Here is a 230,686-nt window from a genome sequence, read left to right as displayed (position 1 = left end):
AGTCATATAACTCAGGTAAGCGCGGTTCTTCTTTAAACGCTTGCTCCAAGGTCATGCCGGGCGTGGGCGGGATCAGTTTCGAAATGCGGTCAACAAACCCATAAGGATGGCCTAAGACCCGACCGACATCGCGGATCACCGCTTTCGCCGCCATGGTGCCGAAAGTAATAATTTGTGACACCGCTTCTCGGCCGTACATATCGGCAACGTGTTCAATCACCTCATCTCGGCGATCCATACAGAAGTCGACGTCAAAGTCAGGCATCGATACCCGCTCGGGATTTAAGAAACGCTCGAATAGCAGGTCAAATTCCAAAGGATCAAGATCGGTGATTTTCAATGCATAGGCAACTAACGAACCCGCCCCTGAGCCCCGGCCAGGGCCCACCGGAATGTCATTATCCTTGCTCCATTGAATAAACTCCATTACCACCAAAAAGTAACCAGGGAAACCCATTTGGTTGATCACGTCTAATTCAATTTGCAACCGTTCATCATAGCCGACACGCTGCGCGGCTCTGACTTGTTCATCTGGAAACAGTTGCAATAAACGGTGCTCTAAGCCTTCGCGCGATTTCATCACTAAGAAATCGGCGTCTGACATGCCACCGGTGGGAAACGCCGGTAAGAAATATTCGCCTAAACGAATCGTCACATTACAGCGTTTAGCAATTTCTACGCTGTTTTCCAAGGCTTCAGGAATATCAGCAAACAGCTGCTGCATCTCAGCTGCAGTGCGTAAGTATTGCTGCTCTGAGTAGTTTTTCGGACGACGCTTGTCATCCAAGGTGAAACCATCATGGATCGCCACCCGAATTTCGTGGGCAGGGAAATCGCTGGCTTTTAAAAATACCACTTCATTAGTGGCGACCACGGGTAAATCTTCTGCTTCGGCTAAGGCAATGGCCTTTTGAATATACCGCTCTTCCTCTGCTCGGCCAGTGCGGCATAATTCAATATAGAACCGCTCAGGGAAATACTGCTGATAAAAACTGACCAGCTGTTGCACACTGCCCGGGTTCTCTTTTAGCAAGGCTTTGCCGAGTAAGCCATCTTTGGCACCGGATAACACGATCAGGCCCGCGGCATGTTCAATCAACCAATCATGATCTAACTGCGGTTTGCCATCGATGTGGCCGCGTAAATAGGCTTTTGAGATCAGGGTAGTCAGATTTTGATAACCCACGTTATCAGCGCATAACAACAACAACCGGTTTAACTCACCGGGAAAGATCGGATGTTGTACCCAGCAATCCACACCAATGATCGGTTTAATACCCGCATCGTGCGCCGTACTGTAAAAACGGACCAAACCACACATGTTCATTTGATCGGTTAAGGCTAAGGCTGGCATCTGCAAACCTGCCGCCATTTTAACAATAGGTTTGATCTTCGCGACGCCATCGATCATCGAAAAGTCGCTATGCACCCGTAAATGGATAAAGGCCGGATCGCTCATCGCGCTGTAACCTCGCACTGGCCTGTCTGCTGAGCGTGTTGCTCCACTATTAACCGCACAGGTTTAAAGCTGCGCCGATGTTCAGGTAAAATGCCATATCGTTGAATTGCGGCTAAATGCGCAGCGGTAGGGTAACCTTTATGATCCGCAAAGCCAAATTGCGGATGAGCCTGATGCAGCAGCTGCATTTCAGCGTCGCGTGCCACCTTGGCTAAAATGGAGGCAGCGCTGATCTCTGGCACCAAACTATCGCCTTTCACTACTGCTGTCGCGGGCATGGCTAAAGCAGGGCAACGATTACCATCAATTAAGGCCCATTGTGGTGTAATCGCTAAACCGGCCACTGCGCGCTGCATAGCTAACAGGGTGGCATGCAGAATATTAAGCTGATCAATTTCTGCTGGCTCGGCTCGGCCTAACGCCCAACACAGAGCCTTTTCTTTAATTTCTTCGGCTAATAGCAGGCGTTTTTTCTCTGATAGTTTTTTGGAATCGTTTAACCCCTTAATCGGCTTCGCGGGATCTAAAATCACCGCAGCGGTAACAACCGCACCAATTAAAGGGCCACGGCCCACTTCATCTACACCGGCAATCCATTCTACCTTTGGCCGAGAATACTCAAACATCTGCCATTACCTCACTGATTGCGGCTGCCGCCACTTGACTCGCCTGCTGCTTTAATTGTTGATGGATCGCTAAATACGCTTGCTGTAGTTCAATAGACGGCTCGGCTAGCAACGGCTGCATAGCACTCACCAAGGCCGTTACGTTAAGATCATCTTGCAGTAACTCGGTGACTAAGCCTTTACCCGCTAATAAATTAGGTAAGCTAACATATTGCAACTTAACCAAACGCTTGGCGATTTGAAAGGTGAGCCAATTAGTCCGATACCCTACCACCATGGCACATTTGGCTAATAAGGCTTCTAAAGTGGCGGTGCCCGAAGCAATAAAGGTAGCATCAGCAGCGAGTAAGACTTGGCGTGCTTGGCCGATATATTCAGTTACCACTAAGTCGGCAGCATGCTCCGCTTTTAATTGTCGCCATAAAGTGGCTTTGGCGGTCGTCACCATATTAGTAATTAATTGTATTTCTGGGCGTTGCTGCTGTAACTCAGCCGCCGCTTTGAGAAAATCAGCAGTTAATAAGTTAATTTCGTTGGAACGACTGCCCGGCATAATCGCCAATACTGGGCGCGACGGATCTAAACCTAATGCCTGCTTAGCCGACGCTTTGTCCACTTGCAACGGCATCGAGTCGGCTAAGGTATGCCCGACAAAGGTACAGGGTACTTGATACTTATCATAAAACGCTTTTTCAAACGGCAGTAATGCCAGCACCATGTTGGTTGCTTTGGCAATTTTAAAAATACGTTTATGCCGCCAGGCCCAAACTGACGGGCTAACATAATGCACGGTTTTTACGCCCTGTTGTTTTAATGCCAATTCGACTGGCAAATTAAAATCAGGGGCATCAATACCAATAAACACCGCCGGCTTATCTTGTAAAATGGCGCTGACAATTTGCCGTTTTACTTGTAATAAACGCGGTAAACGGCCTAACACTTCGACCAAGCCCATCACCGCTAACTCTTCCATATCAAATAAAGCTTGAAAGCCCTCAGCTTGCATGCGTGGACCGCCTATGCCGAAAAACTCGGCGTGGGGATAGCGCTGTCTTAAGGCAACAATCAGATCCGCGCCAAGGATATCGCCAGAGTGCTCGCCAACAATTAAGGCAAATTTAATAACGGGGGTAACGGGTAAGTCGTGTTCAGCCATATCCGGGCAAGTGCTTCCTGTAAGTGTCTATCGATCATGCGATGCGCTATAACGGCTATCTTAACCGCTAATCCGCTTCAGTAAAACGCAGTAATAACAAAAACGCTCTGCCCCTTACAAGCAGGCAGAGCGTTTTATTCGCAGCACAGCACGGTTAAATGCTCAGGCTAGCGAGCAATACCACGGCTGGCGTCTGCAATGAAATCCGTAAATAATTTCACTTCAGGCATACTAGCTGATTTTTCAGCTAAGGCTTCTAATGCTTGTGGCACGGTTAGGCCTTTGCGGTACACTTCTTTATAAGCGCGGCGAATTTCTAACAACGCTTCGCTGCTAAAGCCACGACGTTTTAGGCCTTCGGTATTGATACCGGCAGGCACACAAGGAGCACCATGCACCATTAAATAAGGAGGGACATCTTTTAATACAATAGAGCCACCACCGCAAAAACTATGTGCGCCAATTTTGACAAATTGATGTACGCCTGTCATGCCGCCTAAAATGGCCCAATCACCAACATGCACATGCCCCGCTGCCTGAGCACCACTGGCGAAGATGATATTGTTCCCAATCACGCAGTCATGCGCGATATGCGTAGTGTTCATAAATAAATTATGATCGCCGATAATGGTTTTACCTTGATCTTGCACCGTACCACGGTGCACTGAGCAGCCTTCACGGAACACATTGTAATCACCAATAATCAGCTCTGTCGGTTCACCTTTGTACTTTTTATCCTGACAAGCTTCACCAATACTGGCGAATTGGAAAAAGTGGTTACCTTTACCGATGTTAGCAGGGCCTTTAATGGCAACGTGCGTTTCTAACACACAGTCATCGCCTAACACCACATCGTGACCGACGTAGCAAAAGGCCCCTATTTTTACATTTTGTCCAAGCTTAGCGCTGGCTTCAATTACTGCGGTAGGATGAATCACGTTACATCTCTCTTCTGGCACACATGAGTTCAGCGCTGCATACGACTTGACCGTCGACTTTTGCTTCGCCATAAAACTTCCAAATGTTGCGACGTTCCTTTAAAAATTTCACTTCTAAAATTAAGGTATCACCGGGCACGACCGGTTTTTTAAAACGGGCTTCGTCAATGGCAGCAAACAAATATAATTCATTTTCTGAACGTTCTGTTGCCGTTTTAAAACCTAAAATCCCGGTAGCTTGCGCCATGGCTTCTAAAATCAGTACACCTGGGAAGATTGGCATGCCGGGGAAATGCCCGGTAAAAATAGGCTCATTGATGGTGACATTTTTCAGCGCAGTCAATGACACGCCCGGTGTGTAATCCAACACCTTATCAATTAATAAAAATGGATAGCGATGTGGCAACAAGGCCATGATTTCCTGAACATCCAGGCTATTAAGTGAGTTAGCCAAAATTAATCCTCTAAGGCGCTATCAGCAGAACCGTCTGCTGCTGCCAATTGTTTTTCCAATAATTTTACGCGCTGATACAGCTGATCAATTTGCCGTAATTTCGCCGTCGTTTTTCGCCATTCGGCATTCGTTGTTGCTGGCAAACCTGAAGTATAGATGCCTTTTTCAGAAATGGATTTCATGACCATCGCCATTCCTGAAATATGCACACCATCACAGATAGAAATATGACCATTAATGGCAGCTGCGCCACCAATAATACAGTAACGACCAATAGTCGTGCTGCCGGCAACAGTTGTTGCGCCGGCAATGGCCGTATGATCGCCAATGACGACGTTGTGGGCAATTTGAGAAAGGTTATCAAGAATAACATTATTACCAATCACCGTATCGTCGATAGCACCACGATCAATACAGATATTCGCACCGATTTCGCAATCATCACCAATACGCACACCGCCGGTTTGTGGGATCTTCAACCAACGGCCACGCTCATTGGCAAAGCCAAAGCCATCTGCACCAATAACCGCACCACTTTGGATAACGCAGCGGGCACCAATTTTTACGCCATGATAAACGGTAACATTGGCCCACAGGCGGGTATTTTCGGCAATTTCTGTGCCTTCGCCGATAAAGCAGCCGGCACCAATTTGCACCCCTGCCGCAATTTTCGCGTTAGCCGAAATAACAGCATTGGCACCGATATGGGCATCAGCGGCAATATTAGCACTGGCATCAATTACAGCGCTTGGCGCAATACCCAGTTTTGCTGTGTCAGGTGTGGTATCAAATAATTGTGCGGCTTTAGCAAAAGCAACATAAGGATCGGCCACCACTAAGCTGTTTACTCCGGGGGCAACGAAAGGTAAATCTGCAGCTTTAATCAGCACCGCACTGGCCTGAGTATCGGCTAAATATGAACGGAACTTGCTGTTAGATAAAAAGCTCAACTGGCCAGGGCCGGCTTTTTCTAGAGAGGCAACAGCAGAAACGCCGCAAGCGGCGTCTCCGTTAAGTTCTGCATTAAGCTTTTCAGCTAAAACAGAGAGTAGCATCACAGTATTATTTCGCCTTGCCGACCTGTTGAATCACTTTTTCAGAGATATCAAATTCTGGTTTAGCATAAACTGCTGAAGTTGCATTTAACACTACATCAAAATTTTCACGAGCCGCAACCACATCAATAGCGGCTTTAATCAGACCAAGAATACGGTTACGCTCTTCTGTTTGACGCTGACGAATTTGCTCATCCAGAGGGCGTGCCAGTGTTTCATACTGTTGACGCTGATTATTAACTGTCTCTGTTAAATCTTTTTGTTGCTTTTCGCTCATGGTAGGACCATCGCGACGCAATTTCTCAATATTGAAATTGATATCGGTTTCTAACTTGTTCACTTCAGCAATTTTAGCGGCGAACTCGTTTTTGATCGTCTCTTGCACTTGCGCGGCTTGCGGAATACTCGCTGCAACAGCGGCTACATCAACAAAACCAATTTTTACTTCTTTAGCTTGTGCATTACCGGTATAAAGCATCGCCACTACAACAAATACTGCAGATTTAAAAAGATTTGAATTAAACATCTTATTTCCTATCATGTTCTAGAAAGTTGTACCAATATTGAAACTAAAGTTTTCTTGTAAATCACCGTCGTATTTCTTAATGATTTTCGCCAAACTAAAGGTCAAAGGCCCCATAGGTGAAATCCATTGTACCGATATACCTGCTGTTGCTCTTATCAAGCTAGGATCAGAATAATCGATGAGTGCAGGATCACGATCACTCGCGATGAACTGTACCAAATTGGCATAACGATTAATATCAAATTCTGTGTCCCAGACGTTACCTGCATCAACAAAAATACTGGTTCGCACTGAATTACGATTTTCATCTTTTAAAAATGGCGTGGGGGTAATTAATTCCAGCGTCAACATCGCCATCGCATTACCACCAATCGAGCGTTGCGACACTTGGTAGGAGTCGTTACTGACATCACCAGGGAAGGCAATACTACCGCCTATAGGATCAGGTACACCCGGTACTGAACTGGTAGAACGGAAGATAGCATGAGGACCGATAATACGGTTTTCAAAACCCCGTAAGTTAGTACCACCACCGTAGAAGTTTTCGGTAAAGGGTAAGGTGTAATCGTAACCATCTTTATCACCGTAACCATTACCATAACCTAATTCGAACTTGGCACGGAATGACCACTGATGATCATTACTCAGTGGCACATACTGCTGCGCTTCAAAGTTAGTTTTAAAGTACTGCAAGTCAGAGTTCGGCGTAGTGGCGCGCAATGATAAGTTCATCATCCGACCTGCGGTAGGGAATAAACCCCGGTTTAACGTACTGTGCATCCACGACGTACTTAATTCAAAGTTAGTGAAATCATAACCACCGTCTGGATTAGACGCATCTAACAATACCGCACGGAAATGACGTAACTGGTCATATTCGTTAATCTGATTGATTTTGTTAACTGAAACACTGGCACCGAAGTTTAAGCGGTTACGCTCGTTAATTGGATAACCGACGTTAGCGCCGACGCCATAACTTCTACGGTTGTAGGCTTCAAGGTTAGATGAAGTACCGCTGTAGTCGAGGTCTGAATAAAATACCTGACCGCCCAAGCTGATGCCATCCAAAGTATAGTACGGATCGGTATAGCTAAGCGTCACGCTCTTTTGGTACTTGTTGGTATTAAGATTAATACCGGCTGAGTTACCCGAGCCTAAAAAGTTGTTTTGTTCCACACCAATCTGGAACGACAAACCTTGGAAGCTACCATAAGACACACCCGCATTAAAACTGCCTGATGGTTGCTCTTTGATAGTAAAACCAATATCCACTAAATCATCAACACCTGGCACCGGTGAGGTGGCAAAGTCGACTTTTTCAATGTACATCAGACGTTGTAAACGCTCTTTTGACAACTCTAACGAGTCGTTAGATAACCAAGCGCCTTCCATCTGCCGTAATTCGCGGCGAATAACTTCGTCTTTAGTGCTGGCATTGCCTTTAATATCAATACGACGCACGTAAACGCGTTTACCTGGATCGACACTGATGGTTAACGCCACTTCTTTTTTGTCATCATCAATGGTCGGAATCGTGCGGACTTTCGAGTTAGCATAGCCAAAACGCGCTAAGAAGCGGGCAATGTTTTCTTCGGTGAAGGTGACTAAAGCGCCGTTATACAGCTGGCCTTTTTGCAAAGGTAAAATGGCGTTAATGACCTCGTCTTGCCCAATCAAATCACCAACGAAATTAATTTCGCTAATGTTGTATTGCTCGCCTTCTGTCACGTTCATGGTGACATAAACAGCGGTTTTATCTGGGCTAACTGCCACCTGTGAAGAGTCAATATTAAAGCGCAGGTAACCGCGGTCAAGGTAGTAACTGTTGATCTTTTCAAAGTCACCTTGCAGCGTTTGCTTTTGATAGCGGTCCGAAGTCCAAAAACGCCACCAAGGCATATCTTGTTTTGATTCAACAACACTAAGCAATTCTTCATTCGGGAAGATTTGGTTACCGACGATGTTGATTTGACGCACGGAAGCGGCATCGCCCTCTTCAAAGGCAAACTCAAGATTAACGCGGTTACGCGGCAGGTAGGTGACTTTGACTTCAACCTTAGCCTGATATTTACCCACACCGTGGTAAAACTCAGTTAAGCCGTTTTCAATATTTTTGAGGATCGTTTTATCAAGCGGTTCTCCCACTTGGATCCGATTACCAGCAAGACTTTCGTTTAGCTGCTCTTCTTTAATATCTTTGTTGCCTTTGAACTCGATATTATTGATGGTTGGACGCTCGCGCAGCCGATAAATAACGGTGTTACCATCACGGTATACCCGAATATCATCAAAGTGACCGGCGCTATATAGCGTACGAATACTGCGCGACAAAGCAAAGTCTGTCACGGTATCACCAATGTTGAAAGGCAGGTTATTAAGTGCCGCACCCAGTGCAACACGTTGCAGGCCTTCGACCTGGATATCCTGTACGGTAAAAGATTCTTCAGCAAGCACCGAGTTGCTGCCTGTAGCAAGCAAGATCGCAGCTACTAATCGTTTAATTGTCATTATTTGAACTACTTATGATTAGTTTATTACAAACGAGAAATATCGTTGAGCAGCGCAATTCCCATTAACATTAGCAGGACTAAAGCACCGAAGCGAAAACCTATATCCTGCGCTCTCTGAGAGACAGGTTTACCGCGTATTAGTTCCACCACAAGATACATTAAATGGCCTCCATCCAAAATAGGTAAGGGCAATAAATTGATTACGCCCAGATTAACACTGATCAATGCCATAAAAGACAAAAACGCGATCAGGCCAATACTGGCGGAGCTTCCAGCACCTTGTGCAATCGAAATGGGACCACTCAAATGTTTTACCGACACATCGCCGGTTAATAATTTGCCAACCATGGCAAAACTGAGCCGTGTTAGCTGCCAGGTTTGATTTAACCCTTCAGCCATCGCAGCAAACACCCCATAGCGTTGGGTATAACGCAGGCCCTCAGGCCAAGGTGACACGGTAGGTACCACGCCCAACACCCCTAAACTAAAACCAGCGCTGTCTTGCGTTAACGCGGGCGTTGCATCGAGTGTCAGTTGCTGATTATCCCGCAGCAGCAGAAAACGCAAAGTTTGCTCGGGTTGATTTTTTATCGCCTGCTCCACTTCGCTCCAAGCACTGATGGGCTGGCCATCAATAGCCAAAATGATATCGCCCGCTTGCAAACCCGCAGCGTCGGCAACAGAGCCTGGGGAGATCATCGCCAGGGTAGTGGTAGGCTGCGGCAGCAATAACGACAAACCTAAACTTTGGAAAACAGAATCTCTTTCAGGATCAAATTGCCAATCGCGCGTATCGAGCACCACTTCGCGCTGTCTAGCCGTTTCGGTGTGCTCTAAGGTTAAACGAATTTCAGAACGACCTAATTGTTCGACTAACAGTAAGTTAGCTGTGCGAACATCGCGTGAGGGTCGACCATTAACGGCCAGCAATTGTTCATTTTGCTGCACCCCGGCCAGTGCCGCAATAGATTGCGGTTGGGCTTGCGCGATCACCGGTTTGACTTCCGGCACACCAATAAGATACATCACCCACAGCAAGAAAATGGCAAAAATAAAGTTGGCTGCTGGGCCCGCGACCACAATAGAGATGCGCTGCCAAACCGTTTTATGATTAAAGGCGAGATCTTTAAATTGTGGCAAAACAGGATCGACTCGCTCATCGAGCATTTGCACATAGCCGCCAAGCGGAATAGCAGCGATAACAAATTCAGTACCTTGACGATCACGCCAACGCACTAAGCTTTTGCCAAAGCCAATAGAGAAACGCTTTACCAGCACGCCATTTTTACGTGCCAGCCAAAAATGACCAAATTCATGAACGGTGACTAAAATACCTAGCGCGACCACAAAACTCAGCGCATTCAACAAAAAAGCCGACATTAACCCCTCTCCAACAACTGCCGAGCATAGGCTCGTGTTTCGGTATCGAGCGCCAATATATCATCCAGCGCGCGCGCTTGATAGGTTAGGAAGCGATTGAGGCATGAAGCATTAATCTGATGGATACCGTTAAAGCTTAATTTTCCGGCAAGAAAAGCCGCCACGGCCACCTCATTAGCCGCATTCAGTGCTGTTGTTGCCCCCTGACCTGCGGCGCAAGCATCCATCGCTAAATACAGGTTTGGATAGCGTGCTGCATCGGCTTGCTCAAAGGTAAATGACTGTAAGCTAAAGAAATCTAAGGGTGGAACAGGGCTACTGATCCGCGATGGGAATGCCAAAGCATGGGCAATCGGCGTGCGCATGTCAGGTTGGCCCAGCTGTGCTAACACCGAGCCGTCGGTATATTGCACCATCGAATGAATGATACTTTGCGGATGAATCACCACTTGAATATCCGCGGCCTGGCAATTAAACAGCCAGCGCGCCTCGATAAACTCTAAGCCTTTATTCATCATGGTCGCACTGTCGACTGAGATTTTTTGCCCCATGCTCCAATTAGGATGGGCAACCGCCTCAGCCACCGTAATCTGCCCAAAAGTGTCTAACGGACGAGTCAGAAAAGGCCCACCACTGCCCGTCAGTAACAAGCGAGAAATACCAAACTGCTGCAAGGTGGCTTGCTGGGTATTTTGCTGGAAAGCTAACGGCAGGCATTGAAAAATCGCATTATGTTCGCTGTCTATCGGCAATAAAGTGGCACCATGGGCGGCCACCTTTTGCATAAACAACTCACCGGTCATCACTAGGGCTTCTTTGTTGGCTAAAAGTACCGTTTTACCTTGCTCGACGGCAGCCAAGGTTGGTAGTAAGCCCGCAGCACCGACAATCGCGGCCATGACGATATCAGCGTCTGGATGCCCGGCTAATGCTACTAAGCCAGCTTCGCCGCTTAACACCTCAGTCGATAAGCCCGCTGCTTTTAACTGTGTCGCCAGCTCTGCAGCCGCAACGCTGTCTTGCATCGCAGCAAAACGCGGTCTCACCGCCAAACATTGTTGCAATAATTTGTCGACACCGGTGGCAGCCGTTAATGCTAATACCTGGAATTGCTCGGGATGCTCAGCTAATACCGATAAGGTACTGCAACCAATCGACCCTGTTGCCCCCAGAATAACCACTTGCTTCATAAAAACTGTTTACCTAAAAAGGCCAACATCAGTGCAAACACCGGTGCGGTCGCCGTTAAGCTATCAATGCGATCTAAGATACCACCGTGCCCGGGTAAGAAAGCCCCACTGTCTTTTTTGCCCGCTACACGCTTAAACATACTCTCGCTTAAATCACCGAACACCGATAACACGGTAAGTAACACGGCAGCCACATACCAGTACAAGCTGTGATCGGTTTTCTCCAGCCACGCTAACAGCGCAGTGACCATCAACAAGACAAAAACTAAACCACCGAGCATGCCTTCCAGCGTTTTCCCTGGGCTCACTTTGGGCAGTAATTTGGTGCGACCCAATGGTTTTCCGACCAAATAGCCACCAATATCCGCAGCCCACACTAAGCCAAGTAAACAACAAATTAGCCAAGCGCCGTAAAAGGGTGTTTCATCATAATGCATGCCGCGAATGAAAATTAAAGCCGCCCAAGCGGGTAACAGTGTGAACCAGCCCATCAGTGCGCGTCTAACGCCACTGGTGGCCCACAAGGTTTGACTGTTTGGAAAGGTTAACACTAAGACGATAGCCAACGTCCACCAGGCTGCGCCGAGCAATAACAAACTGAATAACAGTAGATTACTACTCAAGGGCTCGCTAAATGACACTAGGCTGTACCAGCACAGCATAATAAGCGCAGTTAAGATGACATAACTGGCTCTAATACGCCGAGCGGCTAAACCACAAAAGCCGCTCCATTCCCATGCGCCCAGTAAAAAAGCCGCAGATAATACCGCGGCAAAGCCGACCAAAGGTAAATAAAAGACCGCAGCCAGCGCCAAAGGCGCAAGGATTAATGCGGTGATCACGCGTTGCTTAAACAATATTATTATCCTTTATTTTCAGCAGCAAGCTCTCGGATCTGGGCACCCGTACAACCAAAACGTCGCTCTCTGTTAATAAAGGTAGCTATCGCTTCAGAAAATACTTGTTGGTCAAAATCAGGCCAGAGGGTTTCAGTAAACCATAACTCAGCATAGGCAGCTTGCCATAATAAAAAATTGCTGATGCGTAAATCGCCACCGGTTCTAATTAATAAATCCAACTCTGGCTGATCGGCCATTTGTATTTCGCGAGCCATTAACTGTTCGGTAATCTCAGCGGGGGTGAGTTTTCCCTGCTGTACCTGTTCAGCCAGTTGCCGGCTTGCGGCAACGATATCCCAACGACCACCGTAATTTGCTGCGATATTCAGCGTCATTGCAGTATTAGCGGCGGTAAGAGCTTCTGCTTTTTTAATATTTTGTACCAGCTTATCGCTAAATGCAGATAAATCGCCAATAATTTTCAGGCGAATATTATTTTTATGCAGGGATTTGACTTCTTTTTGTAACACCAGCATAAAAAGTTGCATCAGCGTACTGACTTCTTCTTCGGGTCGCCGCCAGTTTTCACTGCTAAAAGCGAACAGCGTTAAAGAAGGAATGCCTAATTCACGACAAAAACTGACACTACGGCGAACCGCTTCAACGCCTTTTTTATGCCCCCAAACGCGGGGCTTGCTCTGACGCTCTGCCCAGCGTCCGTTACCATCCATGATAATTGCCACATGCTGCGGCAACGCTTGTTGTTTAAGCTGTGAAACTGCAGTCATCAGTTAACCTGTTATTGTTGTTCTTATGTGCCAACGCTGCCGTTGCACGCCACATTTTATTGGGTTAAACAAAAAAGCGCCGCGAAGTTAGACTGACACGGCGCTTTCTTCATACTATTTCATACTAAAAACAGCAACAAATGAAAGGTCTGAAATCAGACTTCCATCAGTTCCTTTTCTTTTTCTGCTAACACTTCGTCCACTTTTTTCACGAACAGATCAGTGACTTTTTGGATCTCGTCTGCCGCCCTACGCTCATCATCTTCACTGATTTCTTTATCTTTTAATAGCGATTTAAAATCAGAGTTAGCATCACGACGAATATTACGGATGGCCACTCGACCGGCTTCAGCTTCACCGCGTACCAGTTTAACTAAGTCGCGACGGCGCTCTTCCGTTAATGCAGGTAACGGCACACGGATCACGGTGCCTGTAGACATTGGGTTTAAACCCAAGTTAGAGGCCATGATGGCTTTTTCTACCGCCGGTGTCAGGCTTTTGTCGAACACGGTAATGGCTAAGGTACGCGAGTCTTCAATAGACACGTTTGCCAGCTGACGTAACGGCGTATCTGCACCGTAATAAGAAACCTGAATGCCGTCTAGCAGACCTGGATGCGCACGGCCTGTACGCACTTTACTTAGTTGAGTTTTCAGAGCATCAACGCTTTTATCCATCCGGACTTGAGCATCAGCAATAATGTCGTTAATCACGATCGTTATCCTTTTTTTATTTATGCAGCAGTAACGCAGTCGTTTAGTTTACTGTAAATTTTCCGCGTGGTCGATGATTGTGCCTTCATCGTCACCCATAATCACGCGTTTAAGTGCTCCGGGCTTGTTCATATTGAACACACGAATTTGTAAGTTGTGATCGCGCGCCAGCGTAAAAGCGGCTAAATCCATGACTTTTAATTCTTTGTCGAGAATTTCATTATAGGTTAATTTGCTATACAAGGTAGCAGCCGGATCTTTTACTGGGTCAGCTGAATACACCCCGTCGACTTTCGTGGCCTTTAATACGGCATCGGCTTCAATTTCAATACCGCGTAAACAGGCCGCAGAATCAGTGGTAAAAAATGGGTTACCCGTACCGGCCGAGAAAATCACCACACGGCCTGATTTTAATAAGCTAATGGCTTCTGCCCAGCTGTAATTATCACACACCCCGTTTAACGGAATTGCACTCATCATGCGAGCGTTAACATAAGCACGGTGTAAAGCATCACGCATGGCTAAGCCATTCATTACCGTGGCTAACATCCCCATGTGATCGCCGACCACCCGGTTCATCCCCGCTTTAGCCAAGCCTTCGCCACGGAAGATATTTCCGCCACCAATCACAATACCGACTTGTACACCGAGTTCAACGAGCTCTTTAATTTCTTGCGCCATGCGATCGAGCACTTTGGGATCAATACCAAAGCCTTCGTCTCCCATTAAGGCTTCACCGCTCAGTTTTAAAAGGATGCGACGATAGGTTGGTTTCGGATTAATGCTCATAATTTCCCCATTATGCTATTAGAATTAGTCAGGCAAAAAAAAACCGCGACTCAGGTCGCGGTTATTTTAGCTGTTTTCAGCAAATTGCTAAAGCGCAAATTACTTTTTAGCAGCAGCAATCTGTGCTGCAACTTCAGCTGCGAAGTCTTCTTCTTTCTTCTCAATACCTTCGCCTACTTCTAAGCGAATGAAAGAGATAGCCTTAGCACCGTTTTGCTTTAAGAATTCGCCAGTAGAGATTGACGGATCTTTCACGAACGGCTGACCGGTTAAACTCACTTCGCCAGTGAATTTAGCCATACGGCCGGCAACCATCTTCTCAGCGATTTCTTGTGGCTTACCAGAGTTAACCGCGATATCGATTTGAATTTGACGCTCACGCTCAACTTCTTCAGCTGAAACGTCTTCCGGGTTAACATAACCAGGGTTGTTGGCAGCAACATGCATTGCCACGTCTTTAGCGATATCTTCGTTACCGCCCTCTAATACGGCTAATACACCAATACGACCAGAGTGGATGTATTGACCGATTACCGCGCCTTCAACTACGGCTACGCGACGTACGTTCATGTTTTCACCGATTTTAGCAACCAGTGTAGCACGCGTATCATCAACAGAAGCACCGTTTAAGTCAGCCGCTAATAATGCTTCAACTGTGTACAGTTTTTGTGCTTGCGCTAAATCAGCAACGCTGTTTGCGAACGCTAAGAAGCTGGCATCACGTGCCACGAAATCAGTTTCACAGTTAAACTCGATAGCAATACCTACGCCGTTAGCTACGCGCGTAACAATTACACCTTCAGCAGCAATACGGCCGGCTTTTTTGGCCGCTTTCGCTAAACCACTTTTACGCATCGCGTCGATCGCGGCTTCGATGTCACCACCGGTTTCTTCTAAAGCTTTTTTACAATCCATCATGCCAGCGCCAGTGCGCTCGCGCAGTTCTTTTACTAAAGCGGCAGTTACAGCCATAAAAGCATCCTCGTAATTTAGTTCAGACAAACAGGGGCAAAATGCCCCTGTTGCAAAGTGATTCTGTCAAAGGGCTCGCGGTATTACAGCCAACCCAAATCAGAAAAATTATTCTGCTTCAACGAAGGCTTCAGCTTCAGCTTGCACTTCGATGTTTTTGTCACGACCTTCCTGAATCGCCTGGCTAACAGCGCCCAGATATAACTGGATTGCGCGGATAGCATCGTCGTTACCAGGGATTACGTAATCAACACCTTTAGGATCTGAGTTAGTATCTACAATAGCTACTACCGGGATACCTAGGTTATTGGCTTCTTTGATCGCGATATGTTCGTGGTCAGCGTCGATAACGAACAGCACGTCTGGCAAGCCGCCCATATCTTTAATACCGCCTAAGCTCTTTTCCAGCTTGTCCATTTCACGAGTACGGTCTAAAGCTTCTTTTTTAGTCAGCTTGTCGAAAGTACCGTCTTGGCTTTGCGATTCAAGATCTTTCAGACGCTTGATAGACTGACGCACTGTTTTCCAGTTAGTTAACATACCACCTAACCAACGGTGATTTACGTAGAACTGGTCAACATTTGCTGCAGATTCTTTGATTGCTTCTGAGGCTGCGCGCTTAGTACCTACGAATAAGATTTTGCCTTTTTTCGCAGAAACTTGCTGGATGAACGCCAAAGCGTCATTCATCATCGGAACAGTTTGTTCTAAGTTGATGATATGAACACGGTTACGAGCACCGAAAATGAATGGCTTCATTTTTGGGTTCCAGTAACGAGTTTGGTGACCGAAGTGAACGCCCGCCTGGAGCATGTCGCGCATAGAAACTTTTGCCATGATATTAATTCCTGTTAAGGGGTTAGGCCTCCATGCATCCCATATGCCGACTCAGCTTTCGCTAAGCACCCCGGAATATGTGTCGATGCATGTGTGTTATTTAATTAAGGTTAGTGCAATCTGCTTAAGCACTGAACTGTCTAACTTATTGCCAGAAATTCTGTAAAGCTACAGCACACGAGCCTTAAGTTAGGGTACAATGCAATTTGCTAAATTGCGGCGCGCTTTATACCATAGGCAGCGTGCAAACACAATGAAATGTGTAAATTAACAGCATTATCCTTTCAACAGATGTATCAGAGAGAGCAGGCATGACAGCACCTATTAAAACCCCAGCAGAAATCGAAAAAATGCGCATTGCAGGCCGACTTGCTGCCGAAGTGCTGGAGATGATTGAGCCGCATGTTGTCGCGGGTATTACTACTGATGAACTGAACACGATTTGTCATAATTATATTGTGAATGAACAACAGGCCATTCCTGCCCCACTGAATTATCACGGTTTTCCTAAGTCAATTTGCACCTCAGTCAATCAGGTGATTTGTCACGGCATTCCAAACGATAAAGCGTTAAAAGAAGGCGATATCATTAATATCGATATTACCGTGATTAAAGATGGTTATCACGGTGACACCTCTAAAATGTTTGTTATTGGCAAGCCAAGCATCATGGCTGAGCGCCTGATTAAAGTGACACAAGAAGCCATGTACTTAGGTATTAAAAAAGTGAAAGATGGCGTGCGCTTGGGTGATATTGGCTATGCTATTCAACAACATGCCGAAAAATTCAGTTACAGCATTGTTAGAGAATACTGTGGCCATGGCATTGGCGCCGTGTTCCATGAAGATCCGCAAGTTTTGCATTACGGTCGCCCAGGCACAGGTGAAGTATTAAAAAGTGGCATGTGCTTGACCATTGAACCCATGGTCAACGCCGGTGGCCGCCACAGTAAATTGCTGGCCGATGGCTGGACGGTAGTGACCAAAGATCGCAGTTTATCGGCACAATTTGAACACACGATTTTAGTGACCGACACCGGCTGTGAAATCCTGACCCTGCGTAAAGATGAAACCTTTGAACGGATCGTCACCGCGGAATAACCGCCTAACAGGAGATTAATGTGACCCAGGCTCTTAGTTTTAACCGCGCGCTGCCCGAGCACTATTCACTAGACGCTTACAAAAAGCACTTTGCAGAATTTCAAGAGTTTCAGGCACGGGCTTTTCATAGTCAGCCCATTAATATCCTGGTAAAAAGCCGTGCGAGTTTTATTGATGAAGTATTACTTGAGCTCTGGCAACATTGCGGGCTGGCCAAAGATAAAGCCATCAGCTTAATCGCCGTGGGGGGTTATGGTCGCGGTGAGTTACACCCCTACTCTGATGTTGACTTATTATTACTGGTTGATAAACGCCCCGATAGCAATCAACAAGAGGCTATCGCCCGTTTTATTACCATGCTGTGGGATTTACGCTTAGAAGTCGGCCACAGTGTTCGTACCTACAAAGAAACCTTAAGCCTGGGTAAAGACGATATTACCATCGCCACCAACCTTTTGGAGATGCGCTTACTCACCGGCAATAAAACCCTGTTTCAAGAATTACAAACCGCGGTGAATGCCGATAGTTTTTGGACCAGCCAAGCGTTTTTTCAGGCTAAACGCCATGAGCAACAACAGCGCCATGCCCAGTATCACGGCACGGCATACAACCTTGAACCGAATTTAAAAGCCAACCCGGGTGGTTTGCGTGATATTCAAACCATCGGTTGGGTAGCCAAACGCCATTTTAATACCCGCACGATGCGCGAGTTAGTGGCTTATCAATATCTTACTGAAGATGAATACCAAGAGCTGATCGAATGTGAAGCCTATTTATGGCAGATGCGCTTCTCTTTGCATTTAGAAGCGGGCCGTAACGAAAACCGAATTTTGTTCGACTATCAACCCGCCGCGGCTGAGCGCTTAGGTTTTGGCTCGGATGGTAAAGCCTCAGTAGAACGAATGATGAAGCGGTTTTTTCGGACGGTTCAACGTGTCAGTGAATTGAACGAAATGTTGTTGCAACACTTTGAAGGCAGCATTCTTAATTCGCAACAAAAACTCAAAGTCAGTCAGTTAGATGATTATTTTGAGTTGCAAGGCCATTTAATTAAAGCGCGCGACAGCGCGGTGTTTGCTCGGCGCGATAATTTATTGCGGCTGTTCTGGCATATCGCCAATAACTCCAATATCACTGGCGTTCACTCGACTACTATTCGCTTAATTCGCCAAGTCCGGCGGCGCTTAATGGGTGACTTACAAGATTATGAAGCCTGTCGCCAACTGTTTCTGACCCTACTGCGCCACCCGCGTGGTATGGATTTAGCGGTGACCTTGATGCACCGTTATGGCATTTTAGCGGCCTATTTACCGCAGTGGCGCAATATCGAAGGCCAAATGCAATTTGATTTGTTTCACGCCTATACCGTAGACGAGCATACCCACCGCTTATTAAAGAATTTGTACAAATACAGCCTTGCTGAACATGAAAGTGAGTTTCCACTGTGCACGGCTATTGTCAAAAAAATGGAAAAGCCAGAGCTGTTATACCTCGCCGGCATTTTCCATGATATTGCCAAAGGCCGTGGCGGTGATCATTCTGAATTAGGCGGTATGGATGCACGCGAATTTGCCAAGTTGCACAAACTGAGTGAATTCGACAGTAAGCTAATTGCTTGGTTAGTGGAAAACCACTTGCTGATGTCGGTAACCGCACAGCGTCGCGATATTCACGACCCTGAAGTTGTGGCCGAATTTGCCGCCAAGGTGCGTGATGAAACGCGTTTAAACTATTTGTATTGTTTAACGCTGGCCGATATTCGCGCCACCAATGATACCTTGTGGAATGATTGGAAAGGCTCACTGCTGCGTGAATTGTTTTTAGCCACACAAAAAGCGTTTCGTCGTGGTTTAGAAAAACCGATGGATTTACGCGATCTGATCCGGGAAAACCAAAGCGAAGCCCTGCCCATGCTATTACGGCAAACCTTTATTGAAAGTGAAGTGTTGCAGTTATGGAGTCGCATCAAAGCGGATTACTTTGCGCGCTACAGCCCAAAACAAATTGTCTGGCATACCGAACACATTTTAAAGCATAAAACACCGAATGAACCTTTAGTACTGGTGAGTAAAGCACCGATCAAAGGCGGCACCCAAGTGTTTGTTTACACCAAAGATCAAGCCGGTTTATTTGCGAAAATGGTCGCCGCGCTAGACAGTAAAAAGGTGAATATTTTCGACGCGCAAATCATGACCAACAAAGACGGTTATGCGATGGATACTTTTGTGATTTTAGAGCAAAACGGTGAAACCGTGAACTCCCCTTCGCGCCAGCAAAGTATCAAGAAAGCACTAGAGCAATATATTCTTGGCAAGCCTGATTTGTCGCGACAAAAACCAAAACTCTCCCGGCAAATGCGCCAATTTACCGTGCCACCGAAAGTGGCATTTTTACCAGGCAACACCCGCCACCGTACCATGCTAGAAATTGCCGCATTGGATACGCCGGGTTTATTGTCTGATCTAGGCCAAGTGTTTCAACAATGCGGTGTGAATATTCACGCGGCAAAAATCACCACCATCGGCGAGCGCGCCGAAGACTTTTTCTTAATTTCTAACGCAGAGGATGACGCGCTGACAACTGAGCAACAAAGCCAGTTAAGACGGGTGTTAATCTCGCAACTCTCGCAGCAAACAGAAGGCTAAATGACGAATGTCTGACTTAAAAAACCTTATCGAAACGGCGTTTGAACAACGTGCTGACATTACCCCAAAAACCGTGACCGCCGAATTAAAACAGGCCGTCGAGCAAGTGTTAAGCATGCTGGATAACGGTAGCGCCCGTGTCGCAGAAAAAATTGCCGGTGAATGGGTAGTGCATCAATGGCTGAAAAAAGCGGTACTGTTATCGTTTCGGATCAACGATAACGAAGTGATGGATGGCGCCGAAAACCGCTTTTTTGATAAAGTGCCGATGAAATATGCCAACTACACTGACGCGCAATTCCGTGCCGATGGCGTGCGTATTGTACCGCCTGCTGCCGTGCGTCGCGGTAGCTATATTGGTAAAAACGTGGTGGTGATGCCGTCTTACGTCAATATTGGCGCCTATGTCGGCGAAGGTTCAATGGTGGACACCTGGGCCACCGTCGGTAGCTGTGCGCAAATTGGTAAAAACGTACATTTATCAGGCGGCGTTGGCATTGGTGGTGTGTTAGAGCCGCTGCAAGCAAACCCAACGATTATCGAAGATAACTGCTTTATCGGCGCACGTTCAGAAGTGGTTGAAGGCGTTATCGTTGAAGAAGGCGCAGTGCTCTCAATGGGCGTCTATATTAGCCAAAGCACCCGTATTTATGATCGTGAAACGGGGCAAATTAGCTATGGTCGCGTACCGGCCGGCGCAGTTGTCGTGCCAGGCACCATTCCTTCTAAAGATGGCAGCCACAGCTTATACGCCGCGATCATCGTGAAAAAGGTTGATGCGCAAACCCGTGCTAAGGTTGGCATTAACGCGCTATTGCGTAGTATTGAAGAATAAGCCTGAATACTGTTAATTCACACCTTGCTGCTAAAATAGCAAGGTGTGTTGTTATGCATTAGCGTGGTGCAAACATAAATAATGCCCACAACACCGCAGCGCCGATGGCAAATACCGTATATTCTAAACGTTTCTCAAAGCGTAACTCTGCATCTTTATTGGCTGGCACAACGATAGCCGATATCAGACATACTAGCGCGGTTATCAGTAGTAATAATGTTACTGCAAACTCCACTGCTGAACCTAGCTCTACTAACCACACGGACATTTCATACCTCTGCTTATTAGCTTATTGAAATCGGTTGCATAATAACACAATGCGCGCTATGGCTGCAGTGACTCCAGCAAAACACGGTTAAAAACCTCAACAGCAAATGGCGAGATTTTGTTACGTTTTGTCACAGTCTATGCAGGGTTTTCTGGCAGGAAGTCGGTATACTAGTTTAAACAGCCTGTATTCGGAGGACATGATGTTTTACTTTTTTAAAGGGCTGCGCTTGCTGGGCCAAAAAGGCTTAAAACGTTTTGTATTAATACCCTTGCTGATTAATTTAGTGCTGTTCTTTATGGCGTTTTATTGGATGTGGCAACTGCTACAGTCGTTTATTGTGCATATTCAGCAATGGCTACCGCAATGGCTGCATTGGTTAGAGTATTTATTGATCCCGCTGGGGGTGATGTCATTACTGCTCAGTTTTGCCTATAGCTTTACGATGGTCGCTAATTTTATTGCTGCGCCCTTTAATGGCTTACTCAGTGAAAAAACCGCCGCGCTACTCAGTGGCAAAGCGATCCCCGAAGTGAGTATGCGACAATTTCTGCATGACGCGCCGCGTTTACTGGCGCGCGAATGGCAAAAACTGTGTTATCTATTACCTCGAGCTACCATTCTGTTTATTCTGTGTTTGTTGATCCCAGTGGCGGGCCCCTTCCTGTGGTTTTTTATCAGCGCCTGGTTCTTTAGCCTGCAATATCTCGATTACCCGTTTGATAACAACAAGGTGAGTTTTAGCGAGCTAAGAGGTCAACTAAGACAAGCGCCAGCCCTCAGCTTATCTTTTGGCAGTGCCGTGGCACTCTTTAGCATGGTGCCGTTGCTGAACTTATTAGTGATGCCGGCCGCGGTATGCGGCGCGACAGTACTGTGGTGTGAGCGTTTTGCCGAACACTATGATCCGGCATTACAGGCACCTGGGGCGCGTAGTTACCAGAAGTTAAACAAGTATTGTTAGAAGTGCTCAGCTAACCAAGGCAATGCCACATCTTCAGCTTGTAAGGTTTCACCGGCGTCGATCTCTAACATCGGCGCCACCGCACTGGCTTGTAACTCAGCAAGTAGCTCATTAAACTGCTGGCCAGCCGCACAAAAAGTATCATAACTGCTGTCACCTAAGGCAATAACGGCATATTTTTTACCGGTTAATATCGGAAACTGATCCTTGCAAGCCATATAAAAAGGGAACAATGAATCGGGAATATCACCCTGGCCAGTCGTTGAAGTGATCACTAACCAACAATCCGCAGCAAAGGCTAACACCTCTGCTAAGTCTGCAGGTTGAAACCATTGCACCTGATAACCCTTGTGGGTTAATAACGGTAGCGCTTGCTCTGCAACATACTCTGCACCACCGTATACACTGCCGACCATTATGGCGATTTTTTGCATGCTTGTGTCTCCAGAAAAAGATTAAACTGCTGGCGATAGTAAGCGGAGTCTACCGGCCAATTAAAATGGGTAAAAAGTGTTGTTAATTCGTTTAGCCCTGCTTCGAGCAACAACGGCTGTCCGGTTATCGGATGGGGTAAGCGTAACGTGAATGCGCACAATAATAAACGATTGCAAGCAAACTGTTCACGAAACATCGCATTATGTTTACCATCACCATGGCTAGTATCGCCAACAATCGGATGGCGCAAATGGGCCATATGCCGGCGTAATTGATGTTTTCGGCCAGTGATGGGCTGCAGCGCCAGCAAGGTGTAACGCGAGGTCGCATAACGACTAACAGGGATCGGCAACTCCACGCGTTGTAACGGTGAATAGCGACTGAGCGCAGCTTGTGCGGCTTTATCCGCAGCGGCAAACTTGTCGGCAATTTTATCGAGTTGCTCGGTTAGAGCATAATCTAACTCACCTGCGGCAGTGACATAGCCTCGAACCACCGCTAAGTAACCTTTTTGCCACAGCCCTTGCTGATTTTGCTCTGATAATAACCGTGCCACCTCAGATGACAACGCAAACAGCAGTACCCCTGACGTAGGTCGGTCAAGCCGATGCACCGGATAGACATGTTGACCAATGTGATCGCGCACGGCCTGCAGTGCATAACGGCTAATTTCTTTATCTAAAAAAGAACGATGCACCAACATGCCACTGGGTTTATCGACCGCAACCAGATACTCATCTTGGTATAGAATCGTTAAAGGTTCAGCAAAAGTGGGGGCTTCGGTGAGGTCATACGCTAGGGTTTGTTCAGACACAGATCTAACCTTGTAATCGCCGCTAACAGCGGTTGAATATTCTCGTCTCGCCCGGCATACACCTGCTCTGCCATCGGTAAAATAGCAACTTTATTCGGTAGCGGTTGACCGGCAGCGAGCATCGCCTGCAGACGAGGAATTAAAATAAATTGCAACCACTGTTCCAGCGGCATGCTATCAAAACAAAAAGGCATCGTACTGGCCATCGCCTGCGGCGAAGGTGGCTGCTGACTATACAGACCGGCTTGCTTTAGCGCTTGCATAATATCGGCTAGCAATAGGCTCAGGTGCTCACTCATGCGGTTCCTCTCTGTTACAAGGCGGCAATTCTAGCACATTGCCGCTGCAACGCAGCATCTTGTAAAACCGCGAAGCAAACGCCATTATGTGGCTAACAAGGAGAAGCAATGACATCAATTTGGTTACTACTGCTGTTAGTCAGCGTAATTTATGGGTTTTGGATGCAACGTAAACAAGATGAGCGCGCTTTTGTGTTAGCGCGCCAATTATGTCAACAGCATCAATTACAATTTTTAGAGTGTGGCCGCAATCGCCATCATTTTCGCAAATTGCAGCAAGGTTGGCGCTTACTCACCAGCTATCAGGTTGACTTTAGCAGTGACGGTGAGAGCCGCTATCAAGCAGAATTGCTATTAAGCGGCATGCGTTTAGCAAACTTTACTTTACCGGCACATCGTATTTAAGACGGGGGCGATGCCCGGGCCAGGTGTTGTAATTTGCCGCTCAACTGGCCGGTTAAAAAGTCTTTATACATCACCCAATCGGCCGCCAAACTATAAAAAGGATAGTCAAACGTAGCCGGTTTATTATGCTCAAACAATAAATGGCCCAACCAAGCAAAGCCATAACCGATGACAGGTAAACTGAACAGCCATAGCCATTGTTGTGTTAACACTGCCCAAAACAGCACGACGAGCACTAAACTGCTGCCCAAATAATGTAAAGCCCGACATAGCGGATTGGCATGCTCACTTAAATAATAGGGATAAAAATCGGCAAAACAGGTAAAACGTGCCATACCGCTTTAACCTTGAGCCGACTGACGGGCGCGAAACATTAAAGTGCCACTGACTGAGCCAAAAGCAAGCTCACTGACTTTTTGATATTGTTCATCCGCAAAAAAAGCGTGGTACTTGGCTAACGTGACAAAAACACCCATCCCTGCAGAGGACGGATCTTCATCAACTAAGCCATCCACGGCCGCAATTAAATAGTGGCCCAACCCCGCATGCTGATATTTCGGCGCCACGGCAATAAAAGCCAGCATGTGATAGCGTTTTGCCGGCATGGCCGCATGAATTTTTTCTTCTTTATTTAACAGCTGTTTGGTAGAAACAAAGCCCGCAGTTAACAGCATTTTTAAACGCCAATGCCATAAACGACTGCTGCCAATGCCAGAATCTGGCCCAACTACACAGGCTACACCCAGTAATTGCTCTTGATTAAACAAGCCGATGATTGGCTGCCCGGCTTGCCAAAAAGTACTGAGCTCTTCGCGAATAGCAGAGCGCAAACGGGCTTCATAATCCGTGTCAGCGGCACGAAAAATTTCCATAAAAAGTGGGTCATCATGATAAGACTGATATAACACGGAAGCAGCCAGTTTTAAATCTTCGCCTCCCAACAAACTGGCCGTTAATTGAGAGGGTTCAAAATTAGTTACCTGAGCTAACATGCGGCACCTGCTATTGTTGTTGTTTTTTTATTCACAATAGCAGTGTCATGCTAGGTTGCCAAGTATGATTTTTACAGGCTATGTATCGTTAATCACACTGAGTCACCGTGCAAAAACGGGAATAAATACTATACTTAACGCCAAACAGGAGTAAAGAATGGATACCACAGCAACCACGTTAGAAAATTTATTCGCGCAACTCGGTTTAGCCAACAGTGCTAAAGCGATTGAAGACTTTATTCAAACGCACCAATTAACCGAAGACACCGACATTGCCAAAGCCCCTTACTGGAATGAGGCGCAGGCGAGCTTTATTAATGAGGCACTGCGTAATGATGCAGAATGGTGCGAAGTGATTGATGAATTAAATGCGCAACTACATCAAGTTGCTGCGCAATAACCGTTGCTTATAGATAATTGTAGGCTTTCTCACCCCAACCACTGAGTTGATCGCCATGAAATACAATAGGCGTACATTCATCTTTCGTGGTTTTATTATCTCGGCGATTAAGTTGTGTGCGATAAAACAGCACTTGAACTTGCTCGCCGTTTTTCTGAAAGGCTTCGGTGAAATCAGGTGCACCGAGTAAAGTTTTTACTTCTGCTACGGAAAAGCCTAACTGTAACTGGTTAATTTTTTTCAAATTTTCTTGTTGTGCTTTATCTGAAGCCAATTGATTTTTTGGCTCTTCCGTATTGCCAATAGCCACCACACAACCACTTAACCCCAACACCAGAAACGCCACTACACCGGCTTTAATCATTTTAGTGCCCATACCCGACATAAATCTTCTCCTTTTAAGTAATGCCAGTTATCAATAAAGTATGATACTTAACACGCCAAACAAAGCAAAATTGACACCAAATTTAAAATGTGAGTATTTTCATAAACTTAAAAACATAGGGCTTTTGCTAAGGCCAAGGGAGTGGTAAATTAAACTACTTTTTGGTGAACTAGACGATCCGCTATGACCACGGCCATCCGTTTATTACAACACGCTGCAGCCCAATTGCGTCAAGAAGGCAAAAAGCCCAGCTTGGCGCTGTTTAAAGCGAAACTGGCTGGACAACTTAATGCACCAGAACTGTTTACAGCATACCAGCAATGGCGCCAGCAGCCGATCGCCGAAGAAGATCCTGCATGGGTCGCCGATCTGGCGTTAAGTCGGCCCATTAATGCCGAGCAAGATATGAGCAGCCAGCTTAACCGCATTGAACAAAAACTCGATTTATTAATCAGCCTGTTAGAAAACAATAATGTATCTCGCTGAGTTGCGGTTTCGGGTCATCGCTGATACCGATTTAACGCAGGCAGAACAAGCGATCCGTGCTTATATTGAAGCCTTAATATTTAATGGCCAAGTATTAGGCCGAGAATTTCCTACCGCATGGCAACAAGATGCGTTTAGCAGCCGGGTTGTACTGGCCAGCCAAGATGCCCTTGCCAGCAAATGGCACAGTAAGAGAGTGCGGTATGCTGAGCAACAATTAACCGTGGCGGGTCTCGGCTATGCCCAACTCACCTTACTGGGCGCTGATTTGATGTCACAGCAAACCTGTGAAGCCCTTCCCAAGAGCCTGATATTATTTACTAGCTTCGCCGATACCTGCTCACCCTTACGTTGTGCTGAAACCTTGCGACCCGTGCCACTCTTTTGGTTAACCGCAGCAGAAGACGATTTTGAAGCATTGATCCGCTGGCAGATCCAATATCAGGCCTTAGATGAAATACAGTTACAAGAAGATCGGGTGCTACCGAAGATCGCCGAAAACAGTCTGCAGCAATTACATAGCAAATTAAATCGACGCGGCCGCCAATTGGCACAGCAGATCAGTCGACTTAATCAGCTGCCGATCTGGTATGCCCTTTACAGTGGCAGCAGTTCGGATTGTCAGCAAGACGCTAACAAATGTTGTCCCGGCTGTGGAGCTGATTGGCGTCTGGCGACGCCACGACTCGAGATGTTTGATTTTCAATGCGATAACTGCCAATTGCTCAGTAATATCGCGTGGGAGTGTCAGTCAAAACAAGCGTCGTAAGCTTGAGGGGTTAAACTGGCGAGAAACGACGGCAGGTCATCGGCAATTTTTTCCGAGACTTCTTTCCCAACATGCTCTAAGAATACCTCGCCGGTACTATTTAACACCGACAACATAATATTGGCGTCATCGGTTACGGCAAAAAATACCGTGGCTCGCTGTTTTAAGCGTTGCTTCATTAAAATGTGACCAATGATGTTTTCTTGCAAACGGCTAATATCATCTTGATTCCAAGGCAATAGTAAAGCTAACTTGCCACGTGGATGCGCTGCGGCCATATTCGCTGCATAAAAACAGCTGTAAAAAGCTTTAATAGAGGGATGCAGCGTTAACTCTAATGCTTGCTCAATATTGCTAAAATCCGCAGCGGGTTGCTGGGCAACAGGTAGCCAACTGACCTGATCCTCGGCTAACCATTGCTGTTGGCAAGGAGAAGGGCTAGCCGGATCGGCCCATGCCGTTAATGGCTGCGCCGTGGCCTGATGCCAAGTGACACTGTGTTCGATAAATTTTGCCAACGCTTGTTCAGTAGACACCTCTACTCCTCGGGACAGTTATGATAATATGCGCGGTATTGTAGCTAAAAAGACAGAGAAATGACAAAAAGCCATACCGACATTCTGGCCGACTTAAGTCTAGGCAAGATCACCGATTATGTTGATCACTACACTCCTTCGCTGTTACAAGCGGTTCCTCGTAGCTTAGGCCGCCAAACACTTGGCATAAGCGATGCTGATCTGCCCTTTGTTGGTCAAGATATCTGGCACGGTTACGAACTATCTTGGTTAAACGCCAAAGGCAAACCCATGGTGGCGCTGGCGACCTTTGTGGTACCGGTAGACTCTGCCAACTTAATTGAATCTAAATCCTTTAAATTATATTTAAACAGCTTTAATCAAAGCCGCTTTGCTGATTTAGGTCAGGTTTATCAAGCATTACAGCAAGACTTATCGGCCTGTGCTGGCAAGCCAGTGCAAGTTAGCCTGCATAATGTAAGTGAAATCATGGCGTTTCAAGCAACCTGGATCCCGGGTATCTGTTTAGATGAATTAGATATTAGTGTTGACCAGTATCAGTACGATGCCAGCTTACTGGCATTGGATCCGAACCGAGATCGCGTTGATGAAAAACTGCATTCGCATTTGTTAAAATCAAATTGCTTAATTACCTCGCAACCCGATTGGGCCAGTATTTATATTCATTATCGCGGCCCAGCACTGTCGCATGAAGCCTTATTAAAATATTTAATCAGCTTCCGCAGCCATAACGAATTTCATGAACAATGTGTAGAACGCATTTACACGGATTTATGGCGCTTTGCCAAGCCGGAATTTTTAGCGGTATATGCGCGCTATACACGTCGTGGTGGCTTAGACATTAATCCATTACGCAGCAGTGAGCCTTATCAGGCCCCCAATATTCGCTTAAGCCGCCAATAATGTAACTCAAGTGGTAACTCAACACCCAAAAAGACAGCAATATACTGTCTTTTTTCTTTTAATCGGCCATAAAGCAGTAAAGAAGCCGCAAAATCTGAAATTCAACATGTAATATTACAGTCGCACTTTCATTTTTAGGGTAATTCTGCTTTAATAGCTGCACCTGTTGATGCTGACAACAGGCAATAGCAAAATGGAACCTGATAATGTTACATCTTACCCCTACAGAAGAAACCAGTTGGCTGCCTTACTACCTAACAAAGTAAGCCAAGCCAAAATAATAAAAAATATCGAAAAGCGAGCTTAAGCTCGCTTTTTCCTTTAAGTTTTTTAGCTTTACGCTACCTTCTTAGCCCAGTCTGAGGATATACTTGAGTAATCAAGACTCTTGGATCCCTTAGTAGGTGGCAGCATTGCAACAAGACCTGAAACAACAACTTAGCCAAGCCGTTTCTGCTCGAAAAACCTTAGAGCAAACTTACCAAAAGCAGTTTTCACTGCTTTCGCAGCTCGTATTACGCTTATCCTTACTGACAAAAGGCATTGATTTAGAACTGGATAATCGACTAGCTAAGTTACGCAGCGCGCTAAGTAAAAGTACAGATCTTGAAAATGTCTTACCCTTAATTAATGATATAAGCAGCAGCTTACAGACGCTAGAAAAGCAACAACAGCTTGAGATTGTTAAGATCCAACAAGAACTGACCCAAGCAGGCAAAATGCTGCAACAACAGCGAGGGTTACCTGATCAGTTACGCCGCGATTTACGCCAGCTATTAAGTAAAGTAGAGCAGCCCACCGCAACCTTACAAGCCTTTTTGCCGCAACTGACGCACCTAACGCAACTTTACCAAAGCGCATTAAAGGCGCATCAGGATGATAAAAACAGCAACGTTTTAAGTGATGGCCATGCTGAGCAAGAGCGCTATGCACATATTTGTCGGCAACTGACCTTAGAATTGAGTAATTTACTGAGCGAGCTCACCTTTACCGAAAAACACGCCCCAGCCGCTGAGCAAATCAAGGCCAGCTTACTCGGTTCGCTGAATGTTGAAGGCCTATTTGATGCCTGTTTAACCACCATCAGTATTATCGCCAAAGGCTTGCAAGAAGAGCGGCAATCCTCTGAGAACTTCTTATTAAAGTTAAATGATGCGCTTGCCAGTGTGCAACAAGCTGTTGAAGCCACCTTACTAGACTCAGGGCATTTTCAACAAAAACTCGCCACACTCAATCAACAAATCGAAAATCAAATTGATGATTTAGGCAAGCAAACTAAAAAAGCACAATCTTTAGAGCAACTTAAAAGCTTGGTTATTGTGCGAATGAATGATTTAACCGAGTCATTAAATGAAAAAGAACGGCTAGAACAACAAGAACGACAAAAGCTGCTGGGCAGCTTGGTTGCGATGGAAGATCGCGTCAAAGAATTAGAGCGTGATGCTAAAAGCTTTAAAGAACGTCTCGCCGAGCAAAGTGTTCGCAGTGCTCGTGATACTTTAACGGGGATCCCAAATCGTGCTGCATACGAAACCCGCCTGGATCTAGAATTTAAACGCTGGCTACGCCAAGGCACACCGCTGTGTATTATTTTAGGTGATGTAGACCTTTTCAAGAAAATTAACGACAGTTACGGCCACAGTGCCGGTGATAAAACCCTGCGGGTTATTGCCAAAACACTACAACAATCGATTCGACAAACAGATTTTTTAGCCCGTTACGGTGGTGAAGAATTTGTGATCATCATGCCCGATACTAAACTGAGCCAAATCAGCGAACCTCTTAATTTAATTAGAGAAAAAATCAAAAAAATACCTTTTAAATTTAAAAATGAACATGTGCGTATTACCATTTCTTTCGGAGCCACTGAGTTTTTAGCCGGTGAACAACCGCGCCAAGCTTTCGACCGCGCCGATGAAGCCTTATACCTCGCCAAAAAAGGCGGACGGGACCAAATAGCATTAAAGTAACAACGCTGTTGCCCGCAATCAGGAGATTGCCGATGCAAGTACATCTTAACCCATTGGGTGCTATGGATTTATTATCCCAATTAGAAGTTGAACGCTTACAACAAAATACCGAAAACGACACTTACCAACTGTTTCGCAACTGCGCCCTGGCGGTGCTGAATGTCGGTAGCCATACCGACAGTTCAGCGGAAATCTACGAACAATATCAAGATTTTTCGATTAAATTACTCAGCCGCGAGCGCGGCATCAAAATTGAATTAAACAATCCACCGCAAAGCGCCTTTGTCGATGGCAAAATTATCAAAGGGATCCATGAACACTTGTTTGCGGTGTTACGCGATATTTTGTTTTATCACACCCGCCATAGCGGCGAAACTAACCCGTTAGATTTAAATAATGGTGTGCATCTGACACACAGTGTGTTTGATATTTTGCGCAATGCTCGTGTCATCGATGCCACCAGTGAACCTGATATGATTGTTTGCTGGGGGGGCCACTCCATTCGTGAAGCAGAATATCACTACACGAAAGAGGTGGGTTATCAACTCGGTTTACGCGGTTTAAACATTTGTACCGGCTGTGGCCCGGGCGCGATGAAAGGCCCAATGAAAGGGGCAACCATTGGCCATAGCAAACAACGTATTCGCAGTGGTCGCTATTTAGGTTTAACCGAGCCAAGTATTATTGCTGCCGAGCCACCCAATCCGATTGTAAATGAATTAGTGATCTTGCCGGATATCGAAAAACGCTTAGAAGCTTTTGTGCGCGTGGCTCACGGTATTATTATTTTCCCAGGGGGTGCCGGTACAGCGGAAGAGTTACTGTATCTGGTGGGGATCATGCTAGATAAACGTAACGCCGAGCAACGCTTACCGATCATTTTAACCGGCCCGGCCAGCAGTGCAGCTTACTTTAATGAAATTGCCGATTTTATTCAGCAAACGCTTGGCGCTGAAGCATTAGACTTGCTGGAAATCATTATTGATGATCCGGCGGCTGTGGCAAAACGCTTAAAACAAGGTTGTCAGGATGTACGTGCCTATCGTAAATCCGTAGGTGACGCTTATCACTTTAATTGGACCTTGGATATCGCGCCTGATTTTCAACAACCTTTTATCCCAAATCATCAGAATATGGCCGCACTCGACTTGCACCTTGATCAGGACAAAGCGAAACTGGCGGCTAATTTACGCCGTGCATTTTCGGGTATCGTGGCCGGTAATGTTAAAGACGAGGGCATCAAAGCCATTCGTCAGCATGGCCCCTTTATTCTCAGTGGCGAGCCCGTATTAATGCGTTTGATGGATAAATTATTAGCGGCTTTTGTTGAGCAAGGTCGCATGAAATTGCCTGGCAGCAAATACGAACCCTGTTATCGGATCTCTCAATAATTATGGCTAGAGTAATACTATTAGATGCGCTGAATCTGATCCGTCGCTTGTATGCGGTACAAGAACGCCCCTATCTGCCGTTAGCGGAAGACGTTGCAGAGGGTACGCGTCAGCAAATTATTAGTAATACTCAACAAATGCTACTGCAAACGTTAAGTCGCCTGCGCCAAGAGCTGCAGGCCACCCATGCGTTAATGGTATTTGACGGTGACAATAGCAGTCAGTGGCGACAAAAATTATGCCCGCTGTATAAAGCCAATCGTAAGCCCATGCCCAGTATTTTAGCCGCAGCCCTGCCCGACTTATTAACCGCTACCGAGCTAAGCGGCGTGAAGTGCTTTCATCAGGCCGAATATGAAGCAGATGATGTGATTGCCACTATTGCCACCAAGATACGCCAGCACCAACAAGACGTGGTTATTGTCTCAACCGATAAAGGCTATTTACCGCTTCTGGGCCAAGGTGTTGAGATTTATGATCCTTTCGCCCGACACTATGTCAGCCGCGAACAGGTAAAAGAAAAGTTTGGTGTGCAGCCAGAGCAACTCGTCAGTTGGTGGAGCTTAGTGGGTGATAGTACCAATAATATTCCGGGGGTAAACGGTGTCGGCCCCAAAGGGGCTGAAGAATTTATGGCGCTAGGACGCAGCTTAAATGATGCTTTGCAACACCCTGATTGCCCGAAAAAATTAAAACTAAAAATTACTGAGCAAAAACAAGATATTATTCTTTATACTCAAATTTTGACATTGCAAACTCAATTAGCGCTGGGTTTAAACTTACAAGATATACGCTTAACGGAGTCATCGTAGTCACTTATGAAATTTAAAACCCTGCTATGGTTTGCTGCTGGTGTTGTACTCTATTTTGTGAGTACCTTCGCTATTTTGCGTTTTTATCCCGACGACCCGACTCAAATGAACTGGCAAGACCGCGAATCTTTTAATGCTAAAGTCATCCAACGCCTTGATCTGAAGCAACCCCTCGCGCAGGATGCGCTGATCAATCGTTTAGGCAGCCCCGATATTACCGAAGCCTTTGTGCACAATAATCAAGTTTATCAACTATTGTACTATCGTACTCATCGTAAAGCCGCAGACGGTATTACCACTGCAGACGAATGTACCGCCTTATTATTTATTAATCGCCAACTGACCGCCATAGGTGACGACGCCACGAAACACTATCTGGAGCAGCAACCGCATGCCGGATCAATCGATTAATTGGCTACGTAGCTACCAACAACTGCCCTTGTTAAGCCAAGCGCTAGCGCAAGCCACTACGCCTGAAACCCTACAAAGCGCTATTCAACAAGCGCGAGAACTGCATATACAACTGCAACAAAGTAGTGAAATTAATTTAGCCGCAGCCATGGCGCAATTATCCTATATTCCCTCGGAAGAACCGGCTGCGGCAAATCGCACCATGAAAAGCTGGGTGTTGTTGATGCTATGGACTCGGCTGAAACATTGGCCAAAAGCACGACGCGATCTCTTAGGGGTAGCCGTGTTATTGGCCGGTTGTACAACAGCACACAATAAGATCCCAGCGGCATTACTATTAGCCAAAAAACTGAAAGAACATAAATGCGGCGGCATCATTACCACGGTACTCGCTGGCACTTTTCATCGCTTACAAAAACGCCTGCCTTGGCAAGTGCATCACGATAGCCCGCTATTAACCTTAGCCATTGAGCTTGGTTATCAATTACAACCGGATAAGGGCAGCGCACCGGCCTTAGAAGTGCTGTTAGCGCGCTGGATTAACGGTTCTAATGATGAGTTAGTATTAACCGAAATTAGCCAGTTAATGCACTACGCACCTGCTTTGTATTTGTGTGGCCGCGTTGCCCGCGATGAGCAAGACAACTTTTGGCTACTTTGTCATGCGGATAATCACAGCGAGGCCTATCAGGCGTTGCAATACTGGCCAGAACAACAACGTTTAGCCGAGCATCTGACTAAACGTAATGTGGATGAATTAAAAATTTTGCCACCGGCTAAGCTGATCCAGCAACACTGGTTAGCCAAAGTCAGTATGCCGAAGCGACCCGAAGTGACAATACTCACCCCAAATGGCTTGATGCAGCAGTCTATTTTAAGCAGTTTAAGTCACAGCGATTTAAACGCTCAGGTTAGCTTACTGGAAAAGCATCCGGCTATTGCTCAGTTATTACTCAAGAATGCCAGTGCCAGTAATCGGCAGAAAGTTGCAGTAAACAATTTACGTCATGCGCTTGCCAGTTTCGGTCAAGCACAGTTGCCGCTTGCGGTAGCGCGTGCCGAAATGCAGTTTTACCTACAATGCCAGCGCAGTAATCAGCATGCTTGGTTATGGCAATTACAACAGGCGCTGTATCATAGTTTATTAGTATTAGGCCAACACTTAGCGGCCCCCTTATCTCAGCAACAAGCAGGCTTAATCGCCAGTTGTGCCAGTGCGCCACTGTGGCATCACCCTAGCCTGCAAGCCGTACCGGTCAGTCGTCTCGTCCAACAGCTACATTTACTGGGCCAACTCGTACAAAAATACCTGCTGGAACCGGTTAAAAGTCAGCGTTTGACGGCGGCACTATTGCATCATTATCAGTTAGAAAATTGGGCTGATGGCGCCATGTGTCAATATACACAACATATTGAAGGGATGCCTTGGACCTTAGCCGAGCAACAAGGCTTGCTGTTAAGGTTGGCCTGGCAGCTGACATTCAGCGTATTTTGTTATCCGATGGCACAGCAAAGTACCCAACACCTGCTACAACAAGCCACGGCTACGCTCTCATTACCGCTTAAATCATTAAAAGAATGGCAACAACAACTGCTGCAGCACGACGGGCTGTTTTATCCGCTAAATAGTGAATTTGCCTAACACAAGCTACATTCACCAAACTTATAGCACCTATCAAAGCCGTGACTAGCTATCCTGCGCGGTAAACTGGCTTAAAACCCGCTGCAGCGCTATAATAAGCACGCTTTCAGGCAGACGCCTGACTATAAATATCAAAAATATACAGCTAAGGATTTCCATGAGCAAGCAAACGATTACCGTGATTAAAGGCGATGGCATTGGCCCAAGTATTGTTGAAGCCGCGATTCAAGTACTGGAAAAAGCCGGTTGTGATTTTGACTACGAATACGTGGATGCCGGTTTGACCGCGCTGGAAAAAACCGGTGAGTTGCTACCACAAGCCACCTTAGACGCTATTCTTAAAAACAAGATCACACTCAAAGGCCCTTTAACCACGCCAGTAGGTGAAGGTTTTACTTCAATTAACGTCACGTTACGTAAAAAGTTTAACCTGTACGCTAACGTTCGCCCAGTGATCTCGTTTAAAGGCACCAAAGCCCGTTACGAAAATATCGATATTATTACCATTCGTGAAAATACCGAAGGTATGTATTCAGGCCATGGCCAAACCGTGTCAGAAGATGGCGAAACTGCGCAAGCGTCGAGCATTGTTACTAAAGAAGGCGCGCGCCGTATTGCCGAGTTTGCTTTTGAAACCGCACGCCGCGAAAACCGTAAAAAAGTCACCATCGTGCACAAAGCCAATATCTTAAAATCGACTTCAGGTTTATTCCTGAAAACGGCGCGCGAGGTTGCTCAGTCGTATCCGGATATCGAAGTTCAAGAAATGATCGTTGATAACACTTGTATGCAACTGGTCATGAACCCACAGCAGTTTGACGTAATTGTGACCACTAACTTATTTGGTGATATTTTATCGGATCTGTGTGCAGGCCTTGTGGGTGGTTTAGGCATGGCGCCAGGTGCGAATATCGGTAAAGATTGTGCCATCTTTGAAGCGGTGCACGGTAGCGCGCCAGATATTGCGGGTAAAAACCTAGCAAACCCAAGTTCAGTGATCTTAGCGTCCATTCAGATGCTAGAATACTTAGGTATGAAAGATAAAGCCGATAAGATTTTAGCGGCATTAACTGACGTGATCGCCAGCGGTGATCGCACCACGCGTGATTTAGGGGGTAGCTTCGGCACAACCGACTTCACTGCAGCCCTGATTGAACGTTTATAACATCTGATAGCCAGCGCCAGCAGCCATTGCCGCTGGCGTAATGGGAAGCCACATGACACAAACAAATAACCCCTTGCATGGCGTTACGCTAGAACAAATTGTTACTGCGTTAGTGGTACATTATGGTTGGCCCAAGCTGGCAGAGCAGATTGACATTAACTGCTTTAAAAAAGATCCGTCGGTAAAAAGTAGCCTAAAGTTTTTACGGCGTACCCCATGGGCACGCGAAAAAGTCGAAGCGCTCTTTATCAGCAATAAACTGTATAGCAAGGTTAATTGAATGGAAAAAGCTAGCTAACGCTTAATTAAAGTCAGTTAAGCATGACCTGTTTGCTCTAAATCAACCGTTGGAGGCCATGGATGGCCGGAATCGAGCCTCAGGGATGATTCATGGCGTGTTGATGTGAGCAAACCGCGTCATGCTAAACACTAACTGATCGGTATTATGCTAACGCTGGCTTTTTTATTAATGCTATTGTGATAGCCTAACCATTATAAATGGTGCCACCCTCTTGCAAATAATGCTGTAGCACTGCAGCTGCAGCATCACGCTCCACTAACCGCACCACTTCAATACCCACATCAGTTAGATACTGATAACTTTGCTCGTATACAGGGCCTTCATCAAAACCAATTGCTCGCGCATCATCGGCGGTTGCCGCACAGACCAAACGCTTCACCCCACTCCACAAGGTGCCGCCTAAGCACATAGCGCAAGGTTCACAGGAAGTAAACAACTCGCGCTTAACACCATCTGCAGACAAGCTAAAGCTTTGCAGAGATTGCTCAGCCAGCATAATCGCCATCATCTCACCATGAGCAGTGGAGTTACTTAACGGCATGACCCGATTAACCCCTACACTGAGTAACTTTCCGCTTTCGATATCAAAAATCGCACTACCAAAAGGGCCACCCGTGCCACGCAATACGTTTTGCCGGGATAACTCTATGGCTAGCGCCATTTTTTGCTGATCGTTTTGATACGTCTGCTGCCAATCAACCACCTCGTTGATCCAGTCAGGCAGCGTTAAAGTCAGTTGGGTTAGGCTCATACTTCCTCGGCCAGTGGCTTACTGTAGGCTAACTCCATATCCCAAGGTAACTGGATCCAAGTATCTTGCTCGATATCCGTGACGTAGTTATCCACTAACGGCTTACCCTGTGGTTTGGCATATACCGTGACAAAACGCGCCAGCGGAAAACGCTCGCGCAGTGCCTTTGCCGTTTCACCGGTATCGACCAAATCGTCGACCACCAACAGTTTGGCCGAATCGGCTAACTGCGCATCTTTTAAGATCGTTAAGCTACCTTGCTTATCATGATCGTAACTGGCCACACAGATACTATCGACGGTACGAATATTCAGCTCACGCGCCAAGATGGCTGCCGGTACTAAACCGCCACGGCTTACCGCGACGATGGCATCAAAGTCTTCGGCTAACAGCTGACGTGCCAGCTCTTTCGTGGCGCGATGAAACGCTTCCCAAGACACATAAAACATTTTATTGGTGGTTAATGACATAATCAGCAATCCCTCGTTGTTTACAGACAGCCTAAGGCGACTTCAACCATTTCATTAAAACTGGTTTGACGTAGCTCGGCACTTAAGGCTTCACCGGTTCGGATATGATCACTCACGGTAAAAATGGCTAACGCATTAATGCCATACTCTGCTGCCACACCGTACAAACCGGCGGCTTCCATTTCCACGGCCAACACACCGTATTTTTCGAGGGTATCGAATAACGTTTCACTGGGGTTATAGAATAAATCTGAAGTGAACACGTTACCCACTTTGACATCAATTGACTTAGCACGTGCTGCGGCAACGGCCTTTTCTAACAAACCAAAACTGGCCATTGCGGCAAAATCTAAACCGCCAACACGATTGCGGTTAACCATAGAATCGGTGCTCGCGCCCATACCAATCACCACATCACGCACTTTAACCGATAACGGTAAAGCACCACATGACCCGATACGGATGATGTTTTTTACATCGTAAAATTTGACTAATTCAGTGGCATAAATAGACATAGACGGTACGCCCATACCTGAACCTAATACACTGACTTTTTTACCTTTATAAGTGCCGGTATAACCAAACATATTGCGTACCGTGTTAACGCAAACGGCATCCTCTAAAAACGTTTCAGCAATATGTTTTGCCCGCAGTGGATCGCCAGGCATTAACACGGTTTCAGCAAAAGCGCCCGCAGGGGCATTAATATGTGGAGTCGCCATAATTTCTCTTTAATTAATTCAAATCAGCTAAGAAAGATGCACCGTATGCCATGGCATCCAGCGCGAAATAGTCGGCCAAGGTTTGGCCCATATCAGCAAAACTCATGCGTTCGCCAAGATCAACACCGCTTAACCCTTGTTTGTACACCAGCACTGGCACATATTCGCGTGTGTGCTCGGTACCCGGCCAAGTGGGATCGCAACCATGGTCAGCGGTGAATAATAACAACGTATCTTCATCACAGGCGTTAATCAGCTCTGGCAAGCGGCTATCGAAATACTCTAATGCCTCGCCATAACCAATAGGATCGCGGCGATGGCCAAAGTTTTGGTCAAAATCGACCAAGTTGGTAAAAATTAAACTGTTATCCGGCTGTTTGGCCATTTGCGCTAAAGTGGTATCGACCAAATGCGCTAAACCATTGGCTTTTAATGATTGCGAAATACCCTGATGCGCGAAAATATCGGCAATTTTACCAATACTGATCACCTGACCACCTTGCTGCACCAACTTATCGAGTACAGTCGGCGCGGGTGGTAATACTGAATAATCACGACGATTACCCGTTCTGGCATAGTTCTCTGGCGCAGTACCGGTAAAAGGCCGAGCAATGACGCGGCCAATATTATATTTGTCGAGCAGTTCGCGGGCCACTTCACAAAAGCGTAGTAAACGCTCTAAACCAAAATGCTCTTCATGTGCAGCCACTTGAAACACGCTATCAGCTGAGGTGTAACAAATCGGTTTACCCGTTTTAATGTGCTCATCGCCCAGTTTTACCAAAATATCGGTGCCCGAGGCATGACAATTACCTAAGATACCGCTGATGCCTGTGCGCTGGCATAATTCTGAGATCAATTCTGGCGGGAAGCTGTCTGTTTTAGCGCTAAAATAGCCCCAATCAAATAACACCGGAACACCGGCCATTTCCCAATGACCACTGGGCGTATCTTTACCACTACTCAGCTCACGGGCATAGCCATAAGCGCCATGCAGCGAACTGGCATCGGCGACTGTCGGTGCTTTACCCTGACTGGCGGCGGTACAGGCTTTTACCAAGCCTAAACGCGCAAGGTGAGGTAATTGCAAGGCTCGTTGTTTCTGCTCGGTAAAGGTTCGGGCAATGCTGGCAAAGGTATTGGCGCCTTCGTCACCAAACTTTGCGGCATCCGGCGCACTGCCGATCCCAAAACTATCGAGGACTAAAATTACTGCTTTTGCCATCACTTACTCCTGTGCAGAACAGCCATTGTTGGCGATGTTATTTTGCCAGATAGCGCTAAGCTAACAAAATAAAAAGGGCACGCAGCTTAATACGCCACGGCCGTTTTAGCAACACCTTGGCAACTTATCGCTACTGAAAACGAAAATGGCGTCCGAAGACGCCATAACCTTTCGCCATGAAGCGCTTATTTCGGTAACTGACTATAACCCATATTAAACAGCGTAAAGCTGTAAATATCTGCGGCTTGATCAATCACCATCGCCACTGGCATACCCGCACCATGGCCTGCATTAACATCAATGCGAATAAGCTGAGGAGTGGCTTTGCTGGCTTTGGCTTGCAGCTCTGCAGCAAATTTAAACGAATGCGCAGGAACCACGCGATCATCGTGATCGGCTGTCGTAATCATGGTGGCAGGATAAGTGGTGCCCGCTTTCACGTTGTGTACCGGCGAGTAACCTTGCAGATAGTTAAACATATCGGCTGATTGCTCTGATGTACCGTAATCATAGGCCCAACCCGCACCGGCGGTAAAGGTATGATAACGTAACATATCAAGTACACCCACTTGCGGGATCGCCACTTTGAACAACTCTGGCCGCTGGGTCATGACTGCACCCACCAATAAACCACCATTTGAACCACCGCGAACGGCGGTTTTCTCTTTGGAAGTGTATTTTTCTGTTTGCAGATATTCAGCCGCAGCAATAAAGTCATCAAACACATTTTGCTTTTGTAATTGTGTTCCGGCGTTATGCCAGGCTTTACCGTACTCACCTCCACCACGAATATTGGCCACCGCATAAATACCGCCCATTTCCATCCATACCGCATTCGCTACGCTAAAAGATGGCGTTAAGCTGATATTAAAACCGCCATAACCGTACAAAATGGTGGGGTTGCTGCCATCGCGTTTTAAATCTTTACGATAGCTGATGATCATCGGCACCTTAGTGCCGTCTTTAGAGGTATAAAACACCTGCTCAGACACGTAGTTGCTTGGGTCAAAATTCACTTTCGGCTGGTTATACAGCGAGGTTTCACCCGCTTTTGGCTCAAACGCGTAAATAGAACCCGGCGTGATGTAGTTAGCAAAGCTAAAATACAGCTTATCCGCCTCTTTTTTACCGCCAAAGCCGCCCACGCTGCCTAAACCCGGTAATTCGATATCGCGCACCAGTTGGCCGTTCATATCATATTGTTTTACCTTGGCAATCGCATCGACAATGTAATTAGCGAATAAAAAGCCTGCGCCGCTACTAATACGCAGCACATGTTCAGTTTCCGGGATCAGCACTTGCCAATTTTCTGGCTGCGGTGCTTTTGCCGACACTTTCACCACTTTACGATTAGGCGCATCACGGTTAGTTGCTAAGATGAGCATGTCACCGTCACTGTCCACCAGATCCACATCTGAATCGGTATCGGTAACAATCGCAACAAACTCACTATTGGCTTGGGTGAGATCTTTCACGAAAAGCTTATTACCCGACGTCGACACCGCAGCGGACACCAGCAAATAACGATTATCTTCGGTGACCTCAGCGCCTACATAACGATGTTTCTGACCATCTAGGGCACCGAATACGACCGGATCCGCTGATTGAGGCGTGCCAAGCTTGTGGTAGTACAACTTATGCTGATCAGTCATGGCAGAGAGTTCACTGCCATCGGGTTTGTCATAGCTAGAATAGAAGAAACCGTCGTTCCCCTGCCAAGCAATACCGCTAAACTTAATATCAATCAGCGTATCGCCAATTTGTTGCTTGGTCTCAGTGTCGATAACGATCACTTTACGCCAATCGCTGCCACCTTCTGAAATGGCATAAGCGGCCAGTTTTCCGTCTGCGGAGAATTGAATATCGGCCATGGACGTTGTGCCGTCAGCGCTAAAAGTATTGGGATCTAAAAACACTTCGGCAGCGCCATCGCCTTTTTGGCGATACAACACAAACTGATTTTGTAAACCGTCATTCTTGTAAAAATAGGTATAATCACCTTCTTTAAACGGTGCGCTAATCCGCTCATAGTTCCACGATTGTTGTAATTTATCGCGGATCTGATCCCGAAATGGGATCTGTTTTAAATATGCGAAAGTACTCTCGTTTTGCGCTTTTACCCAGCTTTCGGTCTCACTGCTACGATCGTCTTCTAACCAACGATACGGATCGGCGACTTGTGTACCAAAATAGTTATCAACCACATCACCTTGGCGGCTCTGGGGGTAGTTAATTGCGCTTTGTTGCTGAGTGACAGTCACATTTTGCTCCGGGACGACATCTTGCTTAGCACCGCCGCAAGCGGTTAAGACCGCGGCTGCCAGCAAAGTTAATGCATATTTCATTTAACGTGGGCTCCATTACTCTTATTATTTAGCGCTGAAGATAGCCTCAGCATGTTTGTTTTATTCATGCAAACGGGGTAACTCTTAATATTTTTAAGCCATTGAGCTTAACAAAGTTGTCGTGATTTGCCTATTTTGCTCGCGACAGCCAACCTTTGTTTTAGGCAACTGGTCGAATTTGCGTTCAACGATAATATCCCCCCAACGGTGACCCCTATCATGTTGTGCGTTTTTTTGCTTCATGCTGGTGCCAGCCTGCACTAATTTGATGCAAATTAGCAAACTAAAGCGTGCTTAAAAAAATTAAAACTGTTTATTTTCATAGCACTAGGATTATGGCAACAATCCTGCATAGTATAAAAAGTAACATCTAAACAATTTGTAGTTGGCATCAGTAAAGCGATGCCATCACGGCAACGAAGCCCGCACACAGTGGAAACACTGTTTGCGGGCTTTTTTGTTTGGCACGCCTTTAAAGGTGCCAACTTTTATTGCACAAGGAGCTAACGATGACAGCATCGCAACATATTTTGGTCGTGGGTAATGGTATGGTTGGGCACCATTTTGTTGAACAATTGCGGGCAAAAGCGCCTACAGCAACCATTACTGTACTGTGTGGTGAACCACAATTGGCTTATGACCGAGTTTATCTATCCAGTGTTTTTACCGGTAAGGATCGTGCCGAACTCGCGCTCACTTCTGAGCAGCATTATCGAGAACAAGGCATTAAATACCACTTAAATTGCTGGGTCAGCCGAATTGAACCGCAAAGTAAAACAGTATTCACTGCCAGTGGCGAAAACTATCATTACGACAAGCTCGTACTGGCTACCGGTTCTTATCCGTTCGTGCCGCCGATCCCGGGTCATCAACAAGAACATTGTTTGGTGTATCGCACATTGGACGATTTAACGGCTATCGCGCACAGTGCTCAAGACAGCCAAACCGGCGTGATTATTGGCGGCGGTTTATTGGGTTTAGAAGCGGCAAATGCGCTAAGACAACTCGGGCTAACCACCCATGTCGTTGAATTCGCCCCCCAATTGATGGCTGTGCAACTCGATGTAGCAGGTGGCCAGTTATTAACACAAAAGATCACCGCGTTGGGCTTAGGTGTACACACAGGTAAAACCACACAAGCCATAGTTGCAGGTGACGAATGCCGCTACCGCTTAGAATTTAGCGATGGCAGCTTTTTAGAAACCGATTTGGTGGTGTTTTCAGCCGGGATCCGCCCTTATGACGCACTAGCAAAAGATGCTGGTCTGGCTATCGGAGCTAAAGGTGGCATTATCATCAATGATTACTGTCAAACATCACAGCAAGATATTTATGCCATTGGTGAGTGTGCCTTATGGCAAAACCAACTATTTGGATTAGTCGCGCCAGGTTATCAAATGGCCCGCGTAGCCGCCAGTCATCTGACCGGCCAAGCACTCCGGTTTCAGGGCGCCGATATGAGCACCCGTTTAAAACTTCTGGGTGTAGAAGTGGGGTCAATCGGAGATGCGCATGCACGCACACCAGGGGCACAATGCTTAACATATCAAGATCCCATTCGCCAAATTTATAAGAAGCTGGTTCTCAATGACAGCGGCGATAAATTGCTCGGCGCGGTGTTAGTGGGTGATACTGCTGAATATGACACCCTGCTGCAATATTTTTTAAATGCGCTGCCTCTGCCCGCAGCCCCGGAAAGCCTCATTTTACCGCAATTAAGCGCCAACACGCCGACGCTCAGCGCTGATCTGCTGCCAGACAATGCCATGCTTTGCTCTTGTCACAACGTAACCAAGGGCGATATTGTTGCCAGCATCGAGCAAGGTCATGTTGAACTAGCCAGTATTAAGCGTTGCACAAAAGCTAGCACTGGCTGTGGTGGATGCGCAGCCTTACTAAAATCTGTAGTGGATACCGAATTAACCTTGCGTGGAGTCGCGGTCAACAACCATCTCTGTGAGCATTTTGCCTATTCACGCCAAGCATTATTGCACTTGGTGCAAGTTGAACAACTGACCACCTTTGAACAGTTACTGCAGCGTTATGGCCAAGGCCAAGGCTGTGATGTCTGTAAGCCTACCGTTGCATCAATTTTAGCCTCGGTTTGGAATGAATACATTCTTGATAACAAACATGTCGCGTTACAGGATACCAACGATACGTTTTTAGCGAATATGCAAAAAGACGGCTCTTACTCCGTAGTGCCTCGCATTGCTGGTGGTGAAATCAGCTCAGCAAAATTGTTGGTTTTAGCGCAAGTGGCCGACGACTTTCAGTTGTATTGCAAAATTACTGGTGGTCAACGCATTGATTTATTTGGCGCAAGGCTAGAACAACTGCCATTAATATGGCGACGTTTGGTCGATGCCGGTTTTGAAACAGGTCATGCCTACGGTAAATCATTACGTACTGTTAAATCCTGTGTAGGCAGTACTTGGTGTCGTTACGGTGTTCAAGACAGTGTGGGCCAAGCTATTTCTATAGAGAGCCGATATAAAGGCTTGCGCTCCCCGCATAAAATCAAAATGGCCGTGTCTGGTTGTACTCGCGAGTGTGCCGAAGCGCAAAGTAAAGATATCGGGGTCATTGCTACTGAAAATGGCTGGAATTTATATGTTTGTGGTAATGGTGGTATGCGTCCTCGCCATGCGGATCTGTTTGCAACTGACCTGGATACGCCAACACTCATCCGTTATATCGATCGCATTTTAATGTTTTATATCCGCACGGCCGATCGCTTACAACGCACATCGGTCTGGTTAGAAAAACTCGAGGGAGGACTGGACTATTTACGCCAAGTGATTATCGATGACAGCCTTGGCTTAGCCGCTGAATTAGAAAAACAAATGGCCGGTTTGGTTAACAGCTATGCCTGTGAATGGCAACGCACACTGGACGATCCAGAGGCCCTAAAACGATTCCGACATTTTGTGAATAGCCCCGAAGGTGATAGCAATATTTTGTTTGTGCAAGAGCGAGGGCAAATCCGCCCTGCAACGTTAGAAGAGAAGCAGCAACAACAGCGTATACCCGTAACAATGATTGAGTCTGAGGAGATCACCCATGACATGGTTTAACGTAGCAACCACGAGTGATCTGGTCGACAACAGTGGGGTTTGTGTTTTGGTCAACGGGCAACAAATTGCCCTGTTCAGCCTCACTATCACCGGGCAAAACCAGTTATTTGCCATCGACAACTTTGATCCGATTGGCCAAGCAAATGTGCTAGCGCGTGGCATCACGGGTTCAATTGGCGATAGGCTGGTTGTCGCCTCGCCGCTTTACAAGCAACATTTTGATTTACACAACGGCCAATGTATAGAAATGCCTGAGATCAGCGTGGGTGTTTACCCAGTACAACGGCAAGAACAGACTATTTGGATACAACTAAAGAGCTCGCAGCCCCGAGCAGAAACTAAGATGGAGGCGATGGTATGAGTTTTTTAACCTTGTTTCGTCGGCCCATGAGTCAATGGTTTGCCCCCTTTTTCCCGATAGCACGACCTTATGCACAACAGACTTTGCCAAAAACAGGTCAGGTTTTTTTAGTAGGTGCCGGCCCAGGCGATCCTGAATTGTTAACGCTAAAAGCCTGGCGTTTACTGCAACAAGCCGATGTGGTGTTATATGATGCTTTAATTTCACCCGCGTTGCTGGCGCTGATCCCCAAAGCTTGCCAGCAATATTACGTTGGAAAACGCGCCGGCCAACATGCTTTGACTCAACCGGAGATCTGCCAAAAGCTACAATATTTTGCGCAGCAAGGCCATACCGTAGTTAGGCTTAAAGGGGGCGATCCCGCCATTTTTGGTCGGGTAAACGAAGAAGCCGCGGCCTTACAGGCCGCAAATATTCCCTTTGCCATTGTACCAGGGATAACCACCGCCTGTGCCGCTGCCGCGTATACGGGTATTGCGTTAACTGCGCGCAATGTCGCACGTAGTGTCACCTTCCTCACGGCACAATTTGCCGATCCTAAGCAACAACCTAACTGGCAACAATGGCGCTATCAAACCGAGGGAGACAATCCAACACTGGTGGTATATATGGGGCTAAGCCGGTTGCCAATGCTCTGTCAGGGCTTGCGCGCCGTAGGTTGGCCTGCCTCTACCCCTATTGCGTTGATAGAACAGGTCAGCTGCCCTGAGCAGCGCTTACTTAGCGCAACCCTTGAGGATATTAATGACAAAGTTCAGCAACAACCCTTTACTGGGCCCACTCTAATTATGATTGGCGACGTGATCCAACAACCGATGGCAGTCAATCAATCGCTTTTGCAAAGCGCTTGGGCATAAATACAAGGTAACCTGATGACATCGAGCCCGACGTCATCAGGTTTAAAGCAAAAATTGATAGCAAAGTGTTAGGTTTAACAGCAACAATATCAGTGACACCACTTGCCAAAAACGTAATGGATCACGCTGTAACAAGGGCCGAAAGGGCTGCTGCAAATAGGCGGGATTAGGGTGCTGCAAATCGTATAAAAAAGCCGATAACTGCTGATAACGCGCTGCCGGATCAGGCTGTAAGGCTTGCTGCAAGGTTAAATCAAACCATCTGGGGATGGCTGAAGCTTCTGACGATAGGGGCTGATAACATAAGCGCTTTTGCTGCTGACGATTACGACATCGCGCTAACTGATGACCATAAGGAAAGCGACCACTTAATAGGTAGTAACACAGTACAGCTAATGAATACAAATCTGCGCTTTGGGTGGCTTCCTCCCCTAATAAACATTCTGGCGCAGAGTATAGCGCTGTGCCAAGCCCCCGCTCTACGGCAATATGATATTGTTCAACTAAGCCCGCTACCTGCGCAGACCCTAAATCAATAATTTTTACTAAACCCGTTTCAGTAATCATAATATTTTCAGGGCGTAAATCTTGGTGCACCACTTCTGCCCGATGCAAAGCTTGCAGCCCTGTCCCGACTTGCATCACAATCTGTCTAACTTGTTCTAAAGAGGGATGAGGATGATCTTGCCGCCACTGCTGCAAGGTTTGTCCCTGAATAAATTCAGCAAGGGTGTAAATATAACGACGTTCACGCCCTGTACTGACCGAACGGATCACATGATCATTACGCACTCGCCGGGCAATCCAATCTTCGAGTAATAAACGCGCTAAATAGGCTTCATTGCTCATCTGCTCAGTAGCAGGGGTTTTTAGCACCAACAGTTGTTTGCTTATTTCATCTTGCACCAGATAAACATGGCTGCGATGGCTCTGATAAAGTGCACGTATCACGGTATAACCATCGAGCGTACTGCCCGCAGCTAAATCCGTTACCACATGCAAGCGCTCATCTAATTTCGGTGGGGTCGCGGGCTCAGGCAGCTGTTTGATTTGCAACAAGGCTGCACTGAGATTATCTTCACTTTGCGCAGCTAAGGCTGCAGCAGTTAATGATGAGGCCAGCTCAGGCATACTCATCTTCGCCTCGGCTTTTGCTAACAAAGCGCTTAAGGCTGAAGGGGATAAATTGGCATAAACGCCATCGGTCAAAAGTAGCAGTATGTCGCCCTCTCGCAGTGCTACCTGAATATAATCATAATTAATTTGGGGTCCAGCGCCGAGCGCTCGACTTAAATAAGTGGTTTTAGCACTGTGGCCAGCCCCAGTTAAAACTGGGCTGCTGTGATCGGAACTGATTTGCGTTAAGAGCCCTTGCCGCCAAAGGTAAGCGCGGCTATCCCCAATATGGAACAGATGGGCAAAACGGCCCTTAACAACCCAACCGCTGAAGGTGCAAACATAACCTTTGTCAGGATCGTGCCCGAACACTTGACGACTTTGCCCATACAACCACGCATGAATTGCCTGCAATACTTGACCGCCAGCCTGCTTGACGCTGGCGGTATCTGAAGTACAAAAATAATCATCCAAAAAACTGGTTACCGCCGTTTCACTGGCAATCTGACTGACCGTGCTGCTACTGACACCATCGGCCAACGCCACGGCTGCCCCCTTAGTGCAAAGCAGTGGCGTAGCAGGAATGACGCCAGCACAAAAATCTTGATTTAACGACTTTTCCCCAGCACAGCTGTGTAACCCTAAGGCTAATGTCAGTGTCATCAGTGCAGCCTTATCCTTTAGCGGCTTGCTGTACAGTGGTCGTATTACTCACTGCAGACGTCGCAACGACATGACGTTTAGGCGCTGTTTTATAGTGTGTGGTATACAAAGTTAGCCCAGTAAAAGCTAAACCACCCACTAAATTACCCAGCACAGTTGGGATCTCGTTCCAAATCAGATAATCCATAACGGAGAAATCGCCGCCCATTAACAGCCCATAAGGAAATAAAAACATGTTAACGACTGAATGCTCAAACCCCATAAAAAAGAACAGCATAATTGGCATCCACATTGCCAGCACTTTACCACTGACATGAGTGGAGATCATTGCGCCAACCACCCCCATCGATACCATCCAATTACACAACATGCCCCGCAAAAAAATAGTTAACCAACCGGCAACCCCGTATTCAGCATAACCTAAGGTGCGCGCTTCACCGATGGTCGCAATTTTTTCACCGACCGAGCCGCCATCAGTGTTAAAACCCATGGTAAACACAAAGGCCATCATTAGCGCCACCGTCAGCGCCCCGGCGAAATTACCACAAAACACCCAACCCCAATTGCGTAAGATACCGGCCACGGTGACGCCTGGGCGTTTATCTAATAAAGCTAAAGGGGTTAGCACAAAGACCCCAGTTAACAAGTCAAACCCCATCAGGTATAACATACAAAACCCAACCGGAAATAACGCTGCGCCAAGCAAAAAACTGCCGGTTTGTACTGCAATGGTAATGGCAAACACTGCCGCAAGCGCTAAGATGGCACCCGCCATATAGGCGCGGATTAAGGTATCTCGAGTAGACATATATACTTTAGATTCGCCGGCATCGACCATCTTGGTGACAAACTCAGCGGGAATTAGATAAGCCATAGGATGTTCCTCTGTTTATAAAAATTAGTCAGTTGTGACGCTGTACTGCTCTTTTTTACGCAAAAAAAAACGCCCACCCGAACTGATCACAGTTCTGGGTGGACGTCGTTGTCCGATATACACGGCTTGTATTCTGGTAAAAATCTGTGCGGCTATTGATGCTGAACACCTCATCGCCACACAAATTATTTAAAGCAACTAAAGTGCCAAAACTGAAAAAAAATTTTATTGAATAAAATCATTACCCTAGAAAATGGTCACTGCAGCAAGCTGCCCGCGACTGTACCAGAAGGGTGCAATCCTTTCGATAATTGCACTAAAATACAGCAAGATCGCTGCCCCTCTTTGCCTGTAAAACAATAAATTAGCTGCTAACCCTGCTGATCAAATGCTTGTTTTTTATAAACTTAGTGCTAGTTAACCCCCTCTGGAACATTCCTTGCAAAATGCTTTGGTACCCGCTTACCAGGTAGCCAAACCGCTATTGACCATGCAAGTTCATTACAGTAAGACCACAGAGCAATTTCTATTAGCCGCCAAACAAGCTGAGCTAAGCACCTTGCAACAATTAAGCAGCAGCACTCAGGTGGTTACAGGGATCAGTGAACTGATCCATCAATTACAACGTGAACGTGGCATTAGCAACATTTATCTTGCCTCGCATTCTGAACATTACAGTAAAGAACGAACTGTTCAGCTCAAGCAAACTTTAATCAGTGAACAACAGCTGCGCGTGATCCTTAGCGAGCATTATTTGCCGGTGACTTTACGCAGCGGTGCTAGCAGATTGATGCATGGTATCAGCCTCAGTTTACAAGGATTAGACAATTTAGTGGCGCTGCGCAGCCTGATCACTGAACAAAAGTTGACGCCCCTGCAGTGTACCGAAGCTTACTGTCGGTTAATCTCCAGCCTGTTAAACTTGGTTGCCGATGTAGCGGAAGGTGCTGGCGAGCCGCAGATGACCCGTTTATTAGTAGCATTATTTAATTTGATGCAAGCGAAAGAACATGCAGGACAAGAACGGGCTTGGGGTGCCATGGGATTTGCTTCTGGCCAGTTTGACCCAAACATCTGTGAAAGATTACAGCAGCTTCAAGCAACACAGGAGCAACAATTACACCTTGCGCAATCGCTAGTAGATATCTATTTAGAAAATTTATTTCAAACCGAACATGTGCAGGGCAAAACAGAATTTGTGCAGTTGCGTAAATTGATCCAACAACTCAGTGATGGCACCGCCGTCGCCCCTGTGTTGTGCGAAGTTTGGTTTGATATGGCCTCAGAACGCATAGACCAGCTTTACACGCTTGAACAACAGGTGTTAAAGCATCTCAACAGCCAAGCCCAACAAAAACTAGCGGAAGGCGAACAGGCGATGCAGCAACATCGTCAACAATTACGGGCCTTAAGTGAGCGCACCAGCAAGCCTGAGCATCCTAGCAGCTTGTTGTTCGATCCGTCGCAGCCAGGCCTGTTCGGCTCGATACTGCAGCCTGCAATGGCGGCATTTACAAAAGAGGGAACCGATTTACATCGAACCTTTTATGATTTACTGCAAGAGCAAGCACAGCATATTCAACAAATGCAGCAACAGTTGCAAGATGCAAAACAAGCGCTTATCGCTCAAAAACAGATTGATCGTGCCAAGCTACTGTTGATGCAGCAGTCGCAATTGTCCGAGCAGCAAGCTTATCGGCAGCTGCAGCAACTTGCCATGCATTCACAACAGTCGTTGGCCGTGGTCGCAGCCACGGTAATAGAAACGCATACTAAACATAAATAAACACCCTCGTTAGGAACAATGTGCAACAGCTGAAAGCTAGCCCGACAGGGCAAGTGGCAAGGATAGCCACTTGTACAAAATCGCCAGGAGCGATTTTGTACAGCTTTAAGCTGGCCCGCAAAGGCGAGGCGCAGGATGCGCCGAGTAATCGAAGATGACGCCGTGGGCGATAAAAAGCAAAACGCCAGCACGAGGCTGGCGTTTTAACTATAGTGGTGCCCAGAGGCGGAATCGAACCACCGACACGCGGATTTTCAATCCGCTGCTCTACCGACTGAGCTATCTGGGCAAAATAATGGTGCCGCTTATCCGAGTCGAACGGATGACCTACTGATTACAAGTCAGTTGCTCTACCAACTGAGCTAAAGCGGCAGCGACACTGTAAGATGTTACAACAATGACACCAAAATTCATGGTGCCCAGAGGCGGAATCGAACCACCGACACGCGGATTTTCAATCCGCTGCTCTACCGACTGAGCTATCTGGGCAATGCGGCGTATTAAACGGATTTTGCCGAGTTAAGTCAATAAATATTTTTGAAAAGCATACTGACAGCCTATAACTTGAACAAAAAGACCGTTTTCGAGTAATAAACACACTGCGATAAGCTAAAAACAAACTGCTAATATTACTGCTTTTATGGGCAAAAACTTGTTAAGCTAGAAAACTGCAATTCCGGTTAATTTTGTTTCATTTAACGCTATGGAAGGTCAATGGAAAACACGCATTTTACTAAACAAATATTTTTTCGGTTGGCGATTGTTTTACTGATTTGCCTCGCCATTCAAACATGGCTGTTTGGCTGGTTTACCGCTTCTGCGCAGCGCAGCTCTGAACAACTGCAACGACTCACCGCTGAAAGTATGGTGCTGGCACAAAGCCTTAGTCTGGTGCCAACTGATGATAAGGTCTTACAACAGCAGTTATTTTTACAAGCACGCAATAATGATCCCAGCCGGGCGTTCTATTTGTACAGCGTGACAGCCAAAGGCATTGAGCTTGAATTAAATACGGAAAATTTACCTAATGTGGTGCCCTCACCCACCCTGTCAAATATGGCAATTCGCCAAGATGATTTATTAATTGTGCACCGCATTTTACCGGGGCAAACGAATAAAGTATTAGTGTCATTACAATTACTGCCGCCCCCTAATTATCAACCCGCTCTCTTTGCGTTATTTATCGGGTTAATCACGGGATTATTGTTACTCGCTGGCATCAGTTATCACTTATCGCAATTTTTCCGCGAACGCCTGCTGCCTCTGGCATTAGGCACACGCAACGCCTTAGAGAAAGATCAGTTTGTACCCGGTTTTGACAGCCATGAAAACGATGTCTTTGGGCTGTTAGCAGAGCAAATCAATACGGTGTTTTATCGGCTACAACAAAGCACACAAGCCTTAAAAGCCTCAGAAGACAACATCAGCCAATTGAAGCGAGAGGTTGAGCATCGCATTAAAGAACGTACCGATGCCTTAGAAACAGCAAAATTAACGGCTGAAAAAGCCAATGAAGCCAAGTCGACTTTCTTAGCCACCATGAGCCATGAAATTCGCACCCCCATGAACGGCATTATCGGCACGATCGACTTGTTACGTAAAACGGATTTAAGTAACCCACAATATCGCATGACTGATACGATCCGAGAATCCTCGTTTTCGTTATTACGGATCCTCGATGATATTTTGGATTTCTCTAAAATCGAAGCCGGCAAGCTTGAGCTTGAAAATATCCCCGTGTCGCTGGTCGATATCATTGAAGCCGTGGGCCGCATCTTAGTCTCTGTGGCCTATCAGCGACAAATTGATTTAAAAATTTATATCGATCCGCGCATTCCCGATGGCTTAATGGGCGATCCTGTCCGCTTACGGCAAATTCTGTATAACTTGGCGGGTAACGCCATTAAATTTACAGAAACCACAACAGAGAAAACCGGAGTGGTGGTGGTCAGCGCTCGGTTATTAGAAGAGAACATGGATTTCAGCCAAATCCAATTGACGGTATCCGATAACGGCCGCGGCATGACCCAGCGGCAAATTAGCTATGTTTTCCAACCTTTTAACCAAGCAGAAGGTTCCATCACTCGGCGTTTTGGCGGTACAGGGTTAGGTTTATCTATTTGCCAGTACCTCACCTCTTTGATGTATGGAGAAATAGATGCGAAGAGTGAACCGGGCAAAGGTTCTGAATTTCAAGTACGGCTGCCGATGCACCGCATTGAGAACGCTCGCTATCTGTCACAAAGCTTACTCAAAGATTTAGCTATTTGCCTGTTTAGCCAAGATAGCGACAATCAACATCACTTATCAGACTATCTGCTCTATTGCGGAGCCAACGTAGATATCGTGCTGAGCTTAGAGGCTCTGCATCTTCGTGCCGAAAATCAACGAGAAGATGCGAACACCCAGACGGTTTGGGTACTAGATGCGACCTATGAACAAATCTCGGCAAGCGAAATAACACATTTAGTCACGCATCCCAAATTAACAAGCGTGAAGTTTGTGATTATCACTAACCAAACTGAATTAGCCGACTTGCTGTTTGATAATGTGATTTACGTGCATGGTAGCCCGATTTGCCGCACACAAATCTTGGATGCCGTACAAATTATCTGCGGTCTAAAAGCGCGACCTAAACAACTTATCCAACCAACTAACCAAGCTTCATTGCAAGCTCCTAGTATTGAAACCGCGCGAAAAAATCGTGAGCTGGTATTGTTAGCTGAAGATAATCACATGAACCAACGCGTCATCGTAGAGCAGTTAAGTGCTTTGGGCTATGCCGTGGAAGTCGCTGATGATGGCGCTATCGCTCTTGAGAAATGGCGTGAATACCATTACCCACTGGTATTAACCGATTTGCATATGCCTAATCTCAGTGGCTATGATCTGACGAAAGCCATTCGGTTAGAAGATTTACACCGACAAGACGATAGCCAATTTACCCGTATTATTGCCATTACCGCTAATGCCATGAAAGGCGAAGAGCAAAAATGCCTGAGCGTAGGTATGGACGCTTATATCACCAAACCGATTGAATTGGTTACGCTACAAAATGTCATGCAAAAATGGTTACCGCTAAAACAAAGTGCTAAAGAACCAGCACAAGATACTGTTGAGCAAAATACTCTCTCGCCGATTTGTTTTACCACTTTAGCCAATTGCTTGGGTAATGATCCGGTTAAACATGAAGAATACTTAAATTATTTTATTAGTGAAGCGACCCCTGTCATTGATAAATTAACGCAATTACACACGAGTCAGCAGCGTCAGGGCATTCGTAGTGAAGCTCATCAATTAAAAGCTATGGCAAAGAGTGTGGGTGCTTTACAAGTGGCCAACAAAGCGTTGAGTTTAGAGAAGATTGCGGATACAGCAGATTTAAGTACGGTAGCGGAAACGATTGAGCAATTAACCGACCAGTTTCATAACGTGATCCATTATGTGAAACAGCGCTATTGATGCTAACAGGCGTTAGCATCAATATTATTCGCTAACAACACTTAATTGGCTGAAGTATCCAGCACAGGAAAGCTTTTAACCAACTGATCTAACGCCTGCATCTGCGCAAGATAAGGCTCGAGCTTAGCTAATGGCAAAGCACAAGGGCCATCGCATTTAGCCAAATTAGGCTCAGGGTGTGCTTCAATAAACAACCCAGCTAAGCCTAAAGCCATCCCCGAGCGAGCCAGTTGTGCCGCTTGGGCGCGACGACCATCTGCAGAGTCTTCACGACCACCCGGTTTTTGTAAAGCATGGGTTGCATCAAAAATGACAGGCGCATACTGTTTCATTTCATCCATGCCCAGCATGTCGACAACCAGGTTATTGTAACCAAAGCTTGAGCCGCGCTCGCAGAGGATCACTTGCTCATTTCCAGCTTCGGCAAATTTCTTCAGAATATGGCGCATTTCATGCGGCGCTAAAAACTGCGGTTTTTTCACATTAATCACCGCGCCCGTTTTTGCCATCGCCACCACTAAATCGGTTTGCCGAGCTAAAAAAGCAGGCAATTGGATCACGTCGACAACTTCTGCAACCGGCGCAGCTTGATGCGGCTCATGCACATCAGTAATCAGCGGCACATTAAACGTACGTTTAATCTCTTCGAAAATACGTAAACCTTCTTCTAAGCCCGGACCACGGTAAGAGTGCACAGAAGAACGATTCGCTTTATCAAACGACGCTTTAAACACATAAGGAATGCCCAATTTTGCACACACTTGCACGTAGTGTTCGGCGATACGCATGGCGAGATCGCGAGACTCTAATACATTCATGCCACCAAACAGCACAAAGGGTTTATTGTTGGCGACATCAATACCGGCAACATTAATCAGGTGATTTTGCATAACAGATCCGTCAGGTTAACTTATTAAAATGGAAGAAATATCGGCTGCTTGCTCAGGGCAACCCGGATCATTAAACCAAGCCAGCCCAGTGCACCTAAAAACGATAACCAACGAATGGCGACAGTGCGACCTTTTAAAGCAGAAAAACCCAAAGCGATGTAAGCAAACAGTGCGATAACTTTTTCGGTCAGCCACGGATTAACAAAGGGATACTGGGCAATGGTGATCATTAACGCCGCCGCCGATAACAATAAAAAGGTATCAACCACATGGGGCGCTATTTTAAAGAACTTACGCTGCAACAGCGGCGAGTCTTTTAAACGCAAAGCAAAGCGAATAAATAGCAGTGATACACTTAACGCCACCATTAACAAATGAATATGCTTAAACGCCATATACATAACAAACAACCTCTTGTGAATATCAATAAATTAAAGTGGCGCTACGTTACCACTATCTGGATATTTTTGCAGTACGCCTTCAAGCTTCGATACAATCTGGTTAAAGGCTGCCACCATTTTAGGTTCAAACTGCCGATTGACTTGCGCATTAATCTCAGCGGTGACTTGCTGTAAAGTCCAAGCTTCTTTGTAACAGCGACGATGCCTTAACGCATCATAAACATCGGCCAATGCCGCGATACGCGCAAACACATGGATCTCTTCTGCCTTTTTACCATTAGGGTAGCCCGTACCATCCCAACGCTCATGATGTTCACGTGCGATGATTGCGCCTGCCTGAATAATAGAACGCTTCGAATCTTTTAGTATGTTAAAACCGATGTTGGTGTGCTGTTTCATTACAGACCATTGCTCAGCGGTGAGTTTGTCCGGTTTATTTAAAATTTCATCAGGGATCCCCGCTTTACCAACATCATGCAGCGGCGCAGCATACATCAGTAATTCGGCATCCTCCTTGGCTAAACCATAGGCAATGGCTAACTCATAACAAATAAAAGCAATGCGCCGTACGTGATTGCCGGTTTCCACCGAGCGCTGCTCAACCGCCTCACTTAACCGATAAACAATTTCACGCTGTGTATCTTCAACTTCGTGCTGTAATTGCACGTTTTCATAAGCAATTTGTACATTTTGTGCGAATAACTGCACCAACTTTTGTTGGTTTTCGCTCATCGGGCCGGGTAAACCAGATATATATAACAAAGACCCATGGGTAAATTTACTGCTGCAATACGCAACCAAATAATTATCACGATACACAATGGCTTTGGAACTTAACGCTTGCTCGAAGGCATCGAGTAAGGGTTTCTCAAGTACCTCTTGAATAGGTCGCCCTTCTTTTTGCTCAAATTCGCCTTGCCCAGCAAACACCACCAGCTCGCGTGGATCACTGGTGCGCACATTACCAGCAACTAAAGAAGAACTGACCAATAAAGCGTCTTGATCACAGCCAAGCACCGAGGTCAGTTGTTGCAACACACCATCAATAAATTGTTCCATCGAATGTGAAGAAAACAAATCGACGGAGGCATCCATGATTTTCGCCAAGCCTTGTCGACTCTGTTCAATGGAAATAATATCGCGGTAAGAACGTAAGCTTGACATCATTACGGTAAATAACTTTTGTGCCGTCAACTCAGTTTTTGATTTGTAATCGTTGATATCATAATCCACTATTACCTGCCGCTCCGGCGCTTGCCCTGGCTGACCGGTACGTAAAATAATCCGCACAAATTGATTTTTTAACTGCTCCCGAATATAACGCGCGACTTGTAAACCGGCATCATCGGTTTCCATCACGACATCGAGCAATACAATGGCAATATCGTGTTGTTCAGACATGATTTGCTGTGCTTCTGCGCCAGAATAGGCACTGATAAATAATAATTTCTTTTGTTGAAAACTGAAGTCACTCAGTGCAAGACGTGTTACCACATGCACTTCAGACTCATCATCCACGATCAATACTTTCCAAGTGCCATTGGATACTGTGACTTCTAACTGTGGTTCATCTGCAAACAAAAATTGCTCAGACATCTCGGTGGCTCCCTCCAAAAAACTTATATGGTTATAAGCTGCTTTTCGTTACACGTCAAAAAATTTGTCACCATATGCATTGGGGGTTGTGCCTGATGATGGGGGCGTGCATACAAAAAAGCTAAAGCACCTAATCGTGAAGAAAACAGAGGGTGCTAATTAAGCTTCAAAAGATAGAAACAGCGCGAATGCTCTGCTAACCGGCAGCTAATTAAGTTGACCGCCACTGATGCGCCAATGACCACCGTAGTCTTTCACCGAACTCACTTGCTCAAAACCCGCCGCAACTAACATCTGTCTTACCAGCGGCGCTTGTTCAAAGCCATGCTCAAGCCACAACCAACCTCCTTGGGTCAGATGCTGGGGAGCATTAGTGATGATATGTTGCAAATCGGCATAGCCCTGCTCGGCAGCAACCAAAGCGCTTAAAGGCTCATAGCGTAAGGCACAAAGATGCGGATCCTCAGCTTCAATATAAGGGGGGTTACTGACGATTAACTGATATTGCTCTGCAGCAAGCTGACTAAACCAACGGCTTTGTTGCACTTGCACTTGAGGTAACTTTAAAGCAGCCGCATTACGCTGTGCTAAGGCGACAGCCTCTGGCTGAAGGTCAACCGCCGTGATCTGCCAAGTCGGGCGCTCGCTCGCCAATGCTAAGGCAATTGCGCCAGTGCCAGTGCCTAAATCGAGTACTCTGGCATCAGCAGCTAAGGGCAGCGTTAAAACATGTTCTACCAATACTTCGGTATCAGGTCGAGGGATCAACGTACTGGGCGCTACGGCCAACTCTAAACCAAAAAAATGCCAGTAACCAAAAATATAGGCTAAGGGCTCACCCGCTACACGCCGCTTTAACATGCGCTCGAGCTCTTGCAGTTCAGTGGCACTTAACAGACGTTCTGGATAGGTATATAAAAAACTGCTGCTGCAGTTTAATACCCGACAGAGCAACAGCCGGGCTTCGTGTAGCGGGTTATCAGAACAGCTTTGCAGCAACGCGGCGCTATGCTGCAACCAAGGCTGCAGCTGCATTAACGGTTTTCATCCGCTAACGCGGCTAATAAATCAGCTTGGTGCTCTTGCTTCAATGGCTCAATCACCAAGCCTAATTCACCTTCCATCACTTCGTTTAAGCGATAAATGGTTAAGTTAATTCGATGATCAGTTAAGCGGCCTTGTGGAAAGTTGTAAGTGCGAATACGTTCTGAACGATCGCCACTGCCCACTAATGAACGGCGAGTGTCTTGCTCTGCTAAACGGCGCTTTTCATCTTCGGCCGCTTGAATACGTGATTGCAGCACGCTCATCGCACGGGCACGGTTTTTATGCTGCGAACGCTCATCCTGACACTCCACCACGATACCCGTTGGTAAGTGAGTGATCCGAATAGCGGAGTCAGTTCGGTTAACGTGCTGTCCACCGGCGCCAGAAGCGCGGTAGGTATCCACCTTTAAATCAGCCGGATTGATTTCAATGGCTTCACTTTCTGGGATCTCCGGCATGATGGCTACAGTACAAGCGGAAGTATGCACCCGACCTTGCGATTCGGTTGCGGGTACGCGCTGCACACGATGGCCACCCGATTCAAATTTCAAGGTACCAAAGGCGCCCTCACCTTGAATATGTGCGATAACTTCTTTAAAACCACCGTGCTCACCATCACTGGCACTGACCACTTCTAACCGCCAGCGTTGTTTTTCAGCAAAACGGCTGTACATGCGAAACACATCACCAGCAAAAATGGCGGCTTCATCGCCACCGGCACCGGCGCGAATTTCTAAAAAGCAGCTATTGCTGTCGTTAGGATCTTTGGGCAGTAACAAAATTTGCAGTTCTGTATCAAGCGCTTCAATGCTGGCACGAGCAGATTTATACTCTTCTTGCGCCATTTCCCGCATGTCAGGATCGGGATCTTTTTGCATTTCTTCAGCCATTTGCAAATCGTCTTGCGCCTGACAATAGCTACGAAAGGCTTTGTTAAGATCTTCTAACTGACTAAATTCTTTTGATAACTCACGAAAACGTTTTTGATCGCTAATAACGCCTGCGTCACTTAGCAACGCTTGCACTTCTTCGTAGCGTTCTACTAAGGCTTCGAGCTTACGATATACCGACTCTTTCATTTTAACCTGTTAACCTGATTATAAATCGACTAAGACCTTAACCAACTCGGACGCGTCCGGTTGCTCGGATTGTAATAATTGACGAATGGCTTGCGTTGGGCTGTGCATTAAACGATTACTCAGTTTATTGGCCATTTCTTGCAGCACTTTCTCGGGATCTTGCCCTGCGGCCAACTGGTTTTGTGCTCGGACAAGCAATTCTTGTTTCACTTGTTCGCAACGCTGCCGATAATCACGCAGCCAATCGGCTTTATCCTGTAAAAGTAACCATTGCTGAAACTCGTTAGCGCCCGTTTCGATCATCACCTCCGCTTGTGCAGCGGCATGTTGTCGATGGTTTAAATTTTGCGCCACAATGCTTTGTAAATCATCTACGGTGTACAGGTAAGCATCTTCTAACTCAGACACCTGCTGCTCAATATCTCGCGGCACAGCTAAATCGACCAAGAACATCGGTTTATGCTTACGCTGCCGTAACGCCTGCTCAACCATACCCTTGCCCACAATAGGTAAGGTACTGGCCGTTGAGGAAATCACAATATCGGCTTCAGCTAAACGAGATGGCACCTGCGCTAAGGTTAACACTTGGGCATTAAATTGCTTAGCCAGGTTTTCGGCTCGCTCATAGGTGCGGTTCGCCACGCTTAATTTAGTTGCGCCCTGCTCAGACAAATGCCGCGCAACCAGTTCAATGGTTTCACCTGCGCCAATCAAAAGTACCCGCACATTATCTAACTTGCCAAAAATCTGCTTGGCCAGCGTAACGGCAGCAAAAGCAACCGATACCGCATTAGCGCCAATCTCTGTTTCGGTGCGCACGTCTTTAGCAACAGCAAAAGTCTTTTGAAATAGCCGCTCGAATAATGGCTGGATCGTACCCGCTTGGCGCGATTGATTATAAGACTGCTTCACCTGCCCAAAAATTTGCGGCTCACCCAACACCAAAGAATCTAACCCTGCCGCCACGCGCATTAAATGCTGCACCGCTTGCTGATCTTGAAATAAGTAAAGGTGTGGTTGTAAATCCGGTAACGACAATTGATGAAATTGCGCTAACCACTGCACCACTTGCTCGGCTTGTTCAGCACCACCGCTAAAATACAGCTCGGTACGATTACAGGTAGACAAAATCACTGCATCGACCAACTGCAGTTTCGCTGCCAATTGTTGCAAGGCCTCAGGCACCTGTTCGGGTGCAAAAGCCAGCTTTTCGCGCAGCGCAACGGGAGCTGTTTTGTGATTTATGCCTAGTGCAAAAATAGCCATCACCTGTATCATGGTTTCTGTAGGGGGCGAATTGTACGAAAAAGCCCAGGTTAATAAAAGCAAAAGCAAAGGACTTTAGTGTGTCATTACCGAATAGCCGATGGAGTATGTTAGTTTTTGTGGCTTTATTAAGCGCTTGTAGCCTAAAACCCAAGGTGCCACCCGCCGAGCCCGTGATGAACGCCGCGGCGCGACAACAACAATTAAACGCCATGCAAAGTTTTACCGTACAAGCATCGATGGGCATTAAAGCGCCGAATGAATCGATCAGTGGTAATTTGCGTTGGCAGCAAATTAATGCCAACGATTTTCAAGCTCGGTTGGCTAATATGCTCGGTATCAGTTTATTTGAACTGACCCAGCAAACAGACTTTTCAGAATTACTGGTTAAAGGCGAACGTTATCAGGCGGCAGATGCCAGCAGTTTATTGTGGCAATTAGCCGGTTGGTCTATTCCGCTGCATGATATGCCGTTATGGCTGCGCGGCTTACCTGGCGCCAGTGCCACCGAGTTGCAATATGACGCTGCTGGACGCTTAACCCGCTTTACGTTACAAGATAGCACCGGTATTCGCTGGCAATTAACGTATCGCAGCTTTTTTGCCGATGCGCTGTCGTTACCCAAGCAACTAGAATTAAGCAGCGACGATACACACATTCGCTTAGTGATCCGGAGCTGGCAACCATGAGTTTTTCGTTACCGGCAGTGGCCAAACTGAATTTATTTTTGCATATCACAGGCCGTCGCGCTGACGGTTACCATAATCTGCAAACGCTGTTTCAGATGCTTGATTATGGTGACCGCTTACATTTCAAAGCAGACAATAGCGGTGAAATAACGCTAAGTTGTAGCGATCCTTCACTTAACGGTAGCGATAACTTAATTTATCGTGCGGCTCAACTGCTGAAACCCTTTGCGCCCGCTGCAGCGGGCTGTCAGCTTTATTTAGAAAAAAACTTACCCATGGGTGGCGGCTTAGGCGGCGGCTCGTCTGATGCAGCAACGACCCTGCATGGTTTAAATAAGTTATGGCAATTAGGTCTGTCTACCCAGCACCTTGCCGAACTGGGTTTACGCTTAGGCGCAGATGTCCCGGTTTTTGTGCATGGCACTACCGCCTTTGCTGAGGGGGTTGGCGAGCGCTTACAAGCTGTCGAATTACCCGAAAAAATTTATCTCGTGGTGACACCCAATTGTCATATTAGTACGGCGGCTATTTTCAGCCACCCGCAATTAAAACGTGATACGCCTACCATGGTTTTGGCTGATTTAATGCAACGCAATTGGCAAAATGATTGCCAGCCTTTGGTCGAACAGCTGTATCCGATTGTTGCAATGACCTTACAGTGGTTGTTAGAATACGCCCCGTGTCGAATGACGGGTACTGGTGCAAGTGTGTTCGCCGAATTCCCGGACGCGGCCAGTGCTCAACATGCCCTAGCGAATTTGCCCGCATCATGCCAAGGCTTTATCGCAAGAGGGGTCAACCAGTCGCCATTATGGGCTGCGCTGACAGATACCGACTCTAACAGGTGATGTCACTAACGTTAGGTATTACTGAATAAGTTGCTAACACGATCATTACGTTATACGTTGCAGGCAACGCAGCCTGATGACAGTGTGCATGGACGTTACACGCCAACGTAATAATAGGTCGGTTTAACAACAATCTGGGTACGCTTAACCTTTGTGACGTTATAATGATTAAACCGGACTCACCACTGCCCTGAGGATCCTACCGTGCCCGACATGAAGGTTTTCGCTGGTAACGCCATACCAGATCTTGCCAACAAAATCGCCAGCCGTCTTTACATCAAACTGGGAGACGCCTCTGTTGGTCGCTTCAGTGATGGCGAAGTCAGTGTGCAAATCAACGAAAATGTACGCGGTTCAGACGTCTTTATTATCCAATCTACTTGTGCACCCACTAACGATAACTTGATGGAACTGATCGTGATGGTTGATGCATTACGTCGTGCCTCTGCCGGACGGATCACTGCCGTGATGCCTTACTTCGGTTATGCGCGTCAAGATCGCCGTGTACGTTCAGCTCGGGTTCCTATCACCGCTAAAGTGGTTGCTGATTTTCTGTCTAGCGTCGGTGTTGACCGTGTGCTGACGGTTGACTTACACGCTGAGCAAATTCAAGGTTTCTTTGATGTGCCGGTGGATAACGTTTTTGCTAGTCCGGTTTTACTGGATGACATGCGCAAGAAAAATCTGCAATCACCCATCGTGGTATCACCAGATATCGGTGGTGTAGTCAGAGCGCGTGCCGTGGCTAAACTGTTGAATGACGCTGATTTAGCGATTATCGACAAGCGCCGTCCGCGCGCTAACGTGTCGCAAGTGATGCATATTATTGGTGATGTACGTGATCGTGACTGTATTATCGTTGACGATATGATTGATACGGGCGGTACACTGTGTAAAGCAGCCGAAGCCTTAAAAGAGCAAGGTGCGAAACGTGTCTTTGCCTACGCTACGCATGCTGTCTTCTCGGGTAATGCGCCAGAAATCATCAGTAATTCCGTTATTGATGAACTCATTATTACCGATACCGTGCCATTATCCGCTGCGATGAAAGCCATTCCAAAAGTACGTCAGCTAACCTTAAGTGATTTATTGGCCGAATGTATTCGTCGTATTAGCAACGAAGAGTCGATTTCTTCGATGTTCGATTAAGCAGACAATGTCGATCACGAAGGCGCCTAAGGGCGCCTTTTGGTTTTTTTAAGCCTAATACGCCATGCTAAAAAGCCACTGAGCGTTTTATCCTTAGACGCTGAAAAATCATAAACAGCATATCAGATAGCGACACAGCCACAATGCTGCCAATTTGCATTTGCAGCTAACGGGGGCTGGTGGTAATATGTCGCGCCTTTTGTCACGCTACAAAAGGCAACAGGTTTCGGCTGGTCGCAAGCCGGGACAAATACTAATTATTGGAGTACATCATGTCTGATGCAATTTTTACATTAACCGCAGAAGTCCGTTCTGACCTGGGGAAAGGTGCGAGCCGCCGCCTACGTCACGAAGACAAAGTTCCAGCTATCATTTACGGTGGCAGCGTAGCCGCTCAATCAATCACTTTAGAGCACTCTAAACTGCTGAAAGCGCAAAGCGTTGAAGCCTTCTACTCTCACATCCTGACTATCAACGTCGCGGGTGAAGAAGTAAAAGCCATCGTTAAAGCCATGCAACGTCACCCGTTCAAGCCAAAAATCTTACACGTTGACTTCCAACGCGTAGAAGCTGGCCACGAGTTACACACTATTGTTCCTATCCACTTCATCAATGAAGAAGCCGGTGCGAAGAAAGGTGGTGTAGTTGTTCATGGTATGAACGAAGTTGAAATTGCCTGTTTACCACAGGATCTGCCAGAGTTCATCGAAGTAGATTTAAGCGATGTTGCAGTAGGCGTAACCTTACACTTAACTGACATCAAAGCACCTAAAGGTGTTACTTTTGTTCAGTTAACTAAAGGCGAAGGTCATGACCTGCCTGTAGTATCTGTAAACAAACCAGCTGGTAAAGCTGAAGAAGAAACACCTGCTGAGTAATGTCTGACGCTGTTCAGCCAAAGCTTCAGCTAATCGTGGGCCTGGGTAATCCAGGCCCCGAATATCAATATACCCGTCATAATGCGGGCGTGTGGTTTGTTGAGCAACTGGCTCGGACCTATCATGCGACCTTAAAACCCGAAGCTAAATTTTTCGGGCACACTGGCAAATTCATGCTTGCCGGCCAAGAATTCAAATTACTTATTCCATCGACCTATATGAACTTAAGCGGCAAAGCCGTTTTGGCCATGGCACAGTTTTATAAGCTGTCACCAGAGCACATTCTGGTAGTACATGATGAGCTGGCGTTACCGCCCGGCACAGCCAAATTTAAGTTTGCCGGTGGACATGCGGGCCATAACGGTCTGCGCGATATCACAAGTAAGTTGGGTAATAACCCCAATTTTTATCGCTTGCGGCTTGGCATCGGCCATCCGGGGCACAAAGATCAGGTAACTGGTTTTGTTCTGGGTAAAGCGCCAAGCAGTGAACAATCACTGATTAATAGCTGCATCGATGAATCGGTTGCCTGTTTCGACCTGTTAGCTCGCGATGGCTTGGTAAAAGCTCAGCACCGATTACACAGCTTTCAGGCTAGCTAAAATTTCGGAACACTCCCGTCGCTAATAGCACATTAAAGGATACACTCATGGGTTTCAAATGTGGCATCGTCGGTTTACCTAATGTTGGTAAATCCACCTTATTTAATGCTTTAACCAAAGCAGGCATCGAAGCCGCCAACTTTCCGTTCTGTACTATCGAACCGAATACCGGCGTGGTGCCAGTACCCGATTTACGCTTAGATAAACTGGCTGAAATCGTTAAACCGCAACGCGTATTACCCACGACCATGGAGTTTGTGGATATCGCAGGTTTAGTCAAGGGCGCTTCCCGTGGTGAAGGTTTAGGTAATAAATTTTTAGCAAACATCCGCGAAACTGACGCTATTGGTCATGTTGTACGGTGTTTCGACGATGAAAACATTATTCACGTTGCCGGTAAAATTGATCCGGCCGATGACATTGAAACCATTAATATGGAATTAGTGCTATCTGATATGGACAGCGCCGATCGCGCCATTTTCCGTGTTCAAAAGAAAGCAAAAGGCGGCGATAAAGACGCTAAAGCAGAAATCCAGGTTTTAGAAAAAGTGAAGGCGCATTTAGAACAGGGCCATACCCTGCGCCAGCTTGAGTTAGAAAAAGAAGAAAAGGCGCTGATTGCCTACATGAACTTTTTAACGATCAAGCCCACCATGTATATTGCTAACGTGATGGAAGATGGTTTCGAGAATAACCCTTACTTAGATATCGTTACTGCGATCGCTGAGAAAGAAGGTGCCATCGTGGTACCGGTATGCGCCGCTATCGAATCGGAAATTGCGGAGTTAGACGAAGAAGAACGCAATGAGTTTATGGCCGACATGGGCTTAGAAGAGCCAGGCTTAAACCGGGTGATCCGTGGTGGTTACTCTTTGCTAAGCTTACATACTTATTTTACTGCCGGTGTTAAAGAAGTACGGGCTTGGACTGTCGCAATTGGTGCCACTGCGCCACAAGCTGCTGGCGTGATCCACACTGACTTTGAAAAAGGCTTTATCCGCGCTGAAGTGGTCGCTTATGACGACTTCGTACAATACAACGGTGAAGCGGGCGCGAAAGAAGCCGGTAAATGGCGTCTTGAAGGTAAAGACTACATTGTAAAAGATGGCGATGTTATGCATTTCCGTTTTAACGTTTAAGCCTCGCGGTTAAACGCTCGATACCAAGCCGGACCTCGTGTCCGGCTTTTTGTTGTTGATAATTCTCGGGGACTATCCCATACTTAAATTTACTGTTTAGTTTTTACTCGCTCTGAACATAAATTCGGCAAATACACTGCAACTGGTATAATATCGAAAAAAAACGGTTGACGCTCATAAGTGAGATCAGCATAATACGCGCCACTTGCTTAGGACAAGTTATAGTGGCTACATAGCTCAGCTGGTTAGAGCACAGCACTCATAATGCTGGGGTCGCAGGTTCGATTCCCGCTGTAGCCACCACTTCCTACTCTACTGTTGTATGCGGGAATGGCGGAATTGGTAGACGCACTGGATTTAGGTTCCAGCGCCGCGAGGCGTGAGAGTTCGAGTCTCTCTTTCCGCACCATAATAGGGTGCAAGTAAGTAAAAAGTTGTTGTAGGGGCGTAGCCAAGCGGTAAGGCAGTGGGTTTTGATCCCGCCATGCGTTGGTTCGAATCCAGCCGCCCCTGCCATTAACTCTTTACCATCCCAGTAGGGGCGTAGCCAAGCGGTAAGGCAGCGGGTTTTGATCCCGCCATGCGTTGGTTCGAATCCAGCCGCCCCTGCCATCATTCAGAAAACCCGACCTCGTGTCGGGTTTTCGCTTTTCTAATCATTAATCAAATACAACGCATTGGCTAGAAATCGTTGCAGCCAGCGGCTTACGCTGCGTCTTATATCCTTTTAACTTCAAGCAAACTTGATCGCCAAGCGATACGACTTAACCCCTAAGATGCGGTAGCATTTTCGAAACAGCAGCACGGATGCTGCTTGCTACCTGACTACATAGATTTACTAAAAATGCTTACTAATAAGCAGATGTAGTACGAAGTGGTGAACGCACAGTACACTTTGAACGAGGGCGTGTTTTTCATGGATGAAAAACAGGAGCCCCCATGGATGGGTTTACGGCGTCCCTCGTTAAAGTTGTACGACGCGTTTAACCACTGGATGCATGAATATCGAACCTGCTCACACTCAATTCTAAAAACAGTTTAAAAATAAGCAACATGCCATAAATTGGTCGGCATATTAAGCCGCAGAATGTACCAATCTAAAACCTACAGAAAATAGTCATAGCAGAAGCAGATAAGACTTAAGGATTACTCAAAACACACCATTACCCACAGCGTACTTTGTTAGCAAGCGTTTAGCGGGCCCAGCGTTAGCGGCCAGCCGAAGCCCCTGCTGGCGAATAAAGCTCAGCGAATCCGAATCACGGCTGAAGGTTTGATAAATCGCATCCATCGCGCTCATCATCAAGGTATTTTGCAGCTTACGCTGCCGCTGATACTGCCTTAAACTGGCATTATCGGCCAGATCGCGACCGGCTTGTTGATTAGCGATTAACGTATCAGCCAACAACATCGCATCGGCAAAACCGAGGTTTACCCCCTGCCCCGCCAACGGATTAATAGTATGGGCCGCATCACCGGCTAACACACAGCGCCCCTTAACGTAATGCTGCGCATGCATTCGTGCCAACGGAAACCACGCGGAAGCTTTCAGCTTTACCGCGCCCAACTCTGCCGGAAAGGCGGTTATAAACGCGTGCTCTAGCGCTGCAGGCGTAAGCTGTGCTAGCTGTTTTACCTTGGCCGCTTCGTCATACCAAACCAAAGACGCGCGTGCACCGAGTAAAGGTAAAAATGCCCGTGGGCCACTGGGGTAAAACTGCTGCCACGTTATATCCTGTTGCGGATAAGGCGTATCAACATAGGCCACTAAACACGCTTGTTGATATTGCCAACCCTGAGTACCAATGCCGGCAAATTGCCGCACCACAGAATTTGCGCCGTCGGCGCCAATGAGTAATGCGCCCGATAGCTGCTGCCCATCTGCCAATGTGACCTGCACCGCTGTATCGTTTTCTTGTACCGCGCTGATTTGCGTATCGGTGATCACCTTCACGTGGCGGTTAAATTGTTGCCATAACGCCAGCTGTACCAGGTTATTCTCAACAATATGCCCTAAATGGTCCTCAGCAATGTCTTCAGCAGCAAAACGCACCGAGGCTTTCGCTTCGCCTGCTTGTAAATACTGATAAGGACACAGCCGCATAGCGGCTAACGCTTGCCAAGCACCTAATTGCTGCAACCAACGTTCTGAGCGTAAATTTAATGACGACACGCGTAAATCGATCTCGCTTTGTGCGTCGAATGGCGCTGGGGCATGCTTTTCAATTAAACTGACCGTCAGCCCGGCCTGACTTAAAGCCAACGCTAGCGCGGCACCGACCATGCCACCACCACTGATAATGATATCTGTATTCTGCATCTGTGTTGCCTTGTACCGCTGCCTAAAAACGACAGGTAATTTAGTGCGAATTTTGCTAAGGTTAACAACAAATTTCCGGTAGGTAACCTGCGCTTAGAAAATAACCGGAAAAAACATTGACGAGTGCCGAAAAATGCGGCATTTTGCGCGCCCCTTTGTACGGTGGCTCGAACTTGTTGGCTTAGTTTGGTAACGATTGAATTGGAGATGGCCCATGCGAAATGTAACTGTTGCTGCAACCCAAATGCAGGGTGGCTGGAATGTGGAAGAAAATATTGCTAGAGCAGATAAGTTGGTGCGTGAAGCGGCCGCCCAAGGCGCGCAAATAATCCTGATCCAAGAGCTGTTTGAACGTAACTACTTTTGCCAGAAGCAAAAGCCTGACTACTTAGCATTTGCAGTCCCCGTTGCTGAAAATGCCGCGGTAAAACACTTTGCCAAGGTGGCTAAAGAGCTGGCAGTCGTGTTACCGATCAGCATTTATGAACGTGCCGGTAACTGCTTATACAACACCGTGGTGATGTTAGACGCGGATGGCAGCAATATGGGCATTTATCGTAAAAGTCATATTCCTGATGGTCCAGGCTACAGCGAAAAGTACTATTTCACGCCAGGCGATACCGGTTTTAAAGTGTGGGATACCCAATATGCTAAAGTTGGCGTCGGTATTTGTTGGGATCAATGGTTCCCAGAATGCGCGCGTAGCATGGCATTAATGGGCGCAGAACTGATTTTCTACCCCACCGCTATCGGTAGCGAACCGCATGATGCCACTATCAGCTCACGTGATCACTGGCAGCGTACGCAACAAGGCCATGCCGCTGCTAACTTAACACCGGTTATCGTATCTAACCGTATCGGTACTGAAACCGAAGGCGATTTCTCTATTACGTTCTATGGCAGCTCCTTTATTGCTGACCATACCGGTGCCAAGGTGAAAGAGGCTAATGAAACCGAAGAAACGGTACTAGTACATACCTTTGATTTAGACGAAGTGGCGGCAACGCGTCGCGCTTGGGGTGTATTCCGTGATCGCCGCATTGATATCTACGATGCGTTACTGACCAAAGATGGCAAAATCAATCCGGAGAACAGCAAGTGAGCCGGACCTTAACCAGCACACCACAGCAAGATGGCTTTAGTATGCCGCCTGAATGGGCACCGCATAAACAAACCTGGATGGTCTGGCCAGAGCGTACCGACAGCTGGCGTTTAGGCGCTAAACCGGCGCAGGCTGCTTTTGTTACTGTAATCAAAGCCATTGCCGGGTTTGAACCGGTCAGCGTTGGCGTGTCTGCTGCCCAGTATGCCAATGCCTATGCGCAATTAAGCCAAGCAGAAACTAAATACCCGATCCGTGTGTTGGAAATTTCTAATAATGACGCTTGGTGTCGTGATACCGGCCCCACCTTTGTCACCAATGGCCAAGGTGAAGTACGTGGCGTCGATTGGACCTTCAACGCTTGGGGTGGCTTAAATGGCGGTTTGTACTTCCCTTGGGATCGCGATGATCAAGTCGCCAGTAAGATCTTAGGTATCGAGCAACTGCCCCGCTATCGCACCGAAGGCTTTGTGTTAGAAGGCGGTGCAATTCATGTTGATGGTGAAGGCACGCTGCTGACTACCGCAGAGTGCTTACTGAATGCTAACCGTAACGCACATTTAAGCCGTGAGCAGATTGAACAGCAATTAGCAGAACATCTGAATATTAGTAAGGTGTTATGGCTTGAAGACGGCATATTTAATGATGAAACCGATGGCCATGTTGATAATATGGCCTGTTTTGTTAAGCCAGGTGAAGTGCTGTTAGCTTGGACAGATGATCAGTCTGATCCACAGTATGCTCGTAGCAAAGCCGCACTAGACTATCTAGAAGCCAGTACCGATGCCAAAGGCCGCAAAATCAAGGTGCATAAACTGCCCGTGCCAGCGCCTATCATGGCCAAAGCCGAGGAATATGCGTCAGTCGATCAGTCGATGGCCGCCATTCCACGTGAAGCCAACGCCCGTTTAGCCGGCTCTTACATCAATTTTTATTTATGTAATGGCGGTTTGATCCTGCCAACCTTTGATGATCCCAATGATCAGGTTGCCGCAGCAATATTGCAGACACTTTTCCCTCTGCACAAAGTGGTGACGGTACCCGGCAGAGAAATTCTGCTCGGTGGCGGTAATATCCACTGTATTACTCAGCAGCAACCGGCCGGTTAATGTTCGCGTTGGCGAAAAGGTGTTGCCGTTGAGCCAAGCAAAGGGGTGCTAATCACCCCTTCGTTTTTACAGCAAACGTCAACAAGCCCTAGACGCTTTTTAGCTTATTTTGCAAGGAACCTCAGCCATGGCCAAAGCCTGTGCCTTACATATTTTAGTGAAAACCCGCGAACAAGCCGAGAAGTTAAAAAGACAGCTGGATAAAGGTGCTGACTTTAGCAAACTGGCCAAGCAACATTCGTTATGCCCATCTGGTAAAAAAGGCGGCGACTTGGGTGAGTTTCGTAAAGGGCAAATGGTCAAACCCTTTGACGATGCGGTATTTAAAGGGCCGGTACTCGCCGTGTTAGGGCCGGTAAAAACCCAATTTGGTTTTCATTTAATTAAAACCCTGTATCGCGATTAAACGCAAAGGCTCAGGCTTTGCCAAGGAGTAACCATGCAATTAATACCGGCCACTAGCACACATCTGCCAGAGTTAATGAGCTGGTTTAATAGCGAAGCCGAATTAATCAGCTGGGCGGGCCCGGGTTTTCGTTTTCCTTTTAATGCTGAGAGCTTTGCGCAAGATCTTAAGTTACAAAGCCTGGCGTCTTGCCTGTTACAAGCTGACGATGGCCAAATATTGGGGTTCGGCCAATATTCCTTGCAACACGGTCATGCGCATCTGAGCCGGTTGGTGATTCACCCACGGTTTCGTGGCTATGGTTTTATTCAGATTTTACTTGGGAAATTACAACGGCAAGCCGGCTTAACACTCAACACCGCGAGCGCGTCGCTGTTTGTATTTCGCAGCAACGCTGCTGCGATCCGAGCTTACCAACAGGCCGGTTTTGTAGAGCAATTACATCCGCAAGGCGAGTTACATCAGCTTTGCAGCTATATGGTTCGCCCTGCTAACGCCGTAGCGTCTTAAACCCAGTTTAGTGGCTCAGTTTAAGCTTTACCCAACGCTTTGGCTCTTAATTTCGCTTTAACCTTACCCGCCGATGGCCGTTTAGCGCCATCTTGACGCCCTTGGCGCTGACCAGGCTTACCCGGTAAATGATCAGCCGGTGGCACAAAACTGGGGTCGTGTTCATAACCTGGCAACACTTTCGCTGGAAGCACTTGTTGTGTTAGTTTTTCAATTTCTTGCAAAGCCCCACGCTCTTCTGGGCCAATCAAGGTAATGGCTTCGCCACTTAAACCGGCGCGGCCAGTACGACCAATGCGATGCACATAATCTTCCGCAATTTGTGGTAAATCGTAATTCACCACATAAGGTAGCTCGTTAATATCTAAACCGCGCGCAGCAATATCGGTCGCTACCAAAACACGTACCTTACCTTGCTTAAAATCCTCTAAGGCTCGCTGTCTGGCACCTTGCGCTTTGTCACCGTGGATAGCCGCAGTGTTTAAACCGTCTTTTTGTAACTGCTTTGCCAGTCGGTCTGCACCATGTTTCGTGCGCACAAAAATCAAAACTTGCTGCCAATTACGCGCACCAATCAGGTGTGAAATCATTTCGCGCTTGCGATGCCGATCAACTAAATACACTTGTTGCGCCACCCGATCCGCGGTGGCATTGGCCGTAGCTACTTCAATTTGGATGGGATTGTTTAACAGCTCATCTGCCAGCTGTTTAATGTCTTTAGAATAGGTTGCCGAAAATAGCAGGGTTTGTCGTTTAGCCGGTAGCTTGGCCATAATGCGTTTGATGTCGACCACAAAGCCCATATCCAACATGCGATCAGCTTCGTCTAATACCAGCACTTCTAGCTCGCTCAGATCAACTGTTTCTTGATGTAAATGATCAATCAAACGCCCCGGCGTTGCGACCAGAATATCCAGGCCACGTTCAGCTTCATCATATTGCGGCCGAATCGACACCCCGCCATAGAACACGGCACTGCGACAGCTTAAATACCGGCTGTAGGTTTGCACACTTTCGAACACTTGCTGCGCCAATTCACGGGTGGGTGTTAATACCAGCACGCGCACTTGCGCGGGGCGTAAGACCTTAGGTGCATTGAGTAGCTGTTGCAGCAGTGGTAAGGTAAATGCAGCTGTTTTACCGGTGCCGGTTTGGGCGCCCGCAAGCACATCTTTACCTTGTAAAATCGGTGGAATACTTTCTTGCTGTACCGGTGTTGGGCTAGCATAGCCCTGTTCAGCTAAAGCGCGTAAAATAGGCTCAGCCAGAGCCAGAGATTGAAACACCATGTGTAATTCCAGAAATCAAAACAGCTAACATCTAAATGATTTGTGAGTATAGCAGATGAGCGCTTTACAAGATATTGCCACACCCAGCCCAGCTTGGGTGTTGTATATGGTACGCACTGCGGCTGGACAGCTGTATACGGGTATCACCGTTGATCCGAAGCGACGCCTGCGCCAACACGCCGGTGAAATTAAAGGGGGCGCCAAAGCGCTGCGCGGTAAAGGCCCCTTAACACTGGTTTATCAACGTTGCTATCCGGATCGCGCCAGTGCCAGTCAGGCAGAATACCAGTTAAAACAGCTGAGCAAAGCTGAAAAAGAGCAGTTAATTAGCGAGCAATAATGGATAATTTTTATTTAGTTTTAGCCTATCTGGTCATCGGCTTTTTATTACGGCGCCAGCCCGCCATGCCGCAAAATAGCGGTATCGTACTGAATATTTACGTGCTGTACGTGGCGTTGCCGGCGTTGATCCTGAAAAATATTAAGTTATTAGAATTCTCGTTTTCACTGCTCATCCCAGCCATCACCCCCTGGTTGCTTTTACTTGTTGTGGTGGCTCTGGTGCTACTGCTCAGTAAATTCTTTAACTGGTCGCGTGAAGTGACAGGCGCGTTGTTAATCATTCTGCCGCTGGGTAATACTTCGTTCTTAGGCTTTCCGATGACCGAAGCCTTATTCGGCAGCGTCGCCATGCCCTATGCGGTGGTCTATGATCAAATTGGCTCTTTTATTGCGCTAGCAACCTATGTCACCATCGTAGCGGCCATCTACAGCCCAACGATGAACAAGCCTAACGCGAAAGCCATCATCTGGAAAATCATTAGTTTTCCCTCGTTTATAGCTCTGATGGTAGGGCTACTGATCCGTGATATGACGCTGCCACCACTGGCCATTACTTTAGTTGATAATTTGGCCGCGACGCTGGTGCCGGTAGTGATGATAGCGGTAGGTTTTCAGTTGAGTTTTCGTTTCAACAAAGATGAAATCGTGCCGTTACTCAGTGCCTTAATGATTAAGTTAGCCGTGATGCCACTAAGCGCATGGTTAATTTGGCGGGCGCTGGGGCAAGAGGGGTTGGCGGTGACCATCAGTATTTTTCAAGCGGCAATGCCGCCGATGATCTCGGCCGGTGCTATTGCCATTATGGCCGGTTTAGCGCCTAGGTTGGTAAGTGGCGTTATCGGTTTTGGTATTCTCTTTGGTCTGGTAAGCTTACCTATAGTCTTTTGGCTATTACAATAATTCGAGGAAGACATGGACTGGGAAACGTTATACACACAGGTGCTGACCATCATTCAGCAAAAAGAAAATTGGTATCAGATCGTTGCACTGACCGTAGCGTTACTCATTGCCTCTTTCAGTAATCAACGCCTACAACGGGCGTTAGAAAAACATCAATTACAAGGTGCTACGTTTCGGCATCTGGCCATTCGCAGTTTACAGCGTTTACTGTGGCCGTTAATCGCCTTACTGGTGTTAATCCCCATTAAAGCCGCCTTTGTGCAACAAGAACTGCCGATGGAATTGTTAGGGTTCGCTACGCCTATCTTGTTGGCCTTAGCCATGATCCGCTTTTGTATTTATCTGCTACGTAAAGCGTTTTCGGTAAGCCCTTTACTTAAGTCATCCGAAAGCGTGTTATCGGTGCTGATCTGGTTAGCCGTTGTATTACATTTAGTCGGTTGGTTACCTGCTGTCATTGCGATGCTGGATAGTTTTGCAATCACTGTCGGTGAAAGCCGTATCTCTGTGCTATCGGTAATGAAACTGCTGTTTATGATTGCCTTAGCCTTTACCTTAGCGCTTTGGCTCTCCACACTAATTACCAATAAACTGGAACGTACACATTCTATTAGCCCGAGTATGCGGGTTGGATTTGCTAAGTTCACCAAGTTTTTCTTAATTACGGTGGCGTTTTTAGTCGCGTTAAATGCCGTAGGCATTAACCTTAGCTCACTAGCGGTGTTTGGTGGTGCTCTGGGTGTTGGTTTAGGTTTTGGTTTACAGCGGATCGCCTCTAACTTTATTAGCGGCTTTATTCTGGTACTCGACCGTTCTATTAAACCCGGCGACATTATCTCGGTGGGCGATAAATTTGGTTGGGTTGAACAACTGAATGCACGCTACTTAGTGGTACGTAACCGTGAAGGGGTAGATACCCTAATCCCGAACGAAAATATGATCACGAACGAGGTGATTAACTGGAGTTACGCCGATCCGTTCGTGCGCGTAGTGATTAAAGTGCAAATTAGCTACGACGACGACCCAGAGCAAGCAATGGCTCTTATGCTCGAATGCGCCCAAGCCTCCGCTCGGGTATTAACGGAGCCCGCCCCTACTGTCCGTTTAATGGAGTTTGCCGACAGCGGCATTGAACTGCAATTACGCGTGTGGATTGGTGATATGGAAAACGGCACCGCTGCGGTGAAATCGGATATTAACGTGGCCATTTGGCGCATCTTTAAAGCCAATAATATTACTATTCCGTATCCACAGCGTGATTTGCACATTAAAAGCTGGCCGAGTAAACCGCGCTCAGACCATTTGCCCAGTGATATTAGCGATGAGCTATAACTGCAAGGCCTGATAAATCATCGTCATAATACTGCCGTAGCGGCCGGTTTCAAACCGGTCGCCACTAAAGTAATAACCCTCACCGTCAGCCACTATCGGGCTGTGTTTTTTATTGGTCAGTAGCACCACCAGCAGATTATGCGCTGGATCGATCACCGTTGCGGTTCCGGTCCAGCCGGTATGGCCGTAGGCATATTGACTGGCATAAGCGCCAAAATGCCATGCTAAATCGCCCTGAACTGCAGTACGCCAACCCAGCGCATATTGATGATCATAAGGAGAGGCTGCCACAAACTGCTGTATCGTCGCTTGATCAAAGAAGCGTTGCCAACCATAGCCACCACCTTGTAATGCCACTGACATCAACACCGATAAATCAGCCGCGGTGCTAAACAAACCGGCATGCCCAGCGACACCTTGAAAAGAATAAAAAGCTTTTTCGTCATGCACTTCGCCCCGCAGCACCCCTTGGCGATTAGCAGGAAAACTGACACGGCCACCTCGGCTATTGCCTTGTAATTCGGTGGCGGCAATCCGTGTTACTGCCACACCGTGCTGCAACGGATTAAACAAGGTATCCGCCAAACCTAACGGCTGATAAAATTGCTGCCGAACAAACACATCTAAAGGCTGTGCGCTTATTTTCTCAATCAGCATACCAAGCAACATATAATCGACATCGCTGTACACCGACTGCGCGCCGCGCTCAGTCGCAAAGGGAACTTGCGTTAAAATTAAGTGCTCGGTGTGCGCTTTGTTTAGCGAATAAAACGCAGCGCCGTGTCGGTTGTCGGGCCGAAAAAAATGCACCTCAGGCGGATAACCGGCAATATGATACAGCAAATCGCTGACCAAACGCTGCTCACGCCCTTCGCCCTGATAATCCGGTAAATAATGCTGGATGGGTTTAGTCACATCTAACTTGCCTTGGCTAACCAGCTGCATCAAGGCATAGTTAGTGGCATACATTTTAGTATTCGAGGCGATATCAAACAGCGTGAAGCGCTGCATGGGCTCGGGCTTTGAGGCACCACGGCCATCATCGGTATAACGCTGGCTATAACCATAGGCACTGTGTTTAATCACCACGCCATCTTTAACCACCAACAAGACGGCTCCCGGAAACCCCTCGTCAATCTCCGTCTCGATTAACTGATCTATCGGCTGAAACGCCAAGGCATATTGCTGTAAATCGGTGCGTAACGTAGGAAATGGCAGGCTCAGTTTGACTTCAGCTGAAGCAGGAACGCTGCTGAGATAACGCAGACGGTTTTCACCATTGCGGGTATAACGTGATACATCAATCTTTACCGGTCGACCATCAGCCGGGCGTTGCACCCGAATAAGTTGTTGATTAACTTGCAACAGCAACTCAGTGGCTTGCTGCAAATCAATCAGTATTTCACCCTGCCCAGCATAAGCTAAAAAACTGCGGGTGTTATTAAGCTTACTGCGCTCACTGCGCTGCTCTGGCCAGGTAAGTTGTAACTGGCCATGCCCTTCGGCTAAGGCCAGTTGCTCCGCCGGGGTTAACGGCAAAGGTGCGGCAAAACGTGACCAACCAAACAGACTGCATCCTGCCAGCAGGCACAAACTTAAACTTAACAGCAAGGTGCGCAGTGACAGCATAGGTTCAGCCCTTTTCGTTTTACTTACGCTAAGGTGACCTTAGCAAATTTACGTTTACCTACCTGATAAATTTGGCAAGTGCCTTTGGCAATATCTAACTTAGCATCAGTAACCTTGGTTTCACCGTCTAACTTTACCGCGCCTTGTTTGATCATACGTAGCGCTTCAGAGGTACTCTCCACCAAGCCAGCCGCCTTTAACAGGTTAGCAATGGGCATGCTGGGCTCATCACAGCTTAAGGTGATTTCGGCAATGTCATCTGGCAAGGCATTTTTACTAAAACGCTGAATAAAGTCTTGATGGGCCGCTTCAGCCGCCGCATCGTCGTGAAAACGACTGATTAATTCTTTCGCTAAAGCAATTTTCACATCGCGCGGATTCAGCCCTGCTGCCACATCGTGTTTCAACTGTGCAATCTCAGTTAGCGGGCGGAAACTCAATAAGTCGTAGTAACGCCACATTAACACGTCAGAGATAGACATGACTTTACCAAACATCTCGTTCGGTGCATCGGTAATACCAATGTAATTACCTAAAGATTTAGACATTTTCTGCACACCGTCTAAACCTTCCAGTAAGGGCACCATCATGACCGTTTGTGGCCGCATGCCTTCATCTTTTTGCAGCTCACGCCCCATCAACAAGTTAAAGCGTTGATCGGTGCCCCCCATTTCAACATCGGCTTCTAAGGCAACAGAGTCCCAACCCTGTACTAACGGATACAGAAATTCGTGAATAGCGATGGACTGATTGTTAGCAAAACGCTTTTTAAAATCATCACGCTCTAGCATACGCGCGACGGTTTGGCGTGATCCTAGTTTGATCATGCCGGCAGCGCCTAATTTCTCCATCCACTCAGAATTAAAGGCGACCCGCGTTTTGGCCGGATCCAGAATTTTAAATACTTGTTCTTTATAGGTTTCAGCGTTAGCCAACACCTCTTCGCGGCTTAAAGGCTTACGCGTGACGTTTTTACCACTCGGATCGCCAATCATGCCGGTAAAGTCACCAATTAAGAAGATGACTTCATGGCCTAACTGTTGAAAAGTACGTAATTTATTAATCAGTACCGTATGGCCTAAATGTAAATCAGGCGCCGTCGGATCGAAGCCCGCCTTGATCTTAAGAGGTTTGCCTTCCTTTAATTTGGCAATTAGCTCTTCTTCAAGCAGAATTTCCTCGCAACCGCGTTTTAGCTCTGCTAATGCCTGTGCCCAATCGGCCATTTTTAACTCCTAAGAATAAATATTTTTGCTCAGATAACGGCCATTCTATCGCATGTGCCGCCGAGGTGAAACGCACAAAAGTCTGGTATCTTCGAAAAAAAACAGATATGCTCGCTTTTTGTGCATTCTGAGATATTGTGGTTATTATGCAGCAATTAGTCGCTCAAATTCCTTCTCGTCATCGCCTGCTAATTCTGCTGGTTTCTGTTTTTATTGCTATTTTGCTACTTTTACCGTCCGAGCAAGCCTCTGCCTCTCGCGGTTCCGAACACAGCAGCTTAGCCATCAGCAACACCTACAGTGTTGAACTGAACCTCCCCGCTGAAACCCCCTTAGCGGCTTTACCTGAAGTGAGTGATGAGGTGCCGGAATTACCCGAACTAGTTATCGAACAACGGGGTTTACAGTGGACCACGCTCGAAGTGCAAAGTGGCGATATCTTATCTAGCCTGTTTCGCAAAGCCAATGTTAGCCAGCAAACTATGCTGAGCATTTTAGATTTAGGCAAAACAACACGCACGTTAACTCGGCTTTATCCCGGTGAAAAACTGGAATTTGGTTTGGATGAGCAAGGCGAATTACAACAATTGCGTTATGCCATTGATCGCCTGACTACCTTACAAATCAACCGCGGCCTTGAGGGCAACTTCACGGTAGAAGAATTACGTAAGCCAGTAGAACAACGCCAACAATTCACCAGTGCCGAAATTCGCAGTAATTTTTGGAGTGCCGGTTTAGCCGCAGGCTTAACCGATGCGCAGATTATGCAACTTGCCGGCATTTTTGGCTGGGATATCGATTTTGCGTTAGACATTCGCGCGGGCGATTATTTCTCTGTGCTCTATAATGCCGACTACGTTGAAGGTGAATTTCTGGGTAATGGCACCATTTTAGCGGCGCAATTCAGCAATCAGGGCCAGGTGTATCAGGCTATTCGCCATAGCGATGGTAACTACTACAAACCCGATGGCATGAGTATGCGCCAGGCTTTTTTGCGCGCGCCGGTTAGCTTTCAATACGTTAGCTCTAACTTTAATCCACGCCGCTTACATCCGGTGTTAGGCACTGTCCGGGCACATAATGGTACTGATTATGTGGCGCCAGTCGGCACCCCCATTATGGCGGCAGGTGATGGCAAGGTCACAAAATCAGCCTACAACAGCTTAAATGGCCACTATGTGTTTATTCAACACGCCAATAACATCGTTACCAAATATCTGCATTTATCGAAACGCTTAGTGAAAACCGGTGAACGTGTGCGCCAAGGTCAAAGCATTGGTAAATTAGGGGCAACTGGCCGTGTAACTGGCGCGCATTTACATTATGAATTTATGCTCGATGGCGTGCACCGTAATCCGCGTACTGTGAAATTACCAGAAGCACTGCCACTACAAGGTAAAGACAAGCAACAGTTTATGCTAACCGCCAGTACCGTATTGGCCGAGCTGCAACAACAACATCAGCAATACCTAGCGAGCCAAGAGCAACCTGCAGCACCACTGGTCGCTAACTAAGCGCATTTAAGGTCTCGCTATGTCAAAGCGAGACCGCTTTACTTCTGCACCTGCTGTTTTTCTGCCTCAACACCTATGCGCATTTTAAACAACGTTATGCTGCCATAAACCTTGACGCAGGAAGTTGTAAATCAAGGCGGTGACACACAAGCAGACCAAGCCAGTAATCCAACGTCTATCCGCCTTGAGGCTGCTATCCACTGCGTACTGTGCATAAGGCAGATTTAACAACACCTCTAGCACTTTTAGCGAACTTCAGCGTTATCGTCGCCCATAAAAAAGCCCTGCAGCTGCAGGGCTTTTGGTTATAACCACAAAAATCTTAACGGCGTAATCATTAGCCGACTAAGGCTAGCAAGATACCGGCAGCCACAGCTGAGCCGATAACACCCGCCACGTTCGGTCCCATCGCATGCATTAACAAGAAGTTATGCGGATCAGCTTCCAAACCCACTTTGTTCGATACCCGTGCGGCCATCGGTACCGCGGATACCCCAGCAGAGCCAATCAACGGGTTGATACTTTGCTTTGATACCTTATTCATTAACTTCGCCATCAACACACCCGCCGCGGTACCGATAGCAAACGCCACCATACCCAGCATCAGGATGCCCAAGGTTTGGGTCGTTAAGAATTTATCGGCACTTAAGCGTGAACCGACCGCGAGGCCTAAAAAGATGGTAACGATATTAATTAACTCGTTTTGAGCGGTTTTGCTTAAACGATCAACTACACCACACTCTTTCATTAGGTTACCTAAACAGAACATACCAATTAACGGCGTGGCGGTAGGTAATAACAAAATAGTGAGCACTAACAACAGTAAAGGAAAGACGATCTTTTCGCGCTTAGACACCACACGCAGTTGTGTCATTTGGATCTTCCGCTCTGCTGGTGTGGTTAATGCTCGCATAATCGGAGGCTGGATCAGCGGCACCAGCGCCATATAAGAGTATGCGGCTACCGCAATAGCGCCAAGCAAATCAGGCGCTAAGCGCGATGCTAAAAAGATCGCCGTTGGACCATCAGCGCCACCAATAATGGCAATCGCTGAAGCCTCTTTCATGGTAAAACTTAAACCGGGTACCCAGTTCAGTGCGATAGCCCCAAGTAGCGTAGCAAAAATACCAAACTGCGCGGCGGCCCCTAAAAACAACATCCGCGGATTAGCAATTAAAGCGCTAAAGTCGGTTAAAGCACCCACCCCAAGGAAAATGAGCAACGGGAATAAACCCGAGGTAATACCCATATCATAAAACAGATAGAGTACCCCGCCAGGCTCACCCATACCGGCTAAGGGTACGTTAGTTAAGATTGCGCCAAAGCCAATCGGAACTAACAACAAGGGCTCAAAACCTTTGGCGATAGCCAAAAACAGCAGCAACACCCCAACCAACATCATAATGATTTGGCCAAGGCTAAAGTGCACTAACCCCGTTGAGTCAATCAGTGTTTGAATAGCTTCCATCAGAAATCCTTGTTATCTAAACACTGCATTAATCAAAACTGATTAGCACATCACCGGTCGTGACAGAGTCACCGGCCGCAACATGAATTTTCGAGACAGTACCATTGGCCACCGCCCGCACTTCAGTTTCCATCTTCATCGCTTCCATAATGATCACCACATCACCCCGTTGCACGCTGGCACCCGGCTTGGTCACGATTTTCCAGATATTACCGGCTAAGGGGGCATTTAACGTTGCACTACCGGTAACCGAGGCGCTACCAGGGATATTTTCAGATACCACCGGTTTAACGCTGCTTAATTCACCTGTTGGCGCAACATCAACCTCATACACTTTCCCGTCTACCCGCACGCTATAGCTCGCTGGGCCATTGTTAGTCTGTGGTTGACGCTCTGCCACGGCTGGCTTTGCAGAAGAAGAAGGCATAACCGGTGCAGGCTCAAACGCCGCCGGATTGTTACGATTTTTTAGGAACTTCAAGCCCACTTGTGGGAATAAGGCGTAAGTTAATACGTCATCAACAGTATCAGTGGCTAAATCGATGTTTTCGGTTTTCGCGAGTTCGGTGAGTTCTGCGGTGAGTTTCTCTAACTCTGGCGTTAATACATCCGCAGGGCGGCAAGTAATGGCTTTGCCACCGGCCAAGACCTTTTCTTGTAATTCCGCATTAACCGGCGCCGGTGTGGCACCGTATTCGCCTTTTAACACACCCGCCGTTTCTTTGGTGATGGTTTTATAGCGCTCGCCCGTTAAGACGTTTAATACCGCCTGGGTACCCACAATTTGCGATGTTGGTGTGACTAACGGTAAGAAACCCAGATCTTCGCGCACGCGAGGGATTTCTTTCAGTACGTCATCCAATTTCTCGATGGCGCCTTGTTCTTTTAACTGACTTTCCATATTGGTGAGCATGCCACCGGGCACTTGCGCTAACAAAATACGGGCGTCAACGCCTTTTAATGAGCCTTCAAACTGGGCATATTTCGCTCGAACATCACGGAAGTAAGCCGCAATTTCTGCCATCAGCTCCATATTCAAGCCGGTATCACGTTCTGTGCCTTCTGTGATCGCAACCATTGTTTCCGTTGCAGTGTGACCATAGGTCATACTCATAGAAGAAATGGCGGTATCAAGCATATCAATACCCGCATCAATGGCTTTTTGATACGTAGCGGTGCTTAAACCGGTGGTGGCATGACATTGCATGGCAATGGGTATTTTTACTTCTTCTTTTAAACGGGTAATTAACTCTTCACAGGTATAAGGTTTAAGTAAACCAGCCATGTCTTTAATACAAATGGAGTCACAACCCATATCTTCTAACTGCCGCGCCATATTCAACCACATATCAATGGTATGCACTGGGCTGACAGTATAAGAAATGGTGCCTTGGGCATGCGCGCCCACCTTAATGGCCGCTTGTACTGCGGTTTGCAAATTACGAATATCGTTCATGGCATCAAAGATGCGGAATACATCTACACCGTTGTCGTGAGCGCGTTCAACAAAGCGCGTAACAACATCATCGGCATAATGGCGATAGCCCAGTAAATTTTGACCGCGTAACAACATTTGCTGCTTGGTGTTTGGCATAGCTTTTTTTAATTCGCGAATGCGATGCCAAGGATCTTCACCTAAATAACGTATACAAGAATCGAAGGTGGCCCCACCCCAAGACTCCATTGACCAGTAACCGACTTTATCTAACTTGCTGGCGATTGGCAGCATATCTTCTAAACGTAAGCGGGTAGCCAACAACGATTGGTGTGCATCGCGCAACACCAGCTCGGTTAATAACAAAGGCTTCGTCATGCCAGTATCCTCTTGGTCTGTTTATTGTTTTTGACGGTACTGATGCACTGCAGCACTGATAGCAGCAATGATAGTAGGGGAAACACCGCCGGCAGCCGTTGTGCTGACGTGAGATGATTTTTCGGTTTGTTTAACAGGGAAATAACGCTGGATCGTTTTGCTCATGAGTTGCAGTAACACCACCAGCAAAAAGAGAAAAGTAAACACCGAGACCATGCCTATCAGCATCAATCCCGCTGCTTCAAACAGTAAATCAGCAACCATCGTTAAATTCCTCAACGTGTTTACACAGTGGCGCTTGCTTAAAAACCTTAGCAAGCGTTAGACAATAGTTAACAGAGTATGGTCTAAACTGTTGTGATAATAAAATAAATTAGCGTGATACTTACTATAGGTCTTTTTAGCCGATTGCCAGCTTAGCGTCAAGAGTTAGGCCGTTTAAATTTCTAGACATCCAAATAGCTAAATATAATCCCACTCACGTTAATACTGCTGCACGGCTAAGGTGATGTCCTGTAATAACTGCTGCCAGCCTATACTCAAGGCGTTTACCATGGCAGGATAACCGGCATCGGCCAACGGTACCTGATACAAAAAGGCTTGTGTTTGCACCCGTTGTTCGTCACTAATGCTGTAACGGCCACTGACCACAGCCTGACCAGCTGCATCGGCATAAAAACGGTCAATATCTAAGCGTAATAGCGCAACTTTTGCCGTCGGCTGTGGCAATAACGCCAGCTTTGGCACACTGGTTAATAAATATTCGGTAAGCTGACGTTGCAGTTGCTGCTCTAAGGAGTCTGTCCACAGATGCTGTCGCGCGATACTAAACTCGACCGTTGATTGTTGCACCACTAAACCACTGCCATTTAAATAACTCGCCACTCTCACTGGCGCAATGGCTAATGCGGCTATCGCTGCTGGCTCGACTGGCTTGGCACTTGGTGCTGCAACCTGATAATAACGTGTACCATTAACAGTGTTGCTGCAGGCACTTAAGGTGATCAGCAAGGCCAATATGACAAGTAAATGTAGTTTCATTGTTGAGCTTTCCTTGGCTGCGGATCGGCATTATCACTGGCATTGATCAGTAAGGCATTGCTTTGCTGATTCAGCATTTTCAACACCGGTTGTAACTCTCTTAGTACCTGATCCATCATTTGCAAATTCATTCCCGCTCGTTCATAAGCGGTTGACCCCGGGCTTACTCCGGCTAACGCTTGGCGTAAGTCGGTTAAGCTTTGCTGCAATTCACTCGGTAACTGTTGTAACTCAGGTTGGCTAACAAACTGCTGTAAGGTCGCTAATAACTGCTCACTGCTGGCTAGCATTTGCTCTGTTGCTGCCAAGGTTTGTTGGCCCTGCGTTAAGAATTCTTCTAATTGCAGATTATTGATTTTATCCAGTGCCATCAGCACTTTTTGCTCAATGTTACTAAAACCGCTGCGCGCTGAGGGTAAGCTGGGATAGCCCGCCTGGCGACTTAACAACAATTGCTCGTTATATAACGCTTGTTGCCGACTATCGGCTAAAAGCTCGCTGTTGATATCCAAATCGACATAGAGTGCTCCCGTTAATAAATTACCGGTTTTTAATACGGCATGTAGGCCACGACTTACCGCCTGGCTAAGTTCATTGCCCAATTGCGCTAAGGTGAGGTTTTCATAAAGCCGGCCGGCTTCAATTCTTAACAGAACGGGCACCCCTTGATTCAACGAGACTTCAAACGGTTTTTTCATCGCGAAAAAGAACGGTACACTGGTAACGGTACCTACTCGCACCCCTCGAAACTCAACCGGCGCACCGGCCTTTAAGCCGCGTACCGATTCATCAAAAAAGACCAGATACTCTACAAACTGATAATACATACCATCTTGGATGCTTTGCTTATCCGGAAACAACTGAAACTCGGTACCATTTTCGGCCGCGGCACCAACAGGCCAACCATCTAGCACATCAAAACTGACACCACCGCTTAGTAAGGTCGCGGCAGAGCCCACATCCACTGACAAACCTTCTGCCGATAAGTCGATAGACAAGCCACTGCTTAGCCAAAACCGCACATTTTCAGTGACCAACACGTCAAAAGGTTGTTTGATATATAACTGATAATGCGTGCTGCGCGTGCTTAGTTCAAATTCGCTGCTTTCCACGGTGCCCACTTCATAGCCTCGGTATAACACCGGATCACCAATGGTTAAGCCGCCCGCATCAGAGGTTTGTAATTTTACTCGCACGCCAGGTGCATCAGCTGAAGCAACGGGTGGGGTATTTAATAACGGATGGGTGAGCACCACCCGAGTCGCATCACCGGGTTGTAATTCAATATAAGAGCCCGACATCAGGGTATTTAAGCCGGTTACACCACCTCGACCAATTTGGGGTTTCACCACCCAAAACTGTGACGCTTCGTTTAACAATGGCGTCACATTCGGCTTCATACGCGCTTTGATCATCACTTGACTAAGATCTTCACTCAATTCAACCGAGACCACCTGCCCAACATCGACATTACGATTCTTAATTTGGGTTTTACCGGCAACAATACCTTCCGCGTTTTCTGCCACGAGCAACAACATGGCGCCTTGTTGCTGAAAATGGTTATATAACATCCACAAACCAATGAGGATAGCGACGATAGGCACTACCCAAATCGGCGACCACTGCTTAATCGGACTTACCTCGGCCTGCACTAACTCTTCCTCTGTCACTCATCTCTCCTTGTCTCAGCTTGCTGATCCCACAGCAAACGCGGATCAAAACTTATTGCCGCCAACATGGTAATCACCACCACTGCAGCAAATACTAACGCCCCCACTCCGGGATAGACGCTCATCAGCAAACCGAACCGCACCAAAGCTGCCAAAATGGCCACCACTAACACATCGACCATGGACCAGCGTCCTACCCAATCCACCAATAAATAAATTTGCGTGCTCATCTTACCTTGTCTGGCTGTGGGGTACTTTGTCAAATAGCATAACCAGAACATCACAATGATTTTCACTATGGGCACCACCACACTGGCTAACAATATCACAATCGCCACCGGATATTCGCCGTCTTGCCACATTAACAATAAACCACTAATGATGGTTGAGTCGGTAATACTGCCAAAAGAGACCGTACGCATTATGGGTAACAAATTTGCCGGTATATACAAAATACAAGCCGCCAGCAAAAGTGCGAGTGTACGCTGCAAGCTCGCAGGATTGCGGGCATGCACCCGGCTATGGCAGCGCGGACAATGCGTGCGCTGCTCGCGCATAATCGCCGTGCAACACTGGCATAATTTTAGCTGTTGGCTTAAACCACTTTGCCCGACTTTCGCCGCTACCGCCGGTTGCGGGCTCGGCGCAATCTTCGACCAGAGTTGATGGCGGTCGATCACCTGAAAAGTACGTAAATGAAATAAACAAAATAAACAAAAAGCCCAAAAGCTTGGACCCAGTGAAATATCGGCATCGGCAACCAACTTAACAAAGCTGATTAACAACCCCATCAAAAAGATGTCCACCATACTCCACGGCTTCAACATAAACAGCACGCGGGCCACCCAAATACGCGCTGGCAAACGGTAAACCATACCCAACTTTAAATAAATCACTGCCACCATGCAAAATGCCGGAACCGCTTGAATAAATAACCAAACTAAGATTGCTAAGCTTTGGTGGTACTCATTAAACAATACCGAGGACGCATCAAAAAAATGCATTTCGCTATGGTTACCGGCTAAGCCCATACTAACGAAAGGAAATAAATTCGCCATTAACAACATAAACAGCGCCGAAGCCGCATAAGAGACTGGGCGTAAGATGGGCTGTGGCTGTCGTGCATCCAGCCGAGAATGACAACGGCGACAGTGCGCTTCTTGTCCGGCTTGCAAACTGGGTAATTGTTGTAATAAATCACAATGCCGGCACAGCACCAATTCGTCGTTTGGCGCTGAAGCAGCAGAAAAAGATGGTGGAAGCGTTTGACCGTTAGCGATGGACACGAATGAATTTGCCCTCGAGGAACTATGTTGTTGTTATAGCATATTTTCGAAAATCAAACGACTAAATATCTTGGCTACGAGCAGCGGCGTTATTGAAAGACTATGGCGTTTCGCTTAGCCCCTTTATCTATTAATATAAATGACTCAAAGTAACCGCAAATTTCATTTGCATCAGACTGTAATTATTAACGTTTTCGCCGTGAGCGAGATACTCTCTTTTGCGTCGCCAAAAGAAAGTATCCAAAGAAAATGCGACCCCACTTCCGCTCGAAAGCCCGGCTGCTCATGCGTTGCCCAAGGCGAAAACGTAACTCGCGCTATGCTTCGTCGCCGCACTCAAACACCCGTTTTCTTAAAACCTTGGCCAACGATGATCAGTCGGCTCGCTCTAAGGGGGAGTTGCAGCAAGCTTCTGGGTCAGAGACAAGCGTCTTGTTAAATGCCGCTATCTTGGGTAAAAGTGAGCTAATGGGCTTAACAGTAAAGCGGTTAACAGTATAAGGCCAAACAATAATGTGAAAGCTGAAACCTTTGATAATAACAACGCGATCCTGTCATCTGATTTTTTGTAAATAGTCGCTAAAGCAACTAATAAACAAATTGATACCACATAAGTAATCAGCGCCATTGAGCTTCCAATTGAAATCCCTTCCCCGTTGCTTCCATAAAACTTATAAAGGCTCCAAAGTGCACTGGTTACACGCTCTGCTACTGCATATAACTGGTAAAAGCCGATCAGTAAGATCAGCAGAGCTAAAGAACGAAAGAGTAATTTCATGGCCATATGTACATTATTTTGCAGGAGAAACCTGTAATAAGATGATAGTAGTTAACTTTTTCGCCGTTGGCGAGATACTTTCTTTTGCGTCGCCAAAAGAAAGTATCCAAAGAAAATGCGACCCCACTTCCGCTCGAAAGCCCGGCTGCTCATGCGTTGCCCAAGGCGAAAACGTAACTCGCGCGGCGCTACCGTCGCCGCACTCAAACACCCGTTTTCTTAAAACCTTGGTCAACGATGATCAGTCGGCTCGCTCTAAGGGGACTAAAATCTGGAGGAAGCTTTTTTTCACAAGCTTCGGGGGCAGATACTAAGATTCTATTCTACAAGAAAAACCTGTAATAAGATGATAGTACTTAACTTTTTCGCTGTTGCCGTTTAGCTTGAGTAAGGGGTTAGGTGTTGTTGTTTTCGTTGTACCGGGCGTTTATCTTCTCGATAGAGTTGATAACTAGCTGCTCCAGCACAGTTGTATCTAGATCAGAAAGGCGCTTGAAGTATAAACAGGATTTGGTCATACGGTGCTGGCCAAGCTTACAGAGCAGTGAGGCATGGGTTGTATCTTCGCAGCTTAAATAGACAACAAGTTCTCGCCCTCTGATAGCGAAGCCGGTTAAACACATTTCTCCCGTTCTGCCACTCTCGTATTTGTACTTGTATGAGCCATAGCCGACGATGCTCGGGCCCCACATCTTCGGTGGTTGCCCTGTAATTTTCTTAAACATCGCCATTAGGGTTTCACAGTCTGTCTTTTGGCTGTCGTTAGCGCGTGTGGATATGTAGTCCGCGACACTGGCGTGAGTTGCCTTTGTCTTAAGTTCAGCCATTTTATCGTTCCTCAGAGAATTTTTTGTAGCGCCTCACGCCCAAATTTAACGCGCTGCGGGTTGGTGTTCGACAGCCAGTGGCAGCAAGTGATGCGTTTTGTTATCAACTGAACTCACGTATTTGAATATGATTACCATCTGAGTCTGCTATGTTACATAGCGTAAATATTGGATTAGACCATACACCTGCAAATGACTGACCGCCTAGCTGCTCGGCTTTCAATTTAGTGGCATTGAGATCATCAACTGCCATAAACAGCTTAATTGAATTGAAATCTGGTGTAGGCATGGTAGTTAGTGGAACATGGATAACGATATTAAAGCCGTCTTTAACCAGACTAACGAGCTCTGACGTTTCCCGCGTCACGTTCATCGAAAACAACTCAGTATAAAATTTAGCAAGCGAATGAATATTATTAGAATATATTAAAGCGCCGTTTTTTGCCGGTCCGTTCATTTCTATTCCTGATTACGCAAATGATGCAATACATTATAACGCTTAAATCAGCCGCCGTTTTAGGGTGGCTGCATTCACTGATTAGGCGGTAGTGCTTCAACGGACAAAAGCACATCTCGAGCGATTGCTTCCCGTTTGTAAAGATCCTGCCATCGATTGGGAGTGTCTATATTAAGTGCAAAAAAAACTGCTCCAGATGGCCATTCTACCCAGCCGACCCACCAGCCGTAACGACCTTCCCATCCTGTCTTTGCTCGTAATATCCAATCCTTTCCAGCCTCAACTATCATAATATCCTTTAAAAGAAGTTGATGCTCTAACTTGAACGGAAGCTCATTGTGATACAGTTTTTTCAAAAACGTTACTTGCTCTGTCGCCGATATGGCGAGCTTTCCATCGACCCAGTATGCCCCACCGGCTGTGCTGGGATCCCTATTTCCATAATCGATTCTTTTTAGATAGCGCTTTGCATTTTTCTCACCCAGCGCCTTCGCAAAACGCTCATACACCCAAAGTGCAGAATGCCGCATAGCAGAACGCAAATTCTGATCCTGATTATGAGGTTCGTAGTCTCTTTTAACGCCATCCCACGGAAACACCTGAAATGCGTCCTTAACTATTCCGGCATCTAACGCAAAAAGGGTATGAGGGATTTTGTAGGTGGATGCGGGTGAGTAACGCTGATTCGCTCGTGCTCTATCATAAACACTGACTTTTTCGGTTGAACCACGACCGTCAACGATAAGAATAGTACCGGTTGCTTGATGCTTATCGAAGAATGATTGCCATTCAGGCTTTTCAGAAATTTTCTCCTGAGTGAAAACGTCAGGACTAAAAATTACGAAAGGTAACAAAAAAATAAAAAATTTAATATTCACTATGCATCCAAGTGAGCCTAACGCCTTAATTAGCAAAAACATGTTGGCTAAATTGCAGCGGCGCGAAACCAAGCCAACGTAAATTTGCGCACTTTAAATAGCAAGTTAGAAATACCCTAAGACCAAGCCGGAGGCCAGCCAAATAGCAATATACTTGCAAAAAACAAAGGGACTGAAATAGCCGTTAAAAAGTAACCATATATCATCGGTGAGCGATAAAGGTCACAAAATTTAATACCGGCGCTTGAATTGGATTCTTTATATAGTTTCTGTATTAAATACTTAGTGGTTGGCCAAGCTTTTACAAGATCACCGTTACTCATAATGGTCGGGCTACCAGCGTGCTGCCATTGTTCAGGATGGTGCTTTTTCAACTTGATTAAAAACGTCCACTGTATAGCACTACCGATAACCAGCATTCCTAAAAAGTAAATTATTGCTAAAGCGGTTGGGTGTGTTATCGATTCCATTTTGTACTCCTCAGCGCCAAATTCAGCGCAGAAAACTTAGCCGCGTTTTAACATCGCAGCTAGCCATAAAGCTGGCTTGTTATTAATGATCTTGTTGCAACTTACTGAATTCACGCTTTATAAAAAACCACATGAATAATCCCCAAAATAACCCACCAATTGGAAACAACACAAGCGCGAGAAATATACTTTCGTTAAAAGGTATGCTGCCTATAAAATGCATGATCGCTGACCAGAGAATGGCTGTTGGCACTCCCCAGCCAAGCACACCGTGTTTTAAAACGTAAGACCATTTACCTTTTTTAACTAAAGCCTTTAGCTTTTCTGATTGGTGTTGGTGCATAAACTTAACCATTCAAAGTTTTAACGCCGTGCTTTGGGGCGCGTAGCTAAGCCGAGCGTCCCAGTGGTCGCAGGCCACGACAACAGCACCTTGTTAGGCGCTGCTTTGATATGTGGATTAATAGCGCCGATTTCTGGCATTTCTTTTTCTCTCTTCTTCTTTTCTTGTGTTTTCTTCATCTCTGGCTATTATTTCTGCTTTGTGGTCAAGCAAATACTGCCAAACGAAGTCGTTGACCACAAAAGGGTAATAGTCTTGATGATGAGTACCGCCGGGTGTGTATATTAAGCCTTTTGAGCCAAGAGTGGACGCGCTTGGACTATGAACATAAGTGGTAAATGTCTGGCTATTTTCTCTTAGACAATCTGCCAAATACTTCAGCTCATCTTTAGATAAATACTCAATTCGACTGAGCACCTTTTGCTTCTGCCTTTCGAACTGTTCATCTTCTTCCGCTTTTCGCATATCTCTTCGTTGCTTTAAGACCGTCTTTTTTCTTTCTGCGGTAAAAAGATCTATTAGAAAAGCAATGATGGCTGTAAATGTAAGTGCACCAGAAACCACACACAACAAGATTGTTGCTGGTTTAGCCAACGAGCCAAAAGCAGAAAGAGCCAGTACTTCTGTTTTGTCTAGGGACAAAAGAATGACGCTGGCTACAAATAGGCCGGATAAGACCTTTGTCGGTAGCTTTAATGCGTTTATCCAATTAGCGTCAAAAATTTCTTCTCTCCTTTGGTGCGCTTATATCGCCTAACGCTCGCCTAAACGTCGAGCAACTTGTTGCGAGTCCAGTAGCCGCAGGCCGCGATGTTTTAGGCTTTTGTTAGGTATGCCTTTCCTTATTTTGATGAAAATAACCTCGAAGCCATGTGTATCTTAATGCCAATTTGGTATTTCTTTTTTCTTTATGTAACTCATACTGCTCGCAAATAAACTTATAAGCCAATTTAAACAAACCTTTACTGCCCGAATTAGTGACGCTTCGAGTAAATTCATTACCCAAATAATCAATCACGTGGAAACCATCTTGATCTATGGCAGTCATGTTAAGACACAGTTGAGCACAGTTACGATTATAAAGGGCTAATTTATCACTAGTATCAGCGGGTGTTTCTATATAGGCATTAAGGTAGTCAATGGTTTTTTCACCAACAACGATCCTAGGGTATTGTGCGACTTGGCTTTCTAGGACATAACTATTGGCAACAACAGCCCCGTATAACTCATTTTCGTGCAGTTCAACACCCCAAGCGGTTTCTATTGCTCCACGAATAGGTTGTTCATTTGCAAGCCCCAAAAAGCAGAGAGTACCTGCTAGCATGAATATTTCCATTACTGCACTCATCGGACACTTATTAAACTCAGTATCAAGTGAGCTGTAATAAACTAAGCCATCAGACCACCGTTGTTGTTTTGCGACAGTCTTTTTCATCTCGTCATATAGCTCTTTTTCTTTTTCGTTTAATTGGTCTCTTATTGAGAATGTATTATTTTTTCCTTGTCTAAAACTTTGAGCTTGCTTTTGCAATCGTTCGATGGCACCAACGGATTGTTTAATGACGTTATGAAAATCACTTTTTTCTTTATCTGTAATTAATTGAGGCATAAGACTTTGCCCAGACAACACATTTTTTTGTCCGAGCAAATCAATAAAACATGCGCAATAGTTTGAAACCTGTAATTTATCTTCCAAAGAATTCTCCACTCAAGGGCATGCCTAACAGCTTATTCGACGAAAAAGTCCGTATTTAAACACGGACTTTTCTGCCTTTGTAACATTCATGTTGCTGACATTACATCGGTTTTAATCTTTTCACAACACGTTATGGGTACAGAAGTTTTTATTATTCGTGATAAATACTGAAACACCCGCCTAACGAAAAGCGATGCTCTTTCGATATGACTTGTCTGTAATGAAAATCCATAATATTTAGTAAATGTCATAAGAAAAGACCACTTTTGGCACAAACAAGCTATTCAGCTAAGCGAATACCGCTTTGGATCTTATCCCCTTAGAGCGAGCCGGCTGATCATCGTTGACCAAGGTTTTAAGAAAACGGGTGTTTGAGTGCGGCGACGGTAGCGCCGCGCGAGTTACGTTTTCGCCTTGGACAACGCATGAGCAGTTGGGCTTTCGAGCGGAAGTGGGGTCGCATTTTCTTTGGATACTTTCTTTTGGCGACGCAAAAGAAAGTATCTCGCCAGCGGCGAAAACGTTAAGGGTCTTGGTATCGGTATCTGAACCAGAAGCTACGCAGCGAGGTCCAGCCCTATGCAGCTTTTTGCATTGGCCGATTGTGCTTGGCCTTGTTAGGCTGAACGCTACCCTTGCCCTTTGTTCATAATTTTATCCATTGTTTTTACTAAGCTTTCAAATCTTTGTGTCTCTGATAGAAAACTATGCAAATATCCAAGAGAGCCCATTATGGAAGCCATGCATAAAGCGGCCTCTTCTGACAAACCGTCTATGACTCTGGTTTTTGGATCAAATTCTTGATCATAGATAGACGCTAACGATTTAACCGCTTTTTCTCTTCTACCTGGATCTAGTGAATGTGATAGCGCATTTCTTAGCACATTAATCTTTTTAATAAGATTCCACATATTATTATTGTTATCGCCAACAGAAATGGCTTTACATAACTCAAGCTTTTGGTGAAATTGGAGTTTGGCATCTTCTATATACTCACCGTGCAAAACGAAAGCCTCAAGCGCTTGATTCATTAAATCTTCAACTACAAGATGTCCCTTAAGAAGTATCTGAGCAGAATCATCTACATACTTAACTTCTTCGGAAAATTTATTCTGGATATCTTCTAGTGTTATCGTCATACGATTTGCCTTACTACTTATTCGACGAAAAATTCCATATTTAAAAACGGACTTTTCTGCTTTTGTAACATTCATGTTACTGACCTTACATCGATTTTGACCTTTTAACAACGAGTAATGGGTACAGAAGTTTTTATTATCGTGATAAATACTGAAACACCCGCCTAACGAAGCGCGATGCTTTTTCGATATGGCTTGACTGTAATGACAACCAATAATATTTAGTAAATGTCTTAGGAAGAAGACCACTTTTGGCACAAACAAGCTATTCAGCTAAGCGCATACCGCTCTGGCTTTTATGCCCCTTGGAGCGAGCCGACTGATCATCGTTGACCAAGGTTTTAAGAAAACGGGTGTTTGAGTGCGGCGACGAAGCATAGCGCGAGTTACGTTTTCGCCTTGGACAACGCATGAGCAGCCGGGCTTTCGAGCGGAAGTGGGGTCGCATTTTCTTTGGATACTTTCTTTTGGCGACGCAAAAGAAAGTATCTCGCCAACGGCGAAAACGTTTAGCTAATTAACAATATAGGCCTTGAGAGCTCGGTATATGATCCCAAAGCTACAACTAAGCGAATACCGCTCTGGATTTTCCTCCCCTTAGAGCGAGCCGACTGATCATCGTTGACCAAGGTTTTAAGAAAACGGGTGTTTGAGTGCGGCGACGCTAGCGCCGCGAGAGTTACGTTTTCGCCTTGGACAACGCATGAGCAGTTGGGCTTTCGAGCGGAAGTGGGGCATTTTCTTTGGATACTTTCTTTTGGCGACGCAAAAGAAAGTATCTCACCGCAAGGTGAATGACTGACTAGCCACTTAGACTAAGCTACTGAAATTATAACCAAAACAATTTTAGGTAAAAGACGGCATTTGCAGCTAAGTGAATAGAACTCTGGATTTTAGTCCCCTTAGAGCGAGCCGACTGAACATCGTTGGCCAAGGTTTTAAGAAAACGGGTGTTTGAGTGCGGCGACGGTAGCGCCGCGCGAGTTACGTTTTCGCCTTGGACTACGAATGGTCAGTTGGGCTTTCGAGCGGAAGTGGGGTCGCATTTTCTTTGGATACTTTCTTTTGGCGACGCAAAAGAAAGTATCTCACCGCAAGGTGAAATGCTGACTTGCCGCCTGCGTCAGTTTTCATCACGTTAAAAATGAAAAAAACCGCTAAGGCGTTAGCCGTAGCGGGTTCTTCGTATATGGTGGACGCAGGAGGATAACAGGCGGCTATCCTGCCGCCTGCCCTGCGGGTCGCACTAAAGTGCGCACCAACTTATTCCCGATAAGTTGGTCGAACCTAACGGAGCTTCTCACCCGCCTGCGTCAGTTTAATTTAGGCTTAAATGTAAAAAACCCGCTTAGTGTTGCCACTAGGCGGGTTTCTTCGTATATGGTGGACGCAGGAGGATTCGAACCTCCGACCGCTCGGTTCGTAGCCGAGTACTCTATCCAGCTGAGCTATGCGTCCAGGGTGAAGCGTTTGTCTACACAATGATTAAAGTACTGTGTAAGGTACTGCCCAATTTAAGATGGTGGACGCAGGAGGATTCGAACCTCCGACCGCTCGGTTCGTAGCCGAGTACTCTATCCAGCTGAGCTATGCGTCCATCTTAAAAATGGCGGAGAAAGAGGGATTCGAACCCTCGATAGAGTTTCCCCTATACACCCTTAGCAGGGGTGCGCCTTCAGCCACTCGGCCATTTCTCCACTCTGTGTTGCGGCGTGTATATTAATGTCTCAGGAAAATATGTCAAACAATTTTTGGAGCAGATCAGTGTGTTTGCCGACCTTTTAAACAATTTGCTGGTTATTTAAGTCATCTTACAAGACAGAGTAAATAACCGGCTCTCGTTTAGGGTGTTTTGTACGCTTACTCAGTCTCGCTAAAATTGCCACCGTTGGTGTCTTTTTCAGCTTGAATACGCATATAAATTTCTTCACGGTGTACAGAAATATCTTTTGGTGCATTAACACCAATCCGTACTTGATTACCTTTAACGCCTAATACAGTTACGGTAACTTCATCACCGATCATTAGGGTCTCGCCTACACGACGTGTCAGTATTAGCATTCTTTTGCTCCTTTGCCTGTCTATAGCAGTATTTGTTACTACTGCTTACTTTGCCGGTATGATAACCCAGCATTGTTCCTTTTAAAACGCTTCAATCAGCTTCATTATAGCTAAGCGGCATTAAAGCCGCTCTTTTATATACGAAAAAGCTAATTCTAAAACTTTTGGTAAGTTTTCAACGTCAGTTGCGCCCGCTTGTGCCATATCTGGCCGGCCACCCCCTTTGCCACCTAATTGGTTAGCAGCCCATGCGACTAACTGCCCAGCATGCACTTTGGCGGTTAAATCCGCACTGACCCCAGCAATTAAACTCACTTTACCCTCTTGCGAACTGGCTAATAAAATCACGGTCGAGCCGAGTTTATTTTTCAATTCGTCTAACAAGGTACGCAACGCTTTGCCATCTGTATCAGGTAATTGTTGAATAAGTACTTGTACACCGTTTAATTGCTGCACGTTATCGGTTAACGATGCGCCAGCATAACTGGCCAGTTTACCCTTTAACTGCTCAATTTCTTTCTCAAGCGACTTAGCGCGGTCTAAGCTTTGCTGCACCCGCTCGGTTAAACTAAAAGTATCACCTTTTAGTAAAGCCGCCGCTTGCTGTGCTTGCGCTTCTAATTGCTGAATGTAGCTAATGGCCGCTGCGGCGCAAACCGCTTCAATACGCCGAACTCCCGAAGCAATACCGCCTTCACTGACAATTTTGAAGACACCAATATCACCCGTTCTGTTGACATGGGTACCACCACAAAGTTCGATAGAAAAATCACCCATGCTTAACACACGGACTTCTTCATCATACTTTTCACCGAATAACGCCATCGCGCCGGCGGTTTTCGCATCATCAATCGACATAATGCGCGTTTGTAAGGCTACGTTTAATTGGATCTGCTGATTGACCAGCTGTTCAATCTGCTGCAACTCGGCGGCTTTCACCCCTTCAAAGTGTGAGAAGTCAAAGCGTAAGCGCTCTGGCCCCACTAAGGAGCCTTTTTGCGTGACATGCTCACCGAGCACTTGGCGTAACGCTGCATGTAATAAGTGCGTTGCTGAGTGATTTTTGCGGATCGCATCGCGCCGCGCGGCATCAATGTTGGCATCTAAACGCATACCCACTTGCAGCGCCTGCTCGGCTTTACCTTGGTGGGCGAAGGCTTTACCGATTTTAACGGTATCTTGTACCGAAAAAAGCACACCTGTACTGTTATTTAACGTACCGGTGTCACCCACTTGGCCGCCCGACTCCGCATAAAAAGGGCTGCTATCTAAAATCACTAAACCGCTATCACCCGCGGCTAATTGCGGCACGCTTTGGCCATCTTTTAAAATTTCAACGACCACTGCACTGCCCGCTTCTGCGGTGTAACCGGTAAATTCAGTCTGCTGGTTGGAGCTCACTTGTTGATTGTAGTCCACACCGAAGTTGCTGGCTTGCTGTGCACGTTTACGTTGCTCGGCCATTGCGCTATCAAAGCCCGCTTGGTCAATCGTTAAGTTACGCTCACGTGCTACATCGTTGGTTAAATCGACGGGGAAACCATAGGTATCATATAACTTAAACACCAGTGTACCGGGAATTTCGCTGCTGCTTAACGCCGCCAATTCGTCGTCTAAGATCTGTAAACCACGCTCTAGGGTTTTACCAAACTGCTCTTCTTCTAAGCGTAACGCTTTTTCGATGATGGCTTGTTTTGTTAGCAACTCGGGGTAAGCTTCACCCATCTGCGCCGCTAATGCGGCCACTAATTTGTAGAAAAACGCGCCTTTCGCACCTAATTTATTACCATGGCGCACCGCACGACGAATAATCCGGCGTAGCACATAACCGCGGCCTTCGTTCGATGGCATCACGCCATCAATAATTAAGAACGCACAACTACGAATGTGGTCGGCAATCACCCGCAACGACTTATCCGATAAATCGCTCGCGCCAGTAACCGCTGCAGCCGCGTTAATTAACGAGACAAAGGTATCCGTTTCATAGTTGCTGTGAACGTGTTGCAAAATAGCGGAGATACGTTCTAAGCCCATACCGGTGTCTACACTGGGTTTTGGCAGTGGCTGCATTTCACCGCTGACTAAGCGGTTAAACTGCATAAAAACGATATTCCAAATTTCAATAAAACGATCGCCATCTTCTTCTGGTGAGCCTGGTGGGCCACCCCAAATATCTTCGCCGTGATCGTAGAAAATTTCAGTACAAGGACCGCATGGGCCAGTATCACCCATTGCCCAGAAGTTATCTGAAGCGTATGGCGCGCCTTTGTTATCACCAATGCGGATAATCCGATCAGCAGGCACACCAATATCGTTAAGCCACAGATCATAGGCTTCATCATCGGTTGCATAAATGGTGACTAATAATTTGCTCTTCGGCAGTTGCACCACTTCGGTTAAAAACTCCCAAGCATATCGAATGGCGTCTTGCTTGAAGTAATCACCAAAACTGAAATTACCGAGCATTTCAAAAAAGGTATGATGACGTGCGGTATAACCGACGTTTTCTAAATCGTTGTGCTTACCCCCCGCCCTGACACAGCGCTGAGACGAAACCGCGCGCGTGTAGTTACGTTGGTCTTGGCCTAAGAATACATCTTTAAACTGAACCATACCCGCATTGGTAAATAACAAGGTGGCATCGTTACCTGGGATCAAGGAACTACTCGACACAATGCTGTGGCCTTTGCTGGCAAAGAAATCTAAAAAGGCTTGCCGTACTGCGGCAGATGTCATACTCATGAAAAATCCTGTTCAGTTGTTCGGTTAATCATTCTGGTCAAAGACCGCCCGGATTTGCTCGCTACTAAAGCCGCGACGCTGCAAAAAAGCCATACGTTTTGCTTTGTCTTTATAATCAACAATGGCTTTTTCACCAAATTTCTTTTGATAGGCTTGGCGGGCGAGATCCCACCAGTCTATTTCTTCTGCGGCAATCGCCGTAGCGAGTTGCTGCTCGGTCAATTTGTGTTGACGACACTCTTGCAAAATATAGCGGTAACCATAGCCTTGGCGGCAGCGGTTACGCAATATCATTAATAAAAAACGATCTTCATTCAGGTAGTTTTCACTACTGCACCAATCGAGCACTACCGCTAATTCTTCGGCTGTGGCGCCCTTTTGCTGTAATTTAACAGAAAGCGCGGCCCGACTGTAATCTCGCCGACTTAAATAATTCAGTGCCGCTTGGCGTAATTCCCGCTGTCTATCTGCCGTCACACTTCTAATACGCCATCTTGTTGTGATTTAACTTGCAGCGCAAACAGCTCATTAAATGACAAGAAAAAAGCAATATGTAACACCGGCATCACCACAATTAAGCCTAGGAAAAAGGTCGGAACCGTTAAGATAATCAGTAGCAAACTTAATAAACCAAAACTCACTAGGGCCGGAATGTTACGCCAGCAAGCGATAAAACTGGCTTGTAATATGGTAAAAATGCGCTGTTCTTTTAAAAAATAAGCAATCGCCACGGCATAAGCAAACAGCATAGCGGTGATCAGGGTGGCAATTAATAACAAGAGTAAAGACCAGCTATAGCCCGCAGCGCCATCAGGGGATTCTTGTGCTAATTGCATGGTGGCAAATACATCAACGCGAAATTGCGCTAACGGAATAGAAATTAAGAAGTTAAGCGCGGCAATCACTAATAAAATGCGCCGAGTGGCGGGTTCTTTAAAGGGTTGGAATAACCAGTCGATACTGATTTTTTGTTGTTGCTGCACACCTAACACCGCGCGGTAAAAACCGGCTGTAATAAAGGGGCTGGCTAACACCGCAATAATCAGGGTGATCTCGTGCAAACTTGCCAATACGCTTAACGCGAGGGTCAGTAAAATCATCTGCACAAAAACGATGGGATATTGCTTAAAAATGCCCCAGGCGTTTTTTAACCACGCTATCGAGGCAGCTGCGCTGACTCTGCGGATAATTAACTTTATTTGAAACGGCTTTTCCACAGGCTCTCCAAAACAACACCGCTACACCAACACAGGTGTAGCGGGAGTATGATACTGCAAAAGCCGATTAATTAAGAGACTGAATACCGGAAAAACTTCAGCTTAGCTTGCCAGATTAGCCTAAAGTTTAACGGATATTCGGGCCTAACCACATTTCTGCCGTTGCAAGGTCCCAGTCTTTGCGCTGCGCATAATCCGCTACCTGTTCGGCATCAATTTTACTCACCGCAAAATATTTACTTTCCGGGTGCGCAAAGTACCAACCACTCACCGCCGCCCCAGGCCACATGGCATAGCTTTCCGTTAATTTCATGCCGATTTGCGCTTCCACATCCAGCAACTGAAACAGCGTGCCTTTTTCGGTGTGCTCTGGGCAGGCCGGATAACCGGGTGCGGGTCGGATCCCTTGGTATAATTCACGAATTAACTGTTCATTATCCAAAGTTTCATCGGCAGCATAGCCCCAATACTGGCGGCGTACTTGCATATGTAAATACTCGGCTAAGGCTTCTGCCAGTCGATCGGCCAAGGCTTTGGCCATGATGCTGTTGTAATCGTCATGCACTTTGACAAATTCAGCAGCAAACTCATCGGCACCAAAACCTGAGGTAACCGCAAAGGCGCCAACATAATCGGCAATACCAGAGCCAACCGGAGCAATAAAGTCACTTAAACAGCAGTTTGGGGCATTGTTACGCAGGGCTAATTGCTGCCGCAAACCGTGTAAACGGCAGCGCTCAGTTTGCCGACTGTCGTCGGTATAAATAATAATGTCGTCGCCGTCACTATTGGCCGGAAAAAAACCAAAGGCGGCTTTGCCAGCAATGCGTTTTTGCTGGATCATCTGATCCATCAAGGCATTGGCGTCTTGATACACTTTACGTGCTTCTAAGCCCACTTCGGGGTGATTTAAAATTGCCGGAAACTTGCCCGACAATTGCCACGTTAGAAAAAACGGTGTCCAATCAATATAGTCGCGTAATTGTTGTAAATCGACATCTTGCCAATAATGCACACCGGGCTGCGCAGGGGCCGGTGCCACTTTGGCTAAATCGAGTTGAAACTTGTTGTCGCGTGCCGCGCTTAAACTGAGCATTTTCTCGCCCGGGCGACTACGCAGATGCTGCTCCACCGCGATACGATATTCTTCGGTTACACGCGCTAAATAAGGCGGTTTGGCGTCTGCACTGATTAAGGATTGCACCACCGATACGCTACGAGAAGCATTCGGTACATACACCACGCCATGCTGGTAATGCGGTGCAATCTTCACTGCGGTATGCGCTTTAGAGGTGGTAGCGCCACCAATTAATAACGGAATAGTAAAACCTAAACGCGTCATTTCTTTAGCCACATACACCATCTCATCTAGCGAGGGGGTGATCAGGCCCGACAAACCAATCACATCGACATTACGTTCTTTGGCAACCCGTAAAATCTCTGCGCACGAGACCATCACGCCTAAATCAATCACTTCAAAGTTATTACATTGCAACACCACGCCCACAATGTTTTTGCCAATATCGTGCACATCGCCTTTTACCGTGGCTAACAAAATTTTACCTTGCGCTTGGCCACCCGCTTTGTCTTGTTCAATATATGGCTGCAAGTAGGCCACGGCTTTTTTCATAACCCGCGCCGATTTAACCACTTGGGGTAAAAACATCTTACCTTCACCGAACAAGTCACCCACCACGTTCATGCCGTCCATTAACGGCCCTTCAATCACGTGTAAGGGCTTTTCTGCTTGTTGCCGTGCTTCTTCAGTATCTAATTCAATAAAATCGGTAATGCCTTTAACTAGCGCGTGCTCTAAGCGTTTGCCCACTGGCAAGCTGCGCCAAGCATCATCGACTTTTTCAGCCACACTGCCATCGCCTTTAAACTGGGCTGCGACTTCCAATAAACGTTCGGTACCATCGTCGCGTCGATTTAAAATGACATCCTCTACCCGCTCGCGCAGCAATAACGGAATATCATCATACACCGTTAACTGACCCGCATTGACGATACCCATATCCATACCTGCGGCAACCGCATGGTATAAAAATACCGAGTGAATAGCTTCGCGCACGGCGTCATTGCCACGAAACGAGAACGACACATTCGACACACCGCCAGAGATTTTAGCGTAAGGGCATAACCGTTTAATTTCACGCGTGGCTTCAATAAAGTCGACCGCGTAATTATTGTGCTCTTCAATACCGGTGGCGACCGCAAAAATATTCGGGTCAAAAATAATGTCTTCGGGTGGGAAGCCAACCTGCTCGGTCAAAATGTTATAAGCCCGTTGGCAAATTTCAACTTTGCGCTGCTGCGTATCCGCTTGGCCTTTTTCATCAAACGCCATCACTACCACGGCCGCACCGTAACGTCGCAATAAGCGTGCTTGCTGTAAGAAGGGCTGCTCACCTTCTTTTAATGAAATAGAGTTAACAACGGCTTTGCCTTGAATGCACTTTAAGGCCGCTTCGATCACTTCCCATTTAGACGAGTCAACCATGATCGGCACCCGAGAAATATCGGGTTCAGAAGCGAGCAAGGTTAAATAACGCACCATGGCGGCTTTGCTATCGAGCATCGCCTCGTCCATATTGATATCGATAATTTGCGCGCCATTTTCAACTTGCTGCCGTGCCACATCGAGCGCGGCTTCGTAATCGCCTTTTAAAATCAGTTTTTTAAAGCGTGCCGAACCGGTTACGTTGGTGCGCTCGCCAATATTGATAAATCGTGCTTGCTGTCGCATTACCACTCCACCGAAAAAGCTTCTAACCCAGCCAAATGAAAACTATGGTCGGGTGTTTTAGGTTGACGGGCTGGCAAACCCTGTACCGCTTGGCTGATTGCAGCGATATGTTCCGGCGTCGTGCCACAGCAACCGCCAACAATATTTAAGAAACCTTGCTGCGCCCAATCGGCAATTTCTGCCGCCATCTCGGTTGCGCCTAAATCATATTCGCCAAATTCATTGGGTAAACCGGCATTCGGGTGTACCGAGACAAAAGCCGAGGAAATACCAGACAGGGTTTCGACATAGGGCCGCAGTAAATCTGGGCCTAAGGCGCAGTTTAAACCAAAGCACACCGGCTCAACATGGGCTAACGAATGATAAAACGCTTCGGTAGTTTGCCCTGACAAGGTGCGCCCCGAGGCGTCAGTAATGGTACCGGAGATCATCACCGGTAAACTATAACCGAGCTCGTCAAACACCTGTAATACAGCAAAAGCCGCCGCTTTAGCATTTAAGGTATCGAAAATGGTTTCAAGCATAATGATATCGGCACCGCCATCAACCAATGCCAGCGTGGCTTCCATGTAGGCGGTGACCAACTCATCAAAGCTAACATTACGATAGCCTGGATCATTGACATCAGGTGAAATTGACGCTGTACGGTTAGTGGGCCCTAACACACCGGCGACATAACGCGGTTTATGCGGTTCAGTTGCTAAAAATTCGTCACACACTTGGCGTGCTAAGGCTGCTGCTTCGCGATTAATCCGCGCGGCTAAGTGCGACATGTGATAATCGGCCATCGCGATGGTGGTGGCATTAAAGGTATTCGTTTCAATAATGTCAGCGCCCGCTTGCAAATATTGCCGATGAATATCGGCAATCAATGCCGGTTGCGTTAGCACGAGTAAATCATTGTTACCTTTTAAATCAGAGGCCCAATCGGCAAATTCGCTGCCACGATAGTCGGCTTCATCCAAAGTGCGCTGCTGGATCATGGTGCCCATGGCGCCATCCAGAATGAAAATGCGTTGCTGTAGCTGCGCTCGTAGGGCAGCGGGTGTCAATTTGCTTCGATTCATTTAACTGTTCTGCCCAATTTGGTTAATATCAAAAGGCGTGGCTTGGTAAACATAGTAGTTTAACCAGTTACTGAATAATAAAAAGGCATGCGCCTGCCATAGCTTCTGCGGCCCTTGTAACGGGTCGTTATTACGATAGTAATTCTCGGGTAATAAGGCACTGACGCCCGCAGCTAGGTCGCGTTTATACTCTTCATCCAGGGTAGTAAGATCATATTCTGGATGGCCTGTAACAAAGATCCGGTTACCCCGACTGTTCTGTAACAAGTAAGCCCCAGTGGCATCGGCTTCAGCCAAAATATGTAAGTCGGCATGCTGCTGATACTTTTGGATTGGCACTTGCGCATAGCGTGAATGCGGCACTAAAAATTGATCGTCAAAGCCACGCACTAAAGGGCTTAAAGGCTGCTTCACGTCTTGCCAATACACCCCTGATAACTTCTCACCGCGGATCTCACGTTGTAAGCCATAATAATGATACAAGGCCGCATGCGCTGCCCAACACAAAAATAAGGTGGAGGTCACATGGGTATCGGCCCAACGTAAAATCTCGCCAAACTGCTGCCAATAGGTAACATCTTCATAGTTAACAAGGCCTAAAGGCGCCCCGGTAATAATTAAACCATCGTAGTTTTGATCTTGCACATCAGAGAAATAACGATAAAAACAATTGAGATGGCTTTCCGAGGTGTGTTTACTCACATGATCATCAATGCGCAATAACTCGATATCTAATTGTAGCGGGCTATTGGCCAATAAACGCAATAATTGGATTTCGGTAACGATTTTATTCGGCATCAAATTCAGGATGGCGATCCGTAATGGCCGAATGTCCTGCGAAGCAGCGCGGCTTTCTGTCATCACAAAGACGTTTTCTGCTGATAAAGCCTCTACCGCTGGCAACTGATCAATGACTTTTACTGGCATAAGCTACTCCGCTCACAGATTAATGGCTTACTGTGCTGAAAAAACACCACAATGTCAACTTCTATACGTTTAGATGGCTAAATATGCGACGATTCGTTGCTGTGCGTGCTAAGGTTGGGTTACAAGTCACTCAAACACCCGTTTTCTTAAAACCTTGGCCAACGATGATCAGTCGGCTCGCTTCAAAGGGGGAGTTAATATTCTTAGCGGTATTCGCTTGACTGAACAGCTTGCTGACGATGACGGTTTTTAATGTTTAGTTTCTGACCGTGAAGGAGCGGGTTGAAGCTTGGCAAGTTAACAGCGAAGTAAACTTTGGCTGGAGACGTCTTTTTCATGGATGAAAAAGAGGAGCGTACAGGGAGGTATTTACCGCGTGCTCCAGCCGAAGCTTTACGCAGCGTTTAACGTTTTCGCCCTTGGCGAGATACTTTATTTTGCGTCGCAAAAAGCTACATCCTTAAGCAGGGTGCGCTATTATAACCATCAAATATTTTTGTCTTTCCCAGTCGTTCCAAAGAAAATAATGTAAAGTAAACTTATAACTCCAAAAAAGCCAAACGCTATGAAGAACCAAAAAAGTAATGGCTCGGTAGCACGAGAGAATGCCATCGCTTTAATGTGTATGTCTCCAGCTTTTATATTGTCGAGTACACTTTTCCCGCCCCAAAAACAAAATACTAATAGTATTACATTACGCAGATTCAGTTTTTCTTAAAATTTCATAACTAGCCTTATGACACCTCATGGAACCGGCTGGGTCAGGTTCAAACTCTGACTCCAAACATGTTATCAAGACTCAATTAAATGTCAGTTTCTTTTACAAAAATAATAAGATAAAACGCAAGCTGCTGAATTTATTGATTTATATTTTTGGAGTGATTCTTGCTTGATTATTTTTTTAATTAAGGGCTGTGTAAAAATGTTGACAGAAAAACTGTATTTTCAAATCTTACGTTATCGAATGATTGCTCTTTCAATTATTCTCGTGGTTATTTGTTTTCAAACAAATGCCGCACCAATCTTTGTGAAGCTTCAATCAGGGCAACTGATAACCCTTCAAACAGAAGCATCAGATACGATTGAGAATATTAGACAAAAACTTCAAGATAAAGAAGGCTTTCCGCCGGATATTCAGCGTCTGTTTTTTAATGGCCGCTTCCTCGAAAATGAGCGGACATTGATGGATTATAATATTGGCAAAGACGCCATACTTGATTTAGGTACACCTTTCGCGAACATCAATATTAACCGTTCGGGAGAATTATTAGCGGGTGGGTATCAAAACTTCGCAATCTCGTTGGATAACGGCTTCAGCGACACTCTTATCTATTTAGAACCTTTAATAGTATCATCCAGCGCCGATAATCCATTTGTTATCCATTTGCAACTATTCAATCATAGGTATTCTGCAAATCAAATTTTCGACGTGAATGTTGCAAAACAATATTCTCTTTTTGAGTCGAAAACTTCGATTGGTACTTTTACCCCAAACCAGTTCAAAATTGATACTAGTGCACTTCTATTCAATGGCGAAGTTGGTACTTTTGCCATAGATACCATTGATGCCAAGAGCATAACTCTTACATATATGCCAGTCTCTGAGCCTTCTACATTTATCATAGCAATGCTGGGTTTTATATTTCTGATCTTCCCAAAGCGTCGATGGAATTGAATCTTTAATACCGCGGGCAACCGCGAACTTTATTAGTGAACGGCTCAAATTTCATCATGTTTAGTCTGTGATTCTGTAGGATCTCTAAACCGCCAATGTTCAATCACGAGTGATATTTTAATCACTACAACTAATATGCCCTCCCATTAGGTTGCAAGCCGCTCACGCCTGCACGGCCAAGGTTTTAAGACGAGGGGTGTTTAAGTGAGGTGCGTTAGCACCGAGCGAGTGACCTCGTCGCCTTGGCTGGGCAAATTTGACTCTCCGTGCAGTTGCAATATGATGAATCAACACTTTTCGTTGGGAACAAAGCAATGCCGATAATTAGTCGTTTTTACGGAATTTTGATTGCTATGTATTTTAATGATCACAATCCGCCACATTTTCATGCAAAATATTCTGGTTATGAAGCGTTATTTGCTTTCGATGGCACCATTTTAGAAGGCGAATTACCCAAACGCGCTGCGACCTTTGTGCAGGAGTGGATCGGAATACACAAGAGTGAATTAGAGGAAAACTGGCTTCGGGCCAGAGCTGGAGAGCCACTTAACTATATAGCACCTTTGGAGTAAATTATGTTGCACATTAAATCTGCAAAATATGTGACTGGTTACAAAATTTGGGTCGCATTCGATGATGGTTCATCTGGAGAGATCGATTTGAATGGCGAGCTGAGTGGGCCTGTATTTGAACCGTTGAAAGATATTGCAGTTTTTCGAAAGGTATCTGTTGATCCTGAACTTGAGACAGTGGTATGGCCAAATGGTGCAGATTTGGCGCCAGAGTTTCTTAAAAGACTGCAAAACAAGCAAAGCAATCCTACTCTTAAAGACGTGCAGTTTCTTTGAGCCTAATGACCTATATCCGCTCAAAGCAGCTGCTCACAGTTTTTGAGCAGAAATACTCTTAACGCTTAAATGCCCTGACCCCAACTAAGTTGCAAGCCGCTCAAGCCTGCACGGCCAAGGTTTTAAGACGAGCGATGTTTAAGTGAGGTGCGTTAGCGCCGAGCAAGTGACCTCGTCGCTTTGGCTGAGCAAGTTTGAACGAGCTTTCGCCGCAACGTAGGTCGCATTTTCTTTGCCGGACGTTCTTTTGGCGAAACAAAAAAACTCCCTCGCCAACGGCGAAAATGTTTTTTACAGTTATGACATACCGACATGACAACCCAAGGTCTATTTAAAACGAAATATGCGGTAATTTAAGGTGTTGCTTTACAATCAGACCACTGTTGATTGCAGCCCTGTCACTATTATCAAACTGTTTTGCGACAAACATTGAGTCAGCGCCTGTGCTCTGCAACAATGTTCCCTTCTTAACCATGAATAATGAGAACCCCGCCATGGGCGTCATACCTACTCACCTCCGCGCTTTGTTGTATCTGTGGCTCATTAGCGGACTATGGCCAACGCCTGCCGTAGCAGAGTGGCAGCGCCAGCCGTTTCAAACGATGGGTACGCAAGCCTATGTCGAGTTTTGGACTGAGGATAGCAGCCAAGGACCCTTGCTGATCAATGCCGTGCAAAACGAATTTGAACGCATTAATCAACTGATGAGCCCCTACCTTCAAAGCAGTGAGCTGAGCTTACTTAACCGCGATGCCAGCCAGCAAGCCGTGACCATCAGTGCAGAGCTTTACCAGTTGTTACAACAAGCCGAACAGCTCGCCGTATTAAGCGCAGGGGCCTTTGACATTAGCTTTGCCTCAGTCGGTTTTAGCTATGATTATCGCCAGCACGTCAAACCCAGTGTCGAGGATTTAGCCGCGCAGCGCAGTTTAATTAATTACCGGCATATTCAGCTGCTGGCCAATAACCAAGTACGCTTTGCTAAAGCCGGTGTAAAAATAGATTTAGGCGGTATCGCCAAAGGCTATGCGGTGGAACGGTCTATGGCGTTACTGGCGCAAGCGGGCATTCAACATGCGTTAGTTACCGCCGGTGGTGACACGCGCTTGTTAGGTGATAAACGCAGTCGTCCTTGGTTGGTGGCCATTAAACACCCACGTAAATCTGACGATATCGTGGCGCAATTACCGCTTATTAACAGCGCCATTAGCACCTCAGGGGATTATGAGCGGTTCTTTATCGAAGATGGAGTGCGTTATCATCATATTTTAGATCCGAAAAGCGGTGAAAGCCCTTCGGGTTTAATGAGTGTGACGGTGTTAGGTCCAGACACCACACGCACCGATGCACTGTCGACCACTTTATTTGTGTTAGGGCTTGAACGAGGTATGGCACTGATTGAGCAACAGGCAGACTATGAAGCCATTTTTATCAGCAGTGAACATCAATTGTATTTTTCATCGGGTTTAGCCCGCTAAGCTTTATGATATCCGCTTAGCGAACGCACTCTATTAGGCGCCGAGCGCCCGCGCAGCAAACACTCGGGGCACTCAGCTACAGAGCTTAGACAATAGGCGCAAACGCCGTTAAGCGATCTTGGCTGGCGGCATTACCTAAACCATGGAAAGGCGCGACCTCACTTAGTCGCCCTTGCTCACCATGCAAGGCTAAATAATTGAGCATCACCGTTTGTACTAATAAATTGACATTATTAGCGGCCATCGATGAGCCCGTTTCAACCGAAGCATCGGGGCGCATAAAACCAATTTGCTGGTGACGCGCTTGCTCGAGCGCCGTGCCCCCCAATAAACTGGGGCGACCATTCGGGTTATACACCAGCATAGCTGAGGCGGCAGTTGATGAGTTATCACCGGTCCACTCGCCTTTGCCACGGCCATTTACGCTGTCATCAATACGGCCATTACTGGCCACCGAACCATCAGAATACAGATAAATCATTAAAGGCTGATTACGTCTGGCGGCATATTCTAAGCAAGCGCCAATACAGCGGCCTGCGCGCAAATCACGTAGCTCGCCAGTACCCCGCTCGCCGGTGTGATAATCATAGCCACCAATGGTTACGGTGCCGGCTCCAGCAAAACCATTGACCACCAGCTTCATCACCGACGCGGTTTTACGAAATTCGGCATCGCTGTTAAATTCGGCGCTGGTAAAAATACCGCTATTCCCCACAATATCCGGATCGGCTGCAGGATCGAGGGTCGCAGGATTACCGAAACGGTCGGCCAAATCAGCGCTTTTAACATAACCACAACGCACCAACTCTTTAATGACCTGATCCCGACTTACCGCCGAATTCACCCGCGCTAATTTGTTATCACTTAAACGCTGGATCGATTCCATAACGGCAACCGCGTCGTTTTGATCAAGCAGCCCAAACAAGTCGCCAACATCGACTAAACCGGTAACATCACTGGGTCTGTCAATCTTGGTTGGCCGCCACTCTGGATTATAAAACTCAGCCGGTGCCATCGAGTTGGCGCCAGAATCTGAGTTACGCGAGCCAATCAACGGCATCAGCGAGCCATTAGCACCGGCTTTGGCAATAGCATACATCGGGTTGTGGGGGTTATTGCCAGTATCATTTTCTGAGCGAGAGGGGATCACCGCGCCATTGGTCATGGCTTGCGTAGCCATGGTGGTTCGCTCTAAAATGCCGGCTAACAATTGTGAATCACTGTGAAAAGCTAAACCCAACTGCGTATTGACAAAACCACCGGCCGGATTGGCGGCATTCACTGCGCTGGGCACCATATCGGCGGGCAAACCTAATTTGCTATAGCCTTGGGTTGACAGAAAATCTAACTGCCCCCCCGCGCCCCCGACCAAAATATTAGAGCCTGCGATGTTGGCGCCACCGGCCAGATCAAAACAAATAAACGGGATCTTCCCTGCACCTTCGACGTTGATACCGCATTGGTTTTTCAACATTTCCAGATCAGGCGACAAACTGGCGTAAGCTTTAGTGGGATTGGCAAATAAGCTAAATACCGAGCCCGTGGTTAACATACCGGCGCCAATACTCATGCCGCAGGCAATAAAGTCGCGCCGGGTGACGGGCTTGCTATGACAGGCATGTAACAGCGGCGCATCCGGGTGTAAGGCTTTTTTCGATTTCATCAAGAGCTCCTTAATACACGAGCATTTGTGCGCTCGCCAGCACCGCAGTGCAGGCGGCTTTAGCGATGGTTTGAGTGCGTTGGCTATCACAACTGCCATGACATTGGCTTAACCTGTCAACTAGGTTATTTAGCTCTACTCGCGCATCGCTGTTGGCGATATCTGTGGCCGCTTGCAGGGGCATAAAACGCTGCAGTAACGGCTCAATCAAGCTATCTCGATTTGCGGGGCTCAACGCTTCAGCAGGGCTGGCATTAAAATCAATGGCCGGAAACCAGGCACTGCGCAACATCGAATTACTGATTGCCGCATTACAGTAAGCGATCCCTAACTGGGTAATGGCCATTTGCTGCGCCGAAATAAAGGTTTCAATATTCGGCATCGCCGGTAACTGCCGCGCTATGGTTTGATAGGTATTGGCTACCGCAGGGTTCGCTTGTGACACGCCGGTAAGCTGACTCATGCTGGCATGGATTGCCGCGAACGGCCGGATGCCAATATCGCTACTGCTGGAACTTGCCATACTGATTTCTTGCTGCGGAAAGCTGACCTTGCTGCGCACATTGCTAAAGGCGCCAATCTCGGCGAACGATAAGAAAAACTCATCGCTACTCGCGCCCGACTCAGCCGCAATAATCGTGCCTAAGGCCGATAAGGTGTGAGGCTCGGTCAATGCCGTGCCAGTGGGTACGTTAAAGCGTTGTTTGATCCACGCTTGACCGCCGCTGCTCTCTTTACCGTTAATCGCTAACGCCATACCGCTGATCGTTACATCAGCAGGTAAAGCGACACCGTCTAAATTAATCAGATAAGGCTGACTAAACAGGTAAGAGTAATTATCAAACTGCGCCACCTCAAACACGATGTAGCTTTGCGGCAAATCAATTAAGTGGCCTATGGCAAACGGCAAATAGAACTTCTGGCCAACGCCAATACTGAAGTTTTGAGTGACTTGTTCCGCACTGAGCGCACGGTTATGAATGGCCAGTAAACGCACACTGCCCTGCCACTGCCGACTGCCATCCGCCTCACTGCCCAGCATTAAGGCAAAACTGTCATCCCAGTTACTGATACTCGCCGCCTCGCGCCGCACACCACTGTCTTGGCCATTGACATAAATACGCTGGCCGTTAACCGGATCTTGCGTGAGCACCACATGCTGCAAACTGGCTTGCAGTAGCTCATCAGCATCGGCAGTGCTCAGCGCGGGCTGCCCGGCAAAATTGCTTGCACTGCTGCGCAGTAAAAAATCATAGTTGTATTGGGTTTGCCCTAAGGTCAGGTTTCGGCTAATGGCACTGCCGGCATAACTAACTATGGCCGCAGGCCCTGCTTGCACCACGTTAGCGGGGATCAGCCAGGCTTCAATGGTGAGCTCTCCGGTTGCGCCAATCAGTCGAGCCAATTTGGCACTGCTTTGGGTGCTGGCTTGCGCGCGACCACGGTTAATGTGTAAGCCCCAGCCGGTAAGCCAGTTAAAATCGCCCTGTAAGGTTAAATTGGCCGCAGGCTCAACGCCTGAAGTATCAAACGCTTGGCTACCTTGGCCTTCTTTAAATTGATAAAACGCAATTTGGTTACTTTCATAACGCCCACCGCTAGAAGCCACAACGCCATCTTCAAGTCGCAAGGCTTTCGAGGGCACTAAGGTAGGATCCAGTTCCGCTAAGGGCACGGCATCAGCTATGTGGGTAATGGCGGCTAGCATTTGCGCCGCATCATTCGCACAATCAGACCAGCAGTTATGAAACTCCCCTCCTAGCCTGGCCACTAAGCGGGATAATGCGGGCCGATCTAAATTAATTAAACTACGGCTTGCCTGATAAGCCGCACTGAGATCATTGGCAGCAAAAAAAGGCGCTTGCGCTACCGTCGCCGAAGGCGCGTGGCAATTGACACAATACTGCCGTACCAAAGGATAAACTTCGGCGGCAAATAAGCCCGCGCTCTCGGGCAAGGCTTTACTGGCCCCAGCATCTCGTATCACTGGGGCAACTAATCGAACCGCAACTTGCTCTGCTCCGCTGGTATTGCCCCAGTTGCGTAACCACTGCGTAATAGTGTCAGCACAGGCAGTATTACTGCTTAGCCAGCAATTATGGCCACCCGCAACTTTTTGCACCAGCAAAGATTGCGCCGGATCGGCTAAGTTAACCAAGGGTAAGGCGGCAGTGTAAGCCAGGTTAATATCATCACGGCGTACAAAAAAGGGCGCGGTATTACCCGGTTGATGGCAACTGCCACAGCGGTTGTCTGCCACCAAGTTATCCCACAAATTGAGTTTAAACTGCTGAATATCGGTAGTTTGAGGTGCAGGGCCGTTATAGTTGTTCGTGTTATTTGGTAACGCTGGCGGCGGATTTTGCTCAACTTCTGCGCCACCACAACCGAGCAACAGCATACTGGCTAGTACTAGCAAGATAATTCGCATGTTCACTCCCCCATACAATAGGTGGCGGTGTCGGCGAACACCTGCTTTAAGTTATAACCGCTTTGACTAAACCGGTCGCGGGTTTGTTGGATCAGGCTAACATCGGCCAGGCTTTCTGGTGGCCGCAAACAGGTGGTTTCGAACACTTTTTTCACCTGACACTGCGCAAACGCCACCGAGTTGGCTAATTCTTGGCCTAAGCTTTTCGCGCCATAACCCTCACCCGGTAAGCTGTTGTCCCAACCCAGTGCTTGATTGCGCCCTTCCCGCCAATAGTTTTGCCAAAAATCATCTTCGGTTTTGTAACCTAGCGGGAAATTACCCGAGTTAATATGGTATTTCGGCTGCACGCGACTGCCGGTTTGATCATGACTGCTGCCTGTTGGCTGATAAAACAAGCGGCCATTTTCCCCCGTTTCATCGGTAAATTGATAATCGTAATAAGCAAAAGCTTGCGCCAGCGGATCCATCCCGGCATGGCAGGCAACACAGCGATTATGAAAAATTCGGCTATCGCCACCGGGGCTGCGGCTGACATCTTGGCGGATCCGATCGGTAGGCGTACTGCCATCTTTCAACAGCTCTAAGTCGGTGCACAGCTGGCTCATTAACGTAAAACGCAGCATGGCGCGATTGGTACCTAAATAGAAAAACGCTTTTGCGCCAGCGCGACTGGTCATCACACCGGCACTGGCCTCGGCGGGAATGCCCAGCAAACTGCTTTGCGAGCGCGGTTCCAGATACTGTTGTAAATCGACCCCTTGCTGATCTAACGCAGCGTAATGCGCATTGTTATTGGCGGCGTAAGGCGGTAAACCTAAGCTGTCCGCGGCCACATACAGCACGTCGGTTTGCAAAATCTGCCGAAAATCGACGTTATCACGCACCAAACCAATAAGGGTGGCACTGTAATCATTCAACGGTTCAAAAATATCCAAATCACGGTTGGTGGCCGGCGAGGCAAACAACTTTAGTGTGGTGCGATAAAAGTCTGGATGCTGCATTGCCACATTCGCGGCAGCCTGGGCGTTACCCTGCTCCAGTAACGTGGTCATTTGCTGCAAGGTTGCCGCATCAGCTGGCACGCCAGCTAAGCGATCATGTAAGCGTTTGGCTTGCTCTAAAGCACCAGCCGAGGCGGTAGAACTGCAGAACAGCGCTAACAGTAAGCCGGGTAAAAACCGCTTAGTATAGCTTTGCATAGTTATCTCCTGCCCGCTTAACCGGGTACTCCTGCCCGCTTAACCGGGTAAAAATGCGATAGTCCACTGCGAACGGGTCGGCGCCACATCCGCCGCGCCAAAATTCACCGCTTGCAAGCGCAGTTGTAACTGCCGCTCCAATCGCTCGTCATTTAATTCACTTTCGATAATCGACACCTGCGCCAAACTGCCATCGGGGTTGATAATCAGCTCAAACACCACCTTGCCTTTTAACAAGGGGTTGGCGCGTAACGCCCGGTTGTACAAGGTGTATAAGCTACTTTTATTCGCTTCTAGTATTTGGCGAATACTGGCTTCGCTACGCCCACCCTGCGCCGCCGCATCCGCATTACCTGCACTACGACTGGTGGTGCTTGATGCGGGTGCTGAGCTGGCTAAACCACGTAGCTCGGCATCAGTTACACGTACATTTTCGGCTTGCGCTAACTCAGCACGCGCAATATCCGAGCTCACTGCAACAGCCGCTTTCGCCGCTGTCTTCGCTAACACGGGGTTGGCGATGGTGTCAGGCTCTGTTACAGCAGCACTTTGCTGTCCCTCGCGTTGTAATTGTGGTGCTTGGCGGTTAACCGTAAAGGTTTGCCTTAAGGCCGCTAACTCATCTTGCATGGCTAATAACCCCGCTTGCTGTGCGGTAGCACGGGCTTGCTCTGGCGTAACGAGGCTGGCTTCAACAACTTTCGCTTCAGGCTTGGCTATCGGCTCAGGTTCAGGCTCGGGTAGCGGCTCGGGCTCAGGCAACACAATCGGCTCAGGGGGGATAATCTCCCGCTGCTCCAGCACCACTCGGGCTAACTGTGGCGGTAACTGTTCTAACTGCGTACGACTGCGCTCAGGCACTTGATAAAGCGGTATGGCAATCGACAACACCAGCAACAGCACCAAGCCGGCAATCACCACCCGAGTAAAAAAGGTATCTTCATCTTGCCAGCTCGCCTGCTGTTGCCAAGTCAGTGTGCTCATGGCATCGCCTCCAACACCTTACTGCGCTGCTCAACGGCTAATGAAATATCACGATACTCAGTGCCGGCACACATTGCCATTAAACGCCGCAGCACCGCATAGGAGGTGCTGGCATCAGCTAAAATGGTCAGCGGTCGCCCCAGTGCTTGCTGCTCTTCTGTGAGCGCAGCGGTACGACCGGCTAAATAGTTCAGCTCTTGCTGCACCGCCTCGCTTAATTCCTCTTGCCATAATGCAGGCGCTTGTTGCCAATCACCGCGCCAAATAGCTTTGCCTTGAATTAACACGCCATTTGCCGTCACAGTGAGCAACACCTGCTCACGCGGTAACTGTTCTGACACCGATTGCGGCAAACGCATGTCTTTATTACTGGGTAATACCACCACATCCGACTGATTCACCATCAAGAAAAACACCAAGATGGTAAAAATATCCATCAACGCCACCAGGTTTAATTTTGAGCTTTGCGCCAGTCGTTTGTGTTGCTTGAGCATGCGTTTTGCACGAAATGATTGCTTCATTCTGTGACCTCGCTGGCGCCAGCGGGCAACTGCCCCAAGGAAATTAATGGAAACAACTCCGCATCAACCACCGAGGCGGCAACTACGGTTTTAAATGAGCGCACTGTGTCCATGGCACTGACTAACGTTTGGTAATCTAAGTCTTCTGGTGCGAGTAGACTGATATCACGCTTGTCGATTTGTTGCTGTTGCCAGGTCAATTTCAGATCTTGTAAAAATGCAGACAGCGCCACAAAGTCAGGCTCTGCGTCTGGCGTGTGGCTAAATTCTCGCAGTAACTGACCGGCCGGATAATTTAAGCGCAGCCGATCGCTTCGCAGCTCCAATTCCAGCACTTGCGGATCCTCTCGCTCTTGCTGCATTAACTGCTCAACTTGGGGCGGCAGTTGAATGTTCAGCACGCGGATCTGAGTAAACACTAAGCTCAGCAACAACACGGGCACCAACACAATCATCAAATTCAAAAAAGAGGTGATGTCGAGCTCAGCGTCGTTTTGCTTAATTTTATGCTTTCTGATCATCCCGGCCACCCGTAAAACGTTGTCCGATACTGTTCATCAATTTGATGCCGGCCATCTCCATGGTGTCGACAATACTGGCCGTTTTACTTTGCAATAATGCATGCACAAAGACCAACGGGATCGCGGTCATCAAACCAAAGGCGGTGGTGTTCATCGCCACCGAAATACTGGATGACAATAAGCTGGCTTTTTCAGAAGGATCGGCATTTGCTACCGCCGAAAAGGCAGCAATTAAACCCACAATGGTACCGAGTAAACCGAGTAAGGTGGCGACATTGGCTAAGGTGGCTAAAAACGGTGTGCGTTTTTGCAAACGCAGGCTATATTCCAGTACCACTTCTTCCATGGCGTACTCCATATCTTCACGCCGATGTGATGACGATAAGCGATTGACACCGCTGGCGAGCATTAAACCTATGGCGGTTTGGCTCGATTCCGCTTGTTTTAAGATCGCTTGGGTATCGGCCGCGGCAATGGCCGGTTGTAACTGGCGATAGGCTTTTTGGTTATTGGCATACACGCCGCGTAAAAACCACCAACGCTCAATCGTAATGGCAATACCTAAAATCAAAATAAAGGCGATAGGGTAAATAAAATAGCCGCCTTCCTGCAAAAACCGCACTATGCTGTTGACGAAATCCATGCTGTAACCCTCTTAATTATTTTTAGTAGATACGGTATTGGCCGGTTGCTGTTGTAGCGACTGAGCCTCAATAAAACGCAGAAATTGCTGGCGATCCAGCGGCTGTATCGGTGGCGGTGGCACATCAAGCCCCGGCGCCGGAATACGAATTTGGGCAATACTGTCTTGCCATGGCAAGACATACAAGGTGCGCGGTTGCTCTTGGTTACCACTGATAGTGGTGCTGACATCAACCCGTACGCTCGCTGCCGCTTTGTTGGTTGCAGCAGCCGAGGGTTTAGGCTCTGGCAAGGCGCGGCTTTGTTGCTGCGCCAGTGTCGCACTCGACAGCAGCAATACAATTAGATAGGTGGCGGACATGAGATAATTCTTCATGCGTTACTCCTGTTGTGGCAGCAAACTCAGCCAAACTTCAGCCAGCGGATCGCCGGTAAGTTGCTGATATTGCGTGTAGTGATAACGAGCCTGCTCGGGTTGCTGTAAATACAGCTCATACAAAAACCCCAGGTTTTTATGCGCATCTGCATAATCGGCCTGCTGGTTTAATACCGCCAACCAATGCCGCTCGGCTTGTCGAAAATGCCCCGCCTGGCGCGCTATCACGCCAAGTAAATTGCTGGCTGCCACATAATCTGGCCGCAGTTCAAGCAGTTGGGTCAGCTGTAAGCGTGCGGCTTCAGTCTGTGCTAATTGCCAATAGCACAGCGCCAAGTTGTAACGGATCCCTGCAGCGGCAGGGACGACTTCAGCCAAAGGCTGCAATAATTGACTCGCGCCAGCGTAATCTTGTTGACGCATGAGTGTTTTTGCTTGCTGATAGCGCTCGGCTAAATCGGCAGTCAACGCTGGCCAAACCGTGGGGCTAATTACCGCAGTTGCCGTGGCGTTGTGGGCCACAGCATTGGGTTCAGCCTGGGCCTCTGTGGGGGCGCTAACACTCGGCTCGGTCACCGGCAGTAATGTTGACATTGCAGCGCAATGGCTGAGCAATAACAGCATGCCAAGTGCACCGCTGACACGGCGCAGCGCTCGCCATGGCTTGGCAATACTTTGTGCTACTAAGATGTTGCTAACGCTGTGTTTAATAAGCGTCATCGGCCAGCTCCAAATATACTTCAGGTTTGCGATAACGCGCCGGCGATAATTCGGCTAACTTAGCAAAACTGGCGGCTACCCACTGATCATAAAGTGGCTGCGTCACCAAGGCGGCATTTTGCTGGTGAATTTCAATCGCCAACTCTTCAAACGGATAGGCTTGCTCTTCTAACAATAAATCATATTGCTCTAGCGCCAGCGCATCTAACCCCTTGGGTCGCTGCGACGTTAACAACGCACCGGCCATCTGTTGATACAAACTGGCCACCTGATATTGCGCTTGGCTGTAAAAGTCGGCGACTAGCCAGCCCATGCTCATTTGCAGCTGCTCAATGGCCGTGGTCATGTGAGCTTGTTTTTTGCGTAAGTTATCGCGCAGCGGTTGCTGTAGCAGCACGGCTTCGAACAAACGACTGTGATATAACCCTAGCTGCAATGCTGCGTCGGCGGCCAAATAACGACTACGCTCAGTACCCTGAGCTTGTTGCTGCTCGGCACTGACGAGTTGCTGATACCAAAAATTACGCCGAGTCAGATCATTATCCGCTTGATACAATTGCACCAACACCGCCCGCGCTTCTTGCGCAGCTAAATGCGGTTCGGGATAACGATTGGCATAACGGCGATAAGCTGACCGCGCGGCATCGCGGTTGCCCGCGCGTAAATAATAATCGGCGGCTTTAGCTAATAAGCTTTGCTGCTCGGCGCCCTCTGCCAAGCGTTCAATTTGTGCACTGAGTAAGTCGGCCGCTTGCTGCCAATCTTGCAACTGCTCATAGCTATTTAACAACGCCAAGCTAATCGCCGTTTGCTCGGTGCTATTTGGGTACTGCTGCTGATAAGCGAGCATTAACTCAATCGCCTCTGCCCAAGCTTGTTGCTCTAGCTGCAAACTGATTTGCTGATAAGCCGCGCTTTGATGATATTCCGAAGTGGGTAACGCTAATAAGCGTTGCAAATGGGCTAACTGTGCACCAACAGACAAATAGCCTAGCTGTGCTTGCTGATAAATCGCTGAGGCGCGCTGCGCCGTTAATAACTGCGTACGGCTGCGACCTAACTCACTAGCATCGTTTTGATACAACGCCAGCAACGGTTCAATGCTTTGCTCTGCTGCGGCAAAGTCGTCTTGCGCTAATAGCGTTTGACTGACAATAAAACGCGCTTCATTTACTAAAGCTGGCTGACTTAACTCTGGATGTGGCCATTCTGTTACGCGACGGGCGAAACTGGCGACGTCAGCAAAGGCTTGACGCTGATACTGATCGGTCAGTTGGTTTAAGGCAATTTGCTGTGCCGCCGGATGCCGGCTGTGCCAACGGACAAATTGATTTTGCTCATGCCACCAATGAGCCGACAGCTCGGTTACATCGGCGCTGTTATGGGCACTGGCGGTATTAAAGATGCGCTCACTCAGTAATAAAGCGCGATATGCCGCCTGCTCAGCATTAACATTGCGGGCGTTCAGTTCGACCACGCCGTACCCCAGCTGCTGATAGAGTGCGAGCGCAGGTTTAGGCTGACCGCTTGCCGCTAACGATTCGGCCAATAAATAGCGCACATCATCGGGCCACAATAAGCTGTCATCGACTTGTTCAGCCGCCACAAACGGCTGTATTACTAGCAATTGCTGCCAAAACGGCACCGCTTCAGCAAATAAACTCGCTTGCTCGGGCACTGCGGCTTGCTGGGCTAACTGATAACGTTGCCGGGCAAAATAATCGAGGTATTGCGCCAAGATGGGCGCTAAGTCTGCTTGCTCACGCGGTAGCGCTTTTTGCCAAAAGGCACTGGCGGGGCCAAATAAACTGACAAATCTCAACTGTGCCTGCTCGGCAGCCGCAGCATCGGCCTGTGCTAAATGGTATTGCACAATCTTCAATTGCATCTGTGCTGCTTCTAATGCGAACGGCTGATAAGTAATAAATTGCCGATAGCTGTCAAGCGCCGCTTGTTGCAGATCTTTTTCAAATAAAAAGTCAGCCAAGCCCTGAAATAACTGCGCCTGAAACGCCAAGGGCCGACGTTCTGCCGCTTTATCTTGATAAGGCGTACGCTGCAACAAGGCTAATAAACTGCTCGCCTGCTCTTGATAACTCAGCGAAATACTTAAAATGCGTTGTAACTCTTGCTGCAGGCTTTGTTGTTCATCCAAGCTGTTTGGCTGCGCAGTCATATCCAGCGCCAGCAAGAAAGCTTCATCCGCTTGCGCATACTGCTGCAACTGAAAATGGCTCCAGCCACGCATATACAACGCATGCAGCTTTAGTTCCGTTTTAGCGAATCCCAATACCTGGTTAAAGGCCTTTAACGCGGCGCTATAGTTAGCCTGACTGTAATCAATATCACCTATTCGAAACCATAACTCGGCAGCAAATTCGCTACGCGGAAACTGCTGTAATAACCGTTGCATTTGCTGCTGTGCTGCCGCATTGTCGCCACTTAAATCTAAGGCCCGAGCTAACTGATAGCGGATCAGTTCGTTATTCAGATCATCCGGATACGCTTGTAAAAGCTGTTGATACTGGGCAATTAAACTGGCTAAGGCTTGTTGCTCAGCGGCAGGAGGCAAAGCCATCCGCTCTAATTGTTGGGTATTCAGTTGCGACAGCCGATACAACACTTTTTGTCGTACATCGGCTGCCGGTGCTAGGGCTAATAACGATTGATATACCTGTTGTAATTTATCGGCATTAACCGTTTCGGGTGGCTCAGAACTGAGTGGGGTATAAGGCATAAACTCACCGAGCGTAGGCCGACGCACCACTTTTTCAGTTGGCGTGCTGCAGGCGGTTAACAGTGTCGTGGCGAGCACAGACAGTAGCAACCATGACATTGGGTGACGCATCAGTTGGCCTCCTCGGTGCTCAGCAACACTTGCTCCATTAACCGCGCAATGGCTTGGGTGTTCAGCCGTTGTAAGGCCATCAGCTGCTCGCGCTCTGCTAAACGTTGTTGCTGTAACGCCTGATTCAAGGACCTCAATAATTGTTGTTGTTGTTCTGCCAGCAACACGCTAAAACCTTGCTCATTAGCCATGCTTTGGGTTAATTGTTGCTGCTGCGCCAATAGCCGTGTGGTTTTACCCTCTAACGCGGTTAAGCGCTGGATACCGCTATCAATCTGCTGTAACTCAGCGGCTAGCTGTTGCTGCAACTGCGCTAACTGATAACTGCGCTCGGCACTATTTTGTTGATAGTGCCAGGTTAATAAGCCTTTAAGCCGCTGTAAGCGGGCATTTTCTGCGGTCATGTCGCGCCCATCTGCCGCTAACTGCTGAAGCCGGCTGCTGGCCCGCGTGAGCATTTGTTGCTGTTGGCTAAAAGCCTGCTCACCATCGTTAAGCCACAACAATTGTGCCATCGGCTCGGTTTGTGCTTGGCGTATCGTCTCGGCTAAGGCAGCGCTTTGTGCCTGCAAGCCTTGCTGTTTAGCCGTTAAACGGGGCAAAGCTTGAGTCAGTAATTGCTGTTGCTGTAACAGCTTGCTTTGCACCACGTCAGTTAAATGCGCTAAACGTACTAATCGTTGCTGCTGCTGTTGCTGCAACTGCGCTACGGCGTCTAATTGCCGGTTTAATTGATATAACGCGGCCTGCTGGCGTAATTGATAAAACTGCCACGGCGTTAACGTATCTGGATTAGCCAATTGCTCCGCAGTGACAGGCACCAGATAACCGGCATTAGCCGTTAATTGACGTTGGTAATATTGCTCAGCCCAGCGGTAAGCCGCTAGCGCCTGTTGCTGCTCAAAGGTGAGTTCCAGTTGCATACCAATTTGATGCGCTGCCAGCCAACTCGCTGGCGCCAAAGGGTAACGCGTGATTAATTGCTGCAATACCGCTAATAACACCGGGATCTGTCGGTTTTCGATCAGCACATCACGGTATAGCGTCATGGCGGGTAAAGTGAGCACGCTATTGCTGGCAAAGCCTCGCAGCACTTGTTGCGCTTCGGCCCAGCGTTTTTCATCCACTAACAAACCGGCTTTTAGCAGCAATAAGTAATCGGCCAAGGCATCGCGCTCAACCCGATTATCACTGCCCATGGCGGTGTTTGGCTCGCGAAAGAGTTGCTGCCAAAAACTCAAACTGGTTGGCTTAGATAACGCAGTATTTAACCGCGCTAACAGTGGTAATGCCTGTGCGCTTTTTTGCTGTTGGCGCAGCGCCAAGATATGGTTAATGACCACATAAGGTAATTCAGCTTGACCCGCCAATTGCTGAAACACCTTGTCATCAAAGGGGGTTATATTGGGCCAAGTTAACATCTGCTGCAATAAAGTCGCTTGCCCGGTTAACTGCAACAGCGGTGCAGTAAGCTTGGCAAAGTAAAAGCGCGCCTGCTCCGGTTGCTGTTGCTCAAATTGATATTGGCTAAATTGCAGCAACGCCACGTTGCGTAACTCTTGAGGTAAAGCCCCATTCAGCGTTTGCTCGGCTAGCAGTTGCTCTAATAATGCGGCAGTGGCCGCAGGCATGTCTAATTGCAAAAATAAGCCTGCTTGCAACAAACGTGCTTTGGCCGCAGGCTCGGGCGCCAAACTTAAATGCAACAGCGCTTGATAATCATCGTCGCGATAAAAATGCCACGCTGCCAGCCGATACTGCTTTTCTGTTTGCAGTAAGGACTCGGTAGCCTGTGCACTCGGTGCGCTTAGCAGCAGCGTCAACAGCACACTGCAGCAACTGAACAGGCGATAACTCAATTGCCAGACCATGCTTCAACACTAAAGGCAGGTTGATAATTAGCCGTACTGTCCGTAATTTTTAATTCTAATAACACGGCAGTATCCGCCTTGGTAAAGCGGTGACTGATGGCACGGCGATAATCGCGCTTATCGGGGCCTTTACCCACAAACACCGCAGTTAAAGTATGTTCACCCGCGCGAATATTGCCTTTAAATAATGGCTGAATGGCGCCGCGCAACAACCCGGCAATGTCTTTTTCGGTGTACAGATACGCCGTAACCGACTCATCGTTAAGTTTAAGCTGGACACTGTCTAGCTGAAAAAACTGCCCAGCATCCACTGACAAAAATACCGCCAATTGCGTTTGTGCCGGAAACAATAATTCTTCTTCCAAAATGAACAATTCGCGATTCAAAGCAATAGCTTGTTGTTTTAATTGCTCTAGCTGCTGCTCTGCAGACTCTTGCGCCAGCAAAGGCATGGCAACGAACAGGCTTAGCAATAGGCTGGCAAGCAGGAAAAAACGCGGTCGGTGCAAGCTCATAAAACACCCTCGTTAAAAATAGACACTGAAAAACACCCGATAAACATTGGCGCTTAATTGATATAACGGCTCAGCACCGACGGCAGTATCGATTAGCGTAACATTTCGAAAGTTATTGTAATTAAAGCGGATATAATCCCACTCGATATTTAATTCGGGTTTAGCCGCCGGCCACCAAGCCCAACTTGCAAAGCGATAGCTGGCGCCCAAGCCAACACTGAGATTATTAAAATCACTGAGCTCTTTGTCTCGCGCCATAAAGTTTTGCTGATTAGCAAACTCGAATAAATCGGCATAAAACGACGCTTCACCTTGCTGATACCAGCGAATATGGCTATCTAACACCCAACGCTCTCCCAGTGGGTGCACATACTCTAATTCCGCATCAAAACCTGTAATATCCCAGCTGTCGTTGTAATGACGTAGTGAAAAGGTCACGGCTGCGCGATACGGTAAGTAAAATTTATTCACTAAGCCTACCGCAAAACTATTGCGCGTTTCGGGATACACTTCAAATTGATAACCATAGCCAAGTTCAGCCAAGGGATCGCGAAAACGCACACTGCGATAGGGATTGTTTAAAAAGCCTTGCTCCATATCGACGTCAACATTTAAGGCACTGATCCAGCGCTTACTCAGTACTTGGGTGATCCCCAAGCTATAACTGTAGCGGCGTAACTGCTCACTGAAGCTTGCATCGCCATTGCGACCAATGTCATCGTTGCCAATGCCGGCATTTAAACTCAGGGTTGTCATACCGCCAAAAGTATCGTGCGACACGCCAAAAGACAGTGATTCGGCGTTGTAATCATTCTCGTCACTTTGTGCGTAATTTATCGATAAAATGCTGTTGCCGGTCAGGTAATCCATCCCTACTCGACTCTCAATGCGTGTCTCGCTGTAAGCTGAGGCCGTGGCCACCACATCTATCGAGGCTCCTGACACAGTATCGACATAATAAAAACCCGATACCGACACCTGGGTACCAATTTTGGTACGTAACATCAATGCCGGACCATCAATGGAAACACCGCCGCCTTGGTAACTATGCTGCATCAAATCAACGCGGTTATCGGGCAATACTGCACCAAAGCCAGCGGTGCTTAGCAACAATAACAAACCGCATAGCGCAGCCTTAATTGCAGCCACAGCCGCCTCCACCACTGCCATCGGCACCTTTGGCGGCTTCACGTGAGTCACGCACATGCACACTGTGCTGCAAGGCAATAGGATGACGACTAAAAGCCATAATTGGATCGGCTAATTCAGCGCGCTCATAAGGTTTAACCCATGGCTCAACACTGGCACAGCCCACCATACCCGCTAACGTCACAGCGACGAGCAACAGTTTAGTTGCGCAATAAGGTTTTAATATCGTTTTCATATTTTTGCTCATAGCCCGGTTTATAACCACGATGCACACTAAACACATCGCCATGTTGATTGATGATCACCGTAGTGGGCATCGCTTGTACTTGATAACGCTCTGATACGCTATTCTCGGTATCAAACAAGATGGGAAACTGTACCTGGGTTTTACTTAAATATTTTTGTGCCGCACGGCTATCCGCTTCAACATTCACGCCCCACACTTGCACCCCCAAAGGCCGATACTTGTTGGCAAGCTGATCTAATGCGGGCATTTCTTGTAGGCACGGGCTACACCAGCTAGCCCAAAAATTTAACACAATAATCTCGCCGCGTTGTTCAGCTAAACGTAGATTCACCCCCGTTAACGACTTAAGCGTAAAATCAGGTGCTTGTGCCGAATCGGTTGCATGCACCTTTGCGCTAACAGCGCAGTATGACAGCACAGTTAACAACAGGCTTAATAACAGTGTGCGCATAGTCTTTCCTTATATTAAAAATACAGCGCAAGCCCCAGGCCTAACTGTAAGTTATGGGTGGTTTTGCTCTCGGCTAAGATCGTGGTTTCAAACACATAGTCGGCTACCTGTAAATCCAGTGCCAGCCAATCGGTCATGTAGAGACGAAACTGACTCCCCAGCTTTACTGCAAAAACTTTGTCGCCCGCGAAATCAACATTACCGCCACCGGCAAAAATTGACCAACCTGTATTAAAGGCCCAGTTCCGACCTAAAAAAACTTGGCCTGGCAGCACCACGTAACCAAGCTCAGCACCGTAATAACGCCACTCGCGTTCGCTATCAGTTAATAAGGGCGCCGCAGCGCCACTTAAGCGCTCGTAAGACGTTAACCCTGCTTTGGCTTGAGCAAACTCAGCATTAACATAAAAATCTTCATTGATATGGTAACCCAGTTGCAGCGCCACTAAACCGCTACTGCCAAAGTCTTCGATGGCGATAACCCCCCCGCGCAGCGCTAACACAACATTCTCGCTATCAAGCTTAGCGGGTGTCACCTGCGATTGCTCGATTTCTGGCTCAATCCGTGCCGTGGTGCTGTTTGCTTGCTGCGCGCAAACGAATGGACTTAGCCATAATAAACTGCTGACTAAAAGGCCAGCTTTAATCCGATTAACCATGTATTTGTCTCTTCGTTAATATCACGTTCGGTGCTAATTAAGCCACGCCGATAACGTAAATTGGCTTGTAAACGCCGGGTTAGCGCATAATCCAGCCCTAATTCCATGGTGGCCATGGGGCTATTACGCTCAGGCGTTTGTACCAAGATAGTTCGTGGTTGAGTTAACAACACCCCCCCCCCTAAAGCAAAATAGGGCGACCAACGCCAGTGCGGCCAAGGGCTAACGCCCAATTGCACTAAAAACTGTTGACTGCTGGCTTGTTGACCACTGCCCTGCCCAGCACTGAGTTCAATAAAAATCACATCGGAGAAGTCATAGCTGGCACTGAGTTGGTAGTAACTGGTACCGGCAAAATCACCTGCAGCCAACCCTAACTGCCATGCACTTGGCGGCTGATCAACTTGCCATAGACTGGCCAAACTTTGCTCGCCCTCGGGCAAATACAGGTGCGCGAGAGCGGCACTGGCTAGCCATAATGTTTGTTGCCGATATTGCACGCGGATCCAGCCCCCGCGCTGCTTGAGTAATGTTAGCGCGTCACCTTTTAACACCACCTGCACTATCGGATACCCTCTACCAGGGCCGGTATGTAGCTCAACAAAATCTTGTTGCACCACCACTTGCTGCGCCTGTAGCGGTAAGAACGCGAGCAGTAAGCTACAAAATAGCCCACAACCTATTTGCGTTAAAAAGCGCATCTAGGGCAGTTCCACAGCAAAAGGGGAATTGTAATATTGCGCGCCCATATCGAGCCACTGGCTAATCAATCTTAATTCGACTGGCGACAAATACCCCTGATGACGCCCGCCTGGGGCAAAAGTTTGGAAGAAACGGCTACTGCCCAGGGCATTTCCAGCCCGCAATAAGGGCGGGACATTGACCGTGATCATGACCGGGATCGGTTGCTCATTTTCATCCAAAATCAACTCGCCATTGGCATCTCGCAAAAACACTAAATTGCCGTTGCCATCGACCGCTTGCACTAAACGGTCAACGAGCACCCCACCCAGCAATTCTTGCTCGTTATCATTACTCAGCAACTCTCGGTAACTGGTTAAATGTGCCGCTTGAATGTCCGAGGCTTGAGCCGTTAGCTCTAACTGCGCAGCGGGCAGCCTAGCATTGCCTGCGACATCGCTACGGCTATGACAGCTGACACAGCTGTTGTCTTGCAGCAGTTCATTACTTACAGGGTCAAATTGGCGACGGTCACGTTGCCACAAGGGTTGTATGTGTGTGGGATAATCAATGCGCAAACGACAGGCCGCTTGCCAGCGCTCAAAGCAATCCAAGCCTACCGGTAAGGTAGTGGCGAGCTCACTAAAGTCATTTTGTTCTGGCGGATCCGGCTGACGGCGCGCGGGATCGGTCCATAGATCGGTATAGGCTAAGCCGGCACTTAACGTGGGCTCGCCTAGCAAACGTGCCAAGGTTTGCGCCATGGTCTCACCGGCATTCGGTGGTAATTGCGGATTAGCATTGCTAAAAGCGCTACTGGCATTTTCTGGCCCCGGATTAATCGTCGGCCATTCGCCTGTTAAACGCCCGTGTGGCCGAGTATTGGTCGCGCTATGGCAACCATTACAACGGAGTGTCTCGCCCGGCGCTAAGGTGATCCATTGCTGATGTTGCGCAGAAACGACCTGCCCTTCAGCATTCAGTAAGCTAAGCGCTAACGGCACATTGGCCGGGACTTTTACTCGTACCGAACCATCAGGTTGCACCGGTGTACTACCGACCAATTCACGCATCAACTGCCGACGGTTTACCCCATAAGCAAAATTAGGCACCTCTCGCACCTCTTCTGGAGGAATGGGCACGCCACGAATCAAGCTTAAATAACGAATGGGCCGTTGTGCCGCACTTGTTTGCATCGGATCCGATAATTGGCTAATGGGCAACACCGCTTCCCCACCGATATCATAAACACTACGAATATCTAAAATCGCTTCGCCACGCTCTACCAGAGTAAGATCCGCGTCTGGGTTACTGGCTAAAAACGCGGGTCGCGGATACTGCTGCATCACCACCGCTTCAGTTAGCAACTGCTGCTCCGTTCCTAATTTCACCGGAACTTGGGTTTGCTTCGCTAAATCGAATAACCATAATCCAAATAAAGGATCAGCCGCGGGGTAAGCACTGGCATCATCAACCTGCGCACAAGGCACGATTTGCTCATTCACTCTGACCCGACAAGGTGACCAACTGAGCAGATAACGCGATGAGCCATCTTGTAACGCAAAGACATTTTGCACTAAGCCGGCAGGCTCAGCGCGTAAGCTATTATCAAAAGGCCAAGGGAGCAAGGCGGTCTGTGCCGGTAAGTTTAACTGTTGTTGATATAACGGCTGCGTGTTATCGCTGGCCAGTGCTAAGGCTATCTGCACGGGTAAGGTATTTAAGTGCGTTTGTTGGCGGTTTTTTAATAAGGTTGCGATCTCACCATCGGCCAGTAACAAGGGTTTGGCAAATTCCACCACCGTGTCCTTCGGCCCGCTGCGATGCGAATGCCAACCATACAACAGCTGATTACTGGAGCCATCAGGGCGCATTTGATACCAATTAAACATATTACGGTCGCTTTGATTATCCCAACGACTGTACAGAATATGCCCATCGGCTTGCACCAATGGATACAAATCGTGACTTAAGTTAAAACTAATTTGAGTTATCTCGCTGCCGTCGGCATTCATTACATGCAGATTAAACGCCGGCCCCTGCAAATCTTCATGTAAGGCACTGTACTGGGGTTTAAATTCATCTAATAAAATTTGCCGAGCTTTTTGCTGACGGGTAGAGCTAAAGACGATTCGACCGTCGGCTAACAGTGCGGGATTGATATCGTGCCCTTGCTCCGCAATAAGGGAATTACTGATAATCGGTGCCGCACTCTGATCAATCAGACTATAACGCCACAGACTCCAAGTGGGTTGTAACTCCTCGGGCACATTTGGTAAGGCCGGCGGTCGTAATGCAAACAACAGGCTATTGCCGTCAGGCGATACCAGCAGATCTTTAACGTCGTAGCCGCCATCAGGGAAATACTGCGCTAATATCGCTTGCTCTGCCGACTGCGCAAAAGCATTTTGTTTTAATATCAGTTGTGCACTAGGGTTAAATTGCTCTGGCGCAGTCAAATTCGTTTGGTAAGGATTGCCTGCGTCGTCAAATAACGCGCGTTGCACAAAAATGAGGGGGAATTCTTGCACTACCGGATCGGCTGGCTCGTCTTGCACGCTAATATCGGCCTTACAGCTGATTAAGCCGAAAATACTCAGAAGCAGCAAAAGGGTGTGTTTAGTCATTATTGTTATTACCCGCCACCAACTGCGATGACTCTAGTGTATTGCAAAAAAACTGAACCAAAATAACGTTATTAGAGTAGCCTTGGCCTGTGAGCAGAGCAATAGCTAATTTCAGCGCTAAACGGCGGGCTTGGGTGTTATTCCCGATAGTAGAAAAAGCGGTTTTGGTTGTGATTGCAACATCCTGCGTTAGCTCAATAGTTTAGTGCGCTTTCGCAAACGCGGCCTTTGCCCTTTGGCGGCAATTTAACTGCGCATAAAAACAAAAAAACCAGCATCACTGCTGGTTTTTTCTAACTATAAAGTATTATAGGTCTGCTTCGAAATCAGCAGGTATTGCCTCATCAACCACTTTTTCGCCCGGCTTTAACAACAAGCGCTCGCGCAGAATTTTCTCGATTTCATCCGCAATGGCTTTGTTTTCTTGCAAGTATTTCATGGCATTGGCCTTACCTTGACCAATTTTGTTACCTTGATAGGCATACCAAGCACCGGCTTTATCGACAAGGTTTTGCTGCACCCCTAAATCAATCAGCTCGCCTAGTTTGTTGATACCTGCACCATATTGAATAATAAACTCAGCTTGTTTAAACGGCGGCGCAACTTTGTTTTTCACCACTTTAACGCGGGTTTCGTTACCGGTAATTTCATCACCGTCTTTTACTGAACCAATACGGCGAATATCCAAACGCACTGACGCATAGAATTTTAAAGCATTACCACCGGTGGTGGTTTCTGGGTTACCGAACATCACACCAATCTTCATACGAATTTGGTTAATGAAGATACATAGGGTATTTGAACGTTTAATATTACCGGTTAATTTACGTAAGGCTTGTGACATTAAACGGGCTTGTAAACCCATGTGGCTATCACCCATGTCGCCTTCAATTTCTGCTTTTGGCGTTAAGGCGGCTACCGAGTCGACAATAACAACGTCAACCGCAGCCGAGCGCACCAACATGTCACAAATTTCTAGTGCTTGTTCACCGGTGTCAGGTTGCGATACTAATAATTTATCGACATCAACACCCAGCTTTTTAGCATAAATCGGATCTAAAGCATGCTCGGCATCGATAAAGGCACAGGTTTTGCCGTCTTTTTGTGCTTCAGCAATAACTTGTAAGGTTAACGTCGTTTTACCTGACGATTCAGGACCATAGATCTCAACAATACGGCCATAAGGTAAGCCGCCAATGCCAAGGGCAATATCTAAGCCTAAAGAGCCTGTTGATACTGCCGCAATATCCAGAGCGGTACTGTCACCTAGGCGCATAATAGAACCTTTACCAAACTGGCGTTCAATTTGGGTTAATGCGGCACTCAGGGCTTTTTGTTTGTTATCGTCCATCTCTTACTCCGGTAAAATCGGTCAGTTAGTAAACACTGTATGAGCATACAGTAGTAGAGTTTCAATTAGCTGTCAACAACAAGATGCTTTGCCGTAAGGCATGTTCAATGGCTTGCTGACGAACCTGCTGCCGATCGCCTTTAAAAACATGCTGTTGCGTGGTTATCGTGCCTTGTAAATAAAATCCAAAACACACTAATCCAACCGGCTTGCTGGCCGAGCCCCCCCCCGGCCCCGCAATACCTGAAATGGCAATCGCCAATTCAGCGCCAGCCGCTTTGGCAGCACCGCTGGCCATTTCAGCTACGGTTTCAACACTCACTGCGCCATATTGTAGCAAGGTGGCACTGCGTACTGCTAACAATTGCTGCTTAGCTTTATTACTGTAAGTGACGAAACTACGATCAACATAAGCTGAACTTCCGGCGACAGCGGTTAGCCAATAAGCAACTCCGCCACCTGTACACGATTCTGCAGTGGTGATACTGTAGTTTTTCCGCAATAATAGCTGCCCTAACTCACTGGCAAGGTCAAAACTTACTGATGCCTCTGTCATATATAATCCAACGGGACTGAATAACACCATTATGCCGTCAGACCAGAAACCGGAGCAAGCCTTAAGCGCTCATACGCCGATGATGCAACAATATCTGGCGTTGAAAAGTCAGCACCCTAGCATTTTATTGTTTTATCGGATGGGTGACTTCTACGAGCTATTTTTTGATGATGCGAAAAAGGCCTCAGCCTTATTGGATATCTCGCTGACCAAAAGAGGCCAAAGCGCCGGTGAGCCAATCCCTATGGCCGGTGTACCCTATCACGCCGTAGAAGGCTATTTAGCGCGCTTAGTTCAGCTAGGTGAGTCGGTGGCGATTTGTGAGCAAGTTGGCGATCCCGCCACCAGCAAAGGGCCAGTTGATCGTAAAGTGGTACGCATTGTCACCCCCGGCACCGTTACTGATGAAGCTTTACTCAATGCGCAACACGACAATTTATTGTGTGCCATTAGTCAAAGCCGGCAACATTTTGGTTTAGCGCAGCTGGATTTAAGCAGCGGCCGTTTTTTATTAAATCAAGTTGATAACCTTGATGATCTCGCCGCGTTATTGCAACGCTTAAATCCCGCCGAGTTGCTTTATCCGGAAGACTTTAACCAGCCACAGCTAATTGAACGCAAAGGCGCCCGTCGGCGGCCGATTTGGGAATTTGATTTGGCAACTGCCGAACGGGCATTATGCCAACAATTTGGTACACGCGATTTGCGCAGCTTTGGCGTAGAAGACGCCCCAGTGGCGTTGATGGCCGCAGGCTGTTTAATGCAATATGTTAATGATACCCAACGGGCGCAACTGCCGCATATCCGTAGTATCGCGTTAGAGCGGGCAGAAGATTATATTGTGCTTGATGCCGCCACTCGGCGAAATTTAGAACTCACCCAAACGCTCTCTGGGCAAACCGACAATACCCTGGCCAGTGTGCTGGATCATTGCCAAACGCCAATGGGCTCGCGTTTATTAAAACGCTGGATCCACGCCCCGCTGCGCGATCAACAGAAAATCAATTTACGGCTAGCGGCGGTTGCCGAGTTAACCGACGATTACGAAAGCCTGCAACCGCAGTTAAAACATATCGGTGACATAGAGCGGGTGATTGCCCGCTTGGCCTTAAAAAGCGCCAGACCACGCGATTTTGCCCGTTTGCGCCAAGCGTTAACGGCCTTGCCTAACTTGCAGCAGCAATTAACGCTCGCCCACAGCGATTTACTGCAGCGCCATGCACAGGCCAGTGCGCCGCTACCAGAACTGCTTGAGTTACTGCAACGAGCCATTGTTGAAACGCCCCCGGTGCTGATCCGCGATGGCGGTGTCATTGCCGATGGCTACGATGCGGCCTTAGATGAATGGCGAGCCTTAGCTGAAGGCGCTACAGATTATTTAAGCCAATTAGAACAACGCGAACGGGAACGCACCGGTATTAGCTCGCTGAAAGTGGGTTACAACCGAGTACACGGCTTTTATATTGAAACAGGTCGCAGTGCTGATAACAAAGTGCCGGCTGATTATATTCGTCGCCAAACGCTGAAAAATAATGAGCGTTATATTATTCCAGAGCTAAAAGCCCATGAAGACAAGGTACTGGGTAGTCAAAGCAAAGCGTTAGCGCTGGAAAAACAGCTGTACGAACAACTCTTTGTGCTGCTAAGCCCATATTTAGCCCAATTACAACACCTCGCTGACGCCTTGGCCGAGCTCGATGTATTAGCCAGTTTGGCAGAATGCGCGGTACTGCATCAATATTGTCGGCCAGAGTTGAGTACAGACATCGGCATTCACTTGCAGCAAGCGCGACATCCGGTTGTCGAACACGTTTTAAGTGAGCCCTTTATTGCAAACCCCCTGCGCTTAAACGCAGAACGGCGCATGTTAATGATTACCGGCCCCAATATGGGCGGTAAATCAACCTACATGCGACAAACCGCACTCATTACGCTGATGGCCGCTATAGGCAGTTTTGTGCCTGCCGCCTCGGCGGTCATCGGCCCCGTCGATCGGATTTTTACCCGAATTGGCGCGTCTGATGATCTGGCTTCGGGGCGTTCGACCTTTATGGTTGAGATGACCGAAACAGCAACCATTTTACATCATGCCACCGCTCAAAGCTTAGTGTTGATGGATGAAATTGGCCGAGGCACCAGCACCTATGATGGCTTAAGTTTAGCGTGGGCCTGTGCCGATTACTTAGCGAAAAAAATTAAAGCCTTAACGCTTTTTGCCACCCATTACTTTGAATTAACCGATCTTGCCGAACAGCTACCCGCCGTTGCGAATGTCCATTTAGATGCAGTAGAGCATGGTGAGCATATTGTGTTTATGCATAATGTGCAGGACGGTGCCGCCAGTAAGAGTTTTGGTTTGCAAGTGGCACAACTTGCCGGTGTACCCAAGGCTGTGATCCAACAAGCGAAACAAAAACTGCACCAACTGGAACTGCAACCCAGTGTCGCCGCAAAGCCGGCAACGGGCAGTGAAGCACAATTGCCGTTGTTAGAAGCAGAGCACCCGCTACTGGCGCAATTAAGACAGATCGACCCAGATGAACTGAGCGCCCGTCAGGCGTTAGATTTACTCTATCAACTTAAAAAACAATTGGACGCCTAACACGCCTAAGGGATCAAGATGCTATTAAAAGACGTGAGTGTGTCTGCTATTGTTGCGGGCTTTGTTGCGGTACTAGTCGGTTTTGCCAGCTCAGTTGCCATCGTGTTTCAAGCCGCCGCTGCGGCCGGTGCCAGTAGCGAGATCATTGCCTCGTGGTTATTAGCCTTAGGTATCGGCATGGCGGCCACCTGTATTGGGCTATCTTGGTACTATAAAGCGCCGATTATTACCGCATGGTCAACACCTGGCGCCGCCTTATTAGCGGGCAGCCTGCAAGGACTGAGCATTGCCGAAGCAACCGGGGTGTTTATTTTCACTGCGGCATTGGGTTTAATCATTGGCTTAAGTGGCATGTTTGAACGCCTGACACGGCTGATCCCGCCCTCATTAGCCAGCGCGATGCTGGCGGGGATCTTACTGCAATTTGGTTTTGCGATCTTTCAATCCATGCAAAGTGAAATGCTGCTGGTCGCCATTATGTGCCTCAGCTATGTGATTGCCAAAGCGACTGTGCCACGGTATGCCATTTTGCTGGTATTAGTGAGCGGCTTGGTTACGGTCATCGCCGGTGGGCAATTAGATTTGTCGCACTTAGAGCTCAGCATCACTCGCCCTGTTTGGGTGAGCCCTGAGTTCTCTCTCAGTGCCATGCTGGGTGTAGGCTTACCGTTATTATTGGTGACAATGGCCTCCCAGAACATCCCCGGAGTGGCAGTGATCCGCGCCAGCGGTTACCAAACACCGGTGTCGCCAATCATTGTTAGTACCTCACTTAGTACCTTATTACTGGCACCATGGGGCGCGTTCTCGATTAATCTCGCCGCCATTACGGCTGCGATTTGCACCGGTACAGAGGCACACCCTGATGCCAAGAAACGCTACATTGCCGGTATTGCCGCCGGTGTGTCTTATTTAATTGCGGGTTTAGCCGGCGCAACCGTAGTGGCGCTATTTGCCGCATTTCCGCAAACCATGATTGCCGCCTTAGCCGGTTTAGCCTTGATCAGCACTATTGCCAGTAATTTACAAACCACTACCGCCGATCCTGACTATCGCGAAGCGGCCGTGATTACCTTACTGGTAACAGCGTCAGGCGTCAGTTTCTTTGATATTGCGGCGGCGTTTTGGGGACTGATAGCCGGTTTAATCACGGTGTTAGTGCAAAAATTAGGACAGCGCTTCATCAGTGCCTAAGACAACAGATAACAACTCGCGGTTAAATCGTGTTGAATCGGTTAAAACTACAATGCACAAAGCAAGTTAGCAAGTTAGCAAGTTAGCAAGTTAGCAAGTTAGCAAGTTAGCAAGTTAGCAAGTTAGCAAGTTAGCAAGTTAGCAAGTTAGCAAGTTAGCAAGGTATGAGATTAAGAGCATGCTAAAAGCATGTCGTTTTGAAAGATAAACAATCAGCAAAAAATCAGCCGCAAGCCACTGCAATTCAGCGCTTAGTGAGGGACTAAGCGCTGCTGTTATCGCCTTTATTCTTGAAACAGCGTTTCGATATTTAACCCCTGATGCGTCACAATTTCACGCAACCGGCGTAAGGCTTCAACCTGAATTTGCCGCACGCGTTCCCGCGTTAAACCAATTTCACGCCCTACATCTTCCAGCGTAGAAGGTTCATATCCCAGCAAACCAAAGCGTCGTGCTAATACTTCACGTTGTTTTGGATTAAGCTCTTCCAGCCAAATCACCAGATGTTGTTTGATGTCTTGATCTTGCAGTTCTAGCTCGGGGCCTAATTCTTTTTCATCAGCAATAACATCAAGTAGTTGTTTTTCTGAAGCGCCAGCCACTGGTACATCAACTGAAGTGATTTTTTCATTCAGCTTCAGCATTTTACGGACATCTTCAACCGGCTTATCTAACGAGGCGGCAATTTCTTCTGCGGTGGGTTCATGATCTAATTTTTGTGATAACTCACGCGCCGCACGTAAATAAATATTCAGCTCTTTCACCACATGAATAGGTAAACGGATCGTGCGCGTTTGATTCATAATGGCGCGTTCGATAGTTTGACGGATCCACCAGGTCGCATAAGTTGAAAAGCGAAAACCGCGTTCAGGATCAAACTTCTCTACGGCACGGATCAGGCCTAAATTGCCTTCTTCAATCAAATCCAGTAGGGCTAAACCACGATTAATATAACGACGCGCTATTTTTACCACTAAACGTAAGTTGCTTTCGATCATGCGTTTGCGGGCGGCTTGATCACCTTTTAGCGATAGGCGGGAAAAATACACTTCTTCTTCAGCAGACAACAGCGGTGAAAAACCAATTTCACCCAAATAAATCTGTGTCGCATCCATCGATTTTTGACTGTCATCCCTGACGAAAATTTCGTCTAGGGTGCCTTCGTCTTGCGATAACTCTTGTAACTCCGGTTCAGCGTCTTCATCCTCAGCTAACACATTGTCATCATTCAGATCGTCGTCTTTAGCGTCAGTTAATTTGTGTTCTTTACTTGTCATATCCACTTACCCCACACTTATTTACACACCTTAGGTGTGCAATGCTTCCATGCAAATGATTAATTATTATTGTTTTTATTATTAGGTTTCACGGTTATCTCGGCAAATACCGTAACGGGTCAACCGATTGGCCACGAAATCTAATTTCAAAGTGTAACCGTGTATCCGCCGCATCGGTATCACCCATTTCGGCTATTTGTTGCCCCGCTTTAACTTCTTGGCGTTCCTTGACCAAAAGCCGTTTATTGTGGGCATAGGCACTAAGGTAATCATCGTTGTGCTTAATAATGATTAAGTTGCCATAGCCTCGTAGCGCATTACCGGCATACACAACCTGACCATCGGCAGCAGCATTAATACGACTGCCCGCACTACCACCAATATCCACCCCTTTATTGCCCTGCTCAGCCGTTGAAAAACGCGCCAAAATGGGACCTTTTACAGGCCATTGCCAGCTTACTCGCCCAACTGCAGTACTAGCAGGTTGAGTAACATTGACAGGTGGCTTCTCTTGAACATACCCCTTTTGCGAGCTAGCTGCAACCGATTTCACGGTAGAACTTTTGCTCGTGGCAGGCGTGACTGGACCTTTAATGTTGGCGGCAGTACCGGCTTGCAGCTGAATAATCTGCCCCGGATAAATGGTGTAAGGCGCTTTGATATTATTGCGTGCAGCGACAGTGCGAAAATCTTGTCCTGCCCTAAAAGCAATAGAGTATAAGGTGTCACCGCGTTGTACTTGGTAACTGCGGCCACTTAGCGTTTGTTGTTGGCGTAATTGATGTTGCTGTTTGCGAATTTCCAGCGTGGTGACTGGCGCCGGAGTCGACGAACCGGCGCAGCCCGTTAACAACAGGACTGCAGCAATAGCTATCCAGCCAAAACCGTTCAGGGTTTCGGGCAGAGATAGTGTGCTAACTGCGCAAGACCTGACAATAATAGTTTACTCCTTGCTCTGTCCTACTACAGCACCGTCCGTTGCGGGTCGCTCAGGTTCAGCGCCCAACCACTTTTCAAGATTCAGTAGTGCCAGCATCACAAACACTGCACTGGCAAAACATAACAATGCCAGCAGCAGATCATTATGACCAAACGCTATCGCATAACGGCTTGGTGAATACATGAACTCACCCGCTTGCCAAGGCCAAAGCCGATACATGGCGCCAACGACGACGCCCGTTAACAACGCCAGAGTGGCATCATGGTAGCGCTGTAATAACCACTTTAACACATGCGAAAAACTTAATAAGCCCAGAACGCAACCACTAGCAAACAGCGCCAGCACCGAAAAATGTAACTCACGAATGGCTAATATCACGGGGGCATACATGCCCGAGATTAACAAAATAAAGCTACCAGAAATGCCCGGTAAAATCATGGCACAGATCGCCACGGCACCGGCGACAAAAAACATCCAACTAGAAGGTTGTAGATCAACTGGCGAGAGCATCCCGACAAAGACTGCTAGCACACTGCCTAATACCGCTAGCACAGCACGACTGACTGACCACTTTACTGAGCGTAACAAAAACGGTAACGCCGTTAAGATCAAGCCATTAAAAAAGGCCCACAAGGGTACAGGCCGATGCTCTAACAACCAGCTGATCAGCGAGGCGAGGGAAAAAATACTGAGGAAAATCCCGGCAAACAAACACAACACAAAAGTGCCATCGATATGCCGCCACAATTGCTGAAATCGTCCTTTAAGTAACAGTTGAAACGCCTGTACATTTATCGCGCTAATTGCGCCTAATAAACGTTCATAAATACCCAAAATAAACGCAAGCGTGCCGCCCGAAACGCCCGGCACTACATCCGCCGCCCCCATAGCGAGACCTTTAATCAGCCATTGCAGATACTTCATACACTTCCTGTTTGCACATTGTGCTGGTTACGCCAGATCGCCTGGCACTAAGGGAACAAACCTTACGGTTTCAATATCTTGTTTTTGCCACTGTTCGCCGTTTCGCTGATAAACACGTAACACTTGTTGTTCCGCACCCACGGGGATCACTAAACGCCCGCCATCGGTTAATTGCTCTAACAAGGCTTGCGGCACATCCACCGGCGCAGCGGTAACAATAATGCTATCAAAGGGCCCTTTCGTCGGCCAGCCTAACCAGCCATCACCGTGCTTCATCGACACATTGTGTAAATCTTGCGCTTGTAAACGGCGCTTCGCTTGAAACTGTAACGATTTAATACGCTCGACACTGCAAACATGACTGAATAACCGAGCCAAAATGGCAGTTTGGTAACCCGAGCCCGTACCAATTTCGAGTACTTTGCCGCAACTGCCGCCATGCAGCAACAGCTCGGTCATACGTGCCACAATATAAGGTTGCGAAATGGTTTGCCCCAAGCCAATGGGCAAGGCCGTATTCTCATAAGCTTTGTGTGCCAGCACTGGCTCAACAAAGAGATGGCGCGGTGTTTGCGCAATAGCGCTCAGTACACGGGCATCGGTGATGCCATCAGCTTGAAGTTTTTGCGCTAACATCTGCGCACTACGTAAGGTAACGACTGCCATAATTACAATGGGATCCCCTCTAACCAATGTGCCAAGGTTTCCATACTTTTATAGGCAGACATATCAACATGTAATGGTGTGACTGAAGCATAACCATTTGCAATGGCATGAAAATCCGTGCCTTCACCAGCGTCTAATTCTGGCCCTAAAGAGCCGTACCAATAAATTTTTCGACCCCAAGGATCGGTTGAGCTACTCATGGTTTCGGCTTTATGCCGACGGCCAAGCCGCGTCACCTGAATACCTTTTAGTTCGTGCAAAGGAATCGCCGGCACATTGATATTCAAGATTTGATCAGCAGGTAACGGATGTGATTGTAGTTTACGGATCACTTCAACGGTCACATGCGCCGCCGTAGCAAAATGCTGTTCTTCACGCCCAGCAAGCGATACGGCGATAGCCGGTAAGCCAAGGTGTCGGCCCTCTGTCGCGGCGGCTACGGTGCCAGAATACAACACGTCATCCCCGAGGTTTGCCCCATGATTGATGCCGGCAACCACTAAATCGGGTGTGAAATCTAATAATTGGCTAATGGCTAAATGGACACAATCGGTTGGGGTGCCATTTACCGCAATAAAGCCGTTGTCTAAGGTTTGTGTGCGCAGCGGATTAAGTAAGGTCAACGAATTACTGGCACCACTGCAGTTACGATCGGGTCCTACGGTCGTGACTTCAGCAATTTGTAATAATGCTTGCTGTAATACTTGAATACCACGGGCATGCACCCCGTCATCGTTACTCAGTAAAATGCGCATTTAACACTCCATTTGTGCAAGATCGCGGGCAATGTCACGATAAGACACTAACTCTCGCAGGACACTCGTTGCAAAACACCCTGCTGGTAAAGCAAACTGCAAGGTCACCGTATCAGCTTCGACTGTAGCGCTGACAGACTCGGGGATCACGCGCATCGCCCGTCGGCCAACTTGCACCCGCAGTAATTCTAAACCGCTCACCCAGTGCTGCCAGGGCGCAACCACCTGCTGTTCAAATAAAGCGGCGTCTGCACTGACTAACGCCTTACCCTCACCACATAAAGGTGCGGTGAGATGAATATCGGCGCTGTCGAGCCGCTGTTGCAACACCGCGTCGGGTTCAGTAACCGGAAAAATCGAGCCAGAACCGTTTAGCTGCACCACATCCCCAGCCATTAATTGCTGAAAAAGACCTTGTTGGATCCGCGCTGACAGAACCTGATTGAACAAAAAAGAGCGGCTCGCCGATAGTGCTAAACCGCGTAATTGCCGATCTGCGATACTTTCGCCCTGAAACAAACGCTCAGCGAGGTGTAAATTTCCGCCAGCCATACCAAAGCGTTGCTCACCATAATAATTAGGTACTCCGGCTTCGAGTAAAGGTAACTTGGCCATTAGCGCAGGTACATCAGATACTTGTGTTAAGCGTAAAGTAAAATGATTGCGCTTTAAAGCTCCTAGGCGCAATTTACGGTAATGCCGTACCATCTGTAAAATGTTTGAGCCTTCAATTTGCCAGGTTTGCCAGTCCAGTTCTTGCTTGATGGGCCATTTAAAACAAAACCATTGCTGCGTGACCGCATGCCGATCTTTTAAACCCGCATAGCTAATATCGCGCACGCGTAAACCGGTTAAACGCGCCAGCTCGCGGGCAATAAACTGGGTATTTTGCCCGGTTTTCTCAATTTGCAGTAGAATATGTTCACCGGCACCGCTCGGCGTAAAATTAAGTTCTTCCACCACTAAAAAATCAGCAGCTGCCGCTCGAATCGCGGCGCGAATCTGCGGTTGACCGTGTAAATAAGCTAACTCAGCTTGCGCAGGAAAAGACGGATGACTTAAAGCGGTTTCAGTGTTCAGCATGAGGTTAATAACACCACGGCGGCAACCGCGATACCCTCTTTACGACCGACAAAACCCAGTTGCTCGGTGGTGGTCGCTTTAACATTAACTTGATCAGGCTGACACTGCAGATCGGTAGCAATACAGGCACACATATCGGCAATGTGCGGTGCCATCTTCGGTGCTTGCGCCATAATGGTAATATCCACATTACCAATCTGATAGCCGCGTTGCTGCACTTCATTGAACACGTTACGTAATAAGATACGGCTATCAATGCCGGCGTAAGCCGCGTCAGTGTCTGGAAAATGCTTGCCAATATCACCCAGCGCTACCGCACCTAATAAGGCATCGGCCAACGCATGTAGCACCACATCACCATCGGAGTGTGCAACGAGCCCTTGATGATAAGGAATTTTGATACCGCCCAGCGTCACTGGACCTTCGCCGCCAAAGGCATGTACATCGAAACCATGACCAATACGCATTGTCATTATTGATTTTGCTCCAAATAAAACGCTGCCAGCTGCAGATCGGCCGGCCGCGTAATTTTAAGATTATCACTGTGTCCTTCGACTAACAGAACCGGCTCATTTGCCCATTCCATAGCCGACGCTTCATCGGTGATCACCACGTTGGCCGCTAACGCAGCTTGGATATTCGCTCTGAGTAAGGCCGTAGGAAAAAACTGTGGTGTAAGCGCATGCCATAAATGCTCGCGCTCTACCGTAGCATTAATTAAGCTTTGGCCACGTTTCATGGTATCACGGACTGGCGTTGCTAAAATACCACCATGCCCAACCTCAAGGCAGCGCTGGATCAGTAACTCGATATCTTGCGGACGCACTAAAGGTCGCGCAGCATCATGCACAAGTACCCAAGGCATTTTTTCAGCATCTATCGCTAACAGCGCATTTAATACCGAGTGCACCCGCTCTGCACCACCATCAACTCGCACAATATTTTCAGCGGTTAAGCCGGTAGCGGCAAAATAGGGATCGTCTGGGCTTAGCGCTAAATATAACTGCTGCACGGCGCCAAGGGCTAACACCGGTTTAACACTGTGCTCTAAAATGGTTTTGCCGTGTAAGCGCAAGTACTGCTTGGGTTTATCGGCTTGCATACGCTGGCCAACCCCAGCGGCGGGGATCACGGCGGCAATCGCCGGAAAAGATTTTAATGACATTACGGTGTCCGCGGTACTATCCGAAAAAAAACTTCATCTTCAGCAATCAGGCCAAGCTCGTTGCGAGCTCGCTCTTCTATCGCTTCCAATCCCTGGCGTAAATCATCAACATCCGCCAACAACATACGATTACGCTTAATCAACTCCTGATTACTCGCTTGCTGAGTGGCTATTTCTTCCTGCTGACGCAGGTAATCTGTCACACTGAGCTGACCAAACCAAAGCCGGTATTGTAAGGCCGCTAACACGATGAGCAACAGCACGATTAATATGCGCATAACTAAACCGTTATTTCTGTTTGAGCTTATTATGAAGCGTTAAATAGCTACTGCAAAGCTTTATATCAGCTGCTTTGCCCCAAATGTGGCCGAGCGAAATTACGCCAATTTAGGCGGCTAGCCAATAAAAGTTCACGCAAGGTGAGTAAACGCGGTTCTTTTTTTTGTAAGTTTAACCACTGATGGCCACAACAAGCGGCGGTCATAATGTTCTTGTCTGGTTTAAGTAAAAACAACTTACTGTTGTCCTCGGCTAAGGGCATGCCACTAAACGAAAACCAACCATACTGATTACAATGCAAACGCTGCTCTGTTACATCCACTTCATCAACACTGTCTAACACGATATGTTCAAGGGTTTTATCTTCGCAGTAAAGCGGTACAATCAAACCAGGTTTCGCGGCTTTGCTGTAAAAAGCCAGGATCGGATCGGCCGCCTGTTTACTGGCCGGACAGCGTTTAAATTGTTTGCCATACCAAGACGCATTTTGACTATCGAGCGCCAAATTAGCAGGGTATTGCAAAATACTGCTGGCAGCACGCCGAATATAAAAAGGTAAACTGGCGATGCGTTTTGGCAACTGTGCTAATTCTGAGCTGGGGGTGGCCGCCAAACGAAATAGCTCACGCTCATACAGAGCATTACACAGCTCAGTATAAGTTTGATTGGCCGCGGTTGCTTGCCAAAAATGTGGTTGATTTTCGTGCATCATCGTCATGTAGCGATGTTAGCCAATAGCCTGATTATTGTAAAAGCCTAAATGCATCTGTTAAGCAGAAAAACCGCTCTGTATGAAAAAACCGTCGCAGCAAAGCGCTAATCCGCCGGGCTATCGCTGCAGACTGGACGCTCGCGCCGAAAAACGGTAGTTTAAGCGCCAGTCACACCAACGTTAGCTATAGAATAGGTCCGATGAATCGTCGTCAATTTTTACGCACCGCCGCTTTTACCCCCTTGGTTGTCGTGCTGGGCAGCAAATTTGTTGCGACCTTACGGCATTACCCTCTGACCGATCTGCAACAACGTTTACGCGCAATGCAACCGGATCGACTCCATAGTATGGGGAACTGGAATGTGAGTCAGATTTTTCAACATTGCGCGCAAAACCTGCGTTACTCTATTGTGGGTTATCCGCAGCATCACTCGGTATTACAAAAAAATATCGTGGGCAAATTAGCGTTAAATTTTTATGCCGCAACGGGCAGTATGCCTGCAGCCCAGGGGCAGCCTATTCCTGGCGCACCGCCACTGGCCGCAGAGGTACCGAATGATGTGGCACTACGTGAGTTAATGTTTGAATTACAAGAATTTATTAATTGGCAGGGCGAATTAGCCGCGCATTTTGCTTACGGTAGCCTTACCAAGGCGCAATACTACAAAGTGCATGCGTTATTTTTAGAGCAACAGTTGCAGCAGATTGTCTCTCGCTAAGATCTGGCTTTGGCCAGTACGGGTGTTAACGCAATTCAATGGCTTTATCGCGTAACTCATATTCACTGCTACCGACGCCGCTACCAAACGACTCACACTTGATCTGTACGCGGTAACCATAAAAGCTGTTATCTGCCGGATCAGGATGGCCTTGCTTATTTAAGCGTAAAGTCACGGCATTCGGGCCATAAAAATGTTTCAGATCCTCGGGATGATACTTTTGCCGTAAAGCATCAAGCTGCTCTGCGGCTACCTCTAAACACTGCTTGGGTGTCTCTGCTAGCTGAGCTTGGCTTTGTAACACAATCCAGTGCGCCTGTTGCTGTCGATTAAAATACACATTTAACAAGGTTTCACCGTCCGCTGCATTACGCTGTGCCTGACACTGTGTTTTTACACATTTAAATGCGGCTACACTGCCATCTTTGCTCTGTTCGCTGTGACTAAATTGATGTTTTAATAATCGTTCTACCGTGGCTTTACTCATACCTAACTGTAAGCCATTAATTTGCACTTGGGCTAAATCAATCTCACTTAATGTTGGGCTTTGTTTAGCTTGCGCCGAGGTGATGCTGATGAAACCGGCACCTAATACTGCATAACATATCCGAATCAAAGCGTGTCTTCTCATAGCAAACCTAAAAAGTTATTAGATATATTGACTATAACGCAGCCATAACGTTTCGGCGGGAAAATTTCAATAAAGCTGCAGCAGCTTTGATCTTCATCATATTTTATGCGTTAAGCACAATAAGGAGAGCGCTCTACATCAGCATTGTGCATGCCGCGAGCAGTCATACCGGTAGCCTGGCGGCTACCGGGAAACAAAGCCTAAATTACTGGCCTTTGATTTCGCTACGGCCTTTGTAGGGGGCCTTGCTGCCTAACTCTTGTTCGATACGCAGTAATTGATTGTACTTCGCAACGCGATCTGAACGACACAGTGAACCGGTCTTAATTTGACCGGCTGCGGTACCCACGGCTAAATCCGCAATAAAGGCATCTTCGGTTTCGCCGCTACGGTGTGAAATAACCGCAGTAAAGCCCGCGTCTTTAGCCATTTTAATAGCGGCTAAGGTTTCGGTTAACGAGCCAATTTGATTAAACTTAATCAAAATTGAGTTACCGATGCCCTGCTCAATACCGCGTGTCAGGATCTTGGTATTGGTAACAAACAGATCGTCACCGACTAATTGCACTTTAGTGCCAATTTTGTTGGTTAAATCTTTCCAGCCATCCCAATCACTTTCGTCTAAACCATCTTCAATAGAAACGATCGGATAACGCTGTGATAAACCGGCTAAGTAATCATTGAAACCATAGGAATCAAAGCTTTTGTTCTCGCCGCTTAACACGTACTGACCGTTTTTATAAAACTCAGAGGCTGCACAATCTAAGGCTAACGTAATGTCTTTATCCATTTCGTAGCCGGCGGCTTTTACCGCTTCAACGATAACCGATAAAGCTTCTTCGTTAGATTTCAGATCAGGTGCAAAACCGCCTTCATCACCCACTGCAGTGTTTAAACCGCGTTTTTGCAGTTCTTTTTTCAAGCTATGGAAAATCTCAGCGCCCATGCGTAATGCTTCAGCGAAGGTTTTAGCGCCGACAGGCTGCACCATAAACTCTTGAATATCAACGTTATTGTCAGCGTGCTCGCCACCGTTGATGATATTCATCATCGGTACTGGCATGCTGTAAACACCCGAAGTGCCATTTAAATCAGCAATGTGTTGATACAACGGGATCTTTTTATCGGCAGCGGCAGCACGCGCTACGGCCAGTGATACCGCTAAAATGGCGTTGGCGCCTAATTTTGATTTGGTTTCAGTACCGTCTAAATCGATCATGATCTGATCGATGTCAGCTTGTTGGTAAGCATTTTTGCCGACTAACGCTGCTTGGATCGGGCCATCAATATTGGCAACCGCTTTTAATACGCCCTTGCCCAAATAACGGCTTTTATCACCATCACGTAGTTCTAATGCTTCGCGTGAACCGGTTGAGGCACCTGAAGGTGCGCAACCGCGCCCCATCACACCACTGGTCAAGTACACATCCGCTTCGACTGTTGGGTTACCGCGTGAGTCTACGATTTCGCGGGCAATAATTTTTGCAATTTCTGACATAATTTAAGATCCCCTTGATAAAGACAAAAAAGCCGTGTTATCCAACACGGCTTGCTAAAGTTATACGCGCTGCTGTTTTTGAAACTTATGCGCAGCGGCTACAAAGCTTTGGAACAATGGATGGCCATCGCGCGGCGTCGAGTTAAACTCCGGATGGAACTGACCTGCCACAAACCAAGGATGATCGGGTATTTCAATCATCTCAACCAGCTGATTATCAGCTGATAAACCAGAAATTACCAAGCCGGCAGCTTCTAATTTTGGTCTTAAATTGTTATTCACTTCATAACGGTGGCGATGACGTTCTTGAATCACCGCTTGACCATAAATACTAAAGGCTTTGGTATCGGCAACCAAATTACAGTTTTGGCTACCCAAGCGCATGGTGCCGCCCAGATCAGAGTCGTTAGTACGCACTTCAACTGAGCCATCTGCATCGCGCCATTCTGTGATCAAACCGACCACCGGATACGGTGTTTCTTTATTAAATTCAGTAGAGTGAGCTTCTGGCATACCCGCCACGTTACGCGCATATTCAATTAAAGCGACTTGCATACCTAAACAAATGCCCAAATAAGGTACTTTGTTTTCGCGAGCAAATTGCGCCGCTAAAATTTTACCTTCAACACCGCGCTCACCAAAGCCACCCGGTACTAAGATACCGTCTAAGCCGCTTAACATGGCAGGGCCTTTGCTCTTAATATCTTGCGAGTCGATGTATTTAATATTAACGGTAACGCGATTTTTTAAACCGGCATGACCCAAAGCTTCGTTCACCGATTTATACGCATCGGGTAACTCCACATACTTACCAACCATACCTATGGTGATCTCGCCCGTCGGGTTCGACTCTTGGTATAACACCTGTTCCCATTCCGCTAAATCGGCTTCAGGTGCATCGATATGGAAACGACGACAGACTAAATCGTCTAAGCCTTGTGATTTCAACAAAGCCGGGATTTGATAAATACTTGAAACGTCTTTTAGCGAAATAACCGCTTTTTCTTCAACATTAGTAAACAGCGCTATTTTAGCCCGTTCGTTATTCGGGATCGCCCGATCGGAACGGCAAACCAGAATATCAGGTTGAATACCGATAGAACGCAGCTCTTTTACCGAGTGTTGCGTCGGCTTGGTTTTGATCTCGCCAGCCGTGCCTAAGTAAGGCACCAAGGTTAAATGCATAAACAAGGTGCGCTCACGGCCCACTTCGGTACCCAGCTGACGAATAGCTTCTAAGAAAGGTAGCGATTCAATATCACCGACCGTACCGCCAATTTCGACAATGGCAATATCATAGCCATCGGCACCGGCAACCACGCGGTTTTTAATTTCGTTAGTGATATGCGGAATAACTTGAATGGTGGCCCCTAAATAGTCACCACGACGCTCACGGCGCAATACGTCAGCGTAGATGCGGCCTTGCGTAAAGTTATTTAGCTTCGTCATTTTAGTGCGAATAAAGCGCTCGTAGTGCCCCAAATCCAGATCCGTTTCCGCACCATCTTCGGTAACGAAAACTTCACCATGTTGGATCGGGCTCATCGTGCCAGGATCGACGTTAATGTAAGGATCCAATTTCAGCAGAGTGACATTTAAACCACGCGCTTCCAGAATTGCCGCCAGCGATGCCGCAGCAATGCCTTTACCTAGAGATGAGACAACCCCACCCGTCACAAAAATATATCGTGTCGCCATAAGACCCCAGAAACGCAGTAATAGAAGATTTCGCCAAACAAAAAAAGCATTTAGCACCGATAAAACTATCGGTTGCTGTTAAAACAAGGGCTTAAAATGTTTGGTATCAGGACGGGAGGAAAGTATAGCAAAGGGCGAACAGCGGCTCAATCTAAAGCTGTGTTAGTCGTTAAATAATTGCACGACGTAAAGCAGGTAAGACCAGCAAGTCGCAATGCAACAAGCAAATCGCACAACCGTTTACTTATAGCCGGAGATTTAGGCTGTCATTACCGCCGTAAGCATGGCCACTAAGCCGCCATTATGACGGTTGGCGCTTTACCTGCTGCCAAATCTGTTCCATTTCGTCCAAAGAGGCCTGTTCAGTGCTGCGGCCTTGCTCGGCAAGCGTCAGCTCGACCGCGCGAAAGCGCTTTTCAAACTTACTGTTCGCTGCACGTAATACCGCTTCGGGATCCAGTTTATGCTTGCGCACCACATTCACCAGCGCAAACATTAAATCGCCGAGTTCTTCAGTGAGCTCGGCACTGCCCGGGGCGGTTTGTTCAACTTCTAAAATCTCTTCTTTCACCTTATCCCAGCAGCCGCTAACATCCGGCCAATCAAAACCGACATTTGCACAGCGTTTTTGCAGCTTATAAGCACGGCTTAATGCCGGCATCGCTTGCGGAATATTATCCAGCACGCTGTGTTGCCCGCTTTCTTTACGCTCCGTGCTTTTCAGGGCTTCCCAATTTTTTAGCACGGTGTCGGCATCTTCTGCACTGAGATTGCCAAACACATGCGGATGCCGACGCTCTAATTTATCGCAAATGGCCGTGACACAATCCTCAAACTGAAAGCGGCCTTCTTCTTTAGCTAACTGGGCATAAAACACCACTTGAAACAGCAGATCGCCTAATTCATCTTTTAGCTCATCAAAGCTATCACGCGCGATGGCATCTGCCACTTCATAGGCCTCTTCTAACGTGTAAGGCACAATGCTGGCGTAACTTTGTTTCAGATCCCACGGACAGCCGCTGACAGGATCGCGCAATGCCGACATGATGCTTAACAAGCGTGAGATGGGTTCAGACACGGCTAACTCTTCTTATACTTGAAGGCTTAATGATGAAAGCGTTTTGCTTCAATCACATCGTCTATTTGGCTAATTTTACTTAGCAGTTTATTTAACGAGTCCAGGTTGTACAGTTCCATCGTCATATTAATCACCGCGGTTTGCGCTTTAATATCCGAACTACTGCTCATACTGGTCACGTTGGCTTTTTCATTGGCCAAGATACTGGTGATATCGCGTAACAAGCCATTACGATCATTCGCCACAATCCGAATGTCGACTTCGTAACCAGAGGCATACTTGTCACCCCAAGTTGCATCGACCACACGTTCTGGATGCGTATCCAATAAGGTTTTGAACTGATCGCAATCATCACGGTGAATCGCAATACCGCGACCTTGCGTGATATAGCCAATAATGGCATCGCCCGGTAACGGCTGACAACAACCCGCCATATGTGTCAGCAAATTACCAACACCTTGCACCACCACATCACTTTTCACTTTATTGGTGGGTAGCGGTTTGGTTTTTAAACGCGGATCAATCTCGGGTAATTCATGATTTGGGCTTTGGCTTTGAATAAAGTGGACCACTTGTGTCACTTTGATTTCACCACCGCCAATGCCGACTAATAGCTCGTCCATGCTATTCACATTAAAGCGTTGCAACACCTTGGTTGGCGCTTCAATCTGCAGGTTTAACCGATTCAATTCGGCATCGAGTAATTCGCGACCGGCTGACAAATTCTTATCACGATCTTGTAAGCGGAACCAATATTGTACCTTAGAGCGTGCCCGGCTTGATTTTAAATAGCCTAAATTAGGATTTAGCCAATCACGGCTAGGGTTGGGCTCACGCCCCGTAAGAATTTCGACCTGATCACCGGTTTTTAATTGGTAGGTAAAAGGCACGATGCGCCCAGAAATTTTCGCGCCGATACAACGATGCCCAACGTTAGAATGTACATAGTAAGCAAAATCTAACGGTGTCGAGCCCATCGGTAAATCAACAATATCGCCTTTGGGCGTAAAGACATAAACGCGATCTTCGATAACCTGAGTACGCAGCTCTTCAGCCAAGTCGGTGCCATCGGCTAAATCTTCCTGCCATTGCAGTAACTTACGTAACCAGCTAATTTTTTCATCGTTCGCCACGGTTTTGCTGGCCGCGCCGCCCTCTTTGTAACGCCAATGCGCCGCGACACCCAATTCGGCATCTTCATGCATTTGCCGTGTACGGATCTGGATCTCGATCGGCCGCCCTTGTGGGCCTAGCACCACGGTATGAATAGATTGATAACCATTTTGTTTTGGCGTGGCGATGTAATCGTCGAACTCTTTGGGTAAATGCCGCCAATTGGTGTGCACTAAACCCAAAGACGCATAGCAATCTTGCACACGCTCGGTAACAATCCGAACCGCTCTGATGTCATACAACTGTTCGAAGGACAGCTGCTTTTTCTGCATTTTCTTCCAAATGCTAAAAATGTGTTTCGGTCGGCCGTAAACTTCGGCTTGCACTTGCGCGTCGAGCATTTTTTGCCGAACCGCAGCCACAAAATCCTGCATATATTGTTCGCGATCTAAGCGCCGTTCTTCCAGTAAACTGGCCACCTGTTTGTAAGTGGTCGGATGCAAATAGCGAAACGCCAGATCTTCAAGTTCCCATTTTAATTGGCCAATACCTAAACGGTTGGCTAAGGGCGCAAAAATGGCATTGGTTTCTTTCGCCGCGAGAACGCGCGTTTCTTCATCGGCATCTTTCACATCACGCAGGTAGCAAATTTGTGCCGCTAATTTAATCACCACCGCGCGCACATCTTCTACCATGGCTAACAACATGCGCCGTAAGTTATCCGCTTGTTGGCCATCCGCACCTTGCTTAACACTGGTTGGGATAGTGCGGATCGCTTCCATTTGTTGCACCGCAGACAGCAGCAAGGCCACCGGAGCCGAAAAATTGGCTTCAATCTGCGCCAATTCCAGCAGGCCCGCCTCAAAAGCAGGAAATAACAAGGAGGCAAGCAGTGAATCCTGATCCATTTTAAGATCAGCTAAAATCTCGACCATTTCCCAGCCGGTTCGCACCTCTAGCACATCGTCGTCTAGTTGTTGCTGTTTTAGCCAGGCTGCGCATTCTAATAATGCACCAATCCTTTTTTCAGACAGCCCCAGTGAGCACAGCCATTCGACTGTCTCACCACCATGGTAGCCACTGCTGTGTGACTGGCGCACCCTAACCATGCTTTGTCCTCATTAAAATAAGTCGTTCCAGCTTATTGCACGTCACGAAAGTCAGCCAGATTGGCTAACGACTAAACAACGCCATCAATTCCAGATGACTCGTGTGGGGAAACATATCGATGCCAGCAATCTTTTGCAACTGATAACCCGACTGTAACAAAACTTTTGCATCGCGCGCAAAGGTCGCGGCATTGCACGATATGTACAATATCTGTGCCGGTTTTAGCTTAACCAGCTGTGGCATCGCGCCTTCGGCGCCGGCTCGGGCAGGATCAAGCACGATCTTCTGGTAAATCGGGTTATTCCAGTCAGTTTTACCCCAAGCTAAATGCAAATCGGCTTGCCAAAACTGGGTGTTAGTAATGCCATTAAGTTGGGCATTCGCCGTGGCTTGCTGCACCATAGTGGCAAGCCCTTCAACACCATGCACCAATTTAGCGCGCTGCGCCAAGGCTAAACTAAAATTCCCCATACCTGCATACAAATCAAGAATATTATCCTCAGCTTGCGGCTGCAACCATTGTAGCGCTAATGACACCATTTGCTTATTTAATTGCGGATTGACTTGAATAAAATCGGTGGCGGCAAAGGCCAACTCTAAACCTTGCTCGCTTAACCGATAACGCGGACTTGGCGCATTAGGCTGCCAGTTTGTTAACTGCCCTGCTTCGGCTTCACCCAGCCAAACCGCGTCAGGCCACGCCGTAACAAATAATTGTTGCTCAGCGGCGGTCAATGGCTTGATGTGCCGCACAATTAAAAACACTTGCTGCTCAGCGGCAATCACTTCAACATGCGTGATCGCACTCGGCTCTGATAATTGTGGTACAACCTGTTGTAATACTGCAAAAATAGGCTGTAACTGCGGCTGCAGTACAGCACAGGCCTTAATAGGCGTGAGGGTTTTGCTGGCGCTTTCTCGAAAGCCAACCGTCAGCTGCTTGCGTTTACGATCAAACCAAACACCAATTCGCGCTTTACGCCGATAACCTTGATCGGGGCCCGTTAACAACGGCTGCCATGGCAACTCGCCTAAACCGGTTTGATGACGGATTAACTCATCTACACCTTGTTGTTTTAAGCGTGCTTGCTCGGCACTGGCCACATGCTGCAATTGACAACCACCACATAACTGATAATGCGGACAAAAAGGCGTCACTCGCAATGGGCTGGCTTTAAGTACCCGCTCAACGCGCGCTTTAATAAAATGCGCTTTATCTTCAGTCACCTTAGCGAGCACCTGTTCGCCAGCTAAAGCGCCGCTGACAAAAGCAATTTTCTGTTGCCAACGACCAATACCATTGACTTCATAATCGGTCGATTCCACTTGCAATTTTACTTGCTGGCCAAGGTGTTGCGCTTTTTGTTTCGGTTTATAGAGCGTTACCATTCGATGCAGGTCTTATAGGCATTTAAAGGATCATGTGTCATTATGACATGGCTGAGCTTAATTGTAACAAGTGCCGTGCCCTGATGAAAAAAATTGGTCTGCGTTTTTGGTTAATTCTTTGTAGTGTGCTACCCAGCTTGCTGGTGGGTATACTGCTGGCTAGCTATTTTAACCACCGGCAACAACAGGCCAGTGAATTACACTTGCATGAGCGTGCTGCCAATGTCGCCCTGATGTTGGCGATTAGCAGCCAACCCCTGTTACAACAACAGCCACTAAAAACCGTTCTGCCTTTGCTGGAACATGCCCATCGCTTAAACGCCCCCTTGATCACCAGTATTTCGTTATTTGATGCTGAGGGCCGTTTATTACTGACCAGCAATAGCCAACAAGATTTATCTACTCATGCGGTGCATCAACAGGCCACTAAGCCTTCGCAAATCCGCTTTTATTCGTCCCAACCACAATTAATTGTCTATCAGCCATTATTACGCGATAACAATTTATTGGCAGAAGACCCTGGCTATTTGCTATTGCAGTTTGACCAACAACATATTGTATTACAGCAACAACTAGGGGTGCTGCAAAGCGGCGCTTTAATTGCTTTAGTCTTGCTGCTCGCACTGGGTTTAACCCTATTTTTAATTCAAAAACTGCAACCTGAACTGCAACGTCTGAAACGGCAAATGCAGCAATTGATGGATGGACAATATCGACTGCGGCCTTATTTGTTAGGCGTTCGCGAGTTTGATGACTTTCAACAAGGCTTGTTGAAATTAGCCGAGCATCTGTCTCGGCTAGAGCAAGAAATGCAGCAAAATATTGAACAAGTGACCAGTGATTTACAACTGAGCATGGAGCAGCTTGAGATCCAAAATATCCAGCTCGATTTTGCGAAACGCAAAGCGCTAGAAGACAACCGGCAAAAGTCGGATTTTTTAGCCAAAATGAGCCATGAACTACGCACCCCGTTAAACGCCGTCATTGGCTTTACCCGGCAATTATTAAAAACCCCGCTGACTCACCATCAAAGTGACTACCTACAAACTATCCAGAAGTCGGCAAATAGCCTATTGAATTTGGTCAATGATGTATTGGATTTTTCGCGGTTAGAAGAAGGCCGTATGTCGATTAATCCTGAACCGTTTTCACTGCGCGACGTGCTAAACGATACCATCGAATTATTAGTCAGCAACGCTTTTGATAAGCAATTAGAGTTGGTGTTGTTGGTCGAGCCAGACTGCCCTGATGCCGTGGTAGCCGATCCGGCTCGATTAACTCAGGTATTGATGAATATTGCCGGTAATGCCATTAAATTTACTGAGCATGGCAGTATCATCATTCGGGTTAAAGCCACCAGTTTAAACGATGAACAAATTCAGCTACAAATTTCGGTTAAAGATACCGGTCGTGGCATCAGTGAAGATAAAAAACGTCATTTATTTGATGGCGTCACACCGCTTGAGCAAAGCGACCAACAAACCGGCTCTGGCTTAGGCTTACTTATCTCGAAACGGTTAGTGCTAGCCATGCAAGGTACTATTGGCTTTGAAAGCAAGTTAGCCGAGGGTTCAACTTTTTGGTTTACCATTAAGTGCCAACGCCATCAACTGTCGGTTGCGGAAGCGCTACCGCTAGAGTTGCTGGCTGAAAAAACCGTTTTGTATTTTGAACCACAGCAATATTCACGCGAGGCCACCTTACAACTGCTGAGCAGCTGGGGAATGGTGGTGACGGCTTGCGCCACCAAAGCGCAACTACAACAAGCACTTAGCCAGCCTAAGGCTTATGATATCGGCTTATTAGGCCGAGCCGTTGCCATTAATCAGGTCAATGAAATTATTACGCTGGTGCAGCGCATTAAAGCGCACTGCCAGCATGTCTATTTGTTGGTGAATACCTTATCACCCAACTTGCGTGAAGTATTGCTCAGCTCAGGCGCCAGCGCTTGTTTACCCAAGCCGGCTCATATGCGCAAATTAGCCTTAACCTTAGCTCAGCCCTATACCGACATTGCTCAAGCCAATGGCCAAAGTGAAGAGCTGCTATCGCCAGGCTTAAAAGTGTTAACGGTCGACGATAACGAAGCCAACTTAAAACTGATTAATACGCTTTTACGTGAGCATGTGCATTTTCTGGATTCGGCTCGTGATGGTGCCGCCGCGTGGCAGAAATCCACGCAGCATGCCTACGATATTATCTTTATGGACATTAATATGCCGGTGATGGATGGCATCACGGCGTGTCAGCGCATTCGACAAAGCTCGTTAAATGAGCATACACCGATTATTGCTGTAACCGCACATGCGATGGATGGCGAGCGTACACGCTTAATCAATGCCGGCTTTAATGAATTTTTAACCAAACCGTTAGATGACAAAATGCTGTTGTTTACCTTGCAAGAGTATTGTCAGCTGCAAAAACATCAAGATACCCAGCAACAAGCCTTACAAGTGGTGCCTTTAATCGATTGGCCCATGGCGTTACAACGGGCAGCAGGTAAACCGGAATTAGCGCAAGAGATGCTGCTGATGTTGTTAAAAAGCTTACCGCAGTCTGAAAAACAAATTAACCAAGCGATTAGAGATAATGACCAACAAATGCTGCTGCATGCCTTACACAAACTGCATGGCGCCTGTTGTTATACCGGTGTGCCCAGGTTAAAAAATCTACTGGAAGCGCTTGAAACACAATTAAAACGCGGCGCCAATATCAAGTTATTGGAGCCGGAGTTATCAGAGTTAGACGATGTTATCCAGCTGCTCTATGGCATCGATCCGTCGATGCCAGAGCCATGAGCTTAAGATTCTAAAATGACCGTGGCACAAGCATAAGCCTGCTCATCACTGATACTGAGCCAAACTGCAGTAACGCCCTTCTCGGCAGCTAACACAGCAGCCTGCTCGGTTAAGGTTAACTCAGGCTTGCCCCAGACATCATTACGGATCTCAAAATGTTGAAATGAAATGCCGCGACCAATACCGGTACCCAAGGCTTTTGCCGCGGCTTCTTTCGCGGCAAAACGTTTTGCAAAGTAACGCTCGGGTTGCCGATGATTTTGATATTGCTCTTGCTCAAACGGGGTTAACACCCGCAGCACTAATCGAGGGGTCTGCTGCAAACTTCGGGCAATGCGTTCAATCGCCACAATATCAGTACCTAGGCCGCGGATCGCCATTAACGACGTGCCTCTACCATCAGCCGTTTCATTTCGCTTACTGCTGGGCCTAAACCGCTAAAAATAGCGCGGGCAATAATGGCATGACCAATATTAAGCTCGTACATTTCAGGGATAGCCGCAATAGGCTGTACGTTATGATAATGCAAACCATGGCCCGCATTGACCGTTAACCCCAATGAAGCCGCATAGGTTGCAGCCTCTTGAATACGCTTTAGTTCGGCTAACTGCTCCGCGGGATGCTTGGCTTCGGCATACTTACCCGTGTGGATCTCGATAAAGGGTGCGCCGACTTCGGCCGCGGCAGCAATTTGTTTTTTATCGGCATCAATAAACAGTGATACCAAAATATTATCTGCGGCAAGTTGCGCCACAGCATCACGCATTTGGCTTAATTTACCGGCAACTTCTAAACCGCCTTCGGTGGTCAATTCTTCACGCTTTTCTGGGACTAAACAACAAAAATGCGGTTTCAGCTTAGCCGCAATGCCCAGCATTTCATCGGTCAGTGCCATTTCGAAATTGAGCCGTGTTGCTAAGGTCTCGCGTAAAATAAACACATCGCGATCAATAATATGGCGGCGGTCTTCGCGCAAATGCACGGTTATGCCATCCGCACCGGCTTGCTCGGCCATCAGTGCCGCGTGCACTGGCTCGGGATAATAAGTGCCACGTGCATTACGCACTGTTGCCACGTGATCAATATTGACACCCAAATAAATTGCCGTCATTTTTCTCTCCACTCTTTGGGTTACGCCTTATCGGACGAAGTAAATAATGCCCTGCTGGCTAAAGGTTTATTGCCCAGTAACGGGGCCAGTAATTGTCGAGTCAGTTGTTTAGCCACCGGTAATAGCCCGACAACATGCCATTGCTCTGCGGCCAGCGCTAGCAACAAAGCACCAGGCCAGCCTTGCTGCACGGGCACCAAGCCTTGCTCTGGCACATAACAATAATGCTGCTCGGCTTGCAAAGGTCGATCATAGCAGTCAGATGACCAGTCAGGTAATACGCCTAATTCGTCTAATAAGGCCAATTCAAATTGGCGCAACGCACTTTCTAAACCCGTTGCTTGTTGTTGTACCTGCACTAGCGCGGCTAATGCCTGTTGATATAAAGCAAATAAGTTATCTGATGGCTGATCAGCAGGCCATAAACGACATATCAATTCATTGAGATAAAGACCACTGAACAGCACCTTACCGCTTAATTGGCTGGCGGCACGGCTCTCTTCGAGCTGTTTTACCGTTTTTAAGTCACTGCGACCGGTTAAACTGACCGAGAACAACTGAAAGGGTTGGAGTGCGCGATGCTGTTTGCCACTGCGTCGCCGCGCAACAGCGCTAATGCGCCCTTGCTCAGGTAACAACAGTGACAATAAAAGTTTATCTTCCTGAAAGGGACGGCTATGCAAAATATAGGCAGGCCAGAGCTTAGCGTCCATTGGCGGGCTTAATCTTCGCCGTAACCTAGGCTGCGCAGCGCTCGCTCATCATCTGCCCACCCCGATTTCACTTTAACCCAGACTTGCAAAAACACCGGCGCATCCAACATGTCCGCCATATCTAGCCGGGCTTCAGTGGCAATTTGCTTAATCCGCTCGCCTTTGTTACCAATGACCATCCGCTTCTGACTTTCGCGCTCAACCAGCACTAACGCTGCAATGTGAAAATGTTTTTCTTCCCATTTAAAGCGCTCGATCTCCACCGTGACGGCATAAGGTAATTCATCACCGAGAAAGCGCATCAGTTTTTCACGGACGATTTCTGCTGCCATAAAACGCTGCGAGCGATCGGTAATATAATCTTCTGGGAAAAAGAATTCGCAAGGCGGCAGCTGGCGTTGTATCACTTTACGTAGGGCTTCAACATTATCGCCGGTTTCAGCAGATAACGGCACCACATCTAAAAACGGTAACTGGCTGCCCAACCACTGTAGATGCGGTAATAAATCTGATTTGTCTTTATACAAATCGACTTTATTCACCACCAAGACCACCGGTTTATTGGCCGCGATCAGTTTGTTCAGCACCATTTGATCGTCATCGTGCCAACGCGTGCCTTCAACCACAAAAATCACACACTCTACGTCTTGAATTGATGACGAAGCCGCTTTATTCATCAGGCGGTTAATCGCGCGTTTTTCTTCAATATGCAGGCCTGGGGTATCGACATAGACGGTTTGATACTGCTCTTGAGTATCAATACCGACAATACGATGGCGGGTCGTTTGGGGCTTTTTTGACGTAATACTGACTTTCTGACCCACTAATTTATTTAACAGGGTCGATTTACCGACATTCGGCCGCCCAACTATGGCCACCAAACCGGCAAAAGTCGTTGCTGCGTCGGGCTGTTGCTTATCTGTCATGTTTAATTTGTTCCAAAGCCAACTGAGCCGCATCCTGCTCAGCTTTGCGCCGAGATGAACCGGTCGCATTAATCGGGGGCATGCCTGGCACGGTGCAACGCACAGTGAAAGTTTGCTGATGAGCCTCACCCACGGTGGCAATCACATCGTAGGTGGGCAAGGGTTTACGTAACCCTTGTAAATATTCTTGCAGCAGGGTTTTCGAGTCTTTTTGCTGGCCTGGGGTAATCTCTTGTAAACGCTGTGCAAACCACAACATGATTTGCGCTTTACACGCTGCCATACCGCTATCTAAATAAATTGCCCCAATAATCGCTTCTAGCGCATCCGCTAAAATCGATTCTCGACGAAAACCACCACTTTTTAACTCACCTGGCCCTAAACGTAAAAACTCAGATAAGCCTAATTCTTGGGCAATAGAGGCTAAGGTGACCCCTTTTACCAGCGCCGAGCGCATGCGTGTTAAATCGCCTTCGCGGGTCTCTGGAAAACGCTCAAATAACGCTTCCGCAATGACCAGACCAAGTAAGGCATCACCTAGAAATTCTAACCGCTCATTATGTTGTCCTTTACAACTGCGGTGAGTCAGCGCCTGCTCCAATAAGGCGGGTTGCTGAAACTCATAACTTAATTTGCGCATCAGCGGTGCTAACGGTTTATGCATAAAACACTCTTAATGGATCGGTCCTAGTCGTGCAAAACGTACACCGACCGGAACCCAACGCGGTAACCAGCTATTCGGGTCTTCGCTAAATTCAAAACTCATCCAGACAAATACCGCTTTACCAACCATGTTATCGGCAGGCACAAAGCCCCAAAACCGACTATCAACACTGTTGTCGCGATTATCACCTAGTACAAAATAGTGGCCTGCAGGTACAACAAACTCATCAATACCCGTACCTGGCTGACGATAGAAATCCTGTAGATTGTCTGGCAGCATCGGAGTTTGCAAAATATTGTGCGTTACCTGTCCCAGCGTTTCTTCATATCGGCGTTGTGGTAACGGCCCCATAAAGAACTCAGCCTCGGCTTGAAAGGTTAACGGGATCATTTCTAAATTGCCGCAGCCGCTGGTTTGACCTTCGCTACAAGCGCGTTGGATATACAATTGCTTTTGCTTATACACAATACGATCGCCAGGCAAACCCACAACCCGCTTGATATAGTCTAAACGTGGATTAGGCGGATATTTAAATACCGCAACATCTCCACGCTCAGGCTGATTGTTTGACCACAAGGTCTTGCGCCAAACCGGATCTTTTACATCATAAGAAAACTTTTCTACCAAAATAAAATCACCGACCAACAAGGTCGGCATCATCGATCCTGACGGAATTTGAAACGGCTCGTATAAAAACGAGCGTAACAAGGTGATGCCCGCAACTACCGGTAAAATTGAAATGGCGGTTTCAACAATGGCCGGTTGTTTTAAAAAGTCTTGCTGAACCTGTTCTGGCAATACCGACTTCGATTGGGCATTGGCAAAAGCTAATTTTTGCTGCCGCTTCGGCGCGAGTAAAAACCGCTCGAATAACCAAGTAACGGTACATGCTAACGTCAGTAACACCAAAAATATTGCAAAATAACCAGCCATTAAGCTTCCTTAATCATGCGATCGGGGTTTATTTACCCACTTTTAAAATGGCCAAGAAGGCTTCTTGTGGCACTTCCACATTACCCACTTGTTTCATCCGTTTTTTACCGTCTTTTTGCTTTTGTAAGAGCTTTTTCTTCCGGCTAATATCGCCACCATAACATTTCGCTAATACGTTTTTGCGTAACTGTTTTACCGTAGTACGAGCAATAACATGGTTGCCAATAGCTGCTTGAATGGCAATATCGAACATCTGCCGTGGGATCAGCTCTTTTAGCTTTTCCGCTAACTGCCGGCCTCGACCTTGTGCAAAATCGATATGACTGATGATGGCCAACGCATCTACCCGCTCGCCGTTAATCAAGATATCAACCCGCTGCATATTCGAGGTTTGGAAACGTTTGAAACTGTAATCCAATGACGCATAACCGCGACTGGTCGATTTTAAGCGGTCGAAGAAATCCATCACCACTTCAGCCATCGGCAGTTCGTAAACCACGGCGACTTGTCGACCGTGGTAGCTCATATTAATTTGCGTACCGCGCTTTTCGATACATAGGGTAATAACGTTACCTAAATACTCTTGCGGCACCAAGATATGCGCTTCAACGATAGGCTCACGGATCTCATCAATATCATTTACCGCAGGTAAATCGCTGGGGTTATCCACTAAAATGGTCTCGCCATTTTTGGTGACCACTTCATACACTACCGTTGGTGCTGTTGTAATCAGATCCAGATCGTATTCCCGCTCTAAGCGCTCTTGAATGATTTCCATGTGCAACATACCCAGGAAACCGATCCGAAAGCCAAAGCCTAATGCGCCTGAGTTTTCTGGTTCATAAAATAATGACGAGTCGTTTAAGCTTAACTTAGCCAGCGCATCACGAAAGTCTTCATAATCATCGCTGGACACCGGGAAAACCCCCGCATACACCTGCGGTTTAATCCGTTTAAAACCCGGTAAGGCTTTTTCAGCGCTGTTTTTTGCCAAGGTTAAGGTATCACCCACTGGTGCGCCTTTGATTTCTTTAATACCGGCAATCACAAAGCCTACTTCACCGGTTTTTAATTCGCCGGTATTGGTGGCTTTCGGGCTGAACACCCCTACTTTATCTACTTCAAAGATTTGCCCACTCGACATCACTTTGATTTTGTCTTTGGTTTTAATACTACCGTGTTTTACCCGAACTAAAGAGACAACACCTTGGTAGGCGTCAAACCAAGAATCGATAATTAATGCTTGCGTCGGGGCATCCGGCTCGCCTTCTGGGCAAGGGATTTTTTTAACGATGGTTTCTAACACATCCTTGATACCCAAACCGGTTTTGGCCGAACACTGCACCGCACCGAGGGCTTCAATACCAATAATATCTTCGATTTCTTCGGCTACCCGCTCCGGCTCTGCCTGTGGTAAGTCGATCTTATTCAGTACCGGGATAACTTCTAAATTCATGTCCAAGGCGGTATAGCAGTTGGCCACAGTTTGTGCCTCTACCCCTTGTCCGGCATCCACTACCAATAACGCGCCTTCACAGGCGGCTAACGAACGGCTTACTTCATAAGTAAAGTCTACGTGGCCTGGCGTATCGATAAAGTTTAGCTGGTAAGTGTTGCCATCATCCGCAGGGTAATACAGCGTCACACTCTGTGCTTTGATGGTGATACCACGTTCACGCTCCAGATCCATGGAATCCAGCACTTGTTGCTGCATTTCACGATCACTTAAACCGCCACAATATTGGATCAGGCGATCGGATAAGGTAGATTTTCCGTGGTCAATGTGGGCAATAACTGAGAAATTTCTGATATGTTCAAGTTTAGGCATGGTATCCGCAAGAAACTAAGCGTATGGCCGCCGTCGCTGTCAGTAAATGACCAATAGCTTAAGACTAACCATACAGGTTATTAATAAAATTAGCGCGAATTGTACTCTATCCCGCGGCAGCTTGCTATGGTTGTTAAGCGTCAGTCGCTGCAGGGTTTAGCTTTATACTGGGCAGTACGCTTAAGATGATCACTTGCTCTTGCTGGCTTTGCAAAGACTGATTATAGCGCCGAGCTAAAGCAAAGCCGCTGGCCCCGCCGATCAGTGCGCCCAACATCAACCAGCCTTCAGCCGGTTGCCATAGGCTTTGCATGGTCACCACTACCACTAACATCAACACTAAGGGTAATAAATAGACGGCCAAGGCCGCTAACACTAAGCCTTGCTCGGCAACACCAATCGTCACTTGTTCACCGGGTAACAGCTGTAACGGAGTTTTGACAAAAAAGCGATTTTGGCGAGGTGTAAAGGTTTGCGCCACGATGCCAGTACCACAATCAGTACTGACATGACAGCTATGACAGGTCCCAGCCGGTGTGGTATTTAGCCAGACCCCATCGGATTCAATGGCTAATACGGTGGCTATTTCTTCAACCATGGGGCAGCTGGCTCATCATTAGCGCACTGCAGCGGCTAAACGCTTAGCCGTTTCAATGCTGATTGGCCCAATCACGGTCACATCCTGTTTAGCATCGGCTTGTACATAAATGGTGGTGGCGCCATCACGGTAAGCTTGAGTGGGTAACTGATGGCTATTCTGCACAAAAACCGACACTTGATGTAAGCCATCTGACAATAACCAGTAACTGAGAACATCAGATTGTAACTGCGGCACTAACAATGGATCGTCGCTAATGCTAAAACCCTTCGGTAACCAGCTAAGTTGGTGCGGTTGCGAAGCCGGTTTGGCCACCACAGGCGGTGTCAGCGCAGGCAACTCAATTTCTAGCAATTGTGCTAAGGTATCGGGAAGCTCAGGAGTGATGCGTAAATGCGTGACCTGCCAAATCTCTAAAGCACGGTTTTTGTTATTGGGATGTTGTTCAGACAATGTATCAATGCGCAGCGGAAAGCCGGTTTGCACATCTACCCACAGCCAATAATGATGCCGATTATCATCAATGGCAGATAGCCTTAACAGTTGGGCACTTCGACCGTCCATCAGCGAACTGCTACCGGCGACCGCATCGTACAGGCTGCGAATTTTTTCGGGGCTTTGAAATAATAATGGCGGCAGTTCTTTAATACTGCTGCTTTGGGTTACGAGAGAAGGACGCTCGCTGAGTAAATAATACACTTTGTCGCTGCGTCTAACGATATCGACACCATCGGCGTACATCGGGATCAGATGTTCAATTTCTTTATCACCCGAACGGCCATGCAACCAACGATAGGTCTCGGCTTGGCCGCCTTTGAGCACGACATAAGAAACGTCAAAATTGTGCTGTTTAACACTCTGCTGCACTTTATCAAATAAAGCCCAACCCGTTTCTTCGGCACTTGCCGGCTGACTACAACACAGCACGACCATACTACAGATGCCAAACAGCCATTTCATCATTATTGCTCGCGTTTTTCCTGTGTTGAGGTTTTGTTCGTTTGCGTTTCAGAAACTCGAATTTGCTGACGGTGCGCCTGTAATAACGCTTGCAGACGTTGCTGTTGCTCTAACATCGCTTGCTGCTCTTGCGCTTCAAAACGATTTTCAACAGACGTTTGACTTAAACTCACTGGCGTAGCAAAACCGGCAACGGGGCGCGTTTGTAACAGAGGCGTGGGCGCACTCAGTTGCTGTTCGAGCGGTTGCTGATATTGCTGCACACCAAATACCGCCACTAAAGCGACACTGGCGGCAATAGCACCATGTGCTGCCGGTTTAAACCATTCGGCATTCGCCGCCTGTAGTAAACCGTTTTTCATTTTCTGTAATAAACTGCTGCTGTTTTGCAATTGATAGGTTGGCTCTTGTTCCAACATACTGGCCAAGTTATCGGCAAAATCCAGTGGTAACACACTTTCGGCTTCATTTCGAAGCACGGCACCAGCCAACTGATAGCGCTGCACGGTTTCCTGCAAATCAGGCTGCTGTAACAATTCTGACAGTTGCTCGGCAGTTAACGCGTGATTATCGGCGGCTTGTGACAGCCATTCTTGCTTTTCTGACAACATAAAGTTTCCTGTCAAATAGTCTATATCGGCTTAGGTATTACCCACTAAGGGTTTTAACTGAGCGTCTATGGCTTCGCGCGCCCGGAAAATACGACTACGTACTGTACCAATCGGGCACTCCATAACTTCGGCAATCTCTTCGTAACTTAACCCTTCTAATTCACGTAGCGTAATTGCCGTACGTAACTCATCGGGTAATTTTTCTATGGTACCAAACACCACTTGGCGAATTTCTTCGGACAATAATAAATGTTCCGGAGAATCTTGTTCTTTTAAAGCATCACTACCTTCGTAGTATTCTGCATCCTCGGCATCAACATCGCTAGCCGGTGGCTTACGATTGTTTGATACCAGATAATTTTTGGCACTATTCACTGCTATTCGATACAACCAAGTGTAAAACGCACTCTCACCACGAAAACCGGGGATAGCTCGATAAGCTTTAATAAAGGCTTCTTGAGCGACATCAGCTACGTCACCATGGTTAGAGACATAACGTGAGATTAAGTTCGCGATCCTATGCTGATATTTTTTTACCAGCAGATTGAAAGCGGCTTTATCGCCTTGTTGTACACGCTGGACAATTTGCCAATCTAATTCTTGCTCGCTCATTCTTGAGCCTACCCCTGTAATACTTATTTAGGTGTTGTAAACGAATGGCGCCAGTCAAGCGTACTGACTATGACTGCAGGCTGAATAAATAGTTCTGCTTATTTTTATAAAAACGCTAGAATAACCTGAACATAGCGCAACAAATTATACCGCAGCCTGTTATTTTAGTCTGTTTTACCAAAGCCACTAACTGAGTTAAGTGTATCCTATGACACAACCCAATGAATATCTTTGTGACGTATTAATTATTGGTAGTGGCGCGGCGGGTTTGTCGCTAGCGCTGCAATTGGCGGATCACGCCAGCGTTATTGTTTTAAGTAAAGGGGCTTTACGCGAAGGCTCAACACTGTACGCGCAAGGCGGGATCGCCGCGGTGTTTGACGAAAATGACACCATCGCGTCGCATGTGAATGACACCTTGATTGCTGGTGCCGGTTTGTGCGAAGAAGAAGCGGTAAAATTTACCGCAGAACACGCTAAACAAGCGATGGAGTGGTTAATCGCCCAAGGCGTCCCCTTTGATCAGTATCAAGATACTGATGGCAGCATGAAATACCACCTCACTCGGGAAGGTGGCCATAGTCATCGCCGCATCTTGCATGCAGCCGACGCCACCGGTAAAGCCGTACAAATCACGCTGGTTGATCAAGTTAAACGCCACCCAAATATTCGTTTGTTAGAAAACTACAACGCCATTGATTTGCTTACCGGCAAAAAACTCGGTCTAGATCCGGCACGTTGTTATGGTGCTTATGTTTGGAACAACCTTTTGGCTCGCGTTGAGACCATTCAAGCTAAAGCGGTGGCACTAGCTACCGGCGGCGCCAGTAAAGTGTATCTGTATACCAGCAATCCAGATGTGGCCAGTGGCGATGGCATTGCGATGGCTTGGCGTGCGGGTTGTCGGGTGGCCAATATGGAATTTAATCAATTTCACCCAACCAGCTTGTACCACCCTGCAGCCCCGAATTTTTTAATTACCGAGGCCATGCGCGGCGAAGGAGCCTATTTAAAGCGCCCCGATGGCAGCCGGTTTATGCCTGATTTTGATGAGCGTGCAGAGTTAGCACCGCGAGATATTGTGGCTCGTGCCATCGATTTTGAAATGAAACGCCTAGGCGCTAACTCTGTATTTTTAGATATTAGTCATCAAGACAAAGACTTTATTATTGAACACTTCCCTACCATTTACGCTAAATGCCTTAGTGTGGGTATTGATATTACCAAAGAGGCCATTCCGGTCGTCCCTGCTGCGCACTATACCTGCGGCGGCGTAATGACCAATTTGCATGGCCAAACAGACTTGCAAAATTTATACGCCATTGGCGAAGTGGCCTATACCGGTTTACACGGCGCGAACAGAATGGCGTCTAATTCGTTATTAGAATGTATTGTTTTTGCCCAAGCCGCGGCTCGACATATTTTGACGCAATTGCCCCAATCTCAAGCTACCCTAACGTTGCCCGCTTGGGACGATAGCCGAGTGAGTAATTCGGATGAAGAAGTAGTGATAACGCATAACTGGCACGAGTTGCGGTTATTTATGTGGGATTATGTGGGTATTGTGCGCACCGATAAGCGACTTGAACGGGCACTGCATCGCGTAGAGTTACTAAAACAAGAAATTCACGATTATTACAGTCATTTTCGTATCAGCAATAATTTATTGGAATTACGTAATTTAGTGCAAGTGGCCGAGCTTATTATTCGCTGTGCCATGCAGCGTAAAGAAAGCCGGGGTTTACATTACAATTTGGATTACCCAAATATGCTAAGTGATAGTAAACCGAGTATTTTACAACCGCTGCGTTAAAGCGCCTCGTCAGCAACGCTGCGCCAGCGTTGCAATTGTACCCGTCTTGCCAGTGCTCGATAATCACTGGCAGACAATTGGTCGGCAAACAGATAACAGCGCTGCCGCTGGCCCATTTCGTCATACCAAAACAATTGCACAAACCAAGGGTTGAGTAGACAATTTGCGGCTAATTGCCCAGCGGGTAAAGCACTTTGTTGCCAATGCAAAGCGCCATCTTGCTCAATATGTAAAATACCGCTAACACCGGGTGCAGCCCAGTATTGCAGCATCAGATAAAAAAACGTTAGTAGCAGCAAGGCAGCGGGTAAATACCAGATCCCTTGCAGCGGTAAAGTGAGGACGATAGCGCCACCGAGCACACTGATGGCCAGTAACGCAATGCGTCGGTAACGCGAGGTTCTAAGATAAAAGCTAGACCCGGACACGATTGACGATTAACTCAACCATGGCTTGAATAGAGGCATCTTTAGAGTGTTGATGCCCCATAAACCAAGCGAATAAATCCGGATCATCACAGGCTAAGAGCCGTTCAAAATCGGCTTTTTGCTGGTCGTTTAATGCATCGTAACCTTCGTCGACGAAGGGTGCTAATAAAATATCTAACTCCAACATACCGCGACGACACGCCCAGCGCAGTTTTGGTTTACTCATTAAAGCGGTCATGTAGACTCCTCATTATTCTGCGACATTGGCAGTATCTTAACAAATATTGCGATCAGGGGTTGAGCTTTTGTGTCTTGCCCCAATCTATTTACTATTAACGGTTAAATGAACGCTCGCTATGCATACATCTTGGCTAACTGCAGAACAATACGCACAATTATCTACTCAGGTTCATGATGCTTATCTTGCTCCTTTACCTGCTTTTCAGGTATTGGCTATTAGTGGGCCTGATAACCGTAAATATCTACAAGGGCAAACGACCTGTGATATTGAAACCTTAACGGCGGACACTTTTTTACGCGGCGCACATTGTGATGCTAAAGGTAAAATGTGGGCGATATTTCAGTTGTTTGCCAAAGACGATGCGCTACTGATGGTCGCTTTTCGTGACGAACTGCAAGCCTCTGCCGCCCAACTGAAAAAATTTGGCGTGTTTTCCAAAGTAAGTTTTGACCAAACCACTGAACCTTATGCCGTGTTTGGTTTAGGCGGTTCTCAAGCAGAGCAACTTGTGACACAGTTAGGTTTTAGTCTGCCCGCGGCAGACGGTCAGGTTAGCCATGGACAACACGGCAGCTTATTACGCTTAGCTGCGGCGCATTTTATGTTGGTGCTACCGCAAACGCAGGCGCAGCAACTTATGACGGCAGATTGGCCACTGGCTGCCCCAACGGTTTGGCTTAAAGCCCATATTTTGCAAGGGTTAGCTTATTTAGAACAACCACTAATTGGCGAAGCTGTGCCACAGATGCTTAACTTACAAGCGATTGATGCCATCAGCTTTACCAAAGGCTGCTATATCGGACAAGAAACGGTAGCCCGCTTGAAATACCGCGGTGGCAATAAAAGAGCCAGTTACATTTTACACGCAAACACCAACGAACTTCCGGTCGCAGGTACAGCAATAGAACTGCAACTGGAACAGAACTGGCGCCGGATTGGCCAAGTCATTAATGCGGTGAATATCAATGACCAACTTTGGTTGTTAGCACTGCTCCCGAATGATATAACACCGGCAGACACCTTGCGGTTAAGTGCTGAGCAGCCCGTTTTGCTGCAACAGTTACCGCTACCTTATTCATTAAATTAAGAGGTTTGCATGACCATTTCTCAAGACAAAGTCGTCGCCATCCATTACACAGTAACAGATACTGCAGGTAACCAGCTTGACTCTTCTGCTGGCGGCGAACCTCTAGTCTTCCTGTTTGGCCATGGTGCATTGATCCCAGGTCTGGAACAAGCACTGATTGGCAAAAACAGTGGCGATAAATTTACGAGCAGCATTGCTGCTGCAGATGCTTACGGCGAGCGTCATGATCAACTCGTGCAATCCGTACCGAAAAACATGTTTGAAGGTATGGATGTAGAAGTAGGCATGCGTTTTCGCGCATCCGGCCCAGATGGCCGTGAACAGCCGGTCATTATTGTCGACGTTACAGAAGAAGAAGTCGTCGTTGATGGTAATCACCCACTCGCTGGCATTGAACTCAGTTTTGATGTTGACGTTGTGTTAGTTCGTGATGCGACAGCAGAAGAACTGGCGCACGGCCATGTGCATGGTTTAGATGGACATGCTGATCACTAAGGCTTATTGATTTCATTGATAAAAAAAGAACCGCAGTGACCGCTGCGGTTTTTTTATTGACCCTAAGCAAACACGCCAACTGAAAAATCATTGCTCTGAAGTAGTGCAACCCGCCGCATGAACTGCTTGACAGCCACCCCAAAGCCACATATTTTTAGCCATTGTTATTTTTTAGCCACTGAGCACATTATCCAGCTGATGAAAGATCGTATTAGTATTTCTATCTCTAGCATCAACGGCACCAAGCACTTTAGTATCGGTAAGATATTTAAGCGCAACGCTGTAATTGGCTTATGGCTTGTGCTGTTTTCAGTACTTATCACCGCGGCGGTGATTAACTATTTGCTGCATACGGTTGAACAAACCAAAACCGAGCAACAGCTACTGACCTCGCAAACGAATGCTTTACAGCAACAACTGGCTCAGTTAAATGCCGCCCGCGAAACCCTAGAACACGAATTAACCCTTAAACAAGATCAGATGCTGCAAGTCAGCCAACGTTTGGGTGAAATTGAACAGAATTTAGGTTTAGAGCAAGGTATCGACCAAAATTTAGAAGCTCGACTGGATATCGCCACCGTGAACGCCAGCGCAAGGATGGCCATGTTGCAGCTGGTACCCAATGGCTCACCACTTGATTTCGATAAACGTTCTTCTCGCTATGGGGTTCGAACCCACCCTATTTTAGGCAAGCGCCAGCATCATAATGGTATCGATCTCACGGCACCGAAAGGCACCGAAATTTATGCCCCTGCTGACGGCGTGGTGGAAGTGGTGCGTCGCAGCAATAGCGGTTATGGCAACTTATTAAAAATACGTCATGCTTTTGGTTTTGCCACGCTTTACGCTCATTTATCAGACTTTAATGTGGCAAGTGGCACCTTTGTCCACAAAGGCCAATTAATCGCTAAAGCAGGCAATACCGGCAGTTCAACCGCACCGCATTTACACTATGAAATTCATTTTCTTGACCGGTCGCTTAATCCACAACACTTTATGGAATGGGATTCCGGTAATTTCGACCTGTTGTTCGAAAAAGAGAGGAGTATTAAATGGGATTCTTTGGTAACCATGTTGCAAACCAAGGCAAGCACACAATTACAACTGTCATCGCTGAGGGATGCGTCCTTAACGGCAACTGCCGAGTAAACAGTGATATGCAAATCGACGGCGAACTTGAGGGTAACGTCGAATGCAAAAGTACTGTCATCATCAGCTGTAGTGGTAAAGTTGTCGGCGAAATCACCGCTGACAAGGTAATGATAAATGGCTATTTCGATGGTCAAATCACCGCTAACATAGTTGAAATACTGCCTCAAGGCAAAGCACATGGCGTGGTGTTCAGCGATAATCTGTGTATCGAACGTGGTGGCAGTTTTTTCGGCGAAACGCATGCCTCTAAACCTGGCCAACAAAACCTGCTGTTAACCGACGAACTGCAACCCAACAACGTTGCTGAACTTAGCCAAGCGAAATAACGCCGCTTTATGCTACACTATGCCCTTTACGTGCAGACAATGGGTCTGCGCCAAGTGCAGGATAGTCCCCTTGAGTGTTCAACTTAGTTTCAGCGCCTTTGCGCTTTCACCCGCCTTACTCGATACCTTAACCAGCCTGAATTATCATCAGCCTACGCCTGTGCAGGCACAAAGCCTACCGGCAATTTTGGCGGGTAAAGATGTGCTGGCTCAGGCCGCGACGGGCTCGGGTAAAACAGCCGCCTTTGCACTAGGCCTACTTAGTCATTTAGACGTTAAGCGTTTTCGGGTACAAAGTTTAGTGTTATGCCCCACACGTGAATTGGCTGAACAAGTCGCCACCGAAATTCGAACTTTGGCGCGCGGCATCCATAACATCAAAGTATTAACCTTATGTGGTGGTATTCCGGCCAAAGGACAAATTTTGTCCTTAGAACACGGTGCGCACATCATTGTGGGCACACCGGGTCGAGTGTTAGATCATTTACAACATGAGCGTTTGAACCTAGAAGAACTGACGATGTTAGTGCTCGATGAAGCCGATCGGATGCTCGAGATGGGTTTTGCCGAAGACTTACAACAGATCATCGATGCTATGCCAGCACAGCGCCAACAACTGCTGTTTAGTGCCACCTTTGCGCCTGCCGTGAAGAAACTGGCAAACGAGCTGTTACATTCACCCCAAGAAGTGATTATTGATAGCCCTGCTGCCAAAGCCAATATTAATCAGCAATTCTTTTTGCTGAGCCATAACCAAGAACGCAGCCAAGCCACGGTACGTTTAATTTTGGCTAAAGCGCCGCAAAGCTGCGTTATTTTTGCCAATACCCGTAAAGAAGTGCAAAGCTTAGCCGAGCAATTAAAATATGCCGGTTTTAGTGTGGCTGCCTTACACGGTGATTTAGAGCAGCGCGAACGCGAACAACAACTGCTGCAATTTGCCAATGGCAGCTTACAATTGTTGGTAGCCACCGATGTGGCGGCACGCGGTTTAGATATCGAAAAGCTTGATCTGGTGATTAACTATGAACTGGCGCACGATACGGATACGCATATCCATCGCATTGGCCGAACCGGTCGTGCCGGCGAGCAAGGGGTCGCATGCACGCTGTATACCACGCAAGACGGTAATAAAATTAGCCAACTTGAAGAGGCGCTGGGCCAAGAGATTAATCCTGAGCCCTTACCGGAAACCAGCAATAGCAAGCCGCTATTACCGCTCATGGCAACCATTGAAATTGACGGCGGTAAAAAACAAAAATTACGCCCGGCCGATATTGTGGGTGCGCTCACCCGTGATGATCAGATTGCTTTTGCCGATATTGGTAAAATTCAATTACAGGATTTTCGGGCTTATGTGGCGGTAAAACGCAGCGCTTTAAAAGCCGCTTTGCAGCAATTAAACAACAGCCGCATCAAGGGCCGCAGTTTTCGGGCTTACCGTTTAGGTAACGATTAACTAGGGCTTGTTGACGTTTGCTGTTTAGATTTTGTTCGTTTGGCGATGTTTTGATCGCGAAACGAGGAGTGCAGTACGCGGTACCCGGTTTGTTATTCTAAATAAACGACAAGTGAAGCTACCGCGTCCTGCTCTCGCCCTGACCTACATCCATGTAGGCCACAAAGAGCAAAGCATCGCCAGACGAACCCTACTCAAAACCTTTGTCACGGCGCAAGGCCTTAGTATGGCCTTGCTGCTTCTTCTGCTGTAAGCGTTTTTGCTGGCTGCCATAAGTTGGTTTAGTGGCAAAACGTTTCTTCGGGGTTTTACTGACACTGTGCACCAACTCCACAAATTGCAATAATGCCAGCTCGCGGTTTTGCTCTTGGCTGCGGCTTTGCTGACATTTAATCAAAATTTTGCCGCTGAGTGTAATACGGTGATCAGACAATTGCAGCAAACGGCTTTTGTAGATCTCAGGTAAGCTGGAGTGGGCAATATCAAACTGCAGCAGCACTGCCGTTGATACTTTGTTTACATGCTGGCCGCCAGGGCCAGAGGAGCGCACAAATTGCCAACTCAACTCATCATCTGCTACATGAACATTTGCATTAATCCTGATCACCGCTGCTCCTTAACGCTCCCAGTAAGCCTCTTCTAAGCTATCTTCGCGCTCAGGTAGGCCTTTAGACAAACGTGGAGCATTCTGTACTAAAATCTCATAGCTGACCCGATTGGCGTATTTACATAATTGTGCAAACGATGAATAAGCCAAGTATGACTCTTCGTGCTTGCTCGATAACGGCTGCACTTGTTTATGATAATGATTCGCCGCCATATCATGTAATATGGCCGCTAAGGCCCCATCACCGGCGCCATTGGTATTTTTAATGCGCTCTGGGCCGCCTAAATACGGATCAATGTGCGAATAGACCTTTAAGGGTGCTTGGCAATTTTGCCGCAGCATCGGCCGACTAAATTCAAAGCGATTAAAATCTGCTAAGCTTGCCGATTTGATCGGGTTAGAACTCTCACGCTTCATACTTTCATCAGTATAACCGCACAAGTATAGCCCCTCAGCGCCTGCGGTGATCAACACCATATCGGTGATCTCTAAAGCGGCTTGCGCTGCGCGTAGCGGATCAGCAAAGCCGGTTAACGCTTCGGCCTCTAATTCATTCATTGCCAGCACATTGACATATTTACTAACATTTTCAATGATTTGCTCGCGGTTTTCTTCCACCAAATGCCGCGTACCTAAGCTCATCACCACCGGTACTTGCTGCTCACTGGCATCCGACAACGCTTTAAGCATAGCTTGTTGAATGGGCTGATCAGTGGCGCGCAAGGGGTAAGCACTGACCACAAACGCTGCCGCGCCTGCAATAATGTCAGTCGGGATATACTCCGGTGCCAGCTGATCCATATCACTGGGATCGATAACAAAAGTACGTTCACCATCGGGCGTAATCATCGTGATACCACGGCCAATATCACCGGCAACACCTTGCAGGCGGTTCATATCCACTTTCGAGCTGGTATGACACACATAATGATAGGCTGGCGAGCCAAGCGCGATATTGGCCGACATCACGCCGAGCAACACCGATTTATCATCGGCTAATACGGAGTAATTATGAATGGTATTACCAATAGTGCCACCGGCAAAATGATCCGAAATCGCTTGCTCCACCACCAACTCATGGTAAATCTCGTTGGCTTTTTCATGGGCGACTAAATTGGATAACCCTTTGGGAATATTATGTTTCGCGAGAAACTCATCACTGACACTGGCCACTACATCAACGATAGTTTGATCAAGCCCTACGATATACGTGTCTAACTCCGGCCGCACTTCAAAACTGGGCAGTTGTGGTTTAGGTTGGGATACTGGGAAGTAATGCTTTATTTTGCGCAAACCAGGAAATTTCATAGCGTAGGCTCAACTGAAAACAGGCCGGTATGTTAACAAAAATACCGGCAAAAAAGTAAAGTAATGTCAGCTGGCATCACGCAAAAACACCGGTTTATCCAAGCTGGATAACGTATCGCTGAAATAATAACCATCAAGGTCGAATTGTTGTAATTGTGCAGGTTCTTGTAATGCGTGCTGGATCACATAACGCGCCATCAGGCCACGCGCTTTTTTGGCATAAAAACTGATGATTTTATATTGGCCATTTTTATAGTCTCGAAACTCAGGCGTAATAATGCGTGCCGATAAGTTTTTTTTATCGACCGCTTTAAAATACTCTTGTGAGGCTAAATTGAGTAATACATCACTGCCCAAAGCCGCCAGCTGCTGTTGTAAAGCCTTAGTCACTTCGGCCTGCCAAAAGGCATACAAATCTTTACCGCGTGGATTCGACAGTTTTGTGCCCATCTCAAGCCGATAAGCTTGCATCAAATCTAAGGGCCTTAATACACCATATAAACCGCTAAGAATACGCAAATGGTTTTGTGCATAGTTTAGCTCGTCATCCGACAGGCTATCCGCCGCTAGGCCTTGATACACATCACCATTGAACATAAATAACGCAGCTTTCGCATTGTCGGTATTAAACGGGGGCTGCCACTGTGCAAAGCGTGCCGCATTTAAACCCGCCAATTTATCACTAATATGCATTAAAGATGACAAATCAGCTGGGGTTAACTGCTGACAAACCGTGGCTAATGCTTTGGCATCCTGTAATAAAGCAGGTTGACTAAAACTCAGCTCACGCGCGACGGGGGTTAAATCTAAATCTTTGGCTGGCGATACCACCATCAACATAAAGACGGCTCCTATTTTGACAAAATGAGCGTTTATACTGCACAGCCGCGGTTTCAGACCTTGCAGACAACGATATAGCCCATTATGCTGTTTACTAACTCGATTGCAAAAGGAATCTGCATCAGCGTTACCACTCTGTCGCCCGCTGTATCTGGTTTTTGCTGACTGTCCTCTTACGTTCGTTAAGCTGCAACTAACGGCAGAGCAGCCTCGTTAAGGGCAGATCCCACATTAACCCTGTTTTTAGACAAACGGCTATTTTGTTGTTATTTTATTACAAGAATAGCCATTTAGACGTATACTTAAGCTAATTCCAACTAATAAGTGGTAAGTGAACAACATGAATGATCTTCTCAGCCAATTAAAAGCCGTCACCACCGTGGTCGTTGATAGCGGTGATCTGGGTGCTATTGAACAGTTTCGTCCGGTCGATGCCACCACCAATCCATCGTTATTATTAAATGCCAGCCAACTCGACTTTGCTAAGCCCATCTTAGCGGCAGCGATTGCCTATGCTAAAGCACAAACCAGTGACAAAGACGCGCAGTTAAGCTTAGCCAGTGATAAATTTGCGGTAGATATTGGCACGGCTATTAGTAAGTTAGTCCCTGGCCGCGTGTCTACCGAAGTCGATGCCAGATTGTCCTTTGATCGTGATGCAACCTTAACCAAGGCACGGCAATTAGTAGCCTTATACCAGCAAAACGGTGTCAGTCGTGAGCGCATCTTAATTAAAATTGCCTCAACCTGGGAAGGGATCCAAGCGGCCAAAGTGCTTGAGCAAGAAGGCGTGCAGTGTAATTTAACCCTGTTATTCCATATGGCGCAGGCACGCGCTTGTGCCGAAGCCGGTGTGTTCCTGATTTCTCCCTTTGTCGGGCGTATACTCGACTGGTACAAAGCCAATACCAAACAAGACTACACCGCCGAAACCGATCCTGGTGTCTTGTCGGTACGCGAGATCTACCGCTTCTTCAAAACTCATGGTTACAACACGGTAGTGATGGGTGCCAGCTTCCGTAATATTGGTGAAGTATTAGCGCTTGCCGGCTGTGACCGTTTAACCATTAGCCCAGGTTTGTTAGAAGAGCTGCAACAGCAGCAAGGCGAATTAACCGTACATTTGAAAGACGACGGCGCCACAGCGACAAAACCAGCGGCATTAACCGAAGAAGCCTTTCGCTGGGCACTTAACGAAGACGCCATGGCGACGGAGAAATTGGCCGAAGGGATCCGCAAATTTGCCGTGGATCAACGCAAACTCGAAGCATTACTCGCTGCCCAACTTTAACCTCTGATTTGTAGGAGATGACGCGATGTCGGTAACCCTTACGGCTTTATTAAGCCCTCTAGCAGCGAAGCAGCAACCCCTGCGGCAATTATTTGCGGCAGAACCGGGCCGTGCTAAACGTTTTAGCACCAGCGCTTGTGGTATTTATTTAGATTATTCAAAAAACTTATTAGACGAGCAAAGTTGGCAAGCTTTGCAGCAATTAGCCACACAAAGCAAAATTCGTCAGCTCAGTAAACAAATGCAAGCCGGTGCGGCCATTAATAATACTGAACAGCGCACCGTGTGGCATACGCGATTGCGCCAACAAGATCTGAGCAATTTACAGCTAGCCGGCGAAGATATTGGTGCAGCCATTACGGCTTGTCAGCAGCAAATGGCACAATTGATTGATGATTTACACGCACAGCGTTATATCGGCTATCAAGGTAAACCGATCACTGATTTAGTCTGGGTAGGCATTGGTGGCTCATTATTAGGCCCACAGATGGCCGTAGAAGCACTAACACCCTATCATTGCAGCCCGGTAAACTTGCACTTCGCAGGGAATATCGACGGTGCGGTGGTGAGCGATATCACCAAAAAACTCGATCCTGCCACCACCCTCGTCGTGGTGGCGTCTAAGTCTTTTGGCACCGAAGAAACCAAACAAAATGCCTTGGCATTACGGCAGTGGTTTAACGACGCCGGTGCCGACAGTAGCGCCATTGCTCATCACTTTTGGGCGACCTCGTCTAATGTTAAAGCGGCTGCCGAGTTTGGCATTATTGAGAAACATATTTTACCCATGTGGGATTGGGTTGGTGGTCGTTATTCATTATGGTCTGCCATTGGTTTACCCATTGCATTAATGATCGGCAATAGCGCTTTTAAAGAATTGCTAGCCGGTGCTGCCGCCATGGATGAGCACTTTTTTAATGCCCCCTTTAGTGAAAACTTGCCGGTTATTTTGGCATTGCTAGGCATTTGGTACATCAATGGTTTTGGCTGCCAAGCTCAAGCCTTATTGCCTTACAGTCATTATTTACGTTTATTGCCCTCTTATGTGCAACAACTGGATATGGAGAGTAATGGTAAGTCGGTTGACCGTCGCGGCCAACCACTACAAGACGCCACGGCACCCGTGATCTGGGGCGATGCAGGCACCAATGGCCAACATGCGTATCATCAATTGTTACATCAAAGCCAATTAAAAGTACCGGCTGATTTTATTCTGCCCTTACAGGTAAGCCACAGCTTAGCGGATCAACATCAACGCTTAGCGGCGCATTGTTTTGCGCAAACACAGGCGTTGATGCAGGGTAAAACGGAAGAGGAAGCCCTTGCCGAATGCTTAGCTGCAGGCATGACACAACAGGCCGCGGCAGAGCTGGCGCCCCATAAAGTATCGCCGGGTAATAAGCCCAGCAACACCCTATTACTCGATGCTTTATCGCCTTATCACCTCGGCGCGTTAATCGCCATGTATGAGCATAAGGTGTTTTGCCAGGGGGCTATTTGGGAGCTGAACAGCTTTGATCAATGGGGCGTCGAGTTAGGTAAACAACTCTCAGGCCCCATTTATCAGGCGATCAGTGGTCAAGCTGACGGACAATTTGATTGCTCAACCGCCAACTTAATAAAACGCTTTTTGCAAAAACCTTAGGCATACCACCAAGCTTATTATTATTTGATTAACGTAAAAAGGCTGCTTTCGCAGCCTTTTTTTTGGCTTGTCATCTTGTTGTCACTTTTTAGTTTTATTTTTAAACAAAATATGGTAGAACCTTTGTTGAAAATAACAACAAAATCAACATCAGATGAGGCCGTAATATGGAAAGCTTCGAAGACTTACTGAATATGTTGGAACGACCTGCTGCGAAGACACGTGTGGTCAAACGCAAATGGCGTGAAATTGAAGAGCTGAAAGAGCGTCAACGTCTCAAAAAGGAACTCTGTGACATAGATTGGACCATCGAACCTGAACTAGATAACATTGAATTATAAACAATAGGCCCGCTACTCGTAGCGGGCCTATTGTTTTCATCACTGTGCTAGGATCGCATGCCAATTAATCGGCGTTTTACCCGCCGCTGTTAATAGGCTATTGGTCTGTAAAAAGTGTCCACATCCGAAAAACCCTCGGTGCGCCGATAAGGGTGAAGGATGCGGTGCCGTTAAAATATGATGGCGCTGAGCGTCAATCAGCCGGGCTTTCTTTTGCGCATGACTCCCCCACAATAAAAACACCACCTGTTCACAGTGGGCGGAAATTTGTTGGATAACGAAATCGGTAAACGGTTCCCAGCCAAGTTTCTGATGTGAATTCGGGCTATTCGCTTCCACGGTCAGCACCGTGTTCAGTAACAATACCCCTTGCTCAGCCCAGCGCTGTAAACAGCCTTGATCCGTGGCGGCAAAATCAGCATATTCCAGCGCCAGCTCTTTGTAGATGTTTCGTAGCGACGGCGGCACTTTTACCCCAGCTCGAACTGAAAAAGCTAGGCCATGTGCTTGATTTGGCCCGTGATAGGGATCCTGGCCTAAAATCACCACTTTTAGCTGTGCTAATGGCGTTAATTTAAACGCATTAAACACCTCATTACTCGGTGGATAAATCACCTTACCACTGGCTCGCGCTTGTTCAACCTGAGCCAGTAAGTCTAAAAAATATGGCTGCTGTTTTTCAGCAGCCAACACATCAGCCCACAGCATTATTGAGCAGCCGTTTGCCGAATCACTTGCTCTAAGGCACTAAAGTCAGCAGGGATCTCTAAATTTAAGCCCGGCTCAGCGGCACATTTAGCTAAAATTGCCGGTAACGCGATTGGATTGCCTAGAATATTCTCGACCTGCTCTTTAAACTTAGCCGGATGTGCCGTACCTAAGAAGATTCCAAACTCACCCGGTTGTAAACAACGTTTTAACGCTTTATAAGCCACGGCCGCATGCGGCTCGCTTAAATAACCTTCTTGCGCCAATAAACGCATACCGACTTGCGTATCGTCTTCATCAACCATGGTCGCTTCAATATCACTGCGGCTTATCACACCTTGCGCTAGCAATGCTTCAACCCGCGGCCAATTGTTAGGGGCACTGACATCCATGGCATTAGACAAGGTTGCACGGGTATCTTTTGGCTGCCATTCGCCATTTAACCAATAACGAGGCACCGTATCATTAAGATTGGTTGCAGCCACTAAGCGCTTGATCGGTAACCCCAAAGCTTTGGCAATTAAACCCGCCGTTAGGTTACCAAAGTTACCACTCGGCACCGCGATAACCACTTCTGAGCGTTTATCTACCGGTACTTGTGCCATAGCTTCAAAGTAATAACAGATTTGTGCAAACAAGCGGCTGATATTAATCGAGTTAGCCGAGTTGATATTAAACTCAGCAACCAGTGCTTTATGATCGAACACTTGTTTGACTAACGCTTGGCATTGATCAAAATCGCCTTCCACCGCTACGGTGGTAATATTTTCACCCAGCGTCGTAAACAGTTTTTCTTGCAGCATGCTGATTTTACCCTTCGGATACAAAATCACCACCTGCACGCCCGGTTGTTTAAAAAAAGCATGCGCCACGGCAGCCCCAGTATCGCCTGAAGTGGCAGTCACAATCGTAGTATGTTGTTGCTGCTGCGCTTGCGCTAAGGCTTGCGCCATAAAGCGCCCACCGAAATCTTTAAAAGCTAGCGTTGGGCCATGAAATAACTCTAGGCAATGCACTTGCTCGTTTACCGCAACCAGCGGTGCCGGAAAGGTAAAGGCGTGCGCAACCATCTGGTGTACTTGCTGCGGGCTGAGTTCATCACCAATTAGCGCAGATAAAATCTCCGCACTGCGTTGTACTAAGGGCAAACTCAGTAAATGCTCAATATCCAATTTGGGCCAACTGCTCGGGAAAAACAACCCTTGTTGCTGCCCTAGCCCCTGGCGTACGGCTTGTAAAAAACTGACCTGCTCTGCAGGTACTTTTAAATTATTTAATTGCATGCTTCTTCCTCCAGCGCCCGCGCGCCTGTATTCGCCAGACGACACACTACGGTGAGCGCATCTTGATTTTTTGCATAATGGGTTTGCAGATATTGAGCCGCGAAATCAGCCACAGCGCTACTATTACATACGGCAAATAACGTTGGCCCTGCGCCAGAGATACCTAAATGCAACACCCCTGCGTCAGTGAGCGCTGCTCGCAATGCCGTTAATTCAGGTAATAACGGCAAACGTGCCGGTTCAGCCACCAGATCTTGTAAAGCGGCCGCCGCATCAACGTCGTCGCTACTGTATAAGGCGCTAACAAAGCGACTTAAGGCACCTGCAAATTTAATGCTATGTGCTAACGAGAGTTGTTTTGGTAACACTTCACGTGCCGCTTTGGTGGATAACACGGTACCGGGGTAGCATAACACCACTTGCCAGTCTGCAAACCAAGGCAAACTGCGACAAATTGCCGGGCTATCCGGTAGCATTAATTGCAAGCCGCCAAAATAAGAAGGCGCGACATTGTCATAATGCACACTACCACTGACGCCCCCTTCAGCCGTCGCCATCAGTTGGAGCAGTTCAGTTTGACTAAAGGGCTGACCGAAATAATCGTTAAAGGCATAAAAAGCGACAACAATTGAGCAAGCACTAGAACCTAAACCGCTACCAACGGGTAGGTTTTTATGTAAGTGTAATTGCAAGCGAGGTAGCGTTTTACCTAACGCCTGCTCAAAAGCATAAAAGGCCTGGCTCACTAAATTATCCGTGGTACCTGCAGGTAACTGATGCACATAACGGCCACTGATGGTCAGCGATAAAGACTCCGCCTCGCCTAAGATATCTAATACATCGCCCAGCAAACTGCCATCTACTGGCGCAAAGGCTGCGCCAAGCAAATCGAAGCCGACCGACAAATTACCCGTCGATGCCGGAGCGTAATACCGTTTAATACTGTTTTTTTGCATTATTTATACCTGCTGCTGCCAACTTAGCGTGCGCATGATGTCGCTAAACACCCCTGCCGACGTCACTGCGGCTCCGGCACCATAGCCCCGCAGCACAAACGGGATAGGTTGATAATAACGACTTAACATCGATAAGGCGTTCTCGCCGTCTTTCACTTTTGCTAAGGGATGATCAACCGCTAACGCTTTAATGGCCACCTTACATTTACCATCACGAATTTCACCAATGTAACGTAGCACCTGCCCTGCTGCTTTGGCTTCGGCTAAGCGCTTTGCAAAATGCTCGTCAAGGCTGGGTAAACGCGCCATAAAGTCATCGATACTGCCACTGGCATCAAAATCGGCAGGTAATACAGACTCCACCTCGACATCACTTAAATCCAGCTGTAAACCCGACTCCCGAGCCATAATTAACAGCTTACGTGCGACATCCATACCCGATAAATCATCACGAGGATCTGGCTCAGTAAAGCCCAGCGCCTTGGCTTTGGCCGTTACGGTTGATAAAGCAACACCCGCTTCTAACTCACCAAAAATATAAGAGAGCGAACCAGATAAAATGCCTTCAAAGGCTAACAGTTCATCACCCGCATTAATTAAACCTTGCAGTGTATCAATGACCGGTAAGCCAGCGCCTACAGTGGTTTCATATAAGAAGCGACGACGCTGTTGCTGGGCAACCGTCCGTAGCTTGTGATAATAGTCTAAACTGGCCGTGTTGGCTTTTTTGTTGGGTGTCACGACATGAAAACCCGCCGCCAGAAAATCAGCATACTGGTCGGCAATTTGCTGTGAACTGGTGCAATCCACTAATACCGGGTTAATCAAATGCTGTTCTTGCACAAAACGATTTAATTCAGCCAAAGAGAAGGTTTGCTTGGCAGCCGGCAATTGTTGCTGCCACGACTCTAATGCTATGCCATCACCGGCTAATAATAACTGCTTACTGTTGGCAATGCCGTACACCGTTAAGCGCACTTGTCGTTGTTGCAAAAACGCTTGTTGACGATGGATTTGAGCCAATAACTCACTACCAACCACACCACAGCCCACCAAAAACACATCAATACTCGGGATATGGCTAAAAAAGTTTTCATGACACACTTTTACTGCACTTTGACAACTGCGTTGCTCTACCACCGCCGAGATCGAACGCTCACTGCTGTCTTGCGCTATCGCCACAACATTCACTCGGGCTTGCGCTAACGAGGCAAAGAACTTTGCGGCAACGCCTTTATGTTGGCGCATGCCATCCCCCACCAAGCTGACAATGGCCATATCAGATTGAATGATTAACGGTCGTAATAATTTGGTTTGTAATTCGAGTTCAAATTCTTGCTCTAACGCGCGTTTAGCGGCCTGCAAATGTAATTGTGGCACACAAAAACTGATACTGAATTCAGACGAAGATTGCGTGATCAAACTGACCGAGATCTGTGAACGTGCCATGGAAGCGAAAACCCGGCTTGCCATGCCAACGACACCTTTCAAGCCAGGGCCGGAAACAGTGATTAACGCTAAATGCTCTAGGCTTGAGATCCCTTTTACTAAGGCTTCACCATCACCGTCGTTATCGATACAGGTACCCGGTGCACTTGGGTTCAACGTATTTTTGATATAACACGGTATTTGCACTCGCGCTAAGGGGCCGATGGTTTTCGGATGCAGTACTTTGGCACCAAAGTACGATAGCTCCATCGCTTCATCATACGACAAACGATCAATTAAGCGCGTTTGTTTTACTTGCCGTGGATCGGCACTGTAAACACCATCAACGTCCGTCCAGATTTCACAGGCACTGGCTCGGATTGCCGCAGCGACGACTGCAGCAGAGTAATCTGAACCGTTTCGCCCCAATAAAGCCGTTTCGCCTTGAGCGTTGCTTGAAACAAAACCCGCTAACACATAGATACTGGCAGGCAAACCGGCAATGGCTTGTTGAAATTGTTGTGCCGTCGCTTCCACATCCGCGGTGGCATTTAAGAAATCACCATGGCTTTTCACTAATTTTACGGAATCAAGTGATGCGGCATCTGCACCACGCGCTTGCAACAACGCCGTCATCAGCGCCACGCTAAATTGTTCACCCAAGCCCAGAATTTGCGCCTTGATATGATCGGGACAGAAGCGTAATAGGCTCATACCCTGTAATCGCAAACTTAATTGTTCAATTTGCTGGGTAATTAACTGCTGCACAACCTGCTGCTGTGCGGCACTGATACCTACCACATCTTGCAATAGTTGCTGATAACGTTGCTGTAACTGTTGCAGTAGCGCTTGAAAATCGGCCCCCAAATAAGCCAGATCCGTTAATTCTACCAGCGTATTGGTCACCCCTTGTGGGGCCGATAAGACTAAACACACTTGTTCCGTCGTAGCTTGTTGCATCACGATCGTTGCCACTTCACTGAAGCGGGCAACTGACGCCAACGATGACCCACCAAATTTTAGCACCCTCATGTCTCTCTCCTCGCGCATTGTCGTCTTTCGTTGTTTTGCTATCGCAGACCCATCGCCATTATCGGCCAAAAAAAAACCCGAAACCTTTTGAGGTCACGGGCCTTTTTACAGACAACACACCGCCGACCTCCTACCCCGCAGGGTTGGTGGTGATAATAATCATGGTGAGTGCTGTCATTTTTATTTTCATGGGCACACTATGCACGGACTTATAGACGTCTGTCAATCCTTTTTCTGATTTAACTGGCTATCGCTGCGGCATTCCAAATACTGACCTGATTTCGGCCCGCTCGTTTGGCTTGATACAGGGCTTGATCGGCTTGTAAGATCAATTCATCTGCACTGTTCGATATTTGATGCAAACTCACGCCCGCGCTAATTGTCACCCGCGCTTTGGGTTCATGCTCGATAAAAGCTTGTTCTGATAATTGCAAACGGATCCGGTTGGCCACTTCTATTGCCCCATTTAAAGTGGTATCTGGCAGCACGACCGCAAAAGAGGCGCCACCGAAGCGTGCTAAGAGATCATTATCACGCAATAGCCCTGCACAATGACGCGCTAGCGACTGTAACAAGATATCTGCTACTTTGTGGCCATATTGGTCATTAAGGTGTTTAAACTGATCAATATCAAACATCATTAGCGATAATGGCCGCTCATAGCGCTCGGCTCGTGCGATTTCTAATAGTAATTGTTGCTGCCAAAATTGTCGATTCATCAAGCCGGTAAGACTATCTTGGCGGTCGTGAATTTTGAGTTGTTGCTGCGTCATTAATAATTGAGCGTGATAACGCGCTTGCTCACTGGCATCTTGGATCCACAAGCACAGAAATTGTTCGTGAGTTTGAGGGTGACGTAAGGCAATAAGCGTGCAATTTTGCGCCATATACACTTGTGTTTGGTCCAGGTGTTGTTGGCGAGGAAACTTCAGTAAATACAAGCGCTGTTGCCAGCTAATCTGTTCGGTTTGTTGGCTGGTCAACACACTCTGCATTTTCCGATTGAACCACGCTTTAGGCACTTCGGGAAACAAAGAAAAAAACGATTTGCCTACCAGCTCTCGCTCTGTCAATTCGCTATATCGGTAAATAAAGCTGTTGGCGTAACTGATTTGGCAATGCGAATTCAGTAACAAAACGCCACCAGGTAAATGTTGCACCATGGCTACTAATATCGACGAGATCACACAGATTCCTCTTTTTACCGCCAATTGCTGACTATTTTGCTATAACTATTTTAAATCTTACGCTTATTCGTTATGGTAACAGTAATACATAATAATAAAACGATGATCAATCTTAGGGTGATACCATGCAGCAACCCAGCTTGTCAAAAAAGCTGCTGACAAAAGTCTTATCAGTCTATTTTATTTTGACGCTCGTGGTGACCGTTGGCCAGATCGTTGCTGAATATTACAACGCCAAAAATTATATTAATAACGAGCTAACCACCTTACAAAACACCTTCGCTGGCAGTTTGACGCGGGCGATTTGGGAGCTCAACACCCCACAAACCTTAAATATTGCCGACGGCTTGTTAGCCATCCCAACCATTGAAGGGATTATTGTGCGGGACGATAACGGCGCCATTATTACTCAATCTGGCCGTTATATTGATATTCAACAACGCTTTAGCAACCAATTGGTGAGTGAAGAAGTCAGTTTAAGTGAACAAGGCTCGGGTATTTTTGGATTTACCTTTCCGTTAATCTTTGAGTTTTCTGGCAGAACAAGCCAAGTAGGCGATGTCACGCTATTTTCCAGCCGCGATATTGTTATCGAACGTATCAAAGTGGGTTTATATTTCTTAATTGCCAACGCAATGCTAAAAACCACTTTTTTAATTATCTTATTCTTACTGGCGTTTCGCCGTTATCTGATTGAACCTTTAGCTGATTTAAGCCAACAAATTGAAGATTTAGATCTCGACCAGTTGGATGGCAGCAAAGTCATTGTCGCAGAAGATCAAGGCGCCGAGTTATCCTTTATGGCAAATGCGTTTAACCGACTGCTGGCTCGCTTAAGCGACAATCAAGGCCAATTAAAACAAACACAGCAACAATTGCTGGTATCACATAATAAATTAGATCAACAAAACCTCTTATTAGAACAAGAAGTCGCGCGCAAAACCTCGGGGTTAAGTCAAGCGATGATGGATTTGCAGCAACAAAAACAAGAATTACTGCATAAAAAACAAGCTCTACGTGAAGAAATCGAACAGCGTGTGCAAACAGAAAGTAACTTACTGCAAAAACAACGTGAGCTGCAGGAGACCATTGATAACTTAAACTTAGCGCAAGACCGGCTAGTGCAATCTGAAAAAATGGCGGCACTCGGCGGTTTAGTCGCCGGTATTACACATGAAGTGAATACCCCTGTGGGGATTTGTGTTACGGCCACCAGCTTTTTAGATGAGCGTGTCAGCAAACTGAGCAGCGCTTATCAACAAAAACAGCTTACGCCCAAAATGCTCGAAGAATTCTTACAAGAAGCGCAACAAAGTACCGCCTTATTGCAATCAAATTTAACGCGAGCATCCGATCTGATTGCTAGCTTTAAACAAATCGCCGTGGATCAAGCCAGTGAAGCCACCCGCACCATCAATCTTTGCGACTATCTGAATGAAATTATTCGTTCATTACAGCCGCACTTTAAGAAAACCCAGTATCAAATTGAGGTGAACTGCGAAGAGAACATTATCCTAGATTGCCCTGCCGGTGCTATTTCACAAATTATTACCAACCTGTTGATGAACTCATTGATCCATGGCTTTGAAGACCGAGAGCATGGGCTGATCCGCATTACCGTGCTAGACAATGAGCACAATATTGATATCCATTATGCTGACGATGGTAAAGGGCTCGCGGCCGATCAATTAGCGCAATTATTTCATCCGTTTTTTACCACCAAGCGCAATCAGGGTGGCAGCGGCTTAGGTACGCATATCATCTATAACTTAGTTCGCCAAACGCTAGGTGGCAGCATTGAGGTCAGCAGCCAACTGGGCGCAGGCTTGCATTATCATATTTGTTTTCCTAAAAAACTAAATAGATAGCGCCGCTTGAAGCAGGGTATACTGCCGCTCTTTGCTGTAAAATGAGTAAAGTTTTTATGTGGTTTAAAAATATTCGGGTTTACAAACTCAGCGCTCCGCTGACAACAGATTTGGCCAGCCTTGAGCAAGCCTTCGCTGAATTTAAGTTCAGCCCTTGTACCGGCCAAGAAGCAGTGAAAAGTGGGTTTAGCTATCCACTGCATAACAGTATTAAACAATATTGCCATCAACAGCAGCACCGCTGGTTTTTTGCGATTAAGCGCCAAGAAAAGATCCTGCCTGCTGCCGTGATCAATGAAGAGTTACAACCCAAAATTGATGCTGCCGAGCAAGAACAAGGCCGCGCGTTAAGTCGCAAAGAAAAACAGGCTTTAAAAGAAGAGCTTATTCATACTTTACTGCCGCGTGCTTTCAGTCGTTCACAGCTGACTCAAGGTTATTATGATGCGCAACAAAACTGGTTGGTGATTAATAGCAGCAGTGCGAGTAAAGCAGAAGATATCTTGGCTTTACTGCGCAAAGCCATGGGTTCTTTACCGGCTTTACCTTGGTTAGACAGCCATAAACTGAATAGTCAGTTGCAACAATGGTTAAAGCATGAAGATTTACCCAAGGGCTTTATGCCAGGGGCGGAAGTCGAGTTAAAAGCGCCCGATGAAGAAGGTGCCAAGGTGCGCTTTAGTAATCATTTACTCAGCGCCGATGAAGTACAAACCCATTTACAAGATAAATTGGTTACACGCATCAGCTTGCAACAAACCGAAGGTGTCTCACTAACCATCACTGATGATGGCAGTATCAAACAAGTCAAATACCCAGATAGCGTTATTGAGCACAATGATGAACTGGGCTGGGATGATTTACCGGCACGATTAGATGCAGATTTGCTATTGATGGCGGACAGTGTCAACAATGCCCTGCTCGCCATCAGCGAGCAGGTGAATAGCCATCCGGAAAGTTAAGATTTATTGAAACAGTTGCCGAATGTCTTGGTACAGGTTGGCAATTTGCGGTTGTTGCATAAACTCCGGTACCGACACCACTTGCTGCGTAACATAATGCGTTAGCAATTGGTGTTGTTCTTCCGTTGATTTGTAATAACCGCGTGCTACGGCCGCTAAACGGATAAAATCCGTATAATCTAATTCTGGGCTGGCCTTACAGACGCGCCATGTTTTGGCTGCACGCTGCAACTCGTCATCAAAGCCCCACGCCTTTAACACTTTGACACTAATATAAGGCGCCGCCTTGTCGATCACACTGGTTAAAAAAATCGGATGCCCAAACACTTCTGGATGCCGTTCGGCTTCGGTGATCACGGCAAGCGCCCCAATATTATGCACTAACGCACATAACGTCATCACATCCGCACTTAACGTACATTGCTTATTCACTGTTTGATAGGCTTTTAAGCAGGCCACCGCGATCGCCGCGACCTGCACATTGTCTTGCCATAATTTATCTAAATGCTGCTGTACTTGTTTATATTGCGATATGAATAACTGCTCTACCGCCATCGCGGTGGCGATATTTTTAATTTGGCTTAAACCAATTCGAGTAACCGCTTGGTTTAAGGTGCTCACCTTAATAGAACGCCCCATAAAGGCGCTGTTAGCGACTTTCATCATCCGGGCTGTCAAGGAGGGGTCTTGTGAAATAACCTCTGCCATTTGCGCTAAGCTTACGCTGGCATCATCGGCTCGTTGCCGCACTCGTAACGCAATTTCTGGCAAGGTCGGTAAGACCAAGCGGTCATTACGGATCTTGTCATCTAAAATAGTCAGTAATGCTTGTTGTGCACTCATACTGCGCAGTCTCTCGGTTAATCAATGAAAACTCGTTATAGGGCTTAATAGTAAGCACCCTCGGTTTAAGCCGATCCGGTTACATTAAGCTTGCTCGATTATCTGCTGCATCTGTTGCAAGATAGCTTGCACCGCAGCCACATCTTGATGTTTTGCTATTTTTTCTAATTCGTCGGCAAGTTGGGTGAGTTGTGGGTACCCCATACTGCCCGCACTGCCTTTTAAACTATGGGCATCAAACTCTAGGCTAGACCAGGCTTGCTGCTGCAAAGCTAGCTCAAATTGCTGTAATAACGCCGGCAACTGCGCTTTAAAACGCGCTTTTAGCGCTTGCATAGCGGGATCCTGGGCTAAATGCTGATCCAACTCCTGTAATTTGCTTGACGTTGTTTTAGCATAACGACGCAACAAGGACAAAAATTCTTTTTGCACAATAGGCTTGCCAAGTAATTCCTGACACCCCGCTAGACGGTAACGCTCGGCATCCTCCGCCATCACATTAGCCGTCACTGCAATAATGGGGGTGTTCACGCCGGCCAGTCGGATCAATTGAGTGGCTTCTTCTCCACCCATCACAGGCATTTGCATATCCATAAAGATCACATCAAAACGGCCAGATAAAGCGCGCTCTACCGCTTGATGACCATTACTGACCAATTCATGATGCACTCCCACTTTATCTAGCATTAACGCCAGCAGCAGTTGGTTATCCGGGTTATCTTCCGCCACCAGCACATTAAGTTGCCACTGCGTGTCATGCTCGGTTATCGGCTCAGCAAGGGGTTCAACAGCCTCATATTGCTCAATCAGCTGCACTGTATCGCCAACGGGCAACAGTAATTCAAAGCTACTGCCAATGCCCTTGACACTTTCGACCAAAATATCGCCCGACATTTGCTCAATCAGTTTTTTCGAGATACACAGGCCTAGACCCGTTCCACCAAAATCGCGAGTAACGGTGGCATCGGCTTGCATAAACGGCTGGAATAAACGCTGTTGCTCATCGTTATTCATGCCAATGCCGGTGTCTTTTATTTTAATCGACAGCCGCGAATGTGCTGCATCATAACTGACCGCTAACAAGATCTTACCTTTACGGGTAAATTTCACGGCGTTACTGGTGAGATTTAATAACACCTGTCGTAAACGCAAGCTGTCCACATAAAGAGTTTGGGGTAACGGAAACTGAATGTGTAATTGACACTCTAGCCTCTTTTGACGGGCTTGCTCCTTGGTTTGCTGATAAATTTCATCGAGCATCGCTAGGTAATCGACCTGGCTTAATTGCAGCTCTAATTTGTCAGCTTCAATTTTTGATAAATCCAAAATATCGTTGATTAAGCCAAGCAAATGCTCGCTACTGCGCAGCACGCGGCGTAAATAATCCGAACGGGTTTCTTGTTCTGTTTCATTTAAGGCTTGCTCACTAAAACCAATAATCGCAGTCAATGGTGTGCGGATCTCATGGCTCATGTTAGCTAAAAATACACTTTTTAAACGGTTGGCTTGCTCGGCCACTTCACGCGCTAAAATTAATTCTTGGTTAGCTGAAGCTAAATCGTTATTGGCCCGGGCGAGATCTTGAGTACGACGCAATACCTTATCTTCGAGTTGCTGTTTATAGATTGTTTCACGTTCTCGGTACACGCGTAACTGCCGCACCATCACATTAAAAGCCGCGAACATATCACCGAGTTCATCTTGCTTACGTATTTCAAGTAATGTCGCAAAGTTACCGCGGCCAACCGCCGTTTTCGCTGCCGTCAGTTGTTTTACCGGGTTAAACACCTGATAAATCAGTATTTGGTGTATTAGAATAGGCACTGCGAAGATACAAAATAACGCGAACAACAAGATATACCATGGCCAGTTTAAAAACTGGCTATACATCTCGTCTGCATCCACGCCGTAGATCAGCTGATACGAGCCCGTTAAGTTTTTACCGAGTAAGAGTTTCGGTTGGCCCAGCAATAAACTATCAATAAAATGAGTATGATCAATGCTCTGCTGAATGATCCGATATTGACTGGGCGGGAAGGCACTACCGATTAAAGATTGATTGGCGGCATACGCAATGGTGGCGGCACGATTGACCAATAAAGTGACACTATTGGTTGAGACAGGGTTATTCGCAACTTGAGCAAAGGGCTCGGCATCGAGCACCATCAAAATATAACCCCACACTTGCCGACTCGCGCGACTATCCGCAAGGTAAAGCTTTTTCACAATAAAGACCTGCAATTGACGATCTACGCCATGTGGCGCCAGAAACACCGTTTGATCTTCGATCATCGCTTGTACTAAAGAAAAATACTCATTCCTAAAACGACTTGGTACCGTCGAAACCGCCTGTTGAGCTGGGTAAATCACATCCTCATCGCCATTTAGCCGCAACAACTTGATGGCTCGTAGCGTCTTATCTTGCGCCGCCACTTCTTGAAACAAGCTATCTACGGCCTGTTTATCTTCGGCGGAACCCGTTTGTAAATATTGATTAAGGCGTTTTGAAATGGTGAGTATCGACAGCTTAGTCTGATTAACTCTTAAATAGTCATTGAGGTATTGTTGTTGGTCGTTTAACTGCTGTGAAACCTGCTGAAACAATTGTTGTTGTTTGACGGTGTTACTGTAGTGATATGCCAAATAGCCTAACAACGCTAAAGGTAAAATCAATAGCGGCAGCATATAGATTAACAGTGTTTCCCGAAGCCTCATGCTGGCTTATGCCTATTATAATTGTTAATAACAATGGACTTACAGCATACTCAGCATTGCAGTCAGCGACAAGGGATCAGGCAGTTTTGACGACAAAAAGCAGATTTAACTCGGTTAACGCAAAGTCTGGTAGCCATGAACATGGCATAGCCTTGATGGGGCTAGATCGCATGGCGACCTAGCCCTGAGCTTTAGATAATTTTATTATCTTGCCAAAACTTTTCTTTTTCTAAGCGTTTTTGTCTTTTCTCACAAGGCTTATCGCAGTCACAAGCTTTATCGATGTTCAATTCACCTAAACCGCCACAACTTCCGGCAAGTGACTTACGTTGTAATAAATAACCGCTGGCCATTGCCACAACTACAACTAAAAATAACCCAAAGGTCATTAAAAAAATGGTCATTGTTCACCTCAAGGTTGAGTTAAATAAGGTTTAAAAGCATCTGATATATGTTCCACAAAACCGGCATCCGTTTTTTCAATAATTAATGCAGCAAGCTGCTGCTGATTAGCAAACGCCAGTGCCTCACTTGCCGACATCACATTTAACGCTGTGGCATAGGCATCTGCCGTCATAGCGGATGCATGCAGCACAGTGCTAGATACTGTTTTATGCTGGATGGGTTTACCCGTACGCGGATCAATTAAATGCGAGTAACGAATACCGTCTTCCTCAAAGTAATTACGATAATCACCCGAGGTAGCTACCGCGATTTGGTTTACCGCCATAATGCGTTGCACAGCACGTTCATGGTCGATCGGTTTTTCAATGGCCACTCGCCACTCACCATTAGGTTTTGCTGCACCTAAACGCATTTCGCCACCAATATCCACCAAAAAGCTTGTGATGCCTTGCGCTAATAAGATCTCTGCTAATTGATCGACGCCATAGCCCTTAGCTATCGTCGACAAATCAACAGTCACCCGCGGATCGCTTTTTTGTAACTCAGTGCCATTTAAACTGATTTTATCAATACCCACATGTTGGCGTATGGCTATTAACGCTTGCTCGTCAGGCGCATGTTCAATGCGACCTTGCGCACCGAAGCCCCACAATTCGACTAATGGCGCCACGGTAACATCAAGCACACCTTGCGTTTCGTGCCCGACACGAATGGCTTCGGCTATAACCAGTTGCGTACGGGTTGATAAGCTAAAAGGCTCGCTGCTCTGTTGGCGATTAAAGCGCATTAATTCAGATTCTGGTCGATAGGTCGACATCAGATCGTTTAATAGCTCTAACTCGGTATCAAAGGTGGCTTGCAGCGCGGTCAGATCCGGCTCTTGGTCACTGTAGAATTTCACAACATAATAAGTGCCCATCGTTTTACCTTCCACTTTGTATTCTGGGAAGGTTTGCTGCGGTTGGCACGCCGCAACCACTATAACGAACACTAACATTAGCAAGGGGCGAATAAATCGCATGTTCTGCTCCTGATAAAAATAAGGGGCGACTAAAAGTCACCCCTACTATTTTACCGCGTCACGCTTAGATTAACCACCAAAGTCATCTAATAGAATGTTGTCATCTTCTACGCCTAAGTCTTTCAGCATATTGATAACTGCTTTGTTCATCATTGGTGGACCACACATGTAGAACTCACAGTCTTCTGGTGCTTTGTGGTTCTTCAGGTAGTTTTCATAAATAACGTTATGGATAAAGCCCGTATAGCCCGTCCAGTTATCTTCTGGTTGTGGGTCAGATAACGCCACATGCCATTCGAAATTGTCGTTCTCTGCCGCTAGCATATCGAAATCTTCAACATAGAACATTTCGCGCTTCGAACGCGCACCGTACCAGAAACTGATCTTACGCTTGGTTTTTAAGCGGCGTAATTGGTCAAAGATATGTGAACGCATTGGCGCCATACCTGCACCACCACCGATAAAGACCATTTCAGCTTCAGTGTCTTTGGCATAGAACTCACCAAAAGGCCCTGAAATCGTTACTTTGTCGCCTTCTTTCAAAGACCAAATAAACGATGACATCTTACCGCAAGGCAGCGTCAGGTTATTAGGTGGCGGCGTAGCGATACGCACGTTCAGCATGATAATGCCTTCTTCTTCTGGATAGTTAGCCATTGAATAAGCACGAATAGTCGGCTCATCCACTTTTGACTCCAGTGTGAAGAATTTGAAACGTTCCCAATCACCACGGAATTGTGCAGGAACATCAAAATCTGCATATTTAACGTGATGCGCAGGCGCTTCAATTTGGATATAACCACCCGCACGGAAGGGTACTGATTCGCCATCAGGGATCTGCAGTTTCAGCTCTTTAATGAAAGTGGCTTTGTTATCGTTAGAAATAACCGAGCAATCCCATTTTTTAATACCGAAGATTTCTGCTTCGACTTCGATGTCCATGTCAGTTTTAACATTAACCTGACAAGACAAACGACAGCCTTCACGGGCCTGACCTTTAGTGATGTGACCCAGCTCGGTGGGTAAAATCTCACCACCGCCCTCGTGTACATGGACACGACACTGACCACAAGAACCACCGCCACCACAGGCGGATGACAAGAAGATACCGTTATCAGCTAATACGCTTAATAACTTACCGCCTGCTTTTGTTTTAATTGCTTTGCTCGGATCACCGTTAACACTGATCGTGATATCGCCACTGGCAACCAGTTTTGATTTGGCCGCTAGAATAATAAATACTAGCGCCAGTACCACGACAGTGAACATGCCAACGCCAAGATAAATCTCTTGCATGGTGTTATTCCTCTACTGCTTATAGTTGAACGCCAGAGAAAGACATAAAGCCTAATCCCATTAAACCTACTACCAAGAAGGTAGAACCTAAACCGCGTAAACCGTCTGGGATATCAGCGTATTTCAGCTTTTCACGAACTGCGGCTAATACCGTAATCGCTAATGCCCAACCTACACCACTTCCTAAACCGAACACGACGCTCTCACCGAAGGTATAATCACGTTCAACCATAAAGGCTACCGCACCGAAAATAGCGCAGTTAACGGTAATTAAAGGTAAGAAAATACCTAATGCGTTGTATAACGCAGGGAAGTACTTGTCTAAGATCATTTCTAGAATTTGCACCAAGGCAGCGATAACGCCGATGTAGGTTAAGAATCCTAAGAAACTCAGATCGGCATCCGGGAATCCCGCCCATGCTAACGCACCTGGCGCTAATAAAAGGTGGAAAACCAAGTTGTTCACCGGTACCGAAATACCCAGTACAACGATAACCGCAACACCTAAACCAAAAGCAGTTTTGATTTTTTGTGATACAGCAAGAAAGGTACACATCCCTAAGAAGAATGCTAATGCCAGGTTTTCAATAAATACGGCACGTACGAACAAGCTAATGTAATGTTCCATCAATCGCTCCTTATACCTTCTTCTCAACTTGCTCTGGGCGGTATGCACGTAATACCCAGATAAAGGCTGCAATAATGATGAAGGCGCTTGGTGGCATCAGTAGGATACCCATTGGCTGATACCAGCCACCTTCACTGATCAGAGGCATGATTTGTACGCCAAATACTGAACCTGAACCGCCTAACTCACGGATAAAGGCGACAACTAATAACACCACGCTATAACCTAAGCCGTTACCAATACCATCTAAGAAACTCATGCCTGGAGTACTTTTCATGGCATAGGCTTCAGCGCGGCCCATAACGATACAGTTAGTGATAATCAAGCCAACGAATACTGAAAGTTGCTTAGATAAATCATAAGCATAGGCTTTCAAGAACTGGTCAACAACGATTACCAATGAAGCGATAATGGTCATCTGCACGATGATACGTACGCTTGATGGAATGTGGTTACGGATACTCGAAATAAAGAAATTCGAAAAGGCCGTTACAAAGGTCAATGCCAAACACATTACTAATGCGGTGGTCATCTGAGTTGTTACCGCTAGCGCAGAACAAATACCGAGTACTTGTAAAGCGATAGGGTTATTGGCAAAAACCGGACCAAACAGGACGGTTTTAATTTCTTTAGCATTAGCCATTGGTTAAGGCTCCTTGACGCACTTTAGTTAAGAATGGACCGAAGCCGTTCTCACCAATCCAGAAAGTGAAGGTATTTTGCACACCATTTGCAGTCAGCGTGGCACCTGACAAACCATCAACCTGATAATCAGACTGAGGGTCGGCATTACCTGGTTTCAAAATAGTTAACGCCAGCTGGCCAGCATCATTGGTTAATTTCTTACCCGTGAACTGTGCTTTCCAACGTGGGTTTTCTATTTCACCACCTAAACCAGGCGTTTCACCTTGCTCATAGTAGTTTAAGCCGATAATCGTATTGCCATCGGTTTCAACTGCCAAGAAAGCATGCATCGTTGACCATAAGCCATAACCATGCACCGGTAACACCACGGCTTTTAAGTTACGATTTTCATCGTAAGTTAACCAAATAGGTGCTTGCTCTGAAATACGACGGATAGAAGCCACATCTTCGCTTTGCGCCAGCGCTTCACCTTCCTTCAGGTTTTTACGGTAGTCATAAGCCTCAGCACAAGCGGTATCGCAGCTTGCGTCGATCTCACCGGTCTTTAAATTAACCAGACGCGTTTCAACGTGCTTGCTAAACAGCTCGGCAACCTTAGCTGCAGGTGCTGAACCTTCGATTAAACCTACACTGCGCAGGATGTTAATTTGCGAGTCTAACTTTTTGTTGGCTTGCTGCGTTGGGCGCAACTGCACAGCGGCAGTTGCCACCACAATGGCACAAACTAAACATAAAGAAACTACTACAATCAGCGTCTTGCTGATGCTGTCATTATTACTAGACATTACGTGCCAGCCTCCGCTTGATGTTGCTCTGAGCCACGAAGAAATCGAATAAAGGTGCAAACAAGTTAGCAAACAAGATTGCCAACATCATCCCTTCTGGATAAGCCGGGTTCACCACACGGATCATCACCACCATAAAACCAATCAAAATACCGTAAGCCCATTTACCTTGGTTAGTAAACGAAGCAGATACTGGGTCTGTGGCCATGAAGAACATACCGATGGCAAAACCACCTAACACTAAATGCCAATGCCATGGCATCGCAAATAACGCGTTGCTGTTTGAGCCAATAGCATTAAACAAGTAGCTGGTTAACACCATACCGACCATGACACCCAGCACGATACGCCAAGAAGCAATGCGGAAGTAAATTAACGCTAAACCACCAACTAATAACGCCAATACTGAGGTTTCACCGACTGAACCTGGGATAAAGCCCAAGAACGCATCCCACCACAGTTGGGTATTTGCCGCGTAATCTAATTCACCAGAAGACGCTTTGCTTAACCAAGTCGCACCTGAGTAACCGTCGGCTACAGTCCATACCGCATCACCAGAGATTTGCGCTGGGTAAGCGAAGAACAAGAACGCACGACCGGCTAAGGCAGGGTTTAAGAAGTTACGGCCAGTACCACCGAACACTTCTTTTGCCACTACGATACCGAAGGTGATACCAAGCGCCACTTGCCATAAAGGAATGGTTGCAGGCAGAATTAAAGCAAACAGGATTGAGCTAACGAAGAAACCTTCGTTGACTTCATGTTTACGCACTGAGGCGAATAAGACTTCCCAAAAGCCACCGACCACAAAGGTAACGGCATAAATAGGTAAGAACCAGACCGCGCCATAGAACATCTTAGCGCCCCAGCCTGAGGTGGCCGTTAACTCTCCGCCTAAGGCAGAGTAAATGGCAACCTGCCACGTGTCAGGTGTACTAAAGCCTTGTGCTAATGCCAAACTGGCCTGATGGCCAATGTTGTACATACCGAAGAATAACGCTGGAAATAATGCCAGCCAAACGAAAATCATAATTCGCTTCAGGTCAATACTGTCACGGACATGAGTACCGTTTTTAGTCACTAAACCTGGCGTATAAAGTACGGTCGCCACTGCTTCATACAGTGCGTACCACTTTTCGTGTTTTCCGCCTTTTTCAAATTGCGGCTCAATGCGCTCTAAAAAATGCTTTAAGCTCATGATTAGCCTTCCTTCTGGATGGTAGTCAAGCAGTTGCGTAGAATAGTGCCGTAGTCGTATTTACCTGGGCATACATAAGTACACAAAGCTAAATCTTCTTCGTCTAATTCTAAACAACCTAATGTTTGTGCCCCGTCAGTGTCGCCAGAAACCAAATCGCGCAACAATAATGTTGGCAGGATATCTAACGGCATTACCCGCTCGTAGTTACCAATAGGTACCATGGCACGTGATGAGCCATTCGTGGTTGTGGTCAGATTGAACAGTTTTTTCGGGTTAAGGTGGCCAAGGTAAGCACGGGTAACTGAGTGTTTTTCAGCGCCAGGTACAATCCAGCCAAACAATAACTTTTCAAAGCCTTCGGCTAATACCGAAACCTGATTGTGGAAGCGACCAATATAACCGTGAACGCCCTGTGCGGTAGTACCTGCTAGTACTGAGCCTGAGATGATACGGTTTTGACCTTCGTTAAGTTCACCGGCAGTCAGTTCAGCGGTTGAAGCGCCCAGCAAGGTTTTCACCAAACGTGGATTTTTCACTACAGGACCGGCCAATGAAATCACTCGCTCACTGTGTAATTGCCCCGTTGTAAATAATTTACCAATGGCAATAACGTCTTGATACCCAAGGTGCCAGACGACTTTTTTCGCACTGGCTGCATCGAGTAAATGAATATGCGTGCCCACTAAACCCGCAGGGTGTGGACCATCAAATTCGGCTACAGTGACCTGAGAGACGCTAGGAATAGCCACACCGGCTTTTTTACTCAGGTAGGTTTTACCTTCAGTTAAACGTGAAACCACCGTTAAACCGTGAGTAAACGCCTCGGCATCCGCATTTATGACCACAGCAGGATCGGCTGCTAATGGATTGGTATCCATCGCATTCACAAAGATGGCACGTGGCGTGCTATCAATGGCAGGAGAACGAGAAAACGGCCGCGTACGCAGCGCTACCCACAATCCTGAGTCGATCAAGTTTTGTTTAACCTGCTCTACTGACAAACTGGCCAATTGCTCGACAGAGTACGAGGTAAATTGTTCAGCCGCATCGCCGCTAGCTGCAATCACAACGGATTGCAAAACTCGCTTAGCGCCACGATTGATTTCTTTAACCGTACCCGCGATTGGGGCAGTAAACTTAACGCCAGGGTTTTTCTTATCTTCGAAAAGCACCTGACCTTTTTTTACTGTATCGCCCACTTCGACCGCCATGGTCGGACGCATACCAACATACTCTTCACCTAAAACGGCGACAGTTGTGATGGCATTGCCCGCACTGATCTCTTGTTTAGGACTGCCTGCAAGGGGAATGTCCAAGCCTTTTTTGAGTTTTATCATACGTACTTGCACTACTATTTTGGGAAGAAACAGGGCCTAGTTTTTCAGCTGCTGAGCGGCAGCACACCTGGTTGAACAATTCAGCGACTTACAACTGCGCAAAACTTAACCAGATACACGTATTAAAGTGACGGATTCTAGCATTAATACCAGCTTGTATCCATGGTAATACCAAAAATTATCCATGTTCCGTTGTACAGCAAAGTTGCTGTATCAAACGTATAAAAACCGCCTTGCGGCGGTTTTTTCAGCTGAGTCAATACGACTAATTGATAAGGTTCTGCAACGGCACTAAGGCTTCAACATCAGCGGTATAATCAACGTGCTGGTAACCGAAACCAAACAGCCGTAAAAATTCATTGTGGTAACCCACATAGTCAGTCAGGGTATCAATGTTTTCGGTGGTCACTTGTTGCCATAAGTCTTTTACGGTTTGCTGTACATGATCGCTTAATTCTTTTCCATCCATGCGTAAACGACCCGCTTCATCAAGCGTTGGCGTAGCGCTATATAATCCCTGACGGAACAAGCCATTAATTTGCTCAATACAGCCTTCATGGGTGCCTTCTTCTTTCATCACGCGGTACAGCAATGAAATATACAACGGCATGATCGGAATGGCGGAGCTGGCTTGCGTGACTAAGGCTTTTAACGACGCCACATAGGCTTTGCCTTTTTTGCTGGCTAAGCTCGCCGTAATGGCCGCAGCGGCCCGGTCAAGATCTTCTTTGGCTTTACCAATGGTCGCCTTGCCGTAGATAGGCCACGTTAATTCTTTACCAATATAGGTGTAAGCCACAGTCTGACAATTATCGGCTAACACACCGGCTGCATCTAATTGGCTTAACCAACGTTCCCAATCTTCGCCACCCATCACTTTAACAGTGTTAAAGATCTCGTCATCGTTAGCGGGCTCTACTGACACTTCTTCAATTTCACGTTTAGAGGTATTGAGGTTTTTTGCAGTGTAAGATTGGCCAATCGGTTTTAATACCGAGCTAAACACTTCACCCGTAACAGGATCTTTACGCCGAGGGGCGGCTAAGCTGTAGACGACCAGATCAATTTTGCCCATTTCACTGCGAATGGTTTCAATGGCTTGCGCTTTTAATTCATCGGTAAAAGCATCACCGTTTAAATGTTTATTCCAAACACCCGCCGCATTAGCCGCAGCTTCAAAAGCGGCGGTGTTATACCAACCCGCAGAACCGGTTTTATTGTCACTGGGGGCTTTTTCGAAAAAGATACCAAGGGTATTGGCACCCGAACCGAAAGTGGCGGTAATTCTTGAGGCTAAACCATAGCCCGTTGAAGCACCAATCACTAACACGTTTTTCGGGCCATTTGTCACGGCCCCTTGCGCTTTTACATAAGCAATTTGTTCATTTACATGTTCTGCACAGCCAACTGGGTGTGCATTAGTACAGATAAAACCACGAATTTTAGGTTGAATAACCATAAAGAGTCCTGCTGTTGTCTTGAGTAAAGTAGCGCTAGTGTAAAACTTTAACGCAAAAAACAGGTCGGATCAGCTAATAATGATCATGACGAGGCTTTATCTGTTTTGCTACCACCGAAACATTTGGGCGAAGCCGGGGGTTTTTCTGCGTAGTATTCATACCATTCTGAAGGGGTATAAGTATGTAACGCCAAAGCGTGAATTTTTTCTGCCAACTCTTCCGCGACGATGGCATTAACCGCACGATGCCGCTGTAACAAGCGCATGCCGTTAAAAGCGGGCGTGACGATGACGACTTTAAAATGAGACTCTGAACCTGCGGGCACATTATGATTGGCACTTTCGTTGACCACATCAAGAAACACCGGGTTAAAAGCATCCAATAATTTTTGCTCTATTGCAGTATGTATTAACATTGCCGTTCTGCTCCTTTGGGTGTCCTTTGTTGTATTTTAGCCAAGGCCGTGACGTTTGTCTTGCTCACGGTAAGCGCGCAGCGTTAAATCATCGCTAAACCAATAAGCATACAGCTAAAATAAATTTTTTTATGCTAACGTAATACTGCACTAGCGATAATTCGAGCCACGCCAGAGGGATTGCTGTTGTCGCTACCTGCTGGGCGTGTCAAAATGCCAGCCTTACTATTGAGATGAAGTGGTTATGAATACGCAGTTTACGCTTGGTTCTATCAGTCTTACCTTACATCGTTGGCCCTTAGCGCAGCCGAATCATAGTCTCCAAGCCTGGGATGCCGCAGACGAGCTAATTCTCACTCAAGCCCTACCTATACTCTCTGATTTAACGCAGCGTTTAGCCACGCCGCCTAAAGTGTTGATCATTAATGATGCCTTCGGTGCTTTATCCTGTGGGCTGGGTGCCGGTTCGCAGGTATTAATGCAAGATTCAGTGCTTGCACAGCTGGCTTGTCGTTATAACCGTACCCAAAATCACTTGGATAATGCGGACATCACAGAATTATCCAGCCTTGATGCCTTACCAGACGCCCCTGATCTGGTGCTATTAAAAGTGCCGCAAAACCACAGTTATTTAGCTCATATTCTTGCCGCACTCAGCCAAGTGATGACCCAAGAAACGCAACTGGTGGTGGCGGCCAAAGCAAAAGATATTACCAAACAAGTACTGGCGCTTTTTAGCCATTATATTGGGCCCACCCAGGCCTCACTAACTGAAAAAAAATGTAGGTATATTCAAAGCCAATGGCAGGCCGATGCCACTCAGCGCGACGCCCCTGCCGCCATGCGTTGGCCACTTGATGATAGCCACTTTACCTTGGTTAACTATGCCAATGTGTTCGCGCGAGAAAAACTCGATATTGGCGCCCGTTTGTTTTTAGCGCATTTACCCAAAGTGGCACCCGGCAGTCGTGTCATTGATTTGGGCTGTGGCAATGGCGTATTGAGTTTACAGTTGTTAGCGCAACAACCGGATTGCAAACTGATTTTAACCGATGAATCCTATTTGGCTATCGCCTCGGCACAAGCCACCCTTAGCGAAAACTTGCCTGAACGACTTGGCGATTGTCAATTTGTTGCCGATGACTGCCTAACACAGCAAGCAGAGCACAGTGCAGACTGGATTATTTGTAATCCGCCTTTTCATCAGCAAAATGCCGTCACCACCCATGTGGCAAGCCAAATGTTTCGTGATGCGAAACGTGTCTTAAAAACCGGCGGACGACTGCGTATTGTGGCCAATCGCCACTTGCCTTATAAGCTGCAGTTAGAAAAGTTATTTGGACATTGCCAGCAATTAGCGGCTAACCCAAAATTTGTTATTTTAGAGTCCATCAAAAGGAGTTAATAATGCGTTATTTATCGCTGGTATTGCTGCTACTCGTTGCCGGTTGTGCCACCAAGGTACCGTCGTTTATCGTGGCACCACAAATTTTTTGGCCACAAACAACTGAACTCAGCGGCCGTCAATTTAGTTTTGCGGTGGTCGATTTGCGTCCAAGAACGCACAGTTTAACCATTCAGCAGGGGGGGAATGAAAATAACTATCGAACCTCCAATGATGTTCGTTTTCAGTTAGAAAAAACCGTGGCGGCTGCCCTAACCGAGCAAGGCGCAAACTTACTTGGCCAGCAAGGCACGCAATTAAAAATTCAAATTAACCAATTACAAGCGAACGTTCAACAACGGCCGCTTGATCATCTAGTGACCAATCAAGTCGCGCTAACCATCTTTATCCAACGTGATGATGGTAGCTTTACTAAATCCTATGCCGGTGATAGCAGCTATACCGCCCCTTTTAAAGTCGATTTAGCTGCGGTAGAACGTGAACTACGTATTCTAACTGAGCAAGTGTTAAACCAATTACTGCAAGATCCTACTTGGAAATCTGAGCTGAACTAAAGGAGCATTTATGAAACAACTCATGCTTGTCATGTTACTGCTGTGCGGCGTTTCGGCGCACGCGGGGCAATTTATGCAACCTGATAACTTGTTTCCTAAAGTGAAATTTATGACCTCACATGGCGATATCGTGGTGGAATTAGATCGCAGCCGCGCGCCATTGAGCGTCAATAATTTTTTAAGCTATGTTAAAAAAAACGCTTACAACAATACGGTATTCCATCGGCTCGTGCCGGGTTTTGTATTGCAAGGGGGTGGCTATACCCCCGATTACAAAGAGATTGACACACTAAAGCCGGTCTTTAACGAGTCAGGCAATGGCCTAAAAAATCAACTCGGCTCCCTGGCGATGGCACGCTTAAACGATCCGCATAGTGCGGTCAGTCAATTCTATTTCAATCTGGAAGATAACAGCAGTTTAGATCCGGGCAGTCGTTGGGGCTATGCCGTATTTGGGCAAGTGGTTTCCGGTATGGAAGTACTCGAGAAAATCCAAAATGTTGAGACTGAAATCAATCAGCAAACCGGCTGGAGCGATGTTCCGATAGAGCCGGTGATACTAAAAATGGTCATTCTGCTCCCACAAGAGTAATTTTGACTATACTTCGGTAAAGGCTTTTTGGCGGAACTGAAGTATGGCCACTCATTTTACTGATGAAAAATCTCGGCAATTGGTGTTTTATGCCTCGCGTTTTTTGCGCGGCCAATTGCCACATCATGAATTGCATTTGTTTATTTGGGATACCCTAGAAGAATGGGCTGCTTTGCAACAGCGCCCCACTGCCCCCCCTCACCCGCAAGAACGTGTATTTTGGTATTTGCTGCATCAGCTGGAATTTTGGCCTGAACAGCAGCTATTGCACAACAAAAGATTGAAGCGCAACTTACAACTTTGCCTAGGCTTTATCGTCGGTAAAGCTCAAAGACCGCTCAATTGTGTGGGCTTAAGGCCCTAAACCGAAAATCTGCATTAAAAACCGTTACTTTTCAAATTCATGCTCTTTGCTGTGAGCAGCGTGTCTGTTAAGGTTTGCCTTCAGATAATTCAGGATCGACCAGATGACACTCGGTAAACAACAAGGCGCAGCGCAAAGCTGGCGGCAAACGCTGCAAAGCTATCAAGATATCCGCCTGCTTTTCATCTTTTTTATGGGTTGTGCCTCTGGTTTTCCTTGGGTATTAATTGGCTCAAATATGAGTGGATGGCTAAGTGATGCGGGGCTATCGCGCACGGCCATTGGTTATTTTGGCTCAGTCTTTATTGTCTACGCCTTAAATTTTTTATGGGCGCCTTTACTTGACCGCGTCAAACTACCGCTGCTTTATACCTGGCTAGGTATGCGCCGTAGTTGGATCCTACTGATGCAAAGCATTATGTTATGCGCCACTATCGCCATTGCTTTTACCGAACCGAGCCAAAGCCTGTTGCTGACCTCGCTGCTGGCAATGACCATTGCGCTGTCATCAGCCACCCAAGATGTGGCCATTGATGCCTATCGAATTGAAATGATCGGTGATGATAAAGTGCGAGTCGCACCGGCCGCGGCCATGGGGGTGATTGGTTGGTGGACCGGTTATTCCTTGCCCGGCTACTTGGCTTTTGCCAATGCCGATCAATATGGTTGGCCTGCCGTATATCTGGGTATGGCGTTAGTGATAGTGTTATTAATGTTCTTTACCTTAATCAGTAAAGAACCCCTAAATCAACGTGATCTTTTGCAGCAGCAAGCGGCCGCTCGTCATAGCGCGGCAGTCGGCAAGCAAGTTGCCCGCCCTTATCTGATTTGGTTAACCGTAACCGTGCTCGAGCCCTTTTTAGACTTCTTTCGCCGTAACGGTTGGCAGTTATCGTTAGCGATCCTCAGTTTTGTGTTTTTATTTAAAGTGGGTGAAGCGTTCTTAGGCCGCATGTCAGTGCCGTTTTATAAAGAAATTGGTTTTTCAAATGAGCAAATTGCCGAATACTCTAAATTGGTTGGCTGGTTTGCCACCATTGTCTTTACCCTACTCGGTAGTGCCATCAATATTCGTTTTGGTATCGTGCGCGGCTTATTTATTGGCGGTATCGCCATGGCAGCCAGTAATTTGATGTTTGCTTGGATCGCCTTAGTCGGGCCAAAACCCGAGTTATTTATTGCCGCCATTTTAGTCGATAACTTTACCGCTGCTTTTTCCACCGTCGCCTTTGTGTCTTTCTTAACCTGGCTAACCGGCCGCGCTTTTACTGCTACCCAATACGCACTGCTCGCCTCTTTGGGTAATTTAGGTCGTACCACCTTAGCTTCTTTTAGTGGTGAAATGGTAGATTTACTGGGGGGGAATTGGGCGTTGTTTTTTGTTTTCACCTCGTTAATGGTGATCCCCGGTTTATGGCTGTTATTGTGGGTAGGTAAACGGCTACAGCAACGTGAACAAGCGCAACAATAAAGCATTAAAAAAGCCGCCTATCACGCCATGTTTAACCCACTAACATGACACGAAGAGCGGCTTTTTAAGTTGTTGTGCTGGCTAGCCGTTAGTTAACTGCAGTAAACCTTCGGCAGGATCAACCTCAAGCGCTTGGCAATAACGCACAAACTCGACGACATCCAATCTACGTTCTTGATTTTCAACCTTACCAATAAAGGAATGCGGTGTGCCTAATAACTCAGACAAACTGCGCATCGTGTGACCTTTCTCTTGTCGTTGTCGTTTTAACCAAACGCAAAGCCGTTTATTTTCATCAGAAATGACACTTTTCGTACCTTTCATTTTTTTTATTCTCCGAGCGTGTTACGCTTTTATTTATTATAGTTTATGCGCTCCCTGCAATTTTTGGTTGTTGTGGTCTTGCTTGACTGACACGGGTGTGACTAGTAACTAATATCACAGGTTGCGATAAGCGTACAGATTTTCAGGTTAAAAAATCAGGCGGTTAACAAGATTAATACGTTTTAAAAATATCAGCGTAAATGAGTATCTTTTTGAGTATCGGCGGCGCAAAGCGCCATGAGGAAACAATGGTTAGATTAGTCTTCTTGTTACCATTATTAATGAGTTTAGGTTGGTATTTGTTCTTACGCAACTACGGCATCCCCTTAAAACAAGGCCTCCGGGGCTTTATTTATATCGGGGCTTTTAACGCTATTATCGCATTAGTGTTGTGGGCGTTAATTCTTATCACCAATCGTTGAGCACCCTAAAAAACGGTATCTGTGTTAAAACAGATACCGCTACATTGTTCAGGGTGAAAAGCTTACGCCAGAGCAGCGTAAAGCATGAGCGGGTTATACCGAAAAAGAAGAACCACAACCACAGGTTGTCGTTGCGTTCGGATTTTGCACAATAAAACGGCTGCCTTGTAAGCCTTCGGTGTAGTCAACCACCCCACCCATCAAGTACTGTAAACTCATCGGGTCAACAACCATGGCCACGCCTTGCTTTTCAATTAACAAGTCGCCTTCATTCACTTTTTCATCGAAGGTAAAGCCATATTGAAAACCTGAGCAACCACCGCCAGTGATATAAACCCGCAGCTTTAAATCCGGATTTTCTTCTTCACTGACTAGGGTAGCGACTTTACGTGCAGCCGCATCGGTAAACTCTATAGGGATCTGTAATTCAGACATGGTGGCTCCAACCAGCATAACAACGGCGGCAATTATCTAATACCTGACTAATTTATTCAAGTATTAGGCGCAAGTGAGCGATAATAGTTCAGCACGCGCGCATGACGCGACTGACACGCGCTGACCAACAGTACGCCGCGCTAACCAGCACGCCAGTACTCATTTTTGGCGCAACTATGTTAAACTTCGTTTAATTTACTCCACTTAGCATGAATTATCCTATGCGGCGCTGGCAAGATCACCTCCCCGCCTTACAACGGCGACTGGCTCTCCCCCAAACTTCGCTTCAGTTGTGCTTACTCGGCATGCTCGGCGGGTTAATTGCTGCGTTATTAATTATCTGCTTTCGTTTAGCTATTATCGGTATTCAAGGTTTTTTCCTAGAGCATGCTGATGACTTTGCCAGTATCGATGCTGAAATACGCTGGTTATTACCCTTAGGTGGAGCGGCTTGCATTGGCTTAATCGCTCTGTTTACCGGTTATAAACACTATCGCCTTGGCATCCCATTTGTGATCCACCGCATCAAAACCGCTTACGGGGTGATGCCCTTTCGCAATACGCTTAGTCAGTTCTTTGGCGGAGTGGTCGCGCTCGCCAGTGGCTTTTCGGTGGGTCGAGAAGGCCCATCCGTGCATCTTGGCGCCTATGGTGCGAGCACCGTTGGCCGTTATTTAAAACTACCCTATAACAGCGTGCGTATTTTGGCAGGGTGTGGCATTGCCGCCGGGATTTCAGCCTCGTTTAATACGCCTTTAGCGGCGATGATTTTTGTGATGGAAGTGGTATTGCGTGAGTATCGCATCCATGTGTTTATCCCTATTATGCTGGCTTCGGTGGTGGGTGCTATGGCCACTCAACTGGTTTTTGGCACCGATCGCGAACTCGCGGCATTAGATATTATTAGTCTCAGTGTTTGGCATTTTCCATATTTAATTCTTTGTGGCGTTATCTTTGGTGCGGTTGCTTGGTTTTTTAATAGCAACATGATGCGCTTATTGACGCTGTTTAAAAAGTGGCCCTTATTACTGCGTCTTGCCTTGGCCGGCATGGTCACGGCGTTAGTGGGTTATCTGATCCCTGAGGCCATGGGCGCAGAAACGGGCGCTATTCAATTTGCTATTAATAGCCCTACTGCCATCCATCTCCTGTTACTGATTTTAGCTGGCAAAATGATTTTAACGCTGTTTGCTATTGGCTTAGGTGTGCCTGGTGGCATCATTGGCCCGGTTTTTGGTATCGGCGTTGTATTGGGCACCATCTTAGCCATTGTTCCGGCGGTGATTGTTGATAACAGCAGTAATGCCGGTACTTATGCGGTTTTAGGTATGGCGGGAATGATGGCGGCGACGCTGCATGCCCCCTTAGCCGCCTTGGTGGCCGTGTTAGAGTTAGCCGCGAACCAACATATTATCTTGCCGGCCATGTTGGTTATTGTTACCGCCTATGTCACGACGGTGCAATTTTTTAATAATAAATCGATTTTCTTGATGCAACTCGACTTTATGCAGTTGCCGTATAAATTATCGCCCGCAGATGATGTGCTGCAAAAAGTGGGGGTATTAGCCGTAATCAGCCAAGAATATCAAGTGTTAGATAATCCCGATGAACAAACGGTTTTGGCCAGTCTCGACACGCTACAACCGCCAACGCAATTAATCATTAAACGCCACACCAGCGATAGCCTGCAATTTTTTACTGCACAATACGATATCAGTCTAACGCTCAGTGGTGAAAGTGCCGTGCAATACACGCCTATTCAAGGGTTATCGCATCAAAGTACCATGGCAGAGGTATTTGCTATTTTAGAAGACGAACGCGAAGGGCTGGTTTACATTTATCAAGACGACCCAGCTCATCCGATCGGTATTATCCGCTGGGACCAACTGCGGGCACTCTTAACTAAACAGAATAACTTACTATGACCCTGATCCTTGTTTACAAAGCTTTACACCTGTTTTTTATGGTTGCCTGGTTTGCCGGTATTTTCTATTTGCCGCGCTTATTTGTTTATCACGCTGAAACGCAAAGCACCGATTGCGATAAGACTTTTAAAGTAATGGAGCGGCGGTTACTGTTTTTCGTTACTCCCTTTGCCTTACTTACCTTGGTTTTCGGCCTGTTATTAATTGGCAGCTATGGCAGCGCATGGTTTGCCGCGAGTCGCTGGCTACATTATAAATTGCTGTTAGTTATCCTGCTGTACCTCTATCACGGCTATTGTTTTAAGCTATTGGCCGATTTTAAACATAACCGCAATACACGTAGCCCACGTTTTTATCGGATTTTTAATGAAGCACCGGTGCTGATCCTGTTGGCAATAATTCTGCTGGCGGTATTAAAGCCGATATAAATAGCGCTAACTTTTCCGTATAATGAAGCCAGTTTGGCCTCTGGGTCTCTTCCATTCGCTATCCGAAATAAGTGAGCACGCACTATGAGCTTTAAAGGTCAGCATATCCTGTCGGTTAAACAATTTGACCGCGACAGTATCCAATATGTGTTTGATATTGCCCGCAAGATGTCCCCTTACGCCAGCAGAAAAAAACGGACTAAGGTACTCGATGGCGCTATTTTGGGTAATCTTTTTTTTGAACCGAGCACCCGTACTCGGGTAAGCTTTGGCTGTGCTTTCAACCTGCTAGGCGGTGAAGTGCGCGAAACCACGGGCATGGAATCGTCAGCCTTGTCTAAAGGTGAGTCATTATACGATACCGCACGAGTGATCAGCAGTTACAGTGATGTTATCGCGATGCGCCATCCGCAAGCCGGCTCTGTCGCAGAGTTCGCTGAAGGTAGCCGTGTTCCGGTATTAAACGGTGGCGACGGCGCCAACGAACACCCTACTCAGGCCTTATTAGATCTGTTTACCATTGAACGTGAACTAACCGCCTCTGGCCAGAGTATTGACGGTATGCATATTGCTATGGTGGGTGATTTAAAGTTTGGCCGTACCGTGCACTCGTTGTCGAAACTACTTAGTTTGTATAAAAACTTACAAATTACCCTGATTTCGCCACAAGAATTAGCCATGCCTGATGAGGTGGTGAGCAGCTTAGAGAACGCCGGCCATCGTTTGACTATTAGCGACAAACTCGAAGGCAATTTGAACGCCGATATCGTCTATCAAACACGGATCCAAGAGGAACGTTTTCCGTCGAAAGCCGAAGCCAATTTATACCGTGGTAAATTTCGCTTAAACCAAGAAATCTATACGCGGCACTGTAAATCGAACACCGTGATTATGCATCCTTTACCCAGAGATTCACGACAAGAAGCCAATGAGTTAGATAATGATCTTAACCTCAATCCTAACTTGGCTATTTTTCGCCAGGCCGATAATGGCATCTTGGTCCGGATGGCACTGTTTGCGTTAACCCTGGGTGTCGAAAACGTGATCCAAGATTATGAATGCGCTGTGCCTTGGTATAGCAACAAATAACTGACAGGAATCCGATAATGTCCATCTCTTCAGAACTCTTCAGCCGCGCACAACACACGATCCCCGGTGGTGTAAACTCACCGGTTCGTGCCTTTAAAAGTGTCGGTGGCGAACCTTTTTTCGTTGCTCGTGCTGATGGCGCCTATTTATTTGATGTCGATGGCAAACGCTACATCGATTACATCGGCTCTTGGGGCCCGATGCTATTAGGCCATAACAACCCGGTGATCCGCCAAGCGGTCATTGATGCTGCGGCACATGGTTTAAGTTTTGGTGCTCCTTGCCCAGCCGAAGTCACCATGGCAGAAACCGTCGCAAAACTGGTCCCAAGCATGGAAATGCTGCGGATGGTCAGCTCCGGCACCGAAGCCACCATGAGCGCGATCCGTTTAGCTCGGGGTTATACGGGCCGTGATACCATTGTAAAGTTTGAAGGCTGTTACCATGGCCATGCAGACTCGCTGCTGGTTAAAGCAGGTTCAGGGGCGCTGACTTTAGGTGTCCCCAACTCCCCTGGCGTGCCAGCCGATTTTGCCAAATATACTCTGACCTGTGAATTTAACAATTTGGCGCAGATCCAACAGTTATTCGCAGCACAAGGTAGCGAAATTGCTTGTATCATCGTTGAACCGGTTGCCGGCAATATGAACTGTATTCCGCCAGAGCCAGGATTTCTAGAAGGCTTACGGCAGCTTTGTGATGACTACGGCAGCGTCTTGATTTTTGATGAAGTGATGACCGGCTTTCGGGTCGCCTTAGGCGGCGCTCAAGCCTATTATGGCGTAAAGCCAGATCTGACCACCTTGGGTAAAATCATTGGTGGTGGCATGCCGGTTGGCGCTTTTGGTGGTAAAAAAGCCATTATGCAGCATATCGCGCCACTGGGCCCTGTTTATCAAGCAGGTACCTTATCAGGCAATCCGATTGCCATGGCTGCAGGCTTAGCCGCTATGCAAGAAATCAGCAAGCCTGGCGTATACGAAGCACTGACCGAGAAAACCAGTCGTTTAATTACTGGGTTAGCTCAAGCGGCGGAGCAACATGGCGTGCCAATGAGTTTTAACCAAGTCGGTGGCATGTTTGGTATGTTTTTTACCAACGAAGGCCGCGTCAGTAATTATCAGCAAGCAACCCGTTGTGATATTGCCGCGTTTAAACAGTTTTTCCATGGCATGTTAGAACAAGGCATTTACTTAGCGCCTTCGGCTTATGAAGCCGGTTTTTTATCATTAGCACATACTGATGATGATTTAGCCGAAACCATTAGCGCAGCGGCTAAAACGTTTGCCGCACTGTAATTAAGCGGCAACGCCAATAAGGGCGCGCCTAGCTGGTGCGCCTTTTTTTATCGGTTAATCACACTGATTTAATGCTAACACGCTGTCTTGATGGGCCGGCAACAACCAACTATTCGGGCAATACTCAGGAACGGGTAAACCGCTTTGCGTCGAAAAACGCTGCCATTCTACTTGTTCGGGCATATACCGAATTAAATTATGGGTGCCCTGCTGTTTAAAATAATCGGTAAACACTCGTAAAGCGCCGCTCCCCCCGGTTAAATTGGTCGATTTGTTATCATCTCGCCCCAACCAAACGGTCACCAATCGATCTTGATCAAAACCGCTAAACCAACTGTCCCGATAATCACTCGAGGTGCCGGTTTTACCCGCAAACGTAGGTTGTGGCCAGGTGCGCGCTAAAGATTGCGCCGTTCCAGTTAAGGTTGCTTCGATCATCGCATAATGCAATAAATAAACATCTGCGGCAGGATAACGCACGCTCGGCGTTAAATTACGTTGATACACTACCGCACCATTTTGATCGGTGACCGCCTGTACCGTGGCCAAGCTTTGATGTACGCCATTATTGGCGATGGTTTGATAAAGCTGACTGACTTCATAAGGTGAGAGTTCTAACGAGCCTAACAAGGCTGATGGGTACAAGGTAATATTACGCTCTAAGCCCAAACGGCGCAGGGCTTCTTGCAATTTAGGCATACCCAGTTGTAAGCCCAGCCGCACCGTTGGCACATTTAATGAGTCAGCCAAAGCGCGCATGAGAGAGACATTACCGCGAAATGTCTTATCAAAGTTCTGCGGTTGCCACTCTTGATTATTACTGCGTAAGCTCAGCGGGCTGTCGTCGAGCATGCTACCAAGGGTGTAGCGACCCCGTTGTGCCAACGCTTCTAAAAAAATGGCCGGTTTAATTAAACTGCCAATAGGCCGCCGCGCTTCCAGTGCACGGTTAAAACCCGCATACCCCGCAGTTTTACCGCCTACCAAGGCTTGTACAGCGCCCCGTTGATAATCCACCACCAGCATCGCCGCTTCTAGCTCTTTATCCATAGCCGGAACCAGCTGAGTCACCGTGCGCTCGGCTTGGGTTTGCGCCATCGGATCCAAATAAGTAAACACTTTAATGCCACTGTGCATCAGATTGCTGGCCAGCGCTAATTGCCGTAATTCACGTTTCACGGCATCCATATAAGCCGGGAAGTTGGCATTTAAGTATTGCCCTCTTGCCACCACTTCTACCGGCCGAGTTAACGCCTGCTCGTAAGCACGTTGATCTAATAAATGTTGCTCAAACATCAGCCGCAGCACTAAGTCTCGCCGCTGCTTGGCACGCTCTGGAAACCGGCGTGGATCGTAATAACCTGGGCCTTTCACAATGCCGATTAACAAGGCGTACTGATCGGCATTCAGTTCCGTGAGCGGTTTACCAAAATAAAAACGGCTGCCTAAACCAAAACCGTGCACCGCCGTGGCATGATTTTGCCCAAGGTAAATCTCATTCAGGTAAGCCTCAAGGATCTGATCCTTACTAAAACGATAATCGAGTACCAAGGCAATCATCGCTTCGTTAATCTTGCGCAGCAGCGTGCGATCCTGCGTTAAATACATATTCTTAGCTAACTGCTGGGTCAGCGTCGAGCCGCCCTGCACGGTGCGCCCCGCCGTAATATTTACCCACAAGGCACGTAATACCGATAACGGCGATACGCCACGATGTTGATAAAAATCGCGATCTTCTACCAGCAATAGCGTTTCTTTCAGCAAGCTTGGCACCCACTCTAAGCGCACTAATTCACGATCTTCTTGGTGGGGTGACACCAAATGCTCGATTAATTGCGGCTCAAGGCGTGCCATGCTTAATGATGACTTTTGTTGCAGCAATGCACTGATGCCACTGCGATTAAACTCGACACTAAAACGTGAAGCGGCTTGAGTGCCATCGACAAAGGTAAAACTACGGCGAAAAATCTCTACGGTGTTGCCACTGGTGCGAAATTGTCCTGGCCCAGACACTGCGTTTACGCGTTGGTATTGCAGCTGCTCCAGCTCTTGCACCAACTGTTTCTGTGTCAGGTATTTGCCAGGAAACAGCTCTAAGCTGCGGCCATAAATTTGTGCTGGCACTTGCCATTTTTGCCCTGAAAAGGTGCTGGTGATCTTACTGTCGAGATATATAAAATACAAAAACAGCCCTAGAAATCCTGCCAAAGCGAGCTTTAAAGAGGTTGTCCAGATCAATCGCCACCAGCGAGCTGGCCGTGCGGAGGTGGGCACTTTTTTACGAGTTCGAGTCATAGCGCATCGCTTTTTTGGTTTTAGTCGTCGGTAAGGCTTTCGCAGGATCGTCCGGCCAAAAATGTTTCGGATATCGGCCTTTCATTTCTTTTTTTACTTCATGCCAGCCTTGCTGCCAAAAACTGGCCAAGTCACGGGTAATTTGTAGTGGTTGTCGGCCAGGCGATAGCAAGGTCACACTTAACGCCAATTTACCATCGAGCACTTGCGGCGTGGTCAGTTGACCATACATTTCCTGAACCCTTACTGAAAAACCCGGCCCGCCAGGTAAGCAATAATCAATCGCCACCCGGCTGTGTGCCGGCGTGGTAAAAAACTCGGGTAAGCATTGGTTCAGTTGTTGCTGCTGGCTGTAACTGAGTTGCTGCCAGAGAAGATCATACAGGGGTAATTGCGCTAGCTGATTAACTTTATTGATATTCGCTAAATAAGGCCCTAACCAGCTCGCCATATTCGTGGTCAGCCCTGACAGACTGAGATCAGGCAAGCCAGCATACTGGTGTTGCGTTAACAAGGCGACACGCTGTTGTAACTGCTGACAGCGCGCATTAAAGGGTAATATCGCTATGCCTTTTTTCGCTAAGTAAGCTAACCAAGCTTGTTGCTTTTCAGCGGCAGTAAGCTGCAAGGGTTGCGGCCGCCGCTGCAGCACAATTTCACCAAACAGACGTTGCGACTCACTATAAAAGCCCGCTTGCTTTTCATCCCAGCCGGTATGAGGCTGCCATGCAAGCGCGGGCCAATCGTCCAGAATATCGGGCAGCGCGATGGCGACCGCTTGTTGTATCCGGTTGCTTTGCGCTGTTTGCGTAATACTGACGGCCACCACTAAATCTTGCTGCTGTAACGGATGGTTGGCGGGGAAACTGGCGCCCACGCCATTGGCTAACAAATAACCCTGGCCACGGCGCTGTGCTAACCGATCTGGAAATGCTCGTAACAATAAGACGGGTAACAAGCCAAGTGGCAAGCTGGTATATTTTTTAGCGGCCAATCGCTTAGCAAATACTTCAGCTTGTTGATAACGCCGCTGCTCTTGCGCTGGGCGTTCTGCTAGGCGCTGCACTTGGCGGTAAAGATCCTCGTGCAAATCGCGGCTATCTTCTAGCAACGCCGCCAGCAAAGCGGCTAGCCACAGCGCACCGGGTTGATTGGTCTCTAACGTTTTGGCATGCTGTAGCATACTGGCTAAGCGAATATCGGTGCCAAATTGATAAAGTGTTTGACCATAAGCCGTGATTTGCCCACGTTGATCTAGCACTTCAAGTTGTTGCAACAGGGCTGTTGCCGCCGCTAAGTTTGCTGATTGTGGCGCGGTTAACCAGTTTAGGTCTGCCGGTTGGCAACCCCAAACGGCAATCTCTAAGCGTAAGCTGGTTAACTCGCTGATCTCAATTTCTGCAGGTTCAAAAGCCGTTCGCCGCTGCCATTGTTCTGCACTGTCTAAGCGATAACACCAACCTTCACCAAGTCGCCCAGCTCGACCGGCTCGTTGTGTTGCCGCTGCTTGGCTAATGGCAACCGTATCTAAGCGCGTTAGGCCACTGCGGGCATGATAACTGGCACGTCTTGCGACACCACTGTCGACCACCACATGAATGCCTTCTATGGTTAAACTGGTTTCCGCTAAATTCGTGGCCAGCACAATTTTGTATTGCCCTGCCGCCGGAGCGGCAATCGCGGCTTGTTGTGCCGCTAAGCTCATACTGCCCAACAGTGGCAATACGCGTAGATTTGCCGCTAAGTCTTGCTGAGCTAACCACTGCGCCGCCTGATTAATTTCTGCTTGGCCGGGTAAAAAGACCAAAACACTACTTTGATGACGCCAAAAACCCTGCAGAGCTAAGCGGGCACTTTGCAGCGCGATGGGCTCTTTATTCAGCGGTTGATAAACGATATTTACCGGATAACTGCGCCCTTCGCTTTGCAATACCGGTGCCTGTAAATAGCGGGCCAGCATACTGGTGTCCAAGGTCGCCGACATCACTAAGATACGCAGCTGTTCGTTCAGTTGTTGCACTTCCAGCGCCAGTGCTAAACCAAAGTCAGCATGCAAAGAGCGTTCGTGAAACTCATCAAAAATCAGGATATCCACACTGCTCAGCTCAGGATCTTGCTGAATTTTCCGCGTTAAAATACCTTCGGTGACAATAAGCAGCCGAGTTTCAGCGCAATATTGGCTGTCTTGGCGAATTTGATACCCCACCGTCTGTCCAACGGGCTCATTCAGTTGGGCGGCGAGATAACTGGCGATGGTGCGTGCGGCTAAGCGCCGTGGCTCAAGCAATAACAGCCGCTTACCTGCAAAAGCGGGGTGCTTGAGCAAATACAACGGTAAAAAAGTCGATTTGCCTGCACCCGGTGGCGCCGACAGAATAACCTTAGGCTCATGCTGCAGTAGCTGACAGAGCCTGGGCATAATCTCGTTTACAGGTAACACCAACCGCTACTCAGCAAGGGCCGCAAAAATGCGGCCAGGGTGACAAGGTAAATTACGCCGATAATTCATGTAACAACATCGCCGCGATTGTGCGGATCCCTTGACCCGTTGCGCCCACGGCTAAAAAGCCATTAGCGCTATCACGATAGGCTGCCGCTAAATCAAAGTGCAACCAACCCTGGCCATTATTTGGCACAAAGCGACTTAAGAAACCGGCTGCATTACTGGCCCCACCCGCGCCACCGCCTTTTACTGGCCGGCTGTTAGCGGTATCGGCAAAGGCCGACGGACACTGTTGCTGATGCCAAGGCTCTAAAGGCAGTTGCCACAGTAACTCTTGTTGCTGCTCGGCATAACTTAACGCGCGTTGTGCTAAGGGTTTATCTAATGCAAACAGGGCATTATATTCTGAGCCAACCGCCGTTACGGCTGCACCGGTTAACGTCGCCGCATCAATAATTAACGGCGCACCACTTTCCGCTGCCATTTGTAAGCCATCGGCCAACACTAAACGCCCTTCAGCATCGGTATTAACAATTTCGACTGTGGTGCCATTTTTATAAGTAATAATATCGCCCAATTTGTAAGCATGACCACTGATCAAGTTTTCAGCACAGCACAAAATCAGTTTAACCCGCTGAGTTAAGCCCTGCAAAATAGCCAAGGCTAACGCCGCTGTCACCGTAGCGGCACCGCCCATATCACATTTCATATGCAACATGCCTTCGGTCGCTTTGATCGAATAACCACCACTGTCAAAGGTAATACCTTTACCGACCAAGGCCGCCGCCACCGGGGTATCCGCTTTACCGCTGGGGTTAAAATCCAGTTCTAACATCGCGGGCGCTCGCACGCTACCGCGACCTACTTGATAAATACCATGCCAGCCTTCGCTGACTAATTGCTCACCACTGATCACGCGATAGCTCACTTTGGCAGTGCCAGCCACCTCTTCAATAAAAGCTGCGGCTTGTGCAGCTAACTTCTCTGGTGATAATTGCTCAGGGGTTTGATTAATTAACGCTTTAGCAAACTGGAAACAACGCGCTTGTTGCTCTAACCGTGTGACTGTGGCGCTATCACCGGTAAAGTGCACGCCACCTTGGCGCTTGGCATTCACAAAACCTTGATAAAATGCCCACTGTAATTCCAGTGGCCACTCACCGCTTAATTGCAACGACGTTACGCCTAAGCCATCAAGCATCCGAGCGGCTTTTTGCACGTTACGGCGTTCTTGACCTGCGCTAAGATGAATTTGATAACCTTGCTCACTGGGGCTAATCAACGCATTAGCGCCAAACTGGGCCGCGGCGGGTTGCTGTTGCAAACTGATGTGAAGTACTGAACTGTTTGAATTCATTCTTAGCTCCGAAAATAAAAGGGCAAAGTAAGCCATCTGTTGGCTGATGGCGTATTGTAGCACACTGCAGTACTTTGCTAACGGCAGTGCGCTTAACAAATAACGCAAAATAAGTGTTAATTATTACTCACTTGAGCGAAAGTCAATGCAGACTTATCGAAAATAAGTGACGGCAAGGCGGTCTGTCTGTATACTTCCGCGGTTTTTTATTAGTGATTGCGGTAGCGGTGATATTCTGCTATCTATAGCCGCCAGCTTTTTGGCTTGGTGGGATTGTACAGGAGAGAATCATGCCAGTAGGCAATAACAATAAATCCCTTGGGCTATTAGCGCTAGCGGGCGTAGTACCCTATGAAGCAGCGGTCGGGGAAGAGTACATGAACCCGAAGCAGTTGGAGCATTTCCGGAAAATTCTGGATGCATGGCGCCAACAACTTCGTGAAGAAGTGGATCGCACTAAAACACATATGGCTGATGAAGCAGCTAATTTTCCTGATCCAGTGGATCGTGCAGCTCAAGAAGAAGAGTTCAGTTTAGAATTACGCGCACGGGATCGTGAACGTAAGTTGCTGAAGAAAATTGAAAAAACGTTACAAAAGATCGAAAATGACGACTTTGGTTTCTGTGATACCTGCGGTATCGAAATCGGTATCAAACGGTTAGAAGCACGTCCTACTGCTGATCAATGTATTGATTGTAAGACGCTTGCTGAAATCAAAGAGAAGCAACTCGGCGGTTAACGCTGCGGCAACCTCAGTGTCAGCGCATCTTGCAAGACAAACGGCCGGTTATCGCGGCCGTTTTGCTCCCTCCCCCTCGGGGCCATTACATTTTGGCTCACTCGTGGCGGCTGTTGGTAGTTATCTTCAAGCAAAAAGTCAGCACGGCCAATGGCTGTTACGTATCGAAGACATTGATACGCCTCGCATGCAAGCCAATGCCGATAGCGACATTATGCACACCCTAGAAAGCTTTGGTTTATGCTGGGATGGCCCGGTTATTTACCAAAGCCAACGGTTGGATCGCTATCAAGACGTATTTAATCAACTCCAGCAACAAGGCTTGTTGTACGGTTGCCAATGTTCACGCAAAGCAATCCAAGCCGCCGGCGGCCTCTATAACGGGCGCTGTGCCGCTAAACAATTGACGACACCGCCGTTAGCCTGGCGTCTGCGTGCGGCAGATGTGCATTGTCATTTCCATGATCAGGTGTTTGGTAAGCAGCGTATCGATGCCGCTTTGGCCGCAGAAGATTATATCGTTAAGCGCCGCGATGGGTTATTTAGTTATCAACTGGTGGTGGTGATTGATGATCAGGATCAACAGATCAGCGAAGTGATCCGAGGGGCCGATTTACTCAGTATGACTCCCAGGCAACAACATTTGTTTCAATTGCTGGGGCAAACCGCGCCACTGTATGGCCATTTACCCTTAGCCGTTACCGCGCCGGGGCAAAAACTGAGTAAACAAAACCATGCAAGCGCCCTCGCTCATTGGCCAAATCATCACAGTTTAACGGCGGCATTACGTTTGCTAGGCCATGCCCCGCCTGATGAACTACGGCAAGCGCCAGTAACGGAAATACTTGCTTGGGCCACCCAGCACTGGCAGCTGGCGAAGGTACCAAAACAACTCGAAATTCGCTGTGCAGATTTTGCGTAATTTGCGCGACATTCACTCAGCGTAATTAAAATACAGAGAGTGCCGCCTTGCATTCTCATTTTCCGCAGATTCAGGTATGATACGCCGGTTTTTTCGGCTCAAAACAGCCCGTTCGTTTCCATTGAGGAGAAACACCATTATTTCGCGCGTGATTGACTTTTGCCGTCGTACCCTTGGCGCAAAAAATACCGAAACCGTAACGACCGAGCCAGTGGCTGCCGTTGCAAAAACTGCCGTGTCTAGCTTACCGCCGATGCGGGTTATTGGCCGTGATCAACACTCGATTTCTCGCAAAGACATCAGCCCGAATGCGCTGAAGGTGCTTTATCGTCTGAAAGACGCTGGCTTTGAGGCATATTTGGTGGGCGGCTGTATCCGCGATTTACTGATTGGTTTAAAACCCAAAGATTTTGATGTGGTGACCAATGCTCGCCCAGAAGAAATTAAACAGGTCTTTCGTAACTGCCGCTTAATTGGCCGCCGCTTTCGCTTAGCGCATGTGGTTTTTGGCCGTGAAGTCATCGAAGTGGCAACGTTTCGTGGCCACCATAGCGGTGCCGAAGACGATGAAAATGTTAACAAAATCGCTAGCTTAAGCGATCATGGTCAGATCCTGCGGGATAATGTCTATGGCACCATCGAAGAAGATGCTGAACGTCGTGACTTCACTGTTAACGCGCTGTATTACTCGATCAAAGATTTTACCATTTACGATTTTGCCGAGGGCATGCAAAGCATCGCTAATCGCAATATCGAGTTAATTGGCGATCCTGACGTTCGTTACCGTGAAGATCCGGTGCGGATTTTGCGCGCCATCCGTTTTGCCACCAAACTCAATATGCAATTGGCGGCGAAAACGGCTGCACCGATCCCGCAATTAGCGGTATTGCTGAAAAACATTCCGGCACCACGCTTGTTTGATGAGCTGGTAAAAATGTGGTTAGCCGGAAAAGGTTTCGATAACTTCATGCTGATGCGAGAGTTAAAAGTGCTGAAGCAATTGTTACCGCAGTTAGAAAAACTGCTGAAACAAGAGCCTGAAGGCAAAGCCTTTCAACTGATCACCCGAGCGTTACAAGATACTGATCAACGTGTAGCGCAAGATAAACCGGTGACTCCCGCCTTTATTTTTGCGGCATTACTCTGGTATCCGGTTGAAGTACGCGCTCAAACCTTACTGATTGAAAGCGGTTTAAACGAGAACGACGCTTTTAGTATCGCCATGACCGAAATTTTGGATGATGTGCAGCGCAATATTGCCATTCCTAAACGCTTTAGCCTAGCCATGCGTGACATCTGGATGTTACAAGGTCGCCTGACTAAGCGCGCGGGTCGGCGTGCCTATAAGCTTATGGAACAAACCAAGTTTCGCGGTGCTTATGATTTTCTGGTGCTGCGAGCAGCGGCCGAAGGCGGCGATTTGCCTGAATTAGCGCAGTGGTGGGAACAATTTCAGTTTACCGACGAAGCGAATCGATTAGAGTTAATTCAGCAATTGGGTCGCGCCGGACAAGAAAGACCGAAGCGTCGGCGTAATTTTAAACGTAAACCGAGCCATGATTAAGCAGACAGAATTATGCTATATCGGCTTGGGAGCGAATCTCACAGAGCCCGTCGCCCAGTTACAGCGAGCCGTTGCGGCATTAGCGCAACTGCCTGCTTGCCAACTGTTGCACGTATCGCGTTTTTACAGTTCTAAGCCGATGGGGCCGCAAGACCAGCCTGACTATGTCAATGCGGTGGCGGCCTTAACTACCGAGCTTAGTGCACAGCAATTACTGCAGGCTTTGCAACAGATTGAACGGGAACAAGGACGCCAGCGTAAAGCCGAACGCTGGGGGCCGCGCACTCTCGATCTGGACATATTATTATTTGGGCAACAGCAGATTGCTACACCAAGCCTCACCGTGCCGCATTACGGTATGACGAAACGCGAATTTGTGCTGTACCCATTAGCAGAGATTGCGCCGAACTTAGTATTACCCGACGGCACCGCTCTATCGCAATGGCTTAGCGCCGTGCCGTTAAATGGCTTGCAACCGCTGCAACTTGCCGCTCAAGGTACTTTGTGCGAAGGTGCACCCTCAGACAATTAGTCGGATACGATGATATGGCGAAGATAACCACCGCAGTCTTACAAAAAATGAAACAACAAGCCGATAAAATCAGCATGTTGACCGCTTACGATGCTAGCTTTGCTAAACTGTTTGCTGAGCAAGGCGTTGATGTTCTACTGATAGGTGACTCTCTCGGTATGGTGTTACAAGGCCATAGCGATACCCTGCCTGTGACTGTCCAAGATATCGCTTACCATACTCGCGCTGTGCGTGCAGGTGCGCCAGAAGCTTTCGTTATCGCTGATATGCCTTTTATGAGTTACGGCAGTACCGAGCAAGCGTTGCAAAGCGTCGTACCCTTGATGCAAGCGGGCGCCAATATGGTCAAGCTAGAGGGCGGTGACTTTTTATTACCCACCATTACCGCCTTAACTGAGCGCGGTGTACCGGTGTGTGGTCACTTAGGCCTTACACCGCAATCTGTACATATTTTAGGGGGGTATAAAGTACAGGGTAAAACGGCAGAGAAAGCCGATGCCATGCTGCGCCAAGCTTTAGCCTTAGAAGCCGCAGGAGCACAGTTATTAGTCCTGGAGTGCATTCCAACGCCACTGGCACAGCGGATCACCGCAGCTTTGACTATTCCGGTGATCGGCATTGGAGCCGGTAATGTTACCGATGGCCAAGTACTGGTGATGCATGATCTCTTAGGTATTAGCAGTGGTTACATCCCGAAATTTTCTAAAAATTATTTAGCCCAAACGGGCGAGATCCGCAGCGCCATTGCCAGCTATGTCAGTGAAGTCAAATCCGGCGTTTTTCCAAGCCAAGAGCACAGTTTTAATTAAATGAATATTCTGCAATCTGTTAATGAGCTGCGCAGCCAAATTCTGCGCTGGCGACAAGCGGGGCAAAGCATCGCTTTTGTGCCGACGATGGGTAATCTGCATGCTGGCCATCTAAAATTAGTTGATGTTGCGAAGCAACAAGCCGATCAAGTGATTTGCAGCATCTTTGTCAATCCCATGCAGTTTGGTAAAAACGAAGATCTGGCTAGCTATCCACGCACGTTAGAGGATGATATTGCCGGTTTAACACAGCACGGCGCCGCCGCTTTGTTTACCCCCACTCCTGAGATCATGTACCCACGCGGTTTAGACGTACAAAGTTATGTTGAAGTGCCTTTACTTGGCGATCTGCATTGTGGCGCCAGCCGTGCCGGGCATTTTCGCGGTGTCAGTACCGTCGTCAGTAAACTGTTTAATTTAGTGCAGCCCGATGTTGCCTGTTTTGGTCAAAAAGACTATCAACAACTGGCGATTATCCGGCAAATGGTCACCGACTTGTCTTTTCCTATTCGGATCATTGGTGTGCCTACTGAGCGCGCTGCCGATGGCTTAGCCTTAAGTTCGCGTAACGGCTATTTAAGCGCAAGTCAGCGCCAACAAGCGCCGGCGCTATATCAGATTTTACAGCAAGTAAAAGCGGCCATCTTGGCCGGCCAGCATGATTATCGGGCACTTGAGCGCCAAGCCAAAGCCGACTTAACTGAAGCGGGTTTTCGTCCTGATTATTTTGATATTAGCCATCAACACACCTTGGCCCTGGCAGAGCACGCCACCGAGCCGAAAGTGATCTTAGCGGCTGCAGCGCTTGGCACGACCCGATTGATTGATAATCTGGAAGTTTAATCAGTGCAGTTGTATTTAGGCTGCCCGATGTGGGCTAATCCGCAGTGGAAAGGCAGCCTGTACCCTGATGATACACCGCAACACGCCTTTTTAGCCCAATATGCCGCCGTGTTTAACACGGTGGAAGGCAATACCAGTTTTTATGCCGATCCAGATGCCAAAACAATAGCACGCTGGGCCTCGCTGTTACCTGCAGACTTTCGCTTACAATTAAAAGTCCCTTCGCGGCTGTCACATCAGTTACACAGTGATAATACCGCTGAACTGCAAGCCTGGTGGCAATTGCTCAGCCCGCTGCATCCGTTATTGGGTATGGTCCATTTACAACTGCCTGCTAGCACAGGCCCGGCCAATCTCGATTGGCTGACGCAACAACTGGATATCTTAAGGCCGTTAACCCCCATTTGTGTTGAGGTTCGCCATCCCGCTTTTTTTGACAAAGGCGAAGCAGAAGTGCAGTTAAATCGCCTACTGAGCCACTATCAAACCGAGCGTGTAGTGTTAGATAGCCGAGCGCTATTTTCGGTACCCGCTAATAGCCCTGCACTGCTGGATGCACAGCAAAAGAAACCACGCCTACCGGTGCATGCCATTTGTTTAACTGAAACGCCCGTGATGCGCTTTATTGGTTGTGCTGACGCCAGCATTAACCAGCATTATTACCAACCTTGGCTAACTAAAATTGCCAGCTGGCTGCGTGCAGGTAAAACACCCTATTGCTATTTTCATACCCCTGACAATCAGGGGGCACCTGCGTTAGCACGGCAATTTACCCGTGATTTACAACATCAACTGCCTGAGCTACAACACGCGGTACTTGCCCCCTGGCCAGGCGAGCAGCGCGACCAATTAGCCTTATGGTAGCGCTATTTGCTTTTCCTGATAACTCCTCCTAACCTTTAAATAAGCTCGCTCACTGGCTTGCGCAGGTGTTGCCACTAAACAACGCAATCATAATGTAGATCAAACCGCTGTTAACACAATTCCCTTACTATGACAGGGTTGATGTTTGGCATTATGCCGCAGCTAACGGCTGACAGGCTTTACTGATGCTGCTGAGCTCTGTGAGTGTTGTGCCGGCTACAGCAGGACACAGCCGTTACTGCAACCTGCCGCCATACTCAATAAGCATAGCCTCAACGTATTGTATTTATTAAACAACATAAGGATATGATCTTGCTTGCAGTACTTTTCGGCGTCAGTCGCGCAAACTTTCTTACTTTAACGCTAGTGTGTGTGTTATTGGCTGCTACGGCAGGCTGGCAAATGGTGGCCATGTCAACATGGCAAAACTACCTACTGGTGACCTTAATTGCGCTCAGTGCTCATATCAGCGTCAATGCCTTTAATGAATACTTTGATTTTAAATCTGGGCTCGATTTTTTAACCCAGCGTACGCCATTTAGTGGCGGCAGTGGTACCTTAGTAAACCACCCTGAGGCCAGTAATATTGCGCTGAAACTGGCGATTATCTCGTTATGTGTGGTCATTCTTGCCGGTCTTTATCTGAGCTTTCAACAAAGCTGGCAATTACTGTTGATTGGTATTCCCGGTGTGCTGATTATTTATGCCTATACTCAGTATTTGAATAAACATCCCTTAGCCTGCTTATTGGCACCCGGTTTTGGCTTTGGCTTACTGATGACACTGGGCGCCTTTTGGGTGTTTGCTGGGGGCTTAACCGCCGGTGCTTGGGTACTGGCGATGATTATCAGTTTGTTAGTCAGTAATTTACTGCTACTAAATCAATTTCCTGATGTTGAAGCGGATCGTCAAGTCGGCCGAAACCATCTGCCCATCGTTATTGGTCGCCGACGCAGTGCCATGGTGTTTACTGCTTTATTGCTAGCCAGTTATGGCTTATTGATCATAGCCGTTGTTATGCAATTACTCCCCTGGCAATCCTTGCTAGGCTTACTCAGTTTACCCTTATTGCTGAAGTTACTGCCGGGCATTTTTAAGTATGCCGACCAACCGACCGAACTTAGCCCCTATCTTGGGATAAACGTCATACTTTGCCATGTGTATCCCTTGTTACTTTGTGCCGGCCTTGCTTGGGCGGCAGTTTAAACACTCGCACACTTTTAAGGATTTTAGATGCAGGTACTAGAAACGGATATCGCCATCATAGGTGGGGGTGGCGCGGGGTTAAGAGCGGCGATCGCTGCTGCAGAGGCCGATCCGGCTTGTCGGATCACCCTGTTATCTAAAGTGTATCCCATGCGATCACATACCGTTGCTGCCGAAGGAGGGGCCGCCGCAGTGACCTTGGCGCAAGACAGTATGCAAGGCCACTTTGAGGACACTGTTACGGGTGGCGATTGGTTAGCAGACCAAGATGTCGTCGAGTATTTTGTGCAGCATGCCTATGAAGAATTAGTTAATTTAGAACGTTGGGGTTGCCCTTGGAGCCGACGCGAGGATGGCAGTATTCAAGTCAGACGCTTTGGCGGCATGAAAACCGAGCGAACCTGGTTCGCCGCAGATAAAACCGGTTTTCATATTTTACATACGTTGTTTCAAACATCTTTTAAATACCCGAATATTCAGCGCTTAGATGAGTTTTTTGTTTTAGATTTATTAGTACATGAGCAACAGATAGTTGGTGTGCTTGCCATAAAACTCAACACTGGCGAACTGTATCAGATCCATGCCAAAAGCGTCATTCTGGCAACGGGGGGCGCCGGCCGAGTATTTCACCACAACACCAATGGTGGCATTGTTACGGGTGATGGCATGGCACTGGCCTATCGGCATGGTGTCGCGCTGCGCGATATGGAGTTTGTGCAATACCACCCAACCGGTTTGCCCGGCTCTGGCATCTTAATTACCGAAGCATGCCGAGGTGAAGGCGGCATTTTACTCAATCGTGACGGTTACCGTTACCTGCAAGATTATGGCCTAGGCCCTCAAACCCCGCTGGGTAAGCCGGAAAATAAATGTATGGAGCTGGGCCCGCGCGATAAATTATCGCAAGCCTTTTGGCATGAACAGCAGCAGGGCCGAACGGGTGATTGTCAGGGGCATGCGGTTGTCTATTTAGATTTGCGCCATTTAGGCGAACGCCATCTGCAACAACGACTGCCCTTTATTTGTGAATTAGCTAAGGCTTATGTCAATGTCGATCCCGCAAAAGCCTTAATACCGATCAGACCGGCCGTGCACTACACCATGGGGGGTATTTTAACTGATGCCCAATGCCAAACCAGTATCGCCGGTTTATTTGCCGTCGGCGAATGTGCCTCTGTGGGGCTGCACGGGGCCAACCGCTTGGGATCTAACTCTTTAAGCGAATTACTGGTGTTTGGCCATGTTGCCGGTAAGCAAGCGGCCAGCTTTGCTAAAACGGCAAAGGCCGCTGCTCGCACTGAAGTGGATCAGTACTGCCAGCAGCAACAGCAACAGTTACAAGCCAAACTCGGCGTAAAAAGCGCCGACAGTGTCGCCGCAATTCGCCATGAGATGACACTGGCAATGGAACAAGGTTGTGGCATCTATCGTGATACTGCGGGTATGCAACAATGTTTAGCTACTCTGGCACACTTGCAGCAACGTTATCAACAGGTGTTCGTCAGCGACCACAGTAAGGTCTTTAATACTGAGTTAATTCAACATTATGAGCTGGGCTTCGGCTTAGATGTGGCCAACGCTATGGTCAGCAGTGCATTGGCACGGCAAGAGTCTCGAGGCGCTCATCAACGGATCGATGAAGGTATGCAACAGCGTGATGATGAGCGCTTCCTACAACATAGCCTAGCCCAGTTAACCGAGCAAGGTGCCGCCAGTATTCGTTATCAGCCCGTGCGTATCACTCAGAGCAAACCGGCGGTCAGACGTTATGGTGCAGAGCCCAGCCAACAGGAGCAGCGTTAATGCAGAAAACACTGGTGATTCAACGCTACAACCCAGAGCAAGATCACAAACCGCATCCGCAGCATTTCACTGTACCCTGCGATGACAGCACCTCGGTGCTCGATGCATTGTTATATATTCAGCAGCAACTGGATCCAACGCTGGCTTTTCGATGGTCTTGCCGCATGGCTATTTGTGGCTCCTGTGGCGTGATGGTCAATGGCATACCGAAGCTTGGCTGTAAAACTTTTCTGCGTGATTATAAAGATGACATCACGGTGGAAGCCTTAGCACACTTTGCCACCGAAAAAGATTTGATTTCTGATATGTCAGTGTTTTTAACCCATTTGCAGGCAGTCAAACCTTACCTCATTAACCACGACACCCACCCACAGCCGCATCAGCAAACACCAAAACAGCTGGCGAAGTATGCTAAGTTTTCCAACTGTATTAATTGTGGTTTATGTTATTCCGCCTGTCCGCAATTTGGTTTAAACCCAGCATTTTTAGGCCCTGCCGCACTGACTTTAGCCCAGCGTTATAATCTCGATAGTCGCGATCAGGGGAAAGCACAGCGCATGCCGCAGCTAAACGGTAAAAATGGCGTCTGGGGGTGTACCTTTGTCGGCTTTTGCTCGGATGTCTGCCCAAAACAACTCGATCCGGCCGCTGCCGTCAATCAGGGTAAAGTAGCGTCTGCTGCTGACTTTGTGATTGGTATCTTTAAACCTTAGGAGCGCATCATGTCAGAACCCCGTCAGGTTAACCGAGCCTATCAGAGTCAACTGCGGCGCAATTGGTGGTTAAAGCATGGCTACTATCAACGTTATATGCTGCGTGAAGCAACCGTTTTACCCTTATTGTTTTTTTGTGGTTGCCTGCTAACAGGCCTTTACAGTTTGCAACATAGCGAACAAAGCTGGTTGAATTGGCTTGCCTTTATGGCCACCCCTTGGGTGATTGGCCTAAACCTTTTGACCTTTTTTGCTAGTTTGTTTCATGCCAAAACCTTTTTTGAATTGTTTCCTCGGGTGTTACCCATTTTGCCGGCGCCGTTAATGATTGCGGGGCAATGGCTTGGCACACTCAGCGTGGCGTTATTACTCGCATTGTTATTAGGGGGTGTGCTATGACGCAACCGACCCGTTCTGATGAACCGATTTGGTGGGCTTTATTTAGTGCCGGCGGTGTGTGTTTTGCCGTGCTGATCCCAGGGTTAATTCTTACCCTCGCGATTGCTTATCCTTTGGGATTATTACCGGAAAACGCTTTAGATTATGCCCAAATACGCCAGTGGCTCTTTAGCGATTATTGGGGATTAGCAGGCTTAGTGCTAGTGGGCGCGGGGCTGTGTTTGCCCCTGTTTCATGCCATGCACCGCGTGCATCATGGTATGCATGACTTAATGCTCAGAGCGGGCGGCTGGGGTAAAGTGCTCTGCTATGGTAGCGCCAGCTTGTTAAGTGTGCTGGCGCTGTATTTTTGGTATTTAGGCCTAAGTGCAAGCTACCCCCCCTGACGCCGCAGCGTCAGAGTCAGGGTTAAGCTAAGATATCAGCAGCAAATTGGCGTAATCTGGGATAGAAGTCTTTGTCTAATTGCGCCAACTGATCTTGTTCCACTAAGACCTCACGCAAAATCTCTTCTGTGGTAAGGGGGTTCGCCAGTACCACACGAAACACGATCGTTTCTTGTCGATCATAGCGCACAGGAGTTAACCGGGTACGAGAAACAAAAGATTTCCCCTCTTCCCGCTGCCGTTTTTGAATAAACTGCGTTAAACCATTTAACAGCTCGTTGATACGGCGGCGTTGCTCAGGCGTGCCATGCGCCAGCGCTTTTTGCACCTGCGCAGGAACATAGCGGTAGGTCAAAATGCACAGTTCAGGCTCAGTGATCAGCTCAAAATCAATATTATGGCTAATCAGCGTGGCAAAGTACTTGGCTTTTTCGATGCTGCGTTCAATTAAGATCTGATAGCCTTTATAGCCAATCACTTGCAAACACGCGTGCACCAGCATGGCCATACCCGGCCTAGACCCTTCTAAGGTTTGGCTGCCGAGATCTTTCGAGCCCTTACGCAAAATATATTCGGCATGATGCTCAATCGCATTCGCCGCAGACGGATGCTTAAACACCACCATGCCAGCGCCCATTGGCACATACATTTGTTTATGCGCATCAATGGTCACCGAGTCGGCGCGCTCTATGCCCGCAAGCAGGGTTCGGTGCTTAGCCGAAAATAACGTCGCACCGCCCCAGGCCGCATCAACATGGAAATGACACTGATATTCTGCCGCCAGATCGGCCAATTTATCTAACGGATCCACGTTACCGGTTTCTGTCGCGCCGGCCACTCCGACAATCGCTAATACTTTAATTTGCTTTTGCTGTAGCTCGTTTAACACCCGGCGCATCTCGGTAATATCGGCTTTGTTATTCGCGTCAGTTTTTACCGAAATAACCGAATCACGGCCAATGCCAAGCACATCTGCCGCTTTACCTAACGAGTAATGCCCCCGCTCAGACACGACAATGGCTAAACCTTGATAACCGTAATGCTGCATCGCGCGGAATAAGCCCTCTTTTGCAATGCCTTTAAAATCACCCTCAGCTTTCAGCAGTTTGTTACGCGCAATCCATAAGGCGGTAATATTGGCAATGGTGCCGCCAGAACAAAACGCGCCGAGCGAGTGATTGGCACTGTGCATCCATTTTTTATAGAAACCTTCGCGCTCGCCGTACACTAAATGGTGCATCATGCCGAGCACTTGCCGCTCTAATGGCGTAAAGGCTTTCGAGGTTTCAATCTTCACCAAGTTTTGATTAAGCCCTACCATCATTTTCGATAGCGGCAACACAAAATAGGGTAAGGCTGACGTCATATGGCCAATAAAGCTGGGCGCTGCTGTATGCACCGAGTGTGCAACCAGCTTTTGCATAATGCTTTCGGTATAGTCAGAGACAAAACTGGGTTGTTCTGGGATCTGGTATGCCTGAAAATCCCGTTCGATTTGCCATAGCGGTTTTTCGACAGCAACAATGCTCTCGTTTAAAAAACCAGCCAAATTCTGCGACAAATTCTGCTCAATAATACTCAGTGTCGAGTCCGGCGCTTCCGGTACAGTAAAGATCCGCCACAACGCTTCTTCCGAAGCGGTTGCTTGGCGTTTTGTTTGGTCATTCATGCCTGTCAGTACCTTGCTGCATTCGATTAACCCTAGGTTGGTCTATACACCAACCTGGGGTGTTATGGTTGCAACCATTAAATGTCTGCAAAAATCATATCCCTGTATCCGGGATTTAGTATTTAGCTACGCAAACCTATACCTTTGTTAATAAGATACATGGCATAACTGAATAAAACGATGATAAATCCTAAAACTACCGCTAGCGCTAACCACAGACTGACGTCTGAATACCCTAAGAAACCATAGCGAAAGGCATTAACCATATACACTATTGGATTTAAAGCGGCAACTTTTTGCCAAAAACCAGGCAATAATGTCAACGAATAAAACACCCCACCCAAATAGGTTAATGGCGTTAAGACAAAGGTGGGGATAATACTAATGTCATCAAAGGTTTTCGCATACACCGCGTTGATTAAGCCACCTAAGGCGAACAGCATAGACGTTAAAATCACCGTAACAATAATGATCGCCAAATTATGAATTTGGATCGTTACAAAAAACAACGACAAGATGGTTACGATTAAACCAACCAACATGCCACGGGCCATACCACCGCCAATATAACCCAGCACGATAATAAAATTTGGCACTGGCGCAACTAACAACTCTTCTACATTGCGTTGAAACTTCGCACTAAAAAACGATGAGGCAACATTAGTGTAAGAATTGGTGATCACCGACATCATAATTAGGCCAGGTACAATAAACTCCATGTAGCTAAAGCCATTCATCTGACCAATACGTGAGCCAATCAAGCTACCAAAAATAACAAAATACAAACTCATGGTAATGGCGGGTGGCACCAAGGTTTGCACCCAGATCCGCATAAAGCGAGTAATTTCTTTATTTAAAATACTTTGTAATGCAATCAAGTACTGGCTTCTCATACTGCTGCCTCCCGACCATGCTCTACTAAAGCGACAAACAACTCTTCTAAACGATTCGCTTTATTGCGCATCGATAGCACTTTGACGTCTTGTGCACTCAGTTGGCTAAAGATAGGGTTTAAACCTTGCGATTTTTCTACATCTACTTCAATACTTTGTTCATCTAACTGTCGCCAAACAAAGTCGGTTAATTGTAAATTTGCAGGCAACTGTGCCACATCAAATATAAAGGTTTCTTTGCCCAGCTTGGCCAGCAATGCCTTCATGGTGGTGTTTTCAACAATATTGCCTTTATCAATAATGGCAATATTGCGACAGAGCATTTCGGCTTCTTCTAAATAATGTGTGGTTAGAATAATGGTGACACCTTGCTGATTAATGGTTTTTAAGAACTCCCACATCGAGCGGCGTAATTCGATATCCACACCGGCGGTAGGTTCATCTAATATCAATAGTTTAGGCTCATGCATTAGCGCCCGCGCTATCATCAAACGCCGCTTCATCCCCCCGGATAACTCACGGGCCGGCGCCGACCGTTTTTCCCACAAACCAAGCTGCCCGAGGTACTTTTCGGCGCGTTTTAACGCCACCGTTTTCGGTACCCCATAATAACCCGCTTGATTGATCACAATCTGTAACACCGTTTCAAACTGGTTAAAGTTAAATTCTTGCGGTACCAGCCCTAAACAACTTTTCGCTGCTTCTAACTGTGTATCGATATCGAAGCCAAACACCCGCACCTTACCTTGCGTTTTATTCACCAACGAACTGATCACACCAATAGTGGTGCTTTTACCTGCGCCATTCGGGCCAAGTAAGGCAAAGAAATCACCCTGCTTAACTTGCAAATCAATGCCTGACAACGCCACCGTGCCGCTGCCATAAACTTTATGCAGATCTGAAATATCCAGTGCAATTTCCAACGTTAACTCCTCTTTGAATACTTAGTTACCACCGTAGCCCCAACGTGCGACTAATTGCTGCGACAAACCCAGCTGGTCGAGAATACGTGCCACCATAAAATCCACTAAATCGCTGATCTGCTGTGGCTGATGATAAAAGCCAGGTGCGGCAGGCATAATACAAACCCCTAGCCGACTTAGCTTTAACATGTTTTCTAAATGGATGGCACTGAGTGGGCTTTCTCGCACCACTAAAATTAACTTACCGCCCTCTTTAATAACGACATCGGCCGCGCGCTCTATCAAGTTATCACTGGCGCCTTGAGCAATCGCCGACAGACTCCCAGTTGAGCAGGGACACACCACCATCTGCCGCGGCGCCGCTGAGCCAGACGCCACCGGTGAAAACCAATCATCTTTGCCATACACCTTGAGCAATTCAGCGTCACATTGAAAATGTTGCTGTAATTGCGCAGCACAGCGCTCAGCGGCGGCGGGTAACTTAATATCATGTTCGGTAGCAAAGACCACCCGCGCCGCACTAGAAATCAGCAAGTGCACTTTGACCTGTTGCTTTAACAACAATTCTAATAAGCGCCAGCCATAGGGCGCACCTGATGCCCCGGTAAAGGCTAAGGTGATTTCTGTTGGGGATTGATTCATTAAGTGTTCCATTTATCTGTGAGGGCAGTCAGTAGTTTCTGATGAATCCCGCCGAAGCCGCCATTACTCATAATGACAATGCTGTCACCGGGTTGAGCGGTTGCCACTAAACGCGTCAATAATTCATCAATATCGTAACTCACACTGGCCGGGCCATGTAACCGCGCAACCAATTCACTCATCGACCAACCGGCATTGCGTGGTTCAAACAGTAACACTTCATCGGCACTGAGTAACGCTTGCGGTAACGCGGCTTGATGCACGCCCAGTCGCATGGTGTTCGAGCGTGGTTCCAATACGGCTATAATACGTTGCTGGCCCACTTTGGCACGTAAACCTTTCAAGGTCGTTTCGATGGCCGTGGGGTGATGTGCAAAATCATCATAGATGGCGATATTGCCCGGCGCCCCTTTTAATTCCATGCGACGTTTCGGCGCAATAAAACGGGCTAAAGCTTCAATACTGACGGCAACCGGCACACCCGCATGACGAGCCGCGGCAATGGCCATCATACCGTTATCGACATTGTGCTGGCCGGTTAGCTGCCAAGTGACGCTACCTTGCAACTGTTGTTGCCAAAACACCTGAAATGCCGAACCATCCGCCACCGTTAACGCGACTCGCCAATCGGTACCATAAGCTTCGCGTTGACTCCAGCAGCCTAAGGCGAGTGTTTGCGCTACGGCCGGTACACCTTCCGGCGACACCACTAAACCTGAAGCCGGTACCGTGCGCAATAAATGGTGAAATTGCCGTTGAATGGCTGCCAAATCTGGGAAAATATCCGCATGATCATATTCAAGGTTGTTAATCACTAAGGTGCGTGGCCGGTAATGCACAAACTTCGAGCGTTTATCAAAAAACGCGGTGTCATATTCGTCAGCTTCAATCACAAAAAACGGCGCATCGCCTAAACGGGCAGAGCAATCGAAGTTTTGTGGCACACCACCAATTAAGAAGCCCGGTTTTAAACCGGCATACTCGAGGATCCAAGCTAACATACTGGCGGTGGTGGTTTTACCATGCGTGCCGGCGACGGCAATCACCCAGCGCTGCTGCAAGAGTTGCTCGGATAACCATTGCGGCCCTGAGCTATAAGCTAAACCGTGCTCAAGTACATACTCTACCGCGGGGTTGCCGCGAGACAGCGCATTACCAATAATCACCAAGTCAGGTGCCGGTTCCAACTGGGCAGGATCGTAACCTTGCGTTAAACTGATGCCAAGCTGTTGCAGTTGCGTGCTCATTGGCGGGTAAACATTGAGATCGGAGCCGGTGACGTGATGTCCCAAGGCTTTCGCTAATGCGGCGATGCCTCCCATAAAGGTGCCACAAATACCTAAAATATGAATATGCATATATCTTTTCTCTTAACAATCGCCGGCTATTGTAACAAATGCAGATAAAGCTGCGATGAAAACTGCAATTTAAGGAAAACTTCTTTAAAATAACTATTGCTGTAAACAGCAACCCTCTGACCCGATAAGAAAAGGACCTACTATAATGCGTCGCATCTCCCCCGTACTGCAACAAGATGGCGTGGATCCAGACCTGATCTCGCTTTTAAAAACTATTCTCGCTGCCTGTCGTGAAATTGCCTTTCGGGTAAGTCAAGGTGAACTGGCCGGTGTTTTAGGTTCAACCCTAGCCGAAAATGTCCAAGGCGAAACACAAAAAAAACTCGATATTATCGCCAACGAATTACTCAAAGAAATTATCTTAGAAACCGGTGTTGTCAAAGCGATTAGCTCTGAAGAAGAAGACACCATAGTACCGGGTAACCCTAATGGGCGTTACTTAGTCA

217 protein-coding genes, 10 tRNA genes and 1 pseudogene (2 of these 228 only partly in view) are annotated in these 230,686 nt (G+C 47.2%); 81 read left to right on the top strand and 147 right to left on the bottom strand.

What is annotated here, in order from left to right:
- From dnaE to rpsB, 16 genes are all read right to left on the bottom strand, one after another.
- On the bottom strand, positions 1 to 1,459 hold the 5' portion of the coding sequence (gene dnaE, locus LMJ53_RS07570) for a DNA polymerase III subunit alpha (RefSeq protein WP_229585548.1). 2,042 nt of this gene lie to the left of the window's left edge; the window shows 1,459 of its 3,501 coding nt (coding positions 1-1,459); it begins with the start codon at positions 1,457 to 1,459; its stop codon lies beyond the left edge, outside the window.
- Complete coding sequence (gene rnhB / locus LMJ53_RS07565; protein WP_229585499.1) at positions 1,456 to 2,085, bottom strand: ribonuclease HII; 630 nt, start codon at positions 2,083 to 2,085, stop codon at positions 1,456 to 1,458. Before rnhB ends, dnaE begins: the two co-directional genes overlap by 4 nt.
- Positions 2,078 to 3,241 (bottom strand): lipid-A-disaccharide synthase, encoded by a 1,164-nt coding sequence (gene lpxB, locus LMJ53_RS07560; RefSeq protein WP_229585498.1) that lies wholly within the window; start codon positions 3,239 to 3,241, stop codon positions 2,078 to 2,080. The genes rnhB and lpxB overlap by 8 nt, the downstream gene beginning before the upstream one ends.
- A 167-nt stretch (positions 3,242 to 3,408) precedes the next feature.
- Complete coding sequence (gene lpxA / locus LMJ53_RS07555; protein WP_226749740.1) at positions 3,409 to 4,179, bottom strand: acyl-ACP--UDP-N-acetylglucosamine O-acyltransferase; 771 nt, start codon at positions 4,177 to 4,179, stop codon at positions 3,409 to 3,411.
- A gap of 1 nt (position 4,180) precedes the next feature.
- Positions 4,181 to 4,633 carry a 3-hydroxyacyl-ACP dehydratase FabZ gene (gene fabZ, locus LMJ53_RS07550; protein ID WP_226749739.1) on the bottom strand — a complete coding sequence of 151 codons (453 nt, stop codon included), beginning with the start codon at positions 4,631 to 4,633 and terminating at the stop codon, positions 4,181 to 4,183.
- 2 nt (positions 4,634 to 4,635) lie between these two features.
- The gene (lpxD, locus tag LMJ53_RS07545) at positions 4,636 to 5,688 is read right to left on the bottom strand and encodes a UDP-3-O-(3-hydroxymyristoyl)glucosamine N-acyltransferase (RefSeq protein ID WP_229585547.1); all 1,053 of its coding nucleotides are present in this window, start codon (positions 5,686 to 5,688) and stop codon (positions 4,636 to 4,638) included.
- Positions 5,689 to 5,695: 7 nt separating this feature from the next.
- The gene (locus tag LMJ53_RS07540) at positions 5,696 to 6,214 is read right to left on the bottom strand and encodes an OmpH family outer membrane protein (RefSeq protein ID WP_226749737.1); all 519 of its coding nucleotides are present in this window, start codon (positions 6,212 to 6,214) and stop codon (positions 5,696 to 5,698) included.
- Positions 6,215 to 6,232: 18 nt separating this feature from the next.
- Complete coding sequence (gene bamA, locus LMJ53_RS07535; RefSeq protein WP_229585497.1) at positions 6,233 to 8,722, bottom strand: outer membrane protein assembly factor BamA; 2,490 nt, start codon at positions 8,720 to 8,722, stop codon at positions 6,233 to 6,235.
- A 26-nt stretch (positions 8,723 to 8,748) separates the two neighbouring features.
- Positions 8,749 to 10,104, bottom strand: a complete 1,356-nt coding sequence (rseP, locus tag LMJ53_RS07530) for a sigma E protease regulator RseP (RefSeq protein WP_229585496.1) — start codon at positions 10,102 to 10,104, stop codon at positions 8,749 to 8,751.
- The gene (gene ispC, locus LMJ53_RS07525; RefSeq protein WP_229585495.1) at positions 10,104 to 11,294 is read right to left on the bottom strand and encodes a 1-deoxy-D-xylulose-5-phosphate reductoisomerase; all 1,191 of its coding nucleotides are present in this window, start codon (positions 11,292 to 11,294) and stop codon (positions 10,104 to 10,106) included. Before ispC ends, rseP begins: the two co-directional genes overlap by 1 nt.
- Positions 11,291 to 12,151: a phosphatidate cytidylyltransferase gene (locus LMJ53_RS07520; RefSeq protein WP_229585494.1), complete on the bottom strand. Its 861-nt coding sequence runs from the start codon at positions 12,149 to 12,151 to the stop codon at positions 11,291 to 11,293. Before LMJ53_RS07520 ends, ispC begins: the two co-directional genes overlap by 4 nt.
- A 5-nt stretch (positions 12,152 to 12,156) precedes the next feature.
- Entirely contained in the window at positions 12,157 to 12,921 is a 765-nt protein-coding gene (uppS, locus tag LMJ53_RS07515) for a polyprenyl diphosphate synthase (protein WP_226749732.1), read from the bottom strand.
- Between the two features lie 155 nt (positions 12,922 to 13,076).
- A complete protein-coding gene (gene frr, locus LMJ53_RS07510) occupies positions 13,077 to 13,634 on the bottom strand; it encodes a ribosome recycling factor (RefSeq protein ID WP_226749731.1) in 558 nt (185 codons plus the stop codon).
- 48 nt (positions 13,635 to 13,682) lie between these two features.
- Positions 13,683 to 14,423, bottom strand: coding sequence for a UMP kinase (gene pyrH / locus LMJ53_RS07505; protein WP_226749730.1), 741 nt, complete (start codon positions 14,421 to 14,423; stop codon positions 13,683 to 13,685).
- 99 nt (positions 14,424 to 14,522) lie between these two features.
- Complete coding sequence (gene tsf, locus LMJ53_RS07500; protein ID WP_229585493.1) at positions 14,523 to 15,395, bottom strand: translation elongation factor Ts; 873 nt, start codon at positions 15,393 to 15,395, stop codon at positions 14,523 to 14,525.
- Positions 15,396 to 15,503: 108 nt separating this feature from the next.
- Positions 15,504 to 16,232: a 30S ribosomal protein S2 gene (gene rpsB, locus LMJ53_RS07495; RefSeq protein WP_226749728.1), complete on the bottom strand. Its 729-nt coding sequence runs from the start codon at positions 16,230 to 16,232 to the stop codon at positions 15,504 to 15,506.
- 311 nt (positions 16,233 to 16,543) lie between these two features.
- Between rpsB and map the strand changes: the two genes are divergently transcribed.
- The 3 genes from map to dapD are packed head-to-tail and all read left to right on the top strand — an operon-like array spanning position 16,544 to position 20,812.
- Positions 16,544 to 17,332: a type I methionyl aminopeptidase gene (gene map, locus LMJ53_RS07490; RefSeq protein WP_229585492.1), complete on the top strand. Its 789-nt coding sequence runs from the start codon at positions 16,544 to 16,546 to the stop codon at positions 17,330 to 17,332.
- A 20-nt stretch (positions 17,333 to 17,352) separates the two neighbouring features.
- Entirely contained in the window at positions 17,353 to 19,977 is a 2,625-nt protein-coding gene (glnD, locus tag LMJ53_RS07485) for a [protein-PII] uridylyltransferase (RefSeq protein WP_229585491.1), read from the top strand.
- A gap of 7 nt (positions 19,978 to 19,984) precedes the next feature.
- Entirely contained in the window at positions 19,985 to 20,812 is an 828-nt protein-coding gene (gene dapD / locus LMJ53_RS07480) for a 2,3,4,5-tetrahydropyridine-2,6-dicarboxylate N-succinyltransferase (RefSeq protein WP_226749725.1), read from the top strand.
- A gap of 58 nt (positions 20,813 to 20,870) precedes the next feature.
- Here the strand turns inward: dapD and LMJ53_RS07475 are convergent, their stop codons facing one another.
- Positions 20,871 to 21,080 carry a hypothetical protein gene (locus LMJ53_RS07475; protein WP_229585490.1) on the bottom strand — a complete coding sequence of 70 codons (210 nt, stop codon included), beginning with the start codon at positions 21,078 to 21,080 and terminating at the stop codon, positions 20,871 to 20,873.
- A 199-nt stretch (positions 21,081 to 21,279) separates the two neighbouring features.
- Here LMJ53_RS07475 and cysZ point away from each other — a divergent pair, with 199 nt between their 5' ends.
- Positions 21,280 to 22,044, top strand: a complete 765-nt coding sequence (gene cysZ / locus LMJ53_RS07470) for a sulfate transporter CysZ (protein ID WP_229585489.1) — start codon at positions 21,280 to 21,282, stop codon at positions 22,042 to 22,044.
- Here cysZ and LMJ53_RS07465 read toward each other — a convergent pair.
- From LMJ53_RS07465 to LMJ53_RS07455, 3 genes are read right to left on the bottom strand one after another with little or no spacing between them, the layout of a single operon-like run.
- Complete coding sequence (locus LMJ53_RS07465; protein ID WP_229585488.1) at positions 22,041 to 22,478, bottom strand: flavodoxin; 438 nt, start codon at positions 22,476 to 22,478, stop codon at positions 22,041 to 22,043. The genes cysZ and LMJ53_RS07465 overlap by 4 nt on opposite strands.
- On the bottom strand, positions 22,460 to 23,293 hold the full coding sequence (gene truC, locus LMJ53_RS07460) for a tRNA pseudouridine(65) synthase TruC (protein ID WP_229585487.1): 834 nt from the start codon (positions 23,291 to 23,293) through the stop codon (positions 22,460 to 22,462). The genes LMJ53_RS07465 and truC overlap by 19 nt, the downstream gene beginning before the upstream one ends.
- Positions 23,275 to 23,592 carry a YqcC family protein gene (locus LMJ53_RS07455; RefSeq protein WP_229585486.1) on the bottom strand — a complete coding sequence of 106 codons (318 nt, stop codon included), beginning with the start codon at positions 23,590 to 23,592 and terminating at the stop codon, positions 23,275 to 23,277. Before LMJ53_RS07455 ends, truC begins: the two co-directional genes overlap by 19 nt.
- 108 nt (positions 23,593 to 23,700) lie before the next feature.
- On the opposite strand from LMJ53_RS07455, the gene LMJ53_RS07450 reads away from it, so the two are divergent.
- Positions 23,701 to 23,997, top strand: coding sequence for a DUF3301 domain-containing protein (locus LMJ53_RS07450; protein ID WP_229585485.1), 297 nt, complete (start codon positions 23,701 to 23,703; stop codon positions 23,995 to 23,997).
- Here LMJ53_RS07450 and LMJ53_RS07445 read toward each other — a convergent pair.
- Both LMJ53_RS07445 and LMJ53_RS07440 read right to left on the bottom strand, forming a co-directional pair.
- Positions 23,994 to 24,332, bottom strand: a complete 339-nt coding sequence (locus tag LMJ53_RS07445) for a DUF962 domain-containing protein (protein ID WP_229585484.1) — start codon at positions 24,330 to 24,332, stop codon at positions 23,994 to 23,996. The two genes, LMJ53_RS07450 and LMJ53_RS07445, sit on opposite strands and share 4 nt — an antisense overlap.
- 6 nt (positions 24,333 to 24,338) lie before the next feature.
- Positions 24,339 to 24,989 carry a GNAT family N-acetyltransferase gene (locus LMJ53_RS07440; protein WP_229585483.1) on the bottom strand — a complete coding sequence of 217 codons (651 nt, stop codon included), beginning with the start codon at positions 24,987 to 24,989 and terminating at the stop codon, positions 24,339 to 24,341.
- A 157-nt stretch (positions 24,990 to 25,146) separates the two neighbouring features.
- On the opposite strand from LMJ53_RS07440, the gene LMJ53_RS07435 reads away from it, so the two are divergent.
- Positions 25,147 to 25,389 carry a DUF2789 domain-containing protein gene (locus LMJ53_RS07435; protein WP_229585482.1) on the top strand — a complete coding sequence of 81 codons (243 nt, stop codon included), beginning with the start codon at positions 25,147 to 25,149 and terminating at the stop codon, positions 25,387 to 25,389.
- 7 nt (positions 25,390 to 25,396) lie between these two features.
- On the opposite strand, the gene LMJ53_RS07430 is transcribed toward LMJ53_RS07435, so the two are convergent.
- A complete protein-coding gene (locus LMJ53_RS07430) occupies positions 25,397 to 25,774 on the bottom strand; it encodes a DUF3192 domain-containing protein (RefSeq protein ID WP_229585481.1) in 378 nt (125 codons plus the stop codon).
- A 183-nt stretch (positions 25,775 to 25,957) separates the two neighbouring features.
- On the opposite strand from LMJ53_RS07430, the gene LMJ53_RS07425 reads away from it, so the two are divergent.
- Together LMJ53_RS07425 and LMJ53_RS07420 are read left to right on the top strand one after the other, a co-directional pair.
- On the top strand, positions 25,958 to 26,260 hold the full coding sequence (locus tag LMJ53_RS07425; RefSeq protein WP_229585480.1) for a hypothetical protein: 303 nt from the start codon (positions 25,958 to 25,960) through the stop codon (positions 26,258 to 26,260).
- Positions 26,247 to 27,029 carry a DUF2310 family Zn-ribbon-containing protein gene (locus LMJ53_RS07420; RefSeq protein ID WP_229585479.1) on the top strand — a complete coding sequence of 261 codons (783 nt, stop codon included), beginning with the start codon at positions 26,247 to 26,249 and terminating at the stop codon, positions 27,027 to 27,029. Before LMJ53_RS07425 ends, LMJ53_RS07420 begins: the two co-directional genes overlap by 14 nt.
- Here LMJ53_RS07420 and syd read toward each other — a convergent pair.
- A complete protein-coding gene (gene syd, locus LMJ53_RS07415) occupies positions 27,008 to 27,565 on the bottom strand; it encodes a SecY-interacting protein (protein ID WP_229585478.1) in 558 nt (185 codons plus the stop codon). The two genes, LMJ53_RS07420 and syd, sit on opposite strands and share 22 nt — an antisense overlap.
- Before the next feature lie 60 nt (positions 27,566 to 27,625).
- Here syd and queF point away from each other — a divergent pair, with 60 nt between their 5' ends.
- The 8 genes from queF to LMJ53_RS07375 all read left to right on the top strand — a co-directional run bounded on the left by queF (position 27,626) and on the right by LMJ53_RS07375 (position 36,139).
- The gene (gene queF, locus LMJ53_RS07410; RefSeq protein WP_229585477.1) at positions 27,626 to 28,468 is read left to right on the top strand and encodes an NADPH-dependent 7-cyano-7-deazaguanine reductase QueF; all 843 of its coding nucleotides are present in this window, start codon (positions 27,626 to 27,628) and stop codon (positions 28,466 to 28,468) included.
- 404 nt (positions 28,469 to 28,872) lie between these two features.
- The gene (locus LMJ53_RS07405) at positions 28,873 to 30,438 is read left to right on the top strand and encodes a GGDEF domain-containing protein (RefSeq protein ID WP_229585476.1); all 1,566 of its coding nucleotides are present in this window, start codon (positions 28,873 to 28,875) and stop codon (positions 30,436 to 30,438) included.
- A 32-nt stretch (positions 30,439 to 30,470) separates the two neighbouring features.
- Entirely contained in the window at positions 30,471 to 31,829 is a 1,359-nt protein-coding gene (gene ppnN, locus LMJ53_RS07400; protein ID WP_229585475.1) for a nucleotide 5'-monophosphate nucleosidase PpnN, read from the top strand.
- Positions 31,830 to 31,831: 2 nt separating this feature from the next.
- Positions 31,832 to 32,641: a flap endonuclease Xni gene (xni, locus tag LMJ53_RS07395; protein ID WP_229585474.1), complete on the top strand. Its 810-nt coding sequence runs from the start codon at positions 31,832 to 31,834 to the stop codon at positions 32,639 to 32,641.
- A 6-nt stretch (positions 32,642 to 32,647) separates the two neighbouring features.
- On the top strand, positions 32,648 to 33,052 hold the full coding sequence (locus tag LMJ53_RS07390) for a DUF3192 domain-containing protein (RefSeq protein WP_229585473.1): 405 nt from the start codon (positions 32,648 to 32,650) through the stop codon (positions 33,050 to 33,052).
- Positions 33,033 to 34,694: a hypothetical protein gene (locus LMJ53_RS07385; protein ID WP_229585472.1), complete on the top strand. Its 1,662-nt coding sequence runs from the start codon at positions 33,033 to 33,035 to the stop codon at positions 34,692 to 34,694. Before LMJ53_RS07390 ends, LMJ53_RS07385 begins: the two co-directional genes overlap by 20 nt.
- Before the next feature lie 157 nt (positions 34,695 to 34,851).
- Positions 34,852 to 35,859, top strand: a complete 1,008-nt coding sequence (locus LMJ53_RS07380; RefSeq protein ID WP_229585471.1) for an isocitrate dehydrogenase — start codon at positions 34,852 to 34,854, stop codon at positions 35,857 to 35,859.
- Between the two features lie 52 nt (positions 35,860 to 35,911).
- Positions 35,912 to 36,139 carry a VF530 family DNA-binding protein gene (locus tag LMJ53_RS07375; protein ID WP_226749704.1) on the top strand — a complete coding sequence of 76 codons (228 nt, stop codon included), beginning with the start codon at positions 35,912 to 35,914 and terminating at the stop codon, positions 36,137 to 36,139.
- Positions 36,140 to 36,344: 205 nt separating this feature from the next.
- Here the strand turns inward: LMJ53_RS07375 and LMJ53_RS07370 are convergent, their stop codons facing one another.
- The 5 genes from LMJ53_RS07370 to LMJ53_RS07350 all read right to left on the bottom strand — a co-directional run bounded on the left by LMJ53_RS07370 (position 36,345) and on the right by LMJ53_RS07350 (position 41,673).
- The gene (locus tag LMJ53_RS07370) at positions 36,345 to 36,911 is read right to left on the bottom strand and encodes a nucleoside deaminase (protein WP_226749703.1); all 567 of its coding nucleotides are present in this window, start codon (positions 36,909 to 36,911) and stop codon (positions 36,345 to 36,347) included.
- Positions 36,908 to 37,381: a xanthine phosphoribosyltransferase gene (gene gpt / locus LMJ53_RS07365; RefSeq protein WP_226749702.1), complete on the bottom strand. Its 474-nt coding sequence runs from the start codon at positions 37,379 to 37,381 to the stop codon at positions 36,908 to 36,910. The genes LMJ53_RS07370 and gpt overlap by 4 nt, the downstream gene beginning before the upstream one ends.
- A 20-nt stretch (positions 37,382 to 37,401) precedes the next feature.
- Entirely contained in the window at positions 37,402 to 38,103 is a 702-nt protein-coding gene (deoD, locus tag LMJ53_RS07360) for a purine-nucleoside phosphorylase (RefSeq protein WP_226749701.1), read from the bottom strand.
- A 13-nt stretch (positions 38,104 to 38,116) separates the two neighbouring features.
- A complete protein-coding gene (locus LMJ53_RS07355; RefSeq protein WP_229585470.1) occupies positions 38,117 to 39,328 on the bottom strand; it encodes a phosphopentomutase in 1,212 nt (403 codons plus the stop codon).
- A 185-nt stretch (positions 39,329 to 39,513) separates the two neighbouring features.
- Complete coding sequence (locus LMJ53_RS07350) at positions 39,514 to 41,673, bottom strand: prolyl oligopeptidase family serine peptidase (protein WP_229585469.1); 2,160 nt, start codon at positions 41,671 to 41,673, stop codon at positions 39,514 to 39,516.
- Positions 41,674 to 42,182: 509 nt separating this feature from the next.
- Here LMJ53_RS07350 and nirB point away from each other — a divergent pair.
- From nirB to cobA, 3 genes are read left to right on the top strand one after another with little or no spacing between them, the layout of a single operon-like run.
- On the top strand, positions 42,183 to 44,750 hold the full coding sequence (nirB, locus tag LMJ53_RS07345; protein ID WP_229585468.1) for a nitrite reductase large subunit NirB: 2,568 nt from the start codon (positions 42,183 to 42,185) through the stop codon (positions 44,748 to 44,750).
- The gene (nirD, locus tag LMJ53_RS07340; RefSeq protein WP_229585467.1) at positions 44,737 to 45,111 is read left to right on the top strand and encodes a nitrite reductase small subunit NirD; all 375 of its coding nucleotides are present in this window, start codon (positions 44,737 to 44,739) and stop codon (positions 45,109 to 45,111) included. The genes nirB and nirD overlap by 14 nt, the downstream gene beginning before the upstream one ends.
- A complete protein-coding gene (gene cobA, locus LMJ53_RS07335) occupies positions 45,108 to 45,968 on the top strand; it encodes a uroporphyrinogen-III C-methyltransferase (RefSeq protein WP_229585466.1) in 861 nt (286 codons plus the stop codon). Before nirD ends, cobA begins: the two co-directional genes overlap by 4 nt.
- A gap of 42 nt (positions 45,969 to 46,010) precedes the next feature.
- Here the strand turns inward: cobA and LMJ53_RS07330 are convergent, their stop codons facing one another.
- Positions 46,011 to 47,747, bottom strand: coding sequence for a bifunctional protein-serine/threonine kinase/phosphatase (locus LMJ53_RS07330; RefSeq protein ID WP_229585465.1), 1,737 nt, complete (start codon positions 47,745 to 47,747; stop codon positions 46,011 to 46,013).
- Positions 47,748 to 47,757: 10 nt separating this feature from the next.
- Positions 47,758 to 48,621: a formate/nitrite transporter family protein gene (locus LMJ53_RS07325; protein ID WP_229585464.1), complete on the bottom strand. Its 864-nt coding sequence runs from the start codon at positions 48,619 to 48,621 to the stop codon at positions 47,758 to 47,760.
- A 439-nt stretch (positions 48,622 to 49,060) separates the two neighbouring features.
- Here LMJ53_RS07325 and LMJ53_RS07320 point away from each other — a divergent pair, with 439 nt between their 5' ends.
- Positions 49,061 to 50,407, top strand: coding sequence for a nitrate- and nitrite sensing domain-containing protein (locus tag LMJ53_RS07320; RefSeq protein ID WP_229585463.1), 1,347 nt, complete (start codon positions 49,061 to 49,063; stop codon positions 50,405 to 50,407).
- Between the two features lie 213 nt (positions 50,408 to 50,620).
- Here LMJ53_RS07320 and LMJ53_RS07315 read toward each other — a convergent pair.
- From LMJ53_RS07315 to LMJ53_RS07305, 3 genes are all read right to left on the bottom strand, one after another.
- Positions 50,621 to 50,696: transfer RNA gene (locus LMJ53_RS07315), tRNA-Phe, on the bottom strand.
- Between the two features lie 7 nt (positions 50,697 to 50,703).
- A tRNA-Thr gene (locus LMJ53_RS07310) sits at positions 50,704 to 50,779 on the bottom strand.
- 41 nt (positions 50,780 to 50,820) lie between these two features.
- Positions 50,821 to 50,896 (bottom strand) — tRNA-Phe (locus LMJ53_RS07305).
- Positions 50,897 to 51,121: 225 nt separating this feature from the next.
- Here LMJ53_RS07305 and LMJ53_RS07300 point away from each other — a divergent pair.
- Complete coding sequence (locus LMJ53_RS07300; RefSeq protein ID WP_229585462.1) at positions 51,122 to 53,869, top strand: hybrid sensor histidine kinase/response regulator; 2,748 nt, start codon at positions 51,122 to 51,124, stop codon at positions 53,867 to 53,869.
- A 41-nt stretch (positions 53,870 to 53,910) separates the two neighbouring features.
- Here LMJ53_RS07300 and kdsA read toward each other — a convergent pair whose 3' ends face one another.
- The 6 genes from kdsA to hemA form a co-directional block, all read right to left on the bottom strand.
- Positions 53,911 to 54,759 carry a 3-deoxy-8-phosphooctulonate synthase gene (gene kdsA, locus LMJ53_RS07295; protein ID WP_229585461.1) on the bottom strand — a complete coding sequence of 283 codons (849 nt, stop codon included), beginning with the start codon at positions 54,757 to 54,759 and terminating at the stop codon, positions 53,911 to 53,913.
- Between the two features lie 23 nt (positions 54,760 to 54,782).
- On the bottom strand, positions 54,783 to 55,160 hold the full coding sequence (locus LMJ53_RS07290) for a SirB2 family protein (RefSeq protein WP_226749696.1): 378 nt from the start codon (positions 55,158 to 55,160) through the stop codon (positions 54,783 to 54,785).
- A gap of 30 nt (positions 55,161 to 55,190) precedes the next feature.
- Positions 55,191 to 56,756 (bottom strand): DUF3369 domain-containing protein, encoded by a 1,566-nt coding sequence (locus LMJ53_RS07285; protein ID WP_229585460.1) that lies wholly within the window; start codon positions 56,754 to 56,756, stop codon positions 55,191 to 55,193.
- 207 nt (positions 56,757 to 56,963) lie between these two features.
- Positions 56,964 to 57,791, bottom strand: coding sequence for a peptide chain release factor N(5)-glutamine methyltransferase (gene prmC, locus LMJ53_RS07280; RefSeq protein ID WP_229585459.1), 828 nt, complete (start codon positions 57,789 to 57,791; stop codon positions 56,964 to 56,966).
- Positions 57,791 to 58,882, bottom strand: a complete 1,092-nt coding sequence (prfA, locus tag LMJ53_RS07275) for a peptide chain release factor 1 (RefSeq protein WP_229585458.1) — start codon at positions 58,880 to 58,882, stop codon at positions 57,791 to 57,793. The genes prmC and prfA overlap by 1 nt, the downstream gene beginning before the upstream one ends.
- An 18-nt stretch (positions 58,883 to 58,900) precedes the next feature.
- Positions 58,901 to 60,148: a glutamyl-tRNA reductase gene (hemA, locus tag LMJ53_RS07270; protein ID WP_229585457.1), complete on the bottom strand. Its 1,248-nt coding sequence runs from the start codon at positions 60,146 to 60,148 to the stop codon at positions 58,901 to 58,903.
- A gap of 80 nt (positions 60,149 to 60,228) precedes the next feature.
- Between hemA and lolB the strand changes: the two genes are divergently transcribed.
- The 10 genes from lolB (at position 60,229) to LMJ53_RS07220 (ending at position 66,065) form a co-directional block, all read left to right on the top strand.
- Positions 60,229 to 60,837 (top strand): lipoprotein insertase outer membrane protein LolB, encoded by a 609-nt coding sequence (gene lolB / locus LMJ53_RS07265; protein WP_229585456.1) that lies wholly within the window; start codon positions 60,229 to 60,231, stop codon positions 60,835 to 60,837.
- Positions 60,834 to 61,685: a 4-(cytidine 5'-diphospho)-2-C-methyl-D-erythritol kinase gene (gene ispE, locus LMJ53_RS07260; protein ID WP_229585455.1), complete on the top strand. Its 852-nt coding sequence runs from the start codon at positions 60,834 to 60,836 to the stop codon at positions 61,683 to 61,685. The genes lolB and ispE overlap by 4 nt, the downstream gene beginning before the upstream one ends.
- A 213-nt stretch (positions 61,686 to 61,898) precedes the next feature.
- Positions 61,899 to 62,834 (top strand): ribose-phosphate pyrophosphokinase, encoded by a 936-nt coding sequence (locus tag LMJ53_RS07255; RefSeq protein WP_236128664.1) that lies wholly within the window; start codon positions 61,899 to 61,901, stop codon positions 62,832 to 62,834.
- A 272-nt stretch (positions 62,835 to 63,106) separates the two neighbouring features.
- Entirely contained in the window at positions 63,107 to 63,712 is a 606-nt protein-coding gene (locus LMJ53_RS07250; protein ID WP_226749688.1) for a 50S ribosomal protein L25/general stress protein Ctc, read from the top strand.
- Positions 63,712 to 64,314: an aminoacyl-tRNA hydrolase gene (pth, locus tag LMJ53_RS07245; RefSeq protein ID WP_229585453.1), complete on the top strand. Its 603-nt coding sequence runs from the start codon at positions 63,712 to 63,714 to the stop codon at positions 64,312 to 64,314. Before LMJ53_RS07250 ends, pth begins: the two co-directional genes overlap by 1 nt.
- A gap of 47 nt (positions 64,315 to 64,361) precedes the next feature.
- Entirely contained in the window at positions 64,362 to 65,453 is a 1,092-nt protein-coding gene (ychF, locus tag LMJ53_RS07240; protein ID WP_229585452.1) for a redox-regulated ATPase YchF, read from the top strand.
- Between the two features lie 226 nt (positions 65,454 to 65,679).
- Positions 65,680 to 65,756 (top strand) — tRNA-Met (locus LMJ53_RS07235).
- A 21-nt stretch (positions 65,757 to 65,777) separates the two neighbouring features.
- A tRNA-Leu gene (locus LMJ53_RS07230) sits at positions 65,778 to 65,862 on the top strand.
- Between the two features lie 32 nt (positions 65,863 to 65,894).
- Positions 65,895 to 65,969: transfer RNA gene (locus tag LMJ53_RS07225), tRNA-Gln, on the top strand.
- A 21-nt stretch (positions 65,970 to 65,990) separates the two neighbouring features.
- Positions 65,991 to 66,065: transfer RNA gene (locus LMJ53_RS07220), tRNA-Gln, on the top strand.
- Positions 66,066 to 66,603: 538 nt separating this feature from the next.
- On the opposite strand, the gene LMJ53_RS07215 is transcribed toward LMJ53_RS07220, so the two are convergent.
- On the bottom strand, positions 66,604 to 67,773 hold the full coding sequence (locus LMJ53_RS07215; protein WP_229585451.1) for an FAD-dependent monooxygenase: 1,170 nt from the start codon (positions 67,771 to 67,773) through the stop codon (positions 66,604 to 66,606).
- Positions 67,774 to 67,987: 214 nt separating this feature from the next.
- Here LMJ53_RS07215 and aguB point away from each other — a divergent pair, with 214 nt between their 5' ends.
- The 4 genes from aguB to LMJ53_RS07195 all read left to right on the top strand — a co-directional run bounded on the left by aguB (position 67,988) and on the right by LMJ53_RS07195 (position 70,900).
- Positions 67,988 to 68,875 carry an N-carbamoylputrescine amidase gene (gene aguB, locus LMJ53_RS07210; protein WP_226749684.1) on the top strand — a complete coding sequence of 296 codons (888 nt, stop codon included), beginning with the start codon at positions 67,988 to 67,990 and terminating at the stop codon, positions 68,873 to 68,875.
- Positions 68,872 to 69,984, top strand: a complete 1,113-nt coding sequence (gene aguA / locus LMJ53_RS07205) for an agmatine deiminase (protein ID WP_229585450.1) — start codon at positions 68,872 to 68,874, stop codon at positions 69,982 to 69,984. Before aguB ends, aguA begins: the two co-directional genes overlap by 4 nt.
- Positions 69,985 to 70,111: 127 nt before the next feature.
- Positions 70,112 to 70,390: a peptidylprolyl isomerase PpiC gene (ppiC, locus tag LMJ53_RS07200; RefSeq protein ID WP_229585449.1), complete on the top strand. Its 279-nt coding sequence runs from the start codon at positions 70,112 to 70,114 to the stop codon at positions 70,388 to 70,390.
- Positions 70,391 to 70,423: 33 nt separating this feature from the next.
- Positions 70,424 to 70,900 carry a GNAT family N-acetyltransferase gene (locus LMJ53_RS07195; protein WP_229585448.1) on the top strand — a complete coding sequence of 159 codons (477 nt, stop codon included), beginning with the start codon at positions 70,424 to 70,426 and terminating at the stop codon, positions 70,898 to 70,900.
- 20 nt (positions 70,901 to 70,920) lie between these two features.
- Here LMJ53_RS07195 and LMJ53_RS07190 read toward each other — a convergent pair whose 3' ends face one another.
- Positions 70,921 to 72,189 carry a DEAD/DEAH box helicase gene (locus tag LMJ53_RS07190; RefSeq protein ID WP_229585447.1) on the bottom strand — a complete coding sequence of 423 codons (1,269 nt, stop codon included), beginning with the start codon at positions 72,187 to 72,189 and terminating at the stop codon, positions 70,921 to 70,923.
- 55 nt (positions 72,190 to 72,244) lie between these two features.
- Here LMJ53_RS07190 and LMJ53_RS07185 point away from each other — a divergent pair, with 55 nt between their 5' ends.
- The 3 genes from LMJ53_RS07185 to LMJ53_RS07175 are packed head-to-tail and all read left to right on the top strand — an operon-like array spanning position 72,245 to position 74,763.
- Entirely contained in the window at positions 72,245 to 72,529 is a 285-nt protein-coding gene (locus LMJ53_RS07185) for a GIY-YIG nuclease family protein (RefSeq protein ID WP_229585446.1), read from the top strand.
- Positions 72,529 to 73,431, top strand: coding sequence for an AEC family transporter (locus LMJ53_RS07180; RefSeq protein WP_229585445.1), 903 nt, complete (start codon positions 72,529 to 72,531; stop codon positions 73,429 to 73,431). The genes LMJ53_RS07185 and LMJ53_RS07180 overlap by 1 nt, the downstream gene beginning before the upstream one ends.
- A gap of 12 nt (positions 73,432 to 73,443) precedes the next feature.
- On the top strand, positions 73,444 to 74,763 hold the full coding sequence (locus LMJ53_RS07175) for a mechanosensitive ion channel family protein (RefSeq protein WP_229585444.1): 1,320 nt from the start codon (positions 73,444 to 73,446) through the stop codon (positions 74,761 to 74,763).
- Here the strand turns inward: LMJ53_RS07175 and pbp4b are convergent.
- Positions 74,758 to 76,392 carry a penicillin binding protein PBP4B gene (pbp4b, locus tag LMJ53_RS07170; protein WP_229585443.1) on the bottom strand — a complete coding sequence of 545 codons (1,635 nt, stop codon included), beginning with the start codon at positions 76,390 to 76,392 and terminating at the stop codon, positions 74,758 to 74,760. The genes LMJ53_RS07175 and pbp4b overlap by 6 nt on opposite strands.
- A 23-nt stretch (positions 76,393 to 76,415) precedes the next feature.
- Positions 76,416 to 77,618: a tyrosine--tRNA ligase gene (gene tyrS, locus LMJ53_RS07165; protein ID WP_229585442.1), complete on the bottom strand. Its 1,203-nt coding sequence runs from the start codon at positions 77,616 to 77,618 to the stop codon at positions 76,416 to 76,418.
- A 146-nt stretch (positions 77,619 to 77,764) separates the two neighbouring features.
- Between tyrS and LMJ53_RS07160 the strand changes: the two genes are divergently transcribed.
- Positions 77,765 to 79,132 (top strand): peptidoglycan DD-metalloendopeptidase family protein, encoded by a 1,368-nt coding sequence (locus LMJ53_RS07160; protein ID WP_229585441.1) that lies wholly within the window; start codon positions 77,765 to 77,767, stop codon positions 79,130 to 79,132.
- Between the two features lie 337 nt (positions 79,133 to 79,469).
- Here the strand turns inward: LMJ53_RS07160 and LMJ53_RS07155 are convergent, their stop codons facing one another.
- From LMJ53_RS07155 to LMJ53_RS07040, 24 genes and pseudogenes are all read right to left on the bottom strand, one after another.
- Positions 79,470 to 80,600 (bottom strand): sodium ion-translocating decarboxylase subunit beta, encoded by a 1,131-nt coding sequence (locus LMJ53_RS07155; protein ID WP_229585440.1) that lies wholly within the window; start codon positions 80,598 to 80,600, stop codon positions 79,470 to 79,472.
- A 28-nt stretch (positions 80,601 to 80,628) separates the two neighbouring features.
- Positions 80,629 to 82,413: a sodium-extruding oxaloacetate decarboxylase subunit alpha gene (gene oadA, locus LMJ53_RS07150; RefSeq protein WP_229585439.1), complete on the bottom strand. Its 1,785-nt coding sequence runs from the start codon at positions 82,411 to 82,413 to the stop codon at positions 80,629 to 80,631.
- Positions 82,414 to 82,434: 21 nt separating this feature from the next.
- Positions 82,435 to 82,677: an oxaloacetate decarboxylase subunit gamma gene (locus tag LMJ53_RS07145; protein ID WP_226749670.1), complete on the bottom strand. Its 243-nt coding sequence runs from the start codon at positions 82,675 to 82,677 to the stop codon at positions 82,435 to 82,437.
- A gap of 219 nt (positions 82,678 to 82,896) precedes the next feature.
- On the bottom strand, positions 82,897 to 83,454 hold the full coding sequence (locus LMJ53_RS07140) for a PqiC family protein (protein WP_229585438.1): 558 nt from the start codon (positions 83,452 to 83,454) through the stop codon (positions 82,897 to 82,899).
- Positions 83,451 to 85,124, bottom strand: coding sequence for an intermembrane transport protein PqiB (gene pqiB, locus LMJ53_RS07135; RefSeq protein ID WP_229585437.1), 1,674 nt, complete (start codon positions 85,122 to 85,124; stop codon positions 83,451 to 83,453). The genes LMJ53_RS07140 and pqiB overlap by 4 nt, the downstream gene beginning before the upstream one ends.
- Entirely contained in the window at positions 85,121 to 86,410 is a 1,290-nt protein-coding gene (locus LMJ53_RS07130) for a PqiA/YebS family transporter subunit (RefSeq protein ID WP_229585436.1), read from the bottom strand. Before LMJ53_RS07130 ends, pqiB begins: the two co-directional genes overlap by 4 nt.
- 445 nt (positions 86,411 to 86,855) lie before the next feature.
- Positions 86,856 to 87,194: a hypothetical protein gene (locus LMJ53_RS07125; RefSeq protein WP_229585435.1), complete on the bottom strand. Its 339-nt coding sequence runs from the start codon at positions 87,192 to 87,194 to the stop codon at positions 86,856 to 86,858.
- A gap of 389 nt (positions 87,195 to 87,583) precedes the next feature.
- Positions 87,584 to 88,015, bottom strand: a complete 432-nt coding sequence (locus LMJ53_RS07120; protein ID WP_229585434.1) for a DUF1801 domain-containing protein — start codon at positions 88,013 to 88,015, stop codon at positions 87,584 to 87,586.
- 103 nt (positions 88,016 to 88,118) lie between these two features.
- The gene (locus LMJ53_RS07115; RefSeq protein ID WP_229585433.1) at positions 88,119 to 88,472 is read right to left on the bottom strand and encodes a VOC family protein; all 354 of its coding nucleotides are present in this window, start codon (positions 88,470 to 88,472) and stop codon (positions 88,119 to 88,121) included.
- A gap of 74 nt (positions 88,473 to 88,546) precedes the next feature.
- Entirely contained in the window at positions 88,547 to 89,344 is a 798-nt protein-coding gene (gene blaOXA, locus LMJ53_RS07110; RefSeq protein ID WP_420778850.1) for a class D beta-lactamase, read from the bottom strand.
- 122 nt (positions 89,345 to 89,466) lie between these two features.
- On the bottom strand, positions 89,467 to 89,820 hold the full coding sequence (locus tag LMJ53_RS07105) for a hypothetical protein (RefSeq protein WP_229585432.1): 354 nt from the start codon (positions 89,818 to 89,820) through the stop codon (positions 89,467 to 89,469).
- Between the two features lie 82 nt (positions 89,821 to 89,902).
- The gene (locus tag LMJ53_RS07100) at positions 89,903 to 90,163 is read right to left on the bottom strand and encodes a hypothetical protein (RefSeq protein ID WP_229585431.1); all 261 of its coding nucleotides are present in this window, start codon (positions 90,161 to 90,163) and stop codon (positions 89,903 to 89,905) included.
- 117 nt (positions 90,164 to 90,280) lie between these two features.
- Positions 90,281 to 90,868, bottom strand: coding sequence for a super-infection exclusion protein B (locus tag LMJ53_RS07095; protein ID WP_324295595.1), 588 nt, complete (start codon positions 90,866 to 90,868; stop codon positions 90,281 to 90,283).
- Between the two features lie 121 nt (positions 90,869 to 90,989).
- Positions 90,990 to 91,859, bottom strand: a complete 870-nt coding sequence (locus LMJ53_RS07090; RefSeq protein ID WP_229585429.1) for a hypothetical protein — start codon at positions 91,857 to 91,859, stop codon at positions 90,990 to 90,992.
- 629 nt (positions 91,860 to 92,488) lie between these two features.
- Complete coding sequence (locus tag LMJ53_RS07085) at positions 92,489 to 93,073, bottom strand: hypothetical protein (protein WP_229585428.1); 585 nt, start codon at positions 93,071 to 93,073, stop codon at positions 92,489 to 92,491.
- A gap of 1,306 nt (positions 93,074 to 94,379) precedes the next feature.
- Positions 94,380 to 94,456: transfer RNA gene (locus tag LMJ53_RS07080), tRNA-Arg, on the bottom strand.
- Positions 94,457 to 94,518: 62 nt separating this feature from the next.
- Positions 94,519 to 94,595, bottom strand: a tRNA-Arg gene (locus LMJ53_RS07075).
- 10 nt (positions 94,596 to 94,605) lie between these two features.
- A tRNA-Ser gene (locus LMJ53_RS07070) sits at positions 94,606 to 94,695 on the bottom strand.
- Between the two features lie 163 nt (positions 94,696 to 94,858).
- Positions 94,859 to 95,059, bottom strand: a complete 201-nt coding sequence (gene csrA, locus LMJ53_RS07065) for a carbon storage regulator CsrA (protein ID WP_226749658.1) — start codon at positions 95,057 to 95,059, stop codon at positions 94,859 to 94,861.
- A gap of 120 nt (positions 95,060 to 95,179) precedes the next feature.
- Positions 95,180 to 97,795 carry an alanine--tRNA ligase gene (alaS, locus tag LMJ53_RS07060; protein WP_420778849.1) on the bottom strand — a complete coding sequence of 872 codons (2,616 nt, stop codon included), beginning with the start codon at positions 97,793 to 97,795 and terminating at the stop codon, positions 95,180 to 95,182.
- Between the two features lie 30 nt (positions 97,796 to 97,825).
- The gene (locus tag LMJ53_RS07055) at positions 97,826 to 98,278 is read right to left on the bottom strand and encodes a regulatory protein RecX (protein WP_229585426.1); all 453 of its coding nucleotides are present in this window, start codon (positions 98,276 to 98,278) and stop codon (positions 97,826 to 97,828) included.
- The gene (locus tag LMJ53_RS07050; RefSeq protein WP_229585425.1) at positions 98,275 to 99,018 is read right to left on the bottom strand and encodes a hypothetical protein; all 744 of its coding nucleotides are present in this window, start codon (positions 99,016 to 99,018) and stop codon (positions 98,275 to 98,277) included. Before LMJ53_RS07050 ends, LMJ53_RS07055 begins: the two co-directional genes overlap by 4 nt.
- Before the next feature lie 127 nt (positions 99,019 to 99,145).
- Positions 99,146 to 102,834, bottom strand: a pseudogene (metH, locus tag LMJ53_RS07045) (methionine synthase).
- Positions 102,835 to 103,761: a homoserine O-succinyltransferase gene (locus tag LMJ53_RS07040; protein WP_229585424.1), complete on the bottom strand. Its 927-nt coding sequence runs from the start codon at positions 103,759 to 103,761 to the stop codon at positions 102,835 to 102,837. It lies immediately after the preceding pseudogene.
- An 889-nt stretch (positions 103,762 to 104,650) separates the two neighbouring features.
- On the opposite strand from LMJ53_RS07040, the gene LMJ53_RS07035 reads away from it, so the two are divergent.
- The 4 genes from LMJ53_RS07035 to LMJ53_RS07020 all read left to right on the top strand — a co-directional run bounded on the left by LMJ53_RS07035 (position 104,651) and on the right by LMJ53_RS07020 (position 107,762).
- Complete coding sequence (locus LMJ53_RS07035; RefSeq protein ID WP_229585423.1) at positions 104,651 to 105,436, top strand: ubiquitin-like protein; 786 nt, start codon at positions 104,651 to 104,653, stop codon at positions 105,434 to 105,436.
- A gap of 266 nt (positions 105,437 to 105,702) precedes the next feature.
- Complete coding sequence (locus tag LMJ53_RS07030; protein WP_229585422.1) at positions 105,703 to 106,008, top strand: DUF4160 domain-containing protein; 306 nt, start codon at positions 105,703 to 105,705, stop codon at positions 106,006 to 106,008.
- A 3-nt stretch (positions 106,009 to 106,011) separates the two neighbouring features.
- Complete coding sequence (locus LMJ53_RS07025) at positions 106,012 to 106,284, top strand: DUF2442 domain-containing protein (RefSeq protein ID WP_229585421.1); 273 nt, start codon at positions 106,012 to 106,014, stop codon at positions 106,282 to 106,284.
- A 473-nt stretch (positions 106,285 to 106,757) separates the two neighbouring features.
- Complete coding sequence (locus LMJ53_RS07020) at positions 106,758 to 107,762, top strand: FAD:protein FMN transferase (RefSeq protein WP_229585420.1); 1,005 nt, start codon at positions 106,758 to 106,760, stop codon at positions 107,760 to 107,762.
- An 85-nt stretch (positions 107,763 to 107,847) separates the two neighbouring features.
- Here LMJ53_RS07020 and LMJ53_RS07015 read toward each other — a convergent pair whose 3' ends face one another.
- The 20 genes from LMJ53_RS07015 to LMJ53_RS06920 form a co-directional block, all read right to left on the bottom strand.
- Positions 107,848 to 109,425 (bottom strand): general secretion pathway protein GspF, encoded by a 1,578-nt coding sequence (locus LMJ53_RS07015; protein ID WP_229585419.1) that lies wholly within the window; start codon positions 109,423 to 109,425, stop codon positions 107,848 to 107,850.
- A gap of 10 nt (positions 109,426 to 109,435) precedes the next feature.
- A complete protein-coding gene (locus LMJ53_RS07010; protein WP_229585418.1) occupies positions 109,436 to 111,856 on the bottom strand; it encodes a LamG domain-containing protein in 2,421 nt (806 codons plus the stop codon).
- A 2-nt stretch (positions 111,857 to 111,858) separates the two neighbouring features.
- The gene (locus LMJ53_RS07005; RefSeq protein WP_229585417.1) at positions 111,859 to 113,058 is read right to left on the bottom strand and encodes a hypothetical protein; all 1,200 of its coding nucleotides are present in this window, start codon (positions 113,056 to 113,058) and stop codon (positions 111,859 to 111,861) included.
- Positions 113,059 to 113,097: 39 nt separating this feature from the next.
- Positions 113,098 to 114,042 (bottom strand): AgmX/PglI C-terminal domain-containing protein, encoded by a 945-nt coding sequence (locus LMJ53_RS07000; protein WP_229585416.1) that lies wholly within the window; start codon positions 114,040 to 114,042, stop codon positions 113,098 to 113,100.
- Complete coding sequence (locus tag LMJ53_RS06995; RefSeq protein ID WP_229585415.1) at positions 114,039 to 114,563, bottom strand: ExbD/TolR family protein; 525 nt, start codon at positions 114,561 to 114,563, stop codon at positions 114,039 to 114,041. The genes LMJ53_RS07000 and LMJ53_RS06995 overlap by 4 nt, the downstream gene beginning before the upstream one ends.
- On the bottom strand, positions 114,560 to 115,084 hold the full coding sequence (locus LMJ53_RS06990; RefSeq protein WP_229585414.1) for a biopolymer transporter ExbD: 525 nt from the start codon (positions 115,082 to 115,084) through the stop codon (positions 114,560 to 114,562). The genes LMJ53_RS06995 and LMJ53_RS06990 overlap by 4 nt, the downstream gene beginning before the upstream one ends.
- Positions 115,068 to 115,727 carry a MotA/TolQ/ExbB proton channel family protein gene (locus tag LMJ53_RS06985; protein ID WP_229585413.1) on the bottom strand — a complete coding sequence of 220 codons (660 nt, stop codon included), beginning with the start codon at positions 115,725 to 115,727 and terminating at the stop codon, positions 115,068 to 115,070. Before LMJ53_RS06985 ends, LMJ53_RS06990 begins: the two co-directional genes overlap by 17 nt.
- 12 nt (positions 115,728 to 115,739) lie before the next feature.
- The gene (locus tag LMJ53_RS06980; protein WP_229585412.1) at positions 115,740 to 116,102 is read right to left on the bottom strand and encodes a hypothetical protein; all 363 of its coding nucleotides are present in this window, start codon (positions 116,100 to 116,102) and stop codon (positions 115,740 to 115,742) included.
- 3 nt (positions 116,103 to 116,105) lie between these two features.
- Positions 116,106 to 116,822: a tetratricopeptide repeat protein gene (locus LMJ53_RS06975; RefSeq protein ID WP_229585411.1), complete on the bottom strand. Its 717-nt coding sequence runs from the start codon at positions 116,820 to 116,822 to the stop codon at positions 116,106 to 116,108.
- The gene (locus LMJ53_RS06970) at positions 116,809 to 119,670 is read right to left on the bottom strand and encodes a tetratricopeptide repeat protein (protein ID WP_229585410.1); all 2,862 of its coding nucleotides are present in this window, start codon (positions 119,668 to 119,670) and stop codon (positions 116,809 to 116,811) included. The genes LMJ53_RS06975 and LMJ53_RS06970 overlap by 14 nt, the downstream gene beginning before the upstream one ends.
- Positions 119,670 to 121,541 (bottom strand): hypothetical protein, encoded by a 1,872-nt coding sequence (locus LMJ53_RS06965; RefSeq protein WP_229585409.1) that lies wholly within the window; start codon positions 121,539 to 121,541, stop codon positions 119,670 to 119,672. The genes LMJ53_RS06970 and LMJ53_RS06965 overlap by 1 nt, the downstream gene beginning before the upstream one ends.
- Entirely contained in the window at positions 121,526 to 122,056 is a 531-nt protein-coding gene (locus LMJ53_RS06960) for an AraC family transcriptional regulator (RefSeq protein WP_229585408.1), read from the bottom strand. The genes LMJ53_RS06965 and LMJ53_RS06960 overlap by 16 nt, the downstream gene beginning before the upstream one ends.
- A gap of 12 nt (positions 122,057 to 122,068) precedes the next feature.
- A complete protein-coding gene (locus LMJ53_RS06955) occupies positions 122,069 to 123,205 on the bottom strand; it encodes a DUF3570 domain-containing protein (RefSeq protein WP_229585407.1) in 1,137 nt (378 codons plus the stop codon).
- Positions 123,192 to 123,440: a DUF4266 domain-containing protein gene (locus LMJ53_RS06950; protein WP_229585406.1), complete on the bottom strand. Its 249-nt coding sequence runs from the start codon at positions 123,438 to 123,440 to the stop codon at positions 123,192 to 123,194. Before LMJ53_RS06950 ends, LMJ53_RS06955 begins: the two co-directional genes overlap by 14 nt.
- Positions 123,406 to 123,903, bottom strand: coding sequence for a TlpA family protein disulfide reductase (locus LMJ53_RS06945; RefSeq protein ID WP_226749636.1), 498 nt, complete (start codon positions 123,901 to 123,903; stop codon positions 123,406 to 123,408). Before LMJ53_RS06945 ends, LMJ53_RS06950 begins: the two co-directional genes overlap by 35 nt.
- 14 nt (positions 123,904 to 123,917) lie before the next feature.
- Positions 123,918 to 124,562, bottom strand: a complete 645-nt coding sequence (locus LMJ53_RS06940) for an outer membrane beta-barrel domain-containing protein (protein ID WP_229585405.1) — start codon at positions 124,560 to 124,562, stop codon at positions 123,918 to 123,920.
- Positions 124,532 to 125,263 carry an SH3 domain-containing protein gene (locus LMJ53_RS06935; RefSeq protein WP_229585404.1) on the bottom strand — a complete coding sequence of 244 codons (732 nt, stop codon included), beginning with the start codon at positions 125,261 to 125,263 and terminating at the stop codon, positions 124,532 to 124,534. Before LMJ53_RS06935 ends, LMJ53_RS06940 begins: the two co-directional genes overlap by 31 nt.
- The gene (locus tag LMJ53_RS06930; RefSeq protein WP_229585403.1) at positions 125,264 to 127,870 is read right to left on the bottom strand and encodes a hypothetical protein; all 2,607 of its coding nucleotides are present in this window, start codon (positions 127,868 to 127,870) and stop codon (positions 125,264 to 125,266) included.
- 307 nt (positions 127,871 to 128,177) lie between these two features.
- On the bottom strand, positions 128,178 to 129,221 hold the full coding sequence (recA, locus tag LMJ53_RS06925; protein ID WP_229585402.1) for a recombinase RecA: 1,044 nt from the start codon (positions 129,219 to 129,221) through the stop codon (positions 128,178 to 128,180).
- Between the two features lie 61 nt (positions 129,222 to 129,282).
- Positions 129,283 to 129,777 (bottom strand): CinA family protein, encoded by a 495-nt coding sequence (locus tag LMJ53_RS06920; RefSeq protein ID WP_229585401.1) that lies wholly within the window; start codon positions 129,775 to 129,777, stop codon positions 129,283 to 129,285.
- A gap of 31 nt (positions 129,778 to 129,808) precedes the next feature.
- Between LMJ53_RS06920 and mutS the strand changes: the two genes are divergently transcribed.
- Both mutS and LMJ53_RS06910 read left to right on the top strand, forming a co-directional pair.
- Positions 129,809 to 132,379 carry a DNA mismatch repair protein MutS gene (gene mutS / locus LMJ53_RS06915; protein ID WP_229585400.1) on the top strand — a complete coding sequence of 857 codons (2,571 nt, stop codon included), beginning with the start codon at positions 129,809 to 129,811 and terminating at the stop codon, positions 132,377 to 132,379.
- 18 nt (positions 132,380 to 132,397) lie between these two features.
- Complete coding sequence (locus LMJ53_RS06910) at positions 132,398 to 133,573, top strand: benzoate/H(+) symporter BenE family transporter (RefSeq protein ID WP_229585399.1); 1,176 nt, start codon at positions 132,398 to 132,400, stop codon at positions 133,571 to 133,573.
- 284 nt (positions 133,574 to 133,857) lie between these two features.
- On the opposite strand, the gene rpoS is transcribed toward LMJ53_RS06910, so the two are convergent.
- From rpoS to LMJ53_RS06860, 10 genes are all read right to left on the bottom strand, one after another.
- Positions 133,858 to 134,850 carry an RNA polymerase sigma factor RpoS gene (gene rpoS / locus LMJ53_RS06905; RefSeq protein ID WP_229585398.1) on the bottom strand — a complete coding sequence of 331 codons (993 nt, stop codon included), beginning with the start codon at positions 134,848 to 134,850 and terminating at the stop codon, positions 133,858 to 133,860.
- Between the two features lie 94 nt (positions 134,851 to 134,944).
- A complete protein-coding gene (locus tag LMJ53_RS06900) occupies positions 134,945 to 135,703 on the bottom strand; it encodes a peptidoglycan DD-metalloendopeptidase family protein (RefSeq protein ID WP_229585397.1) in 759 nt (252 codons plus the stop codon).
- 90 nt (positions 135,704 to 135,793) lie between these two features.
- Positions 135,794 to 136,714, bottom strand: a complete 921-nt coding sequence (locus LMJ53_RS06895) for a DUF368 domain-containing protein (protein WP_229585396.1) — start codon at positions 136,712 to 136,714, stop codon at positions 135,794 to 135,796.
- A gap of 27 nt (positions 136,715 to 136,741) precedes the next feature.
- Complete coding sequence (locus LMJ53_RS06890; RefSeq protein WP_226749625.1) at positions 136,742 to 137,380, bottom strand: protein-L-isoaspartate(D-aspartate) O-methyltransferase; 639 nt, start codon at positions 137,378 to 137,380, stop codon at positions 136,742 to 136,744.
- Positions 137,381 to 137,382: 2 nt separating this feature from the next.
- The gene (gene surE, locus LMJ53_RS06885) at positions 137,383 to 138,135 is read right to left on the bottom strand and encodes a 5'/3'-nucleotidase SurE (RefSeq protein ID WP_226749624.1); all 753 of its coding nucleotides are present in this window, start codon (positions 138,133 to 138,135) and stop codon (positions 137,383 to 137,385) included.
- Positions 138,136 to 139,218, bottom strand: a complete 1,083-nt coding sequence (gene truD / locus LMJ53_RS06880) for a tRNA pseudouridine(13) synthase TruD (protein WP_229585395.1) — start codon at positions 139,216 to 139,218, stop codon at positions 138,136 to 138,138.
- A complete protein-coding gene (gene ispF / locus LMJ53_RS06875) occupies positions 139,212 to 139,691 on the bottom strand; it encodes a 2-C-methyl-D-erythritol 2,4-cyclodiphosphate synthase (RefSeq protein WP_267867460.1) in 480 nt (159 codons plus the stop codon). Before ispF ends, truD begins: the two co-directional genes overlap by 7 nt.
- Positions 139,691 to 140,383: a 2-C-methyl-D-erythritol 4-phosphate cytidylyltransferase gene (gene ispD, locus LMJ53_RS06870; RefSeq protein WP_229585394.1), complete on the bottom strand. Its 693-nt coding sequence runs from the start codon at positions 140,381 to 140,383 to the stop codon at positions 139,691 to 139,693. Before ispD ends, ispF begins: the two co-directional genes overlap by 1 nt.
- Positions 140,383 to 140,661 (bottom strand): cell division protein FtsB, encoded by a 279-nt coding sequence (ftsB, locus tag LMJ53_RS06865; protein ID WP_229585393.1) that lies wholly within the window; start codon positions 140,659 to 140,661, stop codon positions 140,383 to 140,385. Before ftsB ends, ispD begins: the two co-directional genes overlap by 1 nt.
- 65 nt (positions 140,662 to 140,726) lie before the next feature.
- Positions 140,727 to 141,380: a hypothetical protein gene (locus LMJ53_RS06860; protein WP_226749619.1), complete on the bottom strand. Its 654-nt coding sequence runs from the start codon at positions 141,378 to 141,380 to the stop codon at positions 140,727 to 140,729.
- Positions 141,381 to 141,574: 194 nt separating this feature from the next.
- Between LMJ53_RS06860 and LMJ53_RS06855 the strand changes: the two genes are divergently transcribed.
- Entirely contained in the window at positions 141,575 to 142,093 is a 519-nt protein-coding gene (locus LMJ53_RS06855) for a DUF1569 domain-containing protein (RefSeq protein ID WP_229585392.1), read from the top strand.
- A 25-nt stretch (positions 142,094 to 142,118) separates the two neighbouring features.
- Here LMJ53_RS06855 and LMJ53_RS06850 read toward each other — a convergent pair whose 3' ends face one another.
- The 6 genes from LMJ53_RS06850 to rlmD all read right to left on the bottom strand — a co-directional run bounded on the left by LMJ53_RS06850 (position 142,119) and on the right by rlmD (position 150,610).
- Positions 142,119 to 142,724, bottom strand: a complete 606-nt coding sequence (locus LMJ53_RS06850; protein ID WP_229585391.1) for a hypothetical protein — start codon at positions 142,722 to 142,724, stop codon at positions 142,119 to 142,121.
- Between the two features lie 205 nt (positions 142,725 to 142,929).
- Entirely contained in the window at positions 142,930 to 144,222 is a 1,293-nt protein-coding gene (gene eno, locus LMJ53_RS06845) for a phosphopyruvate hydratase (RefSeq protein ID WP_226749616.1), read from the bottom strand.
- A 60-nt stretch (positions 144,223 to 144,282) separates the two neighbouring features.
- Positions 144,283 to 145,920, bottom strand: a complete 1,638-nt coding sequence (locus tag LMJ53_RS06840) for a CTP synthase (RefSeq protein ID WP_229585390.1) — start codon at positions 145,918 to 145,920, stop codon at positions 144,283 to 144,285.
- A 301-nt stretch (positions 145,921 to 146,221) separates the two neighbouring features.
- Positions 146,222 to 146,998, bottom strand: coding sequence for a nucleoside triphosphate pyrophosphohydrolase (mazG, locus tag LMJ53_RS06835; RefSeq protein WP_324295592.1), 777 nt, complete (start codon positions 146,996 to 146,998; stop codon positions 146,222 to 146,224).
- Between the two features lie 26 nt (positions 146,999 to 147,024).
- A complete protein-coding gene (gene relA / locus LMJ53_RS06830; RefSeq protein WP_229585389.1) occupies positions 147,025 to 149,220 on the bottom strand; it encodes a GTP diphosphokinase in 2,196 nt (731 codons plus the stop codon).
- Between the two features lie 64 nt (positions 149,221 to 149,284).
- Positions 149,285 to 150,610: a 23S rRNA (uracil(1939)-C(5))-methyltransferase RlmD gene (gene rlmD / locus LMJ53_RS06825; RefSeq protein ID WP_229585388.1), complete on the bottom strand. Its 1,326-nt coding sequence runs from the start codon at positions 150,608 to 150,610 to the stop codon at positions 149,285 to 149,287.
- Between the two features lie 83 nt (positions 150,611 to 150,693).
- Here rlmD and LMJ53_RS06820 point away from each other — a divergent pair, with 83 nt between their 5' ends.
- Positions 150,694 to 153,408 carry a response regulator gene (locus LMJ53_RS06820; RefSeq protein ID WP_229585387.1) on the top strand — a complete coding sequence of 905 codons (2,715 nt, stop codon included), beginning with the start codon at positions 150,694 to 150,696 and terminating at the stop codon, positions 153,406 to 153,408.
- A 2-nt stretch (positions 153,409 to 153,410) separates the two neighbouring features.
- Here the strand turns inward: LMJ53_RS06820 and acpS are convergent, their stop codons facing one another.
- The 11 genes from acpS to rpoE form a co-directional block, all read right to left on the bottom strand.
- Positions 153,411 to 153,788, bottom strand: coding sequence for a holo-ACP synthase (acpS, locus tag LMJ53_RS06815; protein ID WP_226749610.1), 378 nt, complete (start codon positions 153,786 to 153,788; stop codon positions 153,411 to 153,413).
- Positions 153,788 to 154,519, bottom strand: a complete 732-nt coding sequence (pdxJ, locus tag LMJ53_RS06810; protein WP_229585386.1) for a pyridoxine 5'-phosphate synthase — start codon at positions 154,517 to 154,519, stop codon at positions 153,788 to 153,790. Before pdxJ ends, acpS begins: the two co-directional genes overlap by 1 nt.
- 20 nt (positions 154,520 to 154,539) lie before the next feature.
- Positions 154,540 to 155,232 (bottom strand): DNA repair protein RecO, encoded by a 693-nt coding sequence (gene recO, locus LMJ53_RS06805; RefSeq protein ID WP_229585385.1) that lies wholly within the window; start codon positions 155,230 to 155,232, stop codon positions 154,540 to 154,542.
- A gap of 8 nt (positions 155,233 to 155,240) precedes the next feature.
- Complete coding sequence (gene era, locus LMJ53_RS06800) at positions 155,241 to 156,158, bottom strand: GTPase Era (protein WP_226749607.1); 918 nt, start codon at positions 156,156 to 156,158, stop codon at positions 155,241 to 155,243.
- On the bottom strand, positions 156,148 to 156,822 hold the full coding sequence (gene rnc, locus LMJ53_RS06795) for a ribonuclease III (protein WP_226749606.1): 675 nt from the start codon (positions 156,820 to 156,822) through the stop codon (positions 156,148 to 156,150). The genes era and rnc overlap by 11 nt, the downstream gene beginning before the upstream one ends.
- Positions 156,823 to 156,831: 9 nt before the next feature.
- Complete coding sequence (gene lepB / locus LMJ53_RS06790; RefSeq protein ID WP_229585384.1) at positions 156,832 to 157,755, bottom strand: signal peptidase I; 924 nt, start codon at positions 157,753 to 157,755, stop codon at positions 156,832 to 156,834.
- A gap of 28 nt (positions 157,756 to 157,783) precedes the next feature.
- Positions 157,784 to 159,583, bottom strand: a complete 1,800-nt coding sequence (lepA, locus tag LMJ53_RS06785; RefSeq protein ID WP_226749604.1) for a translation elongation factor 4 — start codon at positions 159,581 to 159,583, stop codon at positions 157,784 to 157,786.
- Positions 159,584 to 159,716: 133 nt separating this feature from the next.
- Positions 159,717 to 160,181, bottom strand: coding sequence for a SoxR reducing system RseC family protein (locus LMJ53_RS06780; protein ID WP_229585383.1), 465 nt, complete (start codon positions 160,179 to 160,181; stop codon positions 159,717 to 159,719).
- Between the two features lie 18 nt (positions 160,182 to 160,199).
- Positions 160,200 to 161,144, bottom strand: a complete 945-nt coding sequence (locus LMJ53_RS06775) for a MucB/RseB C-terminal domain-containing protein (RefSeq protein ID WP_229585382.1) — start codon at positions 161,142 to 161,144, stop codon at positions 160,200 to 160,202.
- Complete coding sequence (locus LMJ53_RS06770) at positions 161,144 to 161,752, bottom strand: sigma-E factor negative regulatory protein (RefSeq protein WP_229585381.1); 609 nt, start codon at positions 161,750 to 161,752, stop codon at positions 161,144 to 161,146. Before LMJ53_RS06770 ends, LMJ53_RS06775 begins: the two co-directional genes overlap by 1 nt.
- Positions 161,753 to 161,782: 30 nt before the next feature.
- Positions 161,783 to 162,364 carry an RNA polymerase sigma factor RpoE gene (gene rpoE, locus LMJ53_RS06765; protein ID WP_226749600.1) on the bottom strand — a complete coding sequence of 194 codons (582 nt, stop codon included), beginning with the start codon at positions 162,362 to 162,364 and terminating at the stop codon, positions 161,783 to 161,785.
- A gap of 208 nt (positions 162,365 to 162,572) precedes the next feature.
- Here rpoE and nadB point away from each other — a divergent pair, with 208 nt between their 5' ends.
- Positions 162,573 to 164,177, top strand: coding sequence for an L-aspartate oxidase (gene nadB, locus LMJ53_RS06760; protein ID WP_229585380.1), 1,605 nt, complete (start codon positions 162,573 to 162,575; stop codon positions 164,175 to 164,177).
- Here the strand turns inward: nadB and LMJ53_RS06755 are convergent.
- Entirely contained in the window at positions 164,174 to 164,605 is a 432-nt protein-coding gene (locus LMJ53_RS06755) for a protein YgfX (protein ID WP_229585379.1), read from the bottom strand. The two genes, nadB and LMJ53_RS06755, sit on opposite strands and share 4 nt — an antisense overlap.
- A complete protein-coding gene (locus tag LMJ53_RS06750; protein ID WP_226749597.1) occupies positions 164,592 to 164,843 on the bottom strand; it encodes a succinate dehydrogenase assembly factor 2 in 252 nt (83 codons plus the stop codon). Before LMJ53_RS06750 ends, LMJ53_RS06755 begins: the two co-directional genes overlap by 14 nt.
- A gap of 118 nt (positions 164,844 to 164,961) precedes the next feature.
- On the opposite strand from LMJ53_RS06750, the gene ygfZ reads away from it, so the two are divergent.
- From ygfZ to dbpA, 5 genes are all read left to right on the top strand, one after another.
- Entirely contained in the window at positions 164,962 to 165,933 is a 972-nt protein-coding gene (gene ygfZ / locus LMJ53_RS06745) for a tRNA-modifying protein YgfZ (protein WP_229585378.1), read from the top strand.
- 9 nt (positions 165,934 to 165,942) lie between these two features.
- A complete protein-coding gene (locus LMJ53_RS06740; protein WP_229585377.1) occupies positions 165,943 to 166,428 on the top strand; it encodes an FKBP-type peptidyl-prolyl cis-trans isomerase in 486 nt (161 codons plus the stop codon).
- Positions 166,429 to 166,545: 117 nt separating this feature from the next.
- Entirely contained in the window at positions 166,546 to 167,577 is a 1,032-nt protein-coding gene (locus LMJ53_RS06735; protein WP_229585376.1) for a M23 family metallopeptidase, read from the top strand.
- Between the two features lie 8 nt (positions 167,578 to 167,585).
- Positions 167,586 to 167,906 carry a bactofilin family protein gene (locus LMJ53_RS06730; protein ID WP_229585375.1) on the top strand — a complete coding sequence of 107 codons (321 nt, stop codon included), beginning with the start codon at positions 167,586 to 167,588 and terminating at the stop codon, positions 167,904 to 167,906.
- A 70-nt stretch (positions 167,907 to 167,976) separates the two neighbouring features.
- Positions 167,977 to 169,365: an ATP-dependent RNA helicase DbpA gene (gene dbpA / locus LMJ53_RS06725; protein WP_229585374.1), complete on the top strand. Its 1,389-nt coding sequence runs from the start codon at positions 167,977 to 167,979 to the stop codon at positions 169,363 to 169,365.
- Between the two features lie 190 nt (positions 169,366 to 169,555).
- Here dbpA and arfB read toward each other — a convergent pair whose 3' ends face one another.
- From arfB to yaaA, 3 genes are all read right to left on the bottom strand, one after another.
- Positions 169,556 to 169,972, bottom strand: coding sequence for an alternative ribosome rescue aminoacyl-tRNA hydrolase ArfB (gene arfB, locus LMJ53_RS06720; protein ID WP_229585373.1), 417 nt, complete (start codon positions 169,970 to 169,972; stop codon positions 169,556 to 169,558).
- 9 nt (positions 169,973 to 169,981) lie between these two features.
- The gene (locus tag LMJ53_RS06715) at positions 169,982 to 171,280 is read right to left on the bottom strand and encodes an inosine/guanosine kinase (RefSeq protein WP_229585372.1); all 1,299 of its coding nucleotides are present in this window, start codon (positions 171,278 to 171,280) and stop codon (positions 169,982 to 169,984) included.
- Between the two features lie 66 nt (positions 171,281 to 171,346).
- On the bottom strand, positions 171,347 to 172,120 hold the full coding sequence (gene yaaA / locus LMJ53_RS06710) for a peroxide stress protein YaaA (protein WP_229585371.1): 774 nt from the start codon (positions 172,118 to 172,120) through the stop codon (positions 171,347 to 171,349).
- Between the two features lie 340 nt (positions 172,121 to 172,460).
- Here yaaA and tal point away from each other — a divergent pair, with 340 nt between their 5' ends.
- The 3 genes from tal (at position 172,461) to LMJ53_RS06695 (ending at position 175,397) form a co-directional block, all read left to right on the top strand.
- Positions 172,461 to 173,411, top strand: a complete 951-nt coding sequence (gene tal / locus LMJ53_RS06705) for a transaldolase (RefSeq protein ID WP_229585370.1) — start codon at positions 172,461 to 172,463, stop codon at positions 173,409 to 173,411.
- Positions 173,412 to 173,436: 25 nt separating this feature from the next.
- On the top strand, positions 173,437 to 175,056 hold the full coding sequence (pgi, locus tag LMJ53_RS06700; RefSeq protein ID WP_229585369.1) for a glucose-6-phosphate isomerase: 1,620 nt from the start codon (positions 173,437 to 173,439) through the stop codon (positions 175,054 to 175,056).
- A gap of 167 nt (positions 175,057 to 175,223) precedes the next feature.
- Positions 175,224 to 175,397: a DUF3545 family protein gene (locus tag LMJ53_RS06695; protein WP_229585368.1), complete on the top strand. Its 174-nt coding sequence runs from the start codon at positions 175,224 to 175,226 to the stop codon at positions 175,395 to 175,397.
- 39 nt (positions 175,398 to 175,436) lie between these two features.
- Here LMJ53_RS06695 and ung read toward each other — a convergent pair whose 3' ends face one another.
- The 5 genes from ung to LMJ53_RS17070 form a co-directional block, all read right to left on the bottom strand.
- The gene (gene ung / locus LMJ53_RS06690) at positions 175,437 to 176,105 is read right to left on the bottom strand and encodes a uracil-DNA glycosylase (protein ID WP_229585367.1); all 669 of its coding nucleotides are present in this window, start codon (positions 176,103 to 176,105) and stop codon (positions 175,437 to 175,439) included.
- Complete coding sequence (gene thrC, locus LMJ53_RS06685) at positions 176,105 to 177,388, bottom strand: threonine synthase (protein ID WP_229585366.1); 1,284 nt, start codon at positions 177,386 to 177,388, stop codon at positions 176,105 to 176,107. Before thrC ends, ung begins: the two co-directional genes overlap by 1 nt.
- Positions 177,379 to 178,344, bottom strand: coding sequence for a homoserine kinase (thrB, locus tag LMJ53_RS06680; protein WP_229585365.1), 966 nt, complete (start codon positions 178,342 to 178,344; stop codon positions 177,379 to 177,381). Before thrB ends, thrC begins: the two co-directional genes overlap by 10 nt.
- A gap of 3 nt (positions 178,345 to 178,347) precedes the next feature.
- Entirely contained in the window at positions 178,348 to 180,804 is a 2,457-nt protein-coding gene (thrA, locus tag LMJ53_RS06675; RefSeq protein ID WP_229585364.1) for a bifunctional aspartate kinase/homoserine dehydrogenase I, read from the bottom strand.
- Between the two features lie 239 nt (positions 180,805 to 181,043).
- Positions 181,044 to 181,991: a sensor domain-containing diguanylate cyclase gene (locus LMJ53_RS17070; RefSeq protein WP_229585363.1), complete on the bottom strand. Its 948-nt coding sequence runs from the start codon at positions 181,989 to 181,991 to the stop codon at positions 181,044 to 181,046.
- A 125-nt stretch (positions 181,992 to 182,116) separates the two neighbouring features.
- Here LMJ53_RS17070 and LMJ53_RS06665 point away from each other — a divergent pair, with 125 nt between their 5' ends.
- Both LMJ53_RS06665 and LMJ53_RS06660 read left to right on the top strand, forming a co-directional pair.
- The gene (locus LMJ53_RS06665; RefSeq protein WP_229585362.1) at positions 182,117 to 183,859 is read left to right on the top strand and encodes a sensor histidine kinase; all 1,743 of its coding nucleotides are present in this window, start codon (positions 182,117 to 182,119) and stop codon (positions 183,857 to 183,859) included.
- A gap of 56 nt (positions 183,860 to 183,915) precedes the next feature.
- Complete coding sequence (locus LMJ53_RS06660) at positions 183,916 to 184,821, top strand: recombination-associated protein RdgC (protein WP_229585361.1); 906 nt, start codon at positions 183,916 to 183,918, stop codon at positions 184,819 to 184,821.
- 3 nt (positions 184,822 to 184,824) lie between these two features.
- On the opposite strand, the gene LMJ53_RS06655 is transcribed toward LMJ53_RS06660, so the two are convergent.
- The 12 genes from LMJ53_RS06655 to LMJ53_RS06600 all read right to left on the bottom strand — a co-directional run bounded on the left by LMJ53_RS06655 (position 184,825) and on the right by LMJ53_RS06600 (position 197,572).
- Complete coding sequence (locus tag LMJ53_RS06655) at positions 184,825 to 185,664, bottom strand: HDOD domain-containing protein (RefSeq protein ID WP_229585360.1); 840 nt, start codon at positions 185,662 to 185,664, stop codon at positions 184,825 to 184,827.
- Positions 185,665 to 185,748: 84 nt separating this feature from the next.
- Positions 185,749 to 188,379, bottom strand: coding sequence for an ATP-binding protein (locus LMJ53_RS06650; protein ID WP_229585359.1), 2,631 nt, complete (start codon positions 188,377 to 188,379; stop codon positions 185,749 to 185,751).
- Positions 188,380 to 188,570: 191 nt separating this feature from the next.
- Positions 188,571 to 188,783 carry a (Na+)-NQR maturation NqrM gene (gene nqrM, locus LMJ53_RS06645; RefSeq protein WP_226749576.1) on the bottom strand — a complete coding sequence of 71 codons (213 nt, stop codon included), beginning with the start codon at positions 188,781 to 188,783 and terminating at the stop codon, positions 188,571 to 188,573.
- A gap of 8 nt (positions 188,784 to 188,791) precedes the next feature.
- Positions 188,792 to 189,805: an FAD:protein FMN transferase gene (locus tag LMJ53_RS06640; RefSeq protein ID WP_229585358.1), complete on the bottom strand. Its 1,014-nt coding sequence runs from the start codon at positions 189,803 to 189,805 to the stop codon at positions 188,792 to 188,794.
- 69 nt (positions 189,806 to 189,874) lie between these two features.
- Complete coding sequence (gene nqrF / locus LMJ53_RS06635; RefSeq protein WP_229585357.1) at positions 189,875 to 191,101, bottom strand: NADH:ubiquinone reductase (Na(+)-transporting) subunit F; 1,227 nt, start codon at positions 191,099 to 191,101, stop codon at positions 189,875 to 189,877.
- Between the two features lie 19 nt (positions 191,102 to 191,120).
- Complete coding sequence (gene nqrE, locus LMJ53_RS06630; RefSeq protein ID WP_226749573.1) at positions 191,121 to 191,729, bottom strand: NADH:ubiquinone reductase (Na(+)-transporting) subunit E; 609 nt, start codon at positions 191,727 to 191,729, stop codon at positions 191,121 to 191,123.
- Positions 191,730 to 191,739: 10 nt separating this feature from the next.
- On the bottom strand, positions 191,740 to 192,372 hold the full coding sequence (locus tag LMJ53_RS06625) for an NADH:ubiquinone reductase (Na(+)-transporting) subunit D (RefSeq protein WP_229585356.1): 633 nt from the start codon (positions 192,370 to 192,372) through the stop codon (positions 191,740 to 191,742).
- Positions 192,365 to 193,159, bottom strand: a complete 795-nt coding sequence (locus LMJ53_RS06620; protein WP_229585355.1) for a Na(+)-translocating NADH-quinone reductase subunit C — start codon at positions 193,157 to 193,159, stop codon at positions 192,365 to 192,367. Before LMJ53_RS06620 ends, LMJ53_RS06625 begins: the two co-directional genes overlap by 8 nt.
- Entirely contained in the window at positions 193,152 to 194,357 is a 1,206-nt protein-coding gene (locus LMJ53_RS06615) for an NADH:ubiquinone reductase (Na(+)-transporting) subunit B (RefSeq protein WP_229585354.1), read from the bottom strand. Before LMJ53_RS06615 ends, LMJ53_RS06620 begins: the two co-directional genes overlap by 8 nt.
- A 2-nt stretch (positions 194,358 to 194,359) precedes the next feature.
- Positions 194,360 to 195,697 (bottom strand): Na(+)-translocating NADH-quinone reductase subunit A, encoded by a 1,338-nt coding sequence (locus LMJ53_RS06610; RefSeq protein WP_229585353.1) that lies wholly within the window; start codon positions 195,695 to 195,697, stop codon positions 194,360 to 194,362.
- 265 nt (positions 195,698 to 195,962) lie between these two features.
- The gene (fabV, locus tag LMJ53_RS06605; protein WP_229585352.1) at positions 195,963 to 197,156 is read right to left on the bottom strand and encodes an enoyl-ACP reductase FabV; all 1,194 of its coding nucleotides are present in this window, start codon (positions 197,154 to 197,156) and stop codon (positions 195,963 to 195,965) included.
- Between the two features lie 83 nt (positions 197,157 to 197,239).
- A complete protein-coding gene (locus tag LMJ53_RS06600) occupies positions 197,240 to 197,572 on the bottom strand; it encodes a BolA family protein (protein WP_229585351.1) in 333 nt (110 codons plus the stop codon).
- A 244-nt stretch (positions 197,573 to 197,816) separates the two neighbouring features.
- Here LMJ53_RS06600 and LMJ53_RS06595 point away from each other — a divergent pair, with 244 nt between their 5' ends.
- From LMJ53_RS06595 to LMJ53_RS06575, 5 genes are all read left to right on the top strand, one after another.
- A complete protein-coding gene (locus tag LMJ53_RS06595) occupies positions 197,817 to 198,977 on the top strand; it encodes a methyltransferase (protein ID WP_229585350.1) in 1,161 nt (386 codons plus the stop codon).
- 2 nt (positions 198,978 to 198,979) lie between these two features.
- Positions 198,980 to 199,531, top strand: coding sequence for a YajG family lipoprotein (locus LMJ53_RS06590; protein ID WP_226749565.1), 552 nt, complete (start codon positions 198,980 to 198,982; stop codon positions 199,529 to 199,531).
- A gap of 10 nt (positions 199,532 to 199,541) precedes the next feature.
- Positions 199,542 to 200,123 (top strand): peptidylprolyl isomerase, encoded by a 582-nt coding sequence (locus tag LMJ53_RS06585; RefSeq protein WP_229585349.1) that lies wholly within the window; start codon positions 199,542 to 199,544, stop codon positions 200,121 to 200,123.
- 43 nt (positions 200,124 to 200,166) lie between these two features.
- Positions 200,167 to 200,487, top strand: coding sequence for a hypothetical protein (locus LMJ53_RS06580; RefSeq protein WP_229585348.1), 321 nt, complete (start codon positions 200,167 to 200,169; stop codon positions 200,485 to 200,487).
- Positions 200,488 to 200,590: 103 nt separating this feature from the next.
- Complete coding sequence (locus LMJ53_RS06575) at positions 200,591 to 201,958, top strand: AmpG family muropeptide MFS transporter (RefSeq protein ID WP_229585347.1); 1,368 nt, start codon at positions 200,591 to 200,593, stop codon at positions 201,956 to 201,958.
- Positions 201,959 to 202,039: 81 nt separating this feature from the next.
- Here the strand turns inward: LMJ53_RS06575 and LMJ53_RS06570 are convergent, their stop codons facing one another.
- Entirely contained in the window at positions 202,040 to 202,282 is a 243-nt protein-coding gene (locus tag LMJ53_RS06570) for a helix-turn-helix domain-containing protein (RefSeq protein ID WP_226749561.1), read from the bottom strand.
- 248 nt (positions 202,283 to 202,530) lie between these two features.
- On the opposite strand from LMJ53_RS06570, the gene LMJ53_RS06565 reads away from it, so the two are divergent.
- On the top strand, positions 202,531 to 202,704 hold the full coding sequence (locus tag LMJ53_RS06565) for a hypothetical protein (RefSeq protein WP_226749560.1): 174 nt from the start codon (positions 202,531 to 202,533) through the stop codon (positions 202,702 to 202,704).
- A gap of 93 nt (positions 202,705 to 202,797) precedes the next feature.
- Here LMJ53_RS06565 and erpA read toward each other — a convergent pair whose 3' ends face one another.
- A complete protein-coding gene (gene erpA, locus LMJ53_RS06560; protein ID WP_226749559.1) occupies positions 202,798 to 203,139 on the bottom strand; it encodes an iron-sulfur cluster insertion protein ErpA in 342 nt (113 codons plus the stop codon).
- Positions 203,140 to 203,360: 221 nt separating this feature from the next.
- On the opposite strand from erpA, the gene LMJ53_RS06555 reads away from it, so the two are divergent.
- From LMJ53_RS06555 to hemL, 4 genes are all read left to right on the top strand, one after another.
- Positions 203,361 to 205,064: a chloride channel protein gene (locus tag LMJ53_RS06555; RefSeq protein ID WP_229585346.1), complete on the top strand. Its 1,704-nt coding sequence runs from the start codon at positions 203,361 to 203,363 to the stop codon at positions 205,062 to 205,064.
- A complete protein-coding gene (locus LMJ53_RS06550) occupies positions 205,061 to 205,492 on the top strand; it encodes a CopD family protein (protein WP_229585345.1) in 432 nt (143 codons plus the stop codon). The genes LMJ53_RS06555 and LMJ53_RS06550 overlap by 4 nt, the downstream gene beginning before the upstream one ends.
- Positions 205,493 to 205,576: 84 nt before the next feature.
- Positions 205,577 to 206,581 carry an aspartate carbamoyltransferase gene (locus LMJ53_RS06545; RefSeq protein ID WP_226749557.1) on the top strand — a complete coding sequence of 335 codons (1,005 nt, stop codon included), beginning with the start codon at positions 205,577 to 205,579 and terminating at the stop codon, positions 206,579 to 206,581.
- A gap of 17 nt (positions 206,582 to 206,598) precedes the next feature.
- Entirely contained in the window at positions 206,599 to 207,879 is a 1,281-nt protein-coding gene (gene hemL / locus LMJ53_RS06540) for a glutamate-1-semialdehyde 2,1-aminomutase (protein WP_267867458.1), read from the top strand.
- Positions 207,880 to 207,933: 54 nt separating this feature from the next.
- Here the strand turns inward: hemL and mrcB are convergent, their stop codons facing one another.
- From mrcB to pepB, 3 genes are read right to left on the bottom strand one after another with little or no spacing between them, the layout of a single operon-like run.
- Entirely contained in the window at positions 207,934 to 210,174 is a 2,241-nt protein-coding gene (gene mrcB, locus LMJ53_RS06535; RefSeq protein ID WP_229585344.1) for a penicillin-binding protein 1B, read from the bottom strand.
- Positions 210,158 to 212,614 carry an ATP-dependent helicase HrpB gene (hrpB, locus tag LMJ53_RS06530; protein WP_229585343.1) on the bottom strand — a complete coding sequence of 819 codons (2,457 nt, stop codon included), beginning with the start codon at positions 212,612 to 212,614 and terminating at the stop codon, positions 210,158 to 210,160. The genes mrcB and hrpB overlap by 17 nt, the downstream gene beginning before the upstream one ends.
- A 52-nt stretch (positions 212,615 to 212,666) precedes the next feature.
- Entirely contained in the window at positions 212,667 to 213,974 is a 1,308-nt protein-coding gene (gene pepB, locus LMJ53_RS06525; RefSeq protein ID WP_229585342.1) for an aminopeptidase PepB, read from the bottom strand.
- A 290-nt stretch (positions 213,975 to 214,264) separates the two neighbouring features.
- Between pepB and dksA the strand changes: the two genes are divergently transcribed.
- The 12 genes from dksA (at position 214,265) to frdD (ending at position 224,755) form a co-directional block, all read left to right on the top strand.
- A complete protein-coding gene (dksA, locus tag LMJ53_RS06520) occupies positions 214,265 to 214,714 on the top strand; it encodes an RNA polymerase-binding protein DksA (RefSeq protein ID WP_226749552.1) in 450 nt (149 codons plus the stop codon).
- Positions 214,715 to 214,730: 16 nt separating this feature from the next.
- Positions 214,731 to 215,636: a tRNA glutamyl-Q(34) synthetase GluQRS gene (gene gluQRS / locus LMJ53_RS06515; protein WP_229585341.1), complete on the top strand. Its 906-nt coding sequence runs from the start codon at positions 214,731 to 214,733 to the stop codon at positions 215,634 to 215,636.
- Between the two features lie 76 nt (positions 215,637 to 215,712).
- A complete protein-coding gene (gene pcnB / locus LMJ53_RS06510; RefSeq protein ID WP_229585340.1) occupies positions 215,713 to 217,200 on the top strand; it encodes a polynucleotide adenylyltransferase PcnB in 1,488 nt (495 codons plus the stop codon).
- Entirely contained in the window at positions 217,193 to 217,732 is a 540-nt protein-coding gene (gene folK, locus LMJ53_RS06505) for a 2-amino-4-hydroxy-6-hydroxymethyldihydropteridine diphosphokinase (protein ID WP_229585339.1), read from the top strand. The genes pcnB and folK overlap by 8 nt, the downstream gene beginning before the upstream one ends.
- Before the next feature lie 14 nt (positions 217,733 to 217,746).
- Complete coding sequence (gene panB, locus LMJ53_RS06500; RefSeq protein ID WP_226749549.1) at positions 217,747 to 218,541, top strand: 3-methyl-2-oxobutanoate hydroxymethyltransferase; 795 nt, start codon at positions 217,747 to 217,749, stop codon at positions 218,539 to 218,541.
- A complete protein-coding gene (gene panC, locus LMJ53_RS06495) occupies positions 218,542 to 219,384 on the top strand; it encodes a pantoate--beta-alanine ligase (protein ID WP_226749548.1) in 843 nt (280 codons plus the stop codon).
- Between the two features lie 27 nt (positions 219,385 to 219,411).
- Positions 219,412 to 220,248, top strand: a complete 837-nt coding sequence (locus tag LMJ53_RS06490; RefSeq protein WP_229585338.1) for a DUF72 domain-containing protein — start codon at positions 219,412 to 219,414, stop codon at positions 220,246 to 220,248.
- 312 nt (positions 220,249 to 220,560) lie between these two features.
- A complete protein-coding gene (locus LMJ53_RS06485) occupies positions 220,561 to 221,454 on the top strand; it encodes a prenyltransferase (RefSeq protein WP_229585337.1) in 894 nt (297 codons plus the stop codon).
- Between the two features lie 27 nt (positions 221,455 to 221,481).
- Positions 221,482 to 223,257 (top strand): fumarate reductase (quinol) flavoprotein subunit, encoded by a 1,776-nt coding sequence (gene frdA / locus LMJ53_RS06480; protein ID WP_229585336.1) that lies wholly within the window; start codon positions 221,482 to 221,484, stop codon positions 223,255 to 223,257.
- Positions 223,257 to 223,970: a succinate dehydrogenase/fumarate reductase iron-sulfur subunit gene (locus LMJ53_RS06475; protein ID WP_229585335.1), complete on the top strand. Its 714-nt coding sequence runs from the start codon at positions 223,257 to 223,259 to the stop codon at positions 223,968 to 223,970. Before frdA ends, LMJ53_RS06475 begins: the two co-directional genes overlap by 1 nt.
- Positions 223,971 to 223,979: 9 nt before the next feature.
- A complete protein-coding gene (locus LMJ53_RS06470; protein ID WP_229585334.1) occupies positions 223,980 to 224,369 on the top strand; it encodes a fumarate reductase subunit C in 390 nt (129 codons plus the stop codon).
- Positions 224,366 to 224,755, top strand: coding sequence for a fumarate reductase subunit FrdD (gene frdD / locus LMJ53_RS06465; protein WP_229585333.1), 390 nt, complete (start codon positions 224,366 to 224,368; stop codon positions 224,753 to 224,755). The genes LMJ53_RS06470 and frdD overlap by 4 nt, the downstream gene beginning before the upstream one ends.
- A 22-nt stretch (positions 224,756 to 224,777) precedes the next feature.
- On the opposite strand, the gene panP is transcribed toward frdD, so the two are convergent.
- The 5 genes from panP to mpl all read right to left on the bottom strand — a co-directional run bounded on the left by panP (position 224,778) and on the right by mpl (position 230,240).
- Positions 224,778 to 226,424, bottom strand: coding sequence for a pyridoxal-dependent aspartate 1-decarboxylase PanP (gene panP, locus LMJ53_RS06460; RefSeq protein ID WP_229585332.1), 1,647 nt, complete (start codon positions 226,422 to 226,424; stop codon positions 224,778 to 224,780).
- Positions 226,425 to 226,546: 122 nt separating this feature from the next.
- Positions 226,547 to 227,317, bottom strand: coding sequence for an ABC transporter permease (locus LMJ53_RS06455; protein WP_229585331.1), 771 nt, complete (start codon positions 227,315 to 227,317; stop codon positions 226,547 to 226,549).
- Entirely contained in the window at positions 227,314 to 228,240 is a 927-nt protein-coding gene (locus LMJ53_RS06450; RefSeq protein WP_229585330.1) for an ABC transporter ATP-binding protein, read from the bottom strand. Before LMJ53_RS06450 ends, LMJ53_RS06455 begins: the two co-directional genes overlap by 4 nt.
- A 21-nt stretch (positions 228,241 to 228,261) precedes the next feature.
- Positions 228,262 to 228,882, bottom strand: a complete 621-nt coding sequence (locus LMJ53_RS06445; RefSeq protein ID WP_226749538.1) for a flavin prenyltransferase UbiX — start codon at positions 228,880 to 228,882, stop codon at positions 228,262 to 228,264.
- Positions 228,882 to 230,240, bottom strand: a complete 1,359-nt coding sequence (mpl, locus tag LMJ53_RS06440; protein ID WP_229585329.1) for a UDP-N-acetylmuramate:L-alanyl-gamma-D-glutamyl-meso-diaminopimelate ligase — start codon at positions 230,238 to 230,240, stop codon at positions 228,882 to 228,884. Before mpl ends, LMJ53_RS06445 begins: the two co-directional genes overlap by 1 nt.
- Positions 230,241 to 230,385: 145 nt before the next feature.
- On the opposite strand from mpl, the gene LMJ53_RS06435 reads away from it, so the two are divergent.
- A protein-coding gene (locus tag LMJ53_RS06435; RefSeq protein ID WP_229585328.1) for a class 1 fructose-bisphosphatase crosses the window boundary here: on the top strand, positions 230,386 to 230,686 show its beginning. Its footprint extends 680 nt past the window's final position; the window shows 301 of its 981 coding nt (coding positions 1-301); the start codon lies at positions 230,386 to 230,388; its stop codon lies off the right edge, out of view.

The organism is Rheinheimera sp. UJ51 (assembly GCF_020819615.1).
Taxonomy (GTDB): domain Bacteria; phylum Pseudomonadota; class Gammaproteobacteria; order Enterobacterales; family Alteromonadaceae; genus Alishewanella; species Alishewanella maricola.
The sequence above is the reverse complement of the archived record's forward strand: the minus strand, read 5'-3'. Positions and strand labels throughout refer to the sequence as shown.

Excerpts from the sequence above, each read along its gene's own strand:
- LMJ53_RS07385 (WP_229585472.1), top strand. The coding sequence starts at position 33,033 with ATGCCGGATCAATCGATTAATTGGCTACGTAGCTACCAACAACTGCCC.
- thrA (WP_229585364.1), bottom strand. The coding sequence starts at position 180,804 with ATGAGGGTGCTAAAATTTGGTGGGTCATCGTTGGCGTCAGTTGCCCGC.
- LMJ53_RS06945 (WP_226749636.1), bottom strand. The coding sequence starts at position 123,903 with ATGCGCACACTGTTATTAAGCCTGTTGTTAACTGTGCTGTCATACTGC.
- tsf (WP_229585493.1), bottom strand. The coding sequence starts at position 15,395 with ATGGCTGTAACTGCCGCTTTAGTAAAAGAACTGCGCGAGCGCACTGGC.
- LMJ53_RS06695 (WP_229585368.1), top strand. The coding sequence starts at position 175,224 with ATGGAAAGCTTCGAAGACTTACTGAATATGTTGGAACGACCTGCTGCG.
- LMJ53_RS06590 (WP_226749565.1), top strand. The coding sequence starts at position 198,980 with ATGCGTTATTTATCGCTGGTATTGCTGCTACTCGTTGCCGGTTGTGCC.
- LMJ53_RS06750 (WP_226749597.1), bottom strand. The coding sequence starts at position 164,843 with ATGACCGCTTTAATGAGTAAACCAAAACTGCGCTGGGCGTGTCGTCGC.
- LMJ53_RS06600 (WP_229585351.1), bottom strand. The coding sequence starts at position 197,572 with ATGTTAATACATACTGCAATAGAGCAAAAATTATTGGATGCTTTTAAC.
- nqrM (WP_226749576.1), bottom strand. The coding sequence starts at position 188,783 with ATGACCATTTTTTTAATGACCTTTGGGTTATTTTTAGTTGTAGTTGTG.
- LMJ53_RS07005 (WP_229585417.1), bottom strand. The coding sequence starts at position 113,058 with ATGCAAAGCTATACTAAGCGGTTTTTACCCGGCTTACTGTTAGCGCTG.
- LMJ53_RS06780 (WP_229585383.1), bottom strand. The coding sequence starts at position 160,181 with ATGGTTGAAGAAATAGCCACCGTATTAGCCATTGAATCCGATGGGGTC.
- LMJ53_RS07160 (WP_229585441.1), top strand. The coding sequence starts at position 77,765 with ATGCAGCAATTAGTCGCTCAAATTCCTTCTCGTCATCGCCTGCTAATT.
- LMJ53_RS06660 (WP_229585361.1), top strand. The coding sequence starts at position 183,916 with ATGTGGTTTAAAAATATTCGGGTTTACAAACTCAGCGCTCCGCTGACA.
- prfA (WP_229585458.1), bottom strand. The coding sequence starts at position 58,882 with ATGAAAGAGTCGGTATATCGTAAGCTCGAAGCCTTAGTAGAACGCTAC.
- LMJ53_RS06770 (WP_229585381.1), bottom strand. The coding sequence starts at position 161,752 with ATGTTGTCAGAAAAGCAAGAATGGCTGTCACAAGCCGCCGATAATCAC.
- LMJ53_RS07425 (WP_229585480.1), top strand. The coding sequence starts at position 25,958 with ATGACCACGGCCATCCGTTTATTACAACACGCTGCAGCCCAATTGCGT.
- prmC (WP_229585459.1), bottom strand. The coding sequence starts at position 57,791 with ATGCAGCTGCAGCCTTGGTTGCAGCATAGCGCCGCGTTGCTGCAAAGC.
- LMJ53_RS07330 (WP_229585465.1), bottom strand. The coding sequence starts at position 47,747 with ATGACACTGACATTAGCCTTAGGGTTACACAGCTGTGCTGGGGAAAAG.
- LMJ53_RS06985 (WP_229585413.1), bottom strand. The coding sequence starts at position 115,727 with ATGGATTTCGTCAACAGCATAGTGCGGTTTTTGCAGGAAGGCGGCTAT.
- mrcB (WP_229585344.1), bottom strand. The coding sequence starts at position 210,174 with ATGACTCGAACTCGTAAAAAAGTGCCCACCTCCGCACGGCCAGCTCGC.
- ispF (WP_267867460.1), bottom strand. The coding sequence starts at position 139,691 with ATGACAATGCGTATTGGTCATGGTTTCGATGTACATGCCTTTGGCGGC.
- nirD (WP_229585467.1), top strand. The coding sequence starts at position 44,737 with ATGACATGGTTTAACGTAGCAACCACGAGTGATCTGGTCGACAACAGT.
- erpA (WP_226749559.1), bottom strand. The coding sequence starts at position 203,139 with ATGTCTGAATTACAGATCCCTATAGAGTTTACCGATGCGGCTGCACGT.
- LMJ53_RS06665 (WP_229585362.1), top strand. The coding sequence starts at position 182,117 with ATGCAGCAACCCAGCTTGTCAAAAAAGCTGCTGACAAAAGTCTTATCA.
- LMJ53_RS07190 (WP_229585447.1), bottom strand. The coding sequence starts at position 72,189 with ATGGTGTTTCAATCTCTGGCTCTGGCTGAGCCTATTTTACGCGCTTTA.
- LMJ53_RS07180 (WP_229585445.1), top strand. The coding sequence starts at position 72,529 with ATGGATAATTTTTATTTAGTTTTAGCCTATCTGGTCATCGGCTTTTTA.
- dapD (WP_226749725.1), top strand. The coding sequence starts at position 19,985 with ATGTCTGACTTAAAAAACCTTATCGAAACGGCGTTTGAACAACGTGCT.
- LMJ53_RS07375 (WP_226749704.1), top strand. The coding sequence starts at position 35,912 with ATGACACAAACAAATAACCCCTTGCATGGCGTTACGCTAGAACAAATT.
- lpxD (WP_229585547.1), bottom strand. The coding sequence starts at position 5,688 with ATGCTACTCTCTGTTTTAGCTGAAAAGCTTAATGCAGAACTTAACGGA.
- oadA (WP_229585439.1), bottom strand. The coding sequence starts at position 82,413 with ATGACGAAGCCTTTGTTATTAACCGAGCTGGTGTTGCGCGATGCACAC.
- nadB (WP_229585380.1), top strand. The coding sequence starts at position 162,573 with ATGACACAACCCAATGAATATCTTTGTGACGTATTAATTATTGGTAGT.
- LMJ53_RS07475 (WP_229585490.1), bottom strand. The coding sequence starts at position 21,080 with ATGTCCGTGTGGTTAGTAGAGCTAGGTTCAGCAGTGGAGTTTGCAGTA.
- LMJ53_RS06735 (WP_229585376.1), top strand. The coding sequence starts at position 166,546 with ATGAACTGCTTGACAGCCACCCCAAAGCCACATATTTTTAGCCATTGT.
- pgi (WP_229585369.1), top strand. The coding sequence starts at position 173,437 with ATGTCGGTAACCCTTACGGCTTTATTAAGCCCTCTAGCAGCGAAGCAG.
- map (WP_229585492.1), top strand. The coding sequence starts at position 16,544 with ATGACAGCACCTATTAAAACCCCAGCAGAAATCGAAAAAATGCGCATT.
- queF (WP_229585477.1), top strand. The coding sequence starts at position 27,626 with ATGACAAAAAGCCATACCGACATTCTGGCCGACTTAAGTCTAGGCAAG.
- LMJ53_RS06490 (WP_229585338.1), top strand. The coding sequence starts at position 219,412 with ATGTGGGCTAATCCGCAGTGGAAAGGCAGCCTGTACCCTGATGATACA.
- LMJ53_RS07040 (WP_229585424.1), bottom strand. The coding sequence starts at position 103,761 with ATGCCAGTAAAAGTCATTGATCAGTTGCCAGCGGTAGAGGCTTTATCA.
- panC (WP_226749548.1), top strand. The coding sequence starts at position 218,542 with ATGAATATTCTGCAATCTGTTAATGAGCTGCGCAGCCAAATTCTGCGC.
- ispE (WP_229585455.1), top strand. The coding sequence starts at position 60,834 with ATGAGTTTTTCGTTACCGGCAGTGGCCAAACTGAATTTATTTTTGCAT.
- hemL (WP_267867458.1), top strand. The coding sequence starts at position 206,599 with ATGTCCATCTCTTCAGAACTCTTCAGCCGCGCACAACACACGATCCCC.
- LMJ53_RS06920 (WP_229585401.1), bottom strand. The coding sequence starts at position 129,777 with ATGACAGAGGCATCAGTAAGTTTTGACCTTGCCAGTGAGTTAGGGCAG.
- LMJ53_RS06740 (WP_229585377.1), top strand. The coding sequence starts at position 165,943 with ATGACCATTTCTCAAGACAAAGTCGTCGCCATCCATTACACAGTAACA.
- aguB (WP_226749684.1), top strand. The coding sequence starts at position 67,988 with ATGCGAAATGTAACTGTTGCTGCAACCCAAATGCAGGGTGGCTGGAAT.
- mpl (WP_229585329.1), bottom strand. The coding sequence starts at position 230,240 with ATGCATATTCATATTTTAGGTATTTGTGGCACCTTTATGGGAGGCATC.
- LMJ53_RS07025 (WP_229585421.1), top strand. The coding sequence starts at position 106,012 with ATGTTGCACATTAAATCTGCAAAATATGTGACTGGTTACAAAATTTGG.
- LMJ53_RS07455 (WP_229585486.1), bottom strand. The coding sequence starts at position 23,592 with ATGAGTGAGCACCTGAGCCTATTGCTAGCCGATATTATGCAAGCGCTA.
- LMJ53_RS07440 (WP_229585483.1), bottom strand. The coding sequence starts at position 24,989 with ATGTTAGCTCAGGTAACTAATTTTGAACCCTCTCAATTAACGGCCAGT.
- LMJ53_RS06950 (WP_229585406.1), bottom strand. The coding sequence starts at position 123,440 with ATGAAAACGATATTAAAACCTTATTGCGCAACTAAACTGTTGCTCGTC.
- LMJ53_RS06620 (WP_229585355.1), bottom strand. The coding sequence starts at position 193,159 with ATGTCTAGTAATAATGACAGCATCAGCAAGACGCTGATTGTAGTAGTT.
- LMJ53_RS07015 (WP_229585419.1), bottom strand. The coding sequence starts at position 109,425 with ATGAAATCGAAAAAAGCCTTACACCCGGATGCGCCGCTGTTACATGCC.
- ispD (WP_229585394.1), bottom strand. The coding sequence starts at position 140,383 with ATGTCATTAAAATCTTTTCCGGCGATTGCCGCCGTGATCCCCGCCGCT.
- ygfZ (WP_229585378.1), top strand. The coding sequence starts at position 164,962 with ATGCATACATCTTGGCTAACTGCAGAACAATACGCACAATTATCTACT.
- panP (WP_229585332.1), bottom strand. The coding sequence starts at position 226,424 with ATGAATGACCAAACAAAACGCCAAGCAACCGCTTCGGAAGAAGCGTTG.
- LMJ53_RS06980 (WP_229585412.1), bottom strand. The coding sequence starts at position 116,102 with ATGAAGAATTATCTCATGTCCGCCACCTATCTAATTGTATTGCTGCTG.
- uppS (WP_226749732.1), bottom strand. The coding sequence starts at position 12,921 with ATGACTGCAGTTTCACAGCTTAAACAACAAGCGTTGCCGCAGCATGTG.
- LMJ53_RS06850 (WP_229585391.1), bottom strand. The coding sequence starts at position 142,724 with ATGAGAAGACACGCTTTGATTCGGATATGTTATGCAGTATTAGGTGCC.
- LMJ53_RS07350 (WP_229585469.1), bottom strand. The coding sequence starts at position 41,673 with ATGAAATATGCATTAACTTTGCTGGCAGCCGCGGTCTTAACCGCTTGC.
- LMJ53_RS07255 (WP_236128664.1), top strand. The coding sequence starts at position 61,899 with ATGAAGGTTTTCGCTGGTAACGCCATACCAGATCTTGCCAACAAAATC.
- relA (WP_229585389.1), bottom strand. The coding sequence starts at position 149,220 with ATGGTTAGGGTGCGCCAGTCACACAGCAGTGGCTACCATGGTGGTGAG.
- LMJ53_RS07020 (WP_229585420.1), top strand. The coding sequence starts at position 106,758 with ATGAATAATGAGAACCCCGCCATGGGCGTCATACCTACTCACCTCCGC.
- LMJ53_RS07185 (WP_229585446.1), top strand. The coding sequence starts at position 72,245 with ATGAGCGCTTTACAAGATATTGCCACACCCAGCCCAGCTTGGGTGTTG.
- LMJ53_RS06570 (WP_226749561.1), bottom strand. The coding sequence starts at position 202,282 with ATGAAAGGTACGAAAAGTGTCATTTCTGATGAAAATAAACGGCTTTGC.
- recO (WP_229585385.1), bottom strand. The coding sequence starts at position 155,232 with ATGGACGCTAAGCTCTGGCCTGCCTATATTTTGCATAGCCGTCCCTTT.
- LMJ53_RS07285 (WP_229585460.1), bottom strand. The coding sequence starts at position 56,756 with ATGTCTGAGCAATTTTTGTTTGCAGATGAACCACAGTTAGAAGTCACA.
- recA (WP_229585402.1), bottom strand. The coding sequence starts at position 129,221 with ATGGACGATAACAAACAAAAAGCCCTGAGTGCCGCATTAACCCAAATT.
- folK (WP_229585339.1), top strand. The coding sequence starts at position 217,193 with ATGATTAAGCAGACAGAATTATGCTATATCGGCTTGGGAGCGAATCTC.
- rpoS (WP_229585398.1), bottom strand. The coding sequence starts at position 134,850 with ATGACAAGTAAAGAACACAAATTAACTGACGCTAAAGACGACGATCTG.
- lepA (WP_226749604.1), bottom strand. The coding sequence starts at position 159,583 with ATGCCTAAACTTGAACATATCAGAAATTTCTCAGTTATTGCCCACATT.
- LMJ53_RS06650 (WP_229585359.1), bottom strand. The coding sequence starts at position 188,379 with ATGAGGCTTCGGGAAACACTGTTAATCTATATGCTGCCGCTATTGATT.
- LMJ53_RS06595 (WP_229585350.1), top strand. The coding sequence starts at position 197,817 with ATGAATACGCAGTTTACGCTTGGTTCTATCAGTCTTACCTTACATCGT.
- LMJ53_RS06960 (WP_229585408.1), bottom strand. The coding sequence starts at position 122,056 with ATGAGCTTGCACCGACCGCGTTTTTTCCTGCTTGCCAGCCTATTGCTA.
- LMJ53_RS07115 (WP_229585433.1), bottom strand. The coding sequence starts at position 88,472 with ATGAACGGACCGGCAAAAAACGGCGCTTTAATATATTCTAATAATATT.
- LMJ53_RS06860 (WP_226749619.1), bottom strand. The coding sequence starts at position 141,380 with ATGACGATGATGCACGAAAATCAACCACATTTTTGGCAAGCAACCGCG.
- LMJ53_RS06625 (WP_229585356.1), bottom strand. The coding sequence starts at position 192,372 with ATGGCTAATGCTAAAGAAATTAAAACCGTCCTGTTTGGTCCGGTTTTT.
- yaaA (WP_229585371.1), bottom strand. The coding sequence starts at position 172,120 with ATGTTGATGGTGGTATCGCCAGCCAAAGATTTAGATTTAACCCCCGTC.
- mutS (WP_229585400.1), top strand. The coding sequence starts at position 129,809 with ATGCCGTCAGACCAGAAACCGGAGCAAGCCTTAAGCGCTCATACGCCG.
- tyrS (WP_229585442.1), bottom strand. The coding sequence starts at position 77,618 with ATGGCCGATTGGGCACAGGCATTAGCAGAGCTAAAACGCGGTTGCGAG.
- LMJ53_RS06575 (WP_229585347.1), top strand. The coding sequence starts at position 200,591 with ATGACACTCGGTAAACAACAAGGCGCAGCGCAAAGCTGGCGGCAAACG.
- deoD (WP_226749701.1), bottom strand. The coding sequence starts at position 38,103 with ATGGCGACTCCACATATTAATGCCCCTGCGGGCGCTTTTGCTGAAACC.
- kdsA (WP_229585461.1), bottom strand. The coding sequence starts at position 54,759 with ATGCAAAATCACCTGATTAATGTTGCCGGTATTGATGTCGCCAACAAT.
- LMJ53_RS07430 (WP_229585481.1), bottom strand. The coding sequence starts at position 25,774 with ATGTCGGGTATGGGCACTAAAATGATTAAAGCCGGTGTAGTGGCGTTT.
- LMJ53_RS07105 (WP_229585432.1), bottom strand. The coding sequence starts at position 89,820 with ATGGAATCGATAACACACCCAACCGCTTTAGCAATAATTTACTTTTTA.
- LMJ53_RS06995 (WP_229585415.1), bottom strand. The coding sequence starts at position 114,563 with ATGAAGCAATCATTTCGTGCAAAACGCATGCTCAAGCAACACAAACGA.
- tal (WP_229585370.1), top strand. The coding sequence starts at position 172,461 with ATGAATGATCTTCTCAGCCAATTAAAAGCCGTCACCACCGTGGTCGTT.
- dksA (WP_226749552.1), top strand. The coding sequence starts at position 214,265 with ATGCCAGTAGGCAATAACAATAAATCCCTTGGGCTATTAGCGCTAGCG.
- LMJ53_RS07085 (WP_229585428.1), bottom strand. The coding sequence starts at position 93,073 with ATGAATGTTACAAAAGCAGAAAAGTCCGTTTTTAAATATGGAATTTTT.
- bamA (WP_229585497.1), bottom strand. The coding sequence starts at position 8,722 with ATGACAATTAAACGATTAGTAGCTGCGATCTTGCTTGCTACAGGCAGC.
- LMJ53_RS07445 (WP_229585484.1), bottom strand. The coding sequence starts at position 24,332 with ATGGCACGTTTTACCTGTTTTGCCGATTTTTATCCCTATTATTTAAGT.
- pdxJ (WP_229585386.1), bottom strand. The coding sequence starts at position 154,519 with ATGACGGCAATTTATTTGGGTGTCAATATTGATCACGTGGCAACAGTG.
- LMJ53_RS07155 (WP_229585440.1), bottom strand. The coding sequence starts at position 80,600 with ATGGAAGCTATTCAAACACTGATTGACTCAACGGGGTTAGTGCACTTT.
- rseP (WP_229585496.1), bottom strand. The coding sequence starts at position 10,104 with ATGTCGGCTTTTTTGTTGAATGCGCTGAGTTTTGTGGTCGCGCTAGGT.
- LMJ53_RS06965 (WP_229585409.1), bottom strand. The coding sequence starts at position 121,541 with ATGGTCTGGCAATTGAGTTATCGCCTGTTCAGTTGCTGCAGTGTGCTG.
- frdD (WP_229585333.1), top strand. The coding sequence starts at position 224,366 with ATGACGCAACCGACCCGTTCTGATGAACCGATTTGGTGGGCTTTATTT.
- ispC (WP_229585495.1), bottom strand. The coding sequence starts at position 11,294 with ATGAAGCAAGTGGTTATTCTGGGGGCAACAGGGTCGATTGGTTGCAGT.
- LMJ53_RS07145 (WP_226749670.1), bottom strand. The coding sequence starts at position 82,677 with ATGGTTGCTGATTTACTGTTTGAAGCAGCGGGATTGATGCTGATAGGC.
- LMJ53_RS06970 (WP_229585410.1), bottom strand. The coding sequence starts at position 119,670 with ATGCGTCACCCAATGTCATGGTTGCTACTGTCTGTGCTCGCCACGACA.
- LMJ53_RS06545 (WP_226749557.1), top strand. The coding sequence starts at position 205,577 with ATGAGCTTTAAAGGTCAGCATATCCTGTCGGTTAAACAATTTGACCGC.
- LMJ53_RS07140 (WP_229585438.1), bottom strand. The coding sequence starts at position 83,454 with ATGAAACTACATTTACTTGTCATATTGGCCTTGCTGATCACCTTAAGT.
- LMJ53_RS07195 (WP_229585448.1), top strand. The coding sequence starts at position 70,424 with ATGCAATTAATACCGGCCACTAGCACACATCTGCCAGAGTTAATGAGC.
- ung (WP_229585367.1), bottom strand. The coding sequence starts at position 176,105 with ATGCTGTGGGCTGATGTGTTGGCTGCTGAAAAACAGCAGCCATATTTT.
- LMJ53_RS06935 (WP_229585404.1), bottom strand. The coding sequence starts at position 125,263 with ATGCGCTTTTTAACGCAAATAGGTTGTGGGCTATTTTGTAGCTTACTG.
- hemA (WP_229585457.1), bottom strand. The coding sequence starts at position 60,148 with ATGGCTATTTTTGCACTAGGCATAAATCACAAAACAGCTCCCGTTGCG.
- LMJ53_RS07370 (WP_226749703.1), bottom strand. The coding sequence starts at position 36,911 with ATGAGCCTAACCCAACTGACTTTAACGCTGCCTGACTGGATCAACGAG.
- LMJ53_RS07250 (WP_226749688.1), top strand. The coding sequence starts at position 63,107 with ATGTCTGATGCAATTTTTACATTAACCGCAGAAGTCCGTTCTGACCTG.
- pcnB (WP_229585340.1), top strand. The coding sequence starts at position 215,713 with ATGATACGCCGGTTTTTTCGGCTCAAAACAGCCCGTTCGTTTCCATTG.
- LMJ53_RS06715 (WP_229585372.1), bottom strand. The coding sequence starts at position 171,280 with ATGAAATTTCCTGGTTTGCGCAAAATAAAGCATTACTTCCCAGTATCC.
- LMJ53_RS07420 (WP_229585479.1), top strand. The coding sequence starts at position 26,247 with ATGTATCTCGCTGAGTTGCGGTTTCGGGTCATCGCTGATACCGATTTA.
- LMJ53_RS06455 (WP_229585331.1), bottom strand. The coding sequence starts at position 227,317 with ATGAGAAGCCAGTACTTGATTGCATTACAAAGTATTTTAAATAAAGAA.
- LMJ53_RS06730 (WP_229585375.1), top strand. The coding sequence starts at position 167,586 with ATGCAAATCGACGGCGAACTTGAGGGTAACGTCGAATGCAAAAGTACT.
- ppnN (WP_229585475.1), top strand. The coding sequence starts at position 30,471 with ATGCAAGTACATCTTAACCCATTGGGTGCTATGGATTTATTATCCCAA.
- LMJ53_RS06930 (WP_229585403.1), bottom strand. The coding sequence starts at position 127,870 with ATGACTAAACACACCCTTTTGCTGCTTCTGAGTATTTTCGGCTTAATC.
- xni (WP_229585474.1), top strand. The coding sequence starts at position 31,832 with ATGGCTAGAGTAATACTATTAGATGCGCTGAATCTGATCCGTCGCTTG.
- LMJ53_RS06975 (WP_229585411.1), bottom strand. The coding sequence starts at position 116,822 with ATGACGCTTATTAAACACAGCGTTAGCAACATCTTAGTAGCACAAAGT.
- csrA (WP_226749658.1), bottom strand. The coding sequence starts at position 95,059 with ATGCTAATACTGACACGTCGTGTAGGCGAGACCCTAATGATCGGTGAT.
- rnhB (WP_229585499.1), bottom strand. The coding sequence starts at position 2,085 with ATGTTTGAGTATTCTCGGCCAAAGGTAGAATGGATTGCCGGTGTAGAT.
- LMJ53_RS06895 (WP_229585396.1), bottom strand. The coding sequence starts at position 136,714 with ATGAAGTATCTGCAATGGCTGATTAAAGGTCTCGCTATGGGGGCGGCG.
- LMJ53_RS07435 (WP_229585482.1), top strand. The coding sequence starts at position 25,147 with ATGGATACCACAGCAACCACGTTAGAAAATTTATTCGCGCAACTCGGT.
- LMJ53_RS07300 (WP_229585462.1), top strand. The coding sequence starts at position 51,122 with ATGGAAAACACGCATTTTACTAAACAAATATTTTTTCGGTTGGCGATT.
- nqrE (WP_226749573.1), bottom strand. The coding sequence starts at position 191,729 with ATGGAACATTACATTAGCTTGTTCGTACGTGCCGTATTTATTGAAAAC.
- truD (WP_229585395.1), bottom strand. The coding sequence starts at position 139,218 with ATGCTGAACACTGAAACCGCTTTAAGTCATCCGTCTTTTCCTGCGCAA.
- LMJ53_RS07390 (WP_229585473.1), top strand. The coding sequence starts at position 32,648 with ATGAAATTTAAAACCCTGCTATGGTTTGCTGCTGGTGTTGTACTCTAT.
- LMJ53_RS07175 (WP_229585444.1), top strand. The coding sequence starts at position 73,444 with ATGGACTGGGAAACGTTATACACACAGGTGCTGACCATCATTCAGCAA.
- LMJ53_RS06565 (WP_226749560.1), top strand. The coding sequence starts at position 202,531 with ATGGTTAGATTAGTCTTCTTGTTACCATTATTAATGAGTTTAGGTTGG.
- acpS (WP_226749610.1), bottom strand. The coding sequence starts at position 153,788 with ATGGCGATCCGCGGCCTAGGTACTGATATTGTGGCGATTGAACGCATT.
- ppiC (WP_229585449.1), top strand. The coding sequence starts at position 70,112 with ATGGCCAAAGCCTGTGCCTTACATATTTTAGTGAAAACCCGCGAACAA.
- pyrH (WP_226749730.1), bottom strand. The coding sequence starts at position 14,423 with ATGAGCATTAATCCGAAACCAACCTATCGTCGCATCCTTTTAAAACTG.
- cysZ (WP_229585489.1), top strand. The coding sequence starts at position 21,280 with ATGATGTTTTACTTTTTTAAAGGGCTGCGCTTGCTGGGCCAAAAAGGC.
- LMJ53_RS07000 (WP_229585416.1), bottom strand. The coding sequence starts at position 114,042 with ATGAGCACACTGACTTGGCAACAGCAGGCGAGCTGGCAAGATGAAGAT.
- rpsB (WP_226749728.1), bottom strand. The coding sequence starts at position 16,232 with ATGGCAAAAGTTTCTATGCGCGACATGCTCCAGGCGGGCGTTCACTTC.
- LMJ53_RS06820 (WP_229585387.1), top strand. The coding sequence starts at position 150,694 with ATGAAAAAAATTGGTCTGCGTTTTTGGTTAATTCTTTGTAGTGTGCTA.
- LMJ53_RS07120 (WP_229585434.1), bottom strand. The coding sequence starts at position 88,015 with ATGGCTGAACTTAAGACAAAGGCAACTCACGCCAGTGTCGCGGACTAC.
- LMJ53_RS06640 (WP_229585358.1), bottom strand. The coding sequence starts at position 189,805 with ATGCGATTTATTCGCCCCTTGCTAATGTTAGTGTTCGTTATAGTGGTT.
- pepB (WP_229585342.1), bottom strand. The coding sequence starts at position 213,974 with ATGAATTCAAACAGTTCAGTACTTCACATCAGTTTGCAACAGCAACCC.
- LMJ53_RS06910 (WP_229585399.1), top strand. The coding sequence starts at position 132,398 with ATGCTATTAAAAGACGTGAGTGTGTCTGCTATTGTTGCGGGCTTTGTT.
- LMJ53_RS07540 (WP_226749737.1), bottom strand. The coding sequence starts at position 6,214 with ATGTTTAATTCAAATCTTTTTAAATCTGCAGTATTTGTTGTAGTGGCG.
- LMJ53_RS06610 (WP_229585353.1), bottom strand. The coding sequence starts at position 195,697 with ATGATAAAACTCAAAAAAGGCTTGGACATTCCCCTTGCAGGCAGTCCT.
- pbp4b (WP_229585443.1), bottom strand. The coding sequence starts at position 76,392 with ATGCTGTCACTGCGCACCTTGCTGTTAAGTTTAAGTTTGTGCCTGCTG.
- LMJ53_RS06475 (WP_229585335.1), top strand. The coding sequence starts at position 223,257 with ATGCAGAAAACACTGGTGATTCAACGCTACAACCCAGAGCAAGATCAC.
- panB (WP_226749549.1), top strand. The coding sequence starts at position 217,747 with ATGGCGAAGATAACCACCGCAGTCTTACAAAAAATGAAACAACAAGCC.
- lpxB (WP_229585498.1), bottom strand. The coding sequence starts at position 3,241 with ATGGCTGAACACGACTTACCCGTTACCCCCGTTATTAAATTTGCCTTA.
- ftsB (WP_229585393.1), bottom strand. The coding sequence starts at position 140,661 with ATGCGCATATTAATCGTGCTGTTGCTCATCGTGTTAGCGGCCTTACAA.
- era (WP_226749607.1), bottom strand. The coding sequence starts at position 156,158 with ATGACAGATAAGCAACAGCCCGACGCAGCAACGACTTTTGCCGGTTTG.
- LMJ53_RS06550 (WP_229585345.1), top strand. The coding sequence starts at position 205,061 with ATGACCCTGATCCTTGTTTACAAAGCTTTACACCTGTTTTTTATGGTT.
- LMJ53_RS07450 (WP_229585485.1), top strand. The coding sequence starts at position 23,701 with ATGACATCAATTTGGTTACTACTGCTGTTAGTCAGCGTAATTTATGGG.
- LMJ53_RS06840 (WP_229585390.1), bottom strand. The coding sequence starts at position 145,920 with ATGGCGACACGATATATTTTTGTGACGGGTGGGGTTGTCTCATCTCTA.
- LMJ53_RS06855 (WP_229585392.1), top strand. The coding sequence starts at position 141,575 with ATGAATCGTCGTCAATTTTTACGCACCGCCGCTTTTACCCCCTTGGTT.
- alaS (WP_420778849.1), bottom strand. The coding sequence starts at position 97,795 with ATGACATCTGCCGCAGTACGGCAAGCCTTTTTAGATTTCTTTGCCAGC.
- pth (WP_229585453.1), top strand. The coding sequence starts at position 63,712 with ATGTCTGACGCTGTTCAGCCAAAGCTTCAGCTAATCGTGGGCCTGGGT.
- LMJ53_RS06615 (WP_229585354.1), bottom strand. The coding sequence starts at position 194,357 with ATGAGCTTAAAGCATTTTTTAGAGCGCATTGAGCCGCAATTTGAAAAA.
- nqrF (WP_229585357.1), bottom strand. The coding sequence starts at position 191,101 with ATGCAAGAGATTTATCTTGGCGTTGGCATGTTCACTGTCGTGGTACTG.
- LMJ53_RS07215 (WP_229585451.1), bottom strand. The coding sequence starts at position 67,773 with ATGCAGAATACAGATATCATTATCAGTGGTGGTGGCATGGTCGGTGCC.
- LMJ53_RS06585 (WP_229585349.1), top strand. The coding sequence starts at position 199,542 with ATGAAACAACTCATGCTTGTCATGTTACTGCTGTGCGGCGTTTCGGCG.
- LMJ53_RS07125 (WP_229585435.1), bottom strand. The coding sequence starts at position 87,194 with ATGGCCATGAAATTACTCTTTCGTTCTTTAGCTCTGCTGATCTTACTG.
- LMJ53_RS07355 (WP_229585470.1), bottom strand. The coding sequence starts at position 39,328 with ATGGCAAAAGCAGTAATTTTAGTCCTCGATAGTTTTGGGATCGGCAGT.
- cobA (WP_229585466.1), top strand. The coding sequence starts at position 45,108 with ATGAGTTTTTTAACCTTGTTTCGTCGGCCCATGAGTCAATGGTTTGCC.
- thrC (WP_229585366.1), bottom strand. The coding sequence starts at position 177,388 with ATGCAATTAAATAATTTAAAAGTACCTGCAGAGCAGGTCAGTTTTTTA.
- LMJ53_RS06655 (WP_229585360.1), bottom strand. The coding sequence starts at position 185,664 with ATGAGTGCACAACAAGCATTACTGACTATTTTAGATGACAAGATCCGT.
- rpoE (WP_226749600.1), bottom strand. The coding sequence starts at position 162,364 with ATGAGCGAGCAAGAATTAGATTGGCAAATTGTCCAGCGTGTACAACAA.
- thrB (WP_229585365.1), bottom strand. The coding sequence starts at position 178,344 with ATGCAAAAAAACAGTATTAAACGGTATTACGCTCCGGCATCGACGGGT.
- surE (WP_226749624.1), bottom strand. The coding sequence starts at position 138,135 with ATGCGCATTTTACTGAGTAACGATGACGGGGTGCATGCCCGTGGTATT.
- LMJ53_RS06555 (WP_229585346.1), top strand. The coding sequence starts at position 203,361 with ATGCGGCGCTGGCAAGATCACCTCCCCGCCTTACAACGGCGACTGGCT.
- LMJ53_RS06470 (WP_229585334.1), top strand. The coding sequence starts at position 223,980 with ATGTCAGAACCCCGTCAGGTTAACCGAGCCTATCAGAGTCAACTGCGG.
- fabV (WP_229585352.1), bottom strand. The coding sequence starts at position 197,156 with ATGGTTATTCAACCTAAAATTCGTGGTTTTATCTGTACTAATGCACAC.
- gpt (WP_226749702.1), bottom strand. The coding sequence starts at position 37,381 with ATGTCATTAACCACCAATAAAATGTTTTATGTGTCTTGGGAAGCGTTT.
- LMJ53_RS07100 (WP_229585431.1), bottom strand. The coding sequence starts at position 90,163 with ATGCACCAACACCAATCAGAAAAGCTAAAGGCTTTAGTTAAAAAAGGT.
- LMJ53_RS06580 (WP_229585348.1), top strand. The coding sequence starts at position 200,167 with ATGGCCACTCATTTTACTGATGAAAAATCTCGGCAATTGGTGTTTTAT.
- lepB (WP_229585384.1), bottom strand. The coding sequence starts at position 157,755 with ATGGCTGGTTATTTTGCAATATTTTTGGTGTTACTGACGTTAGCATGT.
- rnc (WP_226749606.1), bottom strand. The coding sequence starts at position 156,822 with ATGCATAAACCGTTAGCACCGCTGATGCGCAAATTAAGTTATGAGTTT.
- LMJ53_RS07290 (WP_226749696.1), bottom strand. The coding sequence starts at position 55,160 with ATGTATATGGCGTTTAAGCATATTCATTTGTTAATGGTGGCGTTAAGT.
- LMJ53_RS06445 (WP_226749538.1), bottom strand. The coding sequence starts at position 228,882 with ATGAATCAATCCCCAACAGAAATCACCTTAGCCTTTACCGGGGCATCA.
- LMJ53_RS07380 (WP_229585471.1), top strand. The coding sequence starts at position 34,852 with ATGAGCAAGCAAACGATTACCGTGATTAAAGGCGATGGCATTGGCCCA.
- frdA (WP_229585336.1), top strand. The coding sequence starts at position 221,482 with ATGCAGGTACTAGAAACGGATATCGCCATCATAGGTGGGGGTGGCGCG.
- LMJ53_RS07465 (WP_229585488.1), bottom strand. The coding sequence starts at position 22,478 with ATGCAAAAAATCGCCATAATGGTCGGCAGTGTATACGGTGGTGCAGAG.
- LMJ53_RS06940 (WP_229585405.1), bottom strand. The coding sequence starts at position 124,562 with ATGGTTAATCGGATTAAAGCTGGCCTTTTAGTCAGCAGTTTATTATGG.
- LMJ53_RS06775 (WP_229585382.1), bottom strand. The coding sequence starts at position 161,144 with ATGATGAAATGGCTGTTTGGCATCTGTAGTATGGTCGTGCTGTGTTGT.
- LMJ53_RS06890 (WP_226749625.1), bottom strand. The coding sequence starts at position 137,380 with ATGGCAGTCGTTACCTTACGTAGTGCGCAGATGTTAGCGCAAAAACTT.
- rlmD (WP_229585388.1), bottom strand. The coding sequence starts at position 150,610 with ATGGTAACGCTCTATAAACCGAAACAAAAAGCGCAACACCTTGGCCAG.
- eno (WP_226749616.1), bottom strand. The coding sequence starts at position 144,222 with ATGTCAGAAATTGCAAAAATTATTGCCCGCGAAATCGTAGACTCACGC.
- LMJ53_RS07010 (WP_229585418.1), bottom strand. The coding sequence starts at position 111,856 with ATGCGAATTATCTTGCTAGTACTAGCCAGTATGCTGTTGCTCGGTTGT.
- ychF (WP_229585452.1), top strand. The coding sequence starts at position 64,362 with ATGGGTTTCAAATGTGGCATCGTCGGTTTACCTAATGTTGGTAAATCC.
- nirB (WP_229585468.1), top strand. The coding sequence starts at position 42,183 with ATGACAGCATCGCAACATATTTTGGTCGTGGGTAATGGTATGGTTGGG.
- LMJ53_RS06990 (WP_229585414.1), bottom strand. The coding sequence starts at position 115,084 with ATGATCAGAAAGCATAAAATTAAGCAAAACGACGCTGAGCTCGACATC.
- LMJ53_RS07325 (WP_229585464.1), bottom strand. The coding sequence starts at position 48,621 with ATGGCTTATCTAATTCCCGCTGAGTTTGTCACCAAGATGGTCGATGCC.